A 230,686-nucleotide genomic window follows, 5' to 3' on the forward strand; every position below is an offset into this window, starting at 1 on the left:
TTTTATAGAAGCATTATTTTTAAGGAGATAATCTACAACTTCTGTTTTTCCATTATCTGCGGCTATCATTAAAGCTGTTTCACCAGATTTATTTTTATTATCAATAATATCAGGATAAAGCTCTAAAATATATTTAACAATATCATCATAACCTTTGGCGCATGCAAACATAAAGCAGTTCCAGCCATTAATATCTGTTTGATAAATATCTATACCCTTTTGTATCAAGTATTTAACAGACTTTAAATTATCATATATAACAGCCCACATCAAAGGAGTAATGGATTCTCCGTCGCCTTTTAAACTCATTCCATGCATTAAAAGAAGTTCAACAATATCTATATTTCCTGCTATAATGGCATGTATAATAGCATTTCTATCTATACTATCCGCAGCATATATATCAGCACCATTATCAAGCAAAGTTTTTACTATCTCAATATTACCAATATAGCATGCATACATAAGCGGAGTAACATAATCATCATCAGCCTGATTAACATTAACATTATGCTTTATTAATAAATCTATAATTTCTTTATTTTCTATTTCTATAGCCAATATCAAAGCAGATTTTCCATTATCTGTAACACCATCAGGATGTACCTTATTCATCAGCAAATACTTAACTATATCTTTATGACCTGCAGATGCTGCTATAGCTAATGCTTTAGGAGCTTTTTTCTTTGAATTATCAAAAAAGTATCTTACAACATCTAAATGACCATTATATGCTGCAGATATAAAAGCACTTGAAAATACATTATGCTTATTTCCGCCTAACTTTGAATGTATATAATGAACTAATGATAAATTACCACTAATTGCAGCTATTGTCAAAGAATATTTAGGTATTTCTATATCACCTTTATTAAGTATATACTCTACTATATCTATATTACCGCTAGATATAGCATAAGATAACACAGTTTCTTCGTATATATCAACATCATCTAAATTGGCATGATTATCTATTAAAAATTTAACAGCTTCAAAATTTGATTTCTGACATGAATACATTAAAGGAGTTATATTAATATCAGTTTTGGCATTAACATCAGCACCATTTTCTACAAGAAGTTTTATAATATCAAAATGATTCTCAGAACAAGAATAATGCAAAGGAGTTTCATTATTACAATTACTCAAATTTACCAAAGCTCCATTTTTTATTAATATTTCTGCTATATCTCTATGTCCATTGGCACATGCATTCATTAAAGGAGTTATGTATAACTGATCAGCTTTATTAGGATCTGCTCCAGCATTCAATAGTAATTCAACTATCTCTTTATATCCTGCTTTACAGGCATGTGTTAATGGAGTTAATCCCAATATATTACTTAAATTAACATCTATATCTTTGTTTTTTAATAATATTTCAACAGCTAATACATTATTTTTTGCAGAAGCCTCATGTAATTCAATCTCAATTTCTCTCATAAATAATAAACCTCATATTATATATTAAATGTAATATAAAAGCATAAATAGTCAAACATATTTTATTTTTATAATATAACACAATAACAATAATTTAACAATTATTTAAAAAAAATCAAAAAAATATTACAAATGCCAATGTAGCTATAGAACAGTACAAAGCCGTACCAACTATATCGCATATAGAAGTAAGCATTGGTGCTCCGCTTATAGCTGGATCTATATTTAATTTAGTAAGTATAAAAGGCAGACAAAGCCCTATAACACTTCCAATAAAAACTATACTAAACATTGATATAGATACAATAGCTGCTATTTCTAATCCTCCTCTTATAAAACCTAATATATAGGCTCCAACAGACATACTCAACCCCAACATAGAAGCTACTAATAGCTCTTTTGAAAGCATATAAAACCAATCTTTTAAGACTACATCTCCAATAGCTAAAGACCTTATAACAAGTGTAGCAGACTGACTTCCTGCATTACCTCCGCTTCCTATAAGCAAAGGCAAGAAAACAACCAAAACTATATGTTTTTGAAGTGTATTTTGGAATATACCTATAACACCTCCTGAAAATATATTAATGAATACTAATATTAAAAGCCATAATATCCTCTGTTTGTAAAGAGTGGATATAGGAGTTATTTTTAAATTATCATCAAATTGATCTTCGCTTGAAGTTATTCCCGCCATTTTATGAAAATCATCTGTATATTCTTCTTCTGCGATGTCCATTATATCATCTACTGTAACAATCCCTATCATAGAATGCCTATCATCAACAACAGCAAGAGAGTGAAGATTATATTTCTTTATTACATCAATAGCATTTTCCTGATCATCATAAGCCGATATATAAGGGCAATTATTAGTAATTTCTGATATTAATGTATCTTTATCCGTAAAAAACAATTTCCTTAAAGCAATAGATCCAATCAATGTTCTTCTTGCATCTGTAACGTACAAAGTAGTATATGTTTCTGATTCAGCTATATTGCTTCTAACATATTCAAATGCCTCGCTTACAGTCCAATCTGGCTTTATACTTATATATTCAGGCGTCATCAAACGTCCTATACTTCCTTCAGGATATGCTAAAAGCCATGAAGCTATTTCCCTCTCTTCGCTTCCTAAAAGTTTTAATATATTTTCAGACATAGTTTCAGGAATAGAGGCTAAAAAATATGTTCTGTCATCAGGATTAATATTTTCCAAAAGGTCTTTAATATCAGCTTCCTGCATATTTTCTATGATTCTCTGCTGATCTATAGGAGCAAGTTCAGGAAATACTTTATAATAATACTCATGTGGGAGAATACTAAAAACTTTGTATTTATCATCATTTTTTAGAGAAGTGATGAGATTAGCAGTTTCTACCTCTTGCCATAAAGGAAGTATATCTGTTAATGCATCCCACTCTTTTTCTTCTATCAAATCTTCAATTTCAGGCTGTAAAAGTTCTTTCAGCATACTTATATCCTATGTATTATCTATATAATATAAAACAATTTTTATAATAAATTAATAACTAGTTCCAACCAAATAAGTACCTATTTGTACACCAAAATCAAAAGAATGTATATTATATCTTGAATAACTAGGATGTTTATAATTCATAGCAAAATCATAATTAAAATATAAACCTGCTGCAATAGCTGCAAAACTGCTTAAATTATATTTAAAATCTATAGTAAATTTAAGATATGGTATAACGGCAGATGTAAATGATTTTTTTATTTCATCGGCATTTAATTTTGCATTATAATCACCATCTTGTAAATTAGCTGCCAATGGTATCTTTGCTCCTGCTCCTATACCTAAAGAAAGCACCAAAAAAGTAACTCTAAACATAGCACCTGTATTTAAAGTATCAAATGTATAAGAAACTATTTTAGCCTCCTGAGAATTTATATATTTATAAGAACTTCTATAATACCCTATATCGGCCAATACATCAAATCCTAATAATCCTCCGAAATCATAAAAATAGCCGGGCTGAACCAATACTCCGAAATCGAATGAACTACTGCTTTTTAGTATATCAATTTTACTATTATCTAATCCTCTCAAATCAGCAAAAGCAAAACTTCCTGTCAATGGCACAAATAAAGCAACACCGCCCCCATGCTGAGCAAATGAATTTACACTAAAAAATATAATAAAAAATAAAGATGCTATTAATTTCTTCATGATGTTCTCTCTCAAATTATGTATATATTATTATAATATAAAAAAAACAATATAATGTCAAATATTAAACTTCTATACTAAGTCCGTCATAAGCAGGATACATATTTGGAGGAAGTTCTTTTTCTAAATTTTTGTGTAAAACATCATGAGTCATATGAGTAAAATAAGCCTTTTTAACACCTAATTTGTCTGCTATATTTACAGATTCCTGTAATGATAAATGAGTATGATGCTGTCTGTATCTTAATCCATTTAAAACTAAAATTTCAGTTCCTTCAATTAATTTTAAACTCTCATCGCTTATATAGCTTGCATCTGTTATATATGTAAAATTATTGAATCTATAACCCAATATATTAAGAACCCCATGCTTTACAGATATAGGAGTAACTTTTATATCATCAAACATCATTTCACTTTCTATATGATGAAAAACAACCTGAGGAAGTCCTCCGCCTAATTGAACAGGATTAAAAAAGAAATCATACTTCTCTCTTAAATTATCCATAGTATCTTTATTACCATAACAATCTATTGCTGTATGCATTATAAAATTTAATGATCTTAAATCTACAATTCCTGAAGTATGATCAGCATGCGAATGTGTATAAAATACAGCTTCAAGACTATCAACTTTTTCTCTTAACATCTGGGCCCTAAAATCGGCAGAAGTGTCTACAATATAATTTTTATCATTATGTCTTATCAGTATTGATGAGCGAGTTCTCTTATCTCTTTTATCTTTACTTCTGCATACTTTACATTTACATCCAATCATAGGAACACCATCGGAAGTACCTGTACCTAAAAAAGTTATTCTCATAATATACCTCCTTTTTTATGTATGCATATTATATAACTTATATTTTTTATATCAATACTGAAGTTTTTCTATGAATCTTTTTGCTAAGATTTCAGCATCTATATTTTCTATACATATATGATTATTAGGGCAGTTCTTTCTTTTGTAGCATCTTGCACATTCTAAATTTTCTACCCTTATAGTTTCAGAATTTTTTGCTATTGGCCCTACCCTAACTTCGCTTGTAGGTCCGAATATTGCTATAAGCGGTTTTTGAAATGCACATCCTGTATGCATAGGAAAAGAATCTACTGTTATCATTCCTTTTGAATTTCTTATAAGATATGCTAATTGAGGAAGATTAAAAAGTCCTGAAGTATTTAATACATTATCAAAACCTTTTACTATTTCAGAACATTCTTTATCATAATCAGATGTAGCTGAAACTATTATTTGTATGTCTTTTAATTTTTGTATTTCTTTTATTATCTCTCTTGATTTATTAACAGATAAATCTTTAGTATCCCATCTTGAAAATGGAGAAAAAACTATATATTCATTATCTATATCAAAATTGCTGTTTATTGAATACTTTATATCTTTTATTCTTTCAGCAAAATCTATATCTATATTTTTAGGTAAAAAATAGTCTAAATCTGTACCGTCATCAGGACAGTCTATAAACTTCAAGAAAGATAATAAACCTACTATTGCATTTATATCTTTATAATAATTACTTTTAAGTCCTAGCCATTTACCCTTAGCATATTTCTTTTTTGAATGACATAAATACAAAAATATAACACTCCTTTCAAGTCCCTGCAAATCCATAGCTATATCATAATGCTCTTTTCTTACTTCTTTTATATGCGAAAAGAATTCTCTTATAGTTGAAAAAAACAATAAAGGAGATTTAAATATCTCTGTTTCATATTTGTATATATCCAAAACATACAATTTATTTATATAAGGATTATTCTCTAATATTCCTAAAGCTCTTTTATCTGTAACAACATCTATAGTACAGTCAGGCTTCCATTTTTTTAGTGCCCTTATAACAGGCGTCATATGCAAAACATCTCCCAAAGAAGTTTGTTTTATTAAAAGTATCTTCATTATTAAATACACCTTATTAAATAATAATATAATCATATATATTTTTTTATAATAATCAATAAAAAATAATAAAAATATACAAAACTTACTACAAACAGTATTGACAAAATTACTTTATATAGTAATATTACTATATAAAGTAATTAATTAAAAAATCAAAAAATAAATATAAAAGGATTAAAAAATGAAAAATAATAAAACTATAATTTTTGTATTAATGATAATATTTGTATTAATATCATCATTCACTATAAGTAAAAAATATATGTATCCAAAAAATGAAACTGATGAAGTTATAACAATAGGAATAAGTCAGATGATAGAGCATGATGCATTAGATTTAATTTATAAAGGCATAGAAGATGAATTAAATAAATATTATAAAGACAGCAATAAAAAAATAAATATTGATTATCAAAATGCTCAAGGCGAACAGGCAAACTGCAATACAATAGCTCAAAAGTTCGTTAATGATAAAAAAGATATTATAATAGCAATAGGCACCCCTTCGGCACAGTCAGCCGTCAATTTAACGAAGGATATACCAATAATAGTTTCAGGCATAGGCGATCCAATAGGTGCAAGGTTAGTAACGAATTTAAATAAACCGAATGTAAATGTAACTGGAATTATAAATCTTCCTCCTATAGCAAAGCAAATAGAGCTTATGCATAAACTTCTTCCAAATGCTAAAAAAATAGGACTTTTATATTGCTCAAGTGAAATCAATTCTGCATATCAAATAAAGCTAGCAAAAGAAAAATTGGATTCACTCGGACTTGAGTATATTGATTTAACTGTTGCAAATGCCAATGAAATTCAGCAAATTATGTTAAGTGCTGTAGATAAAGTAGATGCTATATTCTCACCTACCGATAATATAATAGCAAACAGCATGGCTAATGTTGCTATGATAGAAGAAAGCACAAAAATTCCTGTTGTATGTGCCGATGCCAGCATGACAAAAATAGGAGGCACTGTTACTTATTCTGTTGATTATTATGATATGGGAATTGCTACTGCTAAAAAGACAATAGAAGTATTAGAAGGTATAAAAGATATAAAAAACATACCATTAGAGCCTTCAGAGAATTATAACTTTGTTGTTAATACGAATATGATAGAAAAATTAGGACTAAGCATACCAAACTATATTTATAATAATTAATGCAATAATAAAAAGCGAATAGTTCCGTATTTAGATTACTACATAAATAAGGCTTGTAATTATTATATATAATTGCAAGCCTATAATATTTAATTATTATCTGTTTTCCTTAAAAAAATGTTCTTCCACTCTTATACAAATTTCATGATATATTGCCTCATGAAATTCCTGAGATATATGAGTTTCTTTTGCAGGAGCCTTAATAGCAATATCAGCCATCTCAGCAAGTTTTCCACCATTCTCATTAGTAAATGATACAACTTTTATTCCCATAGCCTTAGCAAGTTTTGCAGCATATATAATATTCTTTGCATTTCCTGATGTGCTTATAGCGAAGAAAATATCTCCTTTATCTCCAAATCCCAATAATTGCTGGGCAAATACCAAATAAGGTTCTTTGTCATTAAGATAAGCACTTGAAAGTCCTAAATGTGAAGTTAAAGCAACAGCTCTTAAAGGAGATTCTAAATTATCAGCAATATACTGTCCGTCATCAAACTGTAAAAGCTCCTTTCTTATCTCTTCATTAATAGGACGCTTCTTTAAAAAACTCTTTAATAACTCTCCTGCTATATGCTCACTATCGCAGGCACTTCCTCCGTTTCCTGCTATTAAAACTTTATTTCCTCTTTCATAGCATTTTATAGTTTCATTTATAGCAGATTCAATATTATCTTTTATACTTTCCAATTTTGGAATTCTTTTTATTAATTCTTCTATCATTTAATATTCCTCAAAATAAATTACGATTAATTATATATAGATTTTAAAAATTTAAAAAATATTATTCAGTAGCACCATACTCCGTTAAAAACGCTATCAAAGTATCAGGCTTTTTATAATTATTTTTCACATAAGTAAGTGCAGTTCTTCCGTTCTTATCTCTAGCATTAACATCTATTCCATTATCACAAAGAAGTCTAGCAACTGGAAGCATATTTTCACTTTTATCAGCAGACATAAAAACCATTATCAATGCATTATCTCCATCATTGTTAATGGCATTTATATTTACTTTATAATCAATCAAAGTCTTCACTATATCGGTATACAATTTATATGAAGCTATATGCAAAGCAGTTTCTCCATAACTATTAGAGGCATTAACATCTGCTTTTGCCTTTAATAAAATCTTCACAATATCATGATATCCGCCTGTTGCAGCCATTAATAAAGCAGTATAACCCACTTTATCAGAAACATTCACATCTGCATTAGAATTTACTAAAAGCCTTACAATAGCGGTATGTCCATGATGAGATGCAAGCATTAATCCTGTAACTCCATCCTCAGATACAACATTAACATTAACCTTTTTGTTTATAAAGGCAACAACTGCATCATATTTACCTTCTTCACAAGATTTTAAAAACTTGCTTTCATTATCAGTCAAAGCATAGGATACATTAAAAAATAGTGCAAAAATAAAAATAATATTTATTAATTTTTTCATAAACAACCCAATATATATAACTATTATATATAATATCATTAAAACCATATTTGTAAAATACTTTTTGTTTAGTTATGTAAAAAATGTTCAATACATTCCGCCATCAACGCTTATAACCTGCTTAGTAATATAATTAGCCTCATCAGATAATAAGAAATTTACAGCATTTGCCACATCCTCTGGCTTTCCTATTCTTTTTAAAGGTATCATATTTTTAGCATGCTCTATTATTTCATCATTAATCATTTCGCTTTCAATAATACCCGGAGCAATACAATTTACAGTAATATTTCTTTTATCCAATTCTATAGCTAAAGATTTAACAGCACCTATTAATCCTGCCTTAGAAGCTGCATAATTAACCTGTCCCCTATTACCAATAAGACCAGTTATTGAACTTATAGCTATAATTCTTCCGCCTTTTTTATTTCTTATCATAGGCATTATGAGAGGATTAACTATATTATAAAAACTTTTAAGATTAACATCTATGACATTATCCCATTCATCTCCGCTCATAGCAGGAAAAGCATTATCCATAGTGATTCCAGATGAAAGTACTATACCATAATAAGCTCCGTTTTCTTCTATATCTTTAGTTAATATATTTTTAACTTCTTCTCTGTCTGTAATATTCATTTTTAAAAATCTTATGTTAACATCATAATCTTTTGAAAAATCTTTTATTTTCTCTATAAAAGAATCATTTTTATTATAGCACATTACAGCATCGTATCCGTTTTCTATAATCTTTTTTGATATAGCAAATCCTATACTGCCTGAAGCACCTGTTATTAAAATAGATTTATTTTTCATCTTTTATCCGTTATATCATTATTATTAATTAAAAACATCTGAAGAACTTTCCATAACCATTATAGAACAGTCCATGATTTTATTGTCATCATTAACTATTTTTTTATATTCATCTAAAGTATTTATATCATCATTATAAAGAATAGCTTCTCCGTCATAGTAGGCTATTTTTTTATCATTAAAAGTTTCTTTCACAAATATATAAACTCTATTATCAGATTTTATTTTATTTATATAGCAATTAACTTTTTTTATATTTAAAATAAAACCTATTCTTTTATTATCATCATTATTTGATAAAGCTCCGTTATAAGCTGCCGCAGTCTGTGCTGCATATTCTGTAAATATATAAGATTCTATACCTTCAGGTTCTGAAATATCATAAAAAATATTATCTTTCTTAATATTAGAAAAAGAAAGTATTTCTTTATAATCAAAATTTATATCAGATATACCTTCTATCAATAACATTTTTCCTTTATGAGGTATATTCAATTTATATTTATTTTCCATAAAATTATTAATCCGAAATTATTTTCCAACTATCAAACAAGTATTGCTTCCACCGAAACCAAATGATACACTCATACAATTTTCAAGTCTTTCAGATTTTACTTTGCCATTAACCAAATTTATTTTAGCTAATGTATCATCATATTCACCATCATATAAATGCGGAGGAAGTATTTTTTCTTTATTAATATCAGAAAGTGTAATATAGCAAACTCCAAGCTCCATAGCTGCAGCTGCACCTATAGTATGACCGAATGATGTTTTACTAGAACTGCAGTATATATCAGAAGCATTAACTATATTAAGTGTTGTGCTTTCCATTTTATCATTTATTGAAGTTCCTGTACCATGAAGATTAATATAATCTATATCATTTATATTCATATCAGCATGTTTTAAAGCATCATTGATACATTTGCTTGTAGTAGTACCGTCTATATCTGGACTAGTCATATGATGAGAATCTGAATTGCTGTTATAGCCTTTAAGATATAATGCATTTTTTGAATCAATTAAATTATCTTTTGCAAGCACTGTAAATGCAGCACCTTCTCCTAAATTAATACCTTTTCTGTTTTTTGAAAAAGAATTAGTTTTATTATAATCAACTACTTCAAGAGAATCAAATCCGTAAACAACAGTATCAGTTACAACATCAGCACCGCCTACTATAGCTGCATCTATTACTCCGCTTCTTATAAGTTCATCTGCTGCTATTATAGCATTAGCACTTGAAGTACATGCAGTAGATATAGTAAATGAAATACCTGAAACATCAAAATATTTTTGTAAAAAATCACAGCATATATTAAGGCTTTGCATAATCAATATTTTTTTCTCATCGATTACGCTTCCTTTCAATATATAATCTTTAGTTTCATCACTTCCATTTTCGCAAGTACCTACTATAACGGATATTCTATTTTTTCCGTATATCTTTTTAGCTTCATCAATTATAGGTTTTAATTGATTAACAGCATGCAAAGCCATTTTATTTATTTTATTATTATAAGGGTTATCAAGTTCAAAATTAAAAAAATCATTATCTATTTTACCTAAGAAAAATTTTTTCACATAATCATTATTCTCTTTTAAACCATACTCACCATTTAAAAAATATTTATTATACAATTCTTCCTTATTTCTGGCTAAACAATTAATAATTCCAAAATCCAATAATACGTTGCTCATAAAACACCTCAGAATCGAGTATATAATTCTATAACAAAAATGTCAAATTATTTAATCATTATTCTTTTTTATTAATTTATTAAAATTAAACAATACAGGAGAAATTATAAATGATGATAAAATTCCAATAAATAAGAATAAACCGAAAGATTTTACAGGTATAAAACTGCTGAATGCCAATGTACCGAATGATAATACAGTTGTCATCATAGATAAAAATACAGCTAAAAATGTAATCTCTTTATCTGCAGCACTATTTGAGAAAAATATTGAATAATCTATTGATATTCCTATTGAAAGTATCAAAGCAAATATAGAAAATATATTTATATTAATACCAAATATTGAATGTACTGATAAATTTATTAATATAGACATTAACTGTACGATTATTATAGCTATTGCTTTATTTTTATCAAAAAATATCATCATAGCTATAAATATTATAATATAGGCAATTACAGCCATTTTTATAGCCGTTTTTGCAGTGCCGTCTAAAGCATCATTAATTTCTTCATTTATGTTAAATATTTTTACATCGTTATTATCCGATTTTATTATATTGTTTGTATCATAATCGCTAGTTGCTATAATAAAATATTTATTATTATTAGTAACTATAATTTTATTCAAATCATTGAAATTAGTATTCTCAAGTATTTTATTTATATCAAGAATTTCATTTTTAGTATTTTCAAATTCTGATTTTATTCTCTGATAAGAAACTTCATCTAAATTCAAAGCATCAGTCTGTTTTCTTAATATAGGCATTAATTTATCATTTACCAGCTTAACATTATCTTTCTGTCTTTCTTCTGAATATAATATTTTTGATATAGCAGTATAATTATTATTGCTGAAATTATTCGCTATGCTCTCCTCTGCTGATAATGCCTTCGAAAGAGTATCTCCTCTTGAAATTATAATATTCTTTGCAAGTGATGTATTTAATCTGTTATAAACTTCTTTTTCACTATTAAGCAAAAAATCCGGTGTATTATAAAGCTGATTAGCAGAGAAATTCACTTTTATTTTTGGTATGAATATTATAGAAATTATAATAACCGCTACAAATATAATCAATACATTTTTTATGCTTATTATTTTAACATAATCATTTAATATATTCTTGCTTTTATCAAGTATCGATTTTTTTATTACACTTTTATCATTTTTAAATAATACAGGATATATTATGTTTACTGTAAGAAATGAGCTTAAAAGTCCGAATATAGAAAATAATGCTATTTGCTTTAATAATATAAGAGATGTTAAAGACAATGATATATAACTCACTATTGTAGTTACAAAACCCAAAAGCATACTTGGAAATATTTTTTTCAACACTTCTTTTTTATCTTCTTCATTATACCATTCAGTTATAAAATGTATTGAATGGTCTATTGATATACCTATAAGACTTGTACCAAATACAAATGTAAATATATGAATCGAATCAAAAAATACCGATGAATATAAAAATGCAGATAAACCTGATATCATTATAGTACACATTGAAATTATATAAGGCTTCAAAGATTTGAATATAAAAATGAATATCAGACAAATAACAATAAACGATACTATAGATATAATAGTAATTTCAAACTTAGCACTTTTCTGACTATAATAAGTATGTACCGGAACACCTGAAATATATGTTTTTATATTTCCTTCATTTTCTAATACTTTTAAATATTCTGTAATATCATCAAAAAACTTTTCATTATCAAGATTTTTAGGCATATCAATATTTACAAGAATATTATATTTATCATCATAATTTATAAATTGTATTGAATCTATTGACTGAAAATTATTTTCTGAAGTGAGAATCTCATTTATTTTTGAATTAACAGTCAAAAAAGGATCATCTTCAATATTATCAACTATTGGTATAAAAAAAGGAGAATAAAAATTTGCAAGAGCATTTTCAGCTATAATATCCGCATCATCATTCAATAAGTAATTTCTTATTTCTTTTGAAAGAAGCTGATATTTATACTTCACCATAGTATTTAAAATATCATCATAGTTTCTCGAATGAAAATTAACTGAAACATTACTATAAGACTCTTTTATATGTTCATCTAATTTTAATGCATTATTTTTGGCATTATCAAAATCTTCACTTTCTATAAATATTTTTACACTGCTTGAATTTTTAAAAAAGAAATCTTCTAAAGGCTTTTGAAAATCTTTATCTTCCAAAAACTTAGGAGTTATAGATAAAAAATTAGTATCTATTTTGGCTGTTTTTTCAAATCTTGCTAAAAATAATATAACTGCAAATAAATGAAAAATTATCCAAATATATATAAAAATTTTTCTTCTATTATCTAAAATACTTTTATTCAAAATATTTTGTCTCCTCAGAGGTTATTCTATTAGATTTAGATAAAACTTTCATTATATATTCAGTAGTGCTGTTATTAGAAGAATACATTTTTATTTTTTCTATATATCCTGCATTAGCAAAACTTACTTCTATCTTCTCTATTATTTTTTTAAGCTCATTAGTTTTAGGAGTATAAACTATAATATTTCCATTAACACTTTTATTAAATGATTCATTTATAGTTTTTTCATCATAGGTAAAAATTGACTTTATTATATTAGCTATTTGAGCAAACATAGCATTATTAGAATCGGCCATAACTTTCTTTTTCCCGTCAGGCATTATCTGAACAACATTTTTTTCACCCATTACTGTTATAGACTCTTTAGGACTTTTAGTAAACCAGCATATACCATAACCGCTAACTACAATAAAATCCCCTGAAGATTCAAAACTTCTTCCTTTCTGACTTACTATTTGAGTATAGCTTCCTTTCAATAGTTTTGCATTTTTATATTCATCTTTAACTTGGCATAATAAAATAGAAGCTATTGCCATAAATATTATAAAAATTTTTCTCATTTTACATTTCCTAATATTATTTATATAGTATATGCCCAAACAACTATATTTTGTCAAAAATAATTTTTTTAAATTTAAATATATGCAGGGCTTTGCCCCGCACCCCACTTCTTTTGCCGAATAGGCACCTACTCGGTGTTGCCACATACGAAGTACGCCTGCGGCGAGAAGCAAAAAGGCTGCATTTTTATGGTATATCCTATATTTAATAGGAATGTTTTTAATATAAAGTTCTAGCAGTTGCGTTTTCGCGAAGCGTGCCTACGGCAGCAACTTTTTTGTGCGGCAAAAAAGTTGATAATTCTATATAAAGTGCGTCAGTTGACAAAGTTAAAAATTCTTAGTATACACTAAAAATTTTATATTGTTCTTTTTCACATCTCATACATTATGCATACTTCATAAATAAACATACAAAATACTCCTGCAGCTAAAGTGCAAATAAATTAGTAATAAATAATAGTAATTTCCTTTTATCAGTATAAATACAATAAAAATACAAATTGTAAAAAAACTTTATACTTAATTATTAATTCTTTCTATTCTCTCTATAAAATCTTTAGGACTATTCAAAAAACCTTTTCTAGTTTCACTGTCAATAGGCATTTGCAATGTGCTTGATTTTGATATGATTTTATTATTTTCATCATAAAAAGTATATTCTACTCTCATACCATTTAAATATTCAGTAATTGCCGTATGTATTCTAACCTTCTGATTTAATTTTATAGAGTTTATATATTTAATTTCTAATTTTACTATAGGCCACATAACGCCTTTAGAAGTCATAATATCATAATTATAATCTATAATTTCAAGCATAGCCTCTCTGGCCTGCTCCATAAATTTAATATAATTACCATGCCAAACAACTCCCATAGGATCCAAATCATAAAAAGAAGGTTTTATATAATAATCATTTTCTAAATAACATTTTTTGGCTGCCATAAATTAATCTCCTTTATACCAAAAATCATGAAAATTATACCATTGATAAGGATATTCTATAGCTTTTTGTTCTATAATGGAAGCAAATTCTTTAGTTAATTCTAATATAACTTCATTTTTCTTTTTTCTGTTTTTTAATTCTTCATCATTTAATTTTATTTTTGAAGGATATATATAAAAGTTATATTTCTTTGAAAGTATTTTATCATTTTCTCTTAAAGCAAAGAAATAATAAACAGGATATCTAAGCAAAATAGGTATCAAAAAAGCTCCGCATGGAAAAGGTGCATCTTCACCTAAAAAGTTTATATAATTTACTTTATCAGTTTTATTTGTAGTTCTATCTCCTGCTATTGCTACTATCTCACCATTATTTAATTTATCTTCAATGCTTATTATAGTATGAGGTCCTATATTAGAAGCATCTATAAAATCTATATAAGAATTATTTTTACCCTCTTCAAGAACTATATTAACATTCTTATTTACTTTAGGGTCTATTATTATATTTATCTTATAATCTTTAATAGGATTGCCTTCATTAATAGCAGCTAATCCTTTTAAAAGCTCAATATTTCCTATATGAGAAAATAATATTATCATACCCTTTTTTTTATTAAGCAAATCAATAACTTCATTATAACTATCTTTAGTTTTTACAACTAAATCTGTAATAGGTATATCTCCATTCCAAGCTGAAAATTTTTCTGATATAGAAACAACAAATGAAAGCAAATGCCTATAAGAACAAATAAAATTCGATTTAATTTTTTTATTATATTTAGACATCTTTTTTAAATATTCTCTGGAAGCCTGCATTCTAGTTTTTGAATAAAAGAAATAAACTATACTTATAGGAATAAGATAAAGTATTATAAAAGTTCTTCCCAAAATTTTATATACAAATACGGAAAATAATGCTTTCCATCTCTTGCCTATTTCTTTTTCTTCCGTCCAATGAGCCATAACAAAAAACCTTTAAGAAAAATAAACTTTACCATCTGAATATTTTTTATTATCATCATATATCTTAAAAGAAATAATATTGTCAGATAAATGACATTCTATAAAAATATTTGTATTTGGAAGAATCATATCAATAAATTTTAATTTTAATAATTTATTTACTACTAACTTTTTATGAAAAATATCTTTAGATATATCAGTAATAATTTTTATCTGAGCTATAGCAGGAAGAAGCTTCAATTTTTCAAAATGTCCGTCAAAATAAAATAAATTACCACTTATAAATATTTTGGCCTTAAACATATCAGGAGTATGTTCTTCTATAGTATAATCTATACTAGACAATTTAATTTCCTTCCATTATGGCATCAAGTGCTTTTCTATCTATTTTACCGATTTCGCTTCTAGGTATAGAATCAACAAAATATATTTTTTTAGGCAATACAACCGTTTCAAAATAGCCTTTTAAATAATCAATAACATATTTTTTCATATCTTCAGAATTTCTATCTTTATTATTCATTACTATAAAAGAAGCAATATATTCTCTCTTATCAGATTTACAATATATTGTATAACTATCTTTAAAACGCTTATCCATCAATATTTGTCTGTCTATTTGCTGTACGCTTATTCTTTTACCTTCAATTTTTACTATGGAATCTTCTCTGCCTAAAAGCTCAAACTCATCTCCATTCTTCATATTCACAACATCGCCGACATGTATCCAAACATTCTCGCCTGTATAGCCTGAACAGCACTCTATACTTCCATTTTCATCAACTTTAAGTTTTACAACACTTAATCTAGTCCATAATTGATTTTCGCTTCTTCTTCTATAAGCCATAGCACCAGCTTCAGTACTTCCGTAAATTTCTGTAACATCAGTACTAAATATCTCTTTACAAAGGTCATTAACTTTCTCTTCAAGCATTCCAGTAGAAGAAAATAAATACCATTTAGATTTTATTTTTAAAGAAGATTTATCTATTCTCTTTAAAAATGCAGGTGTAGTAACTATAGTAATTTTTTCATAATCTGCAAAATTATTAACAGTTTCTAGATAATTTATTCTATTATTTATACATTTAGTCTCAAGCATGAAAGGAACTAGCACCGCAAAAACAAAACCGTAACTATGATAATGTGGTACTGTATACAAAAATAAAGAATCTTTAATATTTTCAGTAAATTGATTAACTATTTTAGTAGCCTCAGCTTCAAACTGCTTAAGAGTTTTTTCTATAAGTTTAGGATATCCTGTTGATCCTGAAGTATAAAAATTCACATATACATTTTCATCTATTATTGTTTCTTTAAGTACATCAAACCATTTATCATTGCATTTACTTTCAAATACTTCATCTAAATTCAAAGCTGAATTTTCTGTGTCGGATATATAAACCATAGTATTATCTATTATGCTTTCAACATATTTAGGACTATTATTATTTAATACATTCACTCTTTTTTTAAGAATGAAACCTGCAGTAATAATAGCAATAAATCTATATGCATCTTCAATAAATACAGTAATAGTATCTTCTTTATATTTAGAAATATATTCCAAACTTCTTACTATATCAGAAACGAACTCTTTATATTTTATAAAATTCTTATTCTCTTTATGAATAAGAAAAATATCTTCTGAATCTTTTAATGAATAAAAATTTGTATTGCTTAATTTTCTCATAATATTTTTTATTTATTATCTGAATTTTCTCTTATATATTTTGCTAATGTTGCAACAGAATAAAAATACTGCTTATTATTTTCTTCTACATCGGAAAAAGTTATATTAAATTTTTTTCTTATTGCAACACCTATCTCTAATGCATCTATAGAATCAAGTCCTAATTCATCTCCGAATAAAGGTGCATCTGTGTCTATATCCTCTATAGATACACCTTCTAAATTTGCTGACTCTATTACAATTTGCTTTATTTGATCTTCAATACTCATATACAATTCTCCTTATTATAATTTTACATAAATCTATCAATAAAATATATTATTTTTTTATTAATTTAATTTTCCCTAATTCTAAATCGGCAGTATCTGTTGATATAAACTTTATAAAATCTATGATAGAATTTTCATCTTTATCAAGATCTCTGTCAATAACATCAATATCAATATTTGGGTCTTTTTTAGAAATAAGACAAGAAAATGCAAATGAATAATTACCGTCTTTTGATATTTCCTCATAACTTTCAGGCAATTTTTCATCAGCTATTAATATAAGAGCTTTATCACTTTCAGAAGTTTTTAAAAAAGCCATAGCCTGAATAAGTGCTGTATCTATAAAATTATTATAGCATGTAATGGCAATGGCTCTTTCATGATTTTGATAAAATATAGTAAGCTGTGCCACTGCTGTATTAAAAACAGAAAAACTAAAAAGAGCCGGAGAGACTTCATGTTCTGTAACTATCTTTTTAGACATATTATACTGCTGTTTTATTTCACCATATTTAGATACGAAAAAAATTGGTATTTGTTCATTATCTTTTAGAATATTTTTAACGGATTCAAAAGAAAATTTAGTTATTTGGCTTAATCTTCTTTTTTGTGCTCTAGGTATAAATTCTAAATCAGGATTAGAATCACCATAAGTAATTTTTATATCATTATTTATATTCTCTAATATAAAATTCTTATCCATATTTGGGGCAAAAAAATCCCAATCCAATACTCTAAAACTTAAACCTGTCATAAACTTCCTAAAATAAAAATCATAATTTCACTATTTTTCATTATACAAAATTATATTATAAAGTCAACTATAATATACTTGTTTAATAAATCAATAGTATAAGTAATAAAATTTAATGTATAATACTTTTTAAGTATACATAATCATAATATATAAGTATTTGATATAATTATATAATAAATTAAACTAAATAATATAAAATAATATTGACATTGGAGTGCACTTCAATGCTATAATCATATAAAAAGGAGGTGAATACGTAATGACAATAGCAGAAGTCAGCAAAAAGACGGAATTATCTACTGATACTTTGAGATATTATGAAAGGATAGGCATAATACCTGAAGTAGAAAGAAGTGAAAGCGGAATAAGAAATTATACTGATCATGATTTAGTTTGGATAGAATTTGCCAAATACATGAGAAGTGCCGGAATGGGAATAGAATCATTAATAGAATATATAAAACTCTACAATAAAGGAGATGCCACTTTAGAAGCAAGAAAACAATTACTAATAGATCAAAGAGAAACAATAGTAAATAGAATAAATGAACTTAAAGAAACATTGGAAAAATTAGATTTTAAAATACAAAACTATGATACAAAAATGAGAGAATGTGAAAAAAGACTATCTAAAAATAATTAATATAATTAAAGGATAAAAAATGAAAATATTATTAACTTTTTTTCTTTTTATAATGACAGCATGCAATTCAGTTTATGGAGATAATACAACCACTATGAATACTTTAAATACTTCAATCAATTTAAAAATAAATAATAAAGACTATAAATTGATATTATATGATAATCAAACAGCAAAAGATTTTTTATCTATGATGCCATTAACAATAACTATGAATGATTTAAATGCTAATGAAAAATATCATAATTTGAGTAAAAACCTTACAACACAATCATCAAGAGTAGGAAGCATAAAAACAGGCGACTTTATGCTTTACGGCAGTAATTGTTTAGTTCTTTTTTATGAAAGTTTTTCTACATCATATAGCTATACAAAAATAGGATATATAGAAAATACATCTGGACTTAAAGATAGTCTTGGCATAGAAAGTGTACAAATAACTTTCAGTGTTAATAATTAAAAAATTATAAAAATTACTATTGACATTGGAGTGGACTCTAATGCTATAATTTGAAAATAATTGATAATAAACTTGGAAAATTAGTGATAAGAAGTTTACTGATAATAATATAAAAATTTTGGGGTTCTTTTAAGTTTACTTAAAAACGACTTCTGCCGCATACATCAGATCAAACCCGAAATTTTTATTAATAACCATAATAAATAAACTAAAAACTAATAATTTAGCTACTAGCTAAGTTTAAGCGAGTTTATTGATAGCAATAATAGGAGTTAGCACATGAAACAAGTAAAATTAAATAATGGACTTGAAATGCCTATATTAGGATTCGGAGTTTTTCAAATACCTGATTATGAAGAATGTAAAAAATCAGTACTAAACGCCATTGAAGCAGGATACAGATTAATAGATACAGCTTCTGCATACAATAATGAAAAAGCTGTTGGAGATGCTATAAAAGAAAGTGGAATCGACAGAAAAGAATTATTTATCACTACTAAATTATGGATAAGCGATGCTGGATATGATAATGCTAAAAAAGCCTTTGAAGTTTCTATGAATAAATTAGGTTTAGATTATTTGGATTTATATTTAATACATCAGCCTTTCGGTGATTATTATGATTCTTGGAGAGCTATGGAAGACTTATATAATGAAGGAAAAATTAAAGCTATAGGTGTTTGTAATTTTTATCCTGACAGATTATTAGATTTTGTTATGCATAATAAAATAGCTCCTATGGTAAATCAGATTGAAACACACCCATTTTTCCAAAGAGAAGAAGACAATAAACTTATGAAAGAGTACAATATTCAAATAGAATCTTGGGGACCATTTGCTGAAGGCAGAAATAATATGTTTACTAATGAAGTACTAAAAAAAATAGCTAGTAAACATAATAAAACAGTTGCTCAAGTTATATTGAATTGGCTTATAAAAAGAAATGTTATTGTTATACCAAAGAGTGTACACAAAGAAAGAATAATAGAAAATTTCAATGTATTTGATTTTGAATTAGATGATAATGATATGAAAGAAATTTCTAAACTTGATACTAAACAAAGTTTATTCTTATCGCATACTGATATTGAAACAGTGAAGTATTTATGTAATTATAAAATATAATAATTTATAATTTTTTAATATATACCTAAACAACTATATTTTGTCAAAAATAAATTTATATTTTTGTTTTTATATCTGGGGCTTTGCCCACCGCTCTGCGTGCTTACGCAAGCCCCCACTTCTTTTGTTGCCACAAAGAAGCAAAAAGGCTACATTTGGTATTTAATTTAATAAAATATCTTACATGTAAGACGTTTTTAGTATGATTTAGTACTAATTTTATACTTGCACTTTTTGGTTCTTTTTGCGGCGGGAAAAAGAACAACAAAAATTGGAGAATATAATTTTTTTAGTATTATTTCATCTTTGAAAACTACTGCATTGTTTTAATAATACAAAATAGGGTTTGATTTATAAAAGGAAAATTATGAAAAATATTTTTATAAGTTTTTTATTGATTTTTATGACAGTATTAATTTTTAATAATAAAGCAGAGGCAAATAATATGAAAGGCAATTTTAATTTCAATACCAAAACTGTTAAACTAAATAACGGATATGAAATACCTTTAAATGGAATAGGTACCTATAGTTTATTAAATGATGTTTGCTATAATTCTATTCTTTATGCCTTACAAAACGGAGTAAGATTGATAGACACCGCATACATATACAATAATGAGGAAGAAGTAGGAAAGGCTGTAAGAGATTCTAAAATTAACAGAAAAGATATTTTCATCATTACAAAATTATATCCTAATCAATACAATAATGCAGAGAAGGCTATAAATGATGCATTAAAAAAATTAAATGTAGAATATATTGATATGATGCTTCTTCATCACCCGGGAAATAATGATGTTGAAGCATATAAGGCTATAGAGAAAGCTATAAAAGAAGGAAAGATTCGTTCTGTAGGTCTTTCTAATTGGTATATAAAAGAATTGAAAGAATTTCTTCCAAAGATAAATATAATTCCTGCTTTAGTACAAAATGAAATACACCCATATTATCAAGATACTGAGGTAATAGAATATATTCAAAGTTTGGGAATAGCTGTTCAAGGCTGGTATCCATTAGGAGGCAGAGGACATCAAAGAGAACTTTTAAATGATAAAGTATTAAAAGATATATCAGCAAAATATAATAAATCAGTTGCTCAAATTATATTAAGATGGAATTTACAAAGAGGAGTAATTGTAATACCGGGATCAAGCAACAGAGAACATATAATAGAAAATACAGAAATATACGATTTTGAATTGAGCGATGAGGATATGAAAAGAATATCAGAATTGAACCGCAATGAAAAACATGATTGGTATTAAAATTATAATTATTATGCAATTAAAAAAGTTTATTAAAAAACTTTAGGAGGTATAAAATGAAAAAAAGAATGCTTGGAGATTTAGAAGTTTCCGCAATAGGTTTAGGCTGTATGGGATATGGTGTAGTATACGATGAAAATTATGATAAAACAGAATTAATATCTCTTATACATGAAGCTGTAGAATTAGGCATTAATTTCTTCGATACTGCAGAAGCTTACGGCCCATACAAAAATGAAGAAATTGTCGGTGAAGCATTAGAGAAATACAGAGATAAAGTTGTAATAGCTACAAAATGCGGCATAAAAACAGTAAACGGAAAACCTATATTAGATGCTAAAAAAGAAACTATAAGAACATCGGTAGAAGGTTCATTAAAAAGATTAAGAACTGATTATATTGATTTATACTATCTTCATAGAGTTGATGCTAATACACCTATTGAAGAAGTGGCTGATACAATGAAAGAATTAATAAAAGAAGGAAAAGTTAAACATTGGGGAATTTCAGAACCCGGAGCAAACACTATAAAAAAAGCTGATAAAGTATGCAAATTAACAGCCATACAAAGCGAATACTCTATGATTTGGAGAGAACCTGAAAAAGAAATCATACCATTATTAGAAGAATTAAATATAGGTTTTGTTCCTTTCTCTCCATTAGGAAAAGGATTTTTAACTGGAAGATTCAATGCTGATTCAGAATTTTCAAAAAATGATTTTAGAAGTTCTGTACCAAGATTACAAAAAGAAAATTTAAAGCAAAATCAAGTATTGATTGAAATTTTAGAAGATATTGCTAAAACAAAAAATGTATCAAAATCACAAATAGCATTAGCTTGGGTATTATATCAAAAACCATTTATAGTACCAATACCGGGAACAAGAAAAATAGAAAGATTAAAAGAAAATATATACTCTGTTAATGTAGAGTTTACTAATGAAGAATTAAATAAAATAAATGAAGCAATATCAAAAATAACTATACAAGGAGAAAGATATCCGAAGGAACATTTAGAAATAGTAGGAAGATAATATTTTTTGTATTTATAATATTATACTTGGGGCTTTGCCCCATACCCCACTTCTTTTGTTGCCACAAAGAAGCAAAAAGGCTATATTTGCCAAAGTCCACCTTCACTCTGCGTGCCTTTGGAAAGGTGTACTTAAACTTAATAGTTTATATTACATGTAAAAAAACTTAGTATTATTTAGTACTAAGTTTATACTTGCACTTTTTGGTTCTTTTTGCGGCGGGAAAAAGAACAACAAAAAATTTATAAACTTAATTTTTTTAGTATATACATAAAAAACTATATTTTATAAAAAATTTGTTTATTATTTTAATTATTTGTAATGACTAGTATAAATTATAAAATATAGTAAATACTTATTAATTTGTTAAAAAATAATTATATTAAATAAAATAAGCAACAATAAAAATAAACGAGCAGCTAATAACTTTTAGTTATTAGCTAATTTAAAGCGAGTTTATTGATAACAATAACAGGAGTTTATAATGAAAGCATTGATAGCATATTATTCACATTCATCAAACACTAAAAAACTTGCTGAGTTCATAGGAAAAGTTGTAAAATCAGAATTTGCAAATGCTGAAATAGACTTTTTTTATACAGAACCAGAAAAAGCATATTCACCAAGTTATAACACAGTTTTAAACGAAGCTAAAAGAGATATAAACAGTAATATAAAACCAAAATTAAAAAACAATATAAAAAGCATAGATGATTATGATGTTATATTTATAGGAAGTCCAAATTGGTGGAATACAATTGCACCTCCGGTAAATACATTCTTGAATAGTTTTGATTTCTCTAATAAAATAATAATGCCTTTCTGTACTCATGGAGGCGGAGGTTCAGGAAGCATTAAAAGAGATATAGAAAAAGAATCAAAATCTAAACAAGTATCTAAAATATTAAGCGTATACGGAAGTTCTGCCTCAAGTGCTGAAAATGAAATAAAGAAATGGATCAAAGATATATTTGTAAAAATAAAATGATGTAATAAAATAATAAAAAGGAGAAATAAAATGTCAGATTATGAATATCCAAAATCACCAGAAAAAACTATATTTATAAAAAACGGAGAAGGTAAAAAATTCAAAGGAGCAAAAGAATATTTTACAGGAGATGTTGAAGTAGAAATTCTTACAGAGCCTAATGAAGATTCACATTTCTCTGTAGCTTATGTAACATTTGAAGCAGGTGCAAGAACCGCATGGCATACTCACCCTTGCGGACAGCATTTAGTTGTAGTTGAAGGTATAGGACTTACTCAAGAAGAAGGCGGAGAAGTTTTAGAATTTCATGCCGGAGAAGCTCTTTACTGTCCAAAAGATAAAAAACATTGGCATGGTGCTTCACCAGACTGCAAAATGAAACATATTGCTATCACTGGAGATAAAGATGGCAACAATGTTACTTGGATGGAACATGTTACTGATGAAGAGTATAATGCTTATAAAAAGAATAAATAATTAATTATATAAATTGTTAAAAACTTATGAGTGCCTTTTAAAAATAAGACACTTATAAGTTTATATTATTGACATAATTTATTTTTTAATTTTTCTAAAAATATTTTTGAAGCCTCTGAAAATACTTGATTCTTTTTCCAAACTACCCTCAATTCTATTTCTAATCTCGGATTTAATTGTATAAAGTGTAAATCGCTTGTATTGGTTGTATTAACTAATTTATCTATAGTTAAAGCATATCCTATACCTTCCTCAACCATTAATGCCGCATTGTAAATCAAATTATAACTTAATATAATATTCAATTTATCAAAATCATTTCCTATCCATTCACTAAATTTTGATGTCTGCATTTTATTATTAAAAAATATTTTCGGACATATTATAGGTATATCAAATAAATCATGTTTTTCTATGAATTTATTTTTAGATAAATGAGAATCTTTTCTCATTAATAAACCATAAACTTCTTTATAAGGAATATCTATATAATCATATTTAGATAAATCTATATCTCCTATAAGTATTCCAAAATCCAAAAGTCCTTTATCAAGTTTCTCTGTAATTTCAGAATATGCTCCGCTATGAATATGATATATTATTTTAGGATAAGACTGTCTAAGCCCCTTTATTACATCTGCAATCAATTTTATATAATAAGTTTCGGCACAACCTATATAAATATCGCCTGCTATAACATCATCAGAAGACTGAAACTCCATTCTAGTTTTTTCTATCATATCAATAATTTCTTCTGCTCTCTTTTTAAGTAAAACACCATCGGGAGTAAGTTTTATGCTATAATTGCTTCTTATAAACAATTTCTTACCGATTTCTTTTTCTAAATTACTTATTTGTCTTGATAGATTAGGCTGTGTAAGGTTTAAATAATTTGCTGCTTTTGTAATGCTTCCTTCTCTGGCTGCAGTTAAAAAATATGTTAAAGACTTTATATCCATTTAAATACCTATTTTATTTTTTTTGTATAATATCATAAATATCAATATTCATCAATACCTTTTTATTATAACTAATTATAAGATATAAGTATTTGATATATTTAAATAATGACTTAAAATTAGCACATAAAACAAACAATAATAGAAGGGAGGAGATTATGACTATATCAGAAGTTAGCGAATTAACAGGTTTATCAAAAGATACTTTAAGATATTATGAAAAAATAGGTATAATACCGGAAATAGGAAGAAGCAAAAGCGGAATCAGAAACTATAATGAATATAATCTAAAATGCATAGAGTTTTCAAAATCAATGCGTGATTTAGGCATATCAATAGATTCCATAATAAAATATATTAAACTTTCAAAAAAAGGAAAAAACACTATAAACGAAAGAAAATCAATACTTATAAATGAAAGAGATTTGATGCAGAATCATTTTAATGAAATGAAAATAAGATTAGAAAAACTAAATAAAAAGTTAGAAGAAAAAGATTTCTTTAATTAAAAAATATTTTTTCATATTGCTATTAGAGTTAACTCCAATGTTATAATTATAATCTATAAAAGGAGATTAATGTATATGAATATAAAAGAATTTTTAAAAGATTATAGTTCAGGCAAATCAATAGATATGTTTTCTGAAGAGTTTATAAATATAGCAAATAAAATGCAGGAAACAGAAAAACTATTATGGCAGTATAATAATACATTTCAAAGCTATAAAAATAATAGAGAAATTTTAAATAAAATTTTTGAAACTAATATTGATAAATCTGTTATTATAATGCCGACATTCCATATAGACATAGGCAATATAGAGTTCGGAAATAACATATTTATAAATAAAAACTGCACTATAATGGATATAGGCGGAGTGATTATAGAAGATAATGTACAGATAGCACATAATGTAAGTATAATAACTCCTAATCATGATTTTGATAAAAGAAATATACTTATACCAAAAAGAATTGTAATAAAGAAAAATGTATGGATTGGTACAGGTGCTATTATACTTCCGGGCGTTACTATAGGAGAAAATTCAATAGTTGCTGCCGGTGCTGTTGTCAATAAAGATGTTGAAAGTAATACTATAGTAGGAGGTAATCCAGCTAAAGTAATAAAACGTTTATAAATTAGACTTATTTCTTCAAAACAAATATTTGAACTATTTCAATTTTTAGTATTTTTATAACTGGGGATTTGCCCCATACCCCACTTCTTTTGGTGACCCAAAGAAGCAAAAGGACTGCAATTTTACATATTAAAATTAAATATTACATAACATATCAAACATTGTTTCATAAATAAAATTAATTAAAAATTATATAACTAGTTTTGTCAAGTACTTTTGAAAAAGTCTATTGTTTTAGCTTTAATTAATAATAAAAAATTGGTATGTTCTTAAAAATTATTAAGTCATACCAATTTATCTTCTTTTATTTATTACATATCATTTAATAACTATCATTAACTATATTTAAACTTTATCCATTTACCGCTTAAATATCTAAATGTAAATATTATAGCCTTAACTATCCAATCAACAAACATAGCTATCCAAGTACCAACCATACCCATTTTGAAATATAAAGCGAATACATAAGCCAACACTATCCTGCATAATACCATTGAAACAGAAGCTACTATCATAGGAAACTTTGCATCTCCTGAAGCTCTAAATACCACAGGCAAAGAATAACCTAAAGGCCATATAATCATCATAATGGCATGATACCATGATAATTTATAAGTATAGCCTGTAGCCTCTGCTGATAAATGATATATATTAAGTATTATAGGCAAAATGGCAAGCATAATAGCACTAGTTATAGTTTGAGATACATAAATAATAGCTATAATCTTTTTAGTATAATATTTAGTTTGATTATAATCATTAGCACCTACGCATTGAGATATAATAGTTGTAAGTCCTAAGCCTATAGCCATACCTGGAAGAACCTCCAAACTAGCTATAAGTGTAGAAACAGAATTTGCTGCTATTGAAGCTGTTCCGAATGTAGATATTAAACTCAATATAAGAAGTCTGCCTAAATAGAACATTCCATTTTCTATACCATAAGGAATGCCTACTGATAATATTCTTTTTATTGTGTTTAAATCCATCTTATACATTATTTTATTTTTTATAAATATAAGATTTTTTTTATTGAGTCCCAATATTGTAATTATTAAAGCCGAACCTATTCTGCTAATTAGTGTAGATATCGCCGCCCCTGCTATACCCATTTTAAATACATAAATTAAAAGAGCATTCCCTATAACATTTAATATATTCATAGATATCATAATCTTCATTGATATTTTTGAATTGCCTATAGTTCTAAACATTGAAGCCCCTCCATTATAAACAGCCAAAAATGGTATTGAAGCTGCAACTATTAACATATAAATATTTGCTTCATTTCTAACTTCATCAGTAATACTTCCAAACAATGCAGAAAATATAGCATCTTTAAATAAATAGATAATTAATGTTATAAATACAGAAAATAATAATAAAAATCTTATAAGCTGATTAATAGAGTCATCTGCTTTTTCTATATTATTAGCTCCTATATGCTGACCGCTTGCAACTGCACCTCCTGTAGCAACAGCTGCAAATATACTTATAAGAAATGCAATTACAAAATCCACTAAAAATACAGCAGATACAGCAGACTCCCCTACACTAGCAACCATTATAGAATCTATAAGCCCCACTAAATATTCTAAAAACACCTCTATAATAAGAGGGATAAATAACTTCATAAGATATTTATTAGAAAACATATAATTTGTTTTTATATTATTATTTAAATCCGAATAACTTATATCACTCACTTTCCAACCCTCAAAAAATTAATTTAATTATTATTTAATAAAATAATCAAACATTCAATCCCATATTGTATGCTTCCTTCATAAAATCTTTATCGTTAACTTCTCCTTTATTCCAAACATTATATGCTAATATAAATCCTTTCTCTCTTACCTCTTCCAAACATTATATGCTAATATAAATCCTTTCTCTCTTACCTCTTCCAAACAATCTAAAAAGCCTCTGAATCCGTCAATAGTTCTAAGCATTTCATCTTTATTTTCAGTAGCAGCAGTTGCAATAAAATAAAAATCTTTGTTCTTAATCTCTAAATATTTAGTAACGCATCTGTCTATAAAAGTTTTCATTTGAGCATTCATTGTATAGAAGTATACAGGTGTAGCCATTACTATTACATCAGCTTCAAGCATTTTATCCAATATATCTTTCATATCATCTTTTTGTACGCAAGGCTTATTATTTTTATAGCAAGTTCCGCAGTCTTCGCAATAACCTATATTCTTATCTTTTAAAAATATTTTTTCAGCATCATGTCCTGCTTCTTTTGAACCTTTTAAAAATTCATCGCATAATGTATCTGAATTACCGCCTCTTCTTGGACTAGATGATATTATCAATACTTTTTTACTCATTTATAACACCTCATTTTTTAATTAATTTTGAAAGTATTATAGCATTAGAGTCCACTCCAATGTCAAATGATTTTATAGAGTTTTTTTATAAAATGTTAAAAAATTATATAAATCAATATTATAAAAAAAATAATAAGAAATAAAAATTAAAAGCATATATAAGATCTTCAATATAAAGCATATCATCAAAAAATATTTTTTAATAAAAATTACAAAAAATTAAAAATTATAATAATTAGCTATTGACATTGGAGTCAACTCTAATGATACAATCAGAATACAATTTGTTAGTACATACAAAAAAAGGAGGATTATTATTTATGAAAAAAATTATCATAACTTTTATACTATTTATAGGATTATTTACTATGAACGCTTTCGCACAAACTACAAGAATAAAATTAACTTTTGGCAGCAATGAAATCTATGCTTTAATAACAAATTCAAAAGCAGGAAATGATTTTTTATCATTACTTCCTTTAAATATTAAAGCAGAAGATTATAACAGCACAGAAAAAATATTTTATTTAAGTAAAAAACTTAATACTCAAAATGAACCAGACGGAATAAATCCTAAAGCTGGAGATATAACTTATTATGCTCCTTGGGGCAACATTGCCATATTTTATAAAAATTTCAGATACTCAAATAATTTAATTTATTTAGGAAAATTTGAAAATGCATCAGATATATCAAAACTTTCAAATATGAAAGGAGATTTTGATATACGCATTGAAAAAGCAAATTAATATTTTATTTAATAATTTGGAGATACTATGAATACTATAAAATTAAATAACGGTGTTGAAATGCCTATTCTAGGATTTGGAGTATACAGAGTAGAAGATTATGAGGAATGCAAAAAAGCATGTCTTTATGCCATTGAAGCAGGATACAGACATATAGACACAGCATCAATATATCTTAATGAAAAAGCTGTTGGAGATGCCATAAAAGAAAGCGGAATCAACAGAAAAGAAATGTTTATCACCACCAAATTATGGATACAGGATGCAGATTATGATAAGGCAAAGAAAGCATTTCAAATATCTATGGAAAAATTAGGATTGGACTATTTGGATTTATATTTACTTCATATGCCTTTTGGTAATTATTATGCTGCTTGGAAGGCAATGGAAGAATTGTATGAAGCCGGATATATAAGAGCTATAGGCTGCTGCAACTTTTATAAAGATAGATTAATTGATTTTGCGGCACATAGTAAAATAATGCCCGTAATTAATCAAATAGAAACTCATCCATTTTTTCAAAGATGGGAAGATCAGAATTTAATGAAAGAATATAATATCACATTAGAATCTTGGGGACCTTTGGCTGAAGGAAAAAATAATATTTTCAATAATGAAATATTAAAAAGTATAGGCAAAAAATACAATAAAACTGTAGCTCAAGTTATTTTAAGATGGCTTACTCAAAGAAATATACCAATTATTCCAAAGAGTGTAAACAAAGAAAGGATAATAGAAAACTCTAAAATATTCGATTTCACATTAGATGATAATGATATGAATATTATAAAAACTTTGGATAATAATAAAAACATAATATTTCTTAATGATGATGCTGACTTTATAAAGCAATTATTAAAATTAAAATATTAAAAATTAATACAAAATTAAGGAGGTTATTAATGAAAAAAACATTAAAAATCATTTTATCTTTATCTATCCTAGTGATAGTATTTTCATGCATAGCAAATTCACAAAATAAAGGAGAAAGTTTAACTATGACAGAAAAAGCAAAAAACAAATATAATGAATTATTAAAAAGAGAAGCATCTATAACAAAAACTAATGATGCAGATTTAGAAAGCATATTCAATAATTTCTTGTATGCTGATGTTTATAATCATGGAACATTAGAACCTAAATTAAGAGAGCTTGTTACATTGGTTTCTTTAACTGCCTCACAAGGTACTGATATGATAAAAGATCATGTAGAAATAGCTTTGAATGTTGGAGCCAGCCCTATAGAGATAAAAGAAGCATTGTATCAATGTTCGCCTTATGTTGGATTTCCTAGAGTATTTGCTGCATTAGAAAAAGCAAATGAAGTATTTAAAGAAAAAAATATTTCGCTTCCTATAGAATCTCAATCAACAGTTACAGAACAAACTAGATTCGATAAAGGATTAAAAACTCAGGTAAGCATATTCGGAGATGCAATACATGCTGCACATTCAAATGCTGCACCTAATCAGAAGCATATACAGAATTTCTTATCAGCTAACTGTTTCGGAGATTTTTATACAAGAACAGGTTTAGATTTAAAAACTAGAGAGCTTTTAACATTCATAATGCTTATTTCATTAGGAGGAGCAGAACCTCAGGCAACAGCACATGCTAATGCTAATATATCAATGGGTAATACTAAGGATATGATGCTTGAAGCTGTAACTCAATGTCTTCCTTTTATAGGCTATCCAAGAACATTGAATGCTATAACAATAATTAATAATCTAAAATAAAAATATATTATTAATAATGATAAAATATTAAAAATTTTAGTTTATTAAAATTAGTTTTTTATTTTATTGTGGTGGCTTTGCCCCCACACCCCCACTTCTTTTGGTGACCCAAAGAAGCGGCGAAGCCCGCCTACGGCGAAAGACTGCATTTTTATAGAAAAAATAATTTATTTATCAATAATTTTCAAATAACTATATGTTATAAAGCATAATAAATAAAAAATGCAAAATAGGTGTATGTTTTCAAAATAAAACTTTAAGAATAATAAAATAGGAGGATCAAAAATGAAAAAAATAATAAAAACAATATTAATGTCATTGCTTATTTCAAGTACATTATTAATCGGAGGCTTAAACGCTCAAAGTTCAAAAACTTTAATAGTATATTTCTCTTGGGGCGGAAATACTAGAACAGCTGCCAATATGATAAAAAATCTTACTCAAGCAGATATATTTGAAGTAAAAACTGTTGAAGCATATCCAAGTTCTTATAATGATACTGTAAATCAGGCAAGAAAAGAACAAAATGATGATTTTTTACCAAAGTTAAGTGCTAATATAAATAATTTAGCTAACTATGACACTATAATATTATGTTACCCTAATTGGTGGGGCACTATTCCGCAGGCAGTAAAACAATTATTATTAACTCATGATTTCAGCGGTAAAAAAATCGCTCCTTTATGTACTCATGGCGGAAGCAGAATGGGAAGAAGCGTTACTGATATAACTTCATTATGTCCTAATTCAACTATACTAGAAGGTTTGAGTATATCTGGAGGAAGTGTTAATAGTTCAGAAAATAATATAAAAAACTGGTTGGAAAATATAAATATACTATAAGATTTTTATTTACTGTCATTGATTATTATTAATTAATTGATGACAGTATAAAATTAATTAATAATTAGGAGAATAGAAATGAATAATAATAAAGATGTTCTAGTTTTAACAGGAGCCGGATCTATAGGTATTGCTATAGCAAGAAGAATGGGCATAGGAAAACATATAGTACTCGCCGATTTCAATATAAAAAATGCTGAAAGAGAATCCAAAACATTATACAATGCAGGATTTCAAACATCAGTATGTGAGACTGATATTTCTTCGAGAGAATCAATTTTAAAACTTATAGATTTTTCAAAAGGCTTGGGAAAAATAAAATATTTTGTTAATGCTGCTGGAGTTTCACCTTCTCAAGCACCAATTGAAGATATTTTAAAAGTTGATTTATATGGAACAGCTGTACTTCTTGAGGAATTCGGTAAAGTAATAGAAGAAGGCGGAAGCGGAGTAATAATATCTTCTCAATCTGGATATCGTTTAGGCTCTTTAACTGATGAAGAAAATAAAATGCTTGCAACTACACCTACAGAAGAATTATTATCTATGCCTATACTAGAAAAAGCTTCTGATACATTAAAAGCTTATCAATTATCAAAAAGATGCAATTGTCTTAGAGTAATGTATGAATCTGGTAATTGGGGTAAAAGAGGAGCAAGACTAAATTCAATAAGTCCCGGAATAATAATCACTCCATTAGCTAATGATGAATTGAACGGCCCAAGAGGAGCAATGTATAAAAGAATGCTTGATCTTTGCCCTTCTAAAAGAGCAGGAACTCCGGACGATGTAGCAAATGTTGCTGAACTATTAATGACTGATAGAGGATCATTTATTTCTGGAAGTGATTTTCTTATGGACGGCGGTGTAACAGCATCTTGGTGGTACGGAGAATTATCAAACAATAAATAAAACTTTAATACTAATCATAAATTATAAAAATCTATTTAAGGAGGATTTATGAAAAATTTAATATTTATACTTTTATCAATAATTATATTATCATCATGCAGTAATAAAAATAATTCTGAAAAAACAATAAAAACAGATTACATAGTTTCTAATATTGAAAATTCAGAAAAACAAACCGTAAATATAAATTATACTCAAAGCGGTTCAAAAATATTAATAGCATATTTCACTTGGTCAGATAACACAGTAGTAGAAAATCCGGCATCTATTGATGTAGACGCTGAAACTTCTGCAAGCGTACTTTCTCCGGGCAATGCTGAATTAATAGCTACTTGGATACAGGAAGAAACAGGAGGAGATTTATTCAGTATAAAAACTCAAAATAAATATTCAAGCGATTATGATGAATGTTTGAATCAAGCTAGAAAAGAAAGAGATAATAATGAAAGACCTGCATTAACTGACAAAGTTAATAATATAGATGATTATGATGTTATATTTTTAGGCTTTCCAAATTGGTGGTATACATGTCCTATGGCAGTATTTACATTCGTTGAAAGCTATGATTTATCAGGAAAAACTATAATACCTTTTTGTACTCACGGAACAGGAGGACTTTCAAGAACAATAAGAGATTTAAAAAAATTACTTCCAGCCAACTGCAAAGTATTAGAGCCTATAGGAGTATACAGACCAGAAGTAAAAAATTCAAAAAGTAAAGTTGTGGATTGGGTAAGAAAATTAAATTATTAAAATTATAATAGTAGTTTTTTGAAAAATAAATTAATAAAAATTTTTAAGTTTATCAGTTTTTTGTTGTTCTTTTTCTCGCCGCATACGCTCTGCGGACTTCCTCAAAGAACCTTATATCCTCGATAAACTTGGATACGCTTCGCGAAAGTGCAAGTACAAAATTAGTATAAATCATACTAAAATTATCTTACATGTAAGATAATTTATTAAATTAAAGCCCAAATGTAGCCTTTTTGCTTCTTTGTGGCAACAAAAGAAATGGGGTCTGGGGCAAAGCCCCAGATATCAAAACAAAAATATAACTTTACTTTTGACAAAATATAGTTGTTTAGGTATATGCTAAAAACAATCAATTATATTATATAAAAAAGGAGGAACTTATTTATGAAGAAAATAATTAAAATAATAGTAGATATAATAATGACTTTGCTTTTTTTCATTTTAATGGCATATCATTTTACAGGTGATGCTATACATGAATATTTAGGTTTCTCACTTTTTATATTTTTTATACTTCATCATATACTAAATTTTCATTGGTATAAAAACTTACCTAAAGGAAAATATAGTTTTAACAGAGCATTGAATACATTTATTAACACTATGCTTTTTATATGTATGGCAGGACTAATGATAAGCGGTATACTATTCTCTCAAAGGGTATTAGGTTTTCTTAATATTTATAATAGTGGAATGTTCACAAGACGCCTACATATGATTTCTAATTCTTGGGGATTCATATTTATGTCGGCACATTTGGGAATGCATTGGGGTATGTTTATAAATATGAGCAAAAAATTCATTAATATAAAAAAGCAAATATCTATAGCAATAGCTTCATTGATAGCCTTATATGGAGTTATTTCATTTATAAAAAGAGGCTTGTATAATAAGATGTTTTTACTTGTGGAGTTTGCTTTCTTTAATTATGAAGAGCCTGTAATATTTTTCTTTATGGATTATGTATCTATAATGGGATTATTTATATTTATACCTTATTATTTACAGAGATTGAATAACAAATTAAATAAAAATAATAATTAATATAGATCAATTTATATTGAAAATAATTTTAAATGGTATTGACATAAACATAAAATATGTTAGAATACACTAACAAAAGAAAATGTATACCTAACAAAATAAAGCTCTTTGTATCTTTAATATGATACTATATTTTATAACCTTCATTTAATTAAATTTTATGCCCCCTCGAAATGGAGGGGGCATAAAAAATAAATGCTTTCTTATACTATAAAACCGCATATTTAAAAATATGTAAAAAAAGATTACTATTTGACATTATAAATAATATTGCTATAATAAAATAATATTATTTATGTAGAATATTAATAATTGTTACGGATAATAAAAAATGAAAGTTATAAAATTGCTGAAAAGAATAAATAAAGAAAAAGAATTGGAGATATCAGAATACAAAAACAAATATGTAGAAACTAAAAAAGATAAACTTCGCTTCGATAAAATGCTTCAAAAGTCTGTTTCTATGGGACTTGTTATGAAGAAATCTAATACATTAAAACTTACTAATGAAGGTAAAGCATATTTAGAAAGAGAATTAAGACAGATAACAGATAAAGAAAGAGATATATTAAAAGAGAGAAAATCAAAATCAAAAAATAAAAAAACTGATACAAGCAATAAAAAAACAAGCATACCAAAACCTGAAATAAAAATAGATGTAAATAATGCAAAGAAAGACGCTGAGATAATAGCAAAAGCATACAATGTTCCAACAGAATTCCCCAAAAAATGTATTGAAGAAGCTAAGCTATTACCAGACAGCATGGAAAATGTAGAATTAGAATTTGACAGAATAGATTTAAGAGAAATAAGAACTGTAACAATAGACGGAGCAGATTCAAAAGATTTTGACGATGCTATTAGTATAGAAAAATTAAATGACGGTTATAAATTAGGTATTCATATTGCTGATGTAAGTCATTTTGTAGTAATGGGAAGTGCTTTAGACAGAGAGGCAAGAAAGAGAGGAAACAGCGTTTATTTAATTGATACAGTTTATCCAATGTTTCCGCATGAGCTTTCAAATGGAATATGTTCTTTGAATGAAGGCGTAAGCAGATTCACAATGACAGTATTTGTAACAATAGATAATAGAGGAAATGTAAAAGAAAGTACTTTTCATAAAAGCGTTATAAAATCAAGCAGAAGATTAACCTATGATTATGCTCAAGATGTTTTGGACGGTATAGAACAAGATGAAGATTGGCTTGTAGAATTATTAAAAAATGCTGATGATGTAAAAAGAATACTACTTCAAAAAAGAATAGACAATGGAAGTATAGAATTCAATCTTAATGAAACTCAAATAATATTGGATAAAGGCGGAAATCCTAAAGACTTCTTCATCGGTGAGAGAAAAGAAACTCATAAAATCATAGAAGAATTAATGCTTATTGCAAATTGTGAAGTAGCAAAAAAATTAAAGAAAATAAAAGGTGCTATTTATAGAGTGCATGATACTCCAGATCAGGAAAAGCTAGACACATTCACAAGAATAGCATTCAACAGAGGCTACAGAATTACAAGAGATGCAGACGGTAATTTGGATTTCCATTCATTTATAGAATCTATAATGGGAAAGCCTGACGAAAAATTACTTCTTACCCTACTCTTACGTTCTATGAAGCAGGCTATATACGATGTCAATAATATAGGTCACTTCGGATTAGGTTTTGAATATTATACTCATTTTACTTCGCCTATAAGAAGATACACAGACTTATTAACTCATAGACTTTTAAAGCAGGCATTAGAAGGAGTAAATAATTTAAAACCTACTATGCAGCAGTTTTATACAAATTCAGCTCAATGGTGTTCAAAGACTGAAAGAATAGCAGTTGAATGCGAGAGAAGTTTGGATAAAGTAAAAGCTGCAAGATTTATGAAAGACAAGGTTGGAAATGAATATAACGGAATAGTAAGCGGCGTTACAAATTTTGGAATATTCGTTGAAATAGAAGACAGAGGAATCGAGGGCTTAATAAGATATGCTACTTTAAAATCACATTACAGATATGATGAACATGAACAGGCAGCCTACAGCGAAGAAGATGCTAAATGGTACACATTGGGCGACAGAATAAGAATAGTAGTTTATAAAGTTGATGTAAAAGAATTATTCATTGACTTCATACCAGCAAGTGAATTTGATAATAGTTTCGATGACAGAGATATAATAGACAGCAGAGATTTTTTGAAGAAAAAGAAAAACAAAAAAGAAATATATTCAAGAAAATCTCATAAATCAAGTAAATCAAATAAAGATAGAAAAAGAAGTTCAAAAGACAGGATAAATAGAAAAGAAAGAAAAAAATCCAAAAAGAGAAGATAATATTTAATTAATATTAATAAAAAATAATAAAAGGCTTTCTTAAATTAATAAGGAAGCCTTTTTATTTATATTAAAAAAATGACTACAACTTTACATTTATAGTTAATTTAGTATAATAAAGTCATGAGAAATATTAATGTTTTGAATGATTATTTTATGCGTTACATGTTTGCCAAAGAAGGACATGAACATATTTTATTAAATTTAATTAATGCAGTAAGAACTGACTACAATCAAGAGCCTTTTGAGGAAGTGAAAGTACTTAATACTTTTAATCTGAAAGAAACAATTAGTGATAAACAGTCTATTGTTGATGTTAGAGCGGTAACAAAAAGCGGTGAAACTGTGTTAATAGAAATACAAAGAGTTGGAAATCAATCTTTTGTTTATAGAAGTTTATATTATTGGGCTAAAGGCTATATATCTAATTTAAGAAATAATGAAAAATATAATGATTTGAAACAGGTAATAGTAATTAATATATTAGACTTTAATTTGTTAAAAGATATAAAAAAAGAGCATAGCTGTTATGTAATTAAAGAACTTGAAACAAATCACATACTAACTAATCATCTTGAAATGCATTTTCTAGAACTTCCTAAATATTTATCTTCAAGTTCTAGATTAACAGATGAATTATATGCTTGGTTTTATTTTTTAACAATTAAAGGAAAAAGAGAAAAAATGGAGGAAATTATGGAAATGTTAGTTAAAAAAAATCCTATCATGAAAGAAGTTTATGATGAATATAATAAATTTGTAAATACAAAAGATTTATTTGAAAATTATGCAGAATATGAGAAGAATTATTTTGACATATTGGCATTAAATGAAGAAAGAATAAAAGGTAGAGAAGAAGGTGAAAAAAATAAAGCCATATCTATGGCAAAAAACATGAAAAAAGACAAAATAGATTTTAATACAATTTCTAAATATACAGGCTTGAGCATAGAGGAAATAAAAAACTTGTGAGTGCCTGACATTCGTAAGAATGGCAGGGATTATTTACGAACAAGTTTTTTATAAATGATAGAAGAAATAAAAAATAATATTTAATCAATAATAAAAGGCTTTCTTAAATTAATAAGGAAGCCTTTTTATTCGTAAAAATCTTATATCTTAATAGTATTAATAACCTCATTGACCCTATTAATTTTATCAACAATACGTTTCTGCTCCTCAATCGGCGGCAATGGAATCAATAATTCAGATAATTTTTTTACTGATATAAAATTAAATGTTGTTTTACCAGCTACTTGCAAAAGATAACTCTTAAAAGTAGGAGCAATAGTAAATATAAATTCTGGCGTACAATATTTTTTCCAATATTCATTTATAACAAGCCCATTAAATTGCTGATTTGTAGTTAATGGAATTTCTGTTATGGCATATTGCCCCACAGTAGCACTAGTACAGCATAATAATACAGTTTTTACAGGTAATATTCTATTACTATTTTTCGATAATGCAGATTCATTTATAGCCTGTAATGTTTTATAAATTCTTCTTCCTTGATTATGTATATCTTCAACTGTAAACCAAGGAATAGTTGGATTATCCCAAAATTTATTATTAGAACGTAAAGGAGTAAAACCATTTATAATAGTGCATATCTCTCCTAATCTTACCCAAATCCAACTATCAGGTATTTCAAAAGGAAGCTCATCATCTATGCAAACATCTTTTACAATATTATCACCCTCAAAAACTCTTTCATAATATGAACCGTCTTTCTTGTATATCTCGCTTGTAGTTTTATCTTTTTTTATCTTGCCTTCTTTTATTAATTTTTCTCTATCTTCTTTTATGCGTTTCAATAGTTCTTCAACTGGCTCATCTTTTTCGCTTTGCTCTGTGAGTTTGCCCTCTATAGCGTATTGAAGAATAGATTTCTTTATATTATCAGGGAATTCTTTATTTAATTTAGTAATACTTTTTTCAAGCTCATCATACTCATTTATAAGAGGCATTAAAAGATTGATTTTTTCAACAATGCGTTTTTGTTCTTCTATTGGCGGTAGCGGAATTAATTTATCTATTAACATAGGTACAGTAAGTTGTTTCACACTTGTACCGACACCTTTTTCAATTAAAACATCAAATACTATCTTAATAAAATCTAAATTAATAATATTAAATGGTATTATAGATATAAGTCTTACTATTGGGAAATAAGGATAACGTCTTACACATGAAAAACCTATAGTACCTCTACCAGATATAGTAATACTAGGCTCTATAATTTTTGGAATATCAGTATAACCAAAAATCCCATCATTTTCTTTTCCATTAGATAATATAGGAATAGTAAATTTTTCTGTTTTAAACTCTGAATAATTATTTGGTTTATCTCCTCCAGCTGTAATTGATTTAGATATACTATTAATTTTTACCCAAGTCCAAGTGTCTGGTATTTCAAATGGGAGTTCTTCATCTATACAAGCATCTTTCAAAATATTTTTGCCATCTGAAACTCTTTCATAATATGAACCGTCTTTCTTGTATATCTCGCTTATTGTCTTCTCTTTCTTTATCTTGCCTTCTTTTATTAAGCTATCTTTTTCTTCTTTTATGCGTTTCAAAAGGTCTTCTACTGGTTCGTCTTCTTTACTTTGTTCTGTGAGTTTGCCTTCAACTGCCATTTGAAGTACTGATTTTTTTAATTCCGATGCTGTCATGTCGCAATGCCTTTTATTATTATATCTATTAAAATTGTATTTAAATTATATATTTGTGGGGACTAGCCCCCACACCCCCACTTCTTTTGTTGCCACAAAGAAGCAAAAAGGCTATATTTTAGCTCAAATCCAATAATTCATTCTTACATGTGTAAGACAAAATTATTATTATTTAGTATTAATTTTGTACTTGCACTTTCGCCGCAGGCGTACTTCGTATGGTTCTTTTTGCTGCGGGAAAAAGAACAACAAACAATTGATGAATTTAATTTTTATTTTTCCTTATTTTTTAATTATTTCAATATATTCATTATGTTATCAAGTACTCTGTCTATATCCGCATCCAAACTGGCTCTGCGTTCCTGATACTGTTTTATGAGTTCATCCGGCGGAAGTATTTCCTCCTCCTCATGTGGGTATCCGCATAAGTCTATATTATAATTCCTTTCCACTATCTCATCAATACTGTATTTCTTGCTCTTATCAAAACCGTCTGCACTAATCTCTTTTCTATTATTCCACCATTCAAACACTTCATTGAAATGTTCAAGTTTCATAGGTTTAGTTTTTGAAAAGTTTTTATATCCTTCCGGCATATCAAGTCTATAAATCCAAGTTTCTTTTGTGGAATGAGTTTTATCAAAGAATAATATATTAGTTGTAATTGATGTATAAGGAGCAAAAACACTATGAGGCATACGCACTATAGTATGCAAATTAAACTCTTTAAATAATTTTTTCTTTATAGATACTTTTATATTATCAGTACCGAATAAAAATCCGTCAGGAAGTATTACGGCACTTCTTCCATTAAGTTTAAGTCTATACATTATAAGAGTAACAAATAAATCAGCCGTTTCACTGCTTCTTAAATCTGCAGGGAAATTCATTTTTATATTATCTTTTTCATTTCCTCCATAAGGCGGATTCATTACTATAATATCAAATTTATCGCTTTCTTTATAGCCTCTCACATCATATTCAAGTGCATTGTCATGAAAAATGCTAGGATTATCAACATCATGTATAAACATATTTGTAATACATAATAAAAAAGGAAGTGCTTTCTTTTCTATACCATAAATAAAATTATTATAAAGTTCTCTTTTTTCAGGCCCTTGCAAATCATTATAAATTATATTTAAAGCAGAAGTTAAAAATCCTCCGGTACCGCATGCAAAATCTGCCATTCTCTCGCCTAGTTTTGGATTAATAATCTTCATTATAAAATCTGTTACGGCTCTAGGTGTATAAAACTCTCCTGCATTTCCTGCACTTTGCAAACTTCTTAATATAGTTTCATATATTTCACCGAATGCATGACGCTCTTTATAATCTTCAAAATCTATTTCATTTATTACATTTATAACCTGTCTTAAAAGTATGCCGTCTTTCATGTAATTATTATTATCTTCAAATGCTGATTTTACTATAGATTTAACTTTTAAAGAACTATCATCTATTTCTAATTTCTTAAGAGCAGGAAAAAGTTGAGTATTAACAAAATTTAAAAGCTCATCTCCGGTTAATGCCTTTCCGTCTTTATTATCAACTGCCCAATTATCCCATTTTAAATTCTCAGGTATTACAGACTCATAATCATCATAAACCGCTTCCCATTGCTGTTCTTTATAATTAAAAATCTTTAAAAATATTATCCATACCATTTGTTCTATACGTTGAGCATCACCGTTTATGCCTGCATCATTACGCATGATATCTTGAAGTCTTTTTACTAAATTATTTAAACTCATTTATTTCACTCCATTTTCTATTTATATTAAACATTTTTAATTTTTATTTTTTTTATTGTTCTTTTTCCCGCCGCAAAAAGAACCAAAAAGTGCAAGTAAAAAAAATACTAAATTATATTAATTAACATATATTCTAAATATAGCCTTTAGCAAAGCGTATCAGAGCTTGTCAAGTATATAGCTTATCACCGATGCGGCTTAGCCTGTGTCAACAGTTGTTTATATATATATTTATGCCATATAAATTTCTTTTTGTAAATCCTTAACTGCCTTATTATAATTTTCTTTTCCGCCGAATAATGAAAATATTTTTACAGCAGAGCCAAATCTAGTAAATGGGCTATTTAATAATATGCTTCTGTCTGTAATATCATTTATACTATTATCCATATATTTTTCAAGTAAAGCATTTATCACTTCTCTTGCTACTCCTTCATACTTATCTAAATAACCTCTTTTTTTAACATTCTTAATTCTTTCACTTTTTGTAAGAGGCTTTTTATCATAAGCAAGATGACATATTAAATCAAAATCATCTATATTTTCATCAATATGTTCATACTCTCTCAATGCTTCCAAAAATACTCCTCTTTTTGATAATTCCTCCAAAATTACAGATTTTCTTTTATCGCTATTCCAATCATGAAGAAAATTGTCAAGTGTAGCATATTCTCCAAGTATATTCTTTTTTGTATAATCTATCAAACTTTCTGTTATAATTTTTCCGTTATTATCTAAATACTGCACCCTTTCACTTAATATTTCAACTTCAACACCTTTTACTACTATCTTTTGTCTTTTTTGTTTTTCTTCTTTTTCATTATCATTAATTGATATTTCTCCGTCATAATTATCTTCTTCAGTATTAATATTTTCTTCAGTATTGCCATCTTCTTTCTTCAAATATTCATCATGAATACTTAATGCTTCGCCGTCAAATTTATGATCAGCAAATAATCTGCTTACGTTCTTAAAATCAATTATAGTAAAATATTTCTTACCGTAATCTTCTTTTATACGTGTTCCGCGTCCTATAATTTGTTTAAACTCTGTCATAGAATTAATATTATTATTTAATACTATAAGTTTGCAAGTTTTGCAGTCTACTCCGGTAGTTAAAAGTTTTGAAGTAGTAACTATAACAGGATATACACTATCAACTGCTATAAAAGAATCAAGCTGTTTCTTTCCTTCGCTGTCATCACCTGTAATACGCATTATATATCTGCTGTCTTCTTTTACCAAATTAGTTTTATTATTATTCTTGCAATACTCAGCATGCTCATTAATTAAAGCTCTTCTCATACGATCTGCATGTTCTATATCATCACAGAATACTATAGTTTTAGCAAATCTGTCATTTTCTTCTATATATTCTATTATGCGTTTAGCTATTTCAATATCTCTTTCTTCAATTACAATATTTCTGTCGAAGTCTTTTATGTTATATTCTCTATCTTCTATTTCATTTCCATCAATATCTGTTTGACCTTTATAAGGACGCCAGCCTTCCAAATCTGTATTAAGACCGACCCTTATAACTTTAAATGGAGCAAGAAATCCATCATCTATTCCTTGTTTCAAACTATAGGTATAAATAGGATCTCCAAAATAAGAAATACTTGAAACATCTTTGGTTTCTTTAGGTGTAGCTGTCATACCTATTTGAACGGCACTAGAAAAATATTCTAAAATTCTTCTCCATAATGAATCATCTTTAGCAGAGCCTCTATGACACTCATCAACTATAATCAAATCGAAAAAATCTTCACTAAACTCTCTGAATATTTCTTTATCTTCATTTGTTATTAATTGCTGATAAAGAGATAAATAAACTTCATAAGAACTATCCATTTTTTTATTTTCAATTTTAGTCATTACCTTTTTAAATGGTTTAAAATCCTGACTCATAGTCTGATCAATCAATATATTTCTATCTGCTAAAAATAATATTTTCTTTGCTAAATTAGCTTCCCTAAATCTATGAATTATTTGAAAAGCAGTATAAGTTTTTCCTGTACCTGTTGCCATTACAAGAAGCATTCTTTTTTTACCTTCAGATGCAGCTTTAACAGTTCTATTTATTGCTATTCTTTGATAATATCTTGGACTATTTGCTCCCTGTCTGTAATAATAAGGTGTTGTAATTATTCTTTCTTTTTCAGTATCTATATTAGCATCTTGTTTATATCTATTCCATAATATTTCAGGACTAGGAAAATCATATAAAGAAATTTCTCTCTCTTCACCAGTTACCATATTATGTTCCAAAAAACCAGAACCATTTGAACTATATACAAAAGGCAAATCAAGCATTTCAGCGTAATTAATACCCTGCTGAATTCCATCTCCCAAAGTATGTTTATCGCTTTTAGCTTCAATTATAGCCAATGGGATATTTGACTTATAATATAATAAATAATCTGCTCTTTTGGGTTTATCCCTTACAACATCTTTACCCTTTAATACAAAACGTCCGTCGGTAAATGCATACTCATAATTTATCTGATTATCTTTCCAGCCTGAGTTTTTAATTGCTGGTGTTATTATTTTCTGTTTTACATCTTCTTCTGTCATATTACAGACTCCAAAACAAATATTATTTACATTATATAATAGAATATAATTTTTACCATATTTTTCTATATTGCATAATACTTGCTAAACAGATTTATAATAAAAACAAATACAATAAAAAAGGCTTCTCATATAATACTATGAAAAGCCTTTCTTTGTTTATTATAAATTTTATTATGGCACTACATAACCTACTTCTTCTTCACCGTACATATCTCTATATTGTACTTTTACGTTCAAAGCCCTAAATTGACCTGATTGGGATATATTTTTGAAACTATTATAATATATAAAATATCTTCCAAAATTTATATTCTTCATTTTGTTAAGCTCGCCAGTATAATTTATAGAGTAATCAGCATCTATAATATAGCCATAAGTATCTTTAGTCATTAAATCTAAGAAATAATTAGATTTATTCGTACCTATATAAACTTGGTTTAGTGATACAGCATTGTTTTTAGCAAAACTTGCAACATCATTAAAGTTCATCATATCAAATACTCTGTCATCAGGACTAGTTACAGAAAAATGTATAATAGCAGTTTTCTTAAAACTATTTCCTGAAAGTCTTATAGCTTCATAATATGCATCATCTAAAGCAGATATTCCTCCTGTAAAATGGAAAGCATTAGCATTTTCAAGTATTCTTAAATTTCTAGCATCATAATTATCAGCCTTATAAACCTGATCATTATAATGTATAACTAAAACCTCATCATTATTAGTTAAGTTCATAGTAAAGTTACTAATTTCTTCTCTTATCTTACCTTCGTATTGTTTAGCAGCAAGACTATCCTCTATCAAATATACAAATCTGTATTCATGTAATTCAGGAGCATCATAAAAAGCAACTTTATGAGAAACACTTGAATTCTCTGTAACAAAGAAATTTTGAGGAGTCAATCCAACTACAGGATTCATAGCTCTATCTCTTACTGTAACAGAAGCTACAACAATAGGGAATCTATTTAAATATTCTCTATCTACAAACACATCTAAATTAGCATAATATTCTTCTTTTCTAGTATATACATCAATTCTTCCAGACATAAAATCTGTTAAGTATATATTTCCATCAGGCCCTTCATCAACAGAAGTAGGAGTTACAGTATATCTTTCAGAATTATTAAATATAGTGAAATCAGATTCATCTATATCATAATAGAAAACCTTACTTCCATCAGCTATATAAAGGTTTCCATCTTTAGCAAAAGATAAACCTCTAGGTTCATTAAATAAATTATGTTTTATAGTTTGTATATAGTTTCCGCTCAAATCAAATTGCTGTATTCTTTTATTTCCCATATCAGCAACATAAACATATCTATCATTAACAGCTATGCCAGCAGGAGAAAAGAATTCTCCAGCATTCTCTCCAAGTTTTCCAAAACTATATAAGAAATTTCCTTCTATATCAAATATAACTATCCTATTGTTTCCAGTATCAGAAACATATATATTACCTTCTTTATCAACAGCAACAGAAGAAGGTCCAAGAAGCTGACCGTTACTTACTCCAGTTACCCCAATATTAGTAATATAATTATGATTAGAATCATATTTTAATATTTTATCTTTTTTAGTATTTGCTATATATATATATCCATTTGCATCTATATCAAAACCTCTAGGATTTTCTAATTTTTCATAAGGATAAACTTTAGCCACAAACTGAAGTAAATTTCTCCACCAGCTAGTCTGCTGTTTTTCCAATCTTTTTCCATGAGCTATTTTACCTATTAAATTTCCATTAATATCAAATTTCTTTAAAGAAGAATCGCTATAATCCAAAACATATAAACTTCCATCATTCATTACTTTTATTTGTATAGGCTGATTTATATTTTTTCTAAAATTAAGATTAGTAGAGAATGCTTTTAAATAAATGAAATTACTCAAAGTATCCTCTTTTTCTTCATTAACATTTGCAGAATCATATTTGTTAATTTTAGAAAGTATTATAGGATCTTCATACCCCATTCTTGTAATATTAAGCCATTCATTAATAGCCAAAGACATATATCCAGCTTTGTATAAAGACTTACTATACCAATATCTTATGAACTTATCAGTAGGATTTGTATTAAGAGAGTTTCTAAAACTAGCTATGGATGCATCATATCTTTCCTGATTATAATAATGCACCCCTCTCAATAACTCTCTGTATGAGTCATAAGTTTCTGTGTTTACATAATATGGAGTTTTGTCGAAAGTGTATGAAAGCGATATAGACATTAAAAATAATACTATACCAGCTAGAAGTTTTATTCTCATAAATCCTCTTTTATAGTTGTGATATTTTTGCTTTATAATAGTGAACAAAAGCCCGCTATCGGGATCGAACCGACGACCCTCACCTTACCATGGTGATGCTCTACCTACTGAGCTAAGCGGGCAAATTTGTAAAATATTATAAAATTACAGAATAAAAAAGTCAAGTAATATGTTAACTTACTTTATGTATCCTATAATGTTTTTAACATAGTTTTGAGTTTCCTCTATATTAGGAATTCTCTGTAATCTATCTACCAAAGCAGGTCCAGCATTATAAGCAGACAAAGATAAATCAAGTCTTCCATCATATCTGTTTAACATCTGTGATAAATATCTGCTTCCAGCCATTATATTAGTATATGGGTCTTTAAGCATTTCTGTATCAGTAACACCTAATCCAACACCTGTTTGCGGCATTATCTGCATCAAACCAACAGCACCTTTATGACTAACAGCAGTAGGTACATAATTTGATTCCTGCTTTATAACTGCTTTTATCAAATTTTCAGGCAAAGAATATTTTTCAGCAGCCTCTTTAATTATATCATCATATTTAGTAGGGAAACTTTCTACTGAAGCTTTTTTATAAGCATTTATAGCCTTAGCAAAATTATTTGTATTACCATCATAAACACCGAAAGATATATTTCCTTTAAAAGCATCAGAAGAAGTATCTCCGCTAATTACTTTTCCATTATCTAATTTTTTATTAGTATCATTAATAATAGAACCATCAATATTATTTATTTTGTTTTCAGTATTATTTTCAGCCATAGCCTCATTTAAATGCTCTGCAAAAGGTTTAGTAGGAAGCTGAGTATTAATAGGAGCAAAACCTAATTTATTAAAAGTGTCCTGAATCTCACCTATTCTAGCATGTATTCTTTGTACAGACTCTATCATAATAATACCTCTTAATTTTATCAATATTCATAAGCATCGCTAGAAACATATTCCTTCTTCCATTCATCTAGCTTAGCTTGTTCTTCTTTATTCATTAATTTTTTATATTCTAATAATTTCTTTTCTTTTAAAAGTTCAACAGCTCTTCTTTGCCTTGAAGCCTCCTGCAAAACTTCCTGCCTTTTTCTAAGTTCCACACTTATTTCAGCCATATTATCTTCATGAATAGCTATCTGAGAATTCAAAGCACTTATATATTCTCCAAGATAAATACTCATAGTCAGCATTTCATTATTATCTTCCATACTATCAACGATTCTTATACCATCATTGATTTTTGAAATGCAGTCATCTTTTCCATCTCTTTCTTTATTATATAGGGCAGAAACCTCAGCTACTTCAGCTTGTTTTTGCTTTTCTATATTCTTTCTAAGTTTATATAAAGGCTCAAGTTTAAAATCAAATTTCTTCATAATATTACCAACAATTTATATTATCTTTTTTCTACAATATTACAACATCATTAGCATATTCTACATTGTCGGAAATATCTGTTCTGTCAGCTGCTTTTTTTACATCTCCGCTGTTTACTAAATCTTCTTCTATCTCTTCCTGAGAATAGAACATAGATAAAAGAGCCTCTTTACTATCAGCAAAACTTGAAACTTCATAAACGTCCTGCTGTAAATATCTATCCATCATAGGCTTATAATCAATAGCTCTGTCAACCTCAGGCATACTTCCTTTAGCATAACCGCCTATCATTATAAGTTCTTTAGCTTCATTGTAGTCAGCACTCATTTTTAAAAATTCTCTTGCTGCTCTCTTATGCATATTAGAAACTACTTCATTCATAATTCTAGATATGCTTTTATTAACATCAATAGCAGGGAAATGTCCTCTGTTAGCTAAATCTCTAGATAAAACTATGTGTCCGTCTAATATACCTCTAACAGCATCTGTAATAGGTTCATCTAAATCATCACCTTCTACCAATACATTGTAAAATGCTGTTATAGAACCTTTATTTGAAGTACCAGTTCTTTCCAAAAGTTTAGCAAGTTCAGAGAATACACTAGGAGTATAACCTCTAGTTGTAGGAGGCTCACCTCTTGAAAGTCCTATCTCCCTTTGAGCCAAAGCAAAACGTGTTACAGAGTCAACCATAAACATTACATTTTTGCCTTTATCTCTGAAGTATTCAGCTATTGTAGTAGCGGTATATGCAGCACGTACTCTCAAAAGTGGTGCATCATCACTTGTAGCAACTATCAATACACTTCTTTTTAATCCTTCTTCTCCTAAATCTCTTTCTATAAAATCTCGAACCTCTCTTCTTCTTTCACCAATCAATGCAATAACATTGACATCAGCATTAGTATTTCTAGCTATCATAGATAAAAGTGTAGACTTACCAACACCCGTACCGCTCATTATAGCCATACGCTGTCCCTGTCCAACAGTGAGAAGTCCGTCTATAGCTCTTACACCTGTTTGTATATGTTTCTTTATTCTAGGTCTGTTCATTGGGTTTACGGCGTTATGTGAAACTGGAATAGGAGTTTCATAAAAATTATGTCCTCCGCCTGCAAGCGGCTTTCCTCTTGCATCAAGTACTGTTCCTAATATTTCATCACAGCACATAACAGATAATGGTCTTTCAAAAGAATAAACCATATTACCGAAAGTTATTCCATTAACTGGTCCAAAAGTAGCTAGAAGAACATCTTGATTTCTAAAACCTATAGCCTCAGCATCAAGATAAGTGTCATCATTCATATATATACGGCACATATCTCCAAGTTTACAAAATGGTCCTTCACTAATAACCAATGAACCTATAACTTCTTTAACTTTACCATAAGATTTTAATAAAGCTACATCATCAACTACTTTTCTATACTTTTCAAATGTCTTTTTTACTTCTTTATCAAAATCTATATTTTCATCTTTTATCATAATATCATCAAGCCCTAAAATAAATTATAGTATAATTAGAAACCTTTAATAGGTTCTACTTCTTTAATAGCAGTTTCTATTTCATTCAATTGGGTATTTATTCTAGCATCTATATCGCCGAAGTCTGTTTCTATCATACAACCGCCAACATCAACATTAGGGTCTTCTAATACTGTTACGCCCTCAATCTTATCAAGCATTTGATAAAATTCATCTTTATGTCTTGCAGAAACTTCCAAATCATCAATATTAACTCTAATAGTGATTTTAGTTCTGCCTTTAATTCTTCTTAAAGCCTCCTGAATATTCCTAATAACGATACCTTTATCTCTTTCAGTCAGCATTTTTACAACACGCTTAGCTATAAGCACAGCAACCTCAATAACTTGAGCCTCTGCTGCATCTATTATTTCATTTCTTTTATTAATAGTTTCAGCTAAGATTTTTTTCATCTTTTCTGTTAATTTTATTAAATCATTATTGCTGTCAGAGAAAGATTTTTCAAAACCTTCATCATAACCTTTTGCATATCCTTCTTTATATGCAGCATCTTTTATAGATTCTGATTCGCTTTGTATTCTTTCTTTTTCAGCATTAGCATCTTGTATTATTCTTGAAGCATCAACTTTAGCCTGTTCTGAAATAACATGTGCTTCATTTTGTTTAGATTTAAATATCTCAAAAGCCTGTGTTTTAGCATCTTCAATAATTCTGTCTGCCTCATCAACAGCTTTTCTTCTCATATCTCTTAAATCTTCTTCCCATTGAGCTCTAAGTCCTGCAATTTCAGCTTCAATTTCTTCAATGGAAGGACCTCTGTATTCCTCTTGAGATTCCTCATAATCAAGTTCTTCCTGAGATTTATGATGAGGTACTGCAATATTAACCTTTTGAGTAAGTTCAACAATACTTCTGGATTTAAAAACCTTTTCTGGCATAATTTACTCCCAATTATTTTTATAATTATTATCCTAAAAAATCACACAACCATTTCATCTTCACCGGCACGAGCAACAACGATATCACCTTGCTCTTCAAGCTTACGGATGATATTAACAATTTTTTGCTGAGCCTCTTCAACGTCTTTAAGACGAACAGGTCCCATAAAGTCCATATCCTCTTTAAGCAATGCAGCAGCACGTTTGGACATGTTTCTGTAAACTTTATCCTGAGCATCTGTATCAACACTCTTAAGTGCCTTAGCCAAGTCGCTTGAATCAACCTCACGAAGTACTTTCTGTATAGCTCTGTCATCAAGCAATACAATATCTTCGAATACAAACATACGTTTCTTGATCTCTTCTGCAAGTTCCGGATCGTCTTCCTCCAAACTCTCGATGATACTTTTCTCAGTAGATCTATCAACACTGTTAATGATTTCTACTATAGAATCGATACCACCAGCAGAAGTAAAGTCTTCACTAGCAAGAGTAGAAAGTTTTCTTTCAAGTACCCTTTCAACCTCTCTTAAAACCTCTGGAGAAGTTCTGTCCATTATAGCAATACGCTTAGCTACATCAGGCTGAATCTCTGTAGGTAAAGCTCCTAATATACTAGCAGCTTTTTGTGCTTCCAAATAAGCCAAAATAAGTGCTATAGTCTGAGGGTGTTCACCTTGTATGAAGTTAAGCAAGTGAGCAGGGTCTGTACGGCGTATAAAATCAAAAGGTCTAACTTGTAATGAAGAAGTTAATCTATTGATTATATCACTAGCCTTCTGACTACCCACAGATCTTTCAAGCAAGTCTCTTGCATAATCTATACCGCCTTGAGTTATGAAGTCCTGAGCTATCATCATCTCTTGGAATTCTCTAAATACAGCATCCTTGTCAGCGGATTCTATATTTTCAAGTCTGGCAATATCAAATGTTATCTGCTCTATTTCTTCCTCTCTCAAGTGCTTGAATATCTCACTAGATGTTTCCATTCCCAGAGATACTAAAAATATAGCAACTTTTTGACGTCCGCTTAGCACTCGTTGTTTTTTATCTTTTTCTTTATCTGCAGGCATAATTTATACTCCTAATTTTTATTATACTCAATTTTATTATTTACAAATTAACTTTAATTAGCTTTTATCATCAGCCATCCAAGTACGCAACAACTGAGCAACATCGTCAGGTCTTTCATGACTTACTCTTATAACTTCATCCATAAGTTTCTTACGAGCAGCATCTTCCAAACTCATTTCACTTATAGGTTCTTCATTAGCATTCATCATAGCCTGTCTGCGCATTTCCATTTGTTTGCGTTCAAGCTCTTCTTCTCTAAGTCTGCGTCTTCTAGCAAGCTCTTTCTGTATAGCTCTTATTGCTAATGCTAATACGAATAATATTAATAAAGAAATCATTGTTATTATCAATGTTTTTCTTATGAATCTATCTCTCATAAGTTTAGCATCTTCAGCATTGAATCTATCCCAATGGTCAAACTGAATATGTGTTACGCTTACTTGGTCTCCTCTTTTCAAATCATAACCTATAGCAGCCTGTACTAAAGAAGTAACATTTCTTATTTCTTCAGCTGTTACAGGATGATATTCTCTTACATAAGAAGTTCCATTAGTTATTATAGGATCTCCGTTTTGATCATAAGATTTAGTCCATCTTCCATCCAAAGCAACTGCAGCTGATATTTTTCCTATCTGATAACTTCCCTTTTTAATAGCTTCATATCTTTTACTTAATTCATAGTTATCTTGTGAATCAGTTTTTGTATATGTCTGCCATCTGTCGCTTTTATCTTTATATCCTGGAGGTACATTTTCTTCTGCTCCTGCTGCACCTTGAGGTATAAATTGCTGTCCTTTCCAATCCTCTGTAACTGTACGAGTAGATACCTGAACCTTATTAGTAAATTGGCTGTCATCATAAGGTGTTGCAGGGTCATCTTCTTTTAAGATTATTGGAAGAACTAAATTATTTGTTATACTTACATCATCCCAAATAAGTTCTAATGCTATTGTTGTTTCTACTCTGTTTGTATATATTCTTCCTAATGTTTGTCTTATTTTATTTTCAATTTTCTTTCTTTCTCTATCAACTATTTTCAACTCTTCCTGAGCTACTTTCAATTTTAAGTTAGCTGCTTCATCTGTAAAATCAGTTAATACATATCCTGTACTATCTGTGATTGTTACAAATTCAGGTTTTAATTTATCAACACCCATAGCTATTAACTGCTGCAAGCCTCTCACTGTTTTTGGGTCTCTTAATACTTCCTCTTTGAAAGGCTGTGCTTTAATAACTACTGATGCTGTAACAGGTGAATCTATATCTGTTAAATATTCTTTCTTAGGAAAAGCCAAATCTACTGTAGCTTCCTGAACGAAATCTAATTTAGTTAAAAGCTGAGTTATAGCTTTAGTCAATGATCTTCTTTTATTAATATCAAGCTCAACATCTGTTATACCAATACGAGGAGCATCAAATAATTCCCATCCGTCAACTCCTGTAGGCATTCTACCCTCTTTTACCAATTCCAATTCTGCTTTAGCCTTGTCAGCTTCGCTATTAAGAGTAATAAAACCATTTCTATATTGATATCTTATGTTATTAGCATCTAATACTGCTATAACATTTCTAGCATCTTCCTGAGTCAACGCCTGCTGAAACAATAATGTCCCTGTTCTTCTAGATGTGAGAACTATTGTCGCTACTATTGCACCAAGCCCTATTACCAAAATACCTATTAACACGGCTTTTTGCAATGTTGTTGTCTTAGAAAAAATATTTTTTATTTGACTTGTTAATTTATTTATAAAGTCCTGCATTAGAAACCACCTAATAAAAGTTATCTTTAGAATTTATCGGATATAGTTATGTTTACTTTATAAAAAAATTATGTTTATTCTGAGTTGACATAACTATTTTTTCTTTTTATGAATATTAGTTTACATAATTATTTTTGTCAACAAGTAAACATAATATTTTTTGAATTTATATTGGACTTTTTAGATTTTTTTATTAAATTCTATTATTTAACATTAATGTTATTATAGACTAACATTTTTTTATGAAATTTTCAATTAAATTCAAAGAAAATAAAACACTTTGCTCTCTAACAGCTTGTCTGTCTCCAGAAAATATATTTTTATAAGCTTTAATATATCCTTCTGCAGATAAACATATCCATACTAAGCCTACGGGTTTTTCTTCTGTACCTCCTGAAGGACCTGCTATACCGCTTATAGCTATTGATATATCACTTTTCATTATTTTTCGGCTGTTTTCTGCCATCTCTAAAACACATTCTTCACTAACAGCACCGTATTTTTCTAATGTTTCCTCTCTAACATTTATCATTTTATGTTTAATTTCATTAGAATATGTTACAAAAGAGCCTTCAAAACATTCAGATGAACCTGAAACTGATGTTATATGTGCTGCAAATAATCCGCCTGTACATGATTCTGCTGATGTAACTTTCAATCCTCTTTGTATTAATAATTCAACTACTTCTTTAGCTTTATCATAATTCATATTAAAAACCTTAATTTTAAGTATATATTAATAAACATAATAAATTATAAAAAATAAAAAATAAAATTTTTTTTAAAATTATAAAGTCAAATATACAAATTATTATAGTATATCAAGTTTACTTTACTGAAATTGACTTATAATAATTTTTTATTTAAATAAAAAAACTTAATGATAAGCTATAAAAGAATTAATAAATAATTATGATATATAAAGCTATCAAATTCATACATTACAATTTTTTGTCTGAAGCATATTTAAGATAAAAATACAAATAAACCATCATTTAAATGTTAATAACATTTATATTATCAAAAAAATTCAAAAAGATTAAATCCAAAATAAAATTTATTAAAAAAAATAATAAATGTATTTAATAATTAATTATAATAAAAACAAATAATTATAATTTTTTACTACTATTATTATTTTATATATTGAAATCATCTCACTTTTTATTAAAATACATACAGTTTTAATTAGTATAATATTTAATAGATTAAAACTATGTTTCATATTTTGTATATATAAAACATAGTTTTAATAAATTTACGAAATCAATCTTCAATAATACTGCTTAAAAATGATGTTCCATTATCAGGTAATTTCTTATTAAAGTATTCAGCAGCTGTCTGACCTATATCAGCTAAAGTCTCTCTTTTACCAATATATTTTGCTTTTTTTATATTTTTATAAACTAATATAGGTACCATTTCTCTAGTATGATGTGAATGTCCTATTTTAGGGTCATTTCCATGATCGGCTGTTATTATCAATATATCATCATCATCTAAAAGACTCATCAAAACGGATAATCTCTCATCAACTATTTCTAATACGCTAGCATATTTTTTAGCATTTTCCTGATGCCCTGCCAAATCAGTTTCCTGTATATTAGCACAAAAAAATCCTGTCTTATTATTTTCTACTTCTTCTATTAATTTATCCATAACTAATCTGCTATCAACTGCAAATATTGATTTACCAAATCTATTTTCTACTATATCCGCGACTTTACCAATTAATACAGTATTTACATCATTTCCCAATATTGTTGGAAGCTGAACATCACTATTAATGCCATATCCCATATGCTGAACTTTATATCCCTTATTATAAACTCCAGATTTAGGAGCACTCACACCAGCAAAAACACCATCCTTGCATTCATATGCATTTTTTATATCTTCAATACTAACATCTTCTCCGCCGAATGTTATAACCCTTGGAACTTTTACCAATTTTCTAACTATTTTTCCAATTTCTAATAATTTATCAAAAGAAATTTTATCAAAGGTTCCTGTTATATTATAAACTTGCCCTAAATCCGCTTCTAAATTATCACCTATAGATAGGCAGTTATTGACTATTAATATTTTCCTCTCATTTCCATATCTTTCAACAGTATAACCATTTTTTATTAACTCATTTTCTATAATATCTATATTTTCATAAAATGCCTCTTTCTTAGGTTTTTTAGGGTCAGTTCCCATTAACTCCTGATGCCCATAAAATGTATCACATCCATCATGTTTTAATTTACATATACCGTACATTGCTTCTTCAGAAAATTTTGTATTATCTATTTCTAAATTAGCAGCATTAGCTATTCCAAGTTTTGCTAAATTTGGAATATTAACATTATTTCCTGTTAATACGTTTCTATAGGTATTAGAACCAATATCCTGAGGTCTTACATCTTTAACATCTTCCATTTCACCTATTCCAAAACTATCTAAAACTATAACTATAAATCTTTTCATATATAATACCTCCTATTTTATTCTTCCTAAACTGTCGTATATACCAACTATTTTAGGATTACCGCTTTTTATCCCTTCTATCAATACAACATCACTTCTTGTAACAAATATCTGTGTTCTAAAAGAAGAAATGACAGTATCACCAACATTAACATTTTTATTATCATTATCAAAATCAAAATAATAGTCTATGTTATCTAAAGAAGGAATATTAACTTCAAAATCCATCAAATTATTAATATCATTACCAACTAATAATTTACTTATATGAGATCGTCTGTAATGACCTCCTCCATAAAAATATGATTTGGAATTTAAATTATGAGAAATTTCTGATAAATAAATTATTGCCGGTTTTTCCTGTCCGAAATTTTTACTATTAAATGGTGTAGTTCCTGTTAAAGCATGACCAGGCTCACCATGTGTACCGCCATATTCTTTAATATATTTTATATTTTCTAATGAAGTAGTAGACGGCATATTAAGCTGTTCAACTTTAACACCAAATTCATTTAATATATTGTTACATTTATGTATTGTTTCCACATTTCTAGTAGCTTCTATCTTATTTAAATCACTATTATATAAAAAACATGGAAAAGAAGTAATACCATTTATTCTAATATTTTTTAATGATAAAATCTTATCTATATGATTTTTTATCTCATCTAAATAAAAACCACCATACTGACCAGGATATATTGTATCATTATTATCAATGACTTTTATCATTATATCCTGAACTTTTCCAATCTTTTCTGCTGCTTTATTTATTTCCAATATCTTATCTAAAGAATAAACAGTAATTATATCAGAACCATATTTAACAACTTCTTCAATCATTTTGTTTGGTATTTGAACCAAATGACCTATATTGCCCAATTTTATATTATTATCAATCATCACCTGAGTTTCTTTGAAATCTACAGCCACAATACCCAAATACCCAATATCAACAATCTTTTTAGCTATATATGGTACTCTGCCTATCTGCTTAGTCATAGCATATAATTTTATATTGTTTTTATTTGCTTCCTCTAAAATTCTTGCAGCATTTTCTAAAATAGTATCAACATCAAGAACATAAGAATCAGGTAATATCAATCCTCTCTTATGAAAATCTAAAGCAATTTTTATTAAATCAAAATTATTATTTCTTACAACATCCAAAAACATATTATTCAGCCTTTTTTAACAACTCATAACTTTCTTTCAATATTCTAACTATAGTATTTACACCCGCTCTGTTTGGGTTTATTCTTATCATTCTCTTTTTTAATGTAGGATCTGTTTTTATAAAAGTACCAGAAACCCTATAAAATAATGGAGAAAACTCATATTTAGATTCAGCACCAACAGGATTAGGTAAAGCTCCAAGTTTTTCAGAGTATTTCAAAATATTTTCAGCTATTTCTTCATTAAATTCTACAATAATAACTTTAGACTGAGCATTAACTAAATATGCTTTTTTTATAAACTTTATATTTCCATCATTTAATATATTTAATAAGCTATCATTAACTTCACCTTGAATAGCCAAGGATACAGGAGCATAAACAAGACCTTTCAATACATCTAAAGCCTCATGCCCTTGAACTTGACCGCCTCCTGAATAATTTGATGCTATAACTTTATCGATATACTTACTATCTCCTACCAAACATCCTATTCCTTCAGGACCAAGCAATTTAAATGTAGAAAAAGCTGATAAATTTGCCCCCAATTCAACACCTATAGAACTTACTTTCATAACAGCATAATTATCATCAGTTATTATTGGAATATTATATTTCTTTATTATATTGATCACATCTTTCATTTTATAAGAATCATCTATTCTTTGACGGGTATATTGTACTAGAGAAGCATCGACTTGATTATTTTTCAAAATATTTTCAAGTTCTTCCAAATTATTATAATCTGCTTCTAAAGTTTCAATATTCATAAGTTTGAAAGACACTTCAGTTGTTGGATATATTGGAGCTTTATGTATAAGAATTTTTCTAACAGCCTTATCTCCAAATAAACTATATAATCCCCATTTTATAGCAGCAGTTCCGGCACCTCTAACTAAAACGCATTTTTCAGCATTAAAAAATTCTGCTATAACTTCTTCTGCTTTTAATGTAGTAACTGGCTTATTCAAACCGCTTACTACTCCTAAATCTCCTCTAGTTAATATTTCGCTTCCTTTAAAATGTTTTGTAATAATATCAACTAATCTAAATTGTTTTTCTTTTGCTTCTTCTATTTTTATAGATTCTAATGGATATGTATTCATTTTTATTTCCTATATTATAATCCAAGTATCTTTTTAGGATTTTCTACTAATAATTTATTTACTTTTGATTCTTCTACACCTGCTTCCAAAAGTCTAGGTATAAATTCTTTTATTAAATATGCATAACCTATACCGCCATTAACTTTTAGATGAGATCTTCTAGTTATATCTACAGAAAGTATCAATTTATCTTCCCAATTATTATCACAAAGTTCTTTTATAAATTTAACTCTTGTTTCTTCAGGTAAATAACTAATCTTTCCAATAGTATCAAAAGCTATATATACGCCTCTATCCAACAAACTTTTTATATAATCTAAATCATTTGCCAAATCAGTATGTCCCAATATAACATGTTCTAAATCAGCATCATTTTCTTTAAGTATATCAAGCTGTTCATGTCCTAATTTACCTAAACTAGTATGAGTAGTAATAAATACTCCAGTCTTTTTTTGTACCAATGCAGAAGCAATAAATACTTTTTTCTCATTCTCAGTAACAATATCAAAACCTGTACCAATTTCTCCAATAAAAGAAGCCTTCTTCGAAGAATTATCTATACCGATTTCAATATCATTAATCATTATATTAGCCAGATCATCTATACTAGATTCTGATACATAATTTGGTAAAAACGGATCTTTATAATATCCAGTAGACATATATATATCTATGCCTGTTTCTTTTTCCATTCTCATTACATAGTTAACATCTCTTCCTATACCGATATTTGATACATCTACTATTCTTGATACACCTAAATTTTTTATTTCTAAAAATTCATTCTTACTATCTTCAAATAAATCTAGCTTACAATCTATATTGTTTTTTTCTTTAGATAAGTCTATGGTTATATGTTCATGCATATATGTTATATCTTTAAACATAATATTTATCCTTTCATATTTTAAATAATCTATTATCCTTATCTTTCAATGGATAATCTAAAAAATAATCTATAAAAAGTTTAGGACGAAATTCCTGATTAATCGCTTTTGCTATTTCTAAAATATTGTATAAGCCATCATTTCCTTCCTTAGCAGCTATAACAATGGAAGTACCTAATTCTCCTGTAGGTATAGTTAATGCCGTACAATTAAGCATATTCAAAACTTTTATATACTTTTTATTAGATTTTTTCTGTATATATAAAGCTTTTTCTCCCATCATTCCAAAAACGCTGTCTCCAATACCTTCAACATCTATATCTTTTTCAAGATAAATAAAAATATCATAAGAAGAAAAAATATTATTTAACTCTAAAATTAAATCTTCTCTAGAAAATAAATCTTTATCTTCTATAATATTTAATTCATAATCTTTTAATTTGTCTATAATACCGGAATCAAATTCAGATGTTAATAAAATATTTAATTTTTTACTAACATCTGAATTAAAATTCTCCTTCAAAAACAATTTCGAAGCATTAAACAAATCTTCAAAATTCTGAGCTATTATTCCTATTCCGGGTACAAAATCTATATTATCTGTTGACTTCCTTTTTAAATTTCCTTTAAGTCCTATACCTGAAAGTAAAATAGAATATAAATTTAATGATATAGCAGGAGCTAAAACAGAACCTCCCCCATCAGTGGCAATAGAAATAGTGTTAAGTCCATATAATACATTAATAGCACTTCCGCTTGATGAACCTGACATAATCTTTCCGCTTATAGGATTGATTAATTTTAAATCTATAGCACGTCCTCTATCTGAATAATTATCCAGAGTATTCCAAACATAATCATTATTTAAAAATATCTGTATTATTGAATTGTCTATTTGGGTTGTATTCTTTACTCCAAAAGTTTTCCAATTTTTACAATCTATTTTAAATAAATCTAATATAACATTTGGATTTTGTTCTTTTACACTTTTACCAATAAATTCATTAGTTCTATAAATTCCAGATAAAATCTTTATATTCACTTTACTTACAGCCTTAATATAAACCTATTAAATTTAATATATTTAAGAATATACCAAGCAATATTGCAGCTACAGGTCCCACAGCTATATCTACCAAAGGTTTTTTAGAAGTTTTATTTATAGTATATAATCCTGCTACAAATAAATATCCTAATCCAGGAGCCATTTCTCCGGCAGCTAGCATACTTCCAACAAGCAATGATATTTCTAAAACTTTAGACATTGATGTTCTAATTTGATCTCCGCATTCTTTAACACCAGGAAATTTATCTAACAATTTTGCTATATTTTCTAAAGCCAATATCTCTATTACAATAACTAAAGCTCCAACTACAAAAGCAATGAAAGGATTCCTTATAAATATTCCTATAGCAAATACGAATGTCATACCAGCAGGTGCATACACTCCTGTAGCAATTGAAGTAGTAGCAACTAATGGGATAAAACCTAATGCCCTAGCCAAAGCAGTTAATCCAGCCTCTGATAATTTATTTTCAGCTAAAAGATTTAATGAAATAGGGTCTCCAGCAACTAAATTAAGACTTACAGCAGATGATATGATTCCTCCCATTAAACCTAAAATCAATACATTGCTTTTTATCTGTTTTACTCTCTCTGCAAATATATTAAGAAGCATTTCATTAGAATTAGATGTATTATCTTTTTTATCTCTTACAGCAAATACAATCATTATTATCATACCCACCAATAAAGCCATTCCGTCAGGATTTAAAACTACTTTATTATCATTTAAAGCAAATGTTCCGTATTTTGCTATAACCTGTCTAATTATTACTGTAAGTGCAAAACTAAATAATCCTTTTTTGAAACCGTATTGATATCCAACAACTAATGAAGGGAAAACAGAAAATGCAACTATTATTGGAGAACCTACTTTACCTAAAGAAGGCAAAAAGTTAACAGGCAATTTTGAAAATAAATCAACAACCCAATTAAGCCCGATTGTTATTAATAATCCATATACTCCCCCTGATAAAACAGATAAAACTAAACCTTTCTTATCTTTTGGAAATATTGTTCCTATAATATCAGTTCCTAATAAAATACTATGAATTAATATTATTGGAGTAGTTAGTGAAAATGGTATTCCATATCCTATAACTAAACCAAAACTTAATGCAAAACTAGTGGCAAACAAAGCTTTTCTATCCATTCTTCCCTCTAAATATTCAGGAAAAATAGGTCTTAAACCATCATTAAATACTGCTACACCTCTATTTGCTAATAAACTAGCTAAAGCACCTAATAAAATTGCTACTACATATTTCATTATTTATTCTCCAAATTATAAAATTATATTATTTTAATAACTCTCCCATAATTATTGGTACAACTTGTTCTATATGCTGAGCTGTAAATCCAAATGCCTTTTTACCGCTTGCTACTTCTTTCACTATTTCTTCATCAGACTTTATATTTCCTGGCATAGAAATAGTAGCACATTTATCAGCCCCTAATAAAGCTATAGCCATAGCTAAAGCTCCGCCGCCGCCTGTATTACAAGCACCAAGATAAATATCCGCTGCATTGTTCTTTATATCCATAGCAGCTTCTATATCTGTTTTTACTACAACAGATGCCTTATCCCCAGCTATGCTAGAAACTAAATCAGCAAGCTTTTGTTTGTCAATTTGACCACCTATAACTATTCTTAACATAAAATTCCTCCATTATTATTTATTTATTTAAATATTTTCTAATATAACGCAAATATTAACTAATATATATTTCTTCTCATCTTCTGGAAATGAAATATTTGATATTGCTAAAATATCATCATAAATCTCTAAAACTTTTTCATAATTTTCATTTTCCAACACTTCTTGGTAAGCAGCTACATCTATTGATTTTATATCTTCATTATTCTTAACACGCATAATTGCCATAGATATATGAGTTACCATCATAGATGCATTTTCTTCTGTTAAAATTATATTATACTTATCTTTAAACATATTAATAATTTTAACCATTATATCTTTTGTATCTGTATCTATTACAGATGATGAGTGTAAAATTTCTAATCTTGTTTCTAAATTCATAATAATTATCCTAATATTAAATTAATTTAAATTTTTCCCTTTTAAAAAATTTTTTAAATATTGTTCTAACTATATCATTATCTTTATTAATAACGATAACAGCCTCAGTAGCCAATAAATTACTGTCATTATCTGCAATATCTTCCACAACTATACCATTGCTTTCAAGAGTAAACATCTTATCTAAAATATCATCATAATTCCAAATAGCAGCATCTATAGTTTTATCTAGCAGTCTATCTATAACCTCTGAATATTTTATATCAATCATTTTTACATCTTTCATATCTTGAAAATTAAATTTAGTTAAAAATAAATGGTCATTAGAATCATAATCCATACCAATAATTGATATTTCCTGATCTTTTCTTTTTAAAATAATATGTTTTGTTACATAAGATCTGTATCCAAATTCTTCTATAATTTCTAAATTTAATCCTGATGATATAGCTTCCATAGCAGCTAATTTTGACACTATACCGAAATGATATACATTTTCAATCAATAATTTTAATCTAATATATCCTCCCCTCATATGGGAAAAATATAATGGAATAGGAAGATTAAAACTATTATTTATATTATCCATTATTTTTTTATATATTTTAGAATAAGTTATTGGCATTACACATAACAAATATTTATAGCCAAGAATTTCAAAAAGTTTAGAATACTCTATATTTTCTATTAAAGTGCCGTATTTTCCTTTTTTGTATAATTTAACAATATTATTACTATCCAATATTTGTAATACTTTATGTATAGTACCTAATGAAATATCAAATCTTTCTGAATAATTCATTATAGTATCTATGTTATCGCCTATATTTCTAGATAGAATATCTTTGGATATTTCATAAATTGCTGTTTCTTTATGATTCATGGCACCTCCTTATTTTCATTATTTTGAAAATAAGAATAATATTATTATAATTTAATTATAAAATATGTCAATACATGATAAAATTTTTATTAATTTAGTTTGATAAAATATAAACTTTAATAAATATTATTAATTTACAGATATAAAAATATTAAAAAGATATTACAATTTAAAATTACAGAAAATAAGTTTTTTCAATTTATACCAAAAAATTGCTTTATTTCATGGGCCACTTTATCGATATCATTTTCATTAATTCTTCTATGTTCTTCTCTTCTAAACCAAGTTAATTGTCTTTTTGCAAAATTTCTTGTACGTTTTTTTATAAGTTCAATAGTATCTTCTAAACTCATTGATTCATTTATTAAATAATCATAAATTTCTTTATAACCTATAGCCTGCATTGATGTATAACTATTGTCTATACCCATATCAATAATTTTTTTTACCTCATCAAGCAAACCTTTTTCGAACATTATATCAACTCTTTTATTAATATTATCATAAAGAGTTTCTCTATCAATATCAATAACATAGCTTAAATAATCCAAATCAATAACAGGCTTTCTTAATTTTTTTAATTCTGAGAATTTTTTTCCTGTATTATAATAAACTTCCAAAGCCCTTACAACTCGTCTTGCATTGAATCTGTCTATATTCTCTGCCGCTTCTTTATCAATATCTAAAAGCTCTGAATATAAACTTTCAAGCCCATATTTATCTATTCTTTCATAAAGCTCTTTTCTTATTTTTTGAGATGCTTCCTGATTATCATTTTCCTCATCAAAGATACCATATTTAATAGCATCTATATAAAATCCTGTACCTCCTACACCGAATATAGGAACATTATCTATGCTTTCTATTACATTTTTAAATATATCAAGATATTCTTTTATATTGAAATTGACTGAAGGTTCTAATATGTCAACCATTTTATAATTGTATTTTTTTATTTCTTGAGGGGAAGGTTTGGCAGAGCCTATATCCATATATCTATAAACCTGTATAGAGTCTATAGATATTATGGCGGCATTATTAAAATATTGATCTATCAATTTATGAGCAAAACTGCTTTTACCTGAAGCTGTTGCTCCTGATATAAATACGATCTTTTTCACTATTTATTTATTCATCTTTTTTCTTTGAAGATTTTTTCTTCTTTTTTGATTTTTCTTCATCTTCAGAATAATCATCATCATAATCATCATCAGAATCGGCAACTACATATTCAGATTCGTTTTCTTCTTCTACAGTATCATCTTCTGAAGCATACTCATTTTCATCATAAGAAACTTCAGAATGCTTAAAAGGTGCTTCTTCATCTACTGTCATATCTACACCATCTTCATATTCATACTTAATTTTTCCGTCAAGTATGTTTTTCATAACAGTAGGTATATATTTTCCGCCTCTGTATTTAGTTTCACCTTTAAGAAGAGTACCGCCGTTTTTAGCCAATTCAATCATAGCTTTGCTAAGTTCATAGCGATTACCCTTATATTCTATAAGTTTTTCTAACGGTATTATACCCATATATTAAACTCCATATATTTTAAATTTATAATTTTGAATTGATTGCTTCTTCTAATTTTTTATAAGCTTCTTCAACATCATCATTTTCTATAATGATATCAAATTTATCTTTATATTCTAATTCTCTTTTGGCATCCCAAATTCTGAGTTTTATGCTTTCTTCAGTTTCAGTTCCCCTATCCTCAAGCCTTTTTTTAAGAATTTCCATAGAAGGAGGAGTTATGAATATATAATTAGCATCTATTCCCTTGCTTTTTATATATAAGGCACCTTGAATATCTATATCAAGTATCAAAATATTATTTTCATCATCAGCTTTTTCTAATTCTTTGAATGATGTTCCATAATAATTATCATGAACCAATGCCCATTCTATGAAATCTCCATCTGATATCATTTGTTCAAATTTTTCTTTATCTACAAAATAATAATCTTTGCCGTCTACTTCATTTTCTCTTTTAGGTCTAGTGGTATACGAAACACTAAAAACTGCATTAGAATGATTAGCCATATACTTTTTTATTAAAGTAGTTTTACCGGCTGCCGAAGGGGCTGTAATAACAACGATATTGCTCATAATACACCAAATATAGAATTGCAACTTATTATATTATATAAATAAAAATATTTCAAGTTTTATATAAAAAATATTCATATATTAGTAATTAAAACATAATATAATAAAAAAACAATACATATAACACAAAAAAATAACTAAATTTGCTTAAAAATTTATTTTTGCATAAAAATGTTATATTAATTGATATTTATTTATTTTAATGTATAATAAGTCAAGTTTAAAAATCAAGGAGTAAATTATGTCGGATATCAGAGTTCGTTTCGCTCCATCTCCAACAGGTTTTTTACATATAGGAAACGCTAGAACTGCATTATTCAACTGGTTATATGCCAAAGCTATAAAAGGAAAATTAATTCTAAGAATAGAAGACACAGATCAGGAAAGAAGCACTAAAGAAGCTGTTGATATGGCTATAAAATCATTGAAATGGCTTGGTATAGATTGGGATGAAGGCCCTGAAGTTGGCGGGGATTATGGTCCCTATTTTCAGTCTGAAAGACTAGATATATACAAAAAATATACTGAAAAACTTATGGAAGAAGGAAAAGCATACTATTGTTTTTGTACTTCTGAAGAATTAGAGAAAAAATCTAATATGCAGAGAACTCTTAATCAGCCTATTATTTATGATGGTAAATGTAGAGATATACCTTTAGAAGAGGCTAAAAGAAGAGTAGCAAATGGAGAGCCTGCTAAAATTAGATTCAGAGTACCAAAGAATCAAATAGTAACTTTTGATGACTTTGTTAGAGGAATAGTAAAAACTAATAGTGATGAAATAGGAGATATCATAATAGTAAGAGAAAATGGATTCCCTACATATAACTATGCAGTTGTTATAGATGATATGTTAATGAAAATTACACATGTTATTAGAGGAGAAGACCATATATCAAATACTCCTAAGCAGATACTAATTTATGAGGCATTAGGTGCTGAAGTACCTAGATTTGCACATACTTCTTCAATACTTGGTAATGACAGAAAGAAATTGTCAAAAAGACATGGTGCTGCTACTTTAATGGAATACAAAGATGAAGGATTCCTTCCTCAGGCTATGAGAAACTTCTTGGCTTTACTTGGATGGACTCACCCTGAAGCTATGGAAACTATGGTTGATGATGATATGATTAAAGCATTTAAATTAGACAGATTCTCTAAAAGCCCTGCTATTTTTGATACTGCTAAATTAAGACATTTGAATGCTTGGCATATAAAAAATATGAATTTAGATGAAGTTACAGAGTTGTTTATTCCATATTTGGTTAATGGCGGTTTCTTAAAAGAAAATTATACAGAAGAAGAACATGCTTGGGCTAAAAAACTTGTTTCTGTTATAAGACATAACTGTGTTGTTTTATCCGACATTGTAAAATATGTTCCTGTATTCTTTGAAAATGATTTTGAGCTTACTGATGAAATGAAAGAAATGGTAAATAAAGAAGAAAGCAAAAAACTTCTTCAGTTTATCAAAAATGATATAGAAAATACTGATGAAATTACTGATGAATATATGAAAGCTTTAATCAAAAAAGCACAGAAAGAAACAGGATTAAAAGGTCCTAATCTATATCACCCAATAAGATATGTATTGACAGGAAGTTCTGCCGGAAGCGAATTATCACATATATGTGAACTTCTAGGCAAAAAAAATGTTCTTTACAGATTATCTAAGTATATTTAATAATAATTGGGGTAAAATATGATTAATGGTAAACCTTTAATACTTGCTGTAGATGATGAAGAACCTATTAGGGATCTTATAAAATACACTTTTGAACCTCATGATTTTGAAATTGTTACAGCAGAAAATGGTAAATCAGCAATAACTATATTAGAGCATAATCCTGTCGATGTTATAATCACAGATTTGCTTATGCCTTCTATGACTGGACTTGCTCTTATAAGAGAGATGAAAAAAAGAAAAAGCTCCATACCTATTATAATAATTACAGCTTATGGTAATACTGAAATGGTAAAAGAGATAATAGCAGAGGGAGTATTCAGACTCATAGAAAAACCATTAGATTTTGATACTTTAATTCCTATAGTACATGAAGCTATAGAATACAAAAAAGATCAGGAAAATAAATAATAAAATTTATTACTAATAAAAATAAAAAACAAATAAAGGCTTGAGTTTAATAATAACTTAAGCCTTTTGTTTATATATTGACATATAGTAACATTAATATATAATATATTATATGAATAATATAATTTTTATAATAAGCTCCAAGCTCCAAGCTCCAAGCTCCAAGCTCCAAGCTCCAAGCTCCAAGCTCCAAGCTCCAAGCTCCAAGCTCCAAGCTCCAAGCTCCAAGCTCCAAGCTCCAAGCTCCAAGCTCCAAGCTCCAAGCTCCAAGCTATAAATTTATAATTTTCAATAATAATATTAATAATTCATCAATCAAAAATACACAATTAATAAAATACTGCATTTCTTTTGTCGTTGCAAAAATTTTAATTAATAAAAATTTAATAAATATATTTTTTAAGGGGAAAATATGAAAAAACTTTTTACAACATTAATAATGTTATTAACTTTATTAACAATTAGCTGTTCAAATAAATCTACAGCTCCTACAAACAATGATAACAACAACAATAATAATGTCAGTCATTCACAATCATTTACTGGTAATAATTTCCAGTTTGGTACATTTGGTAATGTTTCTGCTTTATCAATAAATGAAGACGGAAGTATTTATATGAATATGGATAATGTTTTATTAACATTAAAAAAAGAAATGGTTACTAAAAAATCTGATTCACAGTACACAATAAAAGGACAAATGCCTACTATAAAATATGATGCTTCATCAGCCGCTTTACAGTCAGTAATGCTTTCTCAAAAAGCTGCTGATATGAATACGGTAGATGTTTCACTTAATTTAAGCGGTACAAGTTTATCATTATCCGGACAAGTTAATAGTGATAATGTAAATGCTAATTTAAAAGAAGTAAGCGGATATATACCAAATGATTATGTTGGTGTATATTATATAGGTGATGATAAAAATAATACTGAAATTGAAATAAGGTCTGATGGTTATATAACTATGAAAGGAAAGCAAGATGGTATTGTTGTTGTAGAACAAGAATATACTGATAAATTAATAAAGTTATCTGAAAATGAATATATATTAAATCATAATTCTGCCAAAAGAAATATACCAAGCACTGGTACAATAAGTTTTGCTGATGCAGAAAGTATTGTAATAACAGAAGCTGAAAAATATTATAATATATCTCAAAAATCTACTCTAAAATTTGAAAATAATACTATGACAATGACAGGTCAAGGATTAACAGCTACTTATAAAGATGTAAATACTATAGGAAAATATATTGAAGAAGTTGCAAAAGACAGATCATATACAAACAAAATTGACTATTCATTATTTACATTAAAGTTAGAATCAGCAACTACTAGCACATTTAATAAAAAATAATAAATTATATAAACTAACAATAATAAAAGGCTTGAGTTAATTCAAAATTGAAAGCCTTTTATATATTAGTTATATATGAGCATTAATAAATAATAGTTAATAAATAAAATATATTTTTAAGGGGAAAAATATGAAAAAACTTTCACTTACTCTAATAACGCTATTATCTATATTAAGCATTGGCTGTGAAAAGAAACCTACAGAACCTACAAACAATAATAACAATAATGCCAATCATTCACAATCTTTTACAGGCAATTTCACGTTTGGAACATTTGGAAATGCTTCTGCATTATTTATTAATGAAGATGGAAGTATTTATATGAATATGGAAAATGGATTATTAACAATAAAAAAAGAAATGGTTACTAAAATATCAGATTCACAATATACAATAAAAGGTCAAATGCCTACTATAAAATATGACGCTTCATAAGCAACTTCAAAATCAATAATGTTTGCTCAAAATGCTGCTGATATGAATGCAATAGATGTTTCACTTAATTTAAGCGGCAAGAGTTTATCATTATCTGGACAAGTTAATAATAATAATGTTAATGCTAATTTAATAGAAATAAGCGGATATATACCAAATGATTATGTAGGTATATATTATGATGAAAATTCACAAGGATATGGATTTGAAATTAAATCTGATGGAATGGTTACTAAGATACAAGTACAAAATAATATTGTTATATATTATGAAAAGTATACTGAAAAATTAATAAAGTTATCTGAAAATGAATATATATTGAATCCATCGTCTTTAAAAAAGAATATACCATCTACAATAGATCCTTCTACAGCAGAAGGTTTGATATTTGATGAAGCTGAAAAATACTATAATATGTATGAAAAATATACTTTAAAATTTGAAAATAACAATATACTTAAAATGACAAGACAGCCTTTAACCGGGACTCATAAAGATATATCAGCAATAGAAAATGATATTAATGAAGTAATAAAAAATATAGAACATCTAAAACAAATTGATTATTCATTATTCACATTAAAGTTAGAATCACAAACTACTGACACATTTACTAAAAAATAATAAATTATATCAACTAGCAATAATGAAAGACTTGAGTTCATAAAAAACCCAAGCCTTTATTAATTTAACAGATTTAAATAATTAATATTATTTATTATTAATCTACAATATTTTCTATTTTCTCTCCTGCTTCATCTAAAGCTTTTTCAGCCTTTTCACCGGCTTTTTCTATTTTGTCTCCAGCTTTATCTATTGAATTTTCTATCTTGTCAGTAACTTTGTCTATACTTTTTTCAACTTTATCATCTTCACAAGATATAAAAATCATTGATAATACAATACAACAAATAAAAATAATTTTTTTCATAAGAGTTTACTCCATTTTGATTTATTTCAATAATAAAAATATTATTTATTCAGCCAATGAACAATAAAGAATAGCCCAATATGTATTTTTAGCATTCTTATATATTCCAATACCAATATGAGTATAATCCATATCTAATATAGAAGATGAATCGCTTGGATCTTTAATCATAGCTTTAAAAATACCGCTCGCTGTTTCATATCCTGTTCTTATAGATTCGCCATAATATGCTACTCTTATACCATTTTCTGAAAATATAGTATGCATTTCACTTCCGTCAGGTCTTTTAGATTCAAAAACTTTTGATATCTCTTCTGCCCTAATAGCTGCTGCATTTTGTAAATCTTCATTTGTTTGATATGCTTCAAGTCCTGCTTTTTGCCTTTCTTCATTTATTAAATCAAGAAGTTTTGCTGACTGCTCAGGGTCTTGAGAAAATAAAGGCAATGCTAAAAATAAAATACTAAATGTAATTAAAATAATTTTTTTCATAATAAAGTCCTAAAAAAGTTTATATGATATAAAATCATTATCAATTATAATCGTAAAACATTTTATACAACTTTTTTACATTAAATAACCGCCGCTTTTTTCCAAAACTTCAGCATATTTTTTTACACCAGTATTAACATTCATAAAAGGCTTATCATAACCAGCTGCTCTAAGTTTTTTCAAATCTGCCTGAGTATATTTTTGATATTTACCTTTCAAAACATCTGGGAATGCTATATATTCTATTTCAGCTGATTTATAAACTTCTTTTAATGCCTTAGCTATTTCAACAAAACTTTCAGCATTTCCTGTACCGCAGTTGAATATTCCAGACTTATCAGGATTTGCAAAAAAGAAATTATTAACAGATATAACATCATCTACATGTATAAAATCTCTTAAGAAATTCTCGCTTCCTTCAAATATTTTCATTCTCTCACCTGCTTTTATCTGATTGAATAAATGAAAAGCAACAGAAGCCATTTTTCCTTTATGATTTTCCTGCGGTCCGTAAACATTAAAATATCTAAGTCCTACAACCTGACTATTTACTTTATTTTCTTTAAATAATTTATTTAGATATCTGTCGAATTGATATTTTGAAAAAGCATAAACATTCAAAGGATATTCATTTTTTTCATCTTCTTCAAAACCATTTTCACCATTTCCATATACAGAGGCACTTGAAGCATATAAGAATCTTATTTTCTTATCCAAACAAACATGAAGAATATTTTTTGTATATTCATAATTATTTTTCATCATATATTTACCGTCTGTTTCCATAGTATCAGAACAAGCACCCTGATGAAATATTGCCTCAACTTTATTATTATTTACAAATGAAGTTAAATAATCTAAAGTGAAATCTTCTTTATCAATATAGTCTTTAAATTTAATTCTATTTAAATTCTTATGTTTAGAAGCGTTTTTCAAATTATCAACTATTAATATATCATCAATTCCTAAATTGTTTAATCCTCTTACTATATTAGAACCTATAAATCCGGCTCCTCCTGTTACTATAATCATATTAAATCCTCCGATTTTTATTATTTTATATTAACTATTAATTTTTTTGATAATATTAGTAGTAGAATATCCATCAACAAAGTCAATGAGTACTGTTTCTTTTGAATATTCTCTGCCTACAACATTTTCTATTTTATAATCTCCACCCTTTACTAAAATATCCGGCTTTACTATTTTTATTAATTCAAGAGGCGTATCCTCATCGAATATAGATATATAAGTAATACATTCCAAAGCAGCTAAAACTATGGCTCTGTCAATTTCATTATTTATAGGTCTGTCATTTCCTTTTAAACGCTTTACTGAATCGTCACTATTAAGCCCTAGAATAAGCAAATCACCAAGTTCCCTAGCCTTCTGTAAATATTCCACATGTCCGCGATGAAGTATATCAAAACAACCGTTTGTAAATACTATTTTTTTATTTTCTTCTCTATATTTATTTAATACAGTATCTAAATTATTTCTTTCTATCAGTTTTTTATTTATCATTATTGATTTATTCCAATTTTATATTTATTTAATTAATTATATCATGTAACATATTAATAACAAGAATTAAAATATTATATTCAATTTTTATACTCTAAAAAAGAAATAAGTTCTATATGATAAGTATCAGCAAACATATCTATAATATTTAAATCCAATAAATTATAATGCTCTTTCAATAAATTAATATCACGTGCAAAAGTCATAGGATCGCATGAAACATATATAATTTTTTTTGGCTTGATTCTTATTATTTCATTTATTACTTTTTTATCAATTCCTTCTCTAGGCGGATCAACTATCAAAGCATCAATATCATAATCAATATTTTTTAATGTTATTAATGCATCTTCATTTTTTATATCAAAACCATATTTATTTGCTATAAGCACAGAGTCTTTATTTATCTCTGAAGCTACAAATTTATAATTATTATTAGAACTTCTATTATCCAATTTATTTTTTAAAGCAGATGTAAAAAATCCGCTTCCGGCATAAAGCTCAACTATAGTACTATCATCATCATTCAAATATTTAATAACATTATACTGAAAATCATCAAGAAGATATAAATTGCTTTGAAAAAATGTTTTATGCCCTATTGGTATATTACCGTATTTAGTTTTATAGAGTATAGTATCACTTCCGTAACTTTTAATGTTTTTATTATGCTTTACTGTTATTCCTTTAAAATATTTTTCAAAACATTTTATATTTATTTTTTTATTAAGTTCAATAAATGCAAGAGCTTCGTCATTGTTATTTTCTATTGCATAAATACTTCCTGTAATATTATTTTCAGAAGCAATTTTTTTTATCTTTTCAAATAGACTTTCTTTTAAAATAATACATTCATCAATATTTACAAACTCATTGCTTTTAAATCTATAAAAACCAATTTTACCATTATTTGCTATCATATTAACTCTAAGTCTGTAATGAAAATTATTTCCGTAAATTATTTGTATATCTTTATTAAAGTCAATATTTCTAATAGCATTTAAAACAACATTCTTTTTTATATCTAATTGTTTATTATATTCTATATGATTAAATAAACATCCTCCGCAAATACCTGAATACTTGCATTTTGGTTTTATTCTAAACTTGGAAGATTCTATTATTTTATTTATAGATGCATAAGAAAATTTTTTACTTTCTTTAGTTATAGTGATATCTAATATATCGCCTTCAACACTATGGGCTACAAATATAACCTTTCCATTTTCATCTTTAGCAATTCCATATCCGCCATAAGCAGTATCAATAATTTTAACTTTCATAAAATTTATATTAAAGTTTTTCTATTTCCTCTATAGTTAATCCTGTATTTTCACTTATAAATTTCTTATCTAAACCTGATTTTTTAAGACTTCTAGCTATAATAAAGCTTTATTTTTTTCTCATTGTTCAATACCTTCTTTTATACCTTGCTGAATACCTATTTCTATACCTTCTTTTTTTCCTTCTTCTCTCTCATATTGAAGCATAGCAGCCTGTCCATAAAGAAAAGTGTCTCTTTCATTATAGGCAGACATCTCTTTTTCATCGGCTACAAATCTTTTATATTTATCCATAACTTTTGACATTATATCATTACCTCCTGCAAGTTTATTAATATCTTTTTCTAAATCTTTTGTTGTAAAAAAATCAATCCAAGATAAAAGTTTATTTTTATTATAGTCATCTATACTAGTATTTTTTAATATTTCTGCAAACCTCTTAATCTATATAAAATGTATCTGAAAATCGTCCAGTCTAAGGCTAGGATTGTTAATATCAGCAAATGTTAAACATTTATGTTCTTTTCTTATATCAGTTTCATTTCCTATATCTAAATTAAAATTTATAAAACTAATACTAATCATTTGGCTTATATTAATGTATAAATCACTTTCTTTTAATTCTAAAGCTATATTTTTAGCTATATAATATTCTTTTTATAAAGTTATTATTTCCAACTAGTTGTATTTCAATAAGTATTTTCTTACCGTCTTTAGTTTTTGCTTTAACATCAAGAATAGACTCTTTTAAATTTTCATTTTCAGGTAAGTTATAAGGATTAATAATTTCAAGATTACTGATAGATTCAAGACCTGCATCATTCAAAACAGCATTAACAATATTTTCTAAAATATCCTCATCTCCCTCTTTTCCGATTAGGTATCGTACAAATAAATCATTAAGTCTATTAATCTCTTTCATAATACTATTATAATAAAAACATAATAAATTGTCAAAGAAGTATAATATTATAAACTTAGAAATAATCAGAAAAATAAACCTGTTCTTTAGGTATAATAGATTCTAATAAATTTATTCCTTTTATGCTTGATTCTATTCTTCCGATTCTATACAGATAAGAAGGAGATTTATAACTCATAAGCATTGTTGTAAGAGTTTGAATATTCATTCTTATAATGTATCTGTCTTTACCGTTTCTTTTATATTCTTTATTAAGTCTTTTACAAACAGTATTTTTGTTTTCGTCCCAATAAATTAAAAAACTTCCATTATTCCATTTAGCCATATTATCTTTTATTATTAAATTGATTTTTTTATTTTTAGGCTTTCTTAAAAATGGATAATCATTAATGAATCCTTTAACATCAGTAATTCTTGCCATTATATAAGGTCTTATAGTTTCTTTTATTTCGCTGTCTTCGAGTAAAAATGCAATAGGTTCATTAGTATAATTATAACCATGAACTTTATCCACCATAGAGAAATGTGCTGATATATAATTCCAAAGTCCAAGCCTAGCCTCAAAATTAAGATAAACAATTTCTTTTATATGAAAAATATCATTTTCTATTACATAAACTAAAAAACCTTTAGCCTCTTCTTTTTCATTATAATATATAGCCACTATAGTATCATCTACATCCCATCTCCAATACTCTTCCCATTCTAAATCTCCTCTAATCAAAGCACCATGTCTTGTATGAGAAAACTCATTATAAAGCTCTATTAAATCCTCACTGTCGGAAGCGACTCTCTCTACCCTGCCCTTATTAGTTATAGTTTTAGGAAGCTGAGTGTCTTTTATTTCAAAACTCATCTTATCAGAAATAATTTCCCACCCTTTTCTTCTATAGAATGGTATTGAATAAGGATATAATACGGATATAGTCTGACCTTCTTTTTTCATGTTCTCAATACTCTTTATCATTAAATCATTCATAAGTCCTAGATTAGAATATTCAGGATAAGTGGCAACACCAGTAATACCAGCCATTTTATATATAACGCCATGTATATTCATTCTCATAGGATAAACAGCAATTTGAGAAGCTAACTTTTCACCGTCAAACCAGCCTAAAACTTTAGCCTTGCTTAATACGGCAGATTTAGCCTGTTTTATTTCATCAATCTCATAACCAAGATTTATAAGTTCATTATTGCTCACTTGAAATGCATATCTTAATAAATTATTAAAATCATCTAAATCTTCTAATGTTAAATATCTTATTCTAAATTTATTTTTCTTTTTCTTTATTATATTTTCTTTAGAATCTTCTTTATTATGATGAGTACTCATAAATTTTACCTATATTTTACATAATACATAGTTAATATAATAAAAATATTTATAATTGTCAATTTATAAAATTATGAAAGCAAATATAATCAATTATTATTAGAATTTTCTATATTGGCCATAAATAATTCATCTGAAGGAAGAACTAAATTATCAATATTATCTTCTTTACCCTGACATAACTTGAAGAAGTCACAAAACTCACAATGCCTTCCAACCTTTTTATCAAAAGCTCTGTCATACCTTATATCATCAACTATTTCATCAAACCATTCTCTTAAATAATTAATAGATTCAGGAGTAAATTCTATAGTATCTAATTTATCATCTTCAAAATGATAATAAGAACCGCTTGTAACCTTACATTTAAGCCCATCTAATATACATGCATATAATTTAAGCTGTATGGTTTTTCTATCTCTCTCATCATTATCTTCACCAACATCATAATACTTTGTGGTTTTATAATCTACAATCTGTAATGTACCATCAGCAGATAAATCTATTCTATCTATCCTTCCAAATAAAATATAATCTCTGACTCTATTTTCCATATAGCTTTCTATTTTGTAAGGTACTTTCTGTCCAAATGAATTAAAGAAATTAGAAAGCATATAAAGCCCTCTTTCTCCAAGTTCCTTTTCTTCTTCCCTGCTATTGAAAAATGCTCTTATACCGCTTCTTTTCCATACATTTCTAAAAATATTATACAGATTCTCTAAAGTTCTTTCTTCTGCACGCTGTTCATAAAATTCTTTACAAGCCAAATGTATAGCATTACCAAAGATAAAATAAACATTAACACTTCTCTTTTGCTTTTTAAAAGGCTTCTCTATATAAGTATATCTATACTTTCTAGGACAAAGCAAATATGTAGACATGCTGTATTCACTAAATCTCTGTAATTTTTTAGCTTCCATAAATTAAAATTATTATTAAATCTATATATTAATAATAGTTATTATTATTTTTCTGCTGTATTGTTATTTTCAGTTTCAGCAGAAGTATATTTATTAAGTAATTCTTTTATATCAGTATCAGTAGTAATATCTACAGGTTTTTTACCTTCTATATCAGCTATATTAGCATCTGCTTTATTTTTCAAAAGTATTTCTACGGCTCTGTAACTGTCAGAAGCTGCAGCAAAATGCAAAGCTGTCCATCCATCATCATCTTGGAAATTAACATCTGCTTTAAATTTAAGCAATGCTGCTATAACTGTTACCTGATTATTCATAGAAGCCCACATTAAAGGAGTAGTTCCTGTATTATCTCCTACATTAACTATATCTATACCTGAACTTCTTGCCGCAGAAGAATCTAATATCACAGAAACAACATTAGCATTTCCTCTTGCTGAAGCAATATGTATAGACATAGCATCATCTATACTATCTTTGGCAAGTACATCAGCTCCATAACTTAAAAGCATATTAACTATATCTGCATATCCATAATATGAAGCAAGCAAAAGAGGTGTCTGACCATCAGCATACCATTTGTTATCTCCATCCATTAATATTGTATCAACAGGAAGTACAGGATTCATATCAATCCATTTTTGAGATAATAATTCTTTTACTACTGCAATATTATTTGCTCTAACTGCCACATGTAATGCAGACCAGCCTTCTGAATTTGTACTATTAACATTTGTTCCTTGTCTTAATAACTCTCTTATTTTAGCAATATCACCTTTTTCTATATAATCAAAAAATTCATTGTTGGAGTTTGTAAGCGACTCATTTTGAGAAGTTTCAGAATTTGTTATGTCTTGTGAATATAATATAAAACTAAATAAAAACAAACTAACCACAACAAATATTTTTTTCATGGAAATACCCTCAACTATATTATATTTCTATAAATTATAGTATATATTTAAAAATATACAACAATTAATATAATAATTTTCATATTATACCACTTGATATATTATCCTATATAAACTAATATATTTAATATTTTAAAGGAGATTTTTATGAATAAGTATAATAAAAAACACTATAGTATATTAATAAGTAAAATCAATTTTTTTTATTTCTCTATTTTTTGTATTATGTTAATTATTATGAGTAATAAAGCATATTCTCAAACTACAAATACTAATAATATAAAAAGATACGGACAATTATCAGCATCTTTAGAGATGGTAGCTTATGGAAGAATGAGCGATTTAATAGAGCAGACTGGAAATGAAGATACTTTAGGTGTTTTATTATACGGAGATTTACACTATATAAAAGAATATAAATATGCCTCAATAGAAGCTGCTTTCAATGCCAGATTCTATGAGCCATTATCACATAAAGCAAGATTTTATAAAGATATGTCTCCTCCTGTATTTGATTTCTCTAAAATGAATATATTTGTAAATTTCAAATATGTAGGCATAAGAGCAGGAGTTTTAGAACCATACACAAAAAATATACCTATGACATCATATTTTCCTACATTATTTTATTATCATACTGTAAGCAGTAATAAAGCAACAGTACTTTCAGGACCTAGAGATATGCCTATAGGATACGACAGTCAGTTTATACCTAGATATGATACAGGTATAATGGTGGAAGCTAACTTTTTTGGTGTATTTATAGGTGTAGGTATGGTTAATGGTGAAGAAGGACTTGATGCTAATTCATCTAAAGGTTTAATGGCAAAAGTAGCTTATAGTAATGATTATATTAACACAGGAGTGGCCGGAATAGTTACAGAAATAGGTTCTATTCCAATAAAAGAATGGGGAGATAGTGTTAATGCTTTTTTCTATTTTAGAAATGGAAGGAATGGAAGATTCACTGTAGGATTAGAAGGTTTCTGGTTCAGACATGGTATAAGAAGAAAAAATGAATATTCTCCTGGTGAAAACAATAATAATGATCATCATTACAATGACGGATATTATACTGATTTTTCTGTACAAACTTTTAATGGAGATAGTCCTTATTATGGTATGAGCGGATTTATATTTTTTGAAGCTAGAAGATTATGGAAATTTGATATAACTGCTCATTTTGGAATACATGATAATAATATATATTCTGATGCCGAGGATATTTTCCAATTAAAATATAGAGCATTCCTAAAAATAACATTTAATATAACAGATGACTTTAAAATAATGATTTCAGATACATTTACTTATGATCCGGTTTATAAAAATAATTATCAATATTATGAATTAGAAGATAGATATCAAGTTGGTGTTATATCCTACGAAGCAAAAAATGGAGGTCATTATACTGTAGACAATGATTTTTATTTAGGTATGAGTTTTAAATTTGGAGGAGTATGGGGAAATAAATAGAACTATTTTAAAATAATTATAAATTAAATCTTTATTTTTTTATTATATCATTTATAATACTTAGCATGAAAAATATAGATTTAAATAATGTAAATAGAATAGTATTCAAATTCGGTACTAACGTTTTAAGAAATGATGAAGGATATATCTCTTTAGCTAGAATATATTCATTTATAGAAGCTATAGCAAAGTTTCACAGAATGGGAAAAGAAGTTTTAATAGTTACTTCAGGAGCTGTGGGATTAGGTGCTAAAAAAATTAATGCAACAGATTTAGATGAAGTTGCTTTGAAACAAGCATGTGCTGCTATAGGTCAGTCCCAGCTTATGTCAATATATGAAGATGGATTTTCTAAATTTGACATAGTTACTGCCCAAATACTTCTAACTGAAGAAGATTTCTCCAATAGAAGAAGATATTTAAATTTGCACTCCACTTTAAGTATGCTTTTGAAATATAAAGTTGTACCTATAATAAATGAAAATGACACTGTATCAAGTGATGAACTTAAACAATTATATGATGTCACTCAAATAAGTTTTTCTGATAATGATAAACTTTCTGCCTTGGTAGCTAGTGAATTGGATGCTGATTTACTTATAATACTCTCTGATATAAATGGGCTTTATGATGATAATCCGAAAACTAATCCTAATGCTAAATTTATACATGAGGTATTTGAAGTTACAAAAGAAATAGAAAATTTAGGATTAGATGCTTCAAAAGGTGGAAGAGGCGGAATGAAAACAAAACTTCAGGCTGCTAAAATAGTTACAAGATCAGGATGCGCATTATTCATAGCAAATGGTAAAAGACCTAATGTACTTAATGATATTTTTGAAACAAAAGATAAAACAATATTTTATCCTGTTGAAGAAAATGCTGAGCTTTCAACAAAAAGAAGATGGATTGCTTATGCCACAACTATAATAGGAAAATTAATAGTTAATGCAGGAGCTAAAAAGGCTGTTTTAGAAAAAGAATCAAGTCTTCTTCCTATAGGAATAACAAAAGTAATTAATACATTTAAAAAAGGTGATATAGTAAGCATTGCTGATGAAAATGGAACAGAGTTTGCAAGAGGAATAGTCAACTATAATTCTGAAGACGTTCAAAAAATAATAGGACATCACTCTGATGATATATTGAAAATACTAGGGTACAAAAATTACGATGCTGTAATCACTAGAGATTATATAGTATTATTATAATATATTTCTTAACTGCTGTGTAGCATCTTCAGGAGTAATAGAATTAATAAATACCCCGCTTCCTAACTCATAACCTGCCAATTTACTCATTTTAGGCATTATATCTAAAAACCAATGGCTTGAAGTTTTATATTTATTTTCAAGTGTAGGTAAAAGAGTATGAAGTACATAATTAAAACCAACTTCACCCAAAAGCTTATATAATCTATCAAACACATCTTTTAATATACTAGAAAAATCTAAAATATTAGAACTAGATACATGTACAATACTATCAGAATGCTCTTTAGGAATTATATATATTTGATATGGCGATTTTGAGGCAAATGGTGATATAGCTATAAAATTATTATTTTCGCATATCACTCTCTCATTCAATGATTTTTCTTCTTTTATAATATCACAATATACACATCTTCCATTTTTAGTATAATAATCCAAGGCCCCGCTAATCTCCTCATACATCTGAACAGGTATAAAAGGAGTTGTTATAATTTGAGAATGCGAGTGATAAAGACTTGCCCCTGCTTCCGGTCCGAAATTCTTAAAATACAGACTATACATCATATCCTCATTTTTTCCTAAATCTTTAAGCCTCATCATAACAGCTTTAAAAATGTAGAAAAAATCTTCTGTTTGTGCATGATAAAAGTTAAAGTAATGATCAGGATGCTCTATAATAACATCATGAAACCCTTTAGAACTGCTGGCATGAAAAAGCTCATTCTCTTTAGGAAGCTCATTTTCATGAGTTTCAGATATTATAGGGTATTTGTTAGGTACGATTCTAACCTGCCAAATTTCTTCCTGTTCAGCATAAACAGTATAAACAGGATCCGGTGTCTTCATTTCATGTCCCCTGCAAAAAGGGCAGCTAAGTTCAGAATTGGCGATATGCCTTTCAGATGAATTGACATAATCGCTTGGTCTTCCTGTTCTTTCAGAAGAAATGATTACGGACTGTTTTGTTACAGGGTCTTTACGGATATGGGGCATAAAAATATCAACCTATAAGTCTTTTTATCTTGTCTTTAATCTCTGTGAGGTTACCTGATTTTAATATATAGCCGTCAGCATTCCATACAGAAAACTCATGTCTGTAATTGTTATATGCTGTACATATTATGATAGGCAATTCTCTATGCTTTTCTCTAACCTTAGCCAAAAAATCTAAGCCATCCATTTTAGGCATTTTTATGTCTAATGTTATTAAGTCAATATGAGGAACTCCTTTATCTAACATTTCTAAAGCTTCCTCACCGCTATCTGTGGATACTACATCATATCCTTCATCTTTAAACTCTTCTTCAAAAAGAGTTCTAATGCTTTTTTCATCATCTAAAACTAAAATTGTCTTCTTAGGCATAATGTTCTCCAAGTATCTTATACTCATATTATAATAATTGAGTTAAAAAAGTCAAATAGAATTTTTTACTTTGATTATTACAATATTATATTTTACAAATAAATAATTGTAAAAAAGCAGAATTTTATACTACAAATTTTACTTTTTTTCACTTTCTATAGATTTATTATAGCTTGCAATAACGCTTTCTATAATACCGCTTCTAAGTCCTTTCTCTTCTAAAACTTCAACTCCTTTTATAGTAAGTCCTCCAGGAGTACATACACCATCCTTTAATTGTGCCGGATGTTTTCCAGATTCCAATACCATAGCTCCCGTTCCTTTAAAAACTTGTGCCGCCATTTCTATAGATGTTTTTCTATCTATTCCCATTACTACCCCGGCATCGCTCATAGCCTCTATCAATATATACATAAATGCAGGAGAACAGCCTGCCATAGCATTATAAGCATGTATTTGTTCCTCTTTAATAACTTTAACCATTCCTACCCTTTTCAGTAACTCAACAACACCATTCTCAACAACTTTATTTTCTGTTTCTACAACTGATATAAAACCATTGCATGTTTTAACAGGAGTATTAGGCATTATTCTCACTATTCTGCTTCCATTAAAATATCTTGATAAATCCTTTTTTGATACAGAAGCCGCCACACTTATAATAGTAGCACCAACTTTAATAGATGATGATATCTCGGCGGCAATAGCAGGAATCATATAAGGCTTAACTGCCAAAAATAAAACATCTGACTCACTAGCTACTTTTCTATTATCAGTATAAACTTTTATTCCAAGATTCTTTTCAAGATAATCTTTCTTCTCCATAGTTTTTACGCTTGCTACAATATTGGTATACTCTATTCCAGATTTTATAAAACCTTCTATTAAAGCTCCGCCCATAGCTCCGGCACCAATAAATCCTATTATCATATTAACTCCTTTTCATATAAAAATTCAAACTTATATAAAATAATACCAAAATATTCAAAAATGTAAAAATGATATTTTATTAAACTTTCATAAATATTATATTAATTTATCATTTTTGCACATACTTTATTCATATAACATTTATCACAATCAGGATTATTTTCATGGCAATAATCTCTGCCTAATTTCCAACATACAAAATCTATTTGTCCAGGAAATTGAGGATTCAATTCTCTTGCCTTATGAATAACTAATAATTTCTTTTTATCATCTTCTAATTGATTATATCTTTCAAATTCTATAAATCCAAGTCTATATATAACTCTAATAATATGAACATCAGCAGAAATATCTATATTTTTATAATCACTCATTTCTATTTTAAATTGATTTGCCAATGTATTAGCTGCCATATTAGCTATTTTCTGACCGCATCCTCTAAATTCTAAAAATCTAGAAACTATAGTAAAACTATTTGGTTTATTTAACCATATTTTTGAAGCATCGCCTCCATAATATTTTATTATTATATTAATTGCATTATAAAATACTTCTGCCTTTTCATCATTAAATCTATGAAGTTTATTCTTATTAAAAAAGTCCTTATAATAATCTAAACCTTTTTCCTTTAATTTATATATATCAAAAGTATTTAAATCTTTATATATCTTATATGGTATAATCCATGCTTTTTCAGAACTTATCTGCACATCCATCAAGCAACCTAAAACAAATACATGCGGATATTCTTCTAACTTATTTAGAAATGTATTTGCCTCTTTATCATCTAAAAAATGTACTTCTTTCATATTATTAAATATCTTGTCAGATTCATTTAAAAGCAGCTCTAATCTTTTATCCATTTTATAATCCATAATATTTAATTCAAATAGAATTTAGTTTATTTATAGCCTCTTCTATAGACTCTATTTTAGAATCATATTTATTAATATTTTCTAATCTGTTTATGCCATTACAAGCCTGCCATAAAGAAATTAAAGCTACATAATCCTCAGCTTTATTTTTTATATTATAATTATCGAAATTGCAAATTATATCAGATAATACATATTCAAAATCCATTATAACAGATTCATATATTTTCTCAGACTTATCAAAATCTTGTATATCTTCAAAGCATAAAGCTGTTTTTATTAAATCAGGACCTACCAAAGCTTTATAATCAGACATAACATTGCATGTTATATAGCTTTTATAATACATTACATCCGCTCTGTTTTTTAAATCTCCATATATAGCATAAAAATCACTGAATACATCAAATATATATCTATATATAGAAGAAGTAAGATATATACTTAATCTATCGGCTAAATTGGCATTTTTGAAATTGAATACAATATTGCTTGTTATAATCAATATAAACTCATGAATTCTTTTTAATAAAATATCAAGTTCTTCTTTTAATTCTCCGAAATATAACGCATATACAAATCTTACAAAGTCTCCATACAATAATGCATTATTAACAGTCAAATCGAAACTTATATTGTCTATACCGCTTATATTCTTATTATTAATCAATTCTTTTATAACCCTTAAAACGCTTCCATCATCCTCATAATAAAAATTATAATTATTAGAAGTGAATAACGCTATAGCCTCTAGTTTGCGTTTAGATGAAAAATCTTTTATATAAGAATTTAATACAGATTTGGCCAAAAAAACATTTCCCGATGATAATGGCTTCAATATATCAGCATATTCGCCATTAAATAAATTTTCTTTTAATTTTATTAATTCTTCTTCATTCATAATTTACCCCTATATTTACAATATATATTATACTATATATTTGTAAATAATTATATAACAATAAAAAAATTAAATATATACTTTTTATTCATTTTGATATAAAATAAACCGCATTAAAAACTAATAGGATATAAAAATGGAACTTTTAGCACCTGCTGGAAATAAAGAAAAATTAGAAGTAGCATATCATTACGGAGCTGATGCCGCATATATAGGCGGAGCTTTATTTAATTTAAGACATCAAAGCAAAAATACAACTATAGATGAACTTGCTGAATGTGCTCAATTAGCTAAAAACTTAAATAAAAAAATGTATTTAACTTTAAATGCTTTTCTCCATGAATATGATAAAAATAATTTAAAAGCATACTTAAAAGAAATACAGAATCTAAACATAGATGCATTCATAGTTTCTGATTTAGGAGTACTTGGAATAGTTAAAGAAACAATACCTGAAGCAACTATTCATATAAGCACTCAGGCTTCTGTTACAAATAGTTATTCATGTAAAATGTATGAAAGTTTAGGAGCAAGCAGAATAATATTAGCTAGAGAACTTTCTTTAGATGAGATAAAAGAGATCAGAGATAATACTGATTTAGAATTGGAAAGTTTTGTGCATGGTGCTGTATGTATGTCATATTCAGGAAGATGCCTTCTTTCTAACTTTTTAAATAACAGAGATGCTAACGGAGGAGAATGCTCTCAGGTTTGCAGATGGAATTTCAAAACATATATAGAAGAGAAAACAAGACCTGGTGAGTTCATGGAAATTGAAGAAGGAGAAAATCATACTACAATATTAAGCAGCAGAGATTTACAAATGGCTGAATATCTTCATTTACTTCAGAAAGCCGGTATTGATTCTATAAAAATAGAAGGAAGAATGAAAAGCGTATATTATGTGGCTAATACTGTAAGAGTTTATAGAATATTATTAGATTTGCTTGACAGAATCGGTTATGATTCATATCCTGAAGCAATAAAAAAAGAACCTATAGCAAGTTATTTGAAAGAGCTTGAAACTATAAGCAGAAGAGAAAGCGATACAGGATTCTATTTTGGAAGAGATAATATAAAACCTACACTCAAAGGATATTTAAAAGGCAGAAGACTTATGGGTATGATTGCAGACGACAGTGAAGAATATGCCAAAATCACAGTATACAACACTATAAAAAATGGTGATAATTTAGTGTATATAGGAAAAGATTTCATAAAGCATAATGATAACATATTCAAACTATTTATAAAAACGGAAGAAAATGAATTTGTGGAAGTTGATAATATTAGAAATATAGATAATGCCTATATAAAATCAGGAGTACATGATTTCAAAAAATACGATATTATCACTGTAGAAGAAGATTAAATTATGGTATTAGGTGTTGACTTCGGAAGAAAAAAAACAGGTACAGCATTCATGGATATGGATATAAAAATTCCTTTTCCATGCAAACTTATAGAAGAAAGCAATGCCAGAAAAGTAAAACGTGCTTTGATGGATATAATAGAAGAAAAAAAGATTGACACTGTTGTTTTCGGTTTGCCTTTATCAGATGAAGGAAAAGAAAGCGAATGGTGCTCTGAAATAAGAAGATTTTCTGAGTTTCTTTTAAAAAGTGTAAAAGTTGATATTGTATTTGTTGATGAATATGGTACTTCTAAAGAAGCTGACTTCATATTAAGAGGCAAAAAGAAAAAAGTTAAAAATAAAGCTAATGATTTAATTGCAGCAACTTTAATATTAGAAAATTATTTGAATGTACTTAATATGAATAATAGAAATCAATAATATAACTATTTACTATTTTTATGATTAGATAGTTATATATATTAATAAAAAATATAAAAAGGTAATAAAAATATGAATAATAATATAAGCAAAAAATATATAACTTTATCATCTATAATTGTAATTCTAATTATTATATTAATTGCAATAACTTTTATGAAAAACAGAGGATATTCATTGCCTGAGTTAAAAAAGATAACTTCAAATATATCCGAAATCACTATAAAAAGAGGAGCAAATGAAACTATACAAATAAAATATAATGATAATAAATGGACTGTAAATGATAAATATAATGCTAATGAAGCTTTAGTAACTTCAATTACAAATGCTTTGAGTACTATACAGCCTGTAGAAATAGTTTCAAGAGGAGACGATAACAGCATATCAAAATATAAATTATCTGATGAGGAAGCATTAACCGTTTTAGCATCAGACAGCTCTTCAAAAGAAGTAAGAAATATAAAATTCGGTATGAAAGCAGCTTTTGGAAATAGCGTATATGCTAAAATAAATAATGATAATAATATATATCTTATTGGAAATACTTCTTTAAATCCCAAAGATATATTTGATAAAACTGAAAATGATCTTATAAATAAAACTATATCTGAAATACGCAATGATGATATAGAACAAATAACTATAGAATACAATAATAACTCATATACATTATCAAAAAATACTAATGATACTAACAGTACTTGGATAAAAAATTGGAATAATAATACTGTAGCAGGAAATGATGTTTATACAAGTATATTTACTTTGTCTAATTTAATTGCTGACGGATTAATAACTAATGATAATATAAATAAAAATACTTCATTATATAAAATCAATATACAGGCTTTGAATGGAAATATATCTTATGAAATATTAAATAAACTTGATGATAATAATTATGAGATAGTAAGTCCCAATGATAATAACAGATATTATATGACAGAAAAAACATTTGGAACATTCGTAGAAGCTATTAATAATATAATTAATTGATCATATTTAAGCAGTAAAAATATAAAGGGGCTTTTTAATAAGCTCCTTTTTAATACCAAGTAATGACTATAAGAAAAAAAATTACATAGTGAAAGATTCACCCAGATAAACTTTACGTGCTAATGGATTATTAATTATTTCATCAGGTGTTCCCTTTACCAATATTTGTCCATTACCCATTATATATGCTCTATCTGTGATTCTCAAAGTTTCGCGTACATTATGGTCTGTAATCAGTATTCCTAATCCTTTTTCTTTTAAAGAAGCTATGATGTTCTGTATATCTATAACGGCAATAGGGTCGACTCCCGCAAAAGGTTCATCCAATAATATAAATTTTGGATTAACAGTTAATGCCCTTGCTATTTCACATCTTCTTCTCTCACCGCCGGAAAGAGTGTACCCTTTTTGTTTTCTTACATGGTTAATATTAAATTCATTAAGAAGCATATCTGTTATATCCATTCTTTGCTTTGCAGATAATGCTCTATTATATTCCAATATGCTAAGAAGATTATCCTCAACAGACATCTTACGGAATATCGAAGCCTCCTGAGGTAAATATCCTATTCCTAAAGTAGCTCTTTGATGCATATGAAGTTTTGTAATATCAAGATCATTAAGATATACATTTCCAGCAGTAGCAGTAACGAATCCTACAGTTATATAGAAACTTGTTGTCTTTCCTGCTCCATTAGGCCCTAAAAGACCAACAACCTCACCCTGTTTTACATTATAAGAAATATCGCCTATTATTTTTCTTTTTCCGTAATATTTTGTAAGATTAACAGCTCTTATCTCATAAGGATTTGATTTATCATAATTAAAGAAACTCTCAGCCGTTATCGGATCATTATTAGAGGGCATAAAATTTGTATCATCTTTTTTTTTAAAAATATTAAGAAATTTACTAAACATATACCCTCTCTTTATTTATTATTATTTATTTTTTATTATTGTACATTTATATCAAGTCCGCTTGAATGCTTTTCAGTATTTAAAGTATTCATAGCCTTATCAAATGTATAAAGGTTTCTTCCTTCTAAATTACCGCCGCCAAGCATTTTAATTTTTTCAATAATATCATTAAATAATTCTTCTTCTTCAAGCTGTTCTTGTATAAACCAATCTAAGAACCTAGATGTAATATAATCTTTGTTCTCCATAGCTTTTCCAACTAATTCATTTATACATGAAGTTACATACTCTTCATGTTTTAATATAGTTTCAAATAAATGCTCTACTGAATTAAAATCGCTTTGAGGTGCATGCATTTCGCTTATAACAGCCTGTCCACCTACTTTATTTATAAAATCTCTAAATTTTTCAAAATGCTCTAATTCTTCTTTATAGTGTCCGTATAAAAAGCTGCTGCATCCTTTCAAGCTTTTTTTGTCACACCAGCCTGCCATATTAAAATAAAGGCTAGCAGAATATAATTCTTTATTTAACTGAATATTTAATAATTTAATAGTATCCTCTTTTATTATAGACATGATAAACTCCTTTTTAATATTTTATAACCTCTAACTATTCTATAATATGTTTTAAAATTATCAATAAAAAAAATATTATATTTTTATAAAACTATTTGCCGTAGTGGCGAACCGCACGGTATTGCTTATTCTTATCAAATGCCCTATGTAAGTGCGGCTGATTACTTTTCATTATACAATATAAAAAGCTATAATATTATATAACTAATTATAGAAATAAAATGTATTAATATTATAATTACCTTGTACGAGCTGTTACCGCAGGTACGATTCGCGCCACCAACCCACACAGTATTGCTCAACCTTTAAGATAGTACAATGTACGCGACCGAAGGAAGTACCCGGACGAAGTCCACCCGCAAAGCGTGCCTTTGGCAAGGTGAGGGTATGCGGCATCATACCTTTCATTATACAGTGAATTATAATAATAAAAAATTAAAAAAATATTATAATACAATCCCATAAATAAAAGGCAAACAAATACAATAAAAACCTATTCCGCTTAAATTCTAATTAATAAGATTCTTCACTTCATCCCAGCTTAATTTATTTATATCGCCCATAGAATCGCCTACTACAGTATCAATCAATAAACGTTTTTTATTCTGAAGTTCTAGTATCTTCTCTTCTATAGTGCCTCTTGTGATTAGCTTATAATTAGTTACAACGCGTTTTTGTCCTATTCTGTAAGCTCTATCAGTGGCCTGATCTTCAACGGCAGGATTCCACCATAAATCATAATGCATTACAGTGTCCGCCTGAGTAAGAGTAAGTCCTGTACCTGCTGCTTTAAGGCTAAGTAAGAATATAGGTGCCTCTCCTGCATTGAATCTATGAACTAAATCCATTCTGTCCTTTGTGGCTCCGTCCAAATAAAAATAATCTATTCCTAGTTTCTTGAAGGCTGAACGCATAAGATTAAGCATTCTAGTAAATGAACTGAATACCAATACGCTATGTCCACCTGAAATGGCTTCTTTAATCATCTCTATAAACATATGGAATTTACCGCTTGTATGACTCTCACCTCTCAAATCATCATGCATTAATCTTGGATGGCAGCAAACCTGTCTTAATCTTGTTAATGCTGAAAATATTTCTATATGTGATTGAGCAAAACCTTTACGTTTAACAGTTTCAAATATCTCTATTCTAGCCGCTTCAAGTATAGACATATAAAGTTCTTTTTGATCTTTAGTTAAATCGCAGTAGCTTACAACTGTATGTTTAGGAGGCAAATCTGTAAGTACATCAGTTTTTAATCTTCTTAATATGAAAGGTGCTATTCTAGTTTTTAAATTATCCAATGCCTCGCTTGAACTATCCAAACCTGCAAGTATGGGAGCTTCATAATCTTCGACAAAATCCTTATGCTTGCCCAAAAATCCCGGCATAAGAAAATCAAACATTGACCACATCTCACTTATGCTGTTTTCTATAGGCGTACCGCTTAAAGCAAGTCTTTTTAATGATTTCAAACTCTTTACCATTTTGGCATTCTGAGTATTGGCGTTCTTTATATGCTGTGCCTCATCAAGTATAAGATAGTTAAACTCATTTTCACTTAATGCTTTTACATCGCGTCTTAATGTAGAATAGGATATTACCGCAACATCATAATTGCTTACAGCCTTAATCTTTTTCATTCTAGTTTTTAAATTACCTGATAAAACTATAACTTCAAGAGAAGGAGCAAATTTCTTAATCTCGCATTCCCAGTTAGCAACGCATGAAGTAGGAGCAACAACCAAAGAAGTGAGTTTATTTCCATTTTCTTTTTCTTTTAATATTGTAGCTATAGTCTGAAAACTTTTACCAAGTCCCATATCATCGGCAAGTATACCGTTTAATGACATATCAGCCAATTTTCTAAGCCATTTATAACCTATTAACTGATAGCTTCTGAACTCGCCTACTATATCTTTAGGAGGAGTTTCATCATACTCAACACGCTTTATATTGGCTATAGTATCAACTGCATTATCATCTAAATCCAATTCTATTCCGCTATGTTTCTCAAGCATATCAGCGAAATAAGGAGCACTGAACATAGGAAGCAAATATCTATTATCTTCTTTCTGTTCTATAGGATTTTCTTTGAACATCTTGGCTATATAATCAATTACTTCCAAATCTATAGGTACAAATGAACCATTCTGAAGTCTTATATATTCTTTATTTTCAACCTTTACGGCTCTTACTATTTCTGATAAATCATGAAGTTCTTTAACCCCTTCAAAAGAAAAATTAATCTCAAAGAAGTTAATATCTTTAGTTAAAGAAACTCTCATTTTAAGAGGCTTAACATTCAATTTCAATGATTTGAAAGATTCACTATAATAACAAGTCCAGCCCCTATCCTGAAGTGCAGGAAGTATTTTATAACATAAATAGAATATCTTCTCATCATCTGAAGTAGCAAATGTATAATCTCCTACCTTCTCCAAATATTTTGATAAAGTTCTGCAGAAATATTCTTCTTTTTCAGTATCTCTGTAAATCTCTGTAACCTCATTATCAAACATATTGCTGCTTGTGAACTTTCCGGAATAAGGATCAACAGTAAAAGAACCATATTTAAACTTTATAGTAGAAAATACATTAGTTCCGTCATAATCCAAAAATACCAATGCCTGAGCAGGGAAAGCTAATATATCATTCTCTTTTATATCTTCAGGAAGTTCTATATTATCAAAATCTTTTTTAAGATTAGGAAGAACCCTTGAACAGAAATCTTTTATATAATCTTTTTTTACCACTATATTGTCTTTAAAAATATTCTTTTTTATTCTAGGGTATGAAGGATTAGTCTCATAAAAAATATCTTTATATAGTACAAAATCGCAGTTTTCTCCGAATGTATAAACTCTATTTAAATCAACATCTTTAATACTAAGATTAAGCACTAAATCTTTATTTTCATTATAATAGCTTTCTAGCTGTAGATTTAACACTTCATCGCTGAATGTAATTACTCTGCTTTCAAGTCTTATATTAGGAACATCTTTTAAAAGCGATAAACATTGATATGCATTATAATCTTTGAACCATAATTTACCATTTTCTTGTATCTGCTTAGCTTCTGCATATAAATTATTCAAAAATCTTATTAATTTAGCTTCCGCCTTGCTGAAATCTTCAAGCTCTATTACTCTTTCATCATCTTCTATATTCTGTTTCTCTCCGATAACACATGAAAATAAGAAACTTTCAAGCTCGCCTACTCTATACTCTTTTTTATTTTCTAAATCTATTAATTTTAAAGAAAGCCCCAAAGTTCTTTCATTGTTGTTGTCGCCTCTTAATGATAATAATACTGATAAACTATAATACTCCCTATAAAGATTATCCCTGTAATTATCCATTAAAGGAGATCTGGTATAATATAGCCATTCTTTTCTTGAAGGGTCTATTATTTCTGATGAATCTTCTTTCTTACTTCTGTCTATTCTTTTATTATCGCTTTCTGTAATAACTACACTATTGGCTATAGTTTTTATAGATGCCTTTGCAAGCTCATCATTTTCTTTAGCATTGGCATTTAAATTTAAAAAAGGATTATCATTTTCCTTAATTTTCTTTTTAGACTTACCCCTAGTATTCATTCCCATAACCTTACTATATTTATACACATTATTTTGAGGCTTTTATAATAATAGAATTATTAAAAAAGTCAATATCATATATTGTATAAAAAAACATGATTTTTGATAATATGTAAAAAAGAATAGTTTTTTATATATTATGATAACTAGATTATGTTAACATTATATATATTTATAGTTGTTTTTTATATCTTTTATTAGAATATATTTAAATTTTTAAAATAATTTTCAGCATCATTATAGCCCTGTTCTATTCTCTTTTCAGCACCTTTAGGAGAGAAATCAAGCACACCCTGAAAAAAATTTCCTAAATCTTTTGAAGGATACATTTCATAAATATTGACATTATCCTTCTTTTTAACAGGCTTTTTATAATCCAAATGAATTACTATTATGTCAGTGCAATCTTCATAAAGATAAAGCGGCTCTATAGGACAATCATCTGTATAGCATCCGTCAAGATAGAATTTATCATCAATCTTTTCTGTAGGAAATACGGTTACAAGAGCAGAAGTAGCTAAAAGTATTTTCTTTATTCTTTCATTAGAATTGCCGTTTAATTTGAAATATTTTGATTTTATAAAAAAAGGAGCATTATATTCCGTACAGGAAGCATATATATTAAAATGATAATTTGACAAAATATTAAGATCAATATATTTATCTATAACTTCTATTAAGCCTTCTCTTGAAAATATACCAAATATAGAAGATTTTTCAATTTTGAAATAGTCCTTAATTTTTTTTGGAGTAAGAATCTTTGTTTCTATTTCTTTAGTCCAAACCTTTTCCGCTGCTTCATAATCATTCATAGCCATGAGGCAGGAATTCAAAGCACCTACAGAATTTCCGGAAATGGCACTAACTTTATCATATATACCGGATTCTTTTAAATACTTCCATACACCTATATGATAAGCACCTCTGCCTCCTCCTCCGCCTAATACAAGTCCGATTTTTTTCATAACTCAAATATACTAATTTAATTAAAAAAAATGCTATTGCATATCAAATACACAATAGCATAATATTTAAGCAATAATTAATAATTGATTAATTACCGCCATTATTCTGATTAAGTGAAGACTCAAGTCTCTTTCTTTCTCTTTCAGCCTGCTGCAATTCTGCCTGCATTTGATAATATGAAGCAAGTCTCTGCTGTCTGTATTCTTCTATACGGTCTTTTTCATCGTCCATTCTTCTCTTATTATCATCTAAACGGCTTTTAGTCATAGCAATACTATTTTCAACGATACCTCTTGTCTGAGAATAAGGAGTTATAAAATCGCTCATAACATAAGCAACTCCTGTATCAGGTATATCATCGCCTGTAGTATCATTAGAGAATAATTCTTCTATACCATCCATCTGAGTTTCTATCTTATTCATAAATTTTTCTTCATCTACCTGTAAGAAACCTTTTTTTACTTTAGACCAATCTTCTCCGGCATTTCCTCTGTTTATTCCTATCTGGTCAAGAAGAGCCAATTCCTCACCATACTCTGTTTCATAAGCATCAGCAACTATCATTCTTACCCTTTGAGATACAGTACTTACAAGAGTATTTCCGCTGAATACTCCTACATAATAAAGTTTCTTTCTAAGAGCATCATCTGACATATCAGGATTAAACTCTACTCCTAAAGTGGTAGCCAAATCATTCAAGTCGGTTCTATTCATAGTTTCAAGTCCGTCTCTTATATCTCTAGCTAAAGGTCTTAACATAGTATCATTGAGAAGGTCTATAACTTCATTATAAGCCCTTATAAAATTAGCTATAGCATTAACAACACCCTCTTTATCAACTTCAATAGTAGTGGCAAATGCTTCAGGAGTAACTTTTTTAGCTGTGATATTAAGTCCATTAACTACATCATTAAATTCATTGCTCTCGCTTAATACATCAACTCCGTCTATAGAAGCTCTAGCATCTGTTGCCTCTGATACCAAATAGTTAGGAGCATCTTCCTCTTTACCCATATCCTCAACTAATAAATCCTTATAAAATACATTATAACCAGCATTTTTATTTATAAGAACAACTTCTGTTATAACATCGCCAGGTTCAAATTGTCCGCCTATAGGAATATTGAGTCTTTGCCATGAAGAACTTATAGTAGGTAAAGCAAAGAATTTTTCTACTTCATCTCCAGCTTTATTTATATATTTTACACCTATAATCTCAGAATTAAATCCTGTATCATCTACTGGTTCAGGAGCTTCTGCTTCAACTCCCTCTTTTGCCTTCCTTTCAGCTTCTAAAGCATCTTTATATTTCTTTATATCTTCAAAAGTTCTAGAACTGTCTGCAGGTGATAAACCTTCTCCGTATAATTCAACATCTTTATATATTACACTGTCTATTTTATTAAAAGTTAATCCTGTATCAGGTATAGACAAATCAACTGTAGGAGGCATAATAGGAGCTTCTTCATCATCTAAAGTATCAGAAACTCTAGCTGTTATAGATAAAGTAATATTTTCATTAGCCTCTGCTTCTCTATGTAAAGGAAGAGATAATTTATTCTCACCTTTAAGTACTATAAAGTCATTTTTAACCATATAATTAGTAGTTAAATTATCTGATTCATCTTCCCATTTACTCAAAAGTTGTTCATTAAATATATGTCCCAAATGCCTGTAAGGACGTCTAGTAAACATATTAAGTTCTTTCAATATACCTGATTCATCGCTTACAACTTCTACTATATTTTTAGATCCTGTTTTTACTAAATCCATAGTAAGAACTTGTAAATTTCTTGATTTTTGAGTTATTGTAGTTTTTATTTTTTTACCGAAAGCCTTATCTATAGCTTTTTGCAAATTTACCAAACTTCCGCCGGCAAAATCAATAGTGGTTTCTTCCTCTCCTATCTTAAGAACTATCTTTCCTGCAGGTAGAGTATCAGTCATATTGAAAGCCTTTGATGAAAATTTCTGACTAGCCGCTATATCTTTAATGGCTATATCATAAGTGGTAGTATTAGCTAATCTATTGGCTGTAACAGTGAAGTAATCTGGTATACCTTCTCCTGTACCTATATAATTTCTAAAAGGAGAACGAAAGCCGTAAAGTTCTTTTGAGGCTGTAGCAAGTGTATCCAATCTGGCTTTTAAATCTTCATAAGCAGATATTTGTCTTTGATAATCTCTAGCATTATCTGCCAAATTAGAAAGCGTGGTGCTTCTTTTATTTACCTCTGCTTCTACTGCATTTTTATATACTTCATCAAGAAAAGCTTCACTTGTTGCCATATAAACACCTCTCCTTACAATAATATATATTTATAAAAACTAAAATTGTAATATCTTTGTAAAATAAATCTATTTTTAAATTATCGGAACAATAAAAAAAATAATGAGAATAATATTTTTTATTGAGCAATATTATTTCATATTGATTTTTTAGAAATATAGTATACTATGGTATAGTAAAAAAAATCAAGGAGCGATTTATGGAAATTTCAGACAAGAGCTGGGTTGTTACATTAATTTTAGCAATATTTTTACCAGTACACAGATTCTATGTAGGAAAAATAGGAACAGGCATATTGTATCTTATTACATTTGGCGGATTGGGTATATGGTACATTATTGACATCGTAATGATCATACTGGACAAATTTACTGATAAGGAAGGAAGAAAACTAAAAAAATAAGTAAATTCGAGTAGATCAATGAAGGTTAGTATTATTATGATACTAACCTTTTTTATTAATTATTAAAAATATATTTAAAACTTTATTTCACAATATATTTTATTTAATATCATCATAATAAACATTTTCCAGCTTTTTTATGAAATCTTTATTTTTCTTGTAATTAACTTTATCATTTTTTAATTCTTTATAAAGCTCTTTTATATCAAGAGTTTCTAACATTAACTGAAGTTTCTTTTTATAATTTCTGCTTTTACATTTATTATAAAATTTTAAAACACTTTTTGTATGTTTAAAAGAATCAGCATTTTCAAAAATATCTTCAAAGTATTTAAGATTATCAATATTCCAAGAAGTTAAATCACAGTTAAAATATTTTGTATTACTAAACATCTCACTCATATCAATAACTTTATACACATTCCATTTACTTAAATTAGCATTGAAATATTCAGCATTTTTAAACATGCATTTCATATCAGTTACATTAGATACATTCCAAGTTTCTATGCCGTCAAAATTCTTTCTTTTACTATCTTCAAATAAATATGACATATCAATTATATCGCTTGTATCTATATCAGAAAGGTTTATATTTTCATCTTTAATATAATCCAATAATCCGAATTTATATTTAGGCTTGTATTTCATTAGATTTATACCTTATCAATAATCTTTATAGGAAGAAGCCTTTCTAATTCTGTCTTTGATACTTGAGTGTTTCCTGTTATAAGACTAAGCACCTTTATATTATCTTTATCATTTAAGGCATTATAAATATATTCTAAACTATAATCTTTATTGTAACTACTTAAAGGATATATAACATTCACATGATTTTCGCATACGAACTCTTTTTCTTTTACTATTGCCGATTTTATATTTATATTTTTGTGTGAACCTGTTACCCTATTAACAGCTATAACATTATTCTTTATAATAAATTCTTTTGGAATATTTCTTATATACTGAAGTTTTCTTTTATTAGGTATAAGTATTTTTCCATCAACTATATTAGATGAATATATTAAAGGTATAGAATTATTTTTATCATCAGTGAGATTTTCTTTATACTTATTCCAAGCAATGCTTCCTGTTTTTACCTCATAACCTATTTCTTTCAAGCTTATAGTATCTTTATACGCTTTATTTAAAAATGCTTTATCCTCTGTAAATATTGTAATATCATTTTTTGAGAATATATATTTTTTATTTTTATGACTATTAGTTTTTTTAAGTATTAATAGCATAACCTTTTGATTGGCCATATAAAAATTATCAGAGCCGTCTACAATATGCAAATATTCAACACTGCTTATGTTCATAATATATTCTCTTAATTTACTGAAAAAAGCACCGTTATTCATAGAAGGAGGCACTACATAAGCTAAATATCCTCCGTCTTCTAAAAGTTCTAAACCTAATTTTATAAATATAGCAAATATGTTAACTCTTCCGCTTATTATATCATTATGTTTTTTCTTTAATTCCTTATCAGGTTTAAACTCAAAATATGGAGGATTGCCTATAACATAATCATATTTAATAGATTTTTCAGTATCAAGCTTCAAAGTATCCAAACATTTTATATCTGCATTATTTATTAGTTTTTTTGATATAGCAACTAAACTCTCATCAATATCAAAACCATATAATTTATGATTTTTAAAATACTCATTACAAGATAGAAGAAACTCTCCGCTTCCGCATGCAGGATCAAGTATTTTTACATTATCTTTTTTCTCTGAAATAGATACTAATTCTTTTAAAAGTAAATCTCTTATAGTTTTAGGAGTGAAGTACTGCCCTAATTTTTTTCTTTTTTCTATATCCGTATTTTTAAGATAATCAAAACTTTCTTTCGTGTAATCTTCTTGCATATATATCTTACTCTTTACAAACTATTACAAAACTCAATAACATTATTTTCGCATTTTATTCTATCTATATGAGAAAAATAATCTACATTGGCATCTTTATTTATATTCTTATTTTGGTCATAAGCAGTTCTAATATAAACATCAAATCCCCTATCAAACTTATAATTCATATTATCCAATTTGTTTCTCATTTCTTTTCTAAACTCTTCTTCTAATCTCTTAGCATTATTTTCAAAAAAACCTATAAGCTCTATTCTCTCTTCCATACTAAGTACATCTTTACCTAAAAAAAATGTAACATCAGAAAGTCCGTAAGAACCAAATATATAAATAGCATTAGCCTTAGGTAAATTACTATTCCACATAGGTTTTGAAGATTTACCGCTGCTGTATTTTATTTCTATAGCTATAATCTTTTTATTGGCAAATATTAAAAAATCTGGAAATTCCTGACTGCCGTAAGGTTGGCATACAAAACAATTTTCCATACTTCTATCTTCTAAAGCATAAATATTATCAAGCAATGAATCGCTTTTTTTATCCAAAATATTTTTCTTAATACAAGAAAGTATATGATCAATATCCTCTGGAACCCTTCTATTAAAGCCATAACGTTTTAATGAAGCCTCAAATCTATCTTCAAATTCATTTCCCTTTTTACTTTTGAGCCATTCTTTCTTATTTTTCTGTATATCTATAAAAATATCACTAAGCATTTTTTTAATATAATTATAAATTAAAATATTGTCAAGTATTATACTTCATACTAATTGTTTCCACAACCAAATATCAGGCTTACCTATACCATTAGCATCAGGAAAAATGCCTGCAATTTTATATCCATTTTTCTGATAAAATTCATAAGGATGATTATTAATATTTTTTATATTATTGAATATATATGATATATCAGTATGATTAAAATCAAATTGATGCAAATTAGTTCTAAAATCTTCATCATCTGAACCAAGCATTATATTAAGTACATTTTTTGATTTAGCCTCTCTTTCAATCTCTTTTAATAACTTAGAGCCTATACCGATATTTCTATATCCGAATCTTATTACTAAAGGGTGAAGTTCACATGTTATATTTGAATACATTTTCAAAAGTCCTGCATATCCTATCAATATATTATTTTCTATATATCCCAAAGAAATAAAAGACTTATTAATCAAGTCAATTACATCATCTATGCTATAGCAACTATTAAATGCTTCTGTCATCATCATTGATATATCTTCAGCATAATTAATATTTTCTTTAATATTTATAAACATAATCAAAAGCCTTTTTTCATATATTGACTGTTATTATCATTAAATATATAATCTCTAAAATATTTATCAATAATAAAAATTAAAATTATGAATAAAATCATTGTAATAATATCTTTAATCATACTATTAGCAACATCTTGTCAAACTTTGAATATCATTATACCAAATGATGTAAGAAAAATGCTTGCTAAAAATATTGATGAAGATAGAAGTCAAAATCCTTTTTATAGAGAGTTCAGAGCAGCTTGGATATCGTCAGTAGTTAATATAGACTGGCCTTTGAAAGGAGGAAGCGAATCCGAGCAGAAAAAACTCATTGTAAAACATTTAGATACATTATATGAAAATAATTTTAATGCTTTATTCATTCAGGTGAAGCCGGATGCAGGAGTAATATTTAAATCAGAAATAAATCCAGCCACAAGATATTTTTTAGGTTCAAAATCAAGCGATGAAAAAGATGATTATCCTTTTGAAACAGATATGCTTGAATTTATAATAGAAGAAGCTCATAAAAGAAATTTAGAAGTTCATGCTTGGTTTAATCCTTACAGAATGTCTTTAACTTATGATAAAACTAAAAGCTATGAAGAACAATTCTCCAAAAAGAATTTTATTCATACTTATGTTTCTAATAATCTTGAGCCTATATATTGGTATGATAACAGACTTTATTTGGATCCGGGCGAACCTATAAGTGCAAAATATATAACAGATTCAGTTATAGAAGTTCTTGAAAATTATGATGTAGACGGCATACATTTTGATGATTATTTTTATCAGAATGCTGCAAGAGGAAAAACTTATAAAGATTGGCCCGATGAAGTAAGTGCTGAAAAATACGGAGCTAAAAGAGGATATAATATAACAAATAAATCTGATGATGATTATGGAGTGAATGGGCTTTATGCTTGGAGAAGAGATAATATCAACAGGCTTGTAAGCGATTTATACAGAGAAATAAAATCAAGAAAACCCTATGTAAAATGGACTATTTCACCTGCAGGAGTTTGGAGGAATAAAGATAAATTAGCAGAATATCCTGGAAGCAAATATGGAAGCGAAACAAGATCATATAATCCTAATTTTGATGCTTTGCATGCTGATGTTCTTTTATGGATGCTTAACGGAGAAAAAACAACTACTTTGAATAATGCCACAAGAAAAGACGGATTAAATAGAATGTATATCGATGCTATAATACCGCAAGTATATTGGACTTCAGAACATAAAACAGCACCTTTTGATAAAATAGTAAAATGGTGGGTTGATGAAGCAAAAAAATCAAATAATGGAAAACTTGCAGACATATATATAGGACATGCTCTATACAGAATGGGAAGTGCCACAAATATAGAACCTTGGCATGATATTGATTTGATGTCAAGACAAATAAATTATATAAGAGATGTAGGTAAAGGATATATTAAAGGCTCAGCATTCTTCACAATGCATAATATGTATAGAAAAGACAGAGATACAGGAAATTTTGGAAATGATGCTATTGAATATGTAAGAGAAAATAATTATATATTCAAAGCAATAGTACCAACAATGAATACAATGAAAGATATAAATAAAGCTCCTTTAAAATTAGAAAACCCAAGTATTAAAAAAGTTTTCGGAGGAATTGAAATAACATTTACAGATCCTAATGAATATAAGCTGGATAAATACGGACATCTTCTACCTTCATATTCTTCATACTATGCTATATACAGAGAAACTATAGGAGAATCAGGAATAGAATTAATAGACAAAATAAGAAGAACCGATTTTAATACAAATGCAAAAGTGAGATACAAAGATAAAACAGTAAATTCAAAGCAAACTTATATATATTATGTTACAGCTTTGGACAGAATACATAATGAAAGCGAATACCTTACTATAATAAATGATTGACAAATATAATCTAATAAATATAATTAATAATATGATATTAGAAAATTTATACTATACTGATTATTATAAAAATCATTGGAATAAATACGGAATATTATTCTCAGATAAATATTTTGAAAGTGAAAATAAAACTATATTAAATGATGATTATTATATCATACATAAAAAATATTCAGGATACATTCATCAAAAAGATATTATAGGATATGAAAGAGGCCTATACACTAATCATGATAATAAACTTATTTACAATTACAGAAGCGATGATGCCAGAATGTTTAAAATAATAAATCATAATAACAATGAATATTTTGTTTTTAATAGAGATTTATCAGGCTTTTCTATAATAGATTTAAATAAAACCAATAAAGAATTCAATTTTTATTATAATAAACCAATAAATAAAAATGGCATCATTGTTTTTATGGACGCTGAGTATTGTAATAATAAAATTCTTTTTTATATATTTTATTTATCTAAAGCAGAGAACGGAGCATTTAAAAGGGTATTCAATTATTTATTATATGACTTTTCTAATGGAATTAATAGAAGTCAAAATTATGTTAACTTTATAGATATAAGAAAATCAGTATTGGATTTATATAACTATGAATTATATTTCACTTATAAAGCATATTTTGATAATAATGCTATAATAGCAGAAGATTTATCTAACGGACAAAAATTTAATATAAATTTATAAATTAATTCAAAGCCTTATTTCTCATTAATACCAAAGCTAAATCATAAATTCCATTTTCTTCATTACTGTACAATGAATAATATATTCCATTGACATTCCAATATGCTATATATTCTTTTTTATCATTACTTTGTATTGTTATTTCAATATTTGTTTCTTCATCAATATTTTTTCTCTCTTCTTTAAGATTATTATAAAATACTAATAAATCATTTAAATTCTTTGAAGCTCTGTAATAATAGTTAATATTATTATAATCGAAATTAGACTCTGCAATAGTTTTATTAACAATAGCATATTTAACATTCATAGCATGTTCAGGAACAGGCACACAGTATCCTAAAACAGCAAAAGATTTTGTAGAGTCCACCGGTACAATATCAAACTTTTCACTATCATTTTTATTATCAGAGCATGATATTAATAATGTAATAAATAAAATTAAAAATAATGATTTTATAAAATTCATAATTATCCTTATATTAAATATCTAATTAAGATTAAATCATATTCAATAAAAAATCAATTATCTGCTTCTAAGTTTAGGGTGAAGTATCTTATCCAAAGCAAAACCTAAAAATGCAAATGACATACCCAAAATAGCAATTAAAATTCCCGGAGGTATTATCCACCACCAAAGGCCTGAAAGAACAGCAGAACCCTTCATAGCATCATGCAGAATCTGTCCCCAAGTAACTATAGAAGCATCTCCAAGTCCAAGCAATGATAAAGAAGATTCATAAACTATAGCAGAAGGTACAGCCAAAGCCATAGAAGCAAATGAGAAAGGCAAAAGCAATGGTGCTAAATGATTAAATATTATTCTGAAATGTCCTGCCCCTATTGTGCGTGCTGCCTCGATATAGGTTTCTTCTTTGAGCTGCATAGCCATAGAACGAACCGTCATAACTGAACCAGTCCAAGAGAAAAATATCATCATTGTAATCATGGTCCATATACTAGGCTTGAATATTGCACTCATAACTATCATAACAGGAAGTACAGGTATTCCTATAAATATTTGATAAATAAACTGCATAGTATTATCAACAAATCCTCCGAAATATGCAGAAACTATTCCATACATTACACCTATTATAACAGATATAAAGCTTGTAGCTATTCCTATAAATAATGCCCATTTAAGTCCTGATACCAAACCTGAAAATATATCTCTTTTCATATTATCAGTACCCATTATACCTGACATAGAGCCCACCAATACCATATAAGGATCTTCAAAGCTGGCATTATCTCCTGAAAATTTACCGCTCACTTCAAATTTATAAACACCTTTCAATGCTTGAAAATTTTTAGCCATATCATCTTTTTTTGTATTAAAAAGTATTTTCATAGGATTGGTTGTAAGAGTGTCAATCTGCCTTGCTAATATTCTAGGAACTGACTCTCTGTAAAACCTGAATATTCTATTTTTTGAATCATTGAATGATGATATTCTTAAATCTCCGTTTATATTATGTAAACTATCAGAAAGCGTAATTACTGCCCCATCAGGTCTTGTAACATTCCATATTAGTCCTGTAGAGCCGTTAACGTTAGCATGAAAAATTAAATCCACTGGAGCTTTATCAAATTTATAATCATATTCAAATATTGCTTTATAATTTAATTCTCCATCAATATAGTTAGTTTCAACACTTATAGGCTTTATATCTGTTGTGATAGCTGATTTTTCTTGCTGAAAAAAATTAAGCCATTCAGGAGCAGCCGAAGCGGGATTATCCTGCCAGTAAGTTATATCTCTCCATCTTTTTGGAGCTTCTTTATAAGTTAAAAGCAAAGGCTCTAATAATGATACCATAATAGCCAAAACAAGTATGCATAAACCTACAACACCTGTTTTATCTTTTTTAAACTCATCAAAAAATTCTATTAGAGGAGCAAGTTTTTTCTTAATATTGATTTTATTAACAGCTTTATCCATTACATCTTGCCTCCAACTTTTATTCTAGGATCTAAGAATCCGTAAGATATATCAAGAATCACTAATCCTAATTGATAAAGTGCGGTGGTTATAGCCAAATTACCCATTAATACTGGTATATCATTTTGCTGAACTGATATCCAATAAAGATTACCTAAACCAGGCCAAGAGAATATACCCTCAAATATAATTGATCCTGCAATAGAACCAAACAAACCTAACAAAGTTATAGTAACTATTGGAGGAGCAGAACTTCTTAAAGTATGTCCAAGTAAAACAGACCTCTCTGATATTCCTCTTGCTCTTGCTGCCATTATATAATCTTCCTGCAATGTTGATAACACTATATTTCTTACAACGAATGAAAGTCCCCAAAAACCTATTAATGTTAATGTAAGCAAAGGCAAAGACATATGCCATAACATATCCAAATAATACATTATACCTGTAGGTGTTGGTATGGAATGCACTCCTCCAGATGGGAATAATTTAAACTTATAAACAAAAATCATTATAAGTATCATTGAAAGCCACCAAGTAGGCATACCGTAAACTATCATAGTTATAATACTTGTACTTCTATCAAATAATCCTCCTGCCTTTCTTGCCTTTATAAGTCCTATTATCAAACCTATCATCATTTGTATAACTGATGCTGTTGTGAAAAGTATTATAGAACGAGGAAGCGCTTCTCCTATTATTTTTATTACATCTCTGTTGCCGTTTGAATCCATCATTATAGAAGATTTTCCGAATTGAAAAGTTATTGTATTAATTCCTCTTATGAATATTCTCTCTCCTATACTTCTATTAAGCCAATATATATCATAATAATATGCCCTTCTCTCTTTTATAAAATTCTCCACATCTTCAGTACGCATATTACTAAGTCCTCTAACTTCAGCATTAATATTTTCTTCTATCTGTGCCTTGAGAGTTTTTTCACTGACAGTATTAAATATAGCAGAAGACATAAACATAAGTATTATAAACATGATTATGCCTTTCAAAATTCTTTTAATAACAAAATAAGTAAACATAATATAATCCTTTTAAGCATTATACTAAAAATAATAAAAATTGTAAAGTATTATTATATTAATTTAACTATGTTACTTCTTTAATAATTTTAAATGCTACGCACGGTAAGCTTAATAAAAATATTAATTAAATTGCATTAAAAAATATCATCAATAATAAAAACAATATCAATCGTGCGTTAAAGAATTTTTTAAATTTAATAAAAACTTGGCTGAGTACTAAAATTTCTTATTCAGCAGTAAATATAAATAAAATATAATTACAAAATTAAGCTATAAAAAATAAAGGGCGGGGTATGTAATTAAGTTTTAAAACTTTATTTCAATCCCACCCTATTTTCTTATTAACTTATATTTAATTTTTAATTACTATTTCTTTTATTGCTTACTTAGAAAATATAATACCCACCCTAGATTTTTTTAAATTTAGAGGTTACTTACCGCCATAAAATAAATGATATTTAGATATCAGCAATACTCAGTTTTTTCATTAAACGAAGCTGCCTTACCACTTTCAGTATGCTCATCCATAAGAATATTAACTATTTCATCAGCACGATTATTTTCTTTATTAGTGGAATGTCCCTTAACTTTTATGAATTCTATATTATGCTTTTTAGAAAGTTCTATTAATTTTAACCAATATTCTTTATTTTCAACAGGCTTCTTATCGCTTTTTATCCAATTATTTTTCTGCCAAGAATATATCCATTTAGTCATACCATTAACTAAATATGCACTGTCGCTATGAAGCTTGATATTATGAGAATGCTTTAATCTCTCGAGTGCCTTAATAGCCGCTTTCATTTCCATTCTGTTATTTGTGGTATTATCTTCGCTTTCTCCAATCTCAAGACGAATATTATGCTTTTCACTTATAAGTATTGCAGCCCAAGCACCAAGCCCAGGATTACCTCTGCATCCGCCGTCTGTGTATATAATGATATTATCTTTTGTCATGAATTTTTCTTATGTTTATCTGATATTATAACGAATTATGAAGCTAATAAATCAATCAATTTATCATTTATTTCTTTTACTAAATTTTCTTTAGTGTAATCTTTTTTTGATACAGTAAAACCTGATGCTTTAGGATGTCCTCCGCCTCCAAAACTTTCAGCAACCTCTCTAATATTTTTAGGACATCTGCTTCTAATACTAACTCTAAAACTATCTTCTCCCTCATGGATTATAAAACCAATTAATACATCATCCATCTGAATAATCGTATCAGAAGCACTAACAGCAAGCTCTTTCATATTAGTTCCGCAAATCTTGTCACCCAAACATATATATCCTATTTTATTTTTATCATCTATCACCATAGTTCTGTATATTTCCATCAAAGCAGCTACATCATTTTTAGTATATCTCTTTCTAACAACATTTCCAAGATTTTCCTGTATGATTCCTACTTTCATTAATTGAGAACCATAAAGCAAAGTTCTATCTGTTGTATTGCTGAATATAAAACTTCCTGTATCAGTACAAATACCGCAGTAAAGAAGTGTTGCTATATTATGATCAAACTTTTCTAAATAATCTTGAAATATATCAACTATTATCTCGCAAGTAGCACCAGCAGTAGTATCATCATAAAACATAGTAACGCCATTAATATTTCTAACTTTATGATGATCTATAAATATTACTTCATTATACTCATTTAATATTTCAGAAATCCAACCTATCCTATCTATATCTCCTGAATCTAGCACAACTAAAACATCTTTCTTAGGCAAAGTATTTTCATTAACTTCAAAAATCACTTTATCAACAAAAAGAACATTCTGCAAATCTCTCTGCCTCTTATCTGTATTTACAACATAAGCATCTTTACCAAATATATTTTTAATGATTAAAGATAAACCAAGTCCTGAACATATACAATCGCAATCCGGATTTCTATGACCTGTAATGGTAACACTTTCAGACTTTGAGAGCCTGTCTATTATTTCTTTTTTTGATACATTTAATTTATTATTTTCCATAGATTATTTATATTTAATTTATTGTTTTTATTATAAAATTAATTTTCTTCAGGAATTTCTTCCGGTATATCCAAATTTTTTATATCAGTTAAAACTTTATTTGTTTCTATTAGATTTTTATCATAATGAAAAGTTAAATTTGGAACATACCTAATAGTAAGCTGTTTTTTGAGATAAGAAAATATTACACCTTTAGCACTATTAAGTCCGTTAAGAACTTCATTTTGCTTATCTTCATGCAAGCATACAAAATATACTTTGGCATTCTTTAAATCTTTAGCAGTATCTACTTTGGTGATAGTTACAAGATTATTTTTTATTCTAGGATCTTCTATCTCTCTCATTATAATCATAGAGAGAGTCTGCTTAATATTTTCATTTACTCTAAGTATTCTATGTGAGGACATAACAGTATTTACTTATTTTATTATTTTACTATAGAATTATTAACAGCATTAGTCAAATCATCAAGCTCATCTTTAATGAATACTTTATCTATATCAACTAAAATAATCATTTGTTCATTAGCTTTAACTAAGCCCATTATATATCTGCTGTCTATTCCCACATGCATATCTATATCTTCTTGAATATTTTCGTTATTTATAGTAAGAACGTCTGATACAGAGTCAACAACCAAACCATATTTTTTATCGCCTATAGCTACAACTACAATTACGCAGTTTTCAGGATTCATAGGTTCATCAAAATGGAATCTTGCTCTTAAATCTATAACAAGAATTATAGTACCTCTCAAATTAATAATACCTTTCAAATAATCAGGACAATTCGGAATTGGAGAAGGCTGCATAAAGTTTAATATTTCCTGAACTTTTAATATATCTATTCCGTATAATTCGTTATTTATCTTAAATACAAGTATTTGATTTGATATGGCACTGCTCATGTTATCTCCTTTAAATCATATTAAGAATTATAATATATAATGTACATAAGTCAAGTAATTTTATTATTCTTTTTATTCATTTTATACTATATTTAATAAAAATACAATCATATTTAAAATTAATATATCTTATTTTTATAGCCAAAATCGATTATATATAAATAATATTGATTAATTAATATATTTAATTTATAATACAAAAATACAGTTTCAATAAAAATTATTAATCATTATTAACGATAATATTATTAACTATAACAAAAGAGAATTTTATGGCTAAATTATTAATATCAAGCGACTTACATCTTAGCTTACAGGAAAAAGAATACTCACTTTCTGTACTAGATGAGATAATAGAATATGCAAAAGATTATGATGCTTTAATGCTTCTTGGCGACACTTTCAATACATTTGAAGATCTGCAAGGATTAAAAGATATATTTTCAAAAAAAGTGGAAGATTATCAAAAAGAAGTATATTTACTTAAAGGCAATCATGAAAACTTAAAAGCTAAAGGCATAACATTAAATAAATTAAAATTTCCTGAAAATGTTATAGTCATAGAAGATATAAGCTTTTTTAATATTGACAACCTTGATATTATAGCACTTCCCTACAGTGAAAAATATATTATAGATAATGATATAAATAAAAAAATAGAAAGTTTAAATGCTGATAACAGAATAGTAATAGCTCATGGTATAGTTGAAGGCACATTGTGGGCTATAGAAGAAAATGAAGAGACTGCAAGCATCCCTATAGATATAATAAAAAAGATAGATCCAAATATAGCAATAGTAGGACATATACATAAACAAATGGAAGTTAATATTGAAAATATAGAAATAATATACACAGGTTCTGCTAGAGTTTGGAGAAGAAGCAAATCAGAAATGGGTATAAGAAGATGCTTAGCTATTGATACTGCTAACAATTCTATAAAAAAAACATTTATAAATATAAAAAATGCCGGAGTATATAGAGTGTATGAAAGCAATATTTATAATATATCAAATATAGAACAAAAAGCATCCGCTTGGGATATAAATGATATTATAGACATAAATATTTATGGAATAGCTGAAGATGAAAATGAACTTGATGAAAAAATAAATAATATAAAAAATAAATATTCAAAATATGTAAGAGATTTTAATATAAAAACTTCGGATATATTTTTGCTTGAAAATGCTTACAATGAAAGCATTATAAAAGAGTTTTTATCAATAGCAGATGAATATGAATTTAATACTAATAATGAAGAAGATTTAGAAATAGTTGAAATTGCAAAAAGAATAGGCATAGAAAAACTATATACCGCCTTACAAAATAATAAAAGATAATAAAAAATAAATATTAAACGGAAAATTACAATGATATTAAATTTAAATAAATTCGGAAAGTTTAAAAATAAATCTTTTGAAATATCTGATAATCTTACACTATTTTACGGAGAAAATGAATCAGGTAAAACTACTATATTTGATTCTTTGATGTTATTATTTTCAGAAAACAAAAAAACTTCATCATTCGCAAAACAAATAAAATTACGATACGGCGATGATATAGATATAAATACAGAACCAGAAATAGATGAAAGTATAAAACTTCATCCTCAATCATATAATAATTTATACTCTATAAGACAAAGCGAAATAATATTTGAAATGTCCGACAGTAAAAAAGATTCTAAAGATTGGGAAAGTGAGATAAAGAAAAAATTATTTGCTTCAGATATAGATGTAGGCAAAATAATATCAGAAATAAAAGCTGAACATTCTGGAAAATCACAAACTGCAATACCTGCACAATTAAAAAATACAAAATACAGAAATGAAGAAATAGAAGAAGAACTTAATGATTTATACAGTAAAGCTGATACAGAAGTTAATAAAAAAGATAAATTAAAAGAACTTGATGAATTATTAAAAGAAAGCAATAATATTTTAAAAGAAAAAATTGATGAATACAATAAATTAAATGCTGTAAGAGAAGAAAAAAATAAAGCAAAAGAAAAAAATCATTTATTAAATATCAATACAATGATACATGATTTTTATAAAAAGGATCAATTCATAAAAGAGAATATCAATTTAAGAGATGATCATTCAAAAACTATCAATGCTCTAAGCGGAAAAATAGATGAAAGCGAAAATAAAATTTCATATTTAAAAGGAAAAATAGAATCTCTTCAAAAATCTTCAGAAGAAAAAAATAAAACAGATTATCAAAGCATAATGCTTAGAATAGATAAAGCAATAAAAAAAATAGATGCTTTAAAAGAAAAAAATAATAAAATACCAAAGATAGTATTTTTGGCAGCTGTTGTTTTAGTATCAGCATTGCTTAGTTTATATTTCAAAAATCCGTATTGGTTTTTAATAATACTTCCTTCAATACCATTCTTACTCATCAAAGAAGGTAAAAATGATAAATCTATAAATGATATATTAGACTCTCTTCCTGAACTAGATATAAACTCTGACAATTTAGAACTATCCGCTTTAAAAGATATATTACTTAGAGAATTGGCAAAAATAGAATTAATACTTGAAAAAAATGATGATGAAGAATTAGAAAATTATAAAAAAGAATTGGAAGAAGCTGTAATTAATTTAGAAAATCATCAAAAAGAATTAAATAATTTCTTTAATAAACTAAATGTAAAAAACAAAGAAAATTATTATGAAATAAAAAGTAATTTTGATAATGTATACAAAAGCACTGAAGAATTATTTAAAAAACTAATGATAGAAGCAAAAAAATTCGGATTCAAAGATATAAAAACATTAGAAGCTAATTGTAATAGAATATTAAAAGAGCTTGATGAAAAAGGAGTCAATCCTGATGATTTTAATGAAATGGAAATGAAAGCATTAGAAAATAAATTAAGAGAATTAGAAAGAGAAATCAATTCTATAAAAGAAAATATGAATAAAGTTATATCTAATGCTTCATATATTCAGGGGGAGCTTAACAGCAGCGATGATGTTCACAAAGAAATAATAAATCTTGAGAGTGAGTTTGCAGAAAATAATGAAGAGATAAAAAATTTAAACAAAAGAAAAAAAGCATTAGAACTTCTTGAAAATATGCTTTCAAAAATAAATAAAAAAAATGATGATATATTCAATTCTCTTTCAAACGATGCAGAACTTCTATATAATCATATAACAGGTAAAAGTCTATCTGATAATGGAATTTCAATGTCTGGATTCGATAAAAATAAAATAATTGTAAAAGATAAGCAAAATGAAATGAGAAATGTAGAATTATTATCTTCTGCCACAAAAGATGCTGTTTATATAGCTATGCGTCTATCTATACTTTCTAAAATACATGAAAAAGGAAGATTAATACTATTAGATGATCCATTTATAACATTTGATAATAAAAGAACAAAAGAAGCATTATCATTTATAAGAGAATATTCAAAAAAATATAATATTCCTATAGCAATATTCACAAAAGATATATTCATAAGAGATATTATGAAAAATTATGAAGAAGCTATTATACATGAATTATCTTAATCATATTTATTACCTTTCATAGTATTGTATTTTTATTAATTTTTTTATAAAATATATATAATAATCTTATACAAATATCGGCGGAATTATGAAAAGAATAGGTATATATATAGACTTAGAAAATGTATCACATTTAAGCTATGAAGTTAATTTTGAACAAATGTTTAATAATATATTTTCTTTTTATAAGAATAATTTAAAAGATAAAGAAATACTATATTCTATAAAAAAAGCTTATGGTGATGCAAAATCTATAAAAAAATATTCTAAAAAACTAAGAGATATGCATATAGATATCGTTTATTCTGTGCCTGTTAATAAAGCTAAAAATATGGCTGATATGATATCATCAATAGATGCATTTGAAGATTTTGTAATAAATAAAAAAATTGATATAGTAATATTTGTAAGCAGAGATGTTGATTATACTGTAGTTATGGATAGACTTTCAAGATATGGCGCCATTGTTGGAATAGTAACAGTATTTGATAATTCTAAAAGAAATATATTCAAAAATTCATGCAATCATATATTCAAAATTGAGGATTATAAATTAGCAGAAAAACATGAAAATGAAACTAAGAAAGAAGAAAATAATATAGATAAAATAGAATTTTTAACTTTCTTTTATAATAGAGTACTAGAAATATATAATATACAAAATACAGAAACAGTAAAGATGTCAATATCAGATATATGCAATAAAATAAATGAAGACTTTAATTTTGACAAAGGTAAAAGTGCTATAGAACAAACACAATTCAAAAAAATGAAAAATGTTCTTAAATATTTAAATCATAATGGAATAGAAACTGCAATTAATAATGATGATTTTTATATTAATCAAATAAATACATTCAAAAATGTAATGTCTAAAATTTTGAATTTAACCAGTTGTGAAATTAGCGAGAAAAATTTCATATTAGCTTTCAAAGAAATAATTTCTAATTATGAAGAAAATGCTGTTATTTCTCTTGCTAACACTATGAATGAGATAAATAAAAAATTTAAAATAGGCAATAATTCTAGTGCTGTAAAAAATACAAAATTTAAAAAACCAAGTAAATTTATAGACTATATAATTAAAAAGGATATTCCTATTGAACTTACAAATAAAGGAAACAGTTTTATGATGAAAGATAAAAACAAAGTATTAGAAATATTAGAAAATATACATAATGAATAACAATAATATTAAGGAAATGAATATGTCAAATATAACAGTTATCGGAATGGGATTAATGGGCGGTTCTTTAATTAAAGCATTAAAGTTAAGCAATCAAAATTACAATATATATGCCATAGATACAAATAAAGAAAATATAGAATCAGCTTTAAAAGAAGATTATATATTAAAAGGATATTCTAATTATGATAATATAAAAGAGCTTATTGAACTATCTGATATTATTATGATATGCACAATTCCGTCAATAGCAATAGATATAATAAATAAATATAAACATTTAATTGATAATAGTAAAATATTATCAGATTTCTGCGGAGTTAAAACTGATATTTTTAATAATACAAAAGATAAAAAATATGTTGGGCTTCATACTATGGCTGGTAAGGAAAAAGGCGGATATATAAACTCCTCTGAAACTCTTTTCAAAAACTCAAATGCCATAATAGTAAATAATGAAAATGCCAATGAAAATGATATAAATATAATAGAAAAACTTTCAAAGGATATAGGCTGCTTAAAAATAAAAAAAACAACAGCACAAAAACATGATGAAATGATAGCTTTTACTAGTCAGCTTATGCATATAGTGGCATGCGGTATAGTTAATCATGATCATTTTTTGCCTTCGATTGGATTTGAAGGAAACAGCTTGGGAGATCATACAAGGGTTGGTACAATAGACGCTAATATGTGGAGCGAATTATTTTTATATAACAGTTATTATTTATATGATTCTTTAGATAAATATATTAAATGCTTAAATGATTTCAAAGATGCTTTAAAAAATAAAAATAGAGATGAATTAAAAAGACTTATGCAGCATTCAAATAATACAAAAAAAGAATGGCTGGATTTAAAAAATGAAAATTAAATTATAAAGATATGTTTATATAAACAATATAAATTTAGTGTCTAACAACTTTAACTGCTAGACACTAAATTTATATTTTTTTATTTTATAATCATTTCTTTTGTAAAGCTATTTAAATTTTTATGCCCATCTTTGGTTACAACTATCAAATCCTCTATTCTTACTCCTGTCTTTTTATCAGCACAATAAATACCTGGCTCTATTGAAAATATCATACCCTCTTTTAATAATGCATGATGAACAGAACTAACATATCCATATTCATGAACATCCATACCTATACAATGACCTGTTCTATGAGTAAAATATTCTCCATATCCATTTTTTGTAATATAAGAACGTGCTTCATTATCTATATCTGAAAATTTTAATCCTTCTTTTACTTTATAAATGGCTCTTTCATTAGCAGTTTTTACTGTATTGTATATTTTTTTAGCTTCATCGTTAGGCTCTCCGAAAAATATAGTCCTAGTCATATCTGAACAATATCCGTCATGCATACATCCCATATCAATAACTAAACATCCATTATCCCCTATTACAGTATTGCCTGTAGAATAATGAGGATTAGTAGCATTCTCTGCAAAAGCTATTATAGGCGTGAATGAAAATCCTCCATCTGCTCCGTTTCTTTTATATATAAGTTTTAATTCTTCTAAAGCATCAATTTCTTTCATACCTACTCTTACAAAATCAATGATATCTTTCATACTTTTATCATTGATTTCTGAAGCTTTAATCATCTTTTTTATCTCTTCTTCATCCTTTTGCATTCTTACATAATCTATGCATGAAGAGGCATTTATATATTTTTTTGCTATATCTAATTCCATCATCTCAAGTAAGAAATTGGAAGTCATAACCTTATCTATACCAATATTTTTATCTTTATGTACAAATTTAGATAATTTTTTTACAGCACTTTCTGTATCTGAATAATATAAAATATCTATATCATTATTATTTAATGGAAAAAGTTGATTATTAATAAGATGAACTTCATTATCCTGATTAATATAAAGTCCTAAAAATCTTTCTCCTGAATGTATATTAATATTTGTAAGATAATATATAGACATTCTGTCTGTTATAACAAATTGATAAATATCTTTTTCTTTCATAGAGTTAATAACTCTGTTTAATCTATTAGTATTCATAAAAAATAATTCCTTTTATAAAAATCAAAAAATTATTAATATATATTATATAATGCAATGTATTATTTGTATATAAACTATTTATTTTTTTCAGGCAAACTAAGCAAAGTCAAAGCAGTCAATGTTAATAATACGCCTATAACAGAAAGTACAGTAGGTATTTCATGATAAAAGAATATTCCGAAAAACATTGCCGCTATAGGTTCGCCTGAAGCCAATATAGAAGCCTTTCCAGCATCCATATGTCCTAAAGCTATAGTAAAAAATGCATAAGGAAATACTGATGTACAAAGAGAATGAAAAAGCATAAAAACCAACATACCAGAACCATTTTCTACTACAACATTTGAAAGTGCTTTCCAATCAGTAAAAGGCAATGATATTATAGCTATACTTATTAATGCATATAAAGTAACTGTTAATGTATTATAATTTTTTATTATAGCAAGTTTAGAAAATATACTGTAAAGTCCGTAAAAAAATGCTCCTAAAAAACCTATAAATATACCGAAATATGTCCAACGCATAGTTTCATTAGTTTCAAGTACTCCGCTTGCAAAGAAACAGCCAAGCAATGCTAATATCATACAAATAATTTTTTTTACAGTGATTTTCTCTTTAAAAAATATATTAGCAAATATCAAAACAAATATAGGAGATAAACTCAAAAGTACAGCAGATAAAGATAATGATAATTGCTTCACTGCCTCATTATAACAAATATTAAGTCCCAATATTCCAAGTATGCCAGCTGAAACGAATATCCATAAATCTTTTAATTTTATTTTTATTAAAGATCTGTCATATAAAAACACACATATAAAAAATATTATGCTTGCTACAATAACTCTTGAAGAAACAACAGTAAAACTATTAATATTCAATTCCATAAGTCTTCTTATAAATATTCCGCCGCCTCCCCAAAATATACCGGATAATATAGGAAGAATAGGTATAAACTTTTTCATAATGAAACAAGACTCCATAAATAATAATTAAAAATTTGAATCAGTATTATATATTAAAAATAATTTTTTTTAATAGTGAATTTCTAAATATTTTTTATATTGAACTGCTTTTTTATTAATACCTGATGTTCTAAAGATGTATAACTTAGAAGCTCAAAAAATGATTTACTTGGAAAAACTGAATATTGAATATATTTATGATAAGGACGAACCAATTTATAATATTTTTTATCTAATAATTTTGAACGTCCTAATGTTAATAAAAATACTCCTACATATTCTCCAACTAATTTTTCTTTATAATCATAATCATCTTTGAAATCATTTACTTTTATTAATGTTTCATCTAAATAATTAAATATTTCATTTTTATAGTTTTCTATACTTTTAGCTAGGCAATTCGCTATAGAAGATAAAAGAATACTATTATTTTCATTTAATATCTTTTTATCATCAAAACTGCTATATATATTCAAAGTATTTATTATTACTTCCCTATTAATAATATTTTTTATAGGAGCATATATTTCAAATAATAATTTCATTGCATCTATATTATTATTAATAATTATATCTGTAATAGTTTCTTCATCTTTTTTAATCAATGATTCTTCTATAATATACCATAAAGGTTTTGAATCAATTATTTTGCATAGAATTTTATTTTTTATATAATCATCATCTATAAGTCTTTTTGCAGATTCGGTATTTAAAGGCATATTAATGGTTTCTAGTTCATAACTTCCAAATAAATTAGGAGCATTATCAACAATCTTTCTTAATACTCTCTTTTGTATATCATTCAAATCTGGATTTATTAATTCTTCTTTTTTCTTTTTATTTGGAAAAACTCTTGTAACGGCTTCTATTAATATATCATCATAACTTTTTTCATCACTATTAATATTACCTGTAACATTACTTTTTGTTTTAATGCCCTCAGTATTTAATAATGTTTCAATATCACTAGAATAAGCCCAAGCATATTTTGCTATATTAGAAAAATTATCGTCCCATACCCAATCAACACCTGCACAATTATTTTCTATTATATACAAAAGCAAATTAGAAATATCTTTATTAAAAATACCAGTATAAGCTAAACAAATTGCTGCAGATCCTCTTACCAAAAGAGATTCGCTGCTATTCATAATATTATAAACTTCTTCAATATGCTTATTAACTTTTAATTTTTTTATGTTATTAATATCATTAATATTTGGATATTCTTTATAATAATCTTTATTAGAAATTTTATAATTATGCTGTGCCGCTATAAAACCTTGTACTAATAAAGTTGAAGCCTGACGAATATAGGCATTATTTTTATTTCCATTTTCTAATTTGAAACATTCATCATAAGAAAAATTCAATATTTCGTCTAAAGAGTTTGGAATAAAACATAATAATCTCATAGCTTCAAGAGAATTGCTTTTATTATAATAATCAAGTATTTCATTTTTATATTTTTTGACAGTACCATAATATTTAGTTTTATAAAAGAATGGCGTATTAATAAAATGCTTTTCTCCCAATGCTATTCTTGCTAAAAATATACATGCCAATTCTGAAGCATTATTATTGAACTTCAGTAAATCTGCTAAATAAGAAACAGCCATCTTTGAAGATTTATAAACACTTCCTTGATGGGTAGTTGCTGCATAAAGTCCATACACTCCGAAATTAACATCATTATCATCATCGCTAGTTAAAGCTTCTATATAATAAGGTGTTAAATCTGCTTTGCCGTAAGCATCATAAACATTTCCCCATTTTTCATCATAAAGTCCATTAGGAACATATCTATTTTTTCCAGTTAATGGAGGACGTTCTATTTTATCAAACTGAAATTTAGAATTTTCATCATTATTTATATGATAATTATCCCATTTTGGAAGAGATTCCATACTCATAATAATTTATGCTCCTTACAAAATTTAATTGCTGCTTCAAAATTTTTATTCGCTAATTCTAATACATAATCTTTAAATTCATTTAAATTATCTTCATCTTCTAAAGCTAACTCATAAGATTTATTTATATCTTCAAATGCTTCATCATTTAATTTTTTGAAATCATCAATATTTTTTTGAGCAACTTCAAGTTTAATTTCTGCCCTATTAAAATATAAAAGCCAATACTCACTATCTAACTCAATAGCTTTATCGCAATCTTTAATAGCTTCCTCGTTTTTATTTAAGTTATATAAAACAATAGCCCTATTTCCATAAGCCTCTATATAATACTCATCTATCTCTAATACTTTATTATAAAGATTTAAAGCCTTCTCATAATTTTCATTAGTATTATAATATAATGCCTTATTATAATAAGCATTTATATTATTATCAATTTCTATAGCTTTATCATAATCTGCTATAATATCTTCTTCATTATAATTTAGTTCATTTTTTGCATTTCCTCTGCTATTATAGGCATTACTGTACTTAGGATTTATTTCAATAGCTTTATCGTAATCATCTAATGCATTTTTATAATCTTCTAAATTAGATTTTGAAAGTCCTCTATTATAGTAAAGTTCTGCATCATTTTTATTTAATTTTATAGCACAAGTAAAATCTTCAATAGCCTTTTCAAATTCTCCTAATGCTCCATAACATAAGCCTCTATTATTATAAACATCGCTAATGGTATTATCAAGTTTTATACTTTTAGTGTAATCTTTAATGGCTTTCTCATAATCACCAATATCATATTCAGTTAAACCCTTATTATAATATATATCTGCATTATTATTATCTAATTTCAAAGCAGTATTAAAATCTTTTAATGCAGCTTTATATTTACCTAGCTTGTTCTTTGCAAGTCCTCTGCAATTATAAATTTCCGCATTATCTCCATTATAAAATATTAGTTTATCATAATATTCTATTGACTTTTCATAATTTCCTGCATCGAATGCTTCATTTGCTAATTTGTAAAAATCATCAATCATACTTTATCCTTTAAAAATTATTATAACTCTTTTACTAAACCGCACATAGAAGATACAAATCTTTTATTCAATTCCAAAGGATTGCTTGGACAATTAAAATCAAAATTATTATCTTCATCTAATTTATAAAATACTGCTCTTTCAATGTCAACATCTTCTTCTTGTACATAACCAACCATCAAATAATTAAAATGAATAACAAACATTATTTTTGCTATTTCATCTTTCAAAGAATATTCAAAAAAAGTTCCAGCATCTAAAACCTCTCCCCTTTTCATATCAAGAGAAGCTGCAAATTTCATTAATGCATAAGGATTAACTTTGTTATCATGATATACTATTTCAAGATTTTTATTTATATCTTTTTCTTCTGGAAGCTCATAAATCATATTAAGCTGTTCTATAGGTTGTGCTATATCATAATCTGATAATTGATTTTTCCATTTCAATAAAATATCATTATCAAGTTCTATAGGGTGAATTAATGTTATATTCTTTTTATCTTTTAATTCATCTTTAAATATATATTCTTCATCATGTACAGTATTAAAAGAACCATCTTCCGTATATCTGAATGACTCTATTAATTTATTATTATCATCATAAATGCCCCATATAAGTTTTTGAGCGAATATATTCATCAAAGGATTATCCACAAATACTTCTTTAAATCCTTTATAGCTCCATTTTCTTCCATTTAATAATACTTTTTTCAATCTTATAATTTGATTTTCTACAGTATTTTTTATAGATTTTTTTAATTCTGTTAATTCTTTTTTTGCTTTTGAAGCTGTATCTTTATCATCTTTAGTATTTGGAGCAGGAAGAGATTTTATTGTTTTATCATTTTGATTATCTTTAATTGATAAACTAAAATCATTGTTTATACTTATAGTAAAAGTTCTTTGAGCCTCTCCTCCATAAGATAAAGTCTTTTGTCCTTTACTGTCAAAATCAAAATTAGGTATTATTTTATCAATAAGTTCATCTCTGCTAATTCCAAGTATAGAAGAAACATTTTCTAATGCAGTTTTAGCAGCATTTTTAACTTGATTATTTTTATACTTTAAAGAAATAGAATCAAGCATAACAAGAACCAATTTATTTCCATTCAATGCCATACATTGTACTATATGTGCTGCTAATGCTCCTCTGGCATTATTAGTTAAATAAGCAACTTCATTTTTTAATTTTAACACTGCTTCATCATCCATATATAAACAGTAAAGAATATATATGTTTTTTAATTCTATAGGATATTTCAAATTAACAAATTCATTATAAATATTTGATAAAGCATTTCTAAAATATTCCATATCAAAATGATTAATTATTTTTTCTATATCTATTAATTTGTTTATTTCTTTTAATGCTATATATTCAGTAAAAATATACTTCATTACTTTTAACGGTACTAATGTTTTTTTATCTTTTAATAATACATTTGATATTTCTTTTTCTATAAAGCTATATTTATTGATTTTTTCTTCATATCCTTCATTATAATATTTATCTACATGAGAGTTTATTTCTTCTATATTTTTAAACTCAAAACTTTCATTAAATCTGCTCATATCCCAAATTCTTATTATGCTTTTTAATGAAGTTTCAAATTCTCCTTTAGCTTTATCAAGTTTCTGAATTAAATCATCTTTTACTTTGCTTTCTGATTTTTCTAATATTTTAATGCATGTCTTTTTTATTTCTTTTGATTTTGATGTTTCAAGAAGTTTTAACACTAATTTATAATTTTCTATTTTACTTTCTTTGTTATATAAAGTATTCAAAAAATGTATGGTGAAATTAATATCCTTAGAAATATTTTTTATAAACTTATCATCATTAATAAACTTATCAATATCTTCTAAATAATTATTGCCTATTTCTATGACATTATATATATTTAATAATGTTTTTTTCTTGTTATCTGCCGAATATATGGCATTTGTATAAATATAGTAAGTTAAATAAATATCTATTATGTTTACTTTATCATTTAGAGTAAATATTTCTTTTACAATATTGAAAACTGTTTTATCATATAAATAATTTCTAGCTGAAATAAAACTATTTATTGTAATATAAGAATATAGAGTGGATTTTATAAAATTTTTAGCCTTATCATTATAATCGTATAATAAAGCAAGCATATAAGTATGATATTCAAATATATTATGTATCAAATATTTATAATCATTATAATCATCATAACATTCAGGAAGCGGATCTAAAAAATTACATAGAAAATCTACTGCCCTATCAACTATATTATGATCTATAATTTCATTTTCTTTTTTATTAAATAAAAATGCAGACATAAGCAAATAAATATCAATACAATTATCTACAAAATGCATGTTATTATATTTTAATTGAGGATTAGAATTATTATAATCAAGCAAAACAGATTCCTGATATAATTTATACATATTATAGAAATTATCTTTATCATCATTATATAATGATTCTATTAATTCCAATTTTATACTTTGAGAATTAGATTTAAATAAATAAAATATTTTCTGTAATATTTCAAGAAGCTCATTAATAAATGTATATGTTAAAGTTACATTATTATATTTATTATCTGATGTGGTGTAATTAATATCTATTATATATCTTATAAAATATTCACTCTTATAAAAGACATTAATATCCTTCATAAATAAAGCTGACGAACCTTTATTATTTGATAAAATTTCTAAAAACTTATTTTTTATTTCCTCTGATACATCAATAATTAAAAATAAAGAACATAAAATATTTCTAATGATTATATTTTCATTATTTTCTATTTTGGAAATTATAGATAATAATTTAAAAGCCAAGTTTTTATCTTTGGTATGTATTATTAATTGAGATAAAATATATAATGGACAATATATTTGATAATCTTTATATTCATCGATTATTTCATCATCAGTTTTATTTTTTATTTCTTCTATAAATCTATTAAAAGAATTTTTTATTTTATTATCTATTTTTACCAAATCCTTAAAAATTAAATTATAACATTTTAAAAAATCTATAAAAAAATGAATTCCTATAATATTTTCTTTGTTTTCAAAAATATAATAAAGAAATCCATTTTTTACAGAATCATCTAAATAATAAAATCTTATAATATTATAAGTATTATTTTCTCTATATTCATAATTATTATGTATATAAAGAATAAGCAGTCTTTTATATGATTCTCTCTCATCTTGTCGGCATTTACTTAAATCATTAATAAAAGCATCAAAATCATTTCTATTCATTATAGAATGAACTCTTTCAGGTACTTCATCAGTTTTTAAATACACATAATCTTCAATAGTATGTCTAATCTCATTTGAAATATCTTTATTATTTGTAACTTTTTTTATATGGCTTTCTATGCTTCCCATAATTTATCCTTATATAGTCTGAATAATACAAAAAATATATAATAAAACTATTTTTTAATCAATTTTATTGTTATTAAGATATGTTATAAGTGTTAACTGATTAATTAAGATTTTATTGAAATTTAAAAGAATTATTTAAAAAAAATAAACCGCTTTTGTGGGATGAACAAAGCGGCTTATTACAAATATAGTTATTGGGGGGTAGTCCAATCAACTAAATATATTATCGGACGCTTGGAAATTAACTTTAGTATTTTTATAAAAAATATTAATATTGATTTTTTTTATTACTTTTTATCATAAAAATATTAATTTACAATTAAGTAGTAGAATATGAAATCAAAAAATAATGAGTCTAGAGAAAGTTGGGAATTTGTATTAGATACTACAAAACAACTAGAGATAGAAAAACTTATAAAAATTTGAATGATGCAAATAAAACTCAAAATTCTAATAAAAAAAATAAATAAAAAATGGACTTTTCATCTTTAATAACTGATATAATATTTATTTTTCCTGGATTTATTATTATAACTGTTAAAAATTTATTTACTTATGTAAAAAAACTAGCAATTTTTCAAAAATACTTCAATCATTAATTACTACAATTTGTGTATGGTATATTATTATAATAATATCTTATTTCAATAATACTGTAAATAGTATTTTAAATATATTATTAAAATTAGAAAAAACTAACTTTTTAGAAAATAAATTTAAAATTTTTACTTTTTTATTATAGTTTATTCATCATCTTTTATATTAGGATTATTAATAGGTTACTTATTTTATAGATTAAAAAAGATAAGAAAATTGTGTGATGAAATATATTATAAAATTTTCTAAAAAAACCATTTACATATATTTTTGAACATATATTTTATGAAGCTAGCTTAGATAAAAATAAACAACCATATGTGTTTATAAAAACTATAAGCGGAGAATATATATTTGGATTTATAAAAATAGTAAGTGATAATATAGATGATAGAAGTATATGTATAACTAATGTACATCAAATTAGAAATAACCAATTAATAAAAACGCTATACAACGAAAATAATTTTATTTATATAAAAGAAAGTTCAATAGAATATATTTATATATTAAATGATACTTCAGATTTAGAAAAAATATATAATTATTTAATTAATAAAGATATATAGCTTTAATAAAAAAATGAATAATAATTTGATAGTAATAAAAAACCGTTGGATTCTATTAAAGAATACCAACGGCGATTTTATACATAAGTAAATATTTTTTAAGTCTAATATATTAAGCAAGTGCTTTTTTAGCTACTTCAACTACAGCCTCAAATGCTTTATAATCATCGATAGCTAAATTAGATAAAGCTTTTCTATCAATAATAACATTAGCTTTTTTAAGTCCGTTAATGAACTTGCTGTAAGATATACCTAAAGGTCTGCAAGCTGCATTGATTCTTAACGTCCATAAACGTCTCATCATTCTTTTTTTCTGTCTTCTATCACGATAAGCGTATTTTAAGCCTCTTATTACAGCTTCTTTAGCTTGTTTCATTTGCTTACTATGAGAACCATAGTAACCTTTAGCCATATTTAATATTTTTTTTACTTTTTTCTTTCTTACTACACCGCTAACTGCTCTCATTCTAGTCTCCTTTTATTATCTGCCATAAGGCATTAATCTTGGCATTTCTAACATATTAGTATCATCTGCTATTCTAGCCTTACGATACTTTCTTTTAGTGTCAGGTCTTTTGCTTAAGAATTTGTGGCTACCAAATGCATGAGCAAATTTTACTTTACCAGTTTTAGAAAATCTAAAACGTTTTTTTGCACCGCTTTTTGTTTTTAATTTTTGTTTCATAAACTAATATCCTTTTAATTATATTTACTGTATGCTCAAACTATATGTATGATAAGTACATATAGGTAGTGGGCTATTTATTAAAAATAGCTGCTATGCTTCAATTTCATAATTAAAGCAATAATTATTATCCTTCATTAGTTTCAGAAGATTCTTTTTTATTGGCAGAACCTTCAGAATCAGTTTTCTTAACTTTTACAGGGTTAAGTACTGCAGATAAATTCTTACCTTCTAATTTAGCAGGTTTCTCTGTAGCAGCTTCATTCTCTAAATCTTGTATAATCTTATTGATAAGGTCATAGCCGAATTCAGTATGAGCCATTTCCCTACCCCTAAACATTATAGTAATCTTAACCTTATTGCCTTCATCTAAGAATTCACGAATATGCTTCATTTTAAAGTTGTAATCATGTATGCTTATCTGAGGACGCATCTTGATTTCTTTAAGCTGAACTGACTTTTGCTTTTTCTTAGCTTCTTTACTCTTCTTCTGAATATCAAATTTATACTTACCATAATTGATAATCTTACAAACAGGAGGTTCTGCTGTAGGAGCTATCTCCACTAAATCTGAACCTTCACTTTTTGCCAATGCAAGAGCATCTTTAATACTCATTACACCAAGACTCCCTCTCTCATCATGCACAACCCTAACTTCTGGTGCAGTAATAAATTGATTAATTCTCTCTCCTTCTTTTTTTACTGTTGCCATTATTTATCTACCTCATTTAGTAGTAAATATAGAATCATTCATTCTCTCCTTAGATTCTTTTTTGAGTTTTTCTATGAACTCATTTAAATCCATATCTTTAATTTCTTGTGAAGAACGTGTTCTAATAGATAATTTTCCACTAGAAACTTCTTCAGCTCCTATTATAACTGTATATGGAGTTCTTTGCAAGCGATATTTTTTAATCTTAGTACCTAAATTATCATTTGACTCATCAATTTCTACTCTGAATCCTGAATCTTTCAATGCTTTAGCTACTTCATTAACCCTATCAATTTGAGGCTGTTCATTAAGTACATTAACTACAGCTACTTGTAAAGGTGATAACCATAATGGGAATTTACCATTATAGTGTTCAACTAATATACCTATAAAACGTTCCATAGAACCAAGTATAGCTCTGTGAAGCATTACAGGAGTATGTTTTTTACCGTCTTTACCTTCATAGCTAATCTCAAATCTCATAGGAAGTGAGAAATCAACTTGTAAAGTACCGCATTGCCAATTTCTGTCAAGAACATCTTTAATATTGAAATCTATCTTAGGACCATAGAAAGCTCCGTCGCCTTCATTAATCTTATAGCTTATTCTTAATTTGTCTAAAGCATTGATTAATGATTTAGTAGCAAGCTCCCAAATCTCATCGCTTCCGATAGATTTTGCTGGTCTAGTAGAAACAAATATTTCAAAGTTCTCGAAACCAAAGTCTTTATATACAGATAAATAGTATTCAATAGTATTAATAATCTCGTCGCCTAACTGTTCTTCAGTACAGAATATATGAGCATCATCTTGAGTGAAAGCTCTTACTCTGAAAAGTCCATGCAAAGCTCCTGAAAGCTCATGTCTATGAACAAAACCTAATTCAGCAACTCTTAAAGGCAAATCTCTATAACTATGTATGTTAGAATTATAAACAATCAAACCACCTGGACAGTTCATTGGTTTTACAGCATATTTAGTTTCATCAATTTCTGTAAAATACATGTTTTCTTTATAGTTATCCCAGTGTCCGCTTCTATGCCATAATTCTTCATTAAGTATAGCAGGAGTTTTTATTTCAACATATCCGCGTTTTTCATTTTCATTTCTTATATATGATTCAACAGCTTTATAAATAACCATTCCTCTAGGATGCCAGAAAGGAAAACCAGGACCTTCATCATGGAAACTAAATAAGTTTAACTCCTTACCTAATTTTCTATGGTCTCTTTCTTTAGCTTCTTTGAGTTTTTTAAGATATTTATCCAATGATTCTTTACTTTCAAAAGCAGTACCATATATACGTGAAAGCATTTTATTATTAGAATCCCCTCTCCAATAGCTTCCAGCAACAGACATAAGTTTATATGCTTTTAAATAACCTGTTGAAGGAACATGAGGTCCGCGGCAAAGGTCTATAAAATCGCCTTGCTCATAAAAAGATACTGTATCAGCATCTATACCTTCTATAATTTCAACTTTATAAGGTTCATTAGCTTTCTTGAAATATTCTATAGCCTCATTTTTATTCATTACTTTTCTTACTACAGGAATATTCTCTTTGATAATTTTTTTCATTTCATCTTCGATTTTTGGCAAATCTTCTTCAGTGAAAGGCTTTTCAGCATCAAAGTCATAGTAAAAACCGTCTTTGATAGCAGGTCCTATAGTAACTTGAGTATTAGGATAAAGTCTTCTAACTGCCTGAGCCATTAAGTGGCTTGTAGAGTGTCTTAATATTTCAAGTCCCTCATCTGAGGTGGTAAGTATCAATTCTAAATCGCCGTCTGTTTCAGGCGTATATGTAAGGTCAACTTCTGTTCCGTTAAACTTAGCTGCTACTGCATCTTTGGAATCTTTTTTAGCATTTTGTTTAAGGAAGTCTAATAAAGACTCTCCATTGGACAAATCATAAGACTGTCCTAAATAATTAATTTTTGACATTATAACACCTCTTGAATTGATACTTTTATTTACATTTAATAAAAAATTTAATGCAAATATTTTAAACAATTATAACATACATACAAACAATAGTCAACAAATTGATTATACAATTATTAAAATTTCTAAAATTAAACTAATCAATAAAACAAATTTATTAATACATATTTTAAAACAACTATGATAAAAAATTAGGATTTTTATTGAAAATTTATTATATTTACTATATTATTATTAAGTACTTTTTATAATCTTAAAAAAGAATAAGGAGAAAAATATGGTTAAATTCTCAGACTTAGGTCTTGTTAATAGTAGAGAACTTTTTAAAAAAGCTATAGGCGGCGGTTATGCTATACCAGCATTTAACTTTAACAATATGGAACAACTTCAAGCTATAGTACAGGCATGTGTAGAAACTAAAAGCCCTGTTATAATTCAGGTTTCTTCAGGTGCTAGAAAATATGCTAATCAAACATTATTAAGATATATGGCTCAAGGTGCTGTTGAATATGCTAAAGAATTAGGCGTTAATGTACCTATAGTTTTACACTTGGATCATGGCGATAGTTTAGAACTTTGTAAAAGCTGTATTGAATATGGTTTTTCTTCTGTTATGATAGACGGAAGCCATTATGATTATAACAAAAACGTAGAAATTACTAGAAGCGTTGTTGAGTATGCTCATAAATATGATGTTACTGTTGAAGGTGAATTGGGAGTACTTGCTGGTGTTGAAGATGATGTTGTAGCTGAACATCACACTTATACTCAGCCTGAAGAAGTAGAAGACTTCGTTAAAAAAACAGGAGTTGACTCTCTTGCTATTTCTATAGGTACTAGCCATGGTGCTTATAAATTTAAACCTGGTCAAAATCCTCAAATAAGATTAGATATTCTTAAAGAAATTGAGAAAAAAATTCCTGGATTCCCTATCGTACTTCATGGTTCTTCAAGCGTACCTCAAGAGTATGTTAAAATGATCAATGAAAACGGCGGTAAATTAGATGATGCTATAGGTATTCCAGAAGAGCAATTAAGAGAAGCTTCTAAGAGTGCTGTTTGTAAAATCAACATCGACAGCGATTCAAGACTTGCTATGACTGCTGCTATTAGAAAAGTATTCCATGATGATCCTAAAGAATTCGATCCTAGAAAATATTTAGGACCTGCTCGTGATGAAATGAAAAAACTTTATATGCATAAAATAATTAATGTATTAGGTTCAAACGGTAAAATATAATAAAAATTAAAGGAGATATTACTGTGGGAAAACAACATAGAAAAGTAGTTAAACGCAAAAGAGCATTAAGAAGAATAAAAAGACAAAAAGATGCTCTAAATGCTAAAACTAAATAATCATTGAAAAAAATTGTTTAAGGGCATGAGTTAATTCTTATGCCCTTAATTATTTAACTAATCAAAATAAAATATCTTACTAATCAATAGGAAATGAAATGAAAAAATATATATTAATATTATTATTTGCTTTAATAGTATCATGTACAAAAACAGTAGATAAATCACCTCTTGCACTTCAAACAGATTTCGGAAGAAAGGATAATGCAGTTGCTAGTATGTACGGAGTTGCTTTGACTGTAGATAAAGATTTAAAAGTTTATGATCTTACTCATGAGATACCTGCTTTTAATATTTGGGAGGCTGCTTTAAGACTAGATCAAACTGCTAGATATTGGCCTGAAGGTACTGTATTTGTAAATGTTGTAGATCCGGGAGTTGGTACTGATAGAAAATCAGTTGTTATGAAAACTACTAACAATTATTATTTTGTAACTCCTGATAATGGTTCTTTAACTTTTGTTGCTGAAAGTTTAGGTATAGAAGAAGTAAGAGAAATTGATGAAGCTGTAAACAGACTCACTAACTCTCAAGAATCATATACTTTTCATGGCAGAGATGTTTATGTATATACTGGTGCAAGACTAGCTTCAAAGCAAATAACTTTTGAACAGGTTGGAAAATCTTTAGGTACTAATATTACTAAAATAGAATATCAAAAAGCAAAATTTGAAAACGGAAAATTCTCTGCTAATATTCCAATACTTGATGTACAGTACGGTAATGTATGGTCATCACTTCCTCGTCAATTAATGCTGGATAATGGAGTACAGGTTGGAGATATTTTGAATGTTTCTATATACAATCAAGGAAATTTAGTATGGAACGGAGATGTCAAACTTGTTAATACTTTCGGAGATGTACCTGAAGGCGATAATATGGCTTATTTCAATTCAGAGCTTAATTTCTCTGTTGCTGTGAATATGGGTAATTTCTCTGACAAATATAAAGTATACAGCGGTCCTGAATGGAGTATGGAAATAATAAAAAAGTAATATATTATAAAAAAGATAAATATAAAAATTGTGAGCGTCTGCTAAGTTTACTTGGCAGACGCATAGCGGAGAACAATTTTTATTAGCAATAATAGGAACGACTATGGCAAGAAGAAAAAAGAAAAAATCATCTCCTTTATTTATATTATTCATTTTATTAATAGCAGCAGGATACTATTATTATAATAATGTATACAATAAAAAAGAAATATCAAAAACAGAAAAGCCCAAAAAAGAAACTGTTACTATATACAACAGAGACGATTGGGGAGATTGGGCTGATGAAGATAATGATGGACTTAATACAAGGCATGAAGTATTAGCCAGAGAATCATTAATAAAACCTGTAATATCTAATAACAGAGTGATATCAGGAAAATGGTATGATAAGTTTACAGGAAAATATTTTACTAATGCCAAAGATTTAGATATAGATCATTTAGTACCTTTAAAAAATGCCCATATCAGCGGTGCTAGTAATTGGAGCAAAGAAAAGAAAAATGAATACTACAATTATATGAAGAATGAAAATCATTTGGTAGCTGTATCAAAAGGTGCAAATCGTTCTAAAGGTGATAAATCCCCGGTAGAATGGCTTCCTCCTAATGAAGAATATCAATGCGAATATGTAAGAGAATGGTATAAAATCAAAACCGATTGGGGGCTTACAATAGAAGAAGGTTTTGATGAAGTATCAAACAGAGTATGCAAAGGAAAATAATTTTTTATTAATATAATTTTTTAAACTTTACTATACTATAAAATAGTTTGAAATGTTTATACCTAAACAAATATATTTTGTCAAAAATAACATTATATTTTCTTTTGGTTCTTTTATTGGTATAAGGCACAGCCCGCCTTCGGCGAGAACCAAAAGAACTGCATTTTGACTTAAATTTAGTAATTTATTTTACCTGTAAAACACAATTAGTATGATTTAATACTAATTTTATACTTGCACTTTTTGCAACTTTTTGCGGCGGGAAAAAGTTGAATAAAAAAATTAAGAAAGTTAAAAATTTTCAGTATATACTCAATAACTTGTATATGCTTATCAAATAACAGTATTTAAGAAAATCATACTCATACATAATTGTATAAAAGCTAATAATTTATTTATTATAGTCTTCTATAAGCTGTTCAAAAAATCCTTTTTCAACATCAATGAGTTTTACTCTGTTTGTTTGATTAAATTTCTGTGCATCTGATTTATAATTATAATAATACTCTTCATTGTATACTTCTGAAAAATTAGTAGCTGATGCTGATATAAGATTAGATTTACTCATAGAAAATTTATCTAAATATAATTCATTATTTTCTATAATAAATGTGTAATAATATGTTTTAGCACTATCATATTGTTCTATTGTAATATAGTTTCCTGATACAACAATATTAAAATCGCTTAAATATGTATATTCATAAAATGCATCTTGTAAAGGATAAAACCCTGATATAAATGAAGCTTTATTATACTCTTTTTTCCATATAGTTATATAATGAAAATATTTATCCTCCTCGCTTGTAAAATCATCAGGATAATCTATATATTCCTGATTTAATATAGGAGATGATATAAACATATATTTATCATTAGTATCAGATTTAACAATAGACTCAGAAGTTGGTTCATAGTAAAAATAAGTATTAGCTAATTTAAAATTCTGAGCTGTTTTATTTAATATTTTTACAATCAAATCATAATAATTATTTCCTGTAATAACAGTACCATTCAAATTTGTAGGACTTAAAACAGGAAAGTTATTTATTATTTCATCTCTTTCATCAGTATAATAACTATAATGATTCCAAATGTTTTCTAATTCTTGATTGTCTTGAAAACAATTAATATTAACATCAGCATTTTTTTCCAATAAATAATCAGCAATATCATAATTTTCTAAAAATGCACTATACATTAAAGGAGTTCCTATAGAACCATCCCTCATTCTATTTAGAGAATTAATATCAGCACCAAGATCCAGAAAATATTTTACTAAATCAATATCCTGATTATGTATGGAAGTAAATAATAAATCACTTTGTAAGTTATAATCAACTTTTTCAAAATTATAATCGTATAATATATCAAGCATTTTTTTAATAATATCCGAATCACCATTATTAACCATTAAGTCATATACATCTTTATAGTCAAAATATATTCCAGAGTCTATCAAATAATAAACAATATCTGAATATTCTTTACTGCCAATATGATCATAAGATGTTTTTTTAAGATAATAATAATAAGATAATGTTTTAAATATTTTTTCACTTGATAAATCAATGCCATGCTCTACAATCCATTTTATTAAATCATAATAAACAATAGAGTCTGTACTGTATTTTATAGCAAGCATTAATGCATTATTACCATCTTCATCTTCAGCATTGATAGTTTTTATAAGCAAATCTCTTATAGGTTTCAATTTTTCTTTTTCTTTTTTTATTAACTCTTCATTTTCTTCATCATTTCCATACGACTCTAATAATTTATTAACTCTAAATAAAAGTATCTCATCAAGTTCTTTTTCTGTATAAGATTTTATAGGGTATATATTTTTTCTTACTATAACATCACTTTTATTATTAACATTATTAGTAACTATATTATTTTGATTAGTAATAACTGTATTCGTATTTTGTGCTGATGAGTTTAAATTGGTATTTACATTAGGATTTATATTGTTTTCTTTCTTTTCTTCACTATTAGAACAGCTCATTAAAACAATTAAACTTATTATAATTAATACAAATTTCATAATACCTACCCTATCTATAATTTTTTCAAAGTATATATTACAGTGTCTTTATTGTCAAATCTATTGATTTTTATTTATATCTTTTAAACTCTTTTCAAGCATTATAAATTTATTATCAAAGAATTTAAACATTCCTATATAATCATCATCTGTCTGCATAGTATTGCCGTCTTCAAGATTAAGATTATTTTCTATAATGCTTCTTGATAATATCATCAATACCCTGATTATGCTTTCAACCTCTCTTAAAGTTTTATAAGCCATAATCTCATACTTACCGAAATTTTTAAGTCCTTCAGTGTAGGCATGATTTCCGTTATTATCTGAAAAAACATCAACCCTCACCCATAAACGAGTTGGAAAGTATTTATCATTTTTTATATATTCATTCATCTCAAATAAATAAGTATCTTTAGAAATAAGAAGATTAATCTCCCCTATCAAAACTGCAGATACATTATTTACTTTTATTATAGAATAACATACCTTACTAAAAGTTAAAGCAATATCTTTGAAATTAGTATTCTCACTATTAACCTTAATTGATAAAAATGATTTATGACTAAGTATTTTTTCTCTTGTGGCATTATCTATATCATTATAATTCATCAATATTTCAGCTTCATTATCAGGCACATTGAATGGAGCAAGTTCATATTCAAAATCTATTGTTTCAATATTAAATGTATTTTTATTATTATGACTTACTACAGTTATATCTATATTCCAATCTTTTTTTAATTGTAATGAAAAATCATTGAACATTTTATCATCTAGTAATATAAAAGCTATTACAGAATTATTTTGTATTAAATTATTCATTTTTAAGCCTTTATATATTTTTTATAGAATCTATTATCACAGCGAATCCCATACCCAATGAAGCTTTTATTAACATTGCAGTATCATCTTTCAAAAACTCTTTTACTTTATCTACAGCACTTTGAGCATTTTCAAAATAATATTTCTCGCAATTAACTGTATCGTAAATATCCTTTGAGTGCTTTCCAACTGCTATAACAGTATCAATGTTTTTTAATTCATTTATAATTTTTCCTATATCTTTATGATAGCTTGAATTTTCAGTTTCTGTTTCAAGCATATCACCTATTACAGCAATCTTTTTTGATTCTCTTCTTTGAGATAAAAACTTAATCATATTTTTTAATGCAGCAGGATTTGAATTGTAGCAGTCATTTATTACATTGCATCCTTTTATATTAATTATCTGCATTCTGTTTTTTTGAGATTCATAAGTTATCAAAATATCCGCACATTTCTGTAAATCAACATTATAGAGTTCAGCTGCTTTTAATGCGGATAAAACATTATGCAAATTAAAATCTCCTATTAAATTATGTTTAAAAGTTATGCCTTTATACTCAAATGTATTATCATCTTTTTTTATTATTTCTTTTATATCAGCTTCTATTATATTTTTTATATTGTTTCTACTAGCCTCTTTTTTTAATATATCAAAGCAATTAGTATTTTTATTAATTACAGCATTAGCATTTTCTCTAGTATGATTAAAAAGCTCTGATTTAGCTAATGCAATATTTTCTATAGAACCTAAATGGGCAATATGCACAGGCTCTACATTATTTATTATAACAGTATTCGCCTCTATAGCTTCAGATATTCTTAATAATTCATTTTTATGATTCATACCGGCTTCAATAACTGCTATCTCATAACTATTATCTAAATTAAATATTGTTTTAGGCACTCCTATTTCATTATTTAAATTGCCTTCTGTTTTCAATGCTTTATATTTTGTAGATAAAAATAAATGAGTTAATTCTTTTGTAGTGGTTTTTCCGCAGCTTCCTGTTATTGATATCACAGGTATATTGAATCTTCTTCTATATTCTCTAGCGAGTTTTATAAAGAAAAGTATTGTATCATCAGCATAAAAAACTACCGCATCATCTGGAAGTTTTATACTTGCATCGCTTAAAATAAAATATCTGCATCCTTTATTATAAGTTTCTAATGCAAATTTATTTCCGTCAAACTTTTCGCCTTTAATTGCTAAAAATAATTTACTCTCACCAAAATTATCTCTGCTGTCAGTTGATATTTCTAATTCTAAATTTAAATCTTCTATATTTTTAGAGCATTTAGAGTTTAATTCTTTTGTTACTGCAATTATATCTTTTAATAAAGTATTACCCATAATAATATTTCCAATTAATTTATTTTGTTAACATAATTAAACCATATAAACAAATATTTGTAAACATTATATTTATCTATTTGTAATCATAATAGGCACGCTCTCATTATGAAGCCTATCTAAAGCAGTAATATAATAAATATAAGTTTTTTTAGGATTTGCAGTTTTATCATTATATACTATGTTAGAATTAGAATTGAAATTAGTTCTTCTTATTTTATCAATCAAAACTATATAATCTTCATCAACATCTTTTCTGTATATAGAATAATAAACGCTTGTACCTTCTACAGCACAATTATATTTATCAGTTTTGTATTCTCCTGAATCTGTGAAAGTGATTTCTACACTATTGAATTTATTTGTTATATAAAGATTAGTTAAACCTGAAGGTGTAATATTTAAATCTTTCATAGTGTTCATAGTAGGTATTATAGATTTAAAAGGATAACTATTTTCTTTTAAATAATTCAAAGCTTTATAACCAAAACCTTTTGTATGAATATCATCTTTATACATATTTCTCATAGTAAAAAATACAGAACCTTTTATATAATTTCTTCCATTAGTCCTTATATAATCAACCTGTTTTGACATCAAATCTGTATCCTGCCAAGGCTCTACATTTGTATCCCTGCCCATTTTATAAAGAGGATGTCCTACATATAAATCTGCCAATTTACCATTAGTGGACTTTTTAGCCTGTTCAATCCACCAATCAGCTATAATGTCAAAAGGAGCAGTCTCATGCTTATCACTCCAATAAATCTGCGGTATTATAGCATCAACATACATTTTATTTATTCCGTCTTTTTCAGCGGCATTTTTTAATGATTCAGTTTTCTCGCCATTAAGCATCCATAAAAGTACATCAGCATGCAAAGCATCAAAATTAGGATTATAAGACTGAGTATCGCTTCCATATTCATAACCATTATAATCTGAAAGTTTTTCTTTATTTCTCCAAACTCCCGCAGGAGATATAGTCCATTTTACATAAGGTTTTCTTGATTTTATTTCTTTATATATGGAACTTACAAGAGTATTAATGTTATTTCTCCTCCAAGCATAAATCCCATTAACTCCATAATCATCATAATTTGTATTGGAAGGATCATAACCTTGACTAGATGCATATTTCGAAGAGCTTGTTTCATCAGGCCAATATTTGTATGTCTTATCATCAATCATATTCTGATAAAAATAATCATCAAAATGCACCCCGTCTATATCATAATTTTCAACAACTTCCATGATAGAATCTATCACATATTTTGCACTTATAGGTTCGCCCGGATCTAAATAAAGTTTATTATCATACCAATGAATAGGTGTTAAATTGTTGGAATAAGCATATACATGAATGAAATTCTTTTTTGAAAACTGCTCTGCATAGCTTTTATTAGTATCATAAGTTACGGCTATTCTATAAGGATTAAACCAAGCATGAACTTCTAAATTTCTTTTATGTGCTTCATCTATAATAAATTTAAGCATATCAGTTTTAAAAGGATAATAATCTGTTTCATTAGTAGAATCTTTTCCGAAAAAATATCTAGTTGTAGGATTTATTTTTGAAGGAAATATTACACCAGCATCAGGCTTAACCTGCACAAATACAGCATTAAAATTATTATTGTATAATGTGTCTAAATATTTTAAAGCAAGTTTTTTTTGCTGCTCCTCACTTTTTCCCTCAATAGGCCAATCCATATTATTTACAGTAGAAAACCAAGCGCCTCTGAATTCTCTATATAAGGGATTTAAACTTCTATCATCATTAATATCACTTATAAGCATAGTTTTCAAATTATTAGGAATAATTATTTCATTCTTTTGACAAGATAAAACATAAAATATAAATATAGATATAAAAATAAATAACTTTCTCATAAAATCAAACCTTATATATAAATAAAGGGCTCGTAAATTTATAAATTCACTAGCCCTATTAAAATTATCTATCAATTAAATAATCATATTAAAAATGAATAATATTTAGTATTGCCGGCAGTATCCATTACCTCAATAGTAACAGAACCAGCATTAGCATCATCTATATTTATAGTAAATACTTCATTCATAGAATCTAACATACCGTCATCAGGAACAATATATTTCCATTCGCCTGTTATAGTAGAATATCTTACTGTTTTTATGAAAGATAATTTATCTTCTACTCTAAAAGTAATTTTTCTCTTTGCACCGATTCCTGTAACATTGAAATCTAAAATTTCAGGAGGATCATTATCATATTTTATATTAAACACTTCTAAAGTTTTAGTCTTAGCGATGCTTATAGGATTATCATATCTGTCGCTTGCTGTTATTCTAAAATCATAAATTCCTGAAGGAAGTAAATAAGATTCAAACTTAAAATATGATGTAGACAAATTATCAGCTAATTTTCTGTAATTTTTCTCGCCTTTTAATCTATACTCTAAATTATATATAAGTTTATCACCATTAGGATCAGTTCCCTTCCAATAAATCATAGCCTCATTTTCTTCTAGCTGAGGATTTTTAGCTGTTTCAGTAGAATCATTCTGCTGAAGATAATAAGTAGTAAGTCCTCCATTTAAAACTTCAGGAGAAAGATTATTTTCAATATAGCTAAAATCCATAGAATTTAATACAGGAGTAGTTTCTGTATCAGAAGTTGTCATTGTAACTTTAAATTGTATAAATCTTCCATAAGGCACATCTATTTTACCATCAGTACCTACAGCTACAAAACTGCTCCAAGTATTATCAACTCTTGCAACATTTCCTGTTCTCACTTCAATAGATATAGAAGAGCCATCAGGAATAGTAGACATTGTATTTAAACTTCCTAATTTACTTAAAAGTTTTAAATCTAAACTATCGCTTGTAAAAGTACCTTGATTAGGATAAGTATGTTTTACTCTATATATCTCACCTGTTTTTGATATGGCAAAATAAAGTCCGTCATCAGAAACAGCAAATGTAGAAAGTATTTTATTTTTTAATCCGCCTATATATGATAATAGTCCGTCATTTCCTCCTATTTTATATATATCAGCAGTATCTCCTGTAACAAAATATATATTATTATTGTTATCACTGCTTAATGCTAAAACCAATGTTTGATTTAAGAAAAATAATCTCTGAACTGTACCATTAGTATCAGCTTTATATAAAGAGTTTCTAAATTCATTTTCACTTTCATCAGGTCTTTTATCTCCATCTATTATAGAAGGAAGAAGCAAATAAGCAGGCTGTCTTGTAGAAGTTCCAAAATATAAATTACCTATATTATCCATAGTTATAGCATAAACTTCATTTTCAGCAGTATCATAAAGAACATTGTATGAAGGATTTTCTAAATTTGTAGATAAATCAATAACTAATACAAGTCCTCTTCCTGCAGTACCAACATAAAGTTTATTACCATTTTCATCATATAATAAAGACATAGCATGCTGTTCTTCTGTTTTTAATACTTCTTTAATATTACCGTTAGACGAGATTCTCAATACTCTGGCATTATTTCCGCCGGCAGCAGCAAATAAATTTCCCTTATCATCAAACTTCATATCCCAGATATAAGTATCATCTAAAGTTTTTCTCCAAAGCTCATTTCCTTGACTGTCATATTTTATTATTTTTGCATAAGGACCTGTAGCTGCATATACATTTCCTTCACTATCAGTAATAACTGCAGTAAAAGCATTTTCACCTTTCTCTGAAGCAAATAATGTAAAGTTAGTATCATCAGCAGTTCTTTTATAAAGTTCAGCACCGCTTCCGCTTATAGCAGCAAATAAACTTCCATCATTGGCAGGATACATTTTCCATATATCTTTACCAGCAATTACACCATTCTGTTCTATTATAGGAGCTAAAGTTAAGCTTCCCTGTTCTGTAAGCATTATTCCGTCATAAACACCATTATCATAAAAACCTTTTTTTCCGCTTGATAATGTTCTAGTAACAACACCAAAACCATTAACAGAAAATAAGATTAATATTATTTGCAAAGTAATTAGAATCTTAACAATTTTCATATTTTCTATCCCCTTCATTCTTATATCTATTTTTTATCTCAACATAAAATAATAATTTAACGATTCTCGTATTTTCTAGCACCTTCTATTATTATATCCAATTTCATCATTCCTAATATAGAACTATCCATTTGATAATTTCCATTAATAGGAGTAATAACAGCAGCTTTATCTGATGTAGCATTTTTAGCCATAGCTCCATATCTAGAAGGTGGAAGTGTAGGATATAAGTCCTTACCTATTTGAACACCTCTTGATGAAGAATAAAGCCATACTTTCAAAGCACTGTCATCATAACTTTTTCCATATATACGCTGAACATCATCTAAACTTCTTATTTCATATTTACTAGGCATAAATAATTGCTCTGCATAATTAAATATGTATTCATTAGCAGCATATATAGTATAAACATCTGTTTTTAGATTAACAGGAAGTCTTACAGGAATATCAACATATTGTTTTTCTTTTCCATAAGGAGTATATCCCAATCTTAAATGTATAGTTTCTCCGGCAACTGCTCTAGGCTCTACCAAAGTTATATCATTCAAAAAAACATATTCAAGATTGTTTCTTTTTATAGATAATTTTATTGATTTTATTCCAACTCTATTAAAATTATTACGTATAAAGAAACTAACAGGAGATATTACTTGAGCTATAGCATCTTTAAATGCATCAGCAGAAGAATAGGATAATATTCTATTACTTACTTTATAAGGCTCTTCAAAATAATCTGTTTCTATTTCATAGCTTATACTAAATACCCCCTCTTCATTTTCTCCAGCAGCAGAACTTATAGCATTATATAATGACATAGAAAGTATATCTGTAAAAAATGCTGGATCATTTAATACTCTAAAATTAAAATCTCTTTTAAGGAAATCTGTATCATCTAATTCTATTTTTACAGGAACCATCACATTTTCAGGAACTTCTCCATAAACACCAGATACACCGAACACTCCGTCATAAATAGTATATCCTAAATAATTAGAATAAGCATATCCAAGTTTGAATGAAGACTCATAAGAAGGCAGCATATGATTAATATACGCTCTTGATACGGGTGCTCTTAAGCTTCCTTTTGACCACATAGAGTGACCAAAAATAACAAATTTCTCATCATCTGTGTGAGTAACTGTACCTATACTTGCTAAAGAAATATCTCCGTCAGCAAGAATTAATGCAACTGAATCTCCGAATAAAAATTTCTTTGCCTGATTTGTATCAGAAACAGAACCTCCTGCCTGCATTGGATAAAACCCATTTTTATTAAAAGAAGAAGAATATGTATCAAATGCTTTTGTACTTACACCAGAAAATATTAAAGGTGTTTTAAGCGAATTATTATCAGAAAAAGCTAATTGAGGAGGCTGCAAATTAGTATCATTATATAATTTAAACATTTCTTCTATAGGTGTAACTCCAGCTATAGGATCTTTAGAATAGCCCCATCCAAAAGATAATGCCCCCGCTAATTTTCCATTAAAATATATAGGAGAACCGCTCATACCAGCTACAATTCCTGAATGTTCTAGATCAAGCCCTTCACATCTTACAAGTATAGCATCTGAGTTACGCCATCTTTTTTTTAATATGGATATTACTTTTACTTTAAAAGGCTCTACATTAGTTCCATGTGCAACTGTATATCCTACCCCTTCCATTCCCTCATAAATTTCGTCCATAGATATAATTTCAGGGTTTTCTGGAGGATAAGGCGGTAATTCTTCATTTGTCTGTGAAAATAAATTGAATGTTAATGTAACTAACAATGTAAAAATAAAGATTAATTTTTTTTTCATAGTTCCCATCATATTGTGAAATTATTTATATAAATTTAATACAAAAAACTATATTATAATTAAATAGTAAAATCATAATACATCAATTTTTAATTATATACAAGCATAATTATTAAATAAATTTCCTTGACAAATAATATATATATATTAATATTATATTAAATAGGTATATAAAAAGAGGGTTAAAAAGTGGTAGAAGCAAAAATACTTAATTTAGCAATTACAGATAAAGGTTTTGTAGTTATTTTAAAACCTGAAAAATCTGATAAAGTTGTACCAATATCAATAGCATATTTAGAGGCTCAGTCTATAATGTCCAGTCTCATAGGATATAAAATAGAAAGACCGCTTACCCATGATATAATATACAGCATATTTCAAAACTGCAGTATAAGATTAATAAATGTAATAATAGATAATGTGCATACAGATACTTTCTTTGCTAAATTAGTTATAGAACATAACGCTAAAAATATATTTATTGATTCAAGACCTTCTGATGCTATAGCACTTTCCTTAAAATCAAAAGCTCCTATATTTATAGAAGAACATGTTATAGAAAAAGCTGGTATCTTATTAGAAGAAAATGATAGCTTAATGAAAGTAAAAGAAGGAATACCTTTCACATATCAAAAATTTGATAGAGAAGAACTTAAAGAAAAAAATGCTGAAAATATATTCGTAAAAAAAGAACCTGAAGAAATTAATAATAATATTTATAATCAGCAATTAAATACAATTAACAATAATAATAAAAAGAATAAAGAGGAATTACAGAAATTGTTAGATCAGGCAGTAAAAGAAGAAAGATATGAAGATGCTGCTAAATATAGAGATGAACTTGATAATTTAACAGAATAATATAAATTTATTTTCTATTATTTATTTATATTTCATATATTATATAAATAGAAATAATGATAATCATAGAGGATATATGAAACACTGTATTAAAATAATTTTATTTTTAATATTATTTAGCTATTCAGTAATATATTCAAAACCGTCTGATAAAATAAAATTTGAAGCAGGCGAACTTACAGAATTAGAATACGATTTCTTCACAAAAGTTGATAATGGAGAAACTAATGACTTGGAACTTCATTATGACGGATTCATAATTGCTTCAGGAATTACTGATGAAGATGAATTTAAATTCTATAGACAAAAATTAGATGATATAAGAAATTTTGCCAAAAAAGAATTATCTCAATATACCAAAGAAGGAGCATATGCTTTCGGTAAAAGACTCTTAAATTGGCTCTATACAAGCGGAACATTAAAACAATACTTTGAAACATCTACCCTATTTCAGGATTTAATATATAAAGGAGAATACAACTGCCTAAGCTCAAGTATATTATACTCTCTATTATATAAAGAATTCGGATTCGAGGTTACAGGAGTATTAACTTCAAGTCATTCTTTCTGTACTGTATATGCTGATGGTAAATCTATTGATGTAGAGACTACTTTATCTAAAGGATTCGATCCTGGACAAAAAGAAATAAGAAATACAGGAAATTCTACAATAGTTACTTTCGTGCCTCAGGGAAATTATAGAGATAGAAATAATGTAGATATACTTACTTTAATAGCAACATTATACCCTAATTCTATTTCATTAAAGAAAATAGAAAAAGATTTAGAAAAACAATTAGTTATGGCTAAAAAAGCATACTATCTTTCTCCAAATACAAAAATGTATAATGATAATTTAGTTAATGCTTACAATAGATTGGCTTTAGATTATCTAAGTAAAAATAATTTTGAAGCTGCATACAAAACTTTGGAAGAAGCTTATGTGTTTGATTCTAATAATGCTATGACCAAAAACAATAAAATACATTATTACAATACAATAGGCACATCTTATTTAAGTAAGAAAGATTTTCCTAATGCTATAGAAACATATAAAATAGGAATATCCGATATAGGCGAAGGTGCAGATGTATTAAAAAGAAATCTAAAAGTTTCATATTATAATTATGCTGTTACAGAATATAATCAAAGAAGATACAATAATGCAAGTGTTATATCTGAAGAAGCTTTAAAATTATTTCCAAATGACAGAGATTTTATAAGATTATTATCATCTATACCGAAATAATATAAAAATAATTCCGAATATATTGTATGAAATTTTATTTTACAATAATAATATTTATTCTTATAACTTGTCCTTATAGTTTTGCCCAAAATAATTATAATCTTAATATAAAATTTAGAGTAATTGAAAAATTTGATAAAATACTATCATCAGATAATAAAGAATATGTATTTTATATAGATGCAAATTATATTTTCACTGATGAAGGTAAAACTATATACAGCAATAATATATATAATATTCAAAATACATTAAATGATTTAGAAAGACAAGAAAAAGAAGCAAAAACTCAAGCTGAAAAAAATTCTATAAATCAAAACATTAGAATATATAAAGCATTACTTACTTATAATACACCGCCTAAAAAATTTATCACTTTGTTAATAAATAGACAAATACATCAATATATATCCAAATATCCTTCAAGTTATATAGATGATATGATGCAAAATAATCTACAGGCTTTTTATGATGATATTAGAAATAGTATAGTACAAAATGAAAAATATACCGGTAAATTTACTTCTATAAAATTTCTCACAAAAGATAAATTCAGATATTTTACAGGGAGAACATAAATTATAAATTGAATTGAGATTTCATTTTTTCAATATCATATCTTGCTGTACCGCCTTTTACTTGAACCATCTCTTCAGATACGCTGGAAGCAAATTTCAATACATTGTTAATATCAAGTCCTCTCAATATAGCATAGCTCAAAGCAGCACAAAATGAATCTCCAGCCCCTACTGTATCAACAACATTAACTTTATTTGAAGGACTAAATATATATTCATTATTATATAATACACTTGCTCCTGCAGCACCAAGAGTTAAGAATATATAATCTATATTAAAATCTTTATTAATGGCTTTGAGTAATATTTCATTATCATTTTGTAAAGAAGGATAAAAAAAGTCTTTTATAATAGCAAGCTCATCATCATTAATCTTTAATATATTTATAAACTCTAAAGATTCTTTTATTTTTTCTTTAGTGTAGTAATTTTTTCTGAATGTTACATCACAGACTCTATATTTGGCATTAATATTTTTGAATATAGTTTTTAATGTATTGTAAGACTTTTCATTTCTTTGAGATAAGATATTAAAATAGAACATATCATAATTTTCTTTCAAAGCATTTTCTATATCATTATTATATTCTATATTATCCCAAGCAGCATTTTCATGTATTATATAATCAGGTACTTTCTTTTCATTAAGAAAAACAGTAGCCTTTCCTGTTTCATAATCTTTAGAAATCTGTATTAAAGATTTATCTATATTTTCTTTATCAATAAAAGATAAAGCATCTTTGGAATAATCATCATTTCCTAATGCAGTTATAAATTTTAATTTATCATCTTTATTTAAAAGTCTTGAAAGCTGAAGAGAATAATTAAAAGGAGCTCCTCCTATAACTGAAACATTATCATAAACATCATATAAAAGTTCTCCAAAACTTAGTATTTTAAACATAAATAAACTCCTATTTATTCTTTATTATCTTGTTCTTTAATAATAGGTGCTTTTAATGATAATCTTATTATAGAATCATTAGTAACAGATGTACCCGGCTGCGGTGAAAAATCTGTTATATATCCTTCACCTTGTATCATTATTTTAGCATTATTATTTGATACAATATAAGATATACTATTTAAAGCATCTCTCAAAGAAAGCCCTGTCAAATTAGGCATAATATTGTTTGTAATATTATTTGAATGAGGTACTAAGCTTAAAAAATCATTAGTATTTATTGTATATATCTCTCCGTCAATTAACCCTAAATAAGGAATAATTTGATTTGCAATCTTAGCAAAAAGCGGAGCTGCTACTCTACCCGCTCCCTGAGATCCCTGTCCTTGAGGGTCATCAAGAAGTACGAGTATAGAGATTTTAGGATCTTCAAGAGGAAAACCTCCCACAAATATTGATTGATAATACTTTTCAGGTTTTTCAGATTCACTATTTCTATAAACTTCTGTTATTGCTGTACCTGTTTTACCAACAACATCTATATTGAGCAAATTAGCTCTATGTCCTGTAGATCCTGATTCAACTCCTTTTCTAAGTAAAACTCTGGCTATTTGAGAATACTGTTCATCTATGATTCTAGTTCTTTTTAAATTGTTTGTTGCACTTATTTTCTCTATACCATCATAGAAGGAATTAACAACATGCATAGGTACTTTCCATCCACCATTTAAAAGAGGTAAATATGAAGCAGCTATCTGCATAGGCGTAACACTCAAATCGTAACCTATTGCTAAATAACCTTTTGAAAATCTATGCCATTTATTTAAAGGGTGATATATTCCGCTCCATTCATTCTTATAAGGTCCTACCCCTGTAGGTTCTCCGAATCCAAATCTTTTTAAATAATCATAAAAAAACTTATTATCTATTCTTTCGGCTATAGTTACAACGGCAAAGTTGCAACTGTATTTCAATATATCATTAAAAGCTACATCACCATGAGGATAATCGCAATGTATTCTGGTCTGTCTGCTATAATCATAATAGCCTTTACAATGAAAAACTTCATCACTATTTACAACTCCCTGTTCTATTGCCGCAAGTTCAGCAAATATTTTCATTGTACTTCCAGGATATATAGTACTCATTATACTTCTATCCATTCTTTCATTATTTACATAAATAAAAGGGTTATTCGGATCAAATGAAGGATAAGAATAATTAGCTACTATTGCTCCTGTATTAACATCTGACACTATTACAGTTACAGACTGAGGAGATTTCTCTGCTACAGTTTTTAAAACCTCATTTCTCACTATAGTTTGAACATCTCTATCTAAAGTTAATACTATATCTTTTGGATTATCATTTTCTGAAGAAAGAATTGCTTCATAAGTTGCTTCAAGTCCAGCATAACCTTCGGTTTCTGTTTTATTCATATAACCTATAACATGGGCAAATACATCTTCATAAGGATAAAATCTTTTATAACTTTCTATACCATAAATGCTTTTAACATTATATTTATCTTTTATATCCTTTATTTTTTTATAAGAATCCAAATTAATATTTTGGGCAAGCATTATAGTTCTTCTTTTTGTATTAAGCAAATCAGCAAATTTTTCTTTTGTGATGTTTATAATATTAAATATTTGAGAATAGGCTTCATTTATATCTGTTTTATCATTGCCATCTAAAGAAACAGATTCAGTGTCTAAATAAATAGTATATGCAGGAATATTTATAGTAAGAGGATGCATCTTAGAATCGTATATAGTTCCTCTTGGCCTGTCAAGTCCAACTAATGATGATACTGATTTTCTTTCTTTTATAGTTAAATTAAATAACTGTATGAATATAGCTATCGTTCCTATAAAAAAACAAATAAGGAATAAATATAATCTTTTAACTCGACTGTCATTCATAGTTAGGAAAATGAGGCGGCGAACGGATTTGAACCGATGATAAGAGTTTTGCAGACTCCTGCCTTACCACTTGGCGACGCCGCCATATCTTTTAGATGTTATTAATAATATATTAGAATTAATAAAAAGTCAATAGATATAAAATAATAAATATTAGTGATATTTATTATTTTATAAATAATAAATACTAAAATAATATACATTACTAACTCTAAAGTAGATAAAAAATAGCTGACAACCTACTTAGTAAGTTATCAGCTACTAATTTATTATATCAATTAATAAATATTAATTTTCTTCTAAATGAGCATAGAAAAACTTGTGGAATCCTAACGGATTGTATACAACATCTTTTAATTTAGGATTAACAAGCAAAGGCTCTGTGAAGAAATAAAGAGGTATAGCTCCCATATCTTCTTCTATAAGAATTCTTTCTGCTTCATGCATAGCCTGCATTCTTATATTATTATCATCTGTAGACATAGCCTGTCCTATAAGCTCATCATATTTTTTATTGCTGTATCCACCATTATTTTGTGTGTTATAACTAGTAAACAAACTCATCATTGACATAGGATCAGAATAATCTGCAGACCAATAAAGTCTTCCTATCATGAAATTCTTTTCTAATAAAGTTTGTCCAAGCAAAGCATTATCTATTTGAGTAATAGTAGAATCTATATTAAGATGCTCTTTCCACATTTGCTGTACTGCTTCAAATATTTCTACATGGTTGCCCGGATCTGTTTTAAATTCTATAACAGGAAAACCTTCTCCATTAGAATATCCAGCATCAGCTAAAAGTTTCTTAGCCATTTCTATATTTTTAGCATATCCTTCTTTTGATATATCATAAAAATCTCCGCCATTGATTCTAAAATCACCATTAACATCATTAACAGCATAAGGCACCCAACCGCCTGCAGGTTTTTGTCCACCTTTTGTAACTTGTTCCACTATATAATTTCTATCTATAGCAAGCGATAATGCTTTCCTTACTCTAGGATCTTTTAAGTATTGATTAGTAACATTTATAGGATAATAGTATGTAGCTATAAGAGGCTTAATCTGTATCAAACCCTCTTCTGTAAGTGTAGGTATATCCTTTTGAGGAGGTTCATAAGCCATATGTAAAGAACCGTCTTTTATTCCGGCAACAGCAGCAGCTCCGTTTTGCATAAATACAAATGTTATTTTTTCTGCCACTATTGTATCAGCATTCCAATAATTAGGATTTTTTACCATTATTATATTTTCATCTATATTTCTTTCAGACATAACATAAGGTCCATTACCTATATAAGTTTCAGGGCTTAATGTCCATTTATCTCCATACTGTTCTATTATGTCCTTTCTTAAAGGTGAAAATGTAGGGAAAGCAATTACTTCCAAGAAATAAGCCGTAGGAGCTTCTAATTCTACAACTAATGTATGATCATCAAGAGCTTTTATTCCTAATGAATCAACAGGTAATTCACCTCTTGTAATAGCCATAGCATTTTTTACAGGTTCATGCTGATAACTATATTCACTTGCTACTTTAGGATCAACTTGTCTTTGCCAGCTATATACAAAATCCCCAGCAACAACAGGTTTTCCGTCAGACCAAGTAGAATTAGTTCTCAAGAAAAATGTATAAGTTTTTCCATCTTCACTAATTTCCCAACTCTCAGCAACACCTGGAACTATTTTATTATTTCTATCTCTTACTGTTAATCCTTCAAATACATGAGATATGTAAATTACACCATATATTTGAGCATTCAAACTAGGGTCTATAGTTTTTGGCTCAACGCTTAAATTGACGATTATACCTTTATCATTAGCACTGTCTTTTTTAGAACAAGAAGCTGCAAATAAAAGTACAAGACAAATACTAATAAAAGACAGAAAAATCTTTCTACTTTTCATAATTAACTCCATTAAAAATTAAACTTAGTAAATTAATTTTATATAATTTTACAAACTTAGTCAATTAGAAAAAATATAAAAAATTACAAACAGAATTAAATATTTTTTATTTGATTCTTACATTTTCCTGTATTTTTGAATTCAAATATGTTATCAATAGAAATACTCACCATATTAAGTAATGCTTCGTCAGTATAAAAAGCAAAATGCGGAGTTATTATAACATTATCCATTTTAAATAATTCTTCTATAATTTCATCTTTTAATACAGTATTTCTTATATCTTTATTAACATATTCTATCTCATTAGAATATACATCTAAAGCAGCTCCTCCAATATGTCCGCTTTTTAACCCATCAAGCAAATCTTTATTATTAACTATTCCGCCTCTGCTTACATTAATAATATAAACTCCTTTTTTCATTTTATTTATAGAATCTTTGCAAATCATATTTTCAGTTTCTTTGCTGTATGGTATATGATATATTATGGCATCACTATTTTTATATAATTCATCCAAACTCACATATTCTGCATAATTTTTTATTTCCTCTTTTTCTGTTCTTGAATATACAAATATATTTTTAGGAGAAAATCCTTTAAGATGTTTCACAGTTAAAGATCCAATCCTACCTGTACCCACAACACCAATATTTAAATTTCTAATCTCTTTTGCAACAAGACCTGTCCTTGTATAATTTCTGTTATAGCCATTTATAAGAAGATTATTATAATTTTTAATTAGAGAAAGCAAAGAAAGAATAGTAAATTCACTTACAGAATTAGGAGAATATGAAGGTACATTTGCTATTTTTATACCTATTTTATTGGCATAATCAATATCTATATTATCATATCCAACAGATCTAGTACTCATATATTTCACACCGTATTCTTTCAATTTATCAAGAACTTTATCAGTAATAGCATCTCTTGCATTAAAAACTATAGAATCAAAACCTTCAGCATCTTTAACATTATCAATATTTAAATGATGTTTATGTAATGTAAATTTTGTATTATATTTTTTTTCCATTAATTTAAAAAATTCTGCTTCATCATCTAAAAATGAATATACAACTATACTCATAATATTTCCTTTAAAATTAAAAAATAATTATATTTAATGATAAACTAGTATATTGTTTTTAAATATATTTATACAAAAAATAAAAATTAGTATTATAAAAACTTATAGAAAAAGTTTGAATAAATAAAATTAATCAATAATTTATAATAAATCAAGTTTGAAAGAAAAATACATATACTATGGCAATAAAAACAAATATTATAATAGCACCCAATCCAAACATCATTAATTTAAATGTATTAACTTTAGAAAATATTTTTTCAAATAGGCCCTTATCTTCATTTTCAATAGTAGGCTCAGTATATACATCTTTTTCTGGATTGAATAATTTTAACTTGATAGGTTCAATTTCTTCTATGAAACAGCAATATCCGTCTATCAATTTTAATAAAATTTTAATAGATTTTTCTTCTACAGTTTTTTCTAAAACTTCAGCAGGAACTAAATATTTAGAGTATTTATCTTTTTTTCCTTTGAGTTCAAGATATATTATATTTTCTTCTACTGTATTAGAATTTATAGTAACCATAACTTTATCACCAGGAACTATATCATTTATAGATTTTCCTCCTATAGGATCAACCACAAATGAGGCGTTAATAAGTTTATAAGTAGGAGCATGAACTTCTTCATTTGAAGTGTTTTCAGATTGTGTACCATCACTAGTATTTTGATATGCTGCATGCATAGAATCTGTAGCTTCCATTTCTTTATTAACATCTTCTATAGCTAAACGTACAGAATTAATATCAATAATACTGCTATTTATATCAAATGTACCTATATGAAAATCCATAAATCTATTCATAGCACTAGCAAATATATCAATAATAGAAATACTATTATTATTGCTTTGATATATTATAATATTATTAATATTTTTATCTTCATTAAAGATATTTGATATAATTTCATTAAATTTATCAAAGTATAAATTTTTCTCACTGTTTAATTTATTATAAATTTTAATATGTTTATATAACTCTAATAAATCAGTATACGCATTTAAAAAAATTAAAAGTTTCTTATCATCTGAAATAACAAATGCAACATCTATCAAAGTGCTACTATATTTATCTATAAAGAAAACAAGATATATGTATTTGTTTAAATCACTATACTCGGCTAATATTTTAATAGCAAGTACTTCATCATTTGGACTTATTTTTTGTTGTGACATAAATCTATACCTATCATAAAAAATTCTGGCTGTTATTATATCATAACTAATATAATAAACAATACCAAAACATCATCATATCAAAAAATAATTATTAAAATAAACACTTGATTTTTTTATGTTTAATTATTATAATTGCTTATTCTAAATTAATAAATTTCAACAAATAGATTTTAAGAGGATTTTTATGTCTGAAAATACAAATAAATTGCAAAAAAATGCAGAATTAATATTTACATATATATATAATAATAGAATAATATTTATATCCGGTTTTGTTTTAATAATTGTAATCATAGCAGGAATTCTACTATATAAAGCAAATATAGAAAGCCAAGATGCTGCTAGTAATGTAGAATTTGAATCAGCTTTGGCTTTATATAATGTATATCAAAATGCTCAATTACCAGCAGAACAATTAAATGATCCTGCTTTAATAATAGATATCACATCAAGATTTCAAAAAGTATATGGTGCTGCTAAAGGCAATAATCTTAAATTAAGAAGTGCATATGCATTAGGATGTGTTTATTATGATATAAATAATTTTAAAGAAGCTGAAAAATACTATCAGGAAGTAGCAAATTCAAGGGGATTCTATTTACAGGAAACAGCAATGTATAATTTAGCTAATACACAAATAGGTCTTACTAATTATACTCAAGCTGCATCTACTTTAGAAAACTTTATCAAAGCATATCCTAAAAGCTATTTGATACCTCAGGCCACTTTAACATTATCTGATGTTTATCTATCTCAAAATGATAAAACAAAAGCATTAAATGTATTAAAGTCTTGGGCTACTAAAAATACTAATAATATTGAATATCTTTCTTTATTTAAAGAAACCATCTCATTAATAGAAAATAATGTTTATTAATAAAATTATTCATTATTAAATATTTCAAGTAAGGAAAAAAAATTGAATAAGAATGCTCCTCTCATAGTTCAGGGCGATGGTACTATTCTATTAGATGTAAGTACTAAACATTTTGAAGAAATTAGAAATTTTATGTTAGTATTTGCAGAATTGGTAAAAAGCCCGGAATATATACATACATATAGAATAACATTGGTGTCTTTGTGGAATGCTGCTAGTTTGAATTATACATCAGAGCAAATACTTAGTTTTTTGAAGAAGTATACATCTTATGAAATACCTAAAAATATAGTAAAGCAGATTGAAACTAGTATAGAAAAATACGGCAGAATAAAAATAATAAAAGAAGATGATAAATACTATCTTATAAGTGAAGACAAAAATATTATAGATGAAATTCTGCATTATAAATTGATGACTAAATATATAAAAGCGGAAATTAATCCTAATAAATTAGAAATAGATGCTACATACAGAGGACATATCAAACTTGCTCTTATAAATATAGGATACCCTGTTCAGGATTTAGCCGGATATAAAACAGGAGAAGAATATCATTTTCATATGAGAGATAAATTAGCATCAAGCGGAGATGATTTTGCTTTAAGAGATTATCAAAGAAATTCTGTAGATGCTTTCTATGCTGACGGAAAACCTGAAGGAGGTGCTGGAGTTATAGCTCTTCCATGCGGTACTGGTAAAACTGTTGTGGGAATTGCTGCAATGCATAAAACTCAAACAAAAACTCTTATAATAGTTACTGGTGTTACAGCATGCCGTCAATGGAGAGATGAAATATTGGATAAAACTGATATTCCTCCTGAAGATATAGGCGAATATAACGGACTCAATAAAGAAATAAAGCCTATAACAATAGCCACATACAAAATACTTACATACAGAAAAAATAAAGAATCTCCATTCGTGCATTTTGAATTATTCTTTCAGCATAATTGGGGATTAATAATATACGATGAAGTGCATTTGCTTCCTGCTCCTATAATAAAACTTACTAGTGAAATTCAAAGTATGAGAAGATTAGGACTTACTGCTACTTTGGTAAGAGAGGATGGACTTGAAAAAGATGTATTCTGTCTTATAGGACCTAAAAAATTCGATATACCTTGGCGTGAATTGGAAGAAAAGAAATTTATAGCTGAAGCGTACTGTTATGATATAAGAATACCATTAGATGATTCTCATAGATCTGATTATGTTGTATCCAGCGACAAAGTTAAATTTAGAATAGCAAGTGAAAATGTATTTAAATATACAATAGTGAAAAAAATCATAGAAAAGCTTGAAGGTAAAAATATCCTTATAATAGGTCAGTATTTAGATCAATTAAATGAGATGAAAAAAAGAACAGGATATACTATAATCACAGGAAAAACTCCTCAAAGTGAAAGAGATATAATATACAAGAAATTTAAAACTGGTGAAATAAAAATACTTATAGTAAGTAAAGTTGCCAACTTAGCTGTTGATTTGCCTGATGCTAATGTTTTAATACAGATTTCTGGAACTTTTGGTTCAAGACAGGAAGAAGCACAAAGATTAGGAAGAGTACTACGTCCTAAAAAAGGTGAAAATAAAAGCTACTTCTTTTCAATCATCACTACAGATACAAAAGAAGAAGATTTTGCTCATAAAAGACAATTATTTTTGACAGAACAAGGATATCATTACGAATTAGTAGATAAAGATTCATTTGAAGAATTAGAGTTTAATAATTAAAAAAGTTTAACGAATAAAATAATTTACTTGTTAAACTTTATTAAATTGTAATGTATTTTATACTATTGAATAAAGAAAATAAATCAGTTAATCTAAAATTATAAATTATAAACAAATCTTTACTATATCTTTTTTATTTTCAGATTTTTTAAAATCTAACAAATTAAAGCTCTGATGAAAAATCTTCTTCAAGTTTTTTTCTTAATCTTACAATTCTTCTATTTTTATCTTTTGCAATAAGATTATATATTTCTTTGACATTATCTTTTGTTATAGTTATATAATCTTCTTTAGGATAAAATGCTTGCATATATATTTTAAGTCTTGTATGCAATTTGTTTTCATCATCACAAATTAAAGTTATATCTTTTAATTTATCTAAATTCCAATTTTCTAAAGATTCATAATGATCAAAATTTTCTGCATATCTAAACATAAACTCTATATTAGTTACTTTCTTTGTATTCCATTTATCCAAAGGCTGATTAAAACTTTCTGCTGAAAAAAACATACAGCTCATATAGTTTACATTAGACACATTCCAGCTATTTAAAGGCTGATCAAATTTTTTACAATCATCAAACATTCTACACATATTTTCAACATTTGAAACATTCCATTTATCTAAAGGCTGATTAAAATTCTCACAGCTATTAAACAAATCTTCCATATTTTTTACATTAGATACGTCCCAATCATTAAGAGGCTGATTAAAAAATGTACAACAACTAAACATATTTGATAAATCTTCAACTTTACTAATATTCCAATTATTTAAAGGCTGATTGAAATTTTTTGCCAGATTAAACATAAATGACATATCTTCAACATTAGAAGTATCCCATTTATCTAAAGGCTGATTAAAACTTTCTGCTAACTTAAACATACCTCTCATATCTTTTACTTTAGATACATTCCAGTTATTTAAAGGCTGATTAAAGTTTTTTGCTAAATTAAACATAAAGGACATATCTTCAACATTAGAAGTGTCCCACTTATCTAAAGGCTGATTAAAAATAGAACAATAGGCAAACATATTATTCATCTTTTTAACTTTAGATACATTCCAATTATTTAAATTAGGATTAAAATCTATTCTTGATAAATCTAAAATAAAATTAAAGTCCATAGAGGCAAACATATAAGACATATCCTCAACATTAGAAACATCCCAATCTTCTATGCCTTCAAAATCTTTTCTTTTACTTTTATGAAAAAGATAACTCATATCTGTAATAAGGCTTGTATCAACACAATCAAGTTTTATGCCGTCTTTAAATACTAATTCTCTTAATTCTTCTTTTGTAGCTGGTTTGTATTTTTTCATAAATTAATCCTTATTTCAATTATAATTTTTTATAAAATAAAAGATTATATAATATTAAAGAAATATGTTTTACATGTAATATTTATTTATTTTGTATAATAATAAGTAATCAGCCGCACGTATAAAGGACTATCCATAATATTATGATATATTGTGCGGATTGCCACTACGCCTAGTAGTTGACAAACTATAAAATTTTTAGTATATTTAAAATTAAATACAATTTCTAAAAATTAATTACATATTCTATTATTAAAAAAAGAGCAGATAACAAACAATGATACCTACTCTATTATTAATATACAATTAAAATGAATCAGTTAATCTGAAATCAAAAATCATAAATACTAAAAAACTATAAACAAATCTTTTACTTATCTCTTCTTTGTTTTCGCTCTTTTGAAAATCAATAGTTATGTCTACTGGCTCATCATATTCTGTATCAGCATCTACTTTTGCAGATATAGTAAAAATATCTCCGTCATTTGCAGGAAATGTATATGTTATAGTCTCATTATAGCCAACTACATCATTGGTATACATATCATATTTCTTAGCAAAAAATTTAAAAGCTCCATAACTTGCCTCTATATTTTTTATCTTCTTTATTTCCTTTTTCAAATTATTTTTATCCAATTTTATAACTGTTAATTGATTTATAGGCTGTACTAATTCATAATCCTCAAGCTGTTTTTTCCATTTATCTATAGTTTCATCATCCATTTCTGCAGGAGTTGCTAAACTTATAAAATTATCAGCATTAATTTTTACTTCTTCATCTTCACAGTTTGAATAACTTCCATCAGCTGAATATCTAAAAGTTGTTATAAAGTTTTTATCTTTATCATGCAAGTTCCATATTAAAGCAGATGCAAATCTATTCATTAAATAATTATCAATAAATACTTCTTTAAATAAATCATAGCTGTATATATCTCCGTCTATTAATGTAATACTTAAAATACGGGCATTATGATTAATAAACTTCTGTACTTCTTTTCTTAATTCTTTTATTTCTTCTTTTAACTCTTTATCAAAGTTTTGAGGAGTCTTTTTTAATTCTTTATTATTTTTTATATCGAATAAAGTTAAACTATAATCACTATTAACAATTAATTTATAATCATCATTTAAGATTTTTTCACCTTGCGAATTAAATCCGTAATTAGGTGTGCATCTTAATCTAAATTCAGTATAACCAATATTCATTTTTTCAATCAATTCATTAATCATTCTTCCAGCTTCACGTCTAATTTCTGATTTCTTTGTATCTGAATATATCTCATATAATAAACTCTGAGCATATCTGCTTTCTATATTGAATTTTATCATTATAAGGAAAACTTTTGAATCAATACCTAATGATATTAATTCAGATATCTCTTTTAAAGCTTCATCTCCTCCGTACATAGCATAAAGAAAGCCTGCAATCTCCTTATCTTGATTTTCTAAATAAACATCTCTAACAAACTTTAAAAATGATTCAAAGTCAAGTAAATTAACTATATTATCAATTTTTTCTAATCTGTTAATTGTTCTTTTTAAAGATAAATACTCTGAATATATATACTTTATAACTGTAATATCTAGTTCTCTTGATTTATCTTTTACTAAAACATGGCAATCTTTTATAAATGTAAGTTTTTTATCTTCTTTTTTAGCATTGTATTTTTTCTCTGCATACTTTTCTGCTTTTTCTATAGTTTTAAAATTATAATCTTTTGTAACAAATGAAAGCTCTGATGAAAAATCACTTTCAATTCTTTTTCTTAATCTCACAATTCTTTTATTTTTATCTTTTGCAATAAGATCATATATTTCTTTAACATTAAATTTTGTTATAGTTATATAATCTTCTTTAGGATAAAAGGCCTGCATATATACTTTAAGCCTTGTATGCAATTTCTCCTCATCATCGCAAAAAGTACCAACTTCTTCCAAATTATCTAAATTCCAATGTTCTAAAGACTCATAACAATCATACTTATAAGCAAATCTGAATAATCCTACTGCAGTTATTACTTTTTCTGTATTCCATTTATCAAGAGGCTGATTAAAGCTTTGAGCCATATAAAACATCATATCCATATTTTCTACATTAGACACATTCCAACTATTTAAAGGCTGATTAAATTCAGTACATGAGAAAAATGTCTTTTCCATGTTTACAACATTAGAAGTGTCCCATTTATCAAAAGGCTGATTTAATTTGTCGCATTGCCTAAATAAAGAATCCATATTAGTAACATTAGAAACATCCCAATCATTAATATTCTGATTAAAATTATCGCAATATGCAAACATACTCGATAAATCTTTAACTTTAGATGTATTCCAAGTATTTAAAGGCTGATTAAATCTTTTTGCCCTAATAAACATATTAGACATATCTTCAACATTAGAAGTATCCCATTTATCCAAAGGCTGATTAAAAAATTCACATTCCTCAAACATGCCTCTCATATTTTTCACTTTCGATGTGTTCCAGCTATTTAAAGGCTGATTAAACTCTTTGGCACCGCAAAACATAAATCTCATATCTTCAACATTAGATACGTCCCAATTATCCAAAGGCTGATCAAAATTAGAACAATAAGCAAACATATTATTCATACTTTTCACTTTGGATACATTCCAATTACTTAAATCATGATCAAAATCTATATTTGAGTATCTTACCATTGCATTATATCCCATATAAGCAAACATCATATCCATATTAGTAACATTAGAAACGTCCCAATCTTCTATGCCTTCAAAATCTTTTCTTTTACTTTCATAAAAGAGTTTACTCATATCTGTGATAAGACTTGTATCAACATCATAAAGTTTTATACCGTCAGTAAATACTAGTTTTTTTAATTCTGTTTTTGTTTCTGGTTTATATTTTTTCATAATCTAATATCCTAATCATAAAAAATTAAATATAATCATATAGTACTATACTAAATTAAATAGAATTTGTCAAAATTAATTTAGTATTTTTATTATTGTTTGCTTCAGATAAAATATATTTTACAAATAAATAGTACATCCTAAACAACTATATTTTATCAATTTTCTGATGTTCTTTTTCCCGCCGCAAAAAGAACCAAAAAATGCAAGTATAGAATTAGTACCAAATCATACTAAAATTGTCTACATGTAAGGTAATTTACTAATTTAAGCTAAAATATAGCCCTTCGCCGAAGGCGGGCTGTGCCTGCTTCTTTGCGACAATGCCACAGGCACTCCCTATGGTCGCAAAAGAAGTTGGGGGTTCGGGGGCTAGTCCCCGAAAATAATAACAATATAAAAAATAAAATTGACAAAATATAGTTGTTTAGCTATATACTCTGTAACATATAAAAATTAAAATAAATCAGTTAGTCTGAAATCAAAAATCATAAACACTAAAAATGTATAAACAAATCTCTTGCTTATATCTTTTTTATTTTCACCCTTTTTGAAATCAATACTAATATTTACTAAATCATCATATTCTACTTCCTCATCAACTTTTGCAGACATAGTAAAAATATCTCCGTCATTTGATGTGAATGTATATGTTATAGTGTCATTATCTCCTAATACATCATTAGTATGCATATCATATTTTTGAGCAAAAAACTTAAAAGCTCCATAGCTTATATCTATATTTTTTATTTTCTTTATTTCTTTTTTCAAATTATCTTTATTTAATTTTATAGATGTTAATTGATTTATTGGCTGTGATAATTCACTATCTTCAATTTGTTTTCTCCATTTATCTATAGTTTCATCGTCCATTTCTATAGGAGTTGCCAAACTCATGAAATTATCAGCATTAATTTTTATTTTTTCATTTTCTGTGTTTAAATATTTTCCATCGCTTGTATATCTAAAATTTGTTATAAAGTTTTTATCTTTATCATACAAGTTCCATATTAAACTAGAACCAAATTTATTCATTAAATAGTTATCAATAAAAACTTCTTTAAACAAGTCATAACTCAATATATCACCGTCTATTAACATAATACCTAAAATATGTGAGATATGATTAATGAACTTATCTACTTCTTTACCCAATTCTTTTATTTTATCTTTTAATTTTTTATCAAGATTTTGAGGTACTTTTTTTAATTCTTTATTATTTTTTATATCAAATAAAGTTAAAGTATAATCATTATTGACAATTAATTTATAATCATCATTTAATTTTTTTTCACCTTTAGAATTGAATCCCAAATTAGGCATACATCTTAATCTAAATTCAGTATAACCTATATTAATTTTTTCAAGTAACTCATTAATCATTTCTACTGCTTCTTTACGAATTGCACTTTTAGTTGAATTTAGATATATTTTATATAATAAACTCTGAGCATATCTGCTTTCTATATTGAAGCTTATCATTGTAAGTAGATTTTTTGATTCAATAGTATTCATTAATTCTGATATTTTCTTTAAAGCTTCATCTCCTCCATACATAGCATAAACAAAAGCAGTGATAACTTCATCTTGATTTTTTAAATAAATCTCTTTAGTAAAATTCACAAATGATTTTAAATCAAGCAAATTAACCATATTATCAATTTTTTCTAATTTTTTAATAGTTTTCTTTAAAGACAAATATTCTGAATATATATACTTGATAAGATTGATATTTACTTCTCTTGATTTATCTTTTACTAATACATGACAATTCTTTATAAATTCAAGTTTCTTATCATATTTTTTAGCATTGTAATTTCTTTCAGCATACTTTTCTGCTTTTTCTATAGTTTTGAAATTATAATTATTTGTAACAAATGAAAGCTCTGATGAGAAATCACTTTCAAGTCTTTTTTTCAATCTTACAACTTTTTTATTTTTATCATCTGCAATAAGCTCATATATTTCTTTAACATTAAATTTTGTTATACTTATAATATCGTCCTTAGGATAAAATGCCTGCCTATATACTTGAATTCTTGTAGGTAATTTATCCATATACTTATCATCACAAATTATACTTATAGCTTGTAAACTGTCTAAATTCCAATTTGCTAAAGATTCATAATGATCAAACTTGCGTGCATAGGCAAACAACAACATTACACTAATGACATTTCTTGTATCCCATTTATCAAGAGGCTGATTAAATTCTTCTGTAAAAGCAAACATATGCTCTATATTTGTTACTTTAGACATATTCCAGCTATTTAAAGGCTGATTAAATTTACCGCATGCTCTAAATGCAAATTCCATACTTTCAACATTAGAAGTATCCCATTTATCTAAAGGCTGATTAAAATTTTCACAGTCCTCAAATATATGTTGCATATTTTTCACATTAGATACGTCCCAATCATTAAGAGGCTGATCAAAAGCTTTACAATAACGAAAAGTCTTTGATAAATCTTCAACATTAGATACATTCCAATTATTTATATTCTGATTAAATTTCAAAGCCACATTAAACATATTAGACATATCTTTAACATTAGAAACATCCCATTTGTCCAAAGGTCTATTAAATGCTTCACAGTTATGAAACATATCGCTCATATCTTTCACTTTAGATACATTCCAATTATTTAAAGGCTGATTAAACTTTTTAGCACCAAAAAACATGCCAGCCATATTTTCCACATTTGAAACGTCCCATTTATTTAAAGGCTGATTAAAATATGTACAACCAGCAAACATATAAATCATGTTTTTCACTTTTGATACATTCCAATTATTTAAATTAGAATTAAACTCTGTCATTGAATATTGTCCCAAAACATTGTAGTTCATATATGCAAACATATAAGACATATTCTCAACATTAGAAGTATCCCACTCTTCTATGCCATCAAAATCTTTTCTTTTACTTTCATTAAAAAGGTCGCTCATATCTGTAATAAGACTTGTATCAATATCACCAAGTTTTATACCGTTGTTGGTGAATACTAATCTTTTTAATTCTTCTTTTGTTGTTGGTTTATATTTTTTCATAATCTCATATCCTCATTATAAATTTTAATATATGTAAATAGTAGCAATCAATTAACTACAAATAATAATACTTATTTATATACTAAAAATTTTTAAGTTTGTCAATTTTTTTATTCAACTTTTTCCCGCCGCACACGCTCTGCGGACTTCGTCAAAGTTGCAAAAAGTGCAAGTATAAAATTAGTACTAAATCATACTAAAATCGTCTTAAATGTAAGGTAATTCATAAAATTAAAGCCAAAATGTAGCCTTTTTGCTTCTTTGTGGCAACAAAAGAAGTGGGGGTGTGGGGGCTAGTCCCCACAAATAATAAAAATAATAAAATAATTTTTGACAAAATATATTTGTTTCAGTATATAACATTAAATACAATTTCTAACAATTAATTATATATCTTATTATTAAAAAAATACAGAATGTTTCTTACAAAAACTTCATGCCTCCTCTTACTCATATAAAAATTAAAATAAATCTGTCAATCTAAAATCCCAAATCATTAATACTAATAAAGTATAAACAAATCTTTTACTTATTTCTTTTTTGTTTTTACTCTTTTTAAAATCAATAGTAATATTTACTTGCTCATCATATTCCCCCTGAATTTTTGAAGTCATAGTAAAAATATCTTCGTCATTTGATGAAAATGAATAAGTTATAATACCATCATATCCTATTACATTACTAATATTCATTTCATATTTTTTAGTAAAATACTTAAAAGTAGCATAAGTTGCATTAATATTTTTTATTTTATTTATTTCTTTTTCCAAATTATTTTTATCTAATTTTATAACTGTTAATTGCTGTAAAGGCTGTGCTATTTCATAATCTTCAAGCTGTTTTCTCCATTTATTTATAGTGTAATCGTCCATTTCTATAGGACTTGCTAAACTTATAAAATTATCATCATTAATTTTTATTTCTTCATCTTTACAGTTCGAATAACTTCCATCTCCTGAATATCTGAAAGTTGTTATAAAATTAGAATCTTTGTCATATAGATTCCATATCAAAGATGAAGCAAATTTATTCATCATAACATTATCAATAAAAATGTCTTTGAATATATCATAACTGTATTTATTACCATTTATTAATGTAATGGCTAAAAGATTAGAATTATTTTTAATAAACTTTTTTATTTCTTTTCTTAATTTTGTTATTTCTACTTTTAACTTTTTATCAAGATTTTTAGGAATCTTTTTCAATTCTTTATTATTTTTTATATCAAACAAGCTCAAAGAATAATCACTATTCAAAATTAATTTATAATATTCATTTAATACTTTTTCATATTTAGAATTAAATCCGAAATCAAGAGCATATCTTAATCTAAATTCAGTATAATCAATATTCATTTCTTTAAGCAATTCATTAATTATTTTTTCTGCTTCAAGTCTAACTTCTGTTTTCTTAGTAGTCATAAATATTTTATATAACAATTTAAGTGCATATTTGCTTTGATTGTTTAATTTAATTATTATAAGTGAAAGTTTTGTGTCATGTGCTTTTTTATATATATTTTTTAAAGCCTCATCTCCTCCATATATTCCATAAATAAAAACAGCTGTTTCTTTATTGGTTTCATCATAAATATTTTTAATAAATTTTATGAATGATTCTCTATCAAGCAAATTTACTATATTATCAATTTTTACTAATCTTTTAACATCTCTTTTGAGAGACAAATATTCCAAATATATATACTTTATAACATTAATATTAACTTCTCTTGACTTATCTTTTATTAAAACCTTATAATTATTATTTATAAAGCTCACTTTTTTATAATCTTTTTTATTATAATTATTTTCAAAATACTTTTCTGCTTCTTCTATAGTTTTAAAATCATTTGTAACAGATGAAAGTACCAAAGAAAAATCACTTTCAAGTTTTTTTCTTAATGCCACAATTTTTTTATTTGTATCTTTTGAAATGAAATCATATATCTCTTTGACATTATCTTTTGTGATATTTAAATAATTTTGATAAGAACCATAAAAAGCCTGAAGATATGCTCTGATTCTTAAAGGTAGTTTTTCTTTATCATCGCATAATTCATTCATATTTAATATTTTATTTAAATCCCAATTTGCTAATGAATCATAACAATCAAACACTTTAGCATACTTAAACATTGAATCAATTTTTTTTAAGTTTTTTGTATTCCATTTATCAAGAGGCTGATTAAATGAAAGAGTATCACAAAACATAGCTTCCATATTTTTTACATTAGATACATTCCAACTATTTAAAGGCTGATTAAAAGCTTTGCATTGTACAAACATCTCATGCATGTTTTCAACATTTGAGGTGTCCCATTTATCAAGCGTCTGATTGAATTTATAAGCTCTCCTAAATGTACCTTCCATAGTTTTTACATTAGATACGTTCCAATCATTAAGAGGCCGATTAAAAGCTTCACACTCACAAAACATATAACTTAAATCTTCAACCTTACTAACATTCCAATTATTTATATTTTGATTAAATGATTTAGCATAATTAAACATAAAGCTCATAGTCTTAACATTTGAAGTATCCCATTTATATAAAGGCTGATTAAATTTCATAGCTGCCTGAAACATACCGCTCATATTTTTGACATTAGATACATTCCAATTATTTAAAGCCTGATTGAATAAATAGCATTTATCAAACATTCCAGACATATCCTCTACATTAGAAGTATCCCAATCTTCTATGCCTTCAAAATCTTTTCTTTCACTTTTATGAAAAAGATAACTCATATCCGTGATAAGGCTTGTATCTACATCACTAAGTTTTATACCGTCTGTAAATACTAAATTTTTTAATTCTTCTTTTGTTGCTGGTTTGTACTTCTTCATAATTTAATCAAAAATTAATTATGTGTATTTATTATTTATAGAGCAGACACAAAACTATTATGCCTACTCTATAAAATATCAAAAATTAAAATAAATCTGTCAATCTAAAATCCCAAATCATTAATACTAATAAAGTATAAATAAATCTTTTACTTACTTCCTCACCATTTTCATTAGTAAAATAAATATCGATTTTCACTCTGTCATGAAAATCAGTTTTAGAATTAACATTAGCATATATACTAAAAGTATCTCCATTCTTTGATTTTAATGAATAACTTGAAACAACATCATAGCCTACATACTCAGTATACATTCCATATCTTGCACCGAAAGCCTTGAAAGTACCATAAGCTATTTCTGAATTATCTATTTTTTCTAATTCGTTTTTCAAATTATCTTTATCTAATTTTATAATGGTTAATTGCTGTAAAGGCTGTGCTATTTCATAATCTTCAAGCTGTTTTCTCCATTTATTTATAGTTTCATCATCCATTTCTATAGGACTTGCTAAACTTACAAAACTATTATCATCTATTTTTACTTCTTCATCTTCACAGTTTGAATAACTTCCGTCGCCTGAATATCTGAAAGTTGTTACAAAATTATCATCTTTATCATATAGATTCCATATCAAAGATGAAGCAAATCTATTCATAATAGCATTATTAATGAAAATATCTTTGAATATATCATAGCTGTATTTCTCTCCGCTTGCTAGTAAAACAGCCAAAAGAGAAGCAGTATTTTTCATAAAAGAAGGAATTTCTTTTCTTAATTTTGTTATTTCTTCTTTTAAATCCTCCGGAAGGTTTTGAGGTGCTTTTTTAAGTTCCTTATTATTTTTTATATCAAAAAGACTCAAAGAATAATCACTATTCAAAATTAATTTATAATCTTCATTTAATACTTTTTCACCTTTAGAATTAAAGCTGAAATCAGGAGAAAATCTTAATTCAAACTCATTATAGCTAATATTCATTTTTTTAATAACTTCATCAATCAAATTATAAGCTTCATAACGTACTTCAGATTTTTTAGTATTTGAATATATTTCATGTAATATTCTAAGTGCATATTTACTTTCTATATTTAATTTGATTATTAAAAGAGAAAGTTTACTATCTTTTTCTTTTTTATATATATTTTTTATGGCCTTATCTCCTCCGTATATACCATAAATAAAAGCTGCTGTTTCTTTATTAGTTTCATTATAAATATTTTTAATAAACTCTACAAATGATTCTTTATCAAGTAAATTAACTATATTATCAACTTGTGTTAATATTTTAATATCTCTTTTTAGAACCAAATACTCTAAATATATATATTTTAAAACTTTATTTTCAACTTCTCTCGATTTATCTTTTATCAAAACCTTATAATTATCATTTATAAAGCTAACTTTCTTATCATCTTTTTTATTATAATTATTTTCAACATATTTTTCTACTTCTTCTATAGTTTTGAAATTATAATTATCTGTAACAGATGAAAGCTCTTTGCTATACTCTGTTTCTAATTTCTTTTTTAATGCCATAACTTTTTTATTTGTATCTTTTGATATTGCATTATATACTTCTCTTACATTCTCTTTTGTGATAGTTACATAATCTCTTGATACTAAATCATACTCTTCTGATATAAAATCATATTCATCATCATCATATTCTTCATTATTTTCGATAGGCACATAAACTTTGTGAGAACCATAAAATGCCTGCATATATACTCTAAGTCTTAAAGGTAATTTTTCATAGAATCTTTCATAGTTAGCACAGAAATCACTAATATCTGATACTTTATTTAAATCCCAATTTGCTAATGAATCATAACAATCATAACTGTCAGTATATTTAAACATTGAGTACATTTTACTTAATTTTTTTGTATTCCATTTATCCAAAGGCTGATTAAAAGAATCTGCAGAATAAAACATTGCTTCCATAGTTTTTACATTAGATACATTCCAGCTATTTAAAGGCTGATTAAATTGTTTACAGCGGCAAAACATTTCATGCATATTTTCAACTTTTGAAGTATTCCATTTATCTAAAGGCTGATTAAAAGAAAGAGCAGAATGAAACATTGCTTCCATAGTTTTTACATTGGATACATCCCAATCATTAATAGGCTGATTAAATAAATCACATGCATTAAACATATAACTCATATCTTCAACTTTACTAACATTCCAATTATTTATATTTTGATTAAAAGCTTTAGCAAGACTAAACATACCTTTCATATTTGTAGCATTAGAAGTATCCCATTTGTCTAAAGGCTGATTAAAACTAAAACATTCTCTAAACATCCAAGACATATTCTCAACATTAGAAGTATCCCAATCTTCTATGCCTTCAAAATCTTTTCTTTGGCTTTTCTGAAAAAGCTCGCTCATATCTGTAATAAGGCTTGTATCCACATCACTAAGCTTTATACCGTCTGTAAATACTAAATTTTTTAATTCTTCTTTAGTTAATGGCTTGTGTTTCTTCATTAATTCCTCCTGATTTTAATACTGATATACATTGAAAATTTTACGTTCCGTCAAAAAATCATTTTTTATCTTAATTATTTGCGGGGACTAGCCCTACGAAGTACACAGTCGTGCCGCGCCCCCAGTTCTTTTACCGACGCTCTGCGTGCCGTAGGCAAGGTACCTTTCGGTATTGGTACAGGCGAAGCCCGCCTCACGAAGTGTGCCTACGGCAGGCGAGAACCTATATCCTCAACAGGCTCGGATACGCTTCGCGAAAGACTGCACTTTTTACATAAAACTAGGGTATTACACTAAGTTTGATGTATATTTTTAAAATATCAAGCTGTAATATATGCGTTTTTCGCTACTTTGACGAAGTCCGCAGAGCGTGTTCAGCAAAAAAGTAGACAATATCTATATAAAATGTAGATGTTTACAAAGTACATTTGTTTTAGTTTAATATAGTTAAAATAAATCTGTCAATCTAAAATCCCAAATCATTAATACTAATAAAGTAAAAATAAATCTTTTACTTACCCCATCATCATTTTCATTAGTAAAATAAATATCTATTTTCACTCTGTCATGAAAATCAGTTTTAGAATTAACATTAGCATATATAGAAAAAGTATCTCCATTCTTTGATTTTAATGAATAACTTGAAACTACATCATAGCCTATATATTCAGTATACATTCCATATCTTGCACCGAAAGCCTTGAAAGTACCATAAGCTATTTCTAAATTATCTATTTTTTCTAATTCGCTTTTCAAATTATCTTTATCTAATTTTATAATAGTTAATTGCTGTAAAGGCTGTGCTATTTCATAATCTTCAAGCTGTTTTCTCCATTTATCTATAGTGTCATCGTCCATTTCTATAGGGCTTGCTAAACTTACAAAACTATTATCATCGATTTTTACTTCTTCATCTTCACAGTTTGAATAACTTCCGTCGCCTGAATATCTGAAAGTAGTTACAAAATTATTATCTTTGTCATATAGATTCCATACCAAAGATGAAGCAAATCTATTCATCATAGCATTATCAATAAAAATCTCTTTGAATAAATCATAACTGTATTTTTCTCCGCTTGCTAATAAAACAGCTAAAAGAGAAGCAGTATTTTTCATAAATGAAGGAATTTCTTTTCTTAATTTTGTTATTTCTTCTTTTAAATCTTCAGAAAGGTTTTGAGGGGCTTTTTTAAGTTCCTTATTATTTTTTATATCAAAAAGGCTCAAAGAATAATCACTATTCAAAATTAATTTATAATCTTCATTCAATACTTTTTCACCTTGAGAATTAAATCCGAAATCATACGAATATCTTAATTGGAATTCATTATAACTAATATCCATTTTTTCCATCACTTCATCAATCAACTTATCAGCTTCATAACTGACTTCAGATTTTTTTGTATTTGAATATATTTCATATAATAATCTAAGAGCATATTTACTTTGCATATTTAATTTAATTATTAATAGTGAAAGTTTAGTGTCTTTTTCTTTTTTATATATATTTTTTACAGCCTCATCTCCTCCATATATGCCATAAATAAAAGCAGCTGTTTCTTTATTAGTTTCATCATAAATATTTTTAGCAAAATTTATAAATGATTCTTTATCAAGTAAATTAACTATATTATCAATCTGTACTAATTTTTTAACATCTCTTTTAAGGAGCAAATATTCCAAATATATATATTTTAAAACTTTATTTGCAACTTCTCTTGATTTATCTTTTATCAAAACCTTATAATCATTTATAAAGCTAACTTTCTTATCATCTTTTTTATTATAATTATCTTCAATATACTTTTCTGCTTCTTCTATAGTATTAAAATTATAATTATCTGTAACAGATGAAAGTTCTTCGCTAAACTCACTTTCTAATCTTTTTTTTAATGACAAAACTTTTTTATTTGTATCTTTTGATATTAAATCATATACTTCTTTGACATTTTCTTTTGTGATAGTTAAATAATCTTTATAAGAACCATAAAATGCCTGAAGATATGCTTTAATTCTTAAAGGAAGTTCTTCATACCTGTTAAAGCATAAATTACTCATTTCTGATACTTTATTCAAATCCCAGTTTGCTAATGAGTCAAAACTATTATAACCTTCGGCAAAGTCAAACATTCCAAACATTGTTTTTAATTTTTTTGTATCCCATTTATCCAAAGGCTGATTAAAAGATTCACTACCTCGAAACATAGATTCCATAGTTTTTACATTGGAAACATTCCAGCTATTTAAAGGCTGATTAAATTTTAAAGCCTCATTAAACATCTGATTCATATTTTCAACCTTTGAAGTATTCCATTTATCTAAAGGCTGATTGAATTTGAAAGCATTTCTAAACATACCTTCCATAGTTTTTACTTTAGATACGTCCCAATCATTAAGAGGCTGATTAAAATTAACACATATACTAAACATATAAGCCATATCTTCAACTTTACTAACATTCCAATTACTTATATCTTGATTAAATGCTTTAGCATAATTAAACATAGCTCTCATAGTTGTAACCTTTGAAACGTCCCACTTGTCTAAAGGCTGATTGAAATTTTCTGCTACCTGAAACATACCGCTCATATTTGTAACATTTGATACATTCCAACTATTTAAAGGCTGATTGAATTTTTTACAATTATCAAACATTCTAAATGTATCCTGAACATTAGAAACGTCCCATTTATCTAAAGGCTGATTAAAATCCTGACAATAATAAAACATAAAGCTCATATGCTTAACTTTGGAAACATTCCAATTATTAAGATTATGATTAAACTTAGCTTTAGAACGGTTTTCATAACTATCATAACTCATATGGGCAAACATATAGGACATATCTTCAACATTAGAAACGTCCCAATCTTCTATGCCTTCAAAATCTTTTCTGGTGCTGTTATGAAAAAGTTCGCTCATATCTGTAATAAGGCTTGTATCTACATCATAGAGTTTTATTCCGTCAGTATATACTAATTGTTCTAATTCTTGTTTTGTTTCAGGCTTATATTTCTTCATCAATTTCTCCTCATAATAAGTTTACATAATTATAATACGGATTTATAGTATAATATATATTGTATAAATTTTCTATATAAAAAATAATTTTATTTACTATACTAATAGTTTTATAAAAATTCTATATTATCACTGACAATTTTTATTTTATTAATAATTATATTAGTACTATTGATGTAAATGTATAATTATGATAATTATTTTAATTTTTTATAATTCTAGTCTATTTATGTTTGGCATTATATATTATTTTTTTATAAGGCATTAAAATATATTCATTCATTTTATTTTTCATTTTCTTCTGAACTGAAGGAATAGATATTAAAGCACCTACTAATTTCATCTGAAGCATTTTCATTCTCTGCTTCTGAGGGAAATCATATATATTATGTTTCTTATAATATTTATGATCTTCTTTCATAAGCCCCTGCATTACATATATTAAATCTCTGAATATTTTCATGCCTCCTACCCCATAGAAATTTTTAGGACGAGTGCATTTATTATCTATGGCATATTTCATAACAGAGGATAATTTTTCAAGTTCATTATATATATCTTTATTATAATCATTAGCGATATGAGTTAAAAAATTTCCTCCTACTTCCGCACGCGATTCTATAAGTGTCTGCAAATTATATTCGCTGTCATAATCACCGCTTATAATATATCCTATAGGCATACCTTCTGTAACTGTTCTATGTCCATTGCAAAATTGTCTGTCTTCATAAAGTTTGAAACTAGAATGCGTATAATGATTTTCTATAGTGAATGCATATATTATCGCATCAGCTTTTTGTATCTCATTGCGAAGAAAATCATCGAATCCATCTTTATAAACGCATTTACCTGTTATAGCACATCCGAAACAGCCTAAACATCCGCCATGAAAATTATACTCTCTTATATTTATAGCTCTTGTTTTATATGGAAAAATATTTTTAAAATCTTCTATTATATTTATTAAATTCTCATCATCTTTTGAAGTATTGCTTAATATTAAAACATCTTTACTAGCATCTTTATTTTCAATATTATCATTAAATCTTCTTTTATATATAATTTTATCTTTTGATTTTGAATTAATGCTTTGTGTATATAGATTATTTTCTATAGAGAAAATTAAATAATTAAAAAAGTTTATAGCATCATCCTGCCCTTCTTTTTTCATTAAATCTTCCATATCAGCAGAAAGCCCTTTTATATATTTAAATCCTAAATCCAAACAATTTTCCTCCAAAAACTTATGAGCAGTTACATCATAAAAATGCTTAGATGTAGAAAACTGCGTTGCAAATTTATCTTTAACTTCTATATTATTTTCTTTTAATAATTCTATAAATCTATGCAATTGATAAGGAATTAAAAATGTATATACAGGATAAGAAAAAATTATTATATCTGCTTTTTCAAATGCTACTTTTATTTCATTAAAATTTTTTTCATAATATTTTATTTTCTGTCCCACATTTAAAAATTCAAATTTATGTTCTATAAATAATTTCTCTAAAAATAATAATGTCTGTAATGTTATGCTGTTATTTCCTTTAGGGCTTCCATTGATAACTAAAATATTCATAAATACTCCAAATATTTAATATACTTAAATATTATTTTATATAATCATAATAATATGAAATAAAAATAAATACAAATCGTATATTTATATATAATAAAAGGCTGCCATTATAGCAGCCTAATAAACAATATATAATTAAATTATTAATAAGCTTTTTTGTATAAAGCCAATATATCATCTAATGTTACATCTCTAGGATTTCCGCCAGTACATACATCAGCTAAAGCATCTTTTGCTAATCTTGGTAAATCTTCTTCTTTAATTTTTAATTCTCTTAAATTAGCAGGAATATTAACATCTTTAGAAAGTTTTCTAACAGCCTCAACAGCCAATTTAGCAGCTTCCTCTTTGCTTAATCCATCAACTTTTTCACCCATTGCTACAGCTATATCAACATATTTATCTATACAAACAGGCATATTAAATTCCATAACAGTAGGTAAAAGTACAGCATTAGCAACACCATGAGGTATATCAAATATAGCTCCAAGAGGGTGAGCCATAGAGTGAACAATACCAAGTCCTACGTTACTGAAACCCATACCAGCAACATACTGAGCAATACTCATTCCATCCATATCTGTCATATTTTTATCTTTAACAGCTCCTCTTAAGTGTTTAGAAATAAGCTGCATAGCTTTATATTCAAACATATCAGAAATGGTATGAGCACCTTTAGTAATATAACCTTCAATAGCATGAGTTAAAGCGTCCATACCAGTAGCAGCAACAAGACTGTTAGGCATAGAAGCCATAAGTTCAGCATCTACAAAAGCAATTATAGGTATATCTTTAGGGTCAACACAAACCATTTTTCTATTTTCTTCTTCATTAATGATTACATAGTTAATTGTAACTTCAGCTGCAGTACCGCAAGTAGTAGGAAGAGCCATAATAGGTACGCTTTTATTTTTAGTAGCTGCTACACCTTCAAGAGATTTAACATCAGCAAAGTCAGGATTATTTTTTGTAATACCTATAGCTTTAGCAACATCCATTACAGAACCGCCTCCAACAGCAATCAAGAAATCAGCACCAGATTCATTATATTTTGCTAAACCGTCTTTACAGTTTTTAATAGTAGGATTTTGCTTAATATCTAAAAATGTATCATAAGATATGCCAGCACCATCTAAAACATCTTTAACTTTTTTGAGTACGCCGCAAGAATCCAAAACTTTATCACTAACTAATAATGCCTTTTTAAATCCTCTTGCTTTAATTTCGGTAGCAAGTTCGCTTCTTATACCGATACCAAAATAACTTGTTTCATTTAAAATATATCTAGCCATAAAATTACTCCTATATTTTTATTTTTTTATTATATCTTCATATTGTAAGAAGATTTAATTCATTTTTTAGATTTAGATTTTGTTTTAGTTTTATGCTGTACATTAAGTCCATAATTATTAAATTTAGCTAATACTATTTCCATTTCAGCATCTGATAAAACATTATAATCACCAATGCTTCTGACACCAATATATAATCTAGCTAAATTCTCAACTTCCATCATAACATGATATGCTTTCTCCAAAGTTTCATCAGCAGCAAGTAATCCATGATTTTTTAATATACAAGCCTTATACCCTTTCATAACTTCAGAAATATTATCACATAATTCCTGTGTACCATAAGTAGCATATTTAGCACAAGGAATTTTATTTCCGCCAGCAACCCCAACCATATAATGAACAGCCGGTATACAGTCTATATTTAATATAGAAACCATAGAAGAATAAACAGCATGATTGTGTATTACAGCATTAAAATTAGGATTATCTTTAAGTATTGATAAATGAAATCTCCATTCGCTTGAAGGTATTTTATCTTTTTCAGGATTTCCATTTTCATCAACAAAAACAATATCATCAGGAGTCATAATTTCATAAGGCATACCAGAAGGAGTAATAAGCATTCCATCTTTAAATCTAATACTAATATTTCCAGCTGTACCTTGATTAACCCCATCTTTTCTCATATTTAAACAAGCTTCTATTATACTTTTAGATAAATCTTTTCTATTATTTTTAGACATATTTTCTCCTTAAAATAATCAAATAATTATATTTCATTTATTTCAAAACTACTTATAACTAATTTTCTCATTTCTTTAACATCTTTTACAATTCCTAAAGAATTAAATTGTGCTAATATATTTCCTGTAGCTGTACATTCTATAGGACCTATAGAAATATTTAAATTAGTTCTCTCTTTAGTAAGTTCGCATATTAATTTATCTCTGCTGCCTCCGCCTACTATACATAATTTTTTAATATCTTTATTTACAAGCTTTTTAACACTTCTAATATATTTGGCATAGCTATCTGCTAAAGAATTATATACGGAGGCTATTATAACACTTCTTGATTTTTTTTCCACATTATCTTGATTTGTATCTTTAAAATAATTTAATATCTCTTCTTCTATATCATTTGGATTATAAAATCTATTATCATTAATATCTATTCTATGATCATCTTTAATATTATCTCTTGCTAGTTTTTCAATATCATTAAATGAAATTTGATATTTCTTTTGGAGCAATTGTATTATCCAAAGCCCATTTATATTTTCTAAAAATTTTATTGTATTATTATAACCCATTTCATTTGTAAAACCATTTTCAAAAGCCTCATCAGTTAATATAGGTTCCTTTAATTCTACCCCAAGCAATGACCATGAACCAGAAGATAAATATGCCGTATTATCATCTAAAATAGGTGAAGACAATACAGCAGAAGCAGTATCATGAGATGCAACAGCTATAATATCAAATGGCTTACATCCAAGATAATCTGCTATTTCTTTTTTTAATAAACCTTTTTTTGTACCAGCTTCAATAAAAGTTGGAAATTTATTTATATCAAAATGAATTTTTTCTAAAATTTCTTCAGACCATACTTTTTTATTTATATCTATCAATTGAGAAGTTGAAGATACCGTATATTCAGAAGAAATATTACCAGTTAGAAAATATCCAAATAAATCAGGGATAAATAATAAATATTTAGCATTATTAACTATATAAGATCTTTCTTTTATATCTTCATATATCTGCATTATACTATTAAAAGGCATACATGATATACCTGTTATATTGTATAATTCTTTAGCCCCCAATCCAATATTTTCTAATTTTTTTATAGTATTTATTGTTCTGATATCTCTATAATTTATGGGATTTGATAATAATTCTCCATTTTTATCTATATATCCGTAATCAACTCCCCAAGAATTAATACCCAAAGAAGAAGGCTGAATACCCATATCAACAACTTTCTTCATACCTTTTAAAAGTTCATTATACATAAATAAGAAATCAGTAAATAATAATTATTTACTTTAATAATACTTAGTGCGAATCTATGCACTTCTTCCAAAGTCATTTTGTTATTTTCAAATTTAGATAAGAATATTTTACCGCCGGATGAACCAAAATCACAAGCTATAGAATAAAATTTATTACTCATAATAATTTACCATAATAAATATATATTTATAATATAATATAATATAATATATTTTTATTTTACATGCAATAAAAATAAATTTAAATATTATTACAATTATTATTGAAATACAAATTCAAATATAAAAAATATATTTTATTAAATTAAAATACGGCAATACCTGAGTCAGTTCTTCCATCACATCCTGCAAAGTAAACATTATTATCATTTTTCATTATAACTTGACCTCGTCCAAAATATCCGAAATTTGTTATATGAGACTTTTTAGTAATATTATGTCCCAATGATGAAAGTTCTGAAAATAACACATCATCAAAATTGTATTCTAATTCAATATTCTTCTCCCCTACCCATTGCCATCTAGGTTTATCTAATGCTGCTTGAGGATTCAAATTATGGTCTATTAAATTACTCATAACCTGTAAATGTCCCTGAGGCTGCATGAAAGCTCCCATAACCCCTAAAGCTGCATAAGGTTTTGAGTCCTTACATATAAATGCCGGTATTATTGTATGATAAGGCTTTTTATGTGGTGCTATAAAATTATCTGAATTAGGATCTAGTGAAAAATTAGCTCCTCTATTTTGCAATGCTATGCCTGTTTCTGGAATCACTATACCAGAACCGAATGCACAGTAATTACTTTGTATATAAGAAACCATATTACCGTAACTATCTGCAGTTGCCAGATATACTGTATCCCCTGATGAGAATATATGATTTATAGGTTCTAATGCTTTATTTATTCTTATTAATGAAGCTCTTTTAATAGCATATTCTTTTGAAAGCATTTCTTCAATAGAAGTTTTCATGTGATAAATATCAGCAACATATTTTTTCGTGTCTATGAATGCCAATTTCAATGCCTCTATTTTATAATGTACGCTTTCTAATGGTGTCAAATCTTTTAAATCAAAATGAGATAAAATATTTAAAGCCATTAATACCGTAATTCCATGTCCGTTAGGCGGAATCTCATAAATATCATAACCTCTATAATTAGTAGTTATTGGAGTAACAAATTCTGGATAATATTCATTTAAATCTTCTTTAGATAAATATCCTTCATACTTTTTCATAAATGCATCTATTTTTTCAGCGTATTCTCCTCTATAAATACATTCTGCATTTGTGTTTCCTATATCCTCTAAAGTTTTAGCATGATATGGAAGTTTAACTATTTCACCAAGTTCAGGAGTTCTTCCATTAAAAGTAAAGGTATCAAACCAATATTTAAACTCTTCTTTTTTTAATTTATCAGATTCTTTTAAATATACATAATAAGATTCTTTCCAATCAAGAACCACTTGAGGCTGAACAGCATAACCTTCTTTGGCATATCTAATAGCAGGTTCAAGTACATCTATAAGATTTAATTTACCGAACTTTTTTACAAGTGCTGCCCAAGCTGCTGGTATTCCTCCAATCGTTACAGGAAAAAGTCCGTAAGTAGGCATTTGATCGAGATTAAGCGATAATATTTTATTAACATCTAAATTCTTTGGAGAAAACCCGCTTCCATTAATTGCATATAAATTATTTTCAAAATTGATTATAGCAAAAGCATCACCTCCCAAACCATTTGAAGTAGGCTCAACAACTGTAAGAGCTGCTGCTGTTGCAATTGCCGCATCAATAGCGTTTCCGCCTTTCTTTAATATTTCAAGACCTGCCTGAGAAGCTAGTATATTGCTTGTAGAAACTATATTTTTTCCAAAAACCACATTTCTCTTAGATGGGTAAGTATTATCATAAAAATCCATAATAAAATCCAATACTTTATTTTTATTTACTTAGTTAAGTATAATTAAAGGATTAGATTTTGTCAAAATATTTTTTAATAATGTTTGATTAAAACTTAAAAATTATTTTAGTATAAAATATTTTATAAATATTAATAATGAATAAGAATTTAATTATGATTTTTTTGTATATACTAAGAATTTTTAACTTTGTCAATTTTTATGTTGTTTTTTTCTCGCCGCACGCCACAGGTGGACTTCGTCAAAGAACCAAAAAGTGCAAGTATAAAATTAATATTATATCATACTAAAATTGTCTTACTTGTAAGATAATTTATTAAATTAAAGCCAAAATATGAATTTAATAAATAAAATTAATTGAAATTAAAGTGCTTGGTTAAAGCTTTTAATCAGGCACTTTAAAAAATTATTCTATAATATCAAAAAGTGCTTTTATTATTTTAGGATGCAATATTTTGGAAGTATGAAAACTGATAACCATTCGTTTATTATCTTTTTTATATTCTATGGCTTTCCTTTTGTCTATCTAAAACAAAACCATTATCAAATAAAAGTTTTTCAGCTTCTTTAGCGTTTAATTTAGGTAATTTATCTTTCAACTGCAACCTCTATAGGAGTTATTGAATAGTCTTTATTTTCTAATTGCTTTAACTCATCTTCGCTCATACTTTCTAAATAAAGTTCTATAGCTTCCTTTATATTTGACTTAACTTCTTCAAAAGTTTCACCTTCACTTACACAGCCTTTAAGTTCTGGTACAAAGGCAAAATATCCATTTTCATCTTTTTCTATTATAGTATTTATAATCATAAAAAAACTTTTATCTATATGTAAGCTATTATATACAAATAAATAAAAAAGTAAAATTATTTATTATGTTTACTAATTACTTTGTTAAAAAATCTGTCAATAAAATATTCTATATAACCCAAAAAAGCAAAAAACAAAGTTATAAAAAATACATTTCTTAAAACTGCTTTAAGTCCGTATTTATCTATATCTACAAAAAAGTAAGGATAATAACTTCCGTCAGAAAAAGGACTTCCTACTCTAGCTCTTATAAGTATAAAAGCAAAATATACAAATGGAATTATAATCCAAAGCAGAGGATCAATTATTTTATAAATTCCTTTCTTATCAAAAATAACATAATCAAAAATAGTCATAATTGGAAGTATATAATGAAGTATAATATTTCTTATATAATAAAGTCCTTTATAATCTTCTGCTGTTGGACTTAATAAAAAATGATATACTAAAAATGTAACAGTTATCGACATTGTAACGGCACCTTTAAATCTTGGATAAAATGTTTCTTTTTTCTTTATAATATTAATAATATCCAAAATAAAATAAACTATTACAAGTATATTGCTTTGATATGTGAAATAGTATGCAGTTTCTATATCAAGTTTAAAATTATCATAGAAAAATCCATGAAGCACAGCAAAAGCACCAATTATAATTATTATTATTTTATATACTATAGAAAAATTAATTTTTGTCATATTAATTCCAATAAATATAATTATTAAAAAAATTTACTGCAAATATTAATGATTAATTCTTTATTAACTAAACTATCAATCCATTTACTTGGAATATTATCTACACCATAATATAAACCTGCAAGTCCTCCAGTAACTGCCGCAGTAGTATCAGTATCATCTCCCAAATTAACTGCTTTTAATACTGCATCTTTATAATTTGAAGTATTTAATAATATCCATATAGAAGCCTCCAATGTATGAACAACATATCCGCTGCTTTCTATTTTATTTACATTAAGTTTTTTAAAATCAGATTCAAATATCCTTTTATAATTATTAATCTCTTTTTCATTTTTATAATAATCAAAAGAATCTTTTAATGCTTTATTAATACCTTCTTCAATGTTCATGTCATTTATTAAATTTAATGCTATGGCAGTATATATTACACAAGCTATTAAACTTCTTTTATGAGAATGAGTAAGCGAAGAAATATTGTATATTATATTTATCGCTTCGCTATTATCAAATAATTGACTATCAAAATATTTTTTTATATAAAAAGCAATTGGAAGTATCCTCATCAAAGAGCCGTTTCCATTGCTATATTCATCAGACAGTCCGCATTTTATGGGATTTTTTCCGATTTTATGATTATCTATAGCTTTTCTTGTAGTTATTCCAACATCAAAAGTATTTCCGTCAGCTGTATAATAGCCTTTATCATACCACATAGCAAAACTATTCATAATATTATTATAATTGATATTTTTATTATTCAAATTATCAAGTAAACATAATGTTAAACTTGTATCATCAGACCAAGTGCCTGCTTTTTTATTATGAGTGCCGTATCCAATCATATCAATACAATGATTCTTTTTAATAATATCCCTAGAAATAAATTCATAAGGAACACCCAAAGCATCACCAACAGCTATACCTAATATTGCAGATTTAAGCTTATTTTCTAAATTCATATAAAATAATCCAATCATAAAAAATATAATTATATTGTTATTAAAAATTATAATAAATATACTAAAACTATCAATAGATTAAATAAAGAATATATAAAAAAAGCGTATCTAAAAAATTAGATACGCCAGGGTTAGTGAATTTCTTATTAATTTAATTACTTAGCAGGAGTTAATTTAGTTAAAGCATCTTCTACTAATGCAACCCAAGTAGCACCGCTTACGCCATCAACATAAATGTTGTTAGCTTTGATCATTTTGTCATAAGCAGCTTTTCCTCTAGCAGGACCAGTGCTATGTGCACATTTTGTTAATACAACTTTTGTTAATTTACCGCCGGCAACAGTAACTTTAGCTTGATAGTCACCTTTAGCTGTTTTGTAAGTAGCTTTGTAATTTCCTAAATATGTACCGTCAGGTATCTTAGCCAAGTCGATTTTTCCTTGAGCAAATAGGAATAAGCTAGCAGCAAAAAGAACTGTAACTACCAAAAATAAAACTTTTTTAAGACTCATACATCTTCCCCTTTTTAATATAGTTGTCTATTAAAACTTCATAAGTAAAAAAAAGTAAAAAGTTTGTAAAACTAATTTAACATTTTTTTTATATTTCCATTTCTAAGCAGTCCCAATAAGTTATTATATTCTACAGTTGTCTTTATTTGACAGTATCTATCATCTACAAAGCTAGAATATTCTACTTTTATATATTTTTCTATTATATTTTTTAATTCATCATTTTCATATTTTTTATTTGGAAGTTCTTTGGCAAAAGCATTTTCTATTTTTACCTTTGACAATGCCAATGCTGCATTGAAGGCACTAGTTTCCATCTCATCTTTAGTTACAGCATAACCATTAGGATATCCTATAGAAGTGGCTATAAATTTATTCTCATTAACCCAGCCTTCATTAAAATTTACATTATTATTGATAGAAACTGTTCTTTCAGCAGATTTGCATGATATAAGTAAAGCCAAAATTATTGTAATTATATAGCCGTATTTCATATATCCTCCAAATTTAAAATATCTCTCAAAAATATTCGTCAAAATTTTATTTTTTTTAAGCATATAATTATACATAATTATTAATTTTAGAGTATAATAGTTCCGATCATATAAAAAAATATATAAATAAATATTAGCAGCGGGAATTATTATGAAAAAATTGTACATTATATCTATAGTATTTCTTTTATTATGTGCAAGAGGCTTCACTCAAATATACACATTTCAAATTGGAGAAAAACTAAATAACTCATATATTTTATCAGAAACAAATTATGCAATCATAATAGAAAAAAACAGTGCTAATTCTGGAAAAACTTTTGATATAATATATAAAGATGCCAGATTAACAGGTTATAAGGATGCAGGAAATATAAAAATACTTCCTAATGGAACTTTAGTTGCCACTATGCTAAAAACTTCCCTTGGTAAGGATATGTGGGTTGTAATATATGGAAATATTGAACAGGAATTCGATTCTATAGAAAGAGAAATTTACTCCGGAAATAATTCTATAATATTTACTAGATTAATGAATTATGGAGTAGCTGTTATAAATGGAGAAGCTAAAGTGCAGTATTCTGAATTATATGACAGTGTTATCAATGATAATTCATATGCCTTTTCTTATTCAAGAGACGGACAATATTTTGTAAATATTAACGGAGAAGAAAAGCAGGTATCAGCAAAAGCAGACAGACTAAAATTCTCAAATGATGGAAATAATATAGTATATGTTGTAGAAAATGAAGGAAATGCAATTATATTTACAGGAAGCACCGACAGTGAAGGTTTCAGATTAGTGGATGATATAGCTTCATTCAATGATAACAGTATAGCTTATGCTGTAAAAGCTATGCCGTCAATGGATACTAATTCAACAAATATGATTAGTTCAAATGATTCTATGTCAAATACTTTCATTACAAATACTAATGATATGACTAATGAAATAGTAACTAATACTACAACTGTAACAAATTATAATCTTTCAAATATGAGTGTATATACAAATGAAGAAGGCGTAACAGTAAAAGGACAATCAAATACTATAGCTTTAATGGTTGTAACAAATGTAATAACAAATATAAGATACAATGAATTAGCAGATCTTCCAGCTGCTGCAGCTTCTACAAATTCAATTATAAGCAATGAATTTATTATGACAAGCGTTATAGCTAATGGAAGAAATTACGGAGAATTTAATTCAGTAACTAATATGTCATTCTCTCCTGACGGTAAAACATTAGTATTTGTAAATATTAATAGTAATAATACTATGCAGTTATATGTTGGCGGAAATATGACTACTAATTATGATATGATACATAATTATAAATATTCCGATGATAGTACAATATTAGCCTACTCTGCACAAACAAATAATGTATCATTCTTAGTAGTTAATGGTAAAAGACTTTCTAGAAACTTTGATAAAATAAATGACATATATTTCTCTACAAATAATACTTTGGTTTATAATGCTTCTATGAACGAAAGAGAATATATAATAGCAAATGACTTTGAAAGTCCTTCTTATAACAGAATAACTTCATTCAAATTTTTAGGAGATTCATTTGCATTTACAGCAGAAAGACTAGGAAAACATTATTACTTTATATTAAATAAAAATAATTCTGTAAGAAGAGAATTCGGCGGATATGATTATGTATCAGCTATGGATAATAATCAGGAAGATGCTTTATCAATAGTATCTGACGGAAAGAATATCTTTATAATAAAAAATGGTGTAATAGTAAATAATCAACAATAGTTATTATAATCTTCTACCTATATTTTAATGCGTAAATCTGAATAAGGTTTACGCATTATGTTTTTAAATCTATTTCTTATAAAAAATTATAACTTGACTTAATTTTGATTATAGTTAAAATAAAAAATAAATTTGAATTTTGTTTATAGTAATTTAAATATAAAGTAGTTAATGAATGAATAATAATGATAAAATAAGAATCATACCTCTTGGCGGAGTACAAGAAATAGGTATGAATATGACTGTTATAGAATATGGAGATGAAGTTTTAATAGTAGACTGCGGATTTATGTTCCCAAGATACCATATGCTAGGTATAGATTATGTTATTCCTGATACTTCATATTTAGAAGATAAAAATATAATAGGACTTATACTTACTCATGGACATGAAGACCATATAGGTGCTATACCTCATTTCCTTAGAAAATTTCCTGATATTCCTATATACGGTTCAAGACTTACTTTAGCTTTTTTAAGAGCTAAATTAAATGATTATAAAAATGAATATAAAGATACAAAATTACATGAAGTTGAGCCTAGAAATAAAATACAGTTGGGAATGAATTTTGATATAGAGTTTATAAGGGTTAATCATAGTATACCTGACGGAGTTGGAATAGCTATAACAACACCTCTTGGAGTTATAATACATACAGGCGATTTCAAAATAGATTTAAACCCTACAACTGATAAATTTATAGATCTTTATAAATTTGCTGAATACGGAGAAAACGGAGTTCTTCTTATGCTGGCAGATTCTACAAACTGTCAGAGAGATGGATTTTCTATGAGTGAAAGTGTTGTACAAAACAATATGACTCCCCTATTCGCTTATGAAGACGGTATGATTATTGTTGCAGTATTTGCAAGCAGTATAGAAAGAATACAGGATTTAGTAACTGCTGCAAAAGTTAATAATAAATTCGTGGCATTCTCTGGAAGAAGTTTAATAAAGTTTACTAAAATCGCTCAGGATATGGGTTATTTAAATCTTTATGATATAGTTATACCAATAGATAAAATAAACAAATATCCTAGAGAAAAAATAGTATGTATAACTACAGGAACACAGGGAGAACCTTATTCTTCACTATCTCTAATAGCCGCAGAAGCTCATAAACATATAAAAGTAGAAGATGGTGATATGGTTATATTCTCATCAAGCGTTATACCTGGTAATGAAATGGCTGTTACTAGAATGATAAATAATCTGTTTGATCTTGGCGCTAAAATGGTTGGAGAGGATAAAAAACTTCTTCATGTATCAGGACATGCTTCAAGCGAAGATTTAAAATTAATGTACAGATTAGTAAAACCTAAATATTTTATTCCTATACATGGTGAGAAAAGACATTTAATCACTCATATAAAATTAGTTGAAAATTTAAATGGATTAGATACTAAAGGATTCCTTCTTTACAATGGAGATGTGCTTGAAATAGATGAAACTTTAGAGGCTAAAATTACAGAGCCTATAGAGATAAGAAATATATATGTTGATGGAAAAGGCGTAGGAGATTTAGAAGAAAGTATATTCTATGATAGAGAACAATTATCTCTTAACGGAGTGGTTGTTGCTAATGTTGTAGCAAAGAAAAATGCTGCTGGTCAATATGATATAAAAGTTGATTTAGAAAGTAAAGGTTTTACATATACAGGCGGAGAAAAAGAAGGTATAATAAATAAAACAGAACAGTTAAGAGAAGAAGGTATAAGTTCAGCAATAGAAGCTGTTAGAAAATTATTAAATAGAAATAAGAGGACTCCTTCTACAATAAAATATGAAGTGAGAGAAGCACTTCGTAAGAAATTTATTCAAATAATAGGAAGAGAACCTGTAATATTTGTATGCTTATATATGGATCATATTTATATAGAACAATCATATAATAATAATGATGAAAATAATAATGCTGTTAAAAACAATATAGAAAATATAGAAACAGAAAACAATAATGATGAGGAGAAAACAAAATGTCATACGAAGAAGAAAAAGAGAATCAAGAAAACAGTAGCGAAGAAGAATACATCGCAGATAAAAAGATTGAAATCAAAAAAGAAAAAAGCAGTAAAAGAGAATTAATATTTACAATACTTATAATAATATCAATAATCGTTGGAGCTGCAAGTATATTTTTAAAAAATGAAAATAAAAATATAAGCATATCAGGCAACATTAATTCTTCTATACAAGCACAGACTGCATTAAAAGATGGAATAGCAATAGTGGATTTAAATGGAGTAATAACTCATGTCAGTAGAAAAAACAGTTTAGGTATAGAATATCCTTCAGTAACAGAAAAACTTATTTCAGATTTTGAATATTATTTTAAACATCCAAAAGTTAAAGCTATTGTACTTCAAGTTGATAGTCCAGGAGGTTCTTTGACATCATGTGAGGAAGCTTTAAAATATTTGCAAAAATTAAAAGAAAAATATCCAAAGCCAATAGTAGCATCTTTCAGATCAATGGCAGCAAGCGGAGGATATTATATATCTATGATAGCTGATAAAATATATGCTAATGAATCCACTCTAACAGGAAGTATAGGGGTTATATCACAATTCTTTAATATATCAGAATTGATGGATAAATATGGCGTAAAAATGTACACAATAAAAAGCGGCAGAAATAAAGATTCTCTATCCCCTTTCAGAGAACCTAGAGAAGATGAATTAGCTTATTGGCAGGATATGACAGATGAATTTGTAGGACAATTCACAAATGTAGTTGAACAGTCAAGAGGAGATAAAATAAAAGTAAATAGAGAAGATGTATTTGATGGAAGAGTATTCAGCGGAAAAAAAGCTTTAGAAATAGGTCTTATAGATTCTATAGGAACTTTACATGATGCTATAAAAGATGCAGCTGAAATGGGAGGAATAGAAGACGAAGAGCCTTATATAATAAAGAAACCTAAAGAAAAAAATGATGTATTTAATTTATTCTTTGCAAATATTTCAGAAGCTATTAAACCAAAATCAAGCCTTCCTTTTCCTTATGATGAAATAATGAGCACAAAATATATTGGAGTTCCTATGTATATTTATATTCCAAATTATAATGGAGTAAATTGATGCAGTTACATGAAGCTATATACTACTACATATTAAAACCTAAAGAAGCTATAAAAAAATCTATAACTTTTGAATATTCTTTTTTTGTATATTTATTAGCATCTTTAAGCATATCTATATCTGCAATATATGTAATAGATAATAAATCTAATATATTAAATTTATTTATATTCACTTTTGGAATAGCAGCATATATGGCAATATCAAATATAATAAAAATAGCTGTTATTAATCTTACAGTATCATTATTTTTCAAGATTAATAGTAATGACATAAAAAAATTTATTAATAATTGCTTTGGTATCTTTGGCATATTTATATTTATATTGCCTATAACATTATTGTTCAGCAGATTTAAATCTCTTTACTTTATTCAAGTTATAATGTTTTTTATATTAGGATTATATTATATGGTATTAATGTTTAATAATATAAAACATTCATTTAATATAGATAGTTCATTTAAATCATTTTTAGTTCTAATTGCCCCTATAATATGTGATTATTTAACTTACATATCATTAGGAGTGTTAATATTTGGAACTATTATTAGTTATATTTAATTATGAAAAAAATTAATAAATATATTATACTTGAAACTATAGGTCCTTTTCTAGCAGGAATTTTGTTTTTTACATTTATATTTGTAATTCAGCTTTTACCAGAATTAATAAGACTTATATTTAATAATGGTGCTCCATTATTTATGTCATTAGAAGTATTTGTATATATGCTTCCTTTCAATATTGCTATAACAATACCTATGTCTATACTTATGGCAAGCATAATAGGATATGGAAGGCTTTCTTCAGATAATGAAATAATAGTAATGCGTGCTTTGGGTTTTCCTCATATGAGAATATATGTACCTATTATAATATTGGGAATTTTTACATTTATTTTTTCATTATTTTTTAATAATGTAATTATGTCTGAAGCAAATTACAGATACAGAGCTTTAATTTCATATATGGTAAATATTAAACCTTCTATAGCCGTTGGAAAATTAGAGTTTTCCGACATTCCAGATATGGGACTTTCAATAGGATCTAAATATGCTGATGATATAGGTATGTCAAACGTTGTAATATATGATAGATCTGAAACTAAAAGAGTTATAACTGCCAAATATGGGCTTTGGAAAAATAATGAAGCTAATGCTCAAGTGGTAACTTTAACTTTATATGACGGTGTTGTGCAAGAGATGCCTGGATATGGTTTTGTATCAAATGATTATACAGTATTTGACTCTATGGATATAAATATTGTAAGAAATGTAAGCACATTAACCTCCCATGAAAGAGGATTAAGAGAAATGCCTTCTTGGAAAATAATGGAAAAAATTAATCAAACAAAAAGAGAGGCAAATAAATCTGTAAATGAACAAATAAATGGAATGATAATTAATGCTTATAATAATATAGACACTAATGCTGTTAATATCACTTCATTTTCTAATGAATATATACAAACTAATTCAGCAGAATTAACATCTATAAGAAAAAAAGCAATTGAAGAAGCTGTCCCTTATTTTTACTATGTAGAGTTTCATAAATTTATTTCAATACCTGCAGCATGTTTATTTATGGTTTTAATAGGAGCTCCTTTAGGTATAGTAGGAAAAAGAAGCGGTAAAGGATTTGGATTTGGATTATCTGTAATAGTAGTTGTTATATATTATTTACTTATTACTGCTGCAGAATTAATGGCTGGCGGTAAAAAAGTATCTCCGCTTATTGCTATGTGGTTTCCGAATATAGTCTTAGCTGCTATGGGAGGTTTTCTTATGATAAGGTCCTTCTTTAGCAGAGGAAAATAAGATTGATTATACTTTTATTAATAAAAATAAAGTGATAAACTAACATTGATGTATTATCAAGCAGTTTATCACTAATTATAATAAATATTATTATTTTACAGAATCAGATATATTTTCTTTTGCTTTATCAATACTTTCAGCAGCTTTTTTCAAACCGGACTCTATAGACTTAGAAGCCTCATCCATAGCTTTAGAAGGATCTACTTTTTCCATAGCATCTTCTACAGCTTTAGAAGCATTGTCTAATGTTTTCTCTGTAACATTTCCAGCTTTTTTCACGCCATCTTGTGCAGCTTTTGATGCATCATCTATTTTTTCATTTATAGCATCTGTTGCCTTATCTATTACACTTTTATCCTTCTCACATGAAAAAGCAAATATTGATAAAGCAATAACTAAACAAAATATAATATTTTTCATCATACAAATCCTCATAATTTTTTGTATAATTATAATAATTAATATATATTTGTCAAGATATAGGTGCATTAGATATATAAACATTCACTTTATACTTATTTTTTGTATTCTTTGAATTATATATACTTGTGGCTTTTGCAAGTCTATCATTAAACTTCTCAACCAAAAAATCAGCATCATCAACTTTAGGAGCTAGTATTACTTCTTTTAATGCTTTATTATCAAATATATAAAGATAATTTTTATAAGAACGCTTCATATTATCATCTATATGTAAAGGATTACTGCCATATTCTACAAGCTGTATTATACGCATTTCCTGTTCCTCTATAAAAGACGAATCCTTTATCAAATATTGAATATTCATAAGAAGCTGATATGATAATGATAATTCCTCTGAATTAAAATCTTTAATAATTTTAAATATAGAATTAAATATATAACCTATATTATTTTTTAATTTTTCATAAACTTTTTTATCACAGCTCCAAACATTATACTCTTTATTTAAATCAATAATAATATTATCATAATCAGATTCACAAGGATTGAATATTATTTCATTATTTTTTGAATTATAATATAAAACAAAATACAAAGGTAATGTCTGTTCATTATAAAACTCTATATTAGAATAATTATTTTTATCATAAGAGAATGAAAATACTATACTGCTATTTAAATTATTAAAAGAAGTATCAAAAAATGACTTATCAAATACTAAACAGCATCCTGTACCCTCTTTATTATCATATTTACCATATAATCTATACATAGTTAAAGAATCTTTGCATCTGCTGAATGATGTCTGCAAGGCAATAAAATTATTAATATTTCCATATTTAGAATTTAATTTGTTATTTCTAAGAAGCTGCATCAATATTTTTCCCTCTTTAGGATCATTAGCATTCTTTACACTTGTCATTCTTAATTTATTTTTCTTTAAATACGTATTATATTTTGAATTATCTGATTTATCATATCTCTTATCAAAAGCCATGTCATCGAAAACATCTATGCTTGTATAATGTGATATCTCATTAACTTTATCATCGTCTTTTACAGAAACTAAATATAAAAATATATATTGCAATACCCAAAGTTTTTTTAATTTAGATGTATCCTTTATATCACGTGCTATAAAATTAAAATACTCTTCTTTTTCTTCAGTCCAAAAACTATTTTCATGCAATACTATATCAATAATTTTTTCTATGTTTATATATTTTATAAATCTTGATATTATATTAAATATAGTAACATTTCTAGATTCTTTAATGTCCAAAAGTAAAGTCAAAGCGTAATCATACTCTTCTAATCCTATCAATGCTTCTGACTTTAAAAAATATACTCTATCATATATAGTATCATCTTTCATAACATTCAATTCTATATACTCTTTATTTTTTACTATGGTATCTCCTTTTGAATTATTCTCATCTAAAATAGAAAGTGCTTTATCAAGACATTCTATAGCATCTTTATATCTTTTTATATTTATAAGCAGACTAGCTTTATTTAAATACAATACCTCCAAAGATTTATTTATTTCAAAAGCCTTATCATAAATATTAAATGCTTCATCTATTCTTCCAAGTTTCTCTAAAACCATAGCAACATTCAAATAAGCATAATTGTATCCGAGTTCTAAAGCCTTATTAAAATAAAATAATGCATCTTCATAACGTTCTAATTTTGAATATATTATTCCTATGTTAAAATAGGATATTTCAGATTTATCATTTATTTCTAATGCCATATTGAAAGCATACAAAGCTTCATCAAATGCCATTAATTTAGCAAGTATTATACCTTTATTGATAAAAGCCTTCTCATATAGCGGATTTATTTCTATTGCTTTATTATAGTAATCTATTGATTCCTCATATCTATTCAAATAATATAATGTTAATGCAGTTTTATAACAGCTTCTTGCAAAATATCTATCTCTATAATTTGTATCAAAATCTTTATAATCATTTTCAAAATAACTTATTATTTTTAAATATATCCTAAGAGCAGAAGAATATTTTTCTAAATTAAAATGAAATCTCGCTTGAATGAACATACTATCTATTTTATCTTTTAGCATAAATAATTCCCAAATTATTAGTATATAATTTTATTATAAACTATTTTTTAATTATATAAAATATAAAAATACTATTGACAATTTTTTTATAAATGTTAATATTACTACATAAAGTATTATTACTTATAAAAATATTTTAATTAAGGATTTTATATATATGAAAAACAGTAATAAAGGTTTTTTCGGTAAATTCGGAGGGAGATTCGTACCGGAAGCATTAGAAAAATTATTAATTGAATTGGAAGAAGCTTTCCTGCATTATATAAATGATAAGGAATTTTTAAGCGAGCTTGAAGAATTAAGAGCTGATTTCATAGGAAGACCTACTCCATTAATGTATGCTAAAAACTTGTCTGAGAAAATTGGAGGGGCAAAGATATATGTCAAGTTAGAAGGACTTGCTCATACAGGAGCCCATAAGATTAATAATTCTATAGGACAGGCATTGCTTGCCAAAAAGATGGGTAAGAAAAAGATTATAGCAGAAACTGGTGCTGGTCAGCATGGACTTGCCACCGCAGCAGCTTGTGCTAAATTAGGACTTGAATGTTCTATTTATATGGGTGAGATAGATGTAAAAAGACAGCAGCCTAATGTAGCCTCTATGGAGTTATACGGTGCCAATGTAGTATCCGTTACTAAAGGAGGACGCGGACTTAAAGATGCTGTTGATGCGGCATTAGAAGATTGGGTAAAAGATTTAAAAGATACTCATTATTTACTTGGAAGTGCTGTAGGTCCTAGCCCTTATCCTGATATTGTAAGGACTTTTCAATCTGTAATAGGAAAAGAATTGGATAAACAAATACAGGAAAAAAATTTGAATGTTAAAGCATTGATAGCATGCGTTGGAGGCGGTTCTAATGCTATAGGATTTTTTGAGCCTTTTATAGAAAGAGAAAATCCAAAACTAATAGCTGTAGAAGCTGGCGGAATAAGTATGAATCTTGGAGAGAATGCTATTAGAATGACAAATCCTCATGCTAAAGATGTTGCTGCTCAGGGATATATGAGTAAATTTATTTTAAAAGAAGACGGAGAAATATCTGAAACTATGTCTATATCTGCAGGACTTGATTATCCTGGAGTTGGTCCTCAGCTTGCATATTTAGGAGAGTCTGGAAGAATAGAATTCACTTATGCTACAGATAAAGAAGCAATAAACGCTGTAAAAGAATTTGCTAAAAATGAAGGTGTTATATTTGCATTAGAAAGTGCCCATGCTGGTGCTAAGGCTATAGAATATGCCAAGCAATATAGTAAAGATGATGTTATTATAGTTAATATGTCAGGAAGAGGAGATAAAGATATATTCATAACCTCTCCTATTTTCAGACCTGATAAATGGAAAGAATTCTTAAAAAGTGAATTGGAAAGATTAGAGAAAAATATAGACATTCACAAATTTTAACCTCACAATTATATATTTTTTATTTATAGGTTTTTGTTTATTATTATTTAATATTCAAAAACCTATTTTTTATGATTTTAAATAAAAAAATAATATCAATAGTATGAATGATAAATATTCATACATAACTATTTATTCTTTATGAAAAGATTTTATTTTATAAAAACTAATAATACTATATAGATAAGGAACATATTTTTATCAATATATTCTTGTAATAGTAAGTTTGTATACAATGAATATTCAGAAAAATTACTCGCATAATACATCAATTAGATATCAAATACTTTTATAATGTATGAGTATAATTAAGTTTCATAGAAAATAATATATTAAAAAAATATTTTTATTTAGAAATAACTTTTCCATCTATATTAGAAAAATGAACATTACCAAAATCTCTGCTGTCATAACCATAATCCCTATTATCAGAAAGTACAAAATATTCATTATAACCTATTATATAAGGGCTGAAATTATCTCTTGTGGACACTTCAGCATCTAATATCCTGCCGTCAAATTCCACATTAGCCCAAGGCTCATTGAGAACTTCTCCGTTTATATAAACAACCTTATTCCTTATTTCTATAGTTTCATTAGGAAGTCCAACAACTCTTTTTATTAAATATCTAGTATTTGAGATATTAACATTTCCAAAAGTTATAAAATAAACAAAGTATGAAACAAATCTTTTTAAAAAGAATTCTTTTTCAGTTCTAGGATCTATTATAAATACAATATCTCCCCTTTTAGGCCTTGAAAAAACAATAGTTTTTCCTGTAAGAGATGATACAAAAGGTTTCAATGCAATACCATATCTTAATTTAGATGTTATTAATATTTCATTAGGTTCTATAGTATTCATCATAGTAGAACTTTTCATTCTATCAATTCTTATAAATAAAGTAAAAATACCAAATAAAACAAAAGCAATAATAAATCCTAATATCAATCTAGCAACTACCCTATAAAGAAGGCTATTGCTTCTATAATATATAAAAATAAAAGGTTTTAATACAGCCTTGAGTGCATTAATTTTTTCTTTTTTTAATTCTTCTCTATCATAAGAATAATTCATCTATAATTGATGACCTCTGTAATTAAAATAAATTTTTTATGATTTTTTAGCCTGATGTTCGCTATTTTCTAAAGCAGCAGGAACAGCAGGAACTACAATATATCCGTATTCACCGCTTCTGCATAAATTCATTATTACTTCATTATCCAATGTAGGACCTTGAACATCTTCTCTTAAATATTCAGGTAAATCTATAACATGATATAAAGGATCAATACCATCAACATTAACTTCAAATAATCCTTCTATAAATTCTAAATCTTTATTTAATCTATCTAACATTTCATTTTTTTGATTTTCTTCTATTCTTAATCTTGTTTGATATAAAAGAGCTTCTAATTCTTCTCTGTCTGTAGTCATTATTATATCCTTAAAAATTATAATTATAAACATAATATACTATAATCAATAATTTTTCAATAGTTTATATATTTTTTTAATATCATTTATAATACTGCAAAATCACTAAAAATTATAAATTTTATATTTTAGGTATTTAAATTTTGTGTAAAAAGATGTATCATTTTTTTTAAAATTAATTAACATAATATTAAATTAATAAGTAAAAAATATACTAAAAAATACCGTTATTTATACTATTGATAAAAATTTTTTGTTAATATAATATTAATAATAATTCTTAAGAGGTAAAAGGTTTATTTATGAATTTTTTAGAAATAGAATTAAATAAAGATAAAAAAATAATAAGCGAAGATTTTAAATATAGGAAAAGATTAATAGTAGTATTTATAATATCAATATTGGTTGCTGCTTTATTATTAATAAGATTATTCTATTTACAAATAATACAAAATGAGCATTATGACAGTTTAGCAAGAAACAATAAAGAACAAATAATACCTATAGATGCATATCGAGGAGAAATTTACGATAGAAATGGTGTTATAGTAGCAGAAAATATCAAAACATACACAATGTATATGATACCTGTTTATTTACCTAAAAATTATTTTGAAAGAGAAGAATTATTATACAGAGTTTCTAAAGTATTTAATATAGATTTAGGACATATAAAATCAAGTTTAGAAAAAGTATCAAAAAACAGCTATGAATCAGTAGAGATATCAGAAAATATATCTATGTCTCAAATGAGTTATTTGGCTGAAAGATCTGAAGAGTATCCTGGAGTATATTATGGAAGTAAGTCCATTAGGCATTATCCTCTTGGTGAAACAATGACGCATGTATTGGGATATATAGGAAACATATCTCAGGAAGAATTTGAAAGCAAACAGGCTGAAGGATACAGAAGAAACAGTGTAATAGGTAAAGAAGGAGTTGAACAATTTTACGATAAAGAACTTAGAGGAATAGACGGTTATGAGCAATGGATAGTTGACTCAAGAAACAGAGTAAAAGAAACTATAACTCCAGCAATAGGAAAGCCTATACCGGGAAAAAAACTCATATTAAGTATAGATTCTAAAGTACAGAAAGATGCGGAAGATTTAATAAAAGGACAGGTAGGAACTATAATAGTATCAAAACCTACTACAGGTGAAATACTAGCTATGGTAAGTTCTCCTTGGTATGATCCTAACATCTTTATAGGTAAAATAGACAGACAAAAATATGCAGAACTTATAAATAACCCAGCAAACCCATTCTGGAATAAAGCTATAAGAGGAAGATATCCTCCGGGGTCTACATTCAAGCTTGTAACTGCTGTAGGTGCATTAACTGAAAAAAGAATAGGAGTTAATACTACAAGATACTGTGGAGGCGGTATGCTTCTTGAAAATAGATTCTATAGATGTACAGGACAGCATGGCTATGTAAATATGTATAAAGCTATTCAGTTTTCATGCAACACATATTTCTATAACCTAGCTTATGAATTAGGACCTAATTTCATTAAAAGATATGCTGAAATGTTAGGTTTCGGTGATACTACAGGCATAGATTTACCAGGTGAAAAGGTTGGTGTTGTTCCTAGTGCTGATTGGAAAAGAAGAAAAATTGGGGAGTATTGGTGGGATGGTGATACTATTCAATACGTTATGGGACAAGGATATATGTCTGCTACTCCTATAGCTGTACATATGGCTACTTCAGCTATAATAAATGACGGAGTAATGTACAGACCTCATGTTGTTAAAGAAATAAGAAGTTCTCAAACAGATGAACTTATATACAATAATGATAAAGTAATAATAAAGAAATTAGATATAGATAAGAATATATTTACAGTAGTAAAAGAAGGTATGAGAATGGCTGTAACAGGAGGTACTGCTAGAAATGGTGCTTGGTCTCCTAATATTAAATTAGCTGCAAAAACAGGTACAGCTCAAAACGCACAAGGTAAAGACCATACTTGGGTGACAATATTCGGACCTTATAATCCTAGACCTACTGATGATATGATAGCCGTTACAGTTATGCTTGAGCATAGTGGTGGTGGCGGCGGTACTACTGCTGGCCCTATTGCTACTGCAATGCTTCGTTCTATATTAGGCGGAGAGGATGCTGTAGAAGCTAGAAACGTTATTTATGCTAGAATGCAGTATATATATCAACAGATAAGACTTGCAAGAGAAAAAATGAGAGCAGAGGCAGAAGCTCAGGAAAACGGAGAAACTTTAGAAAATATTAATGGGGAACAGCAAAAACAAGAAGAAAAAACTGAAGAAGACGAGAGGATAAAATATGAATGATAAAAAAGAATTAAAAAAATTATTTGTCTTCGATTGGAAAATATTAGCAGCTGTTATATTTTTAATGGTTACTGGGGCTATAGCGGTATATTCTTCTACATATTCTCCAGAATCTGGAAAAACTAGCTGGATGTTTTTGAAATTTATATTTTTCTGCGCCACAGGTATAGTATTAATATTTATAAGTATGTTTATAAATTATACTAAATTAGCAGAACATAGAATGTCTTTATATATACCTATGCTTGGAGTTCTTATTCTAGTTTTAATACCTGGAGTAGGAACTACAGTAAACGGCAGCAGCAGCTGGTTATTTGGTATGCAGCCTTCAGAATTTGGTAAAATAGTAGTTATAATATTCCTAGCAGGTTATTTAGATCAAATAGGAGATAGAATAAAAGAGATTAAATATTTTGCTTTAGCTGGACTTTTTATTTCAATACCTATAGGATTAGTATTGCTTCAACCTGACTTGGGTACTGTACTTGTATATTGTTTTATAGTATTCATAATGCTTTTTGTGGGCGGCGTTCCTACAAGATATATTATAGCTTTAATAAGTATAGGTGTTATAGGACTTTCAATACCTATGTTTCTTGAATATAAAAGAATGTCTGATGATATAGATAATATTTTATTTAACTTCTTATCTCAAAGAATATATATAGGTTATTTAGCAGGTATATTTTTATTTGTATCGGCTCTACTCCTTACATTGAATTTCTATATGAATAGTAAATATGTAGGATTATTAGCATTTACTTTCTTTGTATTATTCTTATGTATGGGAGCAGCATTAACTTTTGACATAGGATTAAAAGAGTATCAAAAGCAAAGATTATTAGTATTTATGAACCCTCAATTAACCAGATTAAGTTCAGGTTATAATATTATACAATCTCTTATAGCTGTTGGAAGCGGAGGATTATTTGGAGAAGGATTTTTGAATGGAAGTCAGTCACAATTAAACTTCATTCCGCAGCAGGTAAATGACTTCATATTCTCAAATATATGTGAAGAATGGGGATTTATAGGAAGTGCTTTAGTAGTTTTAGCTTATGCTGTTATATTTATAAGAGGAACAATGGCTGCATATTTTGCTAAGGATAGACTCGGAGCTTTGATAGTGTCAGGAGTTATAGCTATGTTCTTATGCCATGTTATTATTAATATAGGAATGGTTGTGGGAATGATGCCTATCACAGGATTGACTTTGCCTTTTATAAGCAGCGGTGGTTCATCTATATGGACTTTTGCAATATCAATAGGTTTAATATTTAATGTAGAAGCAAGAAGGTATGTTCATTAAAAGTTTGAGTTATGAAAAATAATATTTTGACAGAAAAAATTTTAATTGTAGATTCTAATATAGACTATGCTAAATTCCTTCAGAATTTTTTGAAAGAATCAGGATATTTATCATACATAGCTTTATCTTATGAAGAGGCTATTAATATGTCTTATGATAAAATACCTGACTGTATATTAGTTGATTATATGCTTCCTAATGCCGGAGCATGCCGACTTTCACAGCACATAAAAAATGATAATATATTAAAAAATATCACTATACTTTTTTTAACAGCAACTAACAGCAAATCTGAATTTCTAAAAGCGTATGAATGCGGTGCGGATGGTTTTTTCTTAAAGTCATTAGATACAGATATTCTATTATCAAAAGTTAAATCATATATAAGATTAAAAAAAGTTATAGAATCTAATATAATGTATATGAATATGTTAAAACAGGATATTGAATATGCATCAAAATTGCAGAAATCCATACTCTCTTATGGAAATACTTCAATACCTAAAAATGATATATCTATTTTTCATTATGCTCCTAATGAGGTTTCCGGAGATTACAGCGGAATAAAGAGTATTAATGATGGTTGGTACGCCATACTTTTAGCAGATGTTTCCGGACATGGTGTAGCTGCCAGTATGCTTACTATATTAATAAAATCTTTTTTTGATTCACATATTGTAACTAATTCTCATAATACTTCTCCTTCCAATTTTATAAAAGAGTTAAATCAATTCTTTATAGAAGAAAATTTTGATAAAAATCTATTTGCCTCTGTATTTTATGCTACATATAATAATGAAACAGGAGAATTAATATGTTCATCTGCAGGATCTCCTAGGCCGCTATTTAAATCTAAAGATGAAATACAGGAAATTGATATAGGCGGCCCTTTAATTGGAATGACAGAAGATATTGAATACACTGAAACTAAAATACAATTAAATCATAATGATATATTGTTCATATTCACAGATGGTGCTTATGAAATATTTGATAAAGATGGTAAAATGTTTGGAGATGAACTTTTAAAAAATGTATTCATAAAACATTCACATAAAGATGTTAATGTAATAAAAGACAGTATAATAAAAGAATTAAAATCATTTTCAGATAATATATTATCAGATGATATAAGTATGATAATACTAAGAAGAACTAATTAAATAAAAAGACAAATCATACATTATCAATCAATATAAAATATATTATATCACAATAACTGCATCTTTTTATAAAAAATCAAATTTTATTTACATATTTAATTGACATGTAAAAATATTTTTCTATACTAAGTTAATAAATGGAGTATAGGAGTATGTAAATGAACAATGAAGTAAAAGTAACACACACATTAGCAGACCCTTCGCCGTATGGTTTATTTGGTCTTGCTGTAATCACATTTGTAGCATCCACACAAAAATTGGGTATTACTACAGGTGTATCAGGTCTCATACCTTGGGCTATATTTTTAGGATGTATTCCTCAATTTGTAGCAGCCATTGTTGACTTTAAAAAAGACAATGTATTTGGGGCAACTGTATTCGGAGCTTTCGGAGTATTTTGGTTTGCAGTGGCATTTATTTGGCTTACATCTATGGGAGTATTTGGAGAAGCTATGAAAAATTCTCTTGATATGAAGCAATTTGGTGTGGTATGTATAGGATATTTATTTCTTGTAGGTGCTTTAACTTTCGGCGCTGCTGAAGCTCATAAAGTTTTATTCTTTATATTTCTTGCTGTAGATGTATTACTTATAGCTATGGCTTTAAATTATTTAGGAATAGCCCCTAAAGAAACTCAACTTATAGCTGGAATAGCTGAATTTGTTACTGCTTTAATAGGTTTTTATGGATGTGCTGCCGGAGTATTAAATAAAAACTTAGGAAGAGTAGTATTACCTGTTGGAAAACCTCTAGGAATATTCAAAAAATAGTATAGTAAAAAAGGTCATATAAGGTCATATATAGTAATTATATATGGCCTTTTTTATATAATATTTTTATCTAAATAATAAAAAAATATGATAACTAAATATTTTATTATTACGATAATAATTATGATAACAAAATATTAGTTGACATATTATTGTTTTTTCTATATTATGTTATTATAATATTTATCTATTGCAATAAGGTGATTAAAGGTTATGAAATTAAAAATAGGAATTTTAACTATAGTAAACTTAATAGCATTTATAGCACTATTATATATGTTTGATATATTCGGTGTTGTTAATTATTATACTTTAATGCGTAATAAAATAGCACCAAATGTACCAGGTTTTTTAACAAAATTCACTCAAAAACCTAGAGTAGAAGATATGACTCTTTTAGCAAGAGAAGATCTAAATAAAATGAGAGAGTCATTCAACTTAAGAGAAAAAGATTTGCAGGCTCAGGAGTCTTTAATAGCAAGCAGAGCAATAGAATTGAATACTCAATCTGAATTGATAGAACAAGACAGACAAAATCTTTTAAATGCTTGGTCTAATTATCAAGCTACTATGGACGAGTCTTCTCAGTATCAATTAGTATTGACAGATTTAGCTAATAAAATCAATAGTATGCCTCCTCAAAACTCTGTTGCTTTACTTAATCAGTTAGCTGCTAATGGATCTGATGATTTGATCATAGATGTATTATTAGAAATGGACTCTATAGCTGCTGCTGAAGGCAGAAATAGTACAACTTCTTATCTTTTGAGCTTGATGGATCCGAATGTTGCTGCTAGAATATTAGAGAAATATGAAGCAAGATCTAATCCTGGAAATAATACAGTACCTTCTTCACCTAATGACTTCCCTAATTATTTACCTGATGAGATGAATAATGACGCTATGCTTAATGAAGGCATAATGGATATGGGAGCATAAAACTTTATATTAAAAATAATGAGCCGTTTCTAAATATTTAGAAGCGGCTTTTTTATTTTAACTGAATTTAATAAATTAATATTGACAAATAAAGGCTTATAGGGTATAACTTCATTTATGATAATTGGAGGTTTTTATATATGCTAAGATTAGCATTAATGTTTGTTATATTATTTTCTTTTAATCTTTATTCTCAAAATATTGATGATAAGCCTATGAAAATAAATAAAAATTACTTCACTGATGATGGTAATTTGAAAAACAATAGGAATTTATCTGTTTATGCCATTAGGAAAATTAGATTCACAGATAAATCATCTTATGAAATGATAATATTAAAAAATAATTATTGGTATTATTACAGTCTATTTCAAATAGAACAAAACAATAAATACAATTATATCGGAACTATTGCTTTTAAAAGTTTTAATCAAACAGAAGGACTTGTTGGAAATATAGTTTATAAAGATAATTTCTTCACTGTAGAGCATACTGTTATGTCTAATCTAAAAATGTATATAACATTCAAATATAATGATGACAAAAAAATATATTTAGATAAAGCTAGCATGATTGTAGAACTTGTTGATAATAGCAGCACAGCAAATACTAATGAAACAACAACTACTGCTAAACAGGTTAATGGTAATGTAGTACCTAATAAGATTTTATACGAAGATGTTACAATGGATATGATATCAAAATTATTGAGTCTTGATTTATAATTATATTTTGGAAATAATTAATTATTAAAAGATAGATATATAATAAAAAATACAATATCAAAATCATTAAATATAGAGCTGTAATAGTATGAGAGCATTTTTAGCATTAAACTTAAATCAAGAAATAAAAAATAAATATTCTAATATACTTAGAATAAATGAAAATATAGCAGAATTAAAAAAAGTATCAAAAGATAAAATGCATATAACATTAGCATTCTTTGATAATATAAAAGAAGAACAAATAGAATTAATAAAAAAAGAAGTGATAAACTCCTCACCTACTCCATTTAATATAAACTTTGAAAATATTTCTTACTTTACAAATAAATTCAAAGACATAAATGTAATATTTGTAAAAGCAGTAAGCGAGGAATTAAAAAACTATGTAAAATCTTTAAGAAGCAATTTATATAATATAAAAAATCTTAAATACGACAGAAAAGATTTTAAATCTCATATCACATTAGCAAGAGTTAAAAAAGTTTATGATAATGAAAAATTAAAAGAAAATATTGAAGAAACAGAATTTACTCCATTATCTTTTATAGCCGATTCTATCACTTTATATTCAAGCGACTTTTACAATTATACAGAAATTTTCACTATCAATTTTTAGTTATAACATAATTATTCTATGATATAGCTGTCAACTATCTCACCATAATAAGCAATATGATAATCTTTATTAGAACCGTAGAAACTGCTTTCAACATCTTGAGGATAGAAAGATTTTTTAATACTATCAGGTATTTGTAAATCATCTTGTTTTTGTTTGTATATAACCTTACATTCAAGAGTCAAAGGAAGTTCTTTTAATCCAGGAACAGAAACTATATTAGAATCTTCTAAAGTTAAATTAAGTTCTTTAATTTTATCTGCATTAAGTCCTGATTTAGTGCCGCATACTTTTATGATATTTCTATCTATATTATCAACAGGAATATTCACTGTAAACTCAGAATTTTCATCTAATAGTTTTCTTGTATATCTATTCTCTCTTATAAAGATTATAAATATATTTTTATTCCATTCTATTCCCAAACATCCCCAAGAAACAGACATACTATTTACTTTTTCATTAGATTTAGTTGTTATTAGAACACCTTTTTTTACTTCTTTAAGTATATGGCTTGCATAATCTAAAACATCTATTTTCTTTTTCATTTCAATTACACTCCTTAAAAATTAGAAAAATTGTATAATAAATAATATAAAAAACAATGCATTAAATAAATATTTTTTGAAATTTAATATTATTTACATTTTTGTCAATTAAAGTATAATTAAAAAAATAAACATAATATTTAATAATTATAAAGGCAAATTAATTTATGAATAAAATAAATAGAATATATATAGGCTATCCTCCATTTGAAAGCGACAGAGGAGTAGCATTATTATCACAGAACAGACAATTTCAATGGTTCAAAAGCCCTACATATATTTATCCAGTTGTTCCTGCAACTGCTGCAACTATGATTAAAAATGCAGGTTATAATGTAGATTTCATTGATGCTATAGCTAGAAATATGACTACTAAAGAATGGTATCAATATTTAGAAGCAAATACACCTGATTTATTATTCTTTGAAGTTAAGACTCCTGTTATATATAAAGCTTGGAAAATAGTTGATGATTTGAAAGAAAAATATCCTAATATGATTGTTGTTATTGCTGGAGATCATGTTACTGCTATGCCTGATGAAACAATGAATAACTGTAAAGTGGATTATTTACTTACAGGCGGAGATTATGATTTCTTGCTTTTAAATTTAATAGAATATTTAAATGGAAAAGCTCAATTAGAAAAAGGCATATATTACAGAGAATCAAATACTATAAAAAATACAGGATTCTTTGAATTAAGACATGATTTAAAAAGCCTTCCATTCATAGACAGAGATTTGACTCAGTGGCAAAGATACGCTTATGATAATGGAAACTTCAAACGCATACCAGGAACTTATATAATGGCTGGAAGAGACTGCTGGCATCATAGATGTACCTTCTGTTCTTGGACTGGCATATATACAAATTTCCGTGCTAGAACCGCTGAAAATGTTGTTGATGAAGTAGACTTTCTTTACAATAAATATAATATAAGAGAGATAATGGACGATACAGGTTGTTTTCCTGTAAAGAAATGGCTTAATGATTTCTGTAATTATATGATAGATAAGAAGCTTAATAAAAAAGTTAATATTGACTGCAATATGCGTTTTGGAGCTTGTAATGAAGATGAATACAGACTAATGAAAAAAGCAGGATTCAGATTTTTATTATTTGGTTTAGAATCTGCAAGTCAAAATACATTAGACAGACTCATAAAAGGAAATAAAGTTGAAGAAATACTTCCCTCTTGTAAAGCAGCTTCTGATGCAGGACTTTCTCCACATATTACAGTAATGCTTGGATATCCTTGGGAAACTGAAGAAGATATTGAAAAAACTTATGAGCTTACTAAAAAACTTCTTCTAAAAGGTTATGCTAAAACAATGCAGGCAACAATAATAATTCCATATCCTGGTACTGAATTATTTAATCAATGCAAAAGAGAAAATTGGCTTACTACAGAAAATTGGGAAGATTATGATATGCGTACTGCTATAATGAAAACTAATGTAGGAGAAGAAAAAATAAAATGCTGGATACAAAAACTTTATAATCTTAGTTTTACTCCTCAATTTTTAATGCATAAGGTATTATCCATTAGAGATTTAGATGATATAAAATATTATTTAAGAGCATTTAAAAAAGTATCAAAAGGGCATTTAAAAGATTTTTCTTAAATATTATAAAGCTATGATTTTTATATATAATAAATATCATAGCTTTAATTTTATATTTATTACTCTTTTATATATTTATATACAGCTAAAACTTCATCGCCCCATATTTTAACAGCATTTTGCGGTATAGGTTTATTTTTTCCTTCTTTTACATCCTCCCATTTTCCCTCAAAAAAATACATATCTCTATTATAAATAAAATATGTTAATTTTGCATTTTCATTCATATTCCATTTATCACTAATTCCATACATATCTGAGGCTAAATTATAAAGCTCTGCGATAGTAGAAAGAGTTCTTATGCTGCCTAAAGAAAACTCATTACCATTCGCATCTTTGATTATAGCCTCCATTAAATTCTTATGATTATCATAACTATACTGTTTCATATATAGATTTACAGATCTTACAATTTGAAGCGAGAAAGCAACACTCACTAAAATGGCCAATATAGGTAAAATAGTTTTTAATTTTATTAATTTACCTTCTTCTATATTCTTTATACAAATTAACATAGGTACAAAAGATAAAGCAAACACATTATAAATATAATGAAAAGTACCCGGCTTTGATTTAGCTATAAAAAATACAAATAATGTTGTAGGTACATATATTAAATATAATATCATACTTTCTTTCAGCATAATATCTATAATATCATTAACTTTATAATCTTTTGATAATAGCTTTTTAGTAGAATATATGAATGAATATATAGAAAATACAGCTGTAAGTAATAGCATCAATCCACCAAAAAGTAAAAAAGGATTATTTTTAAACCAGAAATAAAGTATTGCATTAGTTCTTCCATAAAATATAGACATTTCTGTTGTAGGATATATAAGCATGCAGTAGATTTGAGGAAGACCTACAAATTTTCCTCCCTCTCTAAATGAGATCATTGATAATGTATTGGAAAAGCCGTTATTAATCTCACTAATTAAATAAGGCAAATACAATAAAAATGATATAAATACGCTAAGTAAAAGAGGAACTATATATTTTTTTGTAAGCTTTTTAAATCTTACTATATGATATACTATTAATGTTGGTACTATAGAGAAAAATACTCCAAAATGACATTGCGCCATTAAAGCAATTACAGGATACATCAATAATGCTGAAATATATGAATATTTACCATCGATAACATATTCACAAAATAATATAAACAATATAAATGATAAATATATCATAATATTAGGATTGTAAATATCTATACTAGCAAAAAATAAATATGCATTGCATAATATTAAAGCTGACAATACGGATGCCATATATTTTCCAAATCTTTTATAAAACCAAAATAAAAATATCGCTAAAATAAACAAGCATAAAATCATAAATATTACACGAGATAGTACAAAATTTTCATTCGTAATTTTATATAATAATGTATATACAATATAATAAAATCCTCCTGGCATTCTAGGTGTATAATCAGCATCGGCACTCCACATTTTTGTTCCTACTGTAGGAAATGTATCATTATTATAAAAACTGACCATATCATCATATTGCTTAAATTGGTCAAAATCTGCTTTAGCTTTTGGAAAAGCATAAATATGTATTATTATTGTTAAAATTACTGGAATTATAAATGCACTATATATAGCTATATTTTTTTTCACTTTTCAAATCCTTTACAATAGTTATTTAATTATTTTTTTTATTATATATTCAGGTCTTTTTTTCATTTCATTAAAAATATTGGCAAGATACTCACTTATAACAGATAATGAAATAAGCTGTACTCCTCCAACAAAAAGAATTGTTATTATAATAGAGGCCCATCCTTTAACTAATTCTTGAGAATCAAACAAATATAGGTAAAATACTCTTATAGAAAATCCTATAGCAATAAATATTGCCAATATACCAAAAAAAAGAGATATTCTTAAAGGTTTAACAGAAAAAGATAAAATACCTGTAATAGCTAATTTTAACATTTTCTTAAAAGTATATTTTGTATTACCTGCTGCCCTTGCATCTCTCTCATATTCAAAAGCTTTCTGCTCAAATCCCATCCAGCTTATTAAACCTCTAATATATTTAGGATTTTCTCCAAAAGATTTATATGCTTCTATAACATTTTTATCAATCAATCTGAAATCACCAGTATCAACAGGAAATTTAACTTCTGATAATAAATTAATCAAACGGTAAAATATTGAAGCTGTTAGTTTTTTAAAAATAGATTCGCCTTTTCTTGATATTCTTTTTCCATAAATAATAGGAGTTTTACTATTCTCATATTCTTCTATCATATCTGGTATAATTTCAGGCGGGTCCTGCAAATCAGCATCTATTATAACAGCAATATCTCCTAAAGCATTATGAATACCGCAGCTTACAGCAGCCTGATGCCCAAAATTTCTAGAAAAAGAAAAAAGTTTAACTCTGTTATCATTAACGCTAAAATTTTCTATAATTTTTTCTGTTTTATCTTTACTTCCATCATTTACAAAAATAAATTCACATTCATAATTAACTAACTTTTCAGAAACTTTATTAATTCTTTCATAAAGTGTATCTAAGACTTCTTCTTCATTATAACATGGAATTATTATACTTATTTTCATAAAGTACCCCATATAAAAATATTGTTTATATTATACTATATTAATAAAAAAATTAAAATGTTTTTATTAATATAGTATTTATATTATAATTAATTCATGTTATACTATATAAAATATTATTTGTTTTATATTAAAATAATATGTTTTAATAAAAGGAGTATTTATTATGGCTAGAGTTAAATTTATGGAATATGAGGAAGCTCAGGGAAAAGTAAAAGAAGCTTTCGATTATCAATTAAAAAAAAGCGGCAATGTTACAAATATGAAAAAAGCATTATTAAATGACTATGCTACTTATGAAGCATTTATGGGTTGGTATGTTTCATTCGATAGATTAGTAGAAGTTGTAGGTAAAAGAGCTGCTATGATATTGGCTCATTCTGTTTCTACTACTAACGGATGTATGCTTTGTTCTTTATTCTTTATCAGAGATTTAAAAGCTATAGGAGATGATCCTAAAAATCTTAAACTTGATGAAAAAGAACAATTATTATCACAATTAGGTATGCAGATGGTTAAAGACCCTAATGGTGTTACTGATGAACTTATGAATAATCTTAAAAAACATTTCAATGATTCTGAAATAGTTACTATAGTTGGTTTTGCAGCTCAAATGATGGCTACTAATAATTTCAATGCTGTATTAAAAATAGATTTAGATGAATCTTTGATACCTATACAAGGCGAGTTTGAAAAAGAGACTTGGAGAGCAAAAAATAATTAATATTAAAATATAAAAACAAGGGGGAATAATTCTCCTTGTTTTTTTATTATTCTATAACATATATCTTTAATTATTCAAGTAAGTTTCTATTTAGACAATTTTTTTAAAGCTTCTTCTTTATTATTCTTAGCCTTTTCATAATTAGAATCTATCTCTATGGCTTTATCATAATCTTTTACAGCTTCTTCATATAATCCAATACTATATTTAGCAAATCCTCTGTTATTATAAGCATCTGCAGATTTAGGGGTTAATTCTATAACCTTATCGTAATTTTTAATTGCCTCTTCATAATCTGATAAATTATAATATGAAAGAGCCCTATTATAATAAGCATTTACATTATTATTATCTAATTCTATTACTATATCATAATCTTTTATAGCCTCATTATGAAGCTCCATATTATTTTTTGCAACTGCTCTGTTATAATATGCATCAATATATTTAGGCTCTATATTTATTGCTGTATTAAAATCTTCTACAGCTTCTTCATATAAACCTAATGCACTTTTTGCATTTCCCCTATTATTGTATGCATAAAAATATTTAGGTGATAATTCTATAGCTTTATCAAAATCTTTTATAGCTTCTTCATAAAGTCCTAAATTATATTCTGCTGTTCCTCTATTATTATAAGCATCTATATATTCATCATATATTTCTAATGCTTTATTTATATCTATTATAGCTTCATTATACAAACCTAATCCTATTTTGCATGCTCCTCTATTATTATAAGCATAAGAACTATTGGCATTAGAAATTTCTAAAACTTTATTATAATAAGTAATAGCTTCCTCATATAATCCTATACTTCTCTTAGCATCCCCTATTCCATTATAGGCATATACTTCCGTATCATCTAACTCCAACACTTTTTTATAATCTTCTATAGCTTCAATATATTTTTTTGACATCAATTTTATAAATGCCCTATCTATATAAGCATCTATATTTCTGCTATCCAACACAATAGCTTTATCAATATCTTTTATGGCTTCTTCATAATAACCTAAATTACCTTTAGCATATCCTCTATCATCATAAGCCTTTGAATGAGTAGGTACTAGTTCTATAACTTTATCATAATCTTTTATAGCTTCTTCATAATAACCTAAATTGCATTTACAATTTGCTCTATTATAATAGAGTTCAGAATAGTTTTCATCAATTTCTATACCTCTACTATAGTAATTAATAGATTCTTCATATAAGCCCATAGCCTGTTTAGAAAGTCCCAAATAATTATATATTTCAGAATTATTAACATCTTCTTCTAATGCTTTAATGAATAACTCTGATGCTTTTTCAAACTGAGTTTCTCTAAATAATTGCAAACCTTTTTCAAAGTATGACATTATATCTTCCTTTATTAATAAAAATTGTTCGCACATAATCTCTGACAAGTAAACTTGCCAGACGCTCACAATTTTTATTTTAAAAATTATTTATTATTGCTAGCTATAAACTTTTTATTATTAATAAAAATTGTTCGCACATAATCTCTGACAAGTAAACTTGCCAGACGCTCACAATTTTTATTTTAAAAATTATTTATTATTGCTAGCTATAAACTTTTTATTATTAATAAAAATTGTTCGCACACAATCTCTGACAAGTAAACTTGCCAGACGCTCACAATTTTTATTTTAAAAATTATTTATTATTGCTAGCTATAAACTTTTTATTATTAATAAAAATTGTTCGCACACAATCTCTGACAAGTAAACTTGCCAGACGATCACAATTTTTATTTTAAAAATTATTTATTATTGCTAGCTATAAACTTTTTATTATTAATAAAAATTGTTCGCACACAATCTCTGACAAGTAAACTTGCCAGATGTTCACAATTTTTATTTTAAAAATTATTTATTATTGCTAGCTATAAACTTTTTATTATTAATAAAAATTGTTCGCACACAATCTCTGACAAGTAAACTTGCCAGATGTTCACATTTTTTTATTTTGAAAGTATCTGGTAACTAAAGTTATCAGCTGCTCGTTTATAGCCTTAAAATTAATACTATTTATAATATATTTATTACAATGATAAATATATTATAAATAAATTTATCAAACTATAACAAAATTACTTTTTATATAATTTTATCTTATTGCTAATAAAATCAATTATTTTATTCTATTATAGATAAATAAACTTAACAAATTTTATAATATTCAAAAATTATTATTTTGATTGATTATTAAAATATTTCTTCTTATTTCTAAATCTTAAACGTACAACTCTAAATAAAGCTTCTGCTATGATATTTTTAGACATTTTTGATTGTCCGCTTCTTCTTTCATAAAATATTATAGGTTCTTCTTCTACTTTATAACCATTACTCTCAAAAGAATAATTCATCTCTATCTGAAAAGAGTATCCAGCTGAAAGTATATTATCAAAATTCATATTTTTTAATACAGATACTCTAAAACATTTAAATCCGCCAGTAATATCCATAATTTTAGAACCCAACACAAATGATGCATATCTATTTCCATAATATGAAAGAAAAAGTCTTCTCAGAGGCCAATTTACAACACTTATACCATTACAGTATCTTGATCCTATTAATAAATCTAATTTTTCATTTTCCATTCTTTCTATAAATATAATAACAAAATTAGGATCATGAGAGAAATCTGCATCCATCTCTATTACATAATCAGGATTGTATTGAAATGAATGTTTAAATCCAGCAATGTATGCAGGTCCTAATCCTTCTTTCTTTTCTCTTTTCAGCAAATGCACTCTATTATTTGATAAATATTTTTCTACAACACTTGCAGTACCATCTGGGCTATTATCATCAACAACTAAAATTTCTATATATTCAGGTAATGATAATACTTTATTAAGCATTTTTTCTATATTATCTTTCTCATTATATGTAGGTAATACTATAATGGCTTTCATTTTATATCTGATTCTCTCCTATTCCTTTTTTGTATTTTTGTTGTTTTTTGCACATTTTTTTTAATATAATTATCTATATTAAACATTATATATTTAACATACCTTACATATGATGTTCTAGGATCTATTATATTTTTATATGAGAATATTTCATTATTATCTATAGTATAAAATACAATATCTCCAAAGAGAATAATATCATTATCATCTATGGCATTATCCATACCCATTAGATTGATTTTTATTCCAACTGATATAGATGTGTCTATGATTTTATATCCAACTATATATGAATTCTCATAATCTAATTCCATATCAAGAGAATCACTCAAATTCTTAAAAGTTTTTATTTTTACTTCTTTATTTCTATATTTTACAATAATATTTTCTTTTATATCATCATCTTCAAAAGAGAAATTAATATTTTGCATTTGATTAAATGGCTGTTTTATTTTAAAATCTGTTAATAACTGCTTAGATTTTTTTATTTCTTCATCTGTCATTTCTACAGGACTTGCCAATGATAATTTATAATTTTTATTTAATTTAACTTCTTCATTATTTTCTATTGAAAAGAAGGTATTTGATTTTCTATCATATTTAACTTGTTGTAATATTTTGTCATTTTTATTATATATAGTCCATATAAAAATATCTGCCAATGTACTCATAATATAATTTTCTGCAAATAATTTTTTCCAATCATCTGAGATCCATTTTTTACCTGTCATTAATGCTTTGTTGAGTCTTGATGCTTGAAATTTATATGTAACTTTTATATTATTTTTTATGCTGTAAAATTCATCTAATAAATTTTTACTTATATTATGATATTTATCTATTTTGGATACATATTCTTTTTTCTTATTATCGAATATTTTTTCAATATCTAATTTTTCATTTATATACAATGTGAAAGAATAATAATCATCTTTTAATAATTTCTTACCTTCTTTGTCTATTCCAAAATCAAGTATTATATTATCAGATAGTTTATCTTCTGAAATATCCAATTTTTTTGCTGCAGCTTTAAATGCTAATTTTGAAGTATTTTTTATTTGATAATATTTAAAATTATTTGATATATAATCAATAAGAATAAGAGAATAAAGACTTCCATTAAAAGCTAATGTAGATATTGCATAATTAGCTAGAGATATTCTTCCTGATTCGCACCATTCTTTCAAATTATATCCAACTTTTTCTATTTTATAGTCTGATTCATATACTAAATATGGAATCATTACATATTTATAGGTTGTGTCAGCACCTTCAAATATCCATCTATCATATATAGTTTTTATTACATTAATAAATGAATTAAAATCAAAATACGAGATTATTTTATCTAGATCTTTTATTTTTGTAGGAGCTTTTAATCTTGAATATTCTAAATATATATATTTAATTATAATTATAGGTATATTTTGATTAGAATCTTTGCTTTTTACTCCATACAATAAAGATTCATCTAAGCATAATAAATTTTTTTCAAATTTTTTATTATAGTTCTTATTTACAAAATTTACTATACTGTCAATATCTTTAAAACCAGAATTAATTATTTTTTTATTTTTCCATCTTTTTAATATATCTCTGGCTAAATCATTATCCAAAGTTTTTAAATATTCATAGGATTCTTTTTTCTTACGGTTAATTATTTTTATTGCAGCTTTTCTTATATTTTGAGATTTATTTTCTAAAAGTGAGCATAATATTTTACTTGATCCGAAATCTATTTCTTTACTGTAAAGTTCATTTAAAAATGGTATAAAGTTTTTACTGTTTTTGGTAACTCTTTTAACAAAATTTTTATTTGTAAATAAACTTTCAAAATATTCAGAATTCTTTTTAATAAGAGAGTAAAAGAAACTATTAAACTCTCTATTTTTTATCTGAACAGCAAATGAATCATAGTATGATATTCTATCATTATAAGAATAAAAGAATATATAAGAAATAATAATATCAGCCAAAGTTACATTAAGATTAGTTAAATAGTCTAAACTTTCCTGATATGTTGTAGCAAATCCTTCTTTTCTTATCAACATCAAATAGGTTAATGCCTTGTAACTATTTGTTTTAAGTATTATATTAAGAAGTTTTTTAGATTTTTTTGAATAATCTGACAATAACAAAATATAATATATTCTATAATTATTTAATATTGAACTTTTTATAAATTCTATATCATTATTACTAGGTGCTTTCTTTATATGATACGGCGTATAAGGCTTCAAAGCACTGAAATAACCGAATGCTGATTTTTTTACATGGAATTTTTTTATTAAATCGTATCTCTTATCATCTTCGTATATTATATCATCATTTATTACAGTAATACTATTTGGAGTACCTAAATGTTCAACTACATTATATTTAACATAATAAGAGTCATATATTTTCTGCATCAATAAATCTATTTTTTTATCAGCAATTTTTAAATTAGCTTTTTCATCTTCATTTCTTAATAGGATTGCTGTTAATATTAAATATATTCCGCAGTTATTACTAGTCTCTAATATTTTATATAATGAATAGAAATATTCTTTATCTTTATTATAAGTATAATTAGCCTCTCTTAGAAAATCCAAAGCATATATATCATTTTCTACTATTCCTCTATTGATAATACATATTTCTTTTTCTAAGTTGTATCCTTCATACCTTTTACTAAATAGAGAACTATTAAATTTTTCCATAAATTACTCTTTAATGTATTTTAAAAATCATTATTATTATACTATTAATCAAGCAAATAATAAATACTATATTAATTTACATGTTTTTAACTGCTAATTGTCCGCATCCTGCTAATATTTCTTGACCTTGTTTAAATCTTTCCACAACTTCTATTCCATTATCTTTTAATATGGATTTAAATCTTAATATAATATCTTTATTAGGTCTTTGTAATTCAGGAGCATGTTCCACAGGATTCATAGGTATAACATTAACTTTGAAAGGAAATTCTTTCTTTAAATTTACGAGTCTGTATGCATCATTAACAGAATCATTAACATCTTTTATAAGCACCCACTCAAAAGTAATCATTCTTTTACCATTTCTGCTGTATCTTTTAAGTATTGCCATAAGATTTTCTATAGGATATCTTTTATTAATAGGCATAATTTTATCTCTTACATCATTTTTTAATGAATGTAAAGAAACAGCCAATCTGCAATCCAAATCTCTTTCTATTAACTGCTTTATTCCTGCAACTTCTCCTGATGTTGATATTGTAATATGTCTTATGCCTAAATTAAAACCTTTAAATGAATTTATAGTATCTATTGCTTTAAAAAGGTTTTTAGTATTAGCTAAAGGCTCCCCCATACCCATAAATACTATAGAATTTACCTTTTTTGTTACAGCTCTCATAAGTAAAAATTCAGCAAGTATCTCATCAGCTGTAAGATTTCTTGATAGTCCCATACTTCCTGTAGCACAAAAAGCACATCCATAACCGCATCCTACCTGAGATGATAAACAGAAAGTTACCCTGTCTTTTTTATTCAATATAACTGATTCTATTTTTTTCTTATCGTACAGGGAAATTAGCAACTTTTGTGTTCCATATTCATCTTCTGATATAGTTTCTATTTTTGAATTGTGAATAAAATAGTATTCATCTAATAAATTTCTCAAATTCTTAGGTATATTGCTCATATCCTCAAAACTTATAGCATACTTTTTATATATCCAATTAAGTATTTGTGAGGCATGGAATTTAGGAAAATTATTTTCTATACAGAATTTAGATAATTCATCTTCTGAAACATTCATTATAGATATTTTTTTAGCCATATTTTAATAGTTAATAACCTCTTTAACTGTATTAAAATTATAATAGCTGATAACATTATTATTCATAAGCTATCAGCTAATTAATTTTTAAAAATTCATCGTATTATAAAAATATTTTATTGCTTATAACCTATAAGCTATTATTTAACCCCTCAGCAGCTTTTATTAGGAGTGCTTCCTGAATTACCGCTTGATGAACTAGAGCCGCCTTTATTTTTATAATCATTAACATAGAATCCTTTTCCTTTAAAAATGATACCGCTATTTAAAGATATCATTCTTTTTGCCTCGCTTCCGCATTCAGGGCAAGTCGCTTTAGCTTCAGCGGTTATTGATTGAAATTCTTCAAATTCATGTCCGCATTTTTCACATTTATATTCATAAGTAGGCATAATTTTTTCCTTTTTAAACTAAAAATTAAATTATAATTTAATAATATATTATTTAAACAAAAATCTGTCAAGTGAATTTATTTCTACATTATTATATTAGTATTTTATAATAATAAATTTTGATAATTTTTGTACTTAAATTAAATAAAGTAATATAATTATAGTATAGCTTTATTTATTTCATTAAATTTTTCTTTTAAAAGCATCATATAATCATGATATTTATTTGCAAGATTATCATCAGGTTCTATGATTGTACTGCCAATCAAAGAATTTCTTATATCATCTAATGAAATTTTTTTTCCTAATAATAAAACAGCAGATACAGCAGCACCAAGAGAAGCACCTCCTGAAGGAAGTATTTTTATAGGGCATTTCCAAATATTTGCTATTATTTTTAATATTTCTTTATCTTTTGTGGGACCTCCTGTAACAGCAATATCTATTTTATGAGAAGAAGTAAATTGCTCAGAGTATAAAGCTACTAATCCCAAAGAACTTAATACTATTCCTTTATAGTCACTATCAAAAGAAGGAGCTGAATGATATCTTTTTATAGGGAATGCTCTGCTTATAGGCACTGATTCATTTTCTTTCTGCCATAGAACAAGAGGCATATTGTCAATATTTTTTTCTAAAGATTCTGTAATTTCTTTATAATCTCTAGTATATAATTTCATGACTTCATCCCATAATATAGCACCATTAGTTCGGCAGAATATCATAAAAGGATTTCCTATTCCATCATACATAGCATTTGATACTCCAGAATAATCTCTGCTGTTCTCATCAATATCAAGCATATAGACAAAACTAGTTCCTAATGATAATATATCTCCTTTATATAAAACCTTTGTTTGAGGATTATCACCGCTTCCTATTCCAACTATACATTCGCTGTCAAATCCATATTTTTCTATAAAATATTCGCTTACATATCCCGCAAAACTAGAAGGATCATTTATACTTCCTAATTTTTCTTTTAAATCATTTGATACAGTATTTAATAAAGTGTCATTCCATTCCCTTTTTGTATAATCCATTAAACTCATTCCTGAAGCATTTCCAAAATCTACAGGTATATTATCTTTTGCTGTTAATATTGATGCTATAAATGTATTTAATAAAAATATTTTGTATGTGTTTTTTGATAAGTCTTGATTATTATCAAAATTATATTTTATTACAGCACCTGTAAATCTAAGAGGAGAATTTGAAGCTGTTATTTTTATCATATTATCCTTTCCGCCTACTGCATTTCTCAATTCTTCAGCCTGTTTTTGAGTGCATGAAGTTCTCCATATAGGAGCATAATCATAGGAATATGAATTATTTAATATTTCAGCTAAACTATTATTTACTGATGATTTTTCCCTTAATTTTTCTATATTCGATTTATATTTTTCTGAAAGATAAACATGTCCATGCTGCTGAGCTGATATTTGTATTGCTTTTATATCTTTAGTATTGAATTGTTGTTTGAGCTGTAACAGAGCTTTATCTAATGCTGCTAAAAAAATATTTATATCCTGTTCAGCCTTTCCTTTTATATTTGAATCTATTAACAATGTATTTTTATTCATTTTTGAATATTTCATTTCTTCCAATGAATTGAATGGTATAGAAATATTTAATTCATTTTTATAATTTTCACAATTTATAATGCTTAAAGTGATACTTTGTGTACTTAAATCTATCCCTAATGTATACATACTATTATCCTTCAAAATATTTGTTAAATTATTTTGTTAAAAACTATACATTAAAGGTATAAAAAATATATATGAAAAATTATTTTTTTAATATATTTTTGAAAATTAATTTATGTATTTTAATATTTGTAAAAACTGTATAAATATTTGTATGAGATTTAAAACTTATATATTATTTTTTGGCATGTTCAAGCATTTCTTCAGCATGTTTAATGCTTGCTTCTGTGATTTCTTTTCCTGTTATCATTCTTGCTATTTCTTTAACTCTCATACTATCATCAAGTTCTTCAATAGTTGATGTAACGATATCATCACCTTCATTCTTTGTAACTTTAAAATGATTATTAGCATATATTGCAATCTGTGCCAAGTGAGTAACGCTAAGCACCTGCTTTCTTTTTGATAATGCTGCTATTTTTTCACCTATAACTTCGGCAATCCTTCCGCCAACTCCAACATCTATTTCATCGAATACACAAGTTTCACAATAGTCCCCTAAAGAAAGTACATTTTTCAATGAAAGCATTATTCTTGATATTTCACCGCCTGATGCAATTTTTCTAAGAGGCTGAAACATACTTTGCTTATTTGGCGCTATTATAAATTCTATATTATCAATACCAGTAGAATTAGCTTTTAAATTAGATCCGTCTATATTAAGTATACCGTCATCATCTTCATCTAAAGTTATTTCAACATCAAATTTCGTAGATGACATACCTAAATCATTCATCTCGCTTTCTATTGCTTTAATAAAATCATCTTTTCTGTTATGTCTTATATCAGATATTTCTTTTGCAAGTATAGAAGTTTTTTTTCTTAATTCTTCTATTTCTTTTTTTAAGTTTTCAATATCCTCTTCAGAGAAATTGAGAGAGTCTAATTTTTCTTTAGCTTCTTTGGCATAAGATATTATTTCTTTTATATTAGAACCATATTTCTTTTTTAGATTATTAATGAAGAAAAGTCTCTCATTAAGAGATTGAAGTTCTTCAGGATCAAATTTTGTTTTTGATCTTATTTCTGTTAAAACAGTTTTTATATCTTCAAGATTTAATGTTATACCTTCTATCTGTGATGCAATATCTGAAAGTCTGCTGTCGTATTTTGATATGCTTTGTAATGCTGAAATACTTCTTGTTAATTTTGTATAAGCTCCTGATTCGCTTCCAAATATATCCTTATTAATAGAAGAAAGTGATGAAGCTATGCTTTCTGCATTTGACATCATAGTAATATCATTTTTTATATCATCATCTTCATTTGGCTTTAATTTAGCTTTTTCTATTTCATCTATAGCATATTCTAAAAAAGATTTTTCTTTTAATATGTTATTTTTATTCTGAGATATTTCATTATGCTGCTTTATTAATTTTGTAAGCTTATTATAATGATTTTTATAATTTTCTAATTTATCATCGATATTTAAATAACTATCATAAAAGTTTAAATGATTAGCAGGATTAAAAAGAGACTGATGTTCATGCTGTCCATGTATATCTACTATTAAATCACCAAGCTCTTTTAATTCAGCAACTTTAACGCCTACATTATTTATAAATGATTTGCTTTTTCCATCTTTAGTAATTTCTCTTTTTATATTAAGCTCATCATTATTAATTTCTATATTCCATTCTTTTAATTTATTTTTTACGATATCTGCAGATGACTGAAGAGAAAAATTTCCTGAGACTATTAATCTGTCTCCATTAGCTCCAACCATTCTAGTAGAGCCTTTTTCACCTGTAATGAGTTCTAATGCACTGATTATAATACTTTTACCAGCACCAGTTTCTCCTGTAAGCACATTAAAACCGCTGCTGAAATTTATTTTTAATTTATCTATTAATACAAAATTTCTAATTTCGAGATATTTAAGCATTATCTACCCCAATTAAGTTTATTCCTAAGTATATCATAAAATAGTCTTTTTGAACTTTGAAATATATAACAATTTTTATTGCTGATTTTTGCTATTATCTTATCATCATTTTTAAATTGACATATATCATATCCGTCTATTGTTATCATAGCCTTTAATGATTTTTCTGTCAATTCTAACTCTATATTATCGCATTTAGGAATAACAAGCGGTCTGAAAGTCAATGAATGAGGCGCTATAGGTACAAAAGATATTGCATCAATGGTAGGGGCAAGTATAGGACCTCCGGCACTTAAAGCATAAGCTGTTGAACCTGTGGGAGTTGCTATTACAACACCATCGCCAACTATTGAAGATATTAATTTACCCGATATTGTAATGTTTATATATATTGCTCTGCCGTCACATTTTCCTAAAACTAATTCATTTACAGCAAGATATTCTTTATATGCCTTATTTCCTTTTGAATAAATATTTACAGATAATAATGTTCTAGGCTCTATTTCATATAATGTTTTTTTATCCTCAAAATATTCTTCTAATATTAAATATGCTTCTTCAGGAGGTATTTCTGAAATAAACCCTAATGTACCATTATATATAGGAAGAACTGATATATCGTATTTTATAGCTATTTTCAAAGCGGAAAGCAATGTTCCATCTCCACCTATTGATATTAACATTGACACATTTTTTAATTCTTTTGCTGCTTTTTTTATATTATTGTGAGATGATATATCATAATCTATTATTATAGCTTCTATATTATATTTTTTTATTATACTATTTATTTTTTTTAAAATTCCATCAGTATCAGTTCTAAGAACATTAACTATGATTCCTATTTGTTGCTTTTTTCTATTGTTCATAATTATTAATATTGATTTAATTAAAAAAAATTTCTATTAATTATACCAAACAGTTATCAATATATCAAGTTTTATATTGATAATTTTTTATTTTTATAATAAACTATCTACTATGATACTATTTAGTTTAATTTATTTTTTATTAAGTTTTATTTTTACATTATTATGCGTAATTATTGCATTTTCAGCTTATCCTTTTATAAGATTATTCTCTAAAAGAAAAGCTTCACAATATGTTCATAGTATGGCGAAATTTTGGGGAAGCTCATTAATGAAAATGGCATTTATTTCTTTCAATATTGAAGGAAAAGAAAATTATGATCCTAGTAAAACTTATTTATTAACACCAAATCATCAAAGTGCATTTGACATATTTGCATGCTTCAGCATATTTAAGAAATCATTTGCATTCGTTTCAAAGGATACTTATGGAAAAGTACCTTTAATTGGTTTTGGTATGTCGCTTTCTAATTATATATTTGTTAAAAGAGGTACTGTTGGTGCTGTAAAATCTATAGATGATATGGAAGACAGATTAAAAAATAACATAAGTGTGGTTATTTATCCTGAAGGAACAAGAAGCGCTACTGGTGAAATAAAAAAACCTAAAAGAGGAATATTAAAAATAGCAGAAAGATGTTCAGATATACCTGTTCTGCCTGTAGTTATATATGGTACTAAAGATATTATGAAAGCTAGAACTATTAAAATTACTCCATTTAAAAAGATAACTGTTAGATTTTTAGAACCTTTCTATTTCAAAGATATAAATGGCGATGATAATGCTAAATTAGATTATTGGTATGATATTATGACTAAAAATTATAATGAATTAATAGATAAATTAATTTCAAAATAAATTTTTTTAATTATATAAAATCAATATAAACAATACTAATTAGTATATTTACTAATAAATGTTTTCAGTAAAATTTTACACATTACAATCATACTAAAAATTGATTAATTTAAAATATTTTTACTAATAAACTTACTTATTCATAATTATTGTATATTAATTATTATATTTGTTATTTGATAGTAATTTATATATTACATATATAACAAAAAAATGTACATTATTTTCATACTATACTTGAAAAAAATAATCTTCATATTATAATATTCAATAATATATACATATTATGTGTTTATATTAAACAAAAAAATCACTTAACAAATTAGGAGTATAAAAGTGAATATTAATAATAACGCTTCTCAGTTAAAAAAAGAGATTTTGGTAAAGATAGCATTAATGTTTATTGAGGATAGACTTATAGAAGATATTGACAGATTACCTATAGAGATAATACCTAGAGATAGCAAATCTATAAGATGCTGTATACACAACGATAGAGAAATCATCAAAAATAGAATTATGGCAAGACTTGGAATAAGTGTTGAAGGTAAAGAGGATAGCGGAATACCATTATCTGAATATGCTAAATTGGCATTAGATAGAGATAAACCTACTTGGCCTATGCTTACTGTATTAGATGAGGCTTGTAATGCATGTGTAAGAGCTAATTTTATGGTTACTAATGCTTGTCAGGCTTGTTTGGCTAGACCTTGTATGGTTAACTGTCCTAAAGATGCCATAACTATATTAGATGAAAAAAGAGCTCATATAGACAGCTCTAAATGTATAAACTGCGGATTATGTTTAAAAAACTGTCCTTATCATGCAATCATTTATATACCTGTACCTTGTGAAGAATCTTGTCCTGTAGGTGCCATTAATAAGAATGATCAGGGAAAAGAAGTAATAGATTATCATAAATGTATATTCTGTGGAAACTGTATGAGAGAATGTCCTTTCAGTGCTATGATGGATAAGGGACAGCTTTTAGATGTACTTAAGCATTTAAAGGCAGATGAGAAAGTTAATGTAATGTATGCTCCTGCTATAGCTTCTCAGTTTAATGCTAAACCTGGGCAATTAAAAAGTGCTTTATTAAAAATAGGATTCAATAAAGTTTGGGAAGTTGCTTTGGGTGCTGATGTTACTTCTGACAGAGAAGCTGCAGAATTCGAAGAGAGAATGGAAAGAGGAGATAAATTAATGACCACTTCATGCTGTCCTGCTTATGTTAAAGCTGTTAGAAAGCATGTACCTGAACTTATTCCTTGTGTATCTGAGACTAGAACTCCTATGCATTATACAGCTGAAATGATGCATGAAGATGATCCTGAAGCTGTTAATGTATTTATAGGACCTTGTCTTGCTAAAAGAAGGGAAAGTATAGATGATGATTTAGTAGATTATTGTTTATCTATGGAAGAACTTGATGCTTTATTCATAGCTACAGGTACAGATGTGGCAAAAGAACCTGATTTAAATATAGAAACTGTTCCTACTGCTTCCGGAAGAAAATATGCTGTAAGTGGAGGTGTTGCCGAAGCTGTTAAAGTAAGATTAAAACACCCTGAAAAATTGAAAGCTACTGTTATTAACGGACTTGATAAAGAAGGTATGAAACAGCTAAAAGGCTATGGAAAGGTTCAGTCTGGAGAAATTCCTGTTACAGATGATACACCTAATCTTGTTGAGGTTATGGCTTGTAATGGAGGCTGTGTTGGAGGACCTTGTGTAGTTAAAAATCCTAAAGCTGCTGCTGTTCAATTACAAAGATACGCTTCTACAGGTACTGAGGTGAAAAAAGACTAATAATTTTATTTTATAAAATTTAATAAACAAAAAAGGCAGAAGTCTTATATTAGACTTTTGCCTTTATTTTTTATATAATTATCAATCAGTTAATAATTTTTCTATATTTTTTAAATTTCTTGCTTTAGCATAATATAGCGCATCATGCCCATTTTTATCTTTTATAGTTTTATCAGCACCATGTTCTAATAAAAGCTTAACTATTTCTACATAATTTAAACTATCATTTCCAAGTATAGTAACTTCAAGTAAAGCTGTAAAAGATAAATGATTTATATGATTTACATCTATATCAGTGTTTTCAAGAAGGAATTTTACTGTACCAAGATGTCCTTTTTCACATGCTGGTATTAAGGCATTTCCGCCAAAAATATTTAATACATTTCTAGTATCAGCTTTTTCATATGTGAGTTTTACTATATCAAGCATTCCATTTGCACATGCATATAGAAAAGGTGAATTTAATTTTGCATCTTGTATATTAACATCAGCACCATTATCAACTAAAAGCTTAACCATTTTTACATAATTTTTATATGTAGCTATCATTAAAGGGGTTCTCTTTTTTTCATCTTGTAAATTTACATTTATACCCATTTCTATATATTCTTTTACAGATTTAATATCTCCGCTATGTACAGCAGAAAAAAAATCACTTCTAGTATCTGCAAATAAAGCAATATTCGTATATAAAATAAAAGCAAATATAAAAAATAATTTCATAATTACTCCAAATATATTTAATTTATTCATTATTTAAATATAACAAATCTTTTTTTGATTAGTTTTATTAATATAGTTTAATTATAGTTTTTACAACTATATAAAAGTACATTATAAATAGAGTTTTTATTATATTTTTAATAATGATATTTAAAAAATATCCGAATAATTATTAAAGAAATATAATAGTAATTGGGACTTGAAAGTGCATTATATAGGTTTTTTAATAGCTTTTATTTTATATTTTACAGCCAACTTAAATGCTGTTGTTTATGATGTTTTTTCTAATACAAATAACATTTATTATAGTACATTAAATAATTTTACTAATAGTTATATATTATATGATAGTGACTCGGCACTTAACTACTTAACAGGAGACACTGCACTTGATTCTAGTATTTTACAGGGACTTATATACAGTAAAGATATTAAAAGTATAGAAGGTGCCAATGGAGGAGATGCTGTATTTTTTCATAATATTAAATCTTATATAAAACTTGATTATTATACAGGAGATGGTACACATAACTTTGAAGATACTATGACAAGTTTTACTTTGGAATTTTATTTGAATCCTTATAAAATAAGAATGAATTCTCAAGTACTATCAAAAACAGCTATATATAATGAAAACGGTATTACAAAATCTTCAGGCATAAAAGCTAATATTGTTAATGGAAGATTAGTTTGGCAGTTTAATAATTTATTCTCTTATAATGGTGTATATACAAATGTTATGTTAACTCAAGGAGAATATTTAAAAGAGAATGAATGGAGACATCATAGTGTAAGTTTCAATGCTGCTACAGGAAAATTAGTAAAATATATAGACGGACTTGAAGAGCAAGTGATATATTTAACTAGTACTGGCGATGAAACAGGTTCTCCTTATACTATAGAATTTGATAATATAAAATTGGATCCTTTATATTTAGGAAATGGTTTTATAGGTGGACTAGATGCTTTTTATTTTACACCTCGTTATAAGCAGACTTTTAATTTATATCCTTATACAGCAGATGGTGAAATAATAAGTAAAGTTATAGATTTTGAAAATAAAAATACATTTATTGACTCTATAAATTATATTGGAAATTCTACAAATGGAAGTTATATAGATTTATATTATAGAACTTCAGATTATTATTTTGCCCCTGAAGATGTTAATATAGCTTGGGAGCCTTTAAAAAATCATACTAATATAATGACAAATACAATGACTAGATATGTTCAAGTTAGAGCAGTATTAAAGAGCAATGTAGATAGAAATGTTACACCTGTATTGAATAATGTTTCTATAAATTATCATAATCCAAGAAAGCCTTTAGTACCATCTAATTTAACAGCTACTGCAATGAATGGAACTTCTGTTATGTTAAAATGGAATGGCTCTCATGAAAATACATCAGGATATAAAATTTATTATGGAACAAAATCAGGAGTATATAATGAAGCACAATATACGCCTATAATAACAGAAAATGTAAATGAATATATAATAGAAGGACTTGAAGAAGGAAAGGTTTATTATTTTACCGTTACAGCTATAGGCGGAGAGGGCGGAAATATAGAAAGCAGTTTTTCTGAAGAAGTTTATGTAAGACCAATTCAATAAAAAGGAGTATGAACGTGTCTACTAATACTAAAGCAATGAAATTAAGTAATCTTGCCGAAGAATTATTAAAAAAAGGAGTAAATGAAGAGGCTATAGAAGCCTTGAAAAGAAGTATGAGATTAAGTACTTCTGATGATATGAAAGCATATTTACAAGTTGCTGTTTCTTTATTTGAAAACGGCGATTATGAACATGCTAAAATATTTTTAAATACTTTTTTAGAATATTGGATGGCAGCCGAAGCATATTTCATTTTAGGAGCTATTGCTAAAAAAGAATATAGATTAGAAGAAGCTTTTGAACTTTACAGAAAAGGTATTACTTTATATACTTCATCAAACCTTAATCCTTATTATGAGTTTTTATCTTTATGTACACTTCTTAAAGAAGAAGATAAAGGATTGGAAACTGCTAAAAATGTACTTAAAATCAATTCTAAAGATAGAGTTGCTTTGGTTTATATGGCTAATTATTTCTTTAGAAATAAACTTTATAAAGAAGCTATGAATTTTTATAAAATATTAGTTGATAATAAGCTTGCTGATCATAATGACTACCATTATTATGGAGTTTGCTTGCATGAAATTAAAGATTATAAAAAAGCAGAAAATATGTATTTGCAAGCATTAGCTATGTATCCAGCTGATACTCCTGAAGTGTTGGCTCTTAAAAATCTTAGAAGCAAAACATTAAAAGACAATTATCCTAATTTAAAAGAAAGTAAAGAAAAATATACAAATAAAATAAAAGAAAATCCTGAATCAAGTGATTATTTCCATTTAGGCAATATTGAATTTATTGATGGAAATTATGAAAAGGCAGCAGAATTCTATTCTAAAGCTAAAGAAGTTTATGAAGAGAAGGTTTGCATTTTATAAAATATTCTAAAAATTATTTTTATATCGTTTCTATTAGATATAATTACATTGTCTTTAATAAATTAAGTATATAAATTTAATTTATTAAAAATAATAAACATACAAAATATAACTTTATAATGTCAAATTATTGCATTTAATTTTTTTTATAGTATAATATAGAAATATATTATGAATAAAATTATTTATATTTTCTCTATTTTAATTCTTTTAATATCATGTAATATTAAAAAAGAAGATGAAAGTAAAGATACAAATATCAAAATAAAAGTAGGATATTTGTATGAATTTGCCGGAGCTTCTGCAATTGCAATAGCAAAAGAAAAAGGTTTTTTTGAAGAAGAAAATCTAGATGCAGAACTATTTGAATTTTTCAATGGTCATGCTGCAATTTTATCTATGGTTTCTAAAGAAATAGATTTTACATATATAGGACATGCAGCACATTCGCTAATTATAAACGGAGATGTACAAATATTAATACCAAATGGAATAAGCAAAGGCGAAAAAATAATAACAGGAAAATGGACAGGTATTAATAACATTTCTGATTTAAAAAGAAAAACTATAGCAACTCATTTTGGTACTTCAAGTGCCACTATGCTTAATGCGATATTGGAAAAGAATAATATAAAACTAGAAGATATAAATTTAACAAATATTAATATCACTAATCTTGATGATGCTCTAATAAATAAAGAAGTTGATGCTGTCTCAATATGGGATCCATACACCAGACAAATTACTGAAAAAATTCCAAATGATTATAAAATATTGGCTGATATTGCAAATTATAGTAATGAAATTATATTAACAAGCAGTTTTGTATCAACATCAGAATATATTAACAATAATCCGGATACCGTAAAAAAATTCTCAAGAGCAATATTAAAAGCTATGGATTATAGAAAAAATAATATATATGAAGCTGTAGAAATTACAGCAAAACTTACTGGAAATGATATAGAATCAGTAAAAAAAGAAATAGATACAGGAATATGGTTTTCTTCATCAGATATAAAAAATGCATGTGATTCAGGAAAAATGATAAAATGGTATGAAGCACAGCAAAATATATTTTTAAATTCTAATATTATTAAAAAATCTCTACCTGTAACAAACTATATACAATTATCAATCCTTACAAATATATTAAATAGTTTATAATACTATCCTAGCACCTATACTTCTAAATTGCTCTATAAAATTAAATGATGATTTATTTATAGACTCTGCATCATCTATAATTATATCTCCATCAGAAATAGAAGAAGCAACTGCAAGTGCCATAGCTATTCTATGATCATTATGAGAAGTAGTATTTCCTCCTTTAAGTCTTTCAACACCTTCTATTAATATTTCATCTTCAGTTACTTCTATATTTGCCCCTATTCTTGAAAAACTATCCATTAAATCATTTATTCTATCACTTTCTTTATATCTTAATCTGCCTGCATTATATAATCTGGTTTTACCTTTTGCTGTGGCAGCAAGAGTTGTTATTATAGGACCTAAATCTGGTATATTGGACATATCTATATCAAGAGCATTTAATCTATTTGTTTTTTTCACAGTAATAGAATTATCATCATTATAAGAAACAGAAGCACCCATAAATTTTAATATATTAAGTATTTCTTTATCACCTTGAATAGAATATTTATTAAGACCATATAATGTAGTCTCTCCTCCCAAAGCACCAGCAGCGGCAAAAAAAGCAGCATGCGACCAATCTGACTCTACTTCATAATCAATACCTGAATACTCCTGATTACCGTATACTTCTATTATATTATTATCATGTCTTAAAGTTTCTATATTAGCTGCTTTAAGTGTTTTCAAAGTCATCATAACATAAGGTTCTGACTCTAACTCCCCATCTATTATGATATTAGAATCACCTTCAAGCAAAGGCAATGCAAATAAAAGCCCACTTAAAAATTGACTGCTTAAATTACCTAATACTTTAAAATTTGATGATTTTAATTGTCCGGATACTTTAATAGAATCTTCTAAATGAATGAATTCAAGTCCCTCTTCTTTCCATATTTTTTTATAAACATCAATAGGTCTTGAAAATAATTTTTTAGAACCTGTAAAAGTACAAGTTATACCAAATGCAGACATTATAGGAATTAAAAACCTCAAACTACTTCCTGACTCTTTAACATCTATAGTTAATTCTTTTTTATATTCTTTTTTTGGAAAAACTTTAATTCCATCATCAATTATTTCTAAATCAGCAAAATTAGAAACAGCATTTTTTGTAACTTCCACATCAACACTAACATTATCAATCCAATGTCTTATTATACTAGGACTTTTAGCTAATGAAGATGCTATTAAAGCTCTATGTGCATCACTCTTACTCATTTGAATATAAATAGAACCGAAAATTTCTGAAGGTTTAATAGTTAAAGACATAATATAACTCCAATTATTATCAATTATGCTAATATAGAATCAACGAAACTTTCAGCATCAAATTCTTTAAAATCTTCAACTTTCTCTCCAAAGCCTCCATAATATATAGGCAGAGATAAATAATGAGCTACACTTATTGCTACCCCACCCTTAGCTGTGCTATCCAACTTTGAAACTATAGCTCCTTGTATATCTAAAGCATTAGTAAATACTTTAGCCTGCTCTATTCCATTATGTCCAACATTGGCATCTAATACTAATATTGGTACAAATTTAAACTCTGTAAATCTCTCTGTAGCGATTTTCTTCATCTTCTCAAGCTGTCTTACCAAATTCTCCTGATTATGGAATCTTCCTGCAGTATCAACTATAACTATATCAGCATCTGTTGCCTTAGCTTTATCTAATGCTGAAAATAATACGCTTGCAGGATCTCCGGCTTGCTGTCCTTTAACTATAGTAACAGAAAGTCTATTAGCCCATTCTTCTAATTGTTCTATGGCAGCTGCTCTGAATGTATCTGCTGCTGCTAATATAACTTTATGATCTTTCTTTAATATATTAGCTAATTTTGCTATTGAAGTTGTTTTACCTACTCCATTAACACCTACTATAAAAAGTATAGTTTTACCATTAAGTTCTATTTTTCTTGAAATGAATTTAGATATTAAAATTTCTCTTAAATGTTTTTTAGCTTCAAACGGATCTTTTATATTTTCTTTTTCTATTACATCTCTAAGTTTTGAAATAATATCTTTTGTAGTTTCAACACCAGCATCAGCTGTTATTAATGTATTTTCTAAACTTGCAAAAAATTCATCATTGATTGATGAAGTATTAAATAGTGATGATAGTGAAAATTTACTTTTAGAACTTGTTAATGAAACTTTAGGTTTTTTAGATTTTTTCATTAACACCAAAACTAAAATCAAAAGTACTACAAGTACACTGCATGCTATTATTATAATATTCATATACGGCATAGTAGATTGCATTTATCAATTTCTCCAAATATAAAATTTATTTAGAATATTATATAAACTATTAAGATTTTTTCAAGGTATAAAAAAAGCATTGATAATAAAATATTATCAATGCTTTCGCCTCTATAAAAAAATTAACGAATCAATTATTTTTTAATTAATTAAATGCTTGGAAAGAACTAGCTGTAGCATTACATAATGGACATTTAGCTGGAGCTGAACCTGCTTCAACATATCCGCAAACAGGGCATAAATAATAAACTGTAGGTAAAGTTTTTTTAGCATTTAAATCCTGTATAGTTTTGTTATATAATTCAGCATGTGTTTTTTCAACTGAAGCTATTCTGTTCATTAAATCAGAAACATTTTTATTGTTTTCAGAAGCAGCAACTTTACTGAAAGCAGGATACATTTTTGTATATTCATAAGTTTCACCAGCTATACCGCTTTTTAAATTATCAACATCAGTACCAGTTTTAATAGCATTGATTTTAGCTGTTAATGCTTTAGTTGATAATTTAGAAGATAAAGCCATATCGTTTAAAAGCTTAGCATGTAAAGCTTCTGCAGCAGAAGCTGCTTTAAATAAAGCTGCAACACTTTTGTTTTGAGCTTTTTTAGCATATTCAGCATAGCTAGCAGATGCATTCATCTCACCATTATAAGACTGCATCATACCATCTAAAGTAGATTTAGCTGTTTGTCCATATACAAGACCAGCAAAAACGAATAAGAACAAAATAAATAAACTTGATTTTTTAATCATCTTTTTATCCTTTTTTAATATAGAGTTTTTTGTTTTTTTGTTTATATGCGAGGCAACATATAGCTAATATAACCTTTAATACATAAAAAAGTAAAACAAATAAACATTTTTTTACAAAAAAAATATAATATAGTAAAATAATGTTAACATATACTAACTTTAATATAAAAAACAATCATATAAAATAATAAAAGGCAGCAAATTTTACATTTACTGCCTTATATAAAAACATTATTTAAATTATTTTTACTTTCTCATTTTTTCAATAGCTTTTGCTAATATAGATATACCCTTATCAATATCTTCGGGTTTAGAATTAGTGTAATTTAATCTTAAAGTACCTAAGCCTCTTTTAGCTTCATAAAAAGGCTCTCCTGCTACTACTACTACACCGTCCTCAGCAGCTTTTCTTGAAAGCTCAACAGCATCTATTCCTTTAGGAAGTGTAGCCCATATGAACATACCGCCTTCAGGATGTGTCCAGTGCATATCTTTAGGTAAATATTTATCCATAGCTTCAAGCATATAATTACATTGTTTGCCGTATAAGTCTATTATTTTTTTGATATGTTCATCATAATCATTATCTTCAAGATACTGACTTACAACTACTTGGGCAAATGTTCCTGTATGCAAATCTATAAGCTGTTTATAATCTTTCATCTTAGCATATAACTCTTTTTGTCTGCATGCAATCCAGCCTAATCTCATACCTGGTGCTACAGTTTTTGAGAATGTACCAAGCAATATAGACTGTTCTCCTAAATATGCCCCAAATGATTTTTGATGTTCTCCTTTGAATCTTAATTCTCCATAAGGATTATCCTCTACAAAGAATGTATCTTTACCTTTCATTATTTCTGCTATTTTTTCTCTTACAGCATTTGTATATGTTATACCTGTAGGATTTTGGAAATTAGGTACGGAATAAAAGAATTTATTATCGTATTTATTTACAGCTTCTTTAAACTCATCTATATCAGCGCCATCTTCATTCAAATTAACTGTATGAATCTTAGGATTATATAGGTGAAATGATTGTAAAGCTGCTAAATAAGATGGATCTTCAACTAAAACATCATCATTAGGATCTATTAAACATGAAGAAATAATATCTAAAGCCTGCTGAGAACCATTAGCTATAAGTATATCGCTGGCTTCAATTTCAATACCTTGTTTTTTATATCTATTGGCAATAAACTCTCTTAAAGGACCATATCCCTCAGTGCTGTTATATTGTAAAGAATAAGCACCTTTAGTTTCTAAAACTTTATTTGCTGCAGCTTTAATCTCTTCCACAGGAAATGATTCAGGATTAGGCAAACCGCCTGCAAATGATATTAAATCACCTTTAGCTGCAACTTCAAGCATAATTTTTACAAAACTGCTTTGAAAATCTTCTTTTAATGCTCTTTTTGATAATCTTAATTTCATAATAATATCCATTTAAAAAATTTGTTATATATTATACACTACTATTCATAATAATGCTATATTATTTTTTGATTTTTTATCAATATATTTTCTTAAAATAACTATACAAAAAAAGGGAGATTTTTTAAATCTCCCTAATTTTTATCAAACTAATATTTATTATATTTTCCAATCAGGGAAACGTTTTATAACAGCAGAAATAATATCAGTTTTATAATGCTGTTCTAAATTTACTAATTTTTGGAATTCTCCAAAGATTATTTTAACATCTTCTTCAGACTCATTTTCTATAAATTTAAGCAAATAAGCTTTATCAAATACCAAATCATACACAACCTTTAAAAGTTTTCTAGCCTGTGCAGATGTTTCTTTTTTATCAACCATTTTTGATAAATGAGGTATTATACTTAATAAACCTATCATAAGAGAATTTTTATTTATATTTATATCTCCTGCTGTTTCATCATAATACTCTCCGTCAAGTATCTTTTGAGCAAAATAAACAAATGATTCAGGACATTCTCTATAATGAAGGAAAATATCATCTATAGTTTTAGCAAGCATATCTGTTTTGCCGTCTTCAAACAGTTTATTTACTATAAGATAATTATTTTTAACTTGAGGAGAATAAAGCATTTTCAGTATTATATTATAATAATCATCTCTTCTGCCGTCCCAAATAGCTTTTATAAATTTCTCTCTGTAATTAGAAGAAGGAAGTACCTCATAAACATGAGTGTAATCATCAATATTTTTAACTATATCTGAAAGTAAAGGTATGCTGCTGTCGGCATTAGACTGACTTCTCAAATATATTGTACTTATAATTCTTTCATCATTAGGAGCTTTTTTATCTTTAGAAATATTAACAAAATAATTATTCATCTCTTTAGCTTCTTCAGAGTTTAAATTAGGAGTATAAGTTAAATATTCCATATATATTTGATATCTCTCAAAGAAATTATCAGTCTTATTAAATTTAGATAAACTTTCAGCATCATAAGTTTCAGCTTCTTCATTATAAAGGAAAGTATTTTTATCAAACTTAACTGTAGTAGAAGCTCTTACAGATTTTTTGGCACTCTCAAGCCACTTAGTATAAGCTGACTCGGCCACTACAACATCAGGCTTTGAAGTTAATTCCTGTTTTAAATCTTTTGTAGTTATTGTCTTTTTATATTTTAAAATAATAGTTAAAAGCTCTGTAGGATTTTCTTCTGCTATCTTTTTAATTTCATTAAGTCTATAAGCTTTATAAACATTAATATCATCGTTAGGCAATGTTGTAAGAGATTGTATTGCCATATCAAAAGTCATTTTTCTAATATCTTCCTGAGATACAAACTTGATATTAACATTATTTATATCTATTGATTTTATTTTACCAACACCAAAATTTCTATGTATAACATATTTATCAACATCATACTGTATATACTTTTCAAATATTTCTATACAATCTTTGGGCTTTTTATTGACATTTGTAATAGCAGATATTTCTTCTATTTTTTCAAAAAGTGTATGATTAGGGTATAAAGCCTTATAAACATCTACAAGTCTATGTCTGAAAAATTTTGCCTTTTTATTATTCTGTGCTACTATATCCTGCTCATAATTAAGCAAATTTTTAATAGTTTTTAAAGCATCATTGTATCTGTTATTTTCAAAATAATAGAAGAATATTATTTTCCATACATCTATCATTATATTAGAATCAACAAGAGTTTTTAAAGCATTTTCATATTTAAGCAAATAATTATAATTATCCGGCTCATATTCCAATACTTTTTTAATATCGCTTTCTGCATTATTTCTTTCTCTTATAAGATTTCTTTCAAAAGCAATTTTATAATAATGCACAGCACTCTTTATATCTCCTGCCATTTCTTTTGTATGTGCTATCTTTTCAGGAAGTTCAGGATTGGATACATCAAATCTTATAAGTCTTTCCCAAATTTCTAATGCCTCAGAATCTCTATTAGTACTTTGATAATAGCTAGCCAAATATCTTAAAGCATAATCGCTCTCATAGTATTCATCTAAAATTTTTTGAGATATGAATTCTACTATATTCCATTTTTTAGCATTCTTAAAAATACCCAAAAGTTTTTCCAAACTCATTTCTGAATAATTTGCAATTTTTAAATTTAAAAATCCATTTGCATATAATGCTGATATATGATTAGGATTTTTATCCAATTGCATTTTAGCTGTTTCTATAGCTGAATTTATATCATTAGTATCATTTATATCATTGAGAATACCTGACAAATCAACAAAATACTTAGCAGTATAATTAAGAAGAGGTCTTCTCGTAAATGTTTCTTCTGAAAATACATTTTCTAATTTTTGTAGAGCTTCTGACATATTATCACTCCTTATCTAATATTTTTATGTAGTATTGCAGCAAATCTTTATCTATTACAGCCATCTTTCTTCCCCACACCTTAACCTCTTCAACATCAGAATCATTTTGCCTCATAATAAGATATGTAGTTAAAAATGCATATGAAGATAAAAGTTTAGGCGCTGTAGTCTCTCTCAGCTTTATTTTTCTGTAATCTGCTTCTAATCTGGATATGTTTCTTCTAAGATCAAACTCCTCCTGTTCATTTAATGGTCTTTTCACATCCAATATGTTCATAAGTTCGCCATAAGCACTCATCCATAATATTATCTCTTCCTGACTATTATTATGGATTCCTCTTTTTATTATTATATCTCTAATTTCTCTCACTACTTCTATGCTGATATTTTCAAATTCTATACTTAAAGGATCATAAAATAACGCTTCTCTTATATACATTTTACATTTTTTTTCATCGCCCAATTTATCATAAATCATAGCGATATAGCTAAGCGTCCTAGAATTGTACGGCTCTATAGTATTTAAATATTCATAAGATTTTAATGCTCTAGAATAATCCTTTAACTCTATAAAAGCATTAGAAAGTAAACGTAATTCCTCCGTGCCTTCAATATCATTGGTGCTGCGCTGCATTATTAACTCTATAATCTTATTATATACATAATAATGAATAGCGTTAATCGATATCAAATTCTCATCATAAGACTTTCCATGTACGAATACATTGAATTTCTTATAAGTAGAATCCAAAAGTTTGCAGTATTCTATGCAATTTCTCTCTACGCTTTTAAATTTATCAAGTCTGTTAATCCAAAATTTAACGCAGGATATATTTTCATACAGATTTTCACATTCAAAATCTTTTGACATAATCCTATCAAAATCTTCCATAGACTCTGTAAATAACCCCTGCTTTAATTTAGTTTCTATAATGTTGAAAATATCTTTGACAGACTCTTTTCTAGAAAATAATTCCTCTTCCATTATATTTAAAATAAACTACTCCCTTAAAGCTAAAAAACGTACAGAGATATATACGCATATTATTATAATATAATCAAATAAAGATAAATTGTCAAGAGAAAATAATACTCTTTAGAGTAAAAAACAATAAAAAATATATTAATTATGGTATACAAGCTCTCCGGATTTAAAAACCATAGAACACATATTATTATCCATACTATAAAGCAAAAAATTAAGATTATCACAATTCCATACTATAATATCTGCCTTTTTTCCAATCTCAATACTTCCTATTTCCTCTCCCCTCTTAATAGCACATGCTGCATTTATAGTAACAGCATTTAATATCTCTTCAGGAGTAAGCCTATATATAATATATGCAAGCTTCATTATAAACTGCATATTCAAAGAAGGACTAGAACCTGGATTATAATCTGTAGCCAATGCTATAGGAACTCCTTTATCTATCATATATCTAGCTCTGGCATAAGGCATATTTAAATAAAAAGAAGCATTAGGCAAAAGTACAGCTATAACACCTTGATTTTTTATAACATCTATGGATCTGTCATCAGACATAATCAAATGTTCAGCACTTATAGCTTTAAATCTTGCTGCTAAATATGATCCGCCGCTTGTTTCCAATTGATCTGAATGAACTTTAATTCCTAAATTGTATTCCTGAGCAGCATTAAGAACTTTATGAGTTTCTTCCATATCAAGTCCGCAATTTTCACAAAATACATCGCAAAATTCAGCTATGCCTAATTTTGATATCTCGGGAATCATATCATTACATATCAAATTTATATAAGCAGTTCTATCATTTTTATATTCATCAGGTATTACATGTCCGCCCATAAATGTACTTACTATATCTATTTTATGATTATCATTAAGTTTTTTCATTACTTTCAATATTTTTATTTCATCTTTGACTGTTAATCCATAACCGCTTTTACCTTCTACTGTAGTAGTTCCATACTGAATCATTTTATCTAATATAGGTATCGATTTTTTGTAAAGTGCATTTTCTGTTTGACTTCTAGTATCCCTAACTGTTGATAATATTCCATAACCAGACTTTATTATATCAGAATAGCTCATATGACCGCTTACTATATTATACATCTCATCTTCTCTTGAACCGCCGTATATAAAATGAGTATGACAATCAATAAGTCCTGAAGTAACTAATGCTCCATTAGCATTAAATGTCTTTTTAGCTTTTCCTTTAACAGTATCACCAATATATTCTATTATTCCATCTTTTATGCCTATAGAAACATTATTATATACTTTTATCTTTCCTTGATTCTTACCAGATAATGATGTGCTGCCTTCTGCTGTTGCAATAGAACCTATATTTTTTATAATTATATCTAACATAATGCACTCACATTTTAATATATATTATATATTAACAGAAAAGTTATATAAATTGTAAGATGTTATTAATATAATAATTAATAATAAAATAATAAATAATTTATCAACTATTTTAGAATTAATTTTTTTATTTATAAACCTTCCCAATATACCGCCGCATATTCCTCCTATAATCATTACTATAAGATAGGAAAGATTAACCTTTAAAGCATCTCCATCAGCAACACTTATAAATACATTTGAAATTTGGGAAAATAATATAATATAAAGTGAATTTTGAGCAGCAACTTTAGAATCCATACTAAAGAAAAAATATAGAAAAGCTATATTAAAAGGACCGCCTCCTATACCCAAAAATGATGATAAAAGACCAAGAATCAAACCTATTATTATACATAAAAATATATTTTGTATATGCATAGATTTTATCTTTTTATCACCCATATTCTTTAATGTGAATATTAAAGTAAAAAATGTTAATAATATTAAAATAGAAGATTGAAAAATACCAGCTATATTTTCACTATTAAAAAGTGTTATAACATAAGAAAAAAGCATTTTTCCAAGTATTCCGCCTATAATACCGCCCAAAGCTAATGGAGTTGCCACTCTAGAATCAACAAGACTATCATGTTTTATCTTAGATACTACAAATGTATATAAACTCATAGATAAAACAG

The 230,686-nt window shown here is 26.9% G+C and carries 201 protein-coding genes, 2 tRNA genes and 1 pseudogene (2 of these 204 cut by a window edge); 65 read left to right on the top strand and 139 right to left on the bottom strand.

Going from position 1 to position 230,686, the window contains the following annotated elements; all coding sequences use genetic code 11:
• From BRSU_RS06660 to BRSU_RS06680, 5 genes are all read right to left on the bottom strand, one after another.
• On the bottom strand, positions 1–1,443 hold the 5' portion of the coding sequence (locus tag BRSU_RS06660) for an ankyrin repeat domain-containing protein (RefSeq protein ID WP_048594502.1). It extends 195 nt beyond the left edge of the window; only the first 1,443 of its 1,638 coding nucleotides appear in the window; it begins with the start codon at positions 1,441–1,443; its stop codon lies beyond the left edge, outside the window.
• 115 nt (positions 1,444–1,558) lie between these two features.
• Positions 1,559–2,917 carry a magnesium transporter gene (gene mgtE / locus BRSU_RS06665; RefSeq protein ID WP_048594504.1) on the bottom strand — a complete coding sequence of 453 codons (1,359 nt, stop codon included), beginning with the start codon at positions 2,915–2,917 and terminating at the stop codon, positions 1,559–1,561.
• A 51-nt stretch (positions 2,918–2,968) separates the two neighbouring features.
• Positions 2,969–3,637, bottom strand: a complete 669-nt coding sequence (locus tag BRSU_RS06670) for a hypothetical protein (RefSeq protein WP_048594505.1) — start codon at positions 3,635–3,637, stop codon at positions 2,969–2,971.
• Positions 3,638–3,701: 64 nt separating this feature from the next.
• Positions 3,702–4,460 (bottom strand): MBL fold metallo-hydrolase, encoded by a 759-nt coding sequence (locus BRSU_RS06675; protein WP_048594506.1) that lies wholly within the window; start codon positions 4,458–4,460, stop codon positions 3,702–3,704.
• 51 nt (positions 4,461–4,511) lie between these two features.
• Positions 4,512–5,555 (bottom strand): glycosyltransferase family 9 protein, encoded by a 1,044-nt coding sequence (locus BRSU_RS06680; RefSeq protein ID WP_048594507.1) that lies wholly within the window; start codon positions 5,553–5,555, stop codon positions 4,512–4,514.
• Positions 5,556–5,739: 184 nt separating this feature from the next.
• Between BRSU_RS06680 and BRSU_RS06685 the strand changes: the two genes are divergently transcribed.
• Positions 5,740–6,723 (top strand): ABC transporter substrate-binding protein, encoded by a 984-nt coding sequence (locus BRSU_RS06685; protein ID WP_048594509.1) that lies wholly within the window; start codon positions 5,740–5,742, stop codon positions 6,721–6,723.
• 96 nt (positions 6,724–6,819) lie between these two features.
• Here BRSU_RS06685 and BRSU_RS06690 read toward each other — a convergent pair whose 3' ends face one another.
• The 13 genes from BRSU_RS06690 to BRSU_RS06750 all read right to left on the bottom strand — a co-directional run bounded on the left by BRSU_RS06690 (position 6,820) and on the right by BRSU_RS06750 (position 18,246).
• Entirely contained in the window at positions 6,820–7,446 is a 627-nt protein-coding gene (locus BRSU_RS06690) for a D-sedoheptulose-7-phosphate isomerase (RefSeq protein WP_048594511.1), read from the bottom strand.
• Positions 7,447–7,507: 61 nt separating this feature from the next.
• Positions 7,508–8,176: an ankyrin repeat domain-containing protein gene (locus BRSU_RS06695; RefSeq protein WP_048594513.1), complete on the bottom strand. Its 669-nt coding sequence runs from the start codon at positions 8,174–8,176 to the stop codon at positions 7,508–7,510.
• A gap of 87 nt (positions 8,177–8,263) precedes the next feature.
• On the bottom strand, positions 8,264–8,992 hold the full coding sequence (gene fabG, locus BRSU_RS06700) for a 3-oxoacyl-ACP reductase FabG (RefSeq protein ID WP_048594515.1): 729 nt from the start codon (positions 8,990–8,992) through the stop codon (positions 8,264–8,266).
• A gap of 24 nt (positions 8,993–9,016) precedes the next feature.
• Complete coding sequence (locus tag BRSU_RS06705) at positions 9,017–9,505, bottom strand: ApeP family dehydratase (protein WP_048594516.1); 489 nt, start codon at positions 9,503–9,505, stop codon at positions 9,017–9,019.
• Between the two features lie 18 nt (positions 9,506–9,523).
• Positions 9,524–10,696: a beta-ketoacyl synthase N-terminal-like domain-containing protein gene (locus tag BRSU_RS06710; protein ID WP_048594518.1), complete on the bottom strand. Its 1,173-nt coding sequence runs from the start codon at positions 10,694–10,696 to the stop codon at positions 9,524–9,526.
• Between the two features lie 51 nt (positions 10,697–10,747).
• Positions 10,748–13,054 carry an MMPL family transporter gene (locus BRSU_RS06715; RefSeq protein WP_048594520.1) on the bottom strand — a complete coding sequence of 769 codons (2,307 nt, stop codon included), beginning with the start codon at positions 13,052–13,054 and terminating at the stop codon, positions 10,748–10,750.
• On the bottom strand, positions 13,047–13,616 hold the full coding sequence (locus tag BRSU_RS06720) for a LolA family protein (protein ID WP_048594522.1): 570 nt from the start codon (positions 13,614–13,616) through the stop codon (positions 13,047–13,049). Before BRSU_RS06720 ends, BRSU_RS06715 begins: the two co-directional genes overlap by 8 nt.
• Before the next feature lie 522 nt (positions 13,617–14,138).
• Positions 14,139–14,564 carry an acyl-CoA thioesterase gene (locus tag BRSU_RS06725; RefSeq protein WP_047114047.1) on the bottom strand — a complete coding sequence of 142 codons (426 nt, stop codon included), beginning with the start codon at positions 14,562–14,564 and terminating at the stop codon, positions 14,139–14,141.
• Positions 14,565–14,567: 3 nt separating this feature from the next.
• Positions 14,568–15,530 (bottom strand): lysophospholipid acyltransferase family protein, encoded by a 963-nt coding sequence (locus BRSU_RS06730; protein ID WP_048594523.1) that lies wholly within the window; start codon positions 15,528–15,530, stop codon positions 14,568–14,570.
• A gap of 12 nt (positions 15,531–15,542) precedes the next feature.
• Entirely contained in the window at positions 15,543–15,875 is a 333-nt protein-coding gene (locus BRSU_RS06735) for an ApeI family dehydratase (RefSeq protein WP_048594524.1), read from the bottom strand.
• Position 15,876: 1 nt separating this feature from the next.
• On the bottom strand, positions 15,877–17,223 hold the full coding sequence (locus BRSU_RS06740) for an AMP-binding protein (RefSeq protein WP_048594526.1): 1,347 nt from the start codon (positions 17,221–17,223) through the stop codon (positions 15,877–15,879).
• Between the two features lie 8 nt (positions 17,224–17,231).
• A complete protein-coding gene (locus BRSU_RS06745; protein WP_012669838.1) occupies positions 17,232–17,492 on the bottom strand; it encodes a phosphopantetheine-binding protein in 261 nt (86 codons plus the stop codon).
• 49 nt (positions 17,493–17,541) lie between these two features.
• A complete protein-coding gene (locus tag BRSU_RS06750; protein WP_048594528.1) occupies positions 17,542–18,246 on the bottom strand; it encodes a beta-ketoacyl synthase chain length factor in 705 nt (234 codons plus the stop codon).
• A 262-nt stretch (positions 18,247–18,508) separates the two neighbouring features.
• Between BRSU_RS06750 and BRSU_RS06755 the strand changes: the two genes are divergently transcribed.
• The 7 genes from BRSU_RS06755 (at position 18,509) to BRSU_RS06785 (ending at position 24,243) form a co-directional block, all read left to right on the top strand.
• Positions 18,509–18,892 carry a MerR family transcriptional regulator gene (locus tag BRSU_RS06755; RefSeq protein WP_012669836.1) on the top strand — a complete coding sequence of 128 codons (384 nt, stop codon included), beginning with the start codon at positions 18,509–18,511 and terminating at the stop codon, positions 18,890–18,892.
• A gap of 19 nt (positions 18,893–18,911) precedes the next feature.
• Complete coding sequence (locus BRSU_RS06760; RefSeq protein ID WP_048594530.1) at positions 18,912–19,352, top strand: cyclophilin-like fold protein; 441 nt, start codon at positions 18,912–18,914, stop codon at positions 19,350–19,352.
• A 279-nt stretch (positions 19,353–19,631) separates the two neighbouring features.
• Entirely contained in the window at positions 19,632–20,477 is an 846-nt protein-coding gene (locus BRSU_RS06765) for an aldo/keto reductase (protein ID WP_048594531.1), read from the top strand.
• A gap of 367 nt (positions 20,478–20,844) precedes the next feature.
• Positions 20,845–21,744, top strand: coding sequence for an aldo/keto reductase (locus tag BRSU_RS06770; RefSeq protein ID WP_048594533.1), 900 nt, complete (start codon positions 20,845–20,847; stop codon positions 21,742–21,744).
• A gap of 56 nt (positions 21,745–21,800) precedes the next feature.
• A complete protein-coding gene (locus BRSU_RS06775; RefSeq protein ID WP_048594534.1) occupies positions 21,801–22,778 on the top strand; it encodes an aldo/keto reductase in 978 nt (325 codons plus the stop codon).
• Between the two features lie 484 nt (positions 22,779–23,262).
• Positions 23,263–23,766 (top strand): flavodoxin, encoded by a 504-nt coding sequence (locus tag BRSU_RS06780; protein WP_048594537.1) that lies wholly within the window; start codon positions 23,263–23,265, stop codon positions 23,764–23,766.
• Positions 23,767–23,796: 30 nt separating this feature from the next.
• Positions 23,797–24,243 carry a (R)-mandelonitrile lyase gene (locus BRSU_RS06785; protein WP_048594539.1) on the top strand — a complete coding sequence of 149 codons (447 nt, stop codon included), beginning with the start codon at positions 23,797–23,799 and terminating at the stop codon, positions 24,241–24,243.
• Between the two features lie 65 nt (positions 24,244–24,308).
• Here the strand turns inward: BRSU_RS06785 and BRSU_RS06790 are convergent, their stop codons facing one another.
• The gene (locus BRSU_RS06790; RefSeq protein ID WP_048594541.1) at positions 24,309–25,202 is read right to left on the bottom strand and encodes a LysR family transcriptional regulator; all 894 of its coding nucleotides are present in this window, start codon (positions 25,200–25,202) and stop codon (positions 24,309–24,311) included.
• 158 nt (positions 25,203–25,360) lie between these two features.
• Here BRSU_RS06790 and BRSU_RS06795 point away from each other — a divergent pair, with 158 nt between their 5' ends.
• Together BRSU_RS06795 and BRSU_RS06800 are read left to right on the top strand one after the other, a co-directional pair.
• Positions 25,361–25,711 carry a MerR family transcriptional regulator gene (locus tag BRSU_RS06795; protein ID WP_048594546.1) on the top strand — a complete coding sequence of 117 codons (351 nt, stop codon included), beginning with the start codon at positions 25,361–25,363 and terminating at the stop codon, positions 25,709–25,711.
• Positions 25,712–25,786: 75 nt separating this feature from the next.
• Positions 25,787–26,341, top strand: coding sequence for a sugar O-acetyltransferase (locus tag BRSU_RS06800; RefSeq protein ID WP_048595146.1), 555 nt, complete (start codon positions 25,787–25,789; stop codon positions 26,339–26,341).
• Between the two features lie 335 nt (positions 26,342–26,676).
• Here the strand turns inward: BRSU_RS06800 and BRSU_RS06805 are convergent, their stop codons facing one another.
• Together BRSU_RS06805 and BRSU_RS06810 are read right to left on the bottom strand one after the other, a co-directional pair.
• On the bottom strand, positions 26,677–28,050 hold the full coding sequence (locus BRSU_RS06805; protein WP_048594548.1) for an MATE family efflux transporter: 1,374 nt from the start codon (positions 28,048–28,050) through the stop codon (positions 26,677–26,679).
• Between the two features lie 147 nt (positions 28,051–28,197).
• Entirely contained in the window at positions 28,198–28,680 is a 483-nt protein-coding gene (locus BRSU_RS06810; protein ID WP_048594550.1) for a flavodoxin family protein, read from the bottom strand.
• A 320-nt stretch (positions 28,681–29,000) separates the two neighbouring features.
• On the opposite strand from BRSU_RS06810, the gene BRSU_RS06815 reads away from it, so the two are divergent.
• The 9 genes from BRSU_RS06815 to BRSU_RS06855 all read left to right on the top strand — a co-directional run bounded on the left by BRSU_RS06815 (position 29,001) and on the right by BRSU_RS06855 (position 38,024).
• Positions 29,001–29,429, top strand: coding sequence for a cyclophilin-like fold protein (locus BRSU_RS06815; protein ID WP_047108380.1), 429 nt, complete (start codon positions 29,001–29,003; stop codon positions 29,427–29,429).
• Between the two features lie 27 nt (positions 29,430–29,456).
• On the top strand, positions 29,457–30,302 hold the full coding sequence (locus BRSU_RS06820; RefSeq protein WP_048594552.1) for an aldo/keto reductase: 846 nt from the start codon (positions 29,457–29,459) through the stop codon (positions 30,300–30,302).
• A gap of 29 nt (positions 30,303–30,331) precedes the next feature.
• Positions 30,332–31,168, top strand: a complete 837-nt coding sequence (locus BRSU_RS06825; RefSeq protein ID WP_048594554.1) for a carboxymuconolactone decarboxylase family protein — start codon at positions 30,332–30,334, stop codon at positions 31,166–31,168.
• 285 nt (positions 31,169–31,453) lie between these two features.
• Positions 31,454–32,011, top strand: coding sequence for a flavodoxin (locus BRSU_RS06830; RefSeq protein WP_048594555.1), 558 nt, complete (start codon positions 31,454–31,456; stop codon positions 32,009–32,011).
• Between the two features lie 78 nt (positions 32,012–32,089).
• Entirely contained in the window at positions 32,090–32,923 is an 834-nt protein-coding gene (locus tag BRSU_RS06835) for an SDR family oxidoreductase (protein ID WP_048594557.1), read from the top strand.
• Positions 32,924–32,971: 48 nt separating this feature from the next.
• Positions 32,972–33,676, top strand: coding sequence for a flavodoxin (locus BRSU_RS06840; RefSeq protein WP_048594559.1), 705 nt, complete (start codon positions 32,972–32,974; stop codon positions 33,674–33,676).
• A 384-nt stretch (positions 33,677–34,060) separates the two neighbouring features.
• Positions 34,061–34,720, top strand: a complete 660-nt coding sequence (locus BRSU_RS06845; protein ID WP_048594561.1) for a DUF4405 domain-containing protein — start codon at positions 34,061–34,063, stop codon at positions 34,718–34,720.
• A gap of 331 nt (positions 34,721–35,051) precedes the next feature.
• A complete protein-coding gene (locus BRSU_RS06850) occupies positions 35,052–37,052 on the top strand; it encodes a ribonuclease R family protein (protein ID WP_048594563.1) in 2,001 nt (666 codons plus the stop codon).
• 123 nt (positions 37,053–37,175) lie between these two features.
• Positions 37,176–38,024 carry an Rpn family recombination-promoting nuclease/putative transposase gene (locus BRSU_RS06855; protein ID WP_048594564.1) on the top strand — a complete coding sequence of 283 codons (849 nt, stop codon included), beginning with the start codon at positions 37,176–37,178 and terminating at the stop codon, positions 38,022–38,024.
• A gap of 140 nt (positions 38,025–38,164) precedes the next feature.
• On the opposite strand, the gene BRSU_RS06860 is transcribed toward BRSU_RS06855, so the two are convergent.
• The 24 genes from BRSU_RS06860 to gmk all read right to left on the bottom strand — a co-directional run bounded on the left by BRSU_RS06860 (position 38,165) and on the right by gmk (position 64,713).
• The gene (locus BRSU_RS06860; RefSeq protein WP_048594565.1) at positions 38,165–39,730 is read right to left on the bottom strand and encodes a restriction endonuclease subunit S; all 1,566 of its coding nucleotides are present in this window, start codon (positions 39,728–39,730) and stop codon (positions 38,165–38,167) included.
• A 293-nt stretch (positions 39,731–40,023) separates the two neighbouring features.
• Positions 40,024–41,484, bottom strand: coding sequence for a class I SAM-dependent DNA methyltransferase (locus tag BRSU_RS06865; RefSeq protein WP_048594566.1), 1,461 nt, complete (start codon positions 41,482–41,484; stop codon positions 40,024–40,026).
• 231 nt (positions 41,485–41,715) lie between these two features.
• On the bottom strand, positions 41,716–44,061 hold the full coding sequence (gene hsdR / locus BRSU_RS06870) for an EcoAI/FtnUII family type I restriction enzme subunit R (RefSeq protein ID WP_048594567.1): 2,346 nt from the start codon (positions 44,059–44,061) through the stop codon (positions 41,716–41,718).
• A 174-nt stretch (positions 44,062–44,235) separates the two neighbouring features.
• Positions 44,236–46,338: a 6-bladed beta-propeller gene (locus tag BRSU_RS06875; protein WP_048594568.1), complete on the bottom strand. Its 2,103-nt coding sequence runs from the start codon at positions 46,336–46,338 to the stop codon at positions 44,236–44,238.
• A 49-nt stretch (positions 46,339–46,387) separates the two neighbouring features.
• A tRNA-Thr gene (locus tag BRSU_RS06880) sits at positions 46,388–46,460 on the bottom strand.
• 55 nt (positions 46,461–46,515) lie between these two features.
• Positions 46,516–47,241 carry a lytic transglycosylase domain-containing protein gene (locus tag BRSU_RS06885; RefSeq protein WP_048594569.1) on the bottom strand — a complete coding sequence of 242 codons (726 nt, stop codon included), beginning with the start codon at positions 47,239–47,241 and terminating at the stop codon, positions 46,516–46,518.
• 20 nt (positions 47,242–47,261) lie between these two features.
• Entirely contained in the window at positions 47,262–47,714 is a 453-nt protein-coding gene (locus BRSU_RS06890) for a flagellar FliJ family protein (RefSeq protein ID WP_014487560.1), read from the bottom strand.
• Positions 47,715–47,745: 31 nt separating this feature from the next.
• On the bottom strand, positions 47,746–49,200 hold the full coding sequence (locus BRSU_RS06895) for a FliI/YscN family ATPase (protein WP_048594570.1): 1,455 nt from the start codon (positions 49,198–49,200) through the stop codon (positions 47,746–47,748).
• Positions 49,201–49,235: 35 nt separating this feature from the next.
• Positions 49,236–50,138 (bottom strand): flagellar assembly protein FliH, encoded by a 903-nt coding sequence (gene fliH, locus BRSU_RS06900; RefSeq protein ID WP_012670212.1) that lies wholly within the window; start codon positions 50,136–50,138, stop codon positions 49,236–49,238.
• A gap of 41 nt (positions 50,139–50,179) precedes the next feature.
• Complete coding sequence (gene fliG, locus BRSU_RS06905; RefSeq protein ID WP_048594572.1) at positions 50,180–51,211, bottom strand: flagellar motor switch protein FliG; 1,032 nt, start codon at positions 51,209–51,211, stop codon at positions 50,180–50,182.
• A 57-nt stretch (positions 51,212–51,268) separates the two neighbouring features.
• Positions 51,269–52,972: a flagellar basal-body MS-ring/collar protein FliF gene (gene fliF / locus BRSU_RS06910; RefSeq protein WP_048594573.1), complete on the bottom strand. Its 1,704-nt coding sequence runs from the start codon at positions 52,970–52,972 to the stop codon at positions 51,269–51,271.
• Between the two features lie 229 nt (positions 52,973–53,201).
• A complete protein-coding gene (locus tag BRSU_RS06915; protein ID WP_048594575.1) occupies positions 53,202–53,681 on the bottom strand; it encodes a CinA family protein in 480 nt (159 codons plus the stop codon).
• A 557-nt stretch (positions 53,682–54,238) separates the two neighbouring features.
• Complete coding sequence (locus tag BRSU_RS06920) at positions 54,239–55,444, bottom strand: phosphopentomutase (protein ID WP_048594578.1); 1,206 nt, start codon at positions 55,442–55,444, stop codon at positions 54,239–54,241.
• 12 nt (positions 55,445–55,456) lie between these two features.
• Positions 55,457–56,620: a YhfX family PLP-dependent enzyme gene (locus tag BRSU_RS06925; RefSeq protein ID WP_048594579.1), complete on the bottom strand. Its 1,164-nt coding sequence runs from the start codon at positions 56,618–56,620 to the stop codon at positions 55,457–55,459.
• 1 nt (position 56,621) lies between these two features.
• Positions 56,622–57,725 carry an aminotransferase class V-fold PLP-dependent enzyme gene (locus BRSU_RS06930; protein WP_048594580.1) on the bottom strand — a complete coding sequence of 368 codons (1,104 nt, stop codon included), beginning with the start codon at positions 57,723–57,725 and terminating at the stop codon, positions 56,622–56,624.
• A gap of 14 nt (positions 57,726–57,739) precedes the next feature.
• Complete coding sequence (locus BRSU_RS06935) at positions 57,740–58,612, bottom strand: phosphotriesterase family protein (RefSeq protein WP_048594581.1); 873 nt, start codon at positions 58,610–58,612, stop codon at positions 57,740–57,742.
• Between the two features lie 13 nt (positions 58,613–58,625).
• Positions 58,626–59,654 (bottom strand): amidase family protein, encoded by a 1,029-nt coding sequence (locus BRSU_RS06940; protein WP_048594582.1) that lies wholly within the window; start codon positions 59,652–59,654, stop codon positions 58,626–58,628.
• A gap of 13 nt (positions 59,655–59,667) precedes the next feature.
• Complete coding sequence (locus tag BRSU_RS06945; RefSeq protein WP_048594584.1) at positions 59,668–60,945, bottom strand: YhfT family protein; 1,278 nt, start codon at positions 60,943–60,945, stop codon at positions 59,668–59,670.
• A 28-nt stretch (positions 60,946–60,973) separates the two neighbouring features.
• Positions 60,974–61,333 carry a DUF2620 domain-containing protein gene (locus BRSU_RS06950; protein WP_048594587.1) on the bottom strand — a complete coding sequence of 120 codons (360 nt, stop codon included), beginning with the start codon at positions 61,331–61,333 and terminating at the stop codon, positions 60,974–60,976.
• Between the two features lie 27 nt (positions 61,334–61,360).
• Complete coding sequence (locus BRSU_RS06955) at positions 61,361–61,717, bottom strand: PRD domain-containing protein (protein WP_048594589.1); 357 nt, start codon at positions 61,715–61,717, stop codon at positions 61,361–61,363.
• 16 nt (positions 61,718–61,733) lie between these two features.
• Positions 61,734–62,600, bottom strand: a complete 867-nt coding sequence (locus BRSU_RS06960) for a YhfZ family protein (protein WP_048594591.1) — start codon at positions 62,598–62,600, stop codon at positions 61,734–61,736.
• A 194-nt stretch (positions 62,601–62,794) separates the two neighbouring features.
• On the bottom strand, positions 62,795–63,721 hold the full coding sequence (gene miaA, locus BRSU_RS06965; protein WP_048594592.1) for a tRNA (adenosine(37)-N6)-dimethylallyltransferase MiaA: 927 nt from the start codon (positions 63,719–63,721) through the stop codon (positions 62,795–62,797).
• Positions 63,722–63,728: 7 nt separating this feature from the next.
• Positions 63,729–64,136 carry a hypothetical protein gene (locus BRSU_RS06970; protein ID WP_048594593.1) on the bottom strand — a complete coding sequence of 136 codons (408 nt, stop codon included), beginning with the start codon at positions 64,134–64,136 and terminating at the stop codon, positions 63,729–63,731.
• Positions 64,137–64,161: 25 nt separating this feature from the next.
• Positions 64,162–64,713, bottom strand: a complete 552-nt coding sequence (gene gmk / locus BRSU_RS06975) for a guanylate kinase (RefSeq protein ID WP_048594595.1) — start codon at positions 64,711–64,713, stop codon at positions 64,162–64,164.
• A 241-nt stretch (positions 64,714–64,954) separates the two neighbouring features.
• On the opposite strand from gmk, the gene gltX reads away from it, so the two are divergent.
• Positions 64,955–66,400 (top strand): glutamate--tRNA ligase, encoded by a 1,446-nt coding sequence (gltX, locus tag BRSU_RS06980; protein WP_048594597.1) that lies wholly within the window; start codon positions 64,955–64,957, stop codon positions 66,398–66,400.
• 18 nt (positions 66,401–66,418) lie between these two features.
• The gene (locus BRSU_RS06985) at positions 66,419–66,811 is read left to right on the top strand and encodes a response regulator (protein WP_048594599.1); all 393 of its coding nucleotides are present in this window, start codon (positions 66,419–66,421) and stop codon (positions 66,809–66,811) included.
• Between the two features lie 128 nt (positions 66,812–66,939).
• On the opposite strand, the gene BRSU_RS15015 is transcribed toward BRSU_RS06985, so the two are convergent.
• Positions 66,940–67,074: a hypothetical protein gene (locus BRSU_RS15015; protein ID WP_280642052.1), complete on the bottom strand. Its 135-nt coding sequence runs from the start codon at positions 67,072–67,074 to the stop codon at positions 66,940–66,942.
• 149 nt (positions 67,075–67,223) lie between these two features.
• Between BRSU_RS15015 and BRSU_RS06990 the strand changes: the two genes are divergently transcribed.
• The 3 genes from BRSU_RS06990 (at position 67,224) to BRSU_RS06995 (ending at position 69,231) form a co-directional block, all read left to right on the top strand.
• Entirely contained in the window at positions 67,224–68,171 is a 948-nt protein-coding gene (locus tag BRSU_RS06990; protein WP_048594601.1) for a hypothetical protein, read from the top strand.
• A gap of 130 nt (positions 68,172–68,301) precedes the next feature.
• A complete protein-coding gene (locus BRSU_RS14805; RefSeq protein WP_245158058.1) occupies positions 68,302–68,607 on the top strand; it encodes a hypothetical protein in 306 nt (101 codons plus the stop codon).
• Positions 68,608–68,625: 18 nt separating this feature from the next.
• Positions 68,626–69,231: a hypothetical protein gene (locus BRSU_RS06995; RefSeq protein ID WP_245158059.1), complete on the top strand. Its 606-nt coding sequence runs from the start codon at positions 68,626–68,628 to the stop codon at positions 69,229–69,231.
• A gap of 97 nt (positions 69,232–69,328) precedes the next feature.
• Here the strand turns inward: BRSU_RS06995 and BRSU_RS07000 are convergent, their stop codons facing one another.
• The 9 genes and pseudogenes from BRSU_RS07000 to BRSU_RS07040 form a co-directional block, all read right to left on the bottom strand.
• Complete coding sequence (locus BRSU_RS07000; RefSeq protein WP_048594602.1) at positions 69,329–69,538, bottom strand: hypothetical protein; 210 nt, start codon at positions 69,536–69,538, stop codon at positions 69,329–69,331.
• Between the two features lie 45 nt (positions 69,539–69,583).
• Positions 69,584–70,030 (bottom strand): CAP domain-containing protein, encoded by a 447-nt coding sequence (locus BRSU_RS07005; protein WP_048594604.1) that lies wholly within the window; start codon positions 70,028–70,030, stop codon positions 69,584–69,586.
• A 75-nt stretch (positions 70,031–70,105) separates the two neighbouring features.
• On the bottom strand, positions 70,106–71,062 hold the full coding sequence (rfaD, locus tag BRSU_RS07010; protein ID WP_048594605.1) for an ADP-glyceromanno-heptose 6-epimerase: 957 nt from the start codon (positions 71,060–71,062) through the stop codon (positions 70,106–70,108).
• Between the two features lie 30 nt (positions 71,063–71,092).
• Positions 71,093–71,554 carry a D-glycero-beta-D-manno-heptose 1-phosphate adenylyltransferase gene (rfaE2, locus tag BRSU_RS07015; RefSeq protein WP_048594606.1) on the bottom strand — a complete coding sequence of 154 codons (462 nt, stop codon included), beginning with the start codon at positions 71,552–71,554 and terminating at the stop codon, positions 71,093–71,095.
• 80 nt (positions 71,555–71,634) lie between these two features.
• On the bottom strand, positions 71,635–72,837 hold the full coding sequence (locus BRSU_RS07020) for a class I SAM-dependent RNA methyltransferase (protein ID WP_048594608.1): 1,203 nt from the start codon (positions 72,835–72,837) through the stop codon (positions 71,635–71,637).
• Positions 72,838–72,847: 10 nt separating this feature from the next.
• Positions 72,848–73,759, bottom strand: a pseudogene (locus tag BRSU_RS07025) (Rpn family recombination-promoting nuclease/putative transposase).
• A 55-nt stretch (positions 73,760–73,814) separates the two neighbouring features.
• Complete coding sequence (locus tag BRSU_RS07030; protein WP_048594610.1) at positions 73,815–75,095, bottom strand: GNAT family N-acetyltransferase; 1,281 nt, start codon at positions 75,093–75,095, stop codon at positions 73,815–73,817.
• Between the two features lie 89 nt (positions 75,096–75,184).
• A complete protein-coding gene (locus BRSU_RS07035) occupies positions 75,185–76,015 on the bottom strand; it encodes a RecB family exonuclease (protein WP_048594612.1) in 831 nt (276 codons plus the stop codon).
• Between the two features lie 44 nt (positions 76,016–76,059).
• Positions 76,060–76,929 carry an ankyrin repeat domain-containing protein gene (locus BRSU_RS07040; RefSeq protein ID WP_048594614.1) on the bottom strand — a complete coding sequence of 290 codons (870 nt, stop codon included), beginning with the start codon at positions 76,927–76,929 and terminating at the stop codon, positions 76,060–76,062.
• A 225-nt stretch (positions 76,930–77,154) separates the two neighbouring features.
• On the opposite strand from BRSU_RS07040, the gene BRSU_RS07045 reads away from it, so the two are divergent.
• Complete coding sequence (locus tag BRSU_RS07045) at positions 77,155–78,405, top strand: hypothetical protein (RefSeq protein ID WP_083997892.1); 1,251 nt, start codon at positions 77,155–77,157, stop codon at positions 78,403–78,405.
• A gap of 65 nt (positions 78,406–78,470) precedes the next feature.
• Positions 78,471–79,616, top strand: coding sequence for a glutamate 5-kinase (gene proB / locus BRSU_RS07050; protein WP_048594618.1), 1,146 nt, complete (start codon positions 78,471–78,473; stop codon positions 79,614–79,616).
• On the opposite strand, the gene BRSU_RS07055 is transcribed toward proB, so the two are convergent.
• The 5 genes from BRSU_RS07055 to BRSU_RS07075 form a co-directional block, all read right to left on the bottom strand.
• Positions 79,611–80,612 (bottom strand): galactose-1-phosphate uridylyltransferase, encoded by a 1,002-nt coding sequence (locus BRSU_RS07055; protein ID WP_048594620.1) that lies wholly within the window; start codon positions 80,610–80,612, stop codon positions 79,611–79,613. The genes proB and BRSU_RS07055 overlap by 6 nt on opposite strands.
• A gap of 7 nt (positions 80,613–80,619) precedes the next feature.
• Complete coding sequence (locus tag BRSU_RS07060) at positions 80,620–80,982, bottom strand: response regulator (protein WP_048594622.1); 363 nt, start codon at positions 80,980–80,982, stop codon at positions 80,620–80,622.
• 138 nt (positions 80,983–81,120) lie between these two features.
• Positions 81,121–81,912 carry a pyrroline-5-carboxylate reductase gene (proC, locus tag BRSU_RS07065; protein ID WP_048594623.1) on the bottom strand — a complete coding sequence of 264 codons (792 nt, stop codon included), beginning with the start codon at positions 81,910–81,912 and terminating at the stop codon, positions 81,121–81,123.
• A gap of 101 nt (positions 81,913–82,013) precedes the next feature.
• A complete protein-coding gene (locus BRSU_RS07070; protein ID WP_245158060.1) occupies positions 82,014–82,775 on the bottom strand; it encodes an iron-sulfur cluster loop in 762 nt (253 codons plus the stop codon).
• A gap of 22 nt (positions 82,776–82,797) precedes the next feature.
• The gene (locus BRSU_RS07075) at positions 82,798–83,688 is read right to left on the bottom strand and encodes a hypothetical protein (RefSeq protein ID WP_048594627.1); all 891 of its coding nucleotides are present in this window, start codon (positions 83,686–83,688) and stop codon (positions 82,798–82,800) included.
• Between the two features lie 136 nt (positions 83,689–83,824).
• Here BRSU_RS07075 and BRSU_RS07080 point away from each other — a divergent pair, with 136 nt between their 5' ends.
• The 3 genes from BRSU_RS07080 (at position 83,825) to BRSU_RS07090 (ending at position 86,482) form a co-directional block, all read left to right on the top strand.
• Positions 83,825–85,060, top strand: coding sequence for a peptidase U32 family protein (locus tag BRSU_RS07080; RefSeq protein WP_048594629.1), 1,236 nt, complete (start codon positions 83,825–83,827; stop codon positions 85,058–85,060).
• 3 nt (positions 85,061–85,063) lie between these two features.
• Positions 85,064–85,483 carry a Holliday junction resolvase RuvX gene (gene ruvX / locus BRSU_RS07085; protein WP_048594631.1) on the top strand — a complete coding sequence of 140 codons (420 nt, stop codon included), beginning with the start codon at positions 85,064–85,066 and terminating at the stop codon, positions 85,481–85,483.
• A 72-nt stretch (positions 85,484–85,555) separates the two neighbouring features.
• Entirely contained in the window at positions 85,556–86,482 is a 927-nt protein-coding gene (locus BRSU_RS07090; protein WP_048594633.1) for a DUF4340 domain-containing protein, read from the top strand.
• Between the two features lie 81 nt (positions 86,483–86,563).
• On the opposite strand, the gene lptB is transcribed toward BRSU_RS07090, so the two are convergent.
• The 5 genes from lptB to fliD all read right to left on the bottom strand — a co-directional run bounded on the left by lptB (position 86,564) and on the right by fliD (position 94,838).
• Positions 86,564–87,400, bottom strand: a complete 837-nt coding sequence (gene lptB / locus BRSU_RS07095; protein ID WP_048594635.1) for an LPS export ABC transporter ATP-binding protein — start codon at positions 87,398–87,400, stop codon at positions 86,564–86,566.
• Between the two features lie 35 nt (positions 87,401–87,435).
• On the bottom strand, positions 87,436–87,978 hold the full coding sequence (locus tag BRSU_RS07100; RefSeq protein WP_048594636.1) for a ferritin: 543 nt from the start codon (positions 87,976–87,978) through the stop codon (positions 87,436–87,438).
• Positions 87,979–88,487: 509 nt separating this feature from the next.
• On the bottom strand, positions 88,488–91,583 hold the full coding sequence (locus BRSU_RS07105; RefSeq protein WP_048594638.1) for a DEAD/DEAH box helicase: 3,096 nt from the start codon (positions 91,581–91,583) through the stop codon (positions 88,488–88,490).
• A 197-nt stretch (positions 91,584–91,780) separates the two neighbouring features.
• Positions 91,781–92,548, bottom strand: a complete 768-nt coding sequence (locus tag BRSU_RS07110; RefSeq protein ID WP_048594639.1) for a patatin-like phospholipase family protein — start codon at positions 92,546–92,548, stop codon at positions 91,781–91,783.
• 88 nt (positions 92,549–92,636) lie between these two features.
• The gene (gene fliD, locus BRSU_RS07115) at positions 92,637–94,838 is read right to left on the bottom strand and encodes a flagellar filament capping protein FliD (RefSeq protein ID WP_048594641.1); all 2,202 of its coding nucleotides are present in this window, start codon (positions 94,836–94,838) and stop codon (positions 92,637–92,639) included.
• Between the two features lie 200 nt (positions 94,839–95,038).
• On the opposite strand from fliD, the gene BRSU_RS07120 reads away from it, so the two are divergent.
• Entirely contained in the window at positions 95,039–95,242 is a 204-nt protein-coding gene (locus BRSU_RS07120; RefSeq protein WP_048594643.1) for a TM2 domain-containing protein, read from the top strand.
• A 99-nt stretch (positions 95,243–95,341) separates the two neighbouring features.
• Here BRSU_RS07120 and BRSU_RS07125 read toward each other — a convergent pair whose 3' ends face one another.
• The 4 genes from BRSU_RS07125 to BRSU_RS07140 are packed head-to-tail and all read right to left on the bottom strand — an operon-like array spanning position 95,342 to position 98,402.
• On the bottom strand, positions 95,342–95,893 hold the full coding sequence (locus tag BRSU_RS07125; RefSeq protein ID WP_048594645.1) for a BspA family leucine-rich repeat surface protein: 552 nt from the start codon (positions 95,891–95,893) through the stop codon (positions 95,342–95,344).
• Positions 95,894–95,898: 5 nt separating this feature from the next.
• A complete protein-coding gene (locus tag BRSU_RS07130; RefSeq protein ID WP_048594647.1) occupies positions 95,899–97,122 on the bottom strand; it encodes an HsdM family class I SAM-dependent methyltransferase in 1,224 nt (407 codons plus the stop codon).
• 14 nt (positions 97,123–97,136) lie between these two features.
• Positions 97,137–97,838, bottom strand: coding sequence for a hypothetical protein (locus BRSU_RS07135; protein WP_048594648.1), 702 nt, complete (start codon positions 97,836–97,838; stop codon positions 97,137–97,139).
• Between the two features lie 45 nt (positions 97,839–97,883).
• Positions 97,884–98,402, bottom strand: coding sequence for a GNAT family N-acetyltransferase (locus BRSU_RS07140; protein WP_048594650.1), 519 nt, complete (start codon positions 98,400–98,402; stop codon positions 97,884–97,886).
• A gap of 87 nt (positions 98,403–98,489) precedes the next feature.
• On the opposite strand from BRSU_RS07140, the gene BRSU_RS07145 reads away from it, so the two are divergent.
• Positions 98,490–100,307 (top strand): glycoside hydrolase family 10-like protein, encoded by a 1,818-nt coding sequence (locus tag BRSU_RS07145; RefSeq protein WP_048594652.1) that lies wholly within the window; start codon positions 98,490–98,492, stop codon positions 100,305–100,307.
• Positions 100,308–100,338: 31 nt separating this feature from the next.
• Complete coding sequence (locus BRSU_RS07150; protein WP_048595147.1) at positions 100,339–101,010, top strand: hypothetical protein; 672 nt, start codon at positions 100,339–100,341, stop codon at positions 101,008–101,010.
• A 1-nt stretch (position 101,011) separates the two neighbouring features.
• On the opposite strand, the gene BRSU_RS07155 is transcribed toward BRSU_RS07150, so the two are convergent.
• The 7 genes from BRSU_RS07155 to BRSU_RS07185 form a co-directional block, all read right to left on the bottom strand.
• Positions 101,012–101,479: a hypothetical protein gene (locus tag BRSU_RS07155; RefSeq protein ID WP_048594654.1), complete on the bottom strand. Its 468-nt coding sequence runs from the start codon at positions 101,477–101,479 to the stop codon at positions 101,012–101,014.
• A 57-nt stretch (positions 101,480–101,536) separates the two neighbouring features.
• Positions 101,537–102,955 (bottom strand): ABC transporter permease, encoded by a 1,419-nt coding sequence (locus BRSU_RS07160; protein WP_048594656.1) that lies wholly within the window; start codon positions 102,953–102,955, stop codon positions 101,537–101,539.
• On the bottom strand, positions 102,955–103,995 hold the full coding sequence (locus BRSU_RS07165; RefSeq protein WP_048594658.1) for an ABC transporter permease: 1,041 nt from the start codon (positions 103,993–103,995) through the stop codon (positions 102,955–102,957). Before BRSU_RS07165 ends, BRSU_RS07160 begins: the two co-directional genes overlap by 1 nt.
• Before the next feature lie 468 nt (positions 103,996–104,463).
• On the bottom strand, positions 104,464–104,955 hold the full coding sequence (gene rnhA / locus BRSU_RS07170; RefSeq protein ID WP_048594660.1) for a ribonuclease HI: 492 nt from the start codon (positions 104,953–104,955) through the stop codon (positions 104,464–104,466).
• A 35-nt stretch (positions 104,956–104,990) separates the two neighbouring features.
• The gene (locus tag BRSU_RS07175) at positions 104,991–105,986 is read right to left on the bottom strand and encodes a DHH family phosphoesterase (protein WP_048594662.1); all 996 of its coding nucleotides are present in this window, start codon (positions 105,984–105,986) and stop codon (positions 104,991–104,993) included.
• A gap of 38 nt (positions 105,987–106,024) precedes the next feature.
• Positions 106,025–106,393 (bottom strand): 30S ribosome-binding factor RbfA, encoded by a 369-nt coding sequence (rbfA, locus tag BRSU_RS07180; RefSeq protein WP_014487615.1) that lies wholly within the window; start codon positions 106,391–106,393, stop codon positions 106,025–106,027.
• 20 nt (positions 106,394–106,413) lie between these two features.
• Positions 106,414–106,893 (bottom strand): chemotaxis protein CheW, encoded by a 480-nt coding sequence (locus tag BRSU_RS07185; protein WP_012670259.1) that lies wholly within the window; start codon positions 106,891–106,893, stop codon positions 106,414–106,416.
• A 272-nt stretch (positions 106,894–107,165) separates the two neighbouring features.
• On the opposite strand from BRSU_RS07185, the gene BRSU_RS07190 reads away from it, so the two are divergent.
• From BRSU_RS07190 to BRSU_RS07205, 4 genes are all read left to right on the top strand, one after another.
• Positions 107,166–108,236 carry a metallophosphoesterase family protein gene (locus tag BRSU_RS07190; RefSeq protein WP_048594664.1) on the top strand — a complete coding sequence of 357 codons (1,071 nt, stop codon included), beginning with the start codon at positions 107,166–107,168 and terminating at the stop codon, positions 108,234–108,236.
• Between the two features lie 30 nt (positions 108,237–108,266).
• Complete coding sequence (locus BRSU_RS07195) at positions 108,267–110,426, top strand: ATP-binding protein (RefSeq protein WP_048594665.1); 2,160 nt, start codon at positions 108,267–108,269, stop codon at positions 110,424–110,426.
• Positions 110,427–110,514: 88 nt separating this feature from the next.
• On the top strand, positions 110,515–111,612 hold the full coding sequence (locus tag BRSU_RS07200) for an NYN domain-containing protein (RefSeq protein WP_048594667.1): 1,098 nt from the start codon (positions 110,515–110,517) through the stop codon (positions 111,610–111,612).
• A 22-nt stretch (positions 111,613–111,634) separates the two neighbouring features.
• Complete coding sequence (locus BRSU_RS07205) at positions 111,635–112,486, top strand: prephenate dehydrogenase (RefSeq protein ID WP_048595148.1); 852 nt, start codon at positions 111,635–111,637, stop codon at positions 112,484–112,486.
• An 80-nt stretch (positions 112,487–112,566) separates the two neighbouring features.
• Here BRSU_RS07205 and BRSU_RS07210 read toward each other — a convergent pair whose 3' ends face one another.
• The 5 genes from BRSU_RS07210 to BRSU_RS07230 form a co-directional block, all read right to left on the bottom strand.
• Positions 112,567–113,643, bottom strand: coding sequence for a M24 family metallopeptidase (locus BRSU_RS07210; protein WP_048594668.1), 1,077 nt, complete (start codon positions 113,641–113,643; stop codon positions 112,567–112,569).
• 77 nt (positions 113,644–113,720) lie between these two features.
• Positions 113,721–114,611 carry a DMT family transporter gene (locus BRSU_RS07215; protein WP_048594670.1) on the bottom strand — a complete coding sequence of 297 codons (891 nt, stop codon included), beginning with the start codon at positions 114,609–114,611 and terminating at the stop codon, positions 113,721–113,723.
• An 83-nt stretch (positions 114,612–114,694) separates the two neighbouring features.
• Positions 114,695–116,524 carry a hypothetical protein gene (locus BRSU_RS07220; protein WP_048594672.1) on the bottom strand — a complete coding sequence of 610 codons (1,830 nt, stop codon included), beginning with the start codon at positions 116,522–116,524 and terminating at the stop codon, positions 114,695–114,697.
• Positions 116,521–117,567: a tetratricopeptide repeat protein gene (locus BRSU_RS07225; RefSeq protein ID WP_048594674.1), complete on the bottom strand. Its 1,047-nt coding sequence runs from the start codon at positions 117,565–117,567 to the stop codon at positions 116,521–116,523. The genes BRSU_RS07220 and BRSU_RS07225 overlap by 4 nt, the downstream gene beginning before the upstream one ends.
• Before the next feature lie 20 nt (positions 117,568–117,587).
• Positions 117,588–120,956, bottom strand: coding sequence for a DUF4132 domain-containing protein (locus BRSU_RS07230; protein ID WP_048594676.1), 3,369 nt, complete (start codon positions 120,954–120,956; stop codon positions 117,588–117,590).
• 917 nt (positions 120,957–121,873) lie between these two features.
• Between BRSU_RS07230 and BRSU_RS14810 the strand changes: the two genes are divergently transcribed.
• On the top strand, positions 121,874–122,122 hold the full coding sequence (locus BRSU_RS14810) for a hypothetical protein (RefSeq protein WP_245158061.1): 249 nt from the start codon (positions 121,874–121,876) through the stop codon (positions 122,120–122,122).
• A 112-nt stretch (positions 122,123–122,234) separates the two neighbouring features.
• Here BRSU_RS14810 and rplT read toward each other — a convergent pair whose 3' ends face one another.
• The 4 genes from rplT to thrS all read right to left on the bottom strand — a co-directional run bounded on the left by rplT (position 122,235) and on the right by thrS (position 125,463).
• Entirely contained in the window at positions 122,235–122,588 is a 354-nt protein-coding gene (rplT, locus tag BRSU_RS07240; protein WP_012670268.1) for a 50S ribosomal protein L20, read from the bottom strand.
• 15 nt (positions 122,589–122,603) lie between these two features.
• Positions 122,604–122,807: a 50S ribosomal protein L35 gene (rpmI, locus tag BRSU_RS07245; RefSeq protein ID WP_008725923.1), complete on the bottom strand. Its 204-nt coding sequence runs from the start codon at positions 122,805–122,807 to the stop codon at positions 122,604–122,606.
• 127 nt (positions 122,808–122,934) lie between these two features.
• Positions 122,935–123,519, bottom strand: a complete 585-nt coding sequence (gene infC / locus BRSU_RS07250) for a translation initiation factor IF-3 (protein ID WP_012670269.1) — start codon at positions 123,517–123,519, stop codon at positions 122,935–122,937.
• A 12-nt stretch (positions 123,520–123,531) separates the two neighbouring features.
• Entirely contained in the window at positions 123,532–125,463 is a 1,932-nt protein-coding gene (gene thrS / locus BRSU_RS07255; protein ID WP_048594678.1) for a threonine--tRNA ligase, read from the bottom strand.
• Positions 125,464–125,740: 277 nt separating this feature from the next.
• Between thrS and BRSU_RS07260 the strand changes: the two genes are divergently transcribed.
• From BRSU_RS07260 to BRSU_RS07270, 3 genes are all read left to right on the top strand, one after another.
• Positions 125,741–126,703 (top strand): class II fructose-bisphosphate aldolase, encoded by a 963-nt coding sequence (locus BRSU_RS07260; RefSeq protein WP_048594680.1) that lies wholly within the window; start codon positions 125,741–125,743, stop codon positions 126,701–126,703.
• Positions 126,704–126,917: 214 nt separating this feature from the next.
• Positions 126,918–127,814, top strand: coding sequence for an SAM hydrolase/SAM-dependent halogenase family protein (locus tag BRSU_RS07265; protein ID WP_048594682.1), 897 nt, complete (start codon positions 126,918–126,920; stop codon positions 127,812–127,814).
• A gap of 103 nt (positions 127,815–127,917) precedes the next feature.
• Positions 127,918–128,535: a GmrSD restriction endonuclease domain-containing protein gene (locus BRSU_RS07270; RefSeq protein WP_048594684.1), complete on the top strand. Its 618-nt coding sequence runs from the start codon at positions 127,918–127,920 to the stop codon at positions 128,533–128,535.
• A gap of 391 nt (positions 128,536–128,926) precedes the next feature.
• On the opposite strand, the gene BRSU_RS07275 is transcribed toward BRSU_RS07270, so the two are convergent.
• From BRSU_RS07275 to BRSU_RS07300, 6 genes are all read right to left on the bottom strand, one after another.
• Positions 128,927–130,582, bottom strand: a complete 1,656-nt coding sequence (locus BRSU_RS07275) for an ankyrin repeat domain-containing protein (protein ID WP_167336123.1) — start codon at positions 130,580–130,582, stop codon at positions 128,927–128,929.
• 60 nt (positions 130,583–130,642) lie between these two features.
• Positions 130,643–131,404, bottom strand: a complete 762-nt coding sequence (locus tag BRSU_RS07280; RefSeq protein WP_048594686.1) for a DUF4261 domain-containing protein — start codon at positions 131,402–131,404, stop codon at positions 130,643–130,645.
• 10 nt (positions 131,405–131,414) lie between these two features.
• Entirely contained in the window at positions 131,415–132,761 is a 1,347-nt protein-coding gene (locus BRSU_RS07285; protein WP_048594688.1) for a UDP-N-acetylmuramoyl-tripeptide--D-alanyl-D-alanine ligase, read from the bottom strand.
• Between the two features lie 72 nt (positions 132,762–132,833).
• On the bottom strand, positions 132,834–134,654 hold the full coding sequence (locus BRSU_RS07290) for a glycoside hydrolase family 10-like protein (protein ID WP_048594690.1): 1,821 nt from the start codon (positions 134,652–134,654) through the stop codon (positions 132,834–132,836).
• Between the two features lie 83 nt (positions 134,655–134,737).
• Complete coding sequence (locus tag BRSU_RS07295; RefSeq protein WP_048594691.1) at positions 134,738–136,789, bottom strand: NHL repeat-containing protein; 2,052 nt, start codon at positions 136,787–136,789, stop codon at positions 134,738–134,740.
• Positions 136,790–136,845: 56 nt separating this feature from the next.
• Positions 136,846–138,606: a SpoIVB peptidase S55 domain-containing protein gene (locus BRSU_RS07300; RefSeq protein WP_048595150.1), complete on the bottom strand. Its 1,761-nt coding sequence runs from the start codon at positions 138,604–138,606 to the stop codon at positions 136,846–136,848.
• Between the two features lie 180 nt (positions 138,607–138,786).
• Between BRSU_RS07300 and BRSU_RS07305 the strand changes: the two genes are divergently transcribed.
• The 3 genes from BRSU_RS07305 to BRSU_RS07315 all read left to right on the top strand — a co-directional run bounded on the left by BRSU_RS07305 (position 138,787) and on the right by BRSU_RS07315 (position 141,285).
• On the top strand, positions 138,787–139,458 hold the full coding sequence (locus BRSU_RS07305; protein WP_048594693.1) for a bifunctional nuclease family protein: 672 nt from the start codon (positions 138,787–138,789) through the stop codon (positions 139,456–139,458).
• Positions 139,459–139,534: 76 nt separating this feature from the next.
• Entirely contained in the window at positions 139,535–140,707 is a 1,173-nt protein-coding gene (locus BRSU_RS07310; protein WP_048594695.1) for a tetratricopeptide repeat protein, read from the top strand.
• Between the two features lie 26 nt (positions 140,708–140,733).
• Entirely contained in the window at positions 140,734–141,285 is a 552-nt protein-coding gene (locus BRSU_RS07315) for a hypothetical protein (RefSeq protein ID WP_048594697.1), read from the top strand.
• Between the two features lies 1 nt (position 141,286).
• Here BRSU_RS07315 and BRSU_RS07320 read toward each other — a convergent pair whose 3' ends face one another.
• From BRSU_RS07320 to BRSU_RS07345, 6 genes are all read right to left on the bottom strand, one after another.
• Positions 141,287–142,189, bottom strand: a complete 903-nt coding sequence (locus BRSU_RS07320) for a carbohydrate kinase family protein (RefSeq protein WP_048594699.1) — start codon at positions 142,187–142,189, stop codon at positions 141,287–141,289.
• A 14-nt stretch (positions 142,190–142,203) separates the two neighbouring features.
• A complete protein-coding gene (locus tag BRSU_RS07325; protein ID WP_048594701.1) occupies positions 142,204–144,114 on the bottom strand; it encodes a penicillin-binding protein in 1,911 nt (636 codons plus the stop codon).
• A gap of 13 nt (positions 144,115–144,127) precedes the next feature.
• Positions 144,128–144,198 (bottom strand) — tRNA-Cys (locus BRSU_RS07330).
• A 204-nt stretch (positions 144,199–144,402) separates the two neighbouring features.
• A complete protein-coding gene (locus tag BRSU_RS07335; RefSeq protein WP_048594702.1) occupies positions 144,403–146,025 on the bottom strand; it encodes a peptide ABC transporter substrate-binding protein in 1,623 nt (540 codons plus the stop codon).
• 95 nt (positions 146,026–146,120) lie between these two features.
• Positions 146,121–147,116: an NAD(P)-dependent oxidoreductase gene (locus BRSU_RS07340; RefSeq protein ID WP_048594704.1), complete on the bottom strand. Its 996-nt coding sequence runs from the start codon at positions 147,114–147,116 to the stop codon at positions 146,121–146,123.
• A gap of 151 nt (positions 147,117–147,267) precedes the next feature.
• Positions 147,268–148,296 (bottom strand): hypothetical protein, encoded by a 1,029-nt coding sequence (locus BRSU_RS07345; RefSeq protein ID WP_048594705.1) that lies wholly within the window; start codon positions 148,294–148,296, stop codon positions 147,268–147,270.
• A 187-nt stretch (positions 148,297–148,483) separates the two neighbouring features.
• On the opposite strand from BRSU_RS07345, the gene BRSU_RS07350 reads away from it, so the two are divergent.
• Together BRSU_RS07350 and BRSU_RS07355 are read left to right on the top strand one after the other, a co-directional pair.
• Positions 148,484–149,176 (top strand): tetratricopeptide repeat protein, encoded by a 693-nt coding sequence (locus tag BRSU_RS07350; RefSeq protein ID WP_048594707.1) that lies wholly within the window; start codon positions 148,484–148,486, stop codon positions 149,174–149,176.
• A gap of 42 nt (positions 149,177–149,218) precedes the next feature.
• Entirely contained in the window at positions 149,219–150,913 is a 1,695-nt protein-coding gene (locus BRSU_RS07355; protein WP_048594709.1) for a DNA repair helicase XPB, read from the top strand.
• Positions 150,914–151,076: 163 nt separating this feature from the next.
• On the opposite strand, the gene BRSU_RS07360 is transcribed toward BRSU_RS07355, so the two are convergent.
• The 18 genes from BRSU_RS07360 to BRSU_RS07440 all read right to left on the bottom strand — a co-directional run bounded on the left by BRSU_RS07360 (position 151,077) and on the right by BRSU_RS07440 (position 176,847).
• A complete protein-coding gene (locus BRSU_RS07360) occupies positions 151,077–152,240 on the bottom strand; it encodes a BspA family leucine-rich repeat surface protein (protein WP_048595151.1) in 1,164 nt (387 codons plus the stop codon).
• 306 nt (positions 152,241–152,546) lie between these two features.
• Positions 152,547–155,135, bottom strand: coding sequence for a BspA family leucine-rich repeat surface protein (locus BRSU_RS07365; RefSeq protein WP_048594710.1), 2,589 nt, complete (start codon positions 155,133–155,135; stop codon positions 152,547–152,549).
• Between the two features lie 456 nt (positions 155,136–155,591).
• On the bottom strand, positions 155,592–158,186 hold the full coding sequence (locus BRSU_RS07370; protein ID WP_048594712.1) for a BspA family leucine-rich repeat surface protein: 2,595 nt from the start codon (positions 158,184–158,186) through the stop codon (positions 155,592–155,594).
• Positions 158,187–158,647: 461 nt separating this feature from the next.
• Positions 158,648–161,035 (bottom strand): BspA family leucine-rich repeat surface protein, encoded by a 2,388-nt coding sequence (locus tag BRSU_RS07375; RefSeq protein ID WP_048594713.1) that lies wholly within the window; start codon positions 161,033–161,035, stop codon positions 158,648–158,650.
• A gap of 85 nt (positions 161,036–161,120) precedes the next feature.
• On the bottom strand, positions 161,121–163,535 hold the full coding sequence (locus BRSU_RS07380) for a BspA family leucine-rich repeat surface protein (protein ID WP_048594715.1): 2,415 nt from the start codon (positions 163,533–163,535) through the stop codon (positions 161,121–161,123).
• Positions 163,536–163,982: 447 nt separating this feature from the next.
• Positions 163,983–166,556, bottom strand: a complete 2,574-nt coding sequence (locus BRSU_RS07385) for a BspA family leucine-rich repeat surface protein (protein WP_048594717.1) — start codon at positions 166,554–166,556, stop codon at positions 163,983–163,985.
• Positions 166,557–166,779: 223 nt separating this feature from the next.
• Complete coding sequence (locus tag BRSU_RS07390; protein WP_048594719.1) at positions 166,780–168,135, bottom strand: NAD(P)H-dependent oxidoreductase; 1,356 nt, start codon at positions 168,133–168,135, stop codon at positions 166,780–166,782.
• A gap of 143 nt (positions 168,136–168,278) precedes the next feature.
• A complete protein-coding gene (fucO, locus tag BRSU_RS07395) occupies positions 168,279–169,427 on the bottom strand; it encodes a lactaldehyde reductase (RefSeq protein ID WP_048594721.1) in 1,149 nt (382 codons plus the stop codon).
• Positions 169,428–169,486: 59 nt separating this feature from the next.
• Positions 169,487–170,173, bottom strand: a complete 687-nt coding sequence (locus tag BRSU_RS07400) for an L-fuculose-phosphate aldolase (protein WP_048594723.1) — start codon at positions 170,171–170,173, stop codon at positions 169,487–169,489.
• A 26-nt stretch (positions 170,174–170,199) separates the two neighbouring features.
• Positions 170,200–171,447 (bottom strand): rhamnulokinase, encoded by a 1,248-nt coding sequence (locus BRSU_RS07405; protein ID WP_245158062.1) that lies wholly within the window; start codon positions 171,445–171,447, stop codon positions 170,200–170,202.
• Positions 171,429–171,608, bottom strand: a complete 180-nt coding sequence (locus BRSU_RS14815; RefSeq protein ID WP_245158063.1) for a hypothetical protein — start codon at positions 171,606–171,608, stop codon at positions 171,429–171,431. The genes BRSU_RS07405 and BRSU_RS14815 overlap by 19 nt, the downstream gene beginning before the upstream one ends.
• Positions 171,609–171,751: 143 nt before the next feature.
• Positions 171,752–173,371, bottom strand: a complete 1,620-nt coding sequence (locus tag BRSU_RS07410; RefSeq protein ID WP_048594725.1) for a gamma-glutamyltransferase family protein — start codon at positions 173,369–173,371, stop codon at positions 171,752–171,754.
• A 497-nt stretch (positions 173,372–173,868) separates the two neighbouring features.
• Positions 173,869–173,970 (bottom strand): type II toxin-antitoxin system HicA family toxin, encoded by a 102-nt coding sequence (locus tag BRSU_RS15110; RefSeq protein ID WP_483413623.1) that lies wholly within the window; start codon positions 173,968–173,970, stop codon positions 173,869–173,871.
• On the bottom strand, positions 173,960–174,181 hold the full coding sequence (locus BRSU_RS07420) for a type II toxin-antitoxin system HicB family antitoxin (protein WP_048594727.1): 222 nt from the start codon (positions 174,179–174,181) through the stop codon (positions 173,960–173,962). Before BRSU_RS07420 ends, BRSU_RS15110 begins: the two co-directional genes overlap by 11 nt.
• Positions 174,182–174,237: 56 nt before the next feature.
• Positions 174,238–174,879: a Pr6Pr family membrane protein gene (locus BRSU_RS07425; protein ID WP_048594729.1), complete on the bottom strand. Its 642-nt coding sequence runs from the start codon at positions 174,877–174,879 to the stop codon at positions 174,238–174,240.
• A gap of 23 nt (positions 174,880–174,902) precedes the next feature.
• The gene (locus tag BRSU_RS07430; RefSeq protein WP_048594730.1) at positions 174,903–175,841 is read right to left on the bottom strand and encodes an ADP-ribosylglycohydrolase family protein; all 939 of its coding nucleotides are present in this window, start codon (positions 175,839–175,841) and stop codon (positions 174,903–174,905) included.
• Positions 175,842–175,996: 155 nt separating this feature from the next.
• Positions 175,997–176,353, bottom strand: a complete 357-nt coding sequence (locus BRSU_RS07435) for an FMN-binding protein (protein ID WP_048594732.1) — start codon at positions 176,351–176,353, stop codon at positions 175,997–175,999.
• Between the two features lie 71 nt (positions 176,354–176,424).
• Positions 176,425–176,847 (bottom strand): hypothetical protein, encoded by a 423-nt coding sequence (locus BRSU_RS07440; RefSeq protein WP_048594734.1) that lies wholly within the window; start codon positions 176,845–176,847, stop codon positions 176,425–176,427.
• A 151-nt stretch (positions 176,848–176,998) separates the two neighbouring features.
• On the opposite strand from BRSU_RS07440, the gene BRSU_RS07445 reads away from it, so the two are divergent.
• The 5 genes from BRSU_RS07445 (at position 176,999) to BRSU_RS07465 (ending at position 183,521) form a co-directional block, all read left to right on the top strand.
• Positions 176,999–178,621 (top strand): TolB-like translocation protein, encoded by a 1,623-nt coding sequence (locus tag BRSU_RS07445; protein WP_048594736.1) that lies wholly within the window; start codon positions 176,999–177,001, stop codon positions 178,619–178,621.
• A gap of 175 nt (positions 178,622–178,796) precedes the next feature.
• Positions 178,797–180,707, top strand: coding sequence for a ribonuclease J (locus tag BRSU_RS07450; protein WP_048594738.1), 1,911 nt, complete (start codon positions 178,797–178,799; stop codon positions 180,705–180,707).
• Positions 180,599–181,702, top strand: a complete 1,104-nt coding sequence (gene sppA / locus BRSU_RS07455; protein ID WP_209435136.1) for a signal peptide peptidase SppA — start codon at positions 180,599–180,601, stop codon at positions 181,700–181,702. Before BRSU_RS07450 ends, sppA begins: the two co-directional genes overlap by 109 nt.
• Positions 181,702–182,265 (top strand): hypothetical protein, encoded by a 564-nt coding sequence (locus BRSU_RS07460; protein ID WP_048594739.1) that lies wholly within the window; start codon positions 181,702–181,704, stop codon positions 182,263–182,265. Before sppA ends, BRSU_RS07460 begins: the two co-directional genes overlap by 1 nt.
• 2 nt (positions 182,266–182,267) lie before the next feature.
• Entirely contained in the window at positions 182,268–183,521 is a 1,254-nt protein-coding gene (locus BRSU_RS07465; protein WP_048594741.1) for an LptF/LptG family permease, read from the top strand.
• Positions 183,522–183,611: 90 nt separating this feature from the next.
• Here the strand turns inward: BRSU_RS07465 and BRSU_RS07470 are convergent, their stop codons facing one another.
• The gene (locus BRSU_RS07470) at positions 183,612–183,944 is read right to left on the bottom strand and encodes a hypothetical protein (RefSeq protein ID WP_083997869.1); all 333 of its coding nucleotides are present in this window, start codon (positions 183,942–183,944) and stop codon (positions 183,612–183,614) included.
• Between the two features lie 49 nt (positions 183,945–183,993).
• Positions 183,994–186,033 (bottom strand): tetratricopeptide repeat protein, encoded by a 2,040-nt coding sequence (locus BRSU_RS07475; RefSeq protein WP_048594743.1) that lies wholly within the window; start codon positions 186,031–186,033, stop codon positions 183,994–183,996.
• A gap of 157 nt (positions 186,034–186,190) precedes the next feature.
• Between BRSU_RS07475 and trpB the strand changes: the two genes are divergently transcribed.
• Positions 186,191–187,444 (top strand): tryptophan synthase subunit beta, encoded by a 1,254-nt coding sequence (gene trpB / locus BRSU_RS07480; RefSeq protein ID WP_048594744.1) that lies wholly within the window; start codon positions 186,191–186,193, stop codon positions 187,442–187,444.
• 346 nt (positions 187,445–187,790) lie between these two features.
• Here the strand turns inward: trpB and lepB are convergent, their stop codons facing one another.
• Both lepB and gatC read right to left on the bottom strand, forming a co-directional pair.
• Entirely contained in the window at positions 187,791–188,522 is a 732-nt protein-coding gene (gene lepB, locus BRSU_RS07485) for a signal peptidase I (RefSeq protein ID WP_048594745.1), read from the bottom strand.
• A 36-nt stretch (positions 188,523–188,558) separates the two neighbouring features.
• Positions 188,559–188,882, bottom strand: a complete 324-nt coding sequence (gatC, locus tag BRSU_RS07490; protein WP_048594746.1) for an Asp-tRNA(Asn)/Glu-tRNA(Gln) amidotransferase subunit GatC — start codon at positions 188,880–188,882, stop codon at positions 188,559–188,561.
• Positions 188,883–189,184: 302 nt separating this feature from the next.
• Between gatC and mrdA the strand changes: the two genes are divergently transcribed.
• The 7 genes from mrdA (at position 189,185) to thpR (ending at position 196,722) form a co-directional block, all read left to right on the top strand.
• Positions 189,185–191,197, top strand: coding sequence for a penicillin-binding protein 2 (gene mrdA / locus BRSU_RS07495; protein WP_048594747.1), 2,013 nt, complete (start codon positions 189,185–189,187; stop codon positions 191,195–191,197).
• Positions 191,190–192,506, top strand: coding sequence for an FtsW/RodA/SpoVE family cell cycle protein (locus tag BRSU_RS07500; protein ID WP_048594748.1), 1,317 nt, complete (start codon positions 191,190–191,192; stop codon positions 192,504–192,506). Before mrdA ends, BRSU_RS07500 begins: the two co-directional genes overlap by 8 nt.
• Positions 192,507–192,517: 11 nt before the next feature.
• A complete protein-coding gene (locus BRSU_RS07505; RefSeq protein WP_048594749.1) occupies positions 192,518–193,669 on the top strand; it encodes a fused response regulator/phosphatase in 1,152 nt (383 codons plus the stop codon).
• 158 nt (positions 193,670–193,827) lie between these two features.
• Positions 193,828–194,439, top strand: a complete 612-nt coding sequence (locus BRSU_RS07510) for an acetate uptake transporter (protein ID WP_048594750.1) — start codon at positions 193,828–193,830, stop codon at positions 194,437–194,439.
• A gap of 213 nt (positions 194,440–194,652) precedes the next feature.
• Positions 194,653–195,378, top strand: coding sequence for a periplasmic-type flagellar collar protein FlbB (locus BRSU_RS07515; RefSeq protein ID WP_048594751.1), 726 nt, complete (start codon positions 194,653–194,655; stop codon positions 195,376–195,378).
• Positions 195,379–195,518: 140 nt separating this feature from the next.
• Positions 195,519–196,103, top strand: a complete 585-nt coding sequence (locus tag BRSU_RS07520) for a hypothetical protein (protein WP_048594752.1) — start codon at positions 195,519–195,521, stop codon at positions 196,101–196,103.
• Between the two features lie 88 nt (positions 196,104–196,191).
• Positions 196,192–196,722 carry an RNA 2',3'-cyclic phosphodiesterase gene (gene thpR / locus BRSU_RS07525; protein WP_048594753.1) on the top strand — a complete coding sequence of 177 codons (531 nt, stop codon included), beginning with the start codon at positions 196,192–196,194 and terminating at the stop codon, positions 196,720–196,722.
• A gap of 11 nt (positions 196,723–196,733) precedes the next feature.
• Here the strand turns inward: thpR and BRSU_RS07530 are convergent, their stop codons facing one another.
• Positions 196,734–197,270, bottom strand: a complete 537-nt coding sequence (locus BRSU_RS07530) for a flavin reductase family protein (protein WP_048594754.1) — start codon at positions 197,268–197,270, stop codon at positions 196,734–196,736.
• A gap of 167 nt (positions 197,271–197,437) precedes the next feature.
• Here BRSU_RS07530 and BRSU_RS07535 point away from each other — a divergent pair, with 167 nt between their 5' ends.
• Entirely contained in the window at positions 197,438–198,895 is a 1,458-nt protein-coding gene (locus BRSU_RS07535; RefSeq protein ID WP_048594755.1) for a B12-binding domain-containing radical SAM protein, read from the top strand.
• 59 nt (positions 198,896–198,954) lie between these two features.
• On the opposite strand, the gene BRSU_RS07540 is transcribed toward BRSU_RS07535, so the two are convergent.
• Together BRSU_RS07540 and BRSU_RS07545 are read right to left on the bottom strand one after the other, a co-directional pair.
• On the bottom strand, positions 198,955–200,526 hold the full coding sequence (locus BRSU_RS07540; protein ID WP_048594756.1) for a hypothetical protein: 1,572 nt from the start codon (positions 200,524–200,526) through the stop codon (positions 198,955–198,957).
• A gap of 21 nt (positions 200,527–200,547) precedes the next feature.
• Positions 200,548–201,477 carry a glycosyltransferase family 2 protein gene (locus BRSU_RS07545; RefSeq protein ID WP_048594757.1) on the bottom strand — a complete coding sequence of 310 codons (930 nt, stop codon included), beginning with the start codon at positions 201,475–201,477 and terminating at the stop codon, positions 200,548–200,550.
• A gap of 166 nt (positions 201,478–201,643) precedes the next feature.
• Between BRSU_RS07545 and BRSU_RS07550 the strand changes: the two genes are divergently transcribed.
• Positions 201,644–202,201 (top strand): carboxymuconolactone decarboxylase family protein, encoded by a 558-nt coding sequence (locus tag BRSU_RS07550; RefSeq protein ID WP_048594758.1) that lies wholly within the window; start codon positions 201,644–201,646, stop codon positions 202,199–202,201.
• Between the two features lie 86 nt (positions 202,202–202,287).
• Here BRSU_RS07550 and BRSU_RS07555 read toward each other — a convergent pair whose 3' ends face one another.
• From BRSU_RS07555 to BRSU_RS07590, 8 genes are all read right to left on the bottom strand, one after another.
• Positions 202,288–203,562 carry a tetratricopeptide repeat protein gene (locus tag BRSU_RS07555; RefSeq protein WP_048594759.1) on the bottom strand — a complete coding sequence of 425 codons (1,275 nt, stop codon included), beginning with the start codon at positions 203,560–203,562 and terminating at the stop codon, positions 202,288–202,290.
• A gap of 833 nt (positions 203,563–204,395) precedes the next feature.
• Positions 204,396–205,127 carry a polyprenol monophosphomannose synthase gene (locus BRSU_RS07560; protein ID WP_048594760.1) on the bottom strand — a complete coding sequence of 244 codons (732 nt, stop codon included), beginning with the start codon at positions 205,125–205,127 and terminating at the stop codon, positions 204,396–204,398.
• Positions 205,124–207,829: a DUF4132 domain-containing protein gene (locus BRSU_RS07565; protein WP_048594761.1), complete on the bottom strand. Its 2,706-nt coding sequence runs from the start codon at positions 207,827–207,829 to the stop codon at positions 205,124–205,126. The genes BRSU_RS07560 and BRSU_RS07565 overlap by 4 nt, the downstream gene beginning before the upstream one ends.
• A 76-nt stretch (positions 207,830–207,905) precedes the next feature.
• On the bottom strand, positions 207,906–208,934 hold the full coding sequence (rlmN, locus tag BRSU_RS07570; protein ID WP_048594762.1) for a dual-specificity RNA methyltransferase RlmN: 1,029 nt from the start codon (positions 208,932–208,934) through the stop codon (positions 207,906–207,908).
• 152 nt (positions 208,935–209,086) lie between these two features.
• Positions 209,087–209,326 carry an FmdB family zinc ribbon protein gene (locus BRSU_RS07575; protein WP_012670330.1) on the bottom strand — a complete coding sequence of 80 codons (240 nt, stop codon included), beginning with the start codon at positions 209,324–209,326 and terminating at the stop codon, positions 209,087–209,089.
• Positions 209,327–209,484: 158 nt separating this feature from the next.
• Positions 209,485–211,038, bottom strand: a complete 1,554-nt coding sequence (locus tag BRSU_RS07580; RefSeq protein ID WP_048594763.1) for a xylulokinase — start codon at positions 211,036–211,038, stop codon at positions 209,485–209,487.
• Between the two features lie 172 nt (positions 211,039–211,210).
• On the bottom strand, positions 211,211–212,920 hold the full coding sequence (gene recN / locus BRSU_RS07585; protein ID WP_048594764.1) for a DNA repair protein RecN: 1,710 nt from the start codon (positions 212,918–212,920) through the stop codon (positions 211,211–211,213).
• Positions 212,920–213,789 (bottom strand): NAD(+)/NADH kinase, encoded by an 870-nt coding sequence (locus BRSU_RS07590; RefSeq protein WP_048594765.1) that lies wholly within the window; start codon positions 213,787–213,789, stop codon positions 212,920–212,922. Before BRSU_RS07590 ends, recN begins: the two co-directional genes overlap by 1 nt.
• 112 nt (positions 213,790–213,901) lie before the next feature.
• On the opposite strand from BRSU_RS07590, the gene BRSU_RS07595 reads away from it, so the two are divergent.
• Positions 213,902–214,648, top strand: coding sequence for a lysophospholipid acyltransferase family protein (locus BRSU_RS07595; RefSeq protein ID WP_048594766.1), 747 nt, complete (start codon positions 213,902–213,904; stop codon positions 214,646–214,648).
• A 336-nt stretch (positions 214,649–214,984) separates the two neighbouring features.
• A complete protein-coding gene (locus tag BRSU_RS07600) occupies positions 214,985–216,457 on the top strand; it encodes a 4Fe-4S dicluster domain-containing protein (protein WP_048594767.1) in 1,473 nt (490 codons plus the stop codon).
• Positions 216,458–216,538: 81 nt separating this feature from the next.
• Here the strand turns inward: BRSU_RS07600 and BRSU_RS07605 are convergent, their stop codons facing one another.
• On the bottom strand, positions 216,539–217,180 hold the full coding sequence (locus BRSU_RS07605; RefSeq protein ID WP_048594768.1) for an ankyrin repeat domain-containing protein: 642 nt from the start codon (positions 217,178–217,180) through the stop codon (positions 216,539–216,541).
• A 199-nt stretch (positions 217,181–217,379) separates the two neighbouring features.
• Between BRSU_RS07605 and BRSU_RS07610 the strand changes: the two genes are divergently transcribed.
• The 3 genes from BRSU_RS07610 to BRSU_RS07620 all read left to right on the top strand — a co-directional run bounded on the left by BRSU_RS07610 (position 217,380) and on the right by BRSU_RS07620 (position 220,843).
• Complete coding sequence (locus tag BRSU_RS07610) at positions 217,380–218,798, top strand: fibronectin type III domain-containing protein (RefSeq protein WP_083997870.1); 1,419 nt, start codon at positions 217,380–217,382, stop codon at positions 218,796–218,798.
• A gap of 14 nt (positions 218,799–218,812) precedes the next feature.
• On the top strand, positions 218,813–219,676 hold the full coding sequence (locus BRSU_RS07615) for a tetratricopeptide repeat protein (protein WP_048594770.1): 864 nt from the start codon (positions 218,813–218,815) through the stop codon (positions 219,674–219,676).
• A gap of 171 nt (positions 219,677–219,847) precedes the next feature.
• Complete coding sequence (locus BRSU_RS07620; RefSeq protein WP_048594771.1) at positions 219,848–220,843, top strand: ABC transporter substrate-binding protein; 996 nt, start codon at positions 219,848–219,850, stop codon at positions 220,841–220,843.
• Here BRSU_RS07620 and aroA read toward each other — a convergent pair.
• The 8 genes from aroA to BRSU_RS07660 all read right to left on the bottom strand — a co-directional run.
• A complete protein-coding gene (aroA, locus tag BRSU_RS07625) occupies positions 220,838–222,100 on the bottom strand; it encodes a 3-phosphoshikimate 1-carboxyvinyltransferase (RefSeq protein WP_048594772.1) in 1,263 nt (420 codons plus the stop codon). The genes BRSU_RS07620 and aroA overlap by 6 nt on opposite strands.
• 23 nt (positions 222,101–222,123) lie before the next feature.
• On the bottom strand, positions 222,124–223,083 hold the full coding sequence (ftsY, locus tag BRSU_RS07630; RefSeq protein ID WP_425339088.1) for a signal recognition particle-docking protein FtsY: 960 nt from the start codon (positions 223,081–223,083) through the stop codon (positions 222,124–222,126).
• 157 nt (positions 223,084–223,240) lie between these two features.
• The gene (locus BRSU_RS07635) at positions 223,241–223,849 is read right to left on the bottom strand and encodes a rubrerythrin family protein (protein ID WP_048594774.1); all 609 of its coding nucleotides are present in this window, start codon (positions 223,847–223,849) and stop codon (positions 223,241–223,243) included.
• A 246-nt stretch (positions 223,850–224,095) separates the two neighbouring features.
• Positions 224,096–225,283, bottom strand: coding sequence for an aminotransferase-like domain-containing protein (locus BRSU_RS07640; protein WP_048594775.1), 1,188 nt, complete (start codon positions 225,281–225,283; stop codon positions 224,096–224,098).
• Positions 225,284–225,442: 159 nt separating this feature from the next.
• A complete protein-coding gene (locus BRSU_RS07645; protein ID WP_048594776.1) occupies positions 225,443–227,650 on the bottom strand; it encodes a transcript cleavage factor in 2,208 nt (735 codons plus the stop codon).
• A 4-nt stretch (positions 227,651–227,654) separates the two neighbouring features.
• Entirely contained in the window at positions 227,655–228,635 is a 981-nt protein-coding gene (locus tag BRSU_RS07650) for a tetratricopeptide repeat protein (protein WP_048594777.1), read from the bottom strand.
• Positions 228,636–228,773: 138 nt separating this feature from the next.
• Positions 228,774–230,006 carry an imidazolonepropionase gene (hutI, locus tag BRSU_RS07655; RefSeq protein ID WP_048594778.1) on the bottom strand — a complete coding sequence of 411 codons (1,233 nt, stop codon included), beginning with the start codon at positions 230,004–230,006 and terminating at the stop codon, positions 228,774–228,776.
• 24 nt (positions 230,007–230,030) lie between these two features.
• Positions 230,031–230,686: the 3' portion of a TSUP family transporter gene (locus BRSU_RS07660; protein ID WP_048594779.1), read on the bottom strand. The gene runs 145 nt beyond the window's last position; the window shows 656 of its 801 coding nt (coding positions 146–801); the start codon falls outside the window, past its right edge; its stop codon occupies positions 230,031–230,033.

Source organism: Brachyspira suanatina (assembly GCF_001049755.1).
Classification (GTDB): domain Bacteria; phylum Spirochaetota; class Brachyspiria; order Brachyspirales; family Brachyspiraceae; genus Brachyspira; species Brachyspira suanatina.

Coding starts and splice junctions, on each gene's coding strand:
- mgtE (WP_048594504.1), bottom strand. CDS start 2,917: ATGCTGAAAGAACTTTTACAGCCTGAAATTGAAGATTTGATAGAAGAA.
- BRSU_RS06670 (WP_048594505.1), bottom strand. CDS start 3,637: ATGAAGAAATTAATAGCATCTTTATTTTTTATTATATTTTTTAGTGTA.
- BRSU_RS06675 (WP_048594506.1), bottom strand. CDS start 4,460: ATGAGAATAACTTTTTTAGGTACAGGTACTTCCGATGGTGTTCCTATG.
- BRSU_RS06680 (WP_048594507.1), bottom strand. CDS start 5,555: ATGAAGATACTTTTAATAAAACAAACTTCTTTGGGAGATGTTTTGCAT.
- BRSU_RS06685 (WP_048594509.1), top strand. CDS start 5,740: ATGAAAAATAATAAAACTATAATTTTTGTATTAATGATAATATTTGTA.
- BRSU_RS06690 (WP_048594511.1), bottom strand. CDS start 7,446: ATGATAGAAGAATTAATAAAAAGAATTCCAAAATTGGAAAGTATAAAA.
- BRSU_RS06695 (WP_048594513.1), bottom strand. CDS start 8,176: ATGAAAAAATTAATAAATATTATTTTTATTTTTGCACTATTTTTTAAT.
- fabG (WP_048594515.1), bottom strand. CDS start 8,992: ATGAAAAATAAATCTATTTTAATAACAGGTGCTTCAGGCAGTATAGGA.
- BRSU_RS06705 (WP_048594516.1), bottom strand. CDS start 9,505: ATGGAAAATAAATATAAATTGAATATACCTCATAAAGGAAAAATGTTA.
- BRSU_RS06710 (WP_048594518.1), bottom strand. CDS start 10,696: ATGAGCAACGTATTATTGGATTTTGGAATTATTAATTGTTTAGCCAGA.
- BRSU_RS06720 (WP_048594522.1), bottom strand. CDS start 13,616: ATGAGAAAAATTTTTATAATATTTATGGCAATAGCTTCTATTTTATTA.
- BRSU_RS06725 (WP_047114047.1), bottom strand. CDS start 14,564: ATGGCAGCCAAAAAATGTTATTTAGAAAATGATTATTATATAAAACCT.
- BRSU_RS06730 (WP_048594523.1), bottom strand. CDS start 15,530: ATGGCTCATTGGACGGAAGAAAAAGAAATAGGCAAGAGATGGAAAGCA.
- BRSU_RS06740 (WP_048594526.1), bottom strand. CDS start 17,223: ATGAGAAAATTAAGCAATACAAATTTTTATTCATTAAAAGATTCAGAA.
- BRSU_RS06745 (WP_012669838.1), bottom strand. CDS start 17,492: ATGAGTATTGAAGATCAAATAAAGCAAATTGTAATAGAGTCAGCAAAT.
- BRSU_RS06750 (WP_048594528.1), bottom strand. CDS start 18,246: ATGACAGGTTTAAGTTTTAGAGTATTGGATTGGGATTTTTTTGCCCCA.
- BRSU_RS06755 (WP_012669836.1), top strand. CDS start 18,509: ATGACAATAGCAGAAGTCAGCAAAAAGACGGAATTATCTACTGATACT.
- BRSU_RS06760 (WP_048594530.1), top strand. CDS start 18,912: ATGAAAATATTATTAACTTTTTTTCTTTTTATAATGACAGCATGCAAT.
- BRSU_RS06765 (WP_048594531.1), top strand. CDS start 19,632: ATGAAACAAGTAAAATTAAATAATGGACTTGAAATGCCTATATTAGGA.
- BRSU_RS06770 (WP_048594533.1), top strand. CDS start 20,845: ATGAAAAATATTTTTATAAGTTTTTTATTGATTTTTATGACAGTATTA.
- BRSU_RS06775 (WP_048594534.1), top strand. CDS start 21,801: ATGAAAAAAAGAATGCTTGGAGATTTAGAAGTTTCCGCAATAGGTTTA.
- BRSU_RS06780 (WP_048594537.1), top strand. CDS start 23,263: ATGAAAGCATTGATAGCATATTATTCACATTCATCAAACACTAAAAAA.
- BRSU_RS06785 (WP_048594539.1), top strand. CDS start 23,797: ATGTCAGATTATGAATATCCAAAATCACCAGAAAAAACTATATTTATA.
- BRSU_RS06790 (WP_048594541.1), bottom strand. CDS start 25,202: ATGGATATAAAGTCTTTAACATATTTTTTAACTGCAGCCAGAGAAGGA.
- BRSU_RS06795 (WP_048594546.1), top strand. CDS start 25,361: ATGACTATATCAGAAGTTAGCGAATTAACAGGTTTATCAAAAGATACT.
- BRSU_RS06800 (WP_048595146.1), top strand. CDS start 25,787: ATGAATATAAAAGAATTTTTAAAAGATTATAGTTCAGGCAAATCAATA.
- BRSU_RS06810 (WP_048594550.1), bottom strand. CDS start 28,680: ATGAGTAAAAAAGTATTGATAATATCATCTAGTCCAAGAAGAGGCGGT.
- BRSU_RS06815 (WP_047108380.1), top strand. CDS start 29,001: ATGAAAAAAATTATCATAACTTTTATACTATTTATAGGATTATTTACT.
- BRSU_RS06820 (WP_048594552.1), top strand. CDS start 29,457: ATGAATACTATAAAATTAAATAACGGTGTTGAAATGCCTATTCTAGGA.
- BRSU_RS06825 (WP_048594554.1), top strand. CDS start 30,332: ATGAAAAAAACATTAAAAATCATTTTATCTTTATCTATCCTAGTGATA.
- BRSU_RS06830 (WP_048594555.1), top strand. CDS start 31,454: ATGAAAAAAATAATAAAAACAATATTAATGTCATTGCTTATTTCAAGT.
- BRSU_RS06835 (WP_048594557.1), top strand. CDS start 32,090: ATGAATAATAATAAAGATGTTCTAGTTTTAACAGGAGCCGGATCTATA.
- BRSU_RS06840 (WP_048594559.1), top strand. CDS start 32,972: ATGAAAAATTTAATATTTATACTTTTATCAATAATTATATTATCATCA.
- BRSU_RS06845 (WP_048594561.1), top strand. CDS start 34,061: ATGAAGAAAATAATTAAAATAATAGTAGATATAATAATGACTTTGCTT.
- BRSU_RS06850 (WP_048594563.1), top strand. CDS start 35,052: ATGAAAGTTATAAAATTGCTGAAAAGAATAAATAAAGAAAAAGAATTG.
- BRSU_RS06855 (WP_048594564.1), top strand. CDS start 37,176: ATGAGAAATATTAATGTTTTGAATGATTATTTTATGCGTTACATGTTT.
- BRSU_RS06860 (WP_048594565.1), bottom strand. CDS start 39,730: ATGACAGCATCGGAATTAAAAAAATCAGTACTTCAAATGGCAGTTGAA.
- BRSU_RS06865 (WP_048594566.1), bottom strand. CDS start 41,484: ATGAGTTTAAATAATTTAGTAAAAAGACTTCAAGATATCATGCGTAAT.
- hsdR (WP_048594567.1), bottom strand. CDS start 44,061: ATGACAGAAGAAGATGTAAAACAGAAAATAATAACACCAGCAATTAAA.
- BRSU_RS06875 (WP_048594568.1), bottom strand. CDS start 46,338: ATGAGAATAAAACTTCTAGCTGGTATAGTATTATTTTTAATGTCTATA.
- BRSU_RS06885 (WP_048594569.1), bottom strand. CDS start 47,241: ATGATAGAGTCTGTACAAAGAATACATGCTAGAATAGGTGAGATTCAG.
- BRSU_RS06890 (WP_014487560.1), bottom strand. CDS start 47,714: ATGAAGAAATTTGATTTTAAACTTGAGCCTTTATATAAACTTAGAAAG.
- BRSU_RS06895 (WP_048594570.1), bottom strand. CDS start 49,200: ATGATAAAAGATGAAAATATAGATTTTGATAAAGAAGTAAAAAAGACA.
- fliH (WP_012670212.1), bottom strand. CDS start 50,138: ATGCCAGAAAAGGTTTTTAAATCCAGAAGTATTGTTGAACTTACTCAA.
- fliG (WP_048594572.1), bottom strand. CDS start 51,211: ATGCCTGCAGATAAAGAAAAAGATAAAAAACAACGAGTGCTAAGCGGA.
- fliF (WP_048594573.1), bottom strand. CDS start 52,972: ATGCAGGACTTTATAAATAAATTAACAAGTCAAATAAAAAATATTTTT.
- BRSU_RS06915 (WP_048594575.1), bottom strand. CDS start 53,681: ATGAATTATGATAAAGCTAAAGAAGTAGTTGAATTATTAATACAAAGA.
- BRSU_RS06920 (WP_048594578.1), bottom strand. CDS start 55,444: ATGAAAAGATTTATAGTTATAGTTTTAGATAGTTTTGGAATAGGTGAA.
- BRSU_RS06925 (WP_048594579.1), bottom strand. CDS start 56,620: ATGTTTTTGGATGTTGTAAGAAATAATAATTTTGATTTAATAAAAATT.
- BRSU_RS06930 (WP_048594580.1), bottom strand. CDS start 57,725: ATGAATACATATCCATTAGAATCTATAAAAATAGAAGAAGCAAAAGAA.
- BRSU_RS06935 (WP_048594581.1), bottom strand. CDS start 58,612: ATGTTTAAAGATATAACATATATGCATGAACATATAACCATAGACTTA.
- BRSU_RS06945 (WP_048594584.1), bottom strand. CDS start 60,945: ATGAAATATGTAGTAGCAATTTTATTAGGTGCTTTAGCTAGTTTATTA.
- BRSU_RS06950 (WP_048594587.1), bottom strand. CDS start 61,333: ATGTTAAGAATAGTTATAGGTGGTCAAATTGACAAACAAAAGCTTGCT.
- BRSU_RS06955 (WP_048594589.1), bottom strand. CDS start 61,717: ATGAATTTAGAAACAAGATTAGAAATTTTACACTCATCATCTGTAATA.
- BRSU_RS06960 (WP_048594591.1), bottom strand. CDS start 62,600: ATGAATCATAAAGAAACAGCAATTTATGAAATATCCAAAGATATTCTA.
- BRSU_RS06970 (WP_048594593.1), bottom strand. CDS start 64,136: ATGGGTATAATACCGTTAGAAAAACTTATAGAATATAAGGGTAATCGC.
- gmk (WP_048594595.1), bottom strand. CDS start 64,713: ATGAGCAATATCGTTGTTATTACAGCCCCTTCGGCAGCCGGTAAAACT.
- gltX (WP_048594597.1), top strand. CDS start 64,955: ATGTCGGATATCAGAGTTCGTTTCGCTCCATCTCCAACAGGTTTTTTA.
- BRSU_RS06985 (WP_048594599.1), top strand. CDS start 66,419: ATGATTAATGGTAAACCTTTAATACTTGCTGTAGATGATGAAGAACCT.
- BRSU_RS06990 (WP_048594601.1), top strand. CDS start 67,224: ATGAAAAAACTTTTTACAACATTAATAATGTTATTAACTTTATTAACA.
- BRSU_RS14805 (WP_245158058.1), top strand. CDS start 68,302: ATGAAAAAACTTTCACTTACTCTAATAACGCTATTATCTATATTAAGC.
- BRSU_RS06995 (WP_245158059.1), top strand. CDS start 68,626: ATGTTTGCTCAAAATGCTGCTGATATGAATGCAATAGATGTTTCACTT.
- BRSU_RS07000 (WP_048594602.1), bottom strand. CDS start 69,538: ATGAAAAAAATTATTTTTATTTGTTGTATTGTATTATCAATGATTTTT.
- BRSU_RS07005 (WP_048594604.1), bottom strand. CDS start 70,030: ATGAAAAAAATTATTTTAATTACATTTAGTATTTTATTTTTAGCATTG.
- rfaD (WP_048594605.1), bottom strand. CDS start 71,062: ATGATTATAGTAACAGGAGGAGCCGGATTTATAGGTTCTAATATAGTA.
- rfaE2 (WP_048594606.1), bottom strand. CDS start 71,554: ATGATAAATAAAAAACTGATAGAAAGAAATAATTTAGATACTGTATTA.
- BRSU_RS07020 (WP_048594608.1), bottom strand. CDS start 72,837: ATGAAAGTTAAAATTATTGATACTGCTTATGGCGGATATGGAATTGCT.
- BRSU_RS07030 (WP_048594610.1), bottom strand. CDS start 75,095: ATGAGTACTCATCATAATAAAGAAGATTCTAAAGAAAATATAATAAAG.
- BRSU_RS07035 (WP_048594612.1), bottom strand. CDS start 76,015: ATGGAAGCTAAAAAATTACAGAGATTTAGTGAATACAGCATGTCTACA.
- BRSU_RS07040 (WP_048594614.1), bottom strand. CDS start 76,929: ATGAAAAAAATATTTGTTGTGGTTAGTTTGTTTTTATTTAGTTTTATA.
- BRSU_RS07045 (WP_083997892.1), top strand. CDS start 77,155: ATGTTAATTATTATGAGTAATAAAGCATATTCTCAAACTACAAATACT.
- proB (WP_048594618.1), top strand. CDS start 78,471: ATGAAAAATATAGATTTAAATAATGTAAATAGAATAGTATTCAAATTC.
- BRSU_RS07055 (WP_048594620.1), bottom strand. CDS start 80,612: ATGCCCCATATCCGTAAAGACCCTGTAACAAAACAGTCCGTAATCATT.
- BRSU_RS07060 (WP_048594622.1), bottom strand. CDS start 80,982: ATGCCTAAGAAGACAATTTTAGTTTTAGATGATGAAAAAAGCATTAGA.
- proC (WP_048594623.1), bottom strand. CDS start 81,912: ATGATAATAGGATTTATTGGTGCCGGAGCTATGGGCGGAGCTTTAATA.
- BRSU_RS07070 (WP_245158060.1), bottom strand. CDS start 82,775: ATGGATAAAAGATTAGAGCTGCTTTTAAATGAATCTGACAAGATATTT.
- BRSU_RS07075 (WP_048594627.1), bottom strand. CDS start 83,688: ATGAATGAAGAAGAATTAATAAAATTAAAAGAAAATTTATTTAATGGC.
- BRSU_RS07080 (WP_048594629.1), top strand. CDS start 83,825: ATGGAACTTTTAGCACCTGCTGGAAATAAAGAAAAATTAGAAGTAGCA.
- ruvX (WP_048594631.1), top strand. CDS start 85,064: ATGGTATTAGGTGTTGACTTCGGAAGAAAAAAAACAGGTACAGCATTC.
- BRSU_RS07090 (WP_048594633.1), top strand. CDS start 85,556: ATGAATAATAATATAAGCAAAAAATATATAACTTTATCATCTATAATT.
- lptB (WP_048594635.1), bottom strand. CDS start 87,400: ATGTTTAGTAAATTTCTTAATATTTTTAAAAAAAAAGATGATACAAAT.
- BRSU_RS07100 (WP_048594636.1), bottom strand. CDS start 87,978: ATGTCTATAATAAAAGAGGATACTATTAAATTATTAAATATTCAGTTA.
- BRSU_RS07105 (WP_048594638.1), bottom strand. CDS start 91,583: ATGAATACTAGGGGTAAGTCTAAAAAGAAAATTAAGGAAAATGATAAT.
- BRSU_RS07110 (WP_048594639.1), bottom strand. CDS start 92,548: ATGAAAAAAATCGGACTTGTATTAGGCGGAGGAGGAGGCAGAGGTGCT.
- fliD (WP_048594641.1), bottom strand. CDS start 94,838: ATGGCAACAAGTGAAGCTTTTCTTGATGAAGTATATAAAAATGCAGTA.
- BRSU_RS07120 (WP_048594643.1), top strand. CDS start 95,039: ATGGAAATTTCAGACAAGAGCTGGGTTGTTACATTAATTTTAGCAATA.
- BRSU_RS07125 (WP_048594645.1), bottom strand. CDS start 95,893: ATGAAATACAAGCCTAAATATAAATTCGGATTATTGGATTATATTAAA.
- BRSU_RS07130 (WP_048594647.1), bottom strand. CDS start 97,122: ATGCAAGAAGATTACACGAAAGAAAGTTTTGATTATCTTAAAAATACG.
- BRSU_RS07135 (WP_048594648.1), bottom strand. CDS start 97,838: ATGCTTAGTGATATTTTTATAGATATACAGAAAAATAAGAAAGAATGG.
- BRSU_RS07140 (WP_048594650.1), bottom strand. CDS start 98,402: ATGTTTATAAATATTAAAGAAAATATTAATTATGCTGAAGATATATCA.
- BRSU_RS07145 (WP_048594652.1), top strand. CDS start 98,490: ATGAATAAAATCATTGTAATAATATCTTTAATCATACTATTAGCAACA.
- BRSU_RS07150 (WP_048595147.1), top strand. CDS start 100,339: ATGATATTAGAAAATTTATACTATACTGATTATTATAAAAATCATTGG.
- BRSU_RS07155 (WP_048594654.1), bottom strand. CDS start 101,479: ATGAATTTTATAAAATCATTATTTTTAATTTTATTTATTACATTATTA.
- BRSU_RS07160 (WP_048594656.1), bottom strand. CDS start 102,955: ATGGATAAAGCTGTTAATAAAATCAATATTAAGAAAAAACTTGCTCCT.
- BRSU_RS07165 (WP_048594658.1), bottom strand. CDS start 103,995: ATGTTTACTTATTTTGTTATTAAAAGAATTTTGAAAGGCATAATCATG.
- rnhA (WP_048594660.1), bottom strand. CDS start 104,955: ATGACAAAAGATAATATCATTATATACACAGACGGCGGATGCAGAGGT.
- BRSU_RS07175 (WP_048594662.1), bottom strand. CDS start 105,986: ATGGAAAATAATAAATTAAATGTATCAAAAAAAGAAATAATAGACAGG.
- rbfA (WP_014487615.1), bottom strand. CDS start 106,393: ATGTCCTCACATAGAATACTTAGAGTAAATGAAAATATTAAGCAGACT.
- BRSU_RS07185 (WP_012670259.1), bottom strand. CDS start 106,893: ATGAGCAGTGCCATATCAAATCAAATACTTGTATTTAAGATAAATAAC.
- BRSU_RS07190 (WP_048594664.1), top strand. CDS start 107,166: ATGGCTAAATTATTAATATCAAGCGACTTACATCTTAGCTTACAGGAA.
- BRSU_RS07195 (WP_048594665.1), top strand. CDS start 108,267: ATGATATTAAATTTAAATAAATTCGGAAAGTTTAAAAATAAATCTTTT.
- BRSU_RS07200 (WP_048594667.1), top strand. CDS start 110,515: ATGAAAAGAATAGGTATATATATAGACTTAGAAAATGTATCACATTTA.
- BRSU_RS07205 (WP_048595148.1), top strand. CDS start 111,635: ATGTCAAATATAACAGTTATCGGAATGGGATTAATGGGCGGTTCTTTA.
- BRSU_RS07210 (WP_048594668.1), bottom strand. CDS start 113,643: ATGAATACTAATAGATTAAACAGAGTTATTAACTCTATGAAAGAAAAA.
- BRSU_RS07215 (WP_048594670.1), bottom strand. CDS start 114,611: ATGAAAAAGTTTATACCTATTCTTCCTATATTATCCGGTATATTTTGG.
- BRSU_RS07220 (WP_048594672.1), bottom strand. CDS start 116,524: ATGAGTATGGAATCTCTTCCAAAATGGGATAATTATCATATAAATAAT.
- BRSU_RS07225 (WP_048594674.1), bottom strand. CDS start 117,567: ATGATTGATGATTTTTACAAATTAGCAAATGAAGCATTCGATGCAGGA.
- BRSU_RS07230 (WP_048594676.1), bottom strand. CDS start 120,956: ATGGGAAGCATAGAAAGCCATATAAAAAAAGTTACAAATAATAAAGAT.
- rplT (WP_012670268.1), bottom strand. CDS start 122,588: ATGAGAGCAGTTAGCGGTGTAGTAAGAAAGAAAAAAGTAAAAAAAATA.
- rpmI (WP_008725923.1), bottom strand. CDS start 122,807: ATGAAACAAAAATTAAAAACAAAAAGCGGTGCAAAAAAACGTTTTAGA.
- infC (WP_012670269.1), bottom strand. CDS start 123,519: ATGGCAACAGTAAAAAAAGAAGGAGAGAGAATTAATCAATTTATTACT.
- thrS (WP_048594678.1), bottom strand. CDS start 125,463: ATGTCAAAAATTAATTATTTAGGACAGTCTTATGATTTGTCCAATGGA.
- BRSU_RS07260 (WP_048594680.1), top strand. CDS start 125,741: ATGGTTAAATTCTCAGACTTAGGTCTTGTTAATAGTAGAGAACTTTTT.
- BRSU_RS07265 (WP_048594682.1), top strand. CDS start 126,918: ATGAAAAAATATATATTAATATTATTATTTGCTTTAATAGTATCATGT.
- BRSU_RS07270 (WP_048594684.1), top strand. CDS start 127,918: ATGGCAAGAAGAAAAAAGAAAAAATCATCTCCTTTATTTATATTATTC.
- BRSU_RS07275 (WP_167336123.1), bottom strand. CDS start 130,582: ATGAAATTTGTATTAATTATAATAAGTTTAATTGTTTTAATGAGCTGT.
- BRSU_RS07280 (WP_048594686.1), bottom strand. CDS start 131,404: ATGAATAATTTAATACAAAATAATTCTGTAATAGCTTTTATATTACTA.
- BRSU_RS07285 (WP_048594688.1), bottom strand. CDS start 132,761: ATGGGTAATACTTTATTAAAAGATATAATTGCAGTAACAAAAGAATTA.
- BRSU_RS07290 (WP_048594690.1), bottom strand. CDS start 134,654: ATGAGAAAGTTATTTATTTTTATATCTATATTTATATTTTATGTTTTA.
- BRSU_RS07295 (WP_048594691.1), bottom strand. CDS start 136,789: ATGAAAATTGTTAAGATTCTAATTACTTTGCAAATAATATTAATCTTA.
- BRSU_RS07300 (WP_048595150.1), bottom strand. CDS start 138,606: ATGGGAACTATGAAAAAAAAATTAATCTTTATTTTTACATTGTTAGTT.
- BRSU_RS07310 (WP_048594695.1), top strand. CDS start 139,535: ATGAAACACTGTATTAAAATAATTTTATTTTTAATATTATTTAGCTAT.
- BRSU_RS07315 (WP_048594697.1), top strand. CDS start 140,734: ATGAAATTTTATTTTACAATAATAATATTTATTCTTATAACTTGTCCT.
- BRSU_RS07320 (WP_048594699.1), bottom strand. CDS start 142,189: ATGTTTAAAATACTAAGTTTTGGAGAACTTTTATATGATGTTTATGAT.
- BRSU_RS07325 (WP_048594701.1), bottom strand. CDS start 144,114: ATGAATGACAGTCGAGTTAAAAGATTATATTTATTCCTTATTTGTTTT.
- BRSU_RS07335 (WP_048594702.1), bottom strand. CDS start 146,025: ATGAAAAGTAGAAAGATTTTTCTGTCTTTTATTAGTATTTGTCTTGTA.
- BRSU_RS07340 (WP_048594704.1), bottom strand. CDS start 147,116: ATGAGTATAGTTGTATATTCATTTTTAGATGATGAAGCAGAATTTTTT.
- BRSU_RS07345 (WP_048594705.1), bottom strand. CDS start 148,296: ATGTCACAACAAAAAATAAGTCCAAATGATGAAGTACTTGCTATTAAA.
- BRSU_RS07350 (WP_048594707.1), top strand. CDS start 148,484: ATGTCTGAAAATACAAATAAATTGCAAAAAAATGCAGAATTAATATTT.
- BRSU_RS07360 (WP_048595151.1), bottom strand. CDS start 152,240: ATGAAAAAATACAAACCAGCTACAAAAGAAGAATTAAGAGAATTAGTA.
- BRSU_RS07365 (WP_048594710.1), bottom strand. CDS start 155,135: ATGAAAAAATATAAACCAGAAACAAAAACAGAATTAAAAAAACTAGTA.
- BRSU_RS07370 (WP_048594712.1), bottom strand. CDS start 158,186: ATGAAAAAATATAAACCAACAACAAAAGAAGAATTAAAAAGATTAGTA.
- BRSU_RS07375 (WP_048594713.1), bottom strand. CDS start 161,035: ATGAAGAAGTACAAACCAGCAACAAAAGAAGAATTAAAAAATTTAGTA.
- BRSU_RS07380 (WP_048594715.1), bottom strand. CDS start 163,535: ATGAAGAAACACAAGCCATTAACTAAAGAAGAATTAAAAAATTTAGTA.
- BRSU_RS07385 (WP_048594717.1), bottom strand. CDS start 166,556: ATGAAGAAATATAAGCCTGAAACAAAACAAGAATTAGAACAATTAGTA.
- BRSU_RS07390 (WP_048594719.1), bottom strand. CDS start 168,135: ATGAATATTTTAGTTATCAATGGAAGCCCTAAAGGAAATAACAGCATA.
- fucO (WP_048594721.1), bottom strand. CDS start 169,427: ATGGCTAGATATATTTTAAATGAAACAAGTTATTTTGGTATCGGTATA.
- BRSU_RS07400 (WP_048594723.1), bottom strand. CDS start 170,173: ATGTCTAAAAATAATAGAAAAGATTTATCTAAAAGTATAATAGAAGCT.
- BRSU_RS07405 (WP_245158062.1), bottom strand. CDS start 171,447: ATGTATAATGAACTTTTAAAAGGTATGAAGAAAGTTGTTGATATGGGT.
- BRSU_RS14815 (WP_245158063.1), bottom strand. CDS start 171,608: ATGAGTAATAAATTTTATTCTATAGCTTGTGATTTTGGTTCATCCGGC.
- BRSU_RS07410 (WP_048594725.1), bottom strand. CDS start 173,371: ATGGATTTTTATGATAATACTTACCCATCTAAGAGAAATGTGGTTTTT.
- BRSU_RS07420 (WP_048594727.1), bottom strand. CDS start 174,181: ATGATTATAAATACTATAATAGAAAAAGATGAAAATGGATATTTTGCC.
- BRSU_RS07425 (WP_048594729.1), bottom strand. CDS start 174,879: ATGACAAAAATTAATTTTTCTATAGTATATAAAATAATAATAATTATA.
- BRSU_RS07430 (WP_048594730.1), bottom strand. CDS start 175,841: ATGAATTTAGAAAATAAGCTTAAATCTGCAATATTAGGTATAGCTGTT.
- BRSU_RS07435 (WP_048594732.1), bottom strand. CDS start 176,353: ATGAGTCTTAAAAAAGTTTTATTTTTGGTAGTTACAGTTCTTTTTGCT.
- BRSU_RS07440 (WP_048594734.1), bottom strand. CDS start 176,847: ATGAAATACGGCTATATAATTACAATAATTTTGGCTTTACTTATATCA.
- BRSU_RS07445 (WP_048594736.1), top strand. CDS start 176,999: ATGAAAAAATTGTACATTATATCTATAGTATTTCTTTTATTATGTGCA.
- BRSU_RS07450 (WP_048594738.1), top strand. CDS start 178,797: ATGAATAATAATGATAAAATAAGAATCATACCTCTTGGCGGAGTACAA.
- sppA (WP_209435136.1), top strand. CDS start 180,599: ATGTCATACGAAGAAGAAAAAGAGAATCAAGAAAACAGTAGCGAAGAA.
- BRSU_RS07460 (WP_048594739.1), top strand. CDS start 181,702: ATGCAGTTACATGAAGCTATATACTACTACATATTAAAACCTAAAGAA.
- BRSU_RS07465 (WP_048594741.1), top strand. CDS start 182,268: ATGAAAAAAATTAATAAATATATTATACTTGAAACTATAGGTCCTTTT.
- BRSU_RS07470 (WP_083997869.1), bottom strand. CDS start 183,944: ATGATGAAAAATATTATATTTTGTTTAGTTATTGCTTTATCAATATTT.
- BRSU_RS07475 (WP_048594743.1), bottom strand. CDS start 186,033: ATGCTAAAAGATAAAATAGATAGTATGTTCATTCAAGCGAGATTTCAT.
- trpB (WP_048594744.1), top strand. CDS start 186,191: ATGAAAAACAGTAATAAAGGTTTTTTCGGTAAATTCGGAGGGAGATTC.
- lepB (WP_048594745.1), bottom strand. CDS start 188,522: ATGAATTATTCTTATGATAGAGAAGAATTAAAAAAAGAAAAAATTAAT.
- gatC (WP_048594746.1), bottom strand. CDS start 188,882: ATGACTACAGACAGAGAAGAATTAGAAGCTCTTTTATATCAAACAAGA.
- mrdA (WP_048594747.1), top strand. CDS start 189,185: ATGAATTTTTTAGAAATAGAATTAAATAAAGATAAAAAAATAATAAGC.
- BRSU_RS07500 (WP_048594748.1), top strand. CDS start 191,190: ATGAATGATAAAAAAGAATTAAAAAAATTATTTGTCTTCGATTGGAAA.
- BRSU_RS07505 (WP_048594749.1), top strand. CDS start 192,518: ATGAAAAATAATATTTTGACAGAAAAAATTTTAATTGTAGATTCTAAT.
- BRSU_RS07510 (WP_048594750.1), top strand. CDS start 193,828: ATGAACAATGAAGTAAAAGTAACACACACATTAGCAGACCCTTCGCCG.
- BRSU_RS07515 (WP_048594751.1), top strand. CDS start 194,653: ATGAAATTAAAAATAGGAATTTTAACTATAGTAAACTTAATAGCATTT.
- BRSU_RS07520 (WP_048594752.1), top strand. CDS start 195,519: ATGCTAAGATTAGCATTAATGTTTGTTATATTATTTTCTTTTAATCTT.
- thpR (WP_048594753.1), top strand. CDS start 196,192: ATGAGAGCATTTTTAGCATTAAACTTAAATCAAGAAATAAAAAATAAA.
- BRSU_RS07530 (WP_048594754.1), bottom strand. CDS start 197,270: ATGAAAAAGAAAATAGATGTTTTAGATTATGCAAGCCATATACTTAAA.
- BRSU_RS07535 (WP_048594755.1), top strand. CDS start 197,438: ATGAATAAAATAAATAGAATATATATAGGCTATCCTCCATTTGAAAGC.
- BRSU_RS07545 (WP_048594757.1), bottom strand. CDS start 201,477: ATGAAAATAAGTATAATAATTCCATGTTATAATGAAGAAGAAGTCTTA.
- BRSU_RS07550 (WP_048594758.1), top strand. CDS start 201,644: ATGGCTAGAGTTAAATTTATGGAATATGAGGAAGCTCAGGGAAAAGTA.
- BRSU_RS07555 (WP_048594759.1), bottom strand. CDS start 203,562: ATGTCATACTTTGAAAAAGGTTTGCAATTATTTAGAGAAACTCAGTTT.
- BRSU_RS07560 (WP_048594760.1), bottom strand. CDS start 205,127: ATGAAAGCCATTATAGTATTACCTACATATAATGAGAAAGATAATATA.
- BRSU_RS07565 (WP_048594761.1), bottom strand. CDS start 207,829: ATGGAAAAATTTAATAGTTCTCTATTTAGTAAAAGGTATGAAGGATAC.
- rlmN (WP_048594762.1), bottom strand. CDS start 208,934: ATGGCTAAAAAAATATCTATAATGAATGTTTCAGAAGATGAATTATCT.
- BRSU_RS07575 (WP_012670330.1), bottom strand. CDS start 209,326: ATGCCTACTTATGAATATAAATGTGAAAAATGCGGACATGAATTTGAA.
- BRSU_RS07580 (WP_048594763.1), bottom strand. CDS start 211,038: ATGTATACATTAGGGATAGATTTAAGTACACAAAGTATCACTTTAAGC.
- recN (WP_048594764.1), bottom strand. CDS start 212,920: ATGCTTAAATATCTCGAAATTAGAAATTTTGTATTAATAGATAAATTA.
- BRSU_RS07590 (WP_048594765.1), bottom strand. CDS start 213,789: ATGAACAATAGAAAAAAGCAACAAATAGGAATCATAGTTAATGTTCTT.
- BRSU_RS07595 (WP_048594766.1), top strand. CDS start 213,902: ATGATACTATTTAGTTTAATTTATTTTTTATTAAGTTTTATTTTTACA.
- BRSU_RS07605 (WP_048594768.1), bottom strand. CDS start 217,180: ATGAAATTATTTTTTATATTTGCTTTTATTTTATATACGAATATTGCT.
- BRSU_RS07620 (WP_048594771.1), top strand. CDS start 219,848: ATGAATAAAATTATTTATATTTTCTCTATTTTAATTCTTTTAATATCA.
- aroA (WP_048594772.1), bottom strand. CDS start 222,100: ATGTCTTTAACTATTAAACCTTCAGAAATTTTCGGTTCTATTTATATT.
- ftsY (WP_425339088.1), bottom strand. CDS start 223,083: ATGCCGTATATGAATATTATAATAATAGCATGCAGTGTACTTGTAGTA.
- BRSU_RS07635 (WP_048594774.1), bottom strand. CDS start 223,849: ATGATTAAAAAATCAAGTTTATTTATTTTGTTCTTATTCGTTTTTGCT.
- BRSU_RS07640 (WP_048594775.1), bottom strand. CDS start 225,283: ATGAAATTAAGATTATCAAAAAGAGCATTAAAAGAAGATTTTCAAAGC.
- BRSU_RS07645 (WP_048594776.1), bottom strand. CDS start 227,650: ATGTCAGAAGCTCTACAAAAATTAGAAAATGTATTTTCAGAAGAAACA.
- BRSU_RS07650 (WP_048594777.1), bottom strand. CDS start 228,635: ATGGAAGAGGAATTATTTTCTAGAAAAGAGTCTGTCAAAGATATTTTC.
- hutI (WP_048594778.1), bottom strand. CDS start 230,006: ATGTTAGATATAATTATAAAAAATATAGGTTCTATTGCAACAGCAGAA.